Origin of the sequence: Dysgonomonas sp. Shenzhen-Wh21, from assembly GCF_043392705.1 — a bacterium.
Taxonomy (GTDB): Bacteria; Bacteroidota; Bacteroidia; order Bacteroidales; family Dysgonomonadaceae; genus Dysgonomonas.
Window position 1 is genome coordinate 1 of sequence record NZ_JAIXHZ010000126.1, and the last position, 170,099, is coordinate 170,099.

Sequence of the window (170,099 nt, forward strand, 5' to 3'; positions counted from 1 at the left end):
CCTATCCGGCTGCATTGTATGAGGTAAATGCATATTCGAAAGAGATCAAAGATAGCTTTCAGGATGATGCGGATAGGGTTCTATTCCCAAAGCTCTTAGTTCATCTAAACTTTGTCTGCGAATTATCTCCTGTTCGCTTAATTCCAATATATTCATTATTAATCTATCCTCAGATTTTTATTATTTTAATAATATTTTCGCACACGAATAACCCCGCAAAGTTAAGAAATATAATGGAAAACAAACATCTTATTTTTCACTTAAATTTGAGAGACAACACATTCCGATTCAAAATTTAACAAGGATATAAAAATCAAGAGACAAAACACAGGAAAAGAAAATTATATTTTGTTTCTTTATTCTTTCTAATTTTTACACATATAAACCTGAAACAATGTACAACAAAAAGATGTTATTTTCTCTGCTTCTATTGTTCTGTGCCATATCATTGACAAATACTGCATTTTCTCAAAACCGTAAAATTGTCATTTTAAAGCTAGATGATGTAACTGCAGGAGGCACAGAAGGAGTTGTTTCCCCTCGCTGGCAACGTGTCGCAGATTATATAGAAAACAAAAAGATAAAAGCAGGTTTTGGTATAATTGGATTTTCTCTTGCCGAAGACAATCCGGCTTACTTCAAGTGGATTACCGATCGTGCAGAAAGAGGTTTCATCGAGTTTTGGAATCATGGTTATTACAACCGTACCAAAGGCGATACAATAGGCGAATTTGAAGGCACTTACGAGCAACAGCTCAAAGCTCTGCATTTGACTGACAGTCTTGCAAAAGCAAAACTCGGACTTCAGCTTCAGGTATGGGGACCTCACTGGAGTAGCACAAACACGAACACCGACAAGGCTTTGGCTCAATTGCCTCAAATTAAAATGACATTAGGCAGCCCTGTGTCTCCGGTCTACTACAAAGGATATGTATTGCCCAATACCCTAGATATGGAATACCCTGTACATAATCCGAATTATGATGAATTCCTTAAAGCTTATCGTGAAAAATCGAAAAATTTAAACTATTTCTACCTACAGGGGCATCCAAATAGTTGGAACGAAAACCAATGGAAAAACTTTGTAAAAATAGTAGAGTTTTTAGAATCGGAGAATATAAAGTTCGTTACCCCCTCAGAATTTCTAGAAACAATAAAAGGCAAATAAACGCTAGATAGGCTTAACCTCAAATTAACAAAGTTAAATACTTAATTATGTAAAAAACAATGCCGATGGCAGTGTTTTTTGTACCTTTGCACGCTCAAAAGATGGGAGGAATCACTCCTTAACAGTTAAATGCTTTTTAGATGTCAAAAACAGCTAACATTGATGAATTACAAAACAAAAAAATAAGTAAACTTCTTTGGCAGTACGCATTGCCGGCCATAGTAGGAACTATGGTGAATGCCTTGTATAATATTATTGACCGTATTTACATCGGACACGGGCCTAATCTGGGAGACCATGCTATTGGCGGGCTTGGTATTGTTTTGCCGATAATGAACCTTACCGCCGCAGTGGGTATGCTTGTAGGTGCAGGTTCAGCCAGCCGTATTTCAATATGCTTGGGTAGTGGTGATAAAGAAACAGCAGAAAAGATAATAGGAAACTCGTTCCTTATGACTCTTTTATTCACTGGAGTACTTGTTACTACGTTATTTATTTTTCTCGATCCTATATTATTAAGAATTGGAGCCACAAAAGAAACATTTCCGTATGCGAAAGAATTCTTACTTTATTACCTGCCCGGTAATATATTTCTGACCATGTGCTTCAATTTCAACAGCATGATGCGTGCTTCGGGCTATCCCCAGAAAGCAATGTATACGATGCTGATCGGCGTTATAGCCAACATTATAATAGCTCCAATTTTCATTTTCTGGTTCGAATGGGGAATAAAAGGTGCTGCGATAGCTACCATCATTTCGATGTTTATCGGGCTATGTTTTGTCATGTACCACTTCATGAACAAAAATAGCATGTTGCGTTTGCGTAGAAAGCATATTGGCTTAAACAAAAAAATAGTATGGGCGGTGGCAAGCATAGGTATGTCTCCGTTTTTCATACAAGTTGCAGCGTCTATCGTCGTATTCTTTATCAATAACAATCTGAAAACCTACGGAGGAAACATTGCTATCGAAGCTTATGCCATAGCAAATACTTTGATAATGATCATCGTAATGATTATGGTCGGGCTTACTCAGGGAATGCAGCCTATTGTAGGATATAATTATGGAGCCAAAAGAATACAGAGAGTTAAAGAAACCTTGTTTTATACAATAAAAGTCGGTGTGGCTATCGGCTGTATAGGTTTAGCCATAGGGATGCTGTTGCCGGACATGATAGTTAAACCGTTCAATCCGTCACCTCCTCTCGCTGCCGAAACAGCAAAAGCCTTACGGATTGTAACAATTATGTTACCACTAGTCGGATTCCAGATTGTGGTTACAAACTTTTTCCAATGTATAGGTATGGCAGGAAAATCAATTCTATTGAGTCTTACCCGTCAATTCCTATTATTATTGCCAGCCCTGTTTATATTACCGCAATTTTTCGGAGTAAACGGAGTATGGTATTCATTGCCAACGGCTGACTTTTCGGCAACTTTAGTAACTGCAACCTTGTTTATATGGCAGATAAATAAATTTAAGAAAATAGAATCCGCAGAGAGATTATAATATGATAGATCATTTGAACAAAGAAAATATCCTACAGCATTTCTCCATAACGGAGAATGACCTGCTTAAGGTAATAAACGAGGCTCTTGGTAAAGGAGGTGACTATGCCGACATATTTTTTGAGCACACTTTCAGCAATAGCATATCACTCCGTGATGGGGAAGTGAATCGTGCTGCCTCGAATATAGATTTCGGCGTAGGCATCCGGGTTGTTTCAGGAGATCAGACAGGGTATGCTTATGTAGAGAATACCCAAATAGCAGAGCTTCTGAAAGCTGCAAAAACAGCAGCAGGAATAGCCTCTATTCCGTCAAAAGGAACAACTCCGATAGAGATAAAAGAAAAGCATTTCAGAAATCACTATAAAATAGAAAGGCATTGGCTCAATGTCTCTGTAGCCGATAAAAAGTCATTTGTTCAAAAATTGAATGATCGAATTTTCGACTTAGACACTCGAGTCATCAAAGCCTCTGTAAGCCTGAACGATTCTACGTCTTACATTCTATTCTTTAACTCAGAAGGGATTCTTACATGGGATTATCGCCCAATGAGCCTTATGTCTGGATCTTGTACAATGGAACAGGGCGGCAAGATAGAAAACGGATATGCTTCACGTGCCTACCGAAAAGGTTTTGAGTATTTAAACAATGATCTGATAGAGACTTTAGCAAAAGAAGCCGTTGCACAAACCTCTCTGATGTTTGAAGCCATAAAACCCAAAGGCGGTGAGATGCCTGTAGTGATGGGTGCAGGAAGTTCGGGAATCTTATTACATGAAGCGATAGGCCATACATTCGAAGCGGATTTTAACAGAAAGAATATCTCTATATTTTCCGATCAACTTGGGAAAAAAATCTGTTCATCCGACATAAATGTTGTGGATGACGGCACCATAGACAATGCCCGAGGCACAATCAATTTTGATGATGAAGGAGTGGAAACCCAAAAAACGTATATTGTGAAAAATGGAGTTTTGGAAAGCTATCTCCACGACCGAATAAGTGCCAAGCATTACAATGTATTACCAACAGGGAATGGACGGAGACAATCGTTCCGCTATGCTCCCCTACCTCGTATGCGGGTAACATATATGGAAAACGGAAGTATTCCCGAAGCTGACATTATAGCGTCGGTAAAACAAGGCGTATATGTAGATAATTTCACCAATGGACAGGTACAAATCGGAGCAGGAGATTTCACCTTTTTCGTGAAAACAGGCTATCTGATTGAGAACGGAAAACTTACTCAACCTATAAAAGATATAAACATCATCGGCAATGGAGCCAAGGTACTCACCGACATTACAATGGTGGGCAATAATCTGAAAATAGATGAAGGCACATGGACTTGTGGAAAGGACGGACAGAGTGTGCCTGTAGGACAGGGGCTACCTTCGGTTTTAGTACGCAAGCTAACTGTAGGCGGAGAATAATATCAGAAATTTACAGCATAAAAAACAGGATCGATAATTCTCTGAGAAATCGATCCTGTTTTATTTTAAATATCAACTATTGCAAATTACTCATTGATAATACTGAAAAGCTCTTCTGCCGCTTCACGTGGGCCTTCTTTGCTTTTACCATCAATCGCCAAAGAAGTATGCATCTCTCCTATTTTTGCATCACTTTCGTCTAAAGCCAAGAAGAATTTACGTACAAGCTTTTCGGCTTTATCTCTTTCTTGCACAGGACCAAAAGGATTTGCAAAATAAGACTTAACAAGCCCTTTCTCGGTTGTTGTTCCTTTTGCCTTTCTTGCTCCGTCTTCAAAAACCTCTATTGCTTTATCGACATCCTCAAAGAAACTGATCTTTGTTTCCGATTCGGCATAGTTATTAGCATATAGCATATAGTCAATCGTATACCCTCTCGATATAACCTCATAAGTAGATATCGGAATCGTTACTCGTGCATTTATTCTATCGGGGTTAGTGTAGATACCTCTATCCAGCTGCGCAAAAGCATAAGCAGGATCTAAGTCATCGGTACGGACAAAGGCTCCTATTTCAGTACCATATCCTTTTATCTGTCCGTCTGCTTCAAATTGCAAATATCCCATATCATCGAATATTACACGCATGTGACGTATATATTTTTCGTTGAGCGTGCGGAAAGCTTCAAGACTTTCAGATTTACCGGCTCCACTATCACCCATTATGATAATATTTGCTTCTTTACCATTCTTCAGAGCAATATTTACCATAGCCCCATGAATAGGCAGATTGCCTCTTTCCATTTGCTTGATATTATGCAGCGTAAGAAGCATCTTCTTCATATAGCCAAAATAGTCGATATCATCGCAATAATTAGCATAACCAATCAATATATCATTCTTCTTATCCTTATGATAGAAAGTACGTTTTTCTTCATAGCCGTCAGGGTATCCAAATACGTAAATCAAATCAGGTTTCTTTCCTACATAATCATTGCCTTTAGCCAACTCAAACAAGTTAGCAAGACCTAAACCATGACACATAAAATCTTTATGGAAATAGACAAAAGCTAATAAGTTACCAACTTTTGCAGGATACAGAAACCACTCATCCTCATTCAGAATCAAATTAGCCAAAGGATTTGTTTGATGTTCCTGAAAAATACCATCTCTTGTATTCTTCTTTGTATATGAAATATAAGGAGGATTAATAACTACTGTTCCTATAAATGGTATAGATGCAAGCCCCTTATACTCTATCGGGCAATTCCATTGCATATCGTTAAGCATCAAGCCCGCATTCGCCCCTGCGATAGTCTGACGGTATACGCTATGACTGTATCCCATTACAGTTTCTTCTGTACGTCTGTAGATAGATAGAATCAACTCATTAAGAAGTTGGTTTGCTTGCACAAAGCGCACATTTTGAAGACCATCACCCATGCGATTGTTATGAACAACAGTAACCCTTTCCAGCCTTCTCCAATAGTTATAGAGCATTTCTATAAGTTCTATAAACAAGCCTTTATCCTTAAAGAATGGAGCAAATTTATTATTTACTACCAAAAGCTCATCTATTTCACATACAGTCAAAAGCTTCATAACCTCTATCAAAGACAAGGTGAGCTCTTCATCAGTTTTGAAATCTTTAATAAAATAATCGTAAATAATCTGGTTATCTTTCTTTATTCTGAAAATAAAGGATTCAACCACCCGATGAAACGCGTAACTACTTAAAATTTTCTGCCTGTTATCACAATACTTCAAAGAGAAATTGATGATAGCACGACCCCTGTTTAATGTAAATTCTTGCAGCATCTTTGTTATTAATTAGTTAATATATTAGTATCAAAATATTTTTATCCCTAAATCTTTTATCTTCTTTATTTTCTTTACACTCTTTTTCCGAAACAATAATGCGGCAATACATATACCGATTGCCAGACAAAAGAGTAAAGAAGATGTCAATATAAAATTGTAAACCGTGTCGTGTAATAAGAATGCTGTTTTTGCACCCGTCGTTCCCTCTTCGTATATTCTTATACATCCCAGCATCGTCTTGTAGGCATACAAACCCGGTATCATCGTTATACAAGCCGGCAATGTAAATACAACCGGAGGAGTATGTATTTTATGAGCACAATAGATACCCAAAAGCCCTATCACAACAGTCCCACTCAACGTAGCGGAGATCAAGCCAAAACCAAAATACAACAACGTAAAGCGAATAGCATGCCCCAGCCCTCCCAGCAAACCGGCAACCAACAATCCCTTCTTTGGCGTTTCGAACAATAGTGCAAAACCTATAGCAACAAAAAAACTAAGAAGAGCGTCTTTCAATATATCTATTAGCATAATCAAAAGTTATTTATTCCTATTATTGTCATACTAATAAACATACCTACAGCGATACATAAGAGAATAAATCCACCGAATGCTCCACGGGCAATACCTGTAGGGATATACCCTTCAAGCAAATCGATTATACTATTTATCAGAGGAACTCCCGGAATAAGGAATAATACAGAAGTAGCAATAGATGTTTGAGGCAAATAACCAAATCCCGACAAGATATTCAATCCTGATATGGTTGTTGTCACAAACGCTGAACAGATTACAATAACCATCAGGTTAAACTTTCTTTTAATCATCTCCTGACGCACCGCAAGCCCCACGAATGAGGCTACAAAAGCAAAAGCCCCATCTATTAAATTCCCCCCGGCAAGCAGACATAACGATCCGCAAGCTATTCCAATAAACAGACGAACAAGCCAAACAGAATAACGAGAGGTATCTTTCAATCTTTTTATACGCTGGTGCAACTCCTGCAAAGAAATCCGATCTTCGGCAAGTTCCCATGTCAGCAAACTGGTATTGGTGAGTATTCCAAAGTGTACCCCATGATGTATTATCTTTTTATTGGCTGTTACTATGTTTTCCTCATTATCCATATTGGTTACTGATACCGATACAGCAGTAAATGATATCAGCATTTCTACTTTATAGTTTGTCTTCTGTGCTATACGTTGTACATTCCTATTAATTCTTTCACAGTGGGCTCCCGATTCAAGCAAGAGGGTACTGACCTCCAATATGATGTCTACAAATTCCTTCAACGACAACTCTTTGTCTGAACGTGTGTCTGTGTCTTCTACATCTGCACATCGATCATCAACATGCGAATAATCAAGAACGTTTGCGCGCATTTCTTTCTAAACTTTTTACGATTAAACATAAATGTAAAAAGCTCTTTTGAACTTCTCAATGCTGCAATAAGAACACACCTGGATAATAACATCTCCTCCGACAAGAGGGATGAATGAAATTATTAGACATAACACTTTTATCGCGAAGCATTGTCAATCCGATTTAAGGCAGGTATCCTGGCTTTCACCATTTCTATTTTCCTTCCCATCTCTGCACGAAACAGTGGATTTTAAATAGAAACTTTCGCGGTGATTACAGTTGCGCGACAGCTCAGGACTTTCACCTGATTCCCTTTTCATCATTTTCTATGGATATAGTAAATGACACCAAAACCTGTGACAAAGTTATATGTTTTTAAGCATAAAAATAAACATTTAATGTGAAAATGCTTATTGATTGAGACTCTTCTCTTTTTGTTTTCTTTTATATCTTTTTGTATAGGAAAAAATAAAAAAGATGTGCTATTTATTATTTTTTCCTATACCTTTGCCTCCCGAAAGTTCTTTATCATTATTCTTCAACCGCTAAGGTGCCTCAGATATTGAGGAGAATAGGGAATCAGGTGAAAATCCTGGACAGACCCGCTGCTGTAAGCTCCTCCAAAGACTTTGAACAATACTCTATCCACTGTTCTTACACTGAATGGGAAGGATGCTCAAAGATAAAGTAAGTCAGAAGACCTGCCAAGACCATATAGTTTGAAGCTTTCGAGGAATAAAGCTGAAGATTTAGGATGGGACCTTTTTCATAAAGGGAAAAGCCTCCTCTATTTTATTTTTATTCTGTTACATTTATTTAAATACGTCTGTATTTATTTCTTATTCTATTCCACGTAAGCTCTGAAAATTGAGTACTTAGAAATTTATTTTATAACTAAATGGAAGCATATAAAAACTTTAAAGGCACACGGTGGCAAGAGGAAATCAATGTAAATGATTTTATACTCCAAAACTATAAAGAATACACAGGGGACGAATCTTTTCTACAAAACCCTACTGAGGCAACAATCAAGCTTTGGGAAAAGTTAAGCACAATGTTTATTGAAGAAAAAGAGAAAGGCATATATGATGCCGAGACTCGAATACCTTCTCAAATTGATGCTTATGGACCCGGATATATAGACCAAGAGCTGGAAAAAATTGTAGGAGTTCAAACAGACAAACCGCTAAAAAGAGCAATATTCCCTAACGGAGGTCTCCGTATGGTGAAACAGAGTTTGGCCGAATATGGTTATAAACTCGACAAAGGAACAGAAGAAATATTCTCAAAATACAGACGCACACACAACGAAGGAGTATTCGCAGCTTATACCGACAGCATCCGCAGAGCCAGAAGTAACGGATTGTTAACCGGCCTACCCGATGCTTACGGACGTGGACGTATTATCGGCGATTATCGCAGAGTAGCTCTTTACGGTGTAGATCGATTAATATCGGAACGAGAAAAACGTTTCCAAGAATGTGACCCAATTGTAATGACAGACGATCTGATTCGTCTTCGGGAAGAGCTAAGTTCGCAAATAGAAGCATTACTAGCCTTGAAACGTATGGCTGCTTCGTACGGGTTTGACATTTCTCAACCGGCGAATACAGCCCAAGAAGCTATCCAATGGACATACTTTGGATACCTGGGAGCTATCAAAGACCAAAACGGTGCAGCAATGAGCCTCGGACGTGTAACCACTTTCCTCGATATCTATATTGAAAGAGATTTGCAGGCAGGCTTAATAACCGAAATAGACGCACAAGAGCTTATCGATCATTTTGTGATGAAGCTACGTATTGTCCGTTTCCTTCGCACTAATGAATACAATGAACTATTTTCGGGAGATCCGGTATGGGTAACCGAATCGATCGGAGGTATGACAAACAACGGAAAGTCGATGGTTACGAAAAATAGCTACCGTATGCTTCATACACTATACAACCTAGGGCCTGCACCCGAACCTAATCTAACAATATTATGGAGCGACCGTTTACCCGAAAGCTGGAAGCATTATTGCGCCAAGGTTTCTATCGATACTTCATCACTTCAGTACGAGAATGACGACCTGATGCGCCCTCAACTAGGCGATGATTACGGCATAGCATGTTGTGTATCACCGATGCGAATAGGACATCAGATGCAATTCTTCGGTGCAAGAGCGAACTTGCCTAAAGCATTGCTATATACGATAAATGGAGGTAAAGACGAAATAACTAAAGCGCAAGTATTACCAAAACACTGGGTAGAAAAGGTATCAGGAGAGTATCTTGACTTTGAAGAAGTTTGGGAAAAATTTGACCGCACCTTGGATTGGGTTGCCGAAACTTACGTAAAAGCATTAAATATCATCCATTATATGCACGATAAATATTCATACGAAGCTTTAGAAATGGCTTTGCATGATGTTGATATCGTTCGGACACAAGCATTCGGGGTTTCGGGGTTATCCATTATCGCTGACTCTTTTGCTGCTATCAAGTATGGAAAAGTACGCATCGTAAGAAATGAAGAAGGTGACGCAGTCGACTATATTATAGAAAAAGATTACGTTCCGTTTGGAAACAACGACGACAAGACCGACAGGTTTGCTGTGGAAATAGTAGAAAAGTTCATGAGCAAAATCCGTAAACGTAAGATGTATAAAGATGCTATACCTACACAATCAGTGTTAACCATCACTTCAAACGTTGTTTACGGAAAGAAAACAGGAAACACCCCTGACGGACGACGTGGAGGAACACCTTTTGCTCCGGGAGCCAACCCTATGCATGGGCGTGATACCAGAGGAGCTGTAGCATCACTTTCATCTGTAGCGAAGCTTCCGTTTGCTCATGCAAATGACGGCATATCATATACTTTCGCTATTACGCCAAACACATTGGGTAAAAACAGAAAAGAAGAAGCTCAAAACCTCAGCGGACTTCTTGATGGTTACTTCTTACAAACAGGTCACCATCTCAACGTTAATGTATTTGACAGGAATCTGCTTATCGATGCGATGGAACATCCTGAAAAATATCCTCAGTTGACAATACGTGTATCAGGTTATGCTGTTAATTTCGTAAAACTTACAAAAGAGCAGCAATTAGATGTGATAAACAGAACGATTACTACATCATTCTGATACCCCATTAATACATATATGGTTGCCCCAAAAGTGTTTTAAATTTTGGGGCAATATCTTCTCTTATTAGGAAGAAAATCAATTATGAAAGGTTTAATTCATTCTTTCGAGTCTTTTGGAACTAAAGACGGCCCGGGTATAAGGTTTGTATTTTTTATGCAGGGCTGCCCTCTTCGTTGCCTCTATTGCCATAACCCAGACACATGGAATATGAACGATAAGGAGTACGAACTGATTCCGGAAGAGGCTTTCGAAGAAGTAAAGAAGGTAAAAAACTTCATACGCAATGGGGGTATAACCATTTCGGGAGGAGAACCCCTGCTACAACCTCAGTTTATTATCGAACTATTTAAGATGTGCAAGAATGAAGGTTTACATACAGCTATAGACACATCAGGATATATATTAAATGATAAGGTAAAGGAAGTTTTAGAGTACACAGATCTTGTACTGCTAGATATTAAACATATCAATCCTGATAAATATAAAAACCTCACAGCAAAACCACTAGAGCCAACACTTCGCTTCATGCAGTATCTCACTGAAATTGAGAAACCTGTTTGGCTAAGATATGTGTTCGTTCCGGGCTTCACCGACGATGAAAAAGACCTGAATGACTGGGCAAAACAGGTTTCTGGATATAAAAATGTACAACGAGTAGATATTTTGCCTTTTCATCAAATGGGATTACATAAATGGGAGCAGTTAGGCGAAGACTACAAGTTTAAAGATATTGCACCTCCCGAACAGTCGGAAATAGAGAAGGCTGAAAATATTTTCCGAAGTTATGGACTTAAGGTCTGATATATATATTATTCATAAAACATTTTTCTTTACAAAAACAAAAAAAGATCATCAATAGGAATATAAAATTTTATTTTTAGAAAATTTTTCAACAATAATAAAACTACAACAAACTCATAAAAAGCCAATTAACAACAAATAGAGAAAACTTAAATCAGAAAACACTTAAATAAAATATCCAATCAAGTCTTTTATTAAGTAAAATCATATAACTTTGTTAACATATACGGTTCCGAATATAATCGGATGAAAAGGGAATCAGGTGAAAGACCTGAACTATCCCCGTAGCTGTAAATTTCAGAAAGGTAGTTGGACTCTCACACCACTGTCAACGAATACTGATGGGAAGGTTACCAACTGCGAAATAAGTCAGAAGACCTGCCGTATATACATTCTAGCTTTCGGGAGAAAAGCAGCAGAATTATACAACATATTCACTTCAAATAAGTATGTGTACTTCCCTGCTCCTGTCAGTTATATTTTAATTGATACAATAAAAGTATAAACGATAACGAATATGATTCAGACAGTTGTAAAAAGAGACGGACGTATCGTCGGTTTTAATGAGGAAAAAATCATGGCAGCAGTTCGTAAAGCCATGCTACACACCGAACAAGGAGAAGACTCCATTCTAATAAGACGTATTACAGACTATGTATCCTGTCAGGGCAATGAGCAAATGACAGTAGAGCAGATACAAGACATGGTAGAAATGGAGTTGATGAAAAGCCCTCGCAAAGAGGTGGCAAAAAAATACATCGCCTATCGTGACAAACGCAGCATTGCCCGCAAAGCAAAAACGCGAGACATGTTTCTGGAAATTATAGATACTAAATCAAACGATATCACGCGCGAAAATGCAAACATGAACGCCGACACACCTGCCGGCATGATGATGAAGTTTGCTAGCGAAACCACCAAACCATTTGTCGATGATTATTTATTATTGCCGGAGGTAAAAGAAGCTGTTCGCCTCAACTATCTGCATATACACGACAAAGATTATTATCCAACCAAAAGCCTTACTTGCGTACAACACCCTTTAGATAAGATATTACAGAATGGCTTTTTTGCAGGGCATGGAGAATCTCGTCCGGCAAAACGCATCGAGACAGCCAGTATGCTAGGTTGTATCTCTCTGGAAACAGCACAAAATGAAATGCATGGCGGACAGGCCATTCCTGCTTTTGACTTTTACTTGGCTCCATTTGTACGTAAGAGCTTTATTGAAGAAATAAAAGTTCTGGAACAGGTTACAGGAATAGAATACAAACATTTGTACGAAACAGAAATAGAAGATTATATCCCTTGTTCGGTCAAAGATTTAGCAGGGGAAAAACGAATTATACAGCATGCCATAAACAGAACAGTGAGCAGAGTTCATCAATCGATGGAGGCCTTTATTCACAACATGAACACAATCCATTCTCGTGGAGGGAATCAGGTCGTATTCAGCTCTGTCAATTACGGAACGGACACCTCTGCCGAGGGTCGCTGTATCATTCGTGAATTGCTCCACAGCACATACGAGGGTGTAGGAAGTGGCGTAACGGCTATTTTCCCTATACAGATATGGAAGAAGAAACGAGGCGTAAACTATTTGCCGGATGACAAAAACTATGATCTTTATATACTAGCAAGCAAGGTAAGTGCCCGCCGTTTCTTCCCTAACTTTTTGAATCTGGATGCGACATTCAACCAACATGAAGATTGGAAAGCGGACGATCCTCGCCGATTCGAACACGAAGTGGCTACAATGGGTTGCCGCACACGGGTTTTCGAAAATCGCTTTGGAAAGAAGACATCTATCGGACGGGGAAATCTCTCTTTCTCCACCATCAACCTTGTACGCATTGCCTTAGAATGCAGAAATATAGAAAATGAAAAAGAAAGAATAGATTGCTTCTACAGCAAACTAAACCAGATACTCGACTTAACCGCATTACAATTGCATCGCCGTTTCGAGTTTCAGAAAACTGCCGCACCTAAACAGTTTCCATTACTAATGTCTGTATTATGGGAAGGATGCGAGCAAGTAAAAGAAGAAAACACGATAGAGAAGGTAATTAATCAGGGCACATTGGGCATTGGCTTTATAGGACTTGCCGAAGCTCTTGTTGCACTTGTAGGTAAACATCATGGAGAAGATGAGCAAGCTCAAAAACTCGGACTGGAGATAGTAACTTATATGAAAGATCGAGTAAATGAATTCTCAGAAAAATATCAGCATAATTACAGTGTACTTGCAACCCCTGCCGAAGGGCTCGCCGGACGCTTTACCCGTCGAGACAAAAAAGACTTTGGGCTAATCAAGGGCATCACCGATCGTGAATATTACACCAACTCCAATCACGTACCCGTATATTACCAATGCAGCGCACATCAGAAAGCAAAGACAGAAGCTCCTTATCATGACCTAACTCGAGGAGGACATATCTTTTATGTAGAGATAGACGGTGATGCCACACACAACCCCGATGCTATATTGACAGTAGTGGATATGATGGATAAATATAATATGGGGTATGCATCAGTCAATCACAACCGTAATCGTTGTTTGAAATGCGGCTATGAAAATTCGGATACAAAGCTCACCCGATGCCCGAAATGCGGTAGCAACGAAATAGATCGCCTGCAACGCATAACAGGTTATTTGGTAGGGACAACAGACCGATGGAACAGCGCAAAACTAGCAGAGCTAAACGACCGCATTATTCATGAATAAGCTATCGATACTAAACGTTATACATGACACTACCGTAGATGGCCCCGGATTCAGGACAGCCATCTACGCTGCCGGTTGTACACACAGATGCCCGGGATGCCACAACCCACAATCGTGGGATATAGAAAATGGCACACCACACACCATTGATCAGCTATTAGAGATAATAAAAGAAGATGAATTTGCAAACGTTACTTTCTCGGGTGGAGACCCGCTGTTTCAAGTAGAAGGTTTCACAGAACTTGCACAACGAATAAAAAGAGGAACAAACAAAAATATTTGGTGCTATACGGGTTTTTTATATGAAGACATTCTAAAATCGGATAGACTTTCTCAGATTCTTCCTTTTATTGATGTTTTGGTAGACGGCAAATATATTGAAGCACTGCGAAGCGAAGATTTACGATTCAGGGGCAGCAACAATCAAAGAATCATAAATGTACGAGCTTCTTTGAATGAACGCCAAGATTCATACCCAATATTAAAAAGTTCTCATTACAATGAGAATAGTATCTTAAAATCTTAAACTTATTTATTAATATTGCCTTGTTATTAATGGCAACATTCTGCTAAAATGAAAATAGAAAAAATAACAGAGGATAAAGACCGGTTTATGAATCTGCTGCTATTGGGCGATGAACAGGAAAGCATGATCTACAGATATTTAGAAAGAGGAGAACTATTTGCGCTATACGACACTTATCTAAAAACCGTTTGTGTCGTTACTCAAGAAGACGAGAAAACTTTCGAAATCAAAAATATTGCAACTTACCAAAAAGCACAGGGGAAAGGATACGGGAGTTTAATGATGAGATACATAATTGACAACTATAAAGATAAATGTGACATATTATTGGTTGGTACAGGCGACGATCCTACTATATTGTCATTTTACAAAAAATTTGGCTTTGTATATTCACACACCGTAAAAAACTTTTTCATAGACAATTACGACCATCAAATATTTGAAAATGGCAAGCAACTAATAGACATGGTTTATCTAAAAAATGAAATGAAAAAATCCTGACAGATTTCTCTATCAGGATTGCTGTGCACCCTTAACAGTTCTACTCTCAAACCTATATTTTGGAATTTGATCGCTTTATTGCCTTTTATCACACAAAGGAGCAATATCCCGTAAGGTTTTTAGATAGTGGATAAATTCGAGAGTATCTTTATGCGTGCTAATTATAGCATCAGATTGAGACTGTATGAATAGAATGACATAGTTATATAAAAATTCATCCAATAGTTTAGCAAAGTCTTTAGGAGAAATGTCTTCTTTAAAGAATGTATATATCGGTTCCAGATCTATATCCCCTCTTTCTAATTTTTCCATAAATGTTTGCATTAGGCTTACTGCACTTTTGTATTTGTAAGGGTTGCTATATTTGAGTTTGTATAATTCACAATTGCAAAGTAAAGGGCACAGCGTCTTATATCCTATCAATTGAGACAATAAGATATCAGAAAAACAAATAATATATTAATATCCTAACTGTTAAAATATTATCCTCACAAATAAATTATTATTTGCTCTAAATGCTTATTTTTGCATATAAACAAATTCACAAATAGAAAGACATGGAAGAAACAAGCATAAAGAAGAGCAATCATGGTCCAAACGTTCGCCGTTGGAGAGAATGGCGAAACATTAATCAAGATGTTCTGGCAGAGCAAATAGGAGTATCACAAGCTACTCTTTCGAGCTATGAGAAAAAGGATAAGCTCGAACAGGATATTTTAGAGAAGATTGCTAAGGTTTTGGATATTCCTGTTGAGGCTATTACTGAGCTTGAACAAGGAGCTTCCATCAATATTGTAAATGCTTATGATAATTCAGGTTCTATAAACTACTCCCCGACATTTAACCCGTTAGATAAAATAGTTGAGCTTTACGATGAAAAGATCGCTTTATACGAAAGAATGTTGAAGGATAAAGAGGAGGCTATTTCTTTATTGCATGAGGTATTGAAAGAGAGGAAGGGGTGAAATTCTGATAGGCTCACAAAAATGAAAAACACAAAGATTGAATTTATTGAAGATTTAGACTTGATTTATGAGTTAAGAAGGGAAGGATTCCTAAAATCATAAAAAATTTATTTGTATTATAGCCAAATTTGAGAATCAATCTAAAAAACACACTAATATATGCCTAACAATGAATATGATGCAGTTTTGATAACGGGAAATGGATTTGATTTAAATTTAGGATTAAAAACAGGCTATTGTGATTTTATTTCGAGTGATTTCTTCTGCAAATTATTAGCTGAAAATAATCAACTTTGCTTATATCTCAAAAACCAACATGATTTAAATAATTGGATAGATATTGAGAATGAATTAAAAAACTACTCTAATGAAGTCTATACGAACTCAAATAGAAATTTATTCAAACAAGAATATCAATCTTTACGTAAATCTTTATGTGACTACTTGAATAGCATAGATATGTCATATATAGATAAGACATCACAAGCCTATAGATTTCTTACAGAAAAATTTGAAAGATTATTAATTTTCAATTTTAATTACACATTAAGTCTTGAATATATTACACATCAGAAAAACTTAAAACATAAAGTTTTCAAGGTGCATGGTACTGCTAAAAATAACCAAATTGTTTTTGGCGTAGAAGACAATGCAAGAATTAATAAAAATGACGTCTTTCTTAAAAAATCAACTTGTATCTGGAATGAAATATGTGATGTTAATCAAATACTATCTAATGCAAATAACATAATATTTTTAGGGTATTCTTTAGGCGAAACTGACCATCATTATTTTGATGATTTTTTTGGGAATGCATGTCATTCGCATTCTGTCAGAAAAAATATAGCTATATCTTATTATAAGGAAGAAGGTATGTATGATATTTTTAAACAATTAGATAGTTTAACCGTTAATAGAATCCAATACTTGAGAACCCATCAAAACTTTAAGATGATTGATTTATCAAAATAGAATATCTTTATTTTTTAATAAAGGAATATAACAAAAAGCCTGACAGATTTCTCTATCAGACTTTCTTAGTACCCAGAGCCGGGATCGAACCGGCATGGAAGTGAATCCACTGGTGTTTGAGACCAGCGCGTCTACCAATTCCGCCATCTGGGCTTGTGCCTAGTGCGGTGCAAAAGTACACATATTTTTCATATATCAAAAGATCAAGTATAACTTTTTTGAAAAAGAATCGTATAATTTTATTTCGCTATTGTCCCTAATCGTTTTGTTTGTATATTAGTATGATATAACTTTGTATAAATTTTTAAAACAAACATGGATAACAAGAACAATTATTGCGTGATCATGGGTGGTGGCATTGGCAGCCGTTTTTGGCCCTTTAGCCGCGAAGCCCGTCCAAAGCAGTTCCTTGATTTCTTTGGAACAGGACGTTCTCTTTTGCAGATGACTGTAGACCGGTTTAAAAGAATCCTTCCTCTTGAGAACATATTTATAGTCACCAATAATGAATATGCTCAGATGGTACAAGAAGAACTGCCTGAGTTGAAACCCAATCAGATATTGTTAGAGCCAATGCGACGCAATACAGCCCCATGTATTGCTTTTGCGACTTACCATATCAACTCTTTTAATCCTGAAGCAAATATTGTAGTTGCTCCTTCCGATCACTTGATTCTGAAAGAGGATGAATTCCTTTCTATTATTCAGAACGCTTATAAGTTTGTATCTAAACACAATACGTTATTGACACTCGGCATTAAGCCTAGTCGCCCCGAAACAGGCTATGGATACATACAAATGAGCGAAGAGAAACTGGACGGAGTGAATAAGGTAAAAGTCTTTACCGAAAAACCTAATTTGGAGCTGGCCAAGGTCTTCTTCGAAAGCGGAGAGTTCCTGTGGAATTCAGGTATCTTTATCTGGAATAACAAAACCATCTTAAGCGCACTTCGTGAATATCTTCCTGAGATAACTTCTCGTTTCGACCGTGGTATCGATGCCTTTGGCACAGAAAAAGAAAAAGCCTTCATTGATGAGAATTTTCCATTTTGCCCGAATATATCAATAGATTATGGCATAATGGAAAAAGCTACAAATGTATATGTACAGGCAGCAGATTTCGGATGGTCTGATTTAGGAACTTGGGGATCACTTTACGAAATATCGGAAAAAGATAATGATGCCAATGCGTCGCTCATTGCCAACACTATATTTTTTGATAGTGCCGAAAATGTTGTGACATTGCCTGCCGGCAAATTAGCGGTTATACAAGGCTTAGAGGGCTATATTGTAGCCGAAGCCGACGGCGTGCTGCTGATTTGCAAGAAGTCGGAAGAACAGCGTATCAAGCAGTTCGTCGCTGACGTAAAACTAAAATACGGAGAAAAATATATATAACAATCAAATAAATATATGTCAAAAGAACTTTTGCCAAACCTTCCATACCTTGTAGCAGATATCAATCTGGCAGACTTTGGGAGAAAAGAAATAGAAATAGCAGAGCATGAAATGCCGGGATTAATGGCACTTCGCAAGAAATATGGAGCAACAAAACCGCTGAAAGGTGCTCGTATCATGGGTTCGTTACACATGACCGTGCAGACAGCAGTACTTATCGAAACCCTGAAAGAATTAGGAGCCGATATACGTTGGGCTAGTTGCAATATTTTCTCTACCCAAGACCATGCGGCAGCAGCTATTGCAGCAGCCGGGATACCCGTATTTGCATGGAAGGGAGAAACCCTTGAAGAATATTGGTGGTGTACAGAGCAAGCCTTAGCTTTCCCTGAAGGGAAAGGCCCAAACCTGATAGTAGACGATGGCGGCGATGCTACACTGCTTATCCACTGGGGATATAAAGCCGAAGAAAATGCTGACTTTCTGAATAAAAAAGCTTCGAGCCACGAAGAGCAAGTAATACTCGACACCCTGTCTCGTATTCTTAAGGATGACAACAATCGCTGGCACCGCACAGTTGCCGATTGGAAAGGAGTATCCGAAGAGACAACAACAGGCGTACACAGGTTGTATCAAATGATGGAGCGAGGCGAACTACTTGTTCCGGCTATTAATGTAAACGACTCGGTAACCAAGTCTAAGTTTGATAACCTCTATGGTTGTCGCGAATCATTAGCCGATGGTATCAAGAGAGCTACCGACGTGATGATTGCCGGTAAGGTAGTGGTTGTTGCAGGATATGGAGATGTAGGCAAGGGCTGTGCTCACTCTATGCGTTCGTACGGAGCTCGTGTCATAGTCACTGAGATAGACCCGATATGCGCCTTGCAGGCAGCAATGGAAGGCTTTGAAGTGACAACGATGGAAGAGGCCGTGAAAGAAGGGAATATCTTTGTTACAACAACAGGCAACAAGGATATTATAACTATAGAGCACATGTCTCGCATGAAAGATCAGGCTATAGTATGTAACATAGGACACTTTGACAATGAAATCCAGGTGGACAAGCTTGTAAACTACCCTAGCATTAAGCATGTAAACATTAAGCCGCAGGTAGATAAATATACATTCCCTGATGAGCATTCTATATTCCTTTTAGCCGAAGGTCGTTTAGTGAATTTAGGTTGTGCCACCGGTCACCCTTCATTCGTGATGAGTAACTCATTCACAAACCAGACCTTAGCTCAATTGGAGCTATGGGTACGCGACTATGAAGTAAACGTTTATCGTTTGCCGAAACATTTGGATGAAGAAGTTGCACGCCTACACCTTGAACAAATTGGAGTGAAGTTGACCAAGCTGACTGAGGCACAAGCCGAATATCTTGGGGTTCCTGTAGAAGGTCCGTACAAACCTGAACATTACAGATACTAAGATATCATCTATCAATATAAACGGGCTTTAACCATAAAGCCCGTTTTTTTTTGCAATATGTGATACGGTATTAGCGCTCGCTTCCTTATTCAAAAAGTGACAAAGGTGACAAAAGTGACAGGTTCCAATCTGTTCTTTATGTCACCTTTTTTAGTTTCTGATTACCACTCTTAATCTTACTTTTATTTCAAAGATCACTTTTAATTAGATAATTGTTATTTAGAAAAGTAATATAAACAAAAAGAGTTCCGCTGTCTAGCGGAACTCTTTTGTATAATATATAATAAAGATCTATTATTTCTGTCCTTTCAATATATTAGCTTCATCAATATATTTGTCTGCTTCAATAGCTAAAGGAGAATTCATATATTGATTCTTTATAATTGAAAACACCTCAATTACTTTATCGTAATTTCCTTGATTACGATATATAAGACCTGCTTTTTTGTATAACATAGGGCTTTGAGAAGCATTATCTACACCTTTAGCAGCCTTGATATAATATGAAACAGCCTCATCTGATTTTCCCAGGTTATCCAAGCAGTCGCCGATTGCACCATTCGCCAGTTGTGATATTATTTTATCACTACCGCTATAGTCTTTCAGGTATTCAAGACCTTTCTCGTAGTTACCCATATTTGCATAACAGATTCCGGCATATAGTTTAGACAGTTTTCCGGCTTTAGTAGAACCATAATCACTTATGATTGACTCAAATCCTACATATCCGTTTTTATCTCCAAAAACAGCTAATGAATCTTGTCCGGCTCTGAAGTACTGTTCACCTCTGAACATTGCCACCTGAGCTTCGGTAGTTTTTGGTCCTACAATAAAATAGTTGTATGCAAGAAATGCACTAACGACCACAACTATAGCACCAATACCTATTAGTAATTGTTTTTGGTATTTTTCAATGAAACGTTCTGATTCTGCAACTGCTGTTCCAATACGTTCCCAGTCTTTTTCTTCACGCAATTCAGCTTGTTTCTTTTTAGACATTTTTAATCTGTTATAAATATTTATATTATTCTGTTTATTTCAAATTTAGCAGCGACAAAAATAGCTGTTTTATCCTTATAAATAAAATCCTTAACTATATTTTTTTTATTCGGTATAAAATTTAATGAGTTGTTCGAGTGCCTTTTGACATGCAGGACAAAAATCTTTGCAAGTATTTGTCTTCATTCTACAGTCAACAGCAGGACGATATATCCCTTTGGACGAATAGCCTCCTCCTTCAAAAACCCCTATCGGATATTTATCTGCCAACTTAGCATCAGTAGGAATCGGAGTGTCTTTTACCAATAAGCTTTTCCATTTCACATTGAAATCAACAAGCGTTGTTATATTTGGTTCCCAAGGTTCTACACCAAAAGGGTAGCTATCGCTAAATGTATCATTTTCATAGTAGTATTCATCGGCCAATCCACCAAAGCTATGACCAAATTCATGAACAACAACAGGCTTGAAGTCTGCATGCCCCGTCGTGGTCAATGTATAGGCATTAAAAATACCACCACCGCCATATACATCAGTATTTGCTAATATAATGATATGAGCATAAGGTATTCCTGCAATTGCATCGTGTACATCCTTTACATTCGTAGTAGTCAGATAACGATCAGAATAAAAGGTATCGAAATGGGAATGAAAAGCCGTTTCATTCCATTTGCCTTTACGAGGAACGCTTACACCAGAGTCTTTCGATTCTGTTTCTACAGCAATAAAGTTGAACTTATCTTGCATACGATTAAATGGGCTATGTGCTAAAATCTGTTCGCATGCCATTTTTGCATTTTGCCTAAATTTGTCCATTTCAGAAGACGTATAACCTTCTGCCAAAATAACGACATTGAGGCATTTATCTACAGGTCCACCTTGATGTATAACGGTATAAGCCGGGATATTTTTCAATCCTTTTTTCCTTATTAGGATATCGTCAGGAGTGACAGTATGCCTAAGAGCGGTTTTGTACGAACCGTCTTTTTCTCGCAAACTTACCTCTATATCAACCTTATCTTTTGGGTATGGTAATAAGAATGTATTTTCGAAACTTTTTCTTACTGTAGCAGCTTCCGGGACAGTCAGCCATTCCTGAAATAACGAACTGAAGGATTCAAGATAAATACATTTTCCGGTTCTATGATCCGTCATTTTGATTTGCCCGTTTCCTTGCCTTCCCAGTTCTGCAAGATGGAGACGGCGTCCTGCCCATTGGGGCAATTGGTTCAATTGTTCGAGAGAAACGGTTTGAGAGACATTGTCTCCTGTAAATATATAATCGACACGCAACGTTTTGTTTTCAAAGTATTCTTCAAAGTTTTGAGAATATCCCCCCAGTGCAAGAAGGAAAAGTGATAGGGTTAACAGAAAATATTTCATGAAAAGCTTCGTTTTAGAATAGAACAAAGATAAAAAATTAATCACAATATTTAAGGATAAAGTTTCTTTCAATTCAATTTGATTCTTAGGATGGAAGATGAAAATTTATACTTTTTTTGATTTTTCATATTATGCTTTCTTATATAATTGATTAGCTTTGCATCCGAATACACTATATAGTTAGAGGTCTCTACATGAGGAAAATTCAGTTGTTGACGTATACGTTTCTGCTTATTCTTTTTTCTGTGCCTTTTTGGGGTGCACAAATTTCTCGTATAGAGTCACGTATAGCACATCTCGACAACCCTCAAGACTCATTGCCTACCGACTCTGCATCACCTCGGGTTCGTTTAAGTCGAGACCCGGTTCGTAAGACTCAGAATGATTTTATACAGATGCGTGGAGACTCTCTTCCGTCCGACTCTATAAAGAAAAAGAAAGCTGTTTTGGACGCTGTAGTAGACTATACAGCCAATGACTCTATAGTTCTTACAGCAGGAAATTGGGGGTATCTATATGGCGAAAGCGTTGTGAAATACACCGATATTTCACTCAAAGGAGAAAAGATATGGATGAACATGGATAGTAGCCTTGTTTACGCCACATACGGTCTCGATTCTGTAGGAAAAGAATTTGGATTCCCTGTATTTACTGATGGAGGAACAGACTACGAATCAAAAACAATGAAATATAACTTTAAAACAAAGAAAGGTTATATTACAAATGTGATTACCACTCAAGGAGAAGGATATATTGTAGCAAGCAGAGCAAAAAAGAACGACGACAATTCGTTTTTCATGAGAGAGGGAAAATATACCACTTGCGACGATCACGAACACCCTCACTTTTACTTGGCACTGACAAAAGCCAAGGTGAGACCTAAAAAGAACGTCGTAACAGGCCCTGCATATCTTGTCATTGAAGATCTACCTCTTCCTATCGGTTTACCGTTTGGATTTTTCCCATTTTCTGAAAAGTATTCTTCGGGGGTTATTATGCCATCTTATGGAGATGAGCTCGCCCGAGGATTTAACTTAAGAGACGGAGGTTATTACTTTGCGATCAATGATAATATCGATTTAGCTGTGACCGGAGAAATATATACCAAGGGTTCGTGGGGAATCAATGCCCGCTCATCATACAGAAAAAGGTATAAGTATTCGGGGGGATTTGATGTAGGATATCTAGTTACCAAACTCGGAGAAAAGGGAATAGATTACTCTTTGGCAAAAGACCTAAAAATCAACTGGACACACAGCCAAGACCCTAAGTCGAATATGTTTAGAACGTTATCGGCAAGTGTACAGTTTTCTACCAGTTCATACGACCGTAATGATCTGAATACAGCTTATACTCCTGTAGGAACGAGTAATACAAAAAGTTCAAATGTAACTCTTACCCAGAAAATACCTAATTCTCCTTGGAGTTTCTCTGCTAATATTAGTGCAGCACAACGGACACAAGACTCAACAATATCTCTTACCTTGCCTAACGTTACAGTTACTATGAGCCGCATAACTCCGTTTAAGAGGAAGGATGCTGTAGGCGCAGAAAAATGGTACGAGAAGATACAATTGAGTTATACGGGAGATTTAAGAAATAGTATTACGACAAAAGAAAACAAACTATTTCAGTCCAACTTGCAAAAAGACTGGAATAATGCAATGAAACATACAATCCCTGTGTCTGCCACTTTCAGTGCGTTAAACTACCTAAATATCACTCCGTCTTTCAACTATACCGAGCGATGGTATACAAGCAAAATAGAAAAACGATGGGATACTGATCAACGCCGCATGATAGCTGAAGACACAACCTATTCATTCAACCGCGTTTATGATTTCAATTTCTCTCTTGGTTTTCAAACCAAGCTGTATGGAATGTTCACTCCTATATTTTCAAAGAACACTCAGATCCGCCATGTGTTCACCCCTAGCATAAGCCTAAGTTATGCTCCGGATTTCAGTAGTCAAAAATTCGGATTTTATGAGAAGTTATATTACTATGATTCGGAAGGAAATTGGAGAGATACAGGAAATAAATATTCTCCATATGAACAAGGTATGTTTGGTGTACCAAGCCCAGGAGCCCAAGGAATGATCAATTTCAGCTTCGACAACAATATTGAAATGAAATACAGAGACTCTAACGACTCTATAAAGAAGATCAGTCTGATTGATAATCTCGGGATTAATTTCAGTCACAACATGATGGCCAAAGAGTTCAAATGGAGTGATATTAACATGGGACTTCGACTGAAATTCAGCAAATCGTTTACTGTAAATCTGAATGCAGCATTCGATCCATACCTCTATAGAGCTGAAACAAACGATGCAGGAGAAGTAACCAGTTTGAGAAGGGTGAACGAACTTCGTATTTCAAATGGGAAAGGGTTTGGACGATTGAAAAGTACAGGATATTCCATATCACCATCCATTAATCAGGATACATTCAAAAAATGGTTTGGAGGCGGCGATGACAAGGATAAGGATTCTAAAAAGAAGGAAGATGAATCCACACAGAGTGAGAATAATTTAGCCGCACCCGGAGAAGAAGAAGAACGTAAAAGCTTGATGGAGACAAAGAAAGATGATAACCAGTATGATGAAGATGGTTATGTAAAAAATGAGATCAAGTGGAATTTGGGGATCAGCTTCTCAATGAATTACAATACGAATAAACTACCTAAGCAAGCAGCTCGAAACGATTATGCAGAATATAGAGGTACGCTAACTAAAGCCCTCAGCTTGAACGGAAATATACAACCGACCAAAAATTGGAGTTTCAATTTCAATGCCAGTTATGACTTCGATGCCGGTAAAATAGCATACATGAGTTGTAATCTTACTCGCAACCTACACTGTTGGTCTATCTCGGCAAGTTTCAACCCTGTGGGTCAATACAAATCATATTATGTATCGTTACGTGCAAGTTCTTCAATGCTCCAGGATTTGAAATACGAGCAACGCGGACGAGCTTCCAGCTATGATCCTAATTGGGATTAATATGTTTTATAATACTTTGAGCTATGCAAAGTATTATCAGTATTTGTCTTTTACTAAACCTATAAATATCACCAAAGATGAAAAAAATCATTTTCAGTTCTCTATTAATGATATCTCTTCTTTTTATCTTAGGCGCATGCAGTTCGGCAGACAAGCATTTCCTTAAAGATAAAGAGTATAGGGAACAAGTACACCAACAGTTTATGAAACGCAAAGACCTTGCGGCAGGACGTAACGAACAATTGTTTTCTGTTTTAGATAAACAAGACCTCACTCTGGAACAACGTGAGGCTTTAGAATTCCTATACGCTTATATGCCTCTTTCGGATCTGGCAGATTATGATGCGGATTTTTTTCTTGGTCAAGTAGATGCAGCATTCAAAGCTCGTGATTACTTCGATTGGGGTAAAAAAATACCGGATGATATATTCCGCCATTTTGTATTGGTCTATCGTGTAAATAATGAAAACCTAGATACTGCCCGACAAGTGTTCTTCGATGAACTCAAAGATAGAGTAAAAGGGCTGACAATGGAAAAAGCAGTATTGGAAGTAAACCATTGGTGTCACGAAAAAGTAACTTACCGAGGAACAGACGGACGCACATCAGCTCCTCTGGCTTTAGCTAAAACATCTTGGGGACGCTGTGGCGAAGAATCGACTTTCACTACCGCTGCTCTTCGTGCTGTAGGTATTCCTGCCCGCCAGTGTTACACGCCACGCTGGGTACACACCGACGACAATCACGCATGGGTAGAAGCATGGGTAGATGGCAAATGGCATTATATAGGAGCTTGCGAACCAGAACCAGAATTGGATGTAGCATGGTTCTCTGCTCCGGTAAAACGAGCCATGATGGTACACACAAATGTTTTTGGTCTGTACAATGGACCTGAGGAAAAGAATGTACAAACAGACCTCTATTCGATTATCAATCTACTTGGTAATTATACAAACACACGCGATGTAAAAGTAAAAATAGTAGACGAAGCCGGCAAACCTGTAGAAGGTGCAACCGTAAAATTTAAAGTGTACAATTATGCTGAGTTTTACCCTATCGCAACGACCACTACTAAAACGAATGGAACAGCTTCTATAATCTCGGGTATGGGAGACATATTTGTTTGGGCAAATAAGGGCGATATATATGGATATGCTAAATCTACTCCTGAATCGGGAGAAGTGACAGTTACGTTGAACAATAAACCCGGGAAAGGCTTAGATGAAACCATTGTAATGGAAGCTCCGGCAGAACAAGCCATAAAAGAGTTAGCACCCGAAAAGATTGCAGAAAATGCGAAGCGTCTGGCACACGAAGACTCGATACGCAATGCATATATGGCAACATTTATAAGAGAATCGGATGCTAAGAAATTTGCAGAAAAAAATAAGCTAAACCCTGATAAGACTTGGAATATTTTATCCAAATCGCAAGGAAACTGGCAGGAAATATCCTCTTTCATGGAGGCTAAAAAAGATAATCCATATCTGAATACTTTCTTGTTATCTCTATCCGATAAAGATTTACGAGATACTCCGGCTGCATACCTGTTAGATCACCTAACTATCGGACAAGATGCGACACAAAAGAAACTAGCAGAAGACAGCCCTCTGGTAGGTAGTATCTATTCTCCAAGAATATCACAAGAATTGATTCGTCCGTGGCGAAGCTTCTTCAAAAAAGCATTAACGGAAGATTTTGTAAACAAATCGAGAAATGATATTAATGAAGTAATAAACTTTGTTCTTGAAAATATAAAAATAGATGAAGAACAAAATTATTTCAAATGTCCGATCTCACCTCAAGGCGTATATGAATTGAAAGTTTCAGATAAGCCATCAAGGGATATATTATTTGTTGCTCTTTGTCGCTCTATGGATATCCCTGCACGTATTGATCGTGCAACAGGACGCCCTCAATATCTGAAGGGGGAAACTGCATGGACTGACGTATTCTTTGATAAGCAAGCCGAAGAACAGCCAAAGGCTACTATTCAGTTTACAAATGCAAAGGATAATATTGTGAAGCCGGGTTATTATACTCATTTCACAATTGCCCGATACGACAATGGTGACTTTGTTACTCTCGATTATGAAAACAGTATAAAAGATCTACCGACTAAAATAACAGTGGATGCAGGCTACTATCGTTTGATGACAGGCAGTCGTGGAAATGATGGTTCTGTAACGATAAGTACACGCTATTTTGAAGTAAAAGGCAATGAAGCGAAAACATTCGAAATCGAATTGCCGAAAGTAGAAGGTCGCATTCAGGTACAAGGTATCGTAGATCCGAACACAGTTGTCACATTACAAGACGGTAGTAAAAAGTCAATCAAAGAACTAACGAACGGTAAAGGTTTGATGATCTGCTTTGCTGATCCGGACAAAGAACCGACCAAGCATATTCTGCAAGACCTTCCGGCCGTACAACAAGCCATTGAAGAATGGGGCGGAGGAATCTTGTTTGCTATTCCTGACGACAAGCTAAGTAAAGCGTTTGATGCTTCTGTCTTTAAAGGTCTACCTAAGCAATCATTATGGATGACTGATCATAACAGGACTCTGTTAAATACAGTTGCGGGAGCTTTGCAAATCGAATTCTCAAACAACTTCCCGCTTACAGTATATATCTCTACCAATGGAGGAATTTTGTATTCTTCACAAGGTTACCGCATTGGAATCGGAGAGAATATAATTAAGACAATAGAATTGGAGAAAGGAACAAAATAACAGTTGAAATATAAAATACAAAAAATGGCAGATCAGATGATCTGCCATTTTTGTTATTTATAGTAACAGCTTACTTTTTTGTATGCTCTGTAATTATTTTCACAAGGTCTTCTTTAGATACCAAACCTCTCAAGCGAGTAATCTCCTTTCCATCTTTGTATACAACAATAGTAGGCAATACCTCAATCCCTTTATCTATTGAGAATTTCTTGTAGTTGTCAACATTCATTTTCGCAACCTTTACCGATCCTTTGTATTCTTTAGCTACACTTTCGAGAATAGGAGCCATTCGGCGACATGGACCACACCACGGAGCCCAGAAGTCAACAAACACTAATCCTGTTCCGGTCTCTTTTTCATAATTAGAGGAGGTAAGCGTTACAATAGGAGTATCAATATTTGTAGTAGTGTTATTATTACCAAACACACTATTGCTTCCCAACAAGATCGCTAAAGTCATAAGGACTATGCCGAGTATTGGAAAAGTTATTTTACGTCTCATTATTAATAGTTTTATATGATTTTGGGCAAATATAATAGTTCTTATCTATTAAAATGTTCTTGTTATAACTATTTATACATTTTTCGGTATGATATATATTAAATTCAACTATTTTTGCATCAGAAAGGTATATAATACGGAATGAATCACGAACCTCAAATACTAGATTTAGATAAAGTACTTGCCGAGAAAGCTCCCAAGATTTATAATAAGGTCCCACGTTTTGCAATAAACTACCTCAAGCGAAAAATCCATTTAGATGAACTCAACGAAATACTTACGATCTATGCAGATAAGTATGGAGTGGATTTTATGCAGGCGGTTGTAGGATATTTTAATCTTACATTAGAAACCTCGGGGCTAGAAAATATTCAGGATGACAGAAAGTATATATTTGTATCAAACCACCCTTTAGGCGGACTCGATGGCATCTGCTTATCTGCGGTTATTGGAGAACGATTCGATAAAAAAATAAAATACGTAGTAAACGATGTTTTATACTTTATTAAGAATCTGCAACCTATTTTTCTTCCGGTCAATAAATATGGACGTCAGTCGAAACAAGCGACCACAAGCCTAAATGAAGCCTATGAATCGGACAACCAAATCATTACCTTCCCTGCGGGCTTATGTTCCAGACAAGAGAATGGCAAGATTCATGATTTGGATTGGAAGAAAAATTTTATTCTGAAAGCTGTAGAATCAAGGAGGGATGTAGTTCCTGTGCACTTTGAGGGCAAAAATTCAAATTTCTTTTATAGATTTGCAAATATAAGAAAGCGTTTGGGCATAAAATTTAATATTGAGTTGATCCTATTGCCTGACGAAATGTTTAAGAATAAAAATAAAAGTTTTTCCATTACATTTGGTGAACCTATACCATATACATTCTTTGACAATTCAAAGAGTGCTATGCAATGGGCGCAGTATGTAAAGGAAAAGTCATATAATTTGGCAAAAACAAACAAGCAATAAATGGAAACTGTTATCGCACCGATAAATAAGGATTTATTGAGAGCCGAACTGACGAAAGATAAATTTCTCAGGTATACAAATAAGGCTAACAATGAGATCTATATTGTCACACATCATAATTCGCCGAATGTGATGCTGGAGATAGGCCGTCTGCGTGAGATAGCATTCCGGTATTATGGCGGAGGAACAGGAAAGTCTGTAGATATAGACGAGTACGACAAAATGGATAATCCATATAAGCAATTAATAGTATGGAATCCTGAAGCAGGAGAAATAATCGGTGGATATCGCTTTATATGCGGACCTGATATTTGCTTCGATGAGAATGGTGAACCCATATTGGCTACATCGCATTTGTTCCATTTCTCCGAAAGGTTTATTAAGGAATATCTCCCTTATACATTCGAGCTTGGACGTTCGTTTGTTACGCTCGAATATCAATCAACACTAGCCGGCTCGAGAGGTATCTTCGCATTAGATAATCTTTGGGATGGATTAGGTGCCCTATCTGTGGCAGACCCTTCCATGAAGTATTTTTTTGGGAAGGTAACAATGTACGACACATACAATACACAAGCCCGGGATATGATTCTGTATTTTCTGAATAAGTATTTCCCTGATCCCGAAAAACTTGTATGGCCAAAGCAAGCCTTAACGATAGAGACCGAAAAGAGCAAGCTGAGAAGGCTATTTGATGGAGAGTCGTTCAAGTCTGACTATCGAATATTAAATACTTCCGTTCGCAAATTAGATCTTAATATTCCTCCACTTGTAAATGCTTACATGAGTCTTTCCCCTCAAATGAAAGTCTTTGGAACGGCAGTAAACGACACTTTTGGCAATGTAGAGGAAACAGGAATCCTCATCAATGTAGATGAGATATTAGAAGAAAAGAAAAAAAGACATATTGAGTCCTACTTAAAAGATAAACCTTCGAAACGTTTTTTGAAGAGACTTCGACAAATGATAAACTGGAGTTGGACAAAATACGAAGACAGGCCTAAACCGAAGAAAAGAAAAAATGAAGGCTTTTTTACAATCTCCCGTAGGATTAATCGAGATAAGAGAAACTGACGGTTATATTTCATCGGTAAGGATTATTCACCAAGAAGGGGAGGAAAAAGCCGACTCTTCACCACTTTTGAATAATGCAATAAAACAGTTGAAAGAATATTTCTCCGGAGAACGTAAAGTTTTTGACTTACCCCTGAAACAAAACGGTACACCGTTTCAGCAAAAAGCATGGGAATACCTGAGCACAATCCCTTACGGCAAGACCGTCTCCTATAAAGATGAAGCTATCGCTATAGGCTCACCCAAAGGATGTAGAGCTGTAGGGGCTGCAAACGGAAAAAATAATCTAGCCATTATAGTCCCTTGCCACCGTGTGGTAAATGAAGGAGGAGGACTGGGCGGCTATGCATATGGAACAGATATAAAGCGCCTTCTTCTTGAACTCGAAAATTATTATAACTTCATGTAAATGCTGAATCTTTCTCGATATAACATAATACTAGCATCCTATTCTCCTCGCAGAAAAGAACTTCTGAGTGGATTAAACATTCCTTATGAAGTAAAAACACTGCCAAATATCGATGAGTCGTATCCAGACAATCTTATAGGAGAAGATATTGCGATCTATATCGCGAAAGAAAAGGCAAATGCTTATCTCGATCAACTGGATGACAATACATTATTGATAACAGCAGATACAATTGTTCTGCTTGATGGAAAAGTTTATGGTAAACCTTCCGATGATACAGATGCTAAACAGATGCTACGCGATCTTTCCGGAAAAACGCATCAGGTAATTACAGGTGTGTCAATCACGACGAAAGAAAAACAAGAATCGTTTGGTGTATCGTCCGAAGTTCGCTTCGCAAAACTAGAAGACGATGAAATTGAGTATTACGTTTCCAACTATAAGCCTTTCGACAAAGCCGGAGCATACGGTGTGCAGGAATGGATAGGCTATATCGCAGTGGAGTATATCTCAGGATCGTATTTTAATATAATGGGATTGCCGATACAAAGATTATATAGGGAACTGAAAAAGTTTTGAACTATATAAAATAAAAAAGACGGTTTGGAACCGTCTTTTCTTATAATAAATACCAAACTAATGCTCTGAACAATATTCTTTAATGAGGGTTGATTCCGCTAATTGCAGCCTTCTTCAAAGCCCAGGCCACAGCATTGAGTTCCAAAGCTGAATTGTATATATATTGATTCCACGCCGCTCCCGGGCCATAGTTTTTTGACAATGGTAACCCTTGGCTGTTATATCTTGACGGGTAAGCACTTGTGCTATTATCAGTTGTGGAAGAACCCACACTATCTCCAAAATAAAGGAAATTCTTGCTGTCGTTGTACCATACGATCGAACATTCCGGATTTTGTAATATTTTGGATGCCGAGCGTGCTGTACAAATTTGCACCGATTTAGGAGGCAGCTGAGTCATTATCACTGAGCCTGTTGTTGCATTGTCTTCACCCCAATGTCTGGCTGAAAGATTCCCAAACGGGCCATTAATAACAGGGTCATTAGGTAGGTTTGATATCGGATACACATCATCATCCCCTTGTCCTCCGGTTTGAACGATAGCCGGACTTATACCAAATAATCCGTTCATCAGCGTATTCACATCCGTGACAGTCCCATCGGCAGATCCATAAACTACACAGCCCCCTTTATTGATGTAATCCTTTAACGCCGTAGTGAGAGCTACCGTAGGGGTAGCACCGTAGGCAAAATACAATACAACATCAGGCATAACCCTTCCTACACCATAACCGTTTTCAAGATAGCTCGTAGCTGTACCAACTGCTGATGTGCCCCATAATTGTGTAAAACTTTTTATTCTTACGATTCCGTTAGGACCAAAACTGATACCGCCATTGGTCAAAGCCTGGCTTCTGGCAGTAGAATTCCAAGAATAAGTACTTCCCGAACCTATAACGGCATAAGTCATAGCCGGGAGGGTTAAAGGGATGGTTGTATTACATGTGTTATTTGCCTGTGGTGTATTTGCATTAATCGTTATCGGAAAATCAGAATTGACGGTAGGTGTACCCGAGCCAACAAGCGTGACTGTATGTGTACCGGGAGTAAAATTTCCACTGGCAGAAAAACGGATACCATTTGTCAAAGGAGTATTTATATTGTATGAACCCACAGTAGTGACGGTTACATTGAGTGTTATTGTATTTGAAGCTGTTAAAGGAGTTCCTTTAATGTATTGCCCTTTAACCTCTACACTAGAGCAATTCAGTGAATAATCGGCTACTTTCGAATTCACTTCTATTTGAGGTTCACAACCTAGTGCGAAGATTACACCAGTGAAAATAAGCTTATCTATTTGTGCATTAATAGGAGTACCTTGGCATGGAAGCTCTACTGTCATCCAGCCCTCACTCATTGCGACACCCGAGATATAAAAACTGTAACCATTTCCTGTAGTTGCACTAATAGAAAAAGCTCCTGTCTTTTTTACATTCAGATGTATTGCCAGATAGTTTGTAGAATTGGGAGCCGTTCCCTGCACATAGACCCCATTAATCTCTATGTCTGAACAACTCAGAGGATCGAATATTGCATTTCCCATCTTATCTTGGAAATTATTCCACTGTTGTCCATCCCACTGATTTAGTCCCGGATATAAATCCTTTTCATTATCGTCAGTCAGATTGTACACATACAAGCCCCGGTGTTCTATCTTTGCAGCTTTATAGTCTGCGGCGGTCGTATCTCCGGCATAAAAAGGTAATAATTGATACTTATTTTCCAACCGAACCCTTGGCAACATAAAGCCCCCCTTCTTGGCTGTGATGTCTCCGGGAGTCGAGTTACTTTTTTCTAAATCCTTAACTTGAAGAGTTGCATATTGTTCAGATTTCTCGCCCACACCTATTGTCACCTGAGCGTTTGTAATTTGAGAAAAGCCTAATATCAGGAAAATGAATAACACCATGCGATAGGTTATTATCCCCCTGTACTTTTGTTTAAAGTTTGATTGTTTCATGTAGTTTAATTTTAATTTGTATTTGATACTATTCATATATCGTTATTCCCTGCTTGTCTTTTAAGTTTGCTTTTTTATATTGATAAATGATTTGGAAAATTGTTATCTTGTTTTAAAGCTATCAGCCAAACGAGTCCAATAGACACAATATTCTTACGCATGTAAATTTGATTACACTATGATTTATAGTTGCAAATATTATATGATTAAGTAAATAAATTTGGAGATGTATAATTTTGTAAAAACAGGATCTTATCCTAGCATCTGTAAAACATAAAGACCAACGACTTACGGTATCTAGAAGTAAAACAGCAAAATACCGTAAGCCTTGTATCAGTAGTCCTAATTATTTAAAGATTCTTTGAGAAGCAATTTATATTTTTAAGAATATCAGCATTATCTATCGAAATATTAATATGTTGATCCCTTTTACCCCACACTGCCTTCAAGACTGATCTGCAATAGTTTTTGCGCTTCAACAGCAAATTCCATCGGAAGATTTTGCATCACCTCTTTAGCATAGCCATTTACGATAAGCCCTACAGCTTCTTCGGTACCTATACCACGCTGATTACAATAAAGAATCTGATCTTCACTAATTTTAGAAGTAGTAGCCTCATGTTCAATGATAGCTCCCGGATTCGCTATATCTGAATAAGGGAATGTATGTGCACCACACTTATCACCAAGCAATAAACTGTCACATTGGGAATGATTGCGCGCACCTTCTGCCTTTGGTGAAACTTTAACCAAGCCTCTATATATATTTTGACTAAGTCCTGCTGATATTCCTTTAGATACGATACGGCTCTTTGTGTTTTTGCCGAGGTGTATCATCTTAGTACCTGTATCAGCCTGCTGATAATGGTTGGTTACCGCAACAGAATAAAACTCACCGATAGAGTCATCTCCGGCAAGGATACATGATGGGTATTTCCATGTAATAGCAGAACCGGTCTCTACTTGTGTCCAAGAGATCTTAGAACCCTTTCCTTTACATATACCACGCTTAGTAACGAAGTTATAAATTCCTCCCTTACCATCTTTATCTCCCGGGTACCAGTTCTGTACAGTCGAATATTTCACTTCTGCATAGTCGAGAGCTATGATTTCTACAATAGCAGCGTGCAACTGATTTTCGTCACGCATAGGAGCAGTACAACCCTCAAGGTAGCTAACGTATGAGTTATCTTCGGCAACGATCAATGTACGCTCAAACTGCCCTGTATTAGCCGCATTGATACGGAAATATGTAGACAACTCCATCGGGCAACGTACACCTTTAGGAATATACACAAAAGAACCGTCGCTGAATACGGCAGAGTTAAGTGCTGCGAAGAAATTATCTCTATATGGAACTACAGACCCAAGGTATTTTTTCACCAATTCGGGGTGCTCTTGCACGGCTTCACTGAAAGCACAAAATATAATACCCTTTTCGGCCAACACTTCCTTAAATGTAGTTTTTACGGAAACACTATCTACAACTGCATCCACAGCCATAGTTTGCACACCGGCTAATATTTCGCGTTCATGAAGCGGAACTCCGAGTTTATCAAATGTTTTCAACAATTCAGGGTCTACCTCATCGAGGCTTTTAGGCCCGTCTTTTTTCTTTGGAGCTGCATAGTAACTGATGCTCTGATAATCGATCTCCGGAATTTCCAGATGCGCCCATTCCGGCGTCTTCATTGTAAGCCAATGACGATATGCTTTAAGTCGGTATTCGAGCAACCAGTCCGGCTCATTTTTTTTCGCTGAAATCAGACGTACAACATCTTCGTTGAGTCCGATCGGAATAACCTCAGTTTCAATATCCGTTACAAAACCGTATTTGTAATCTCCGGTGGTAACGTCTTCTAAAATTTTATCTTGAGTTTCTTGCATGATTAATTTTATTTTAGCGAATAGCGGTAGGCTATAGGCTGTTAAAGTCAATTATTGGTTGTAAGCAGAATGCTTATTGCCAGTTTGCAAAGATATTACATTCTATTCATAAATTATACATATATAAATATTTTGCATCACTGATAGAACACATAGAACGGGCTTTTGTTTAGTTTTTTCCTTTTTATAACAGTAGGACTAACCGGTACAACATAAATAGTCGGCTCTCCTGATATCCCATCAGAAGAGCCGACACGCTTCAAATCCAAATTGATCTTAATAGTGTTATGAATTTTTAAGAACGTTTATAATATTCCCTTGTCTGAATCTGAGTTCTCCAAGCTCTTTTTCCCTGCTTCATGTTTTCTACCGAACGATACGTTCCATGAAAAGCGCAAATAAAGCATGTGACCGTTCTCTTTTATATACGACCATGAAGTCGATGGCTTAATATTGGACACGTTACGACTTCCTGCACTCCAGTAATCCTTAAACGGATATGACATCCCAAGCGAAAGTTGCGCTTCTTTGTACTTATATCCGGCTTCTATATAGTTCCAGTCTTCACCATACCAGATAGTTTCGCCCCACAACTCTTTATATCTGGTATACATCCCCATTGTCAATAAACAGTTTTTATATATAAGGTTTGAACGAGCTCCGCCATGCATAAAATTGTGTACATGTGTATTACCATAATTGGACTTAAATATATCCCGATGCACTCCAAACCACCCGGTAACAGTCCATATATCTTTAATAAGCCTCAAAGTAACATCTCCATTTAAGAATAAGTAATGTTCTCCCTTATGATTATCCGAAAAGCTTATCACTTTATTCCCTTCTATACTAAATGCGTCTACTATAAGCTTATCAAAATACATATAACCGATAACTGTACTTATATCAAATATTCCTTTATTGTAACTTAAAGTCAATCTGTTGTTATAGAGATTATATGGTTTTAGGTTAGGATTTCCCCTACTTATCTGATAAGTATCGGTTTGTTGTTCCACTCCACTTAGTTGTCCCAAGGAAGGAGTCCGTGTATTCACTATAAATGAATATTTCAACGAAAAATTATCATTTAATGGATAACTAAGTTGAACGGAAGGGCGGAAGGTATAATAGGTAGCATCCTTCTTACCTTCTTTGAAAAACAGACGAGTTCCACCTATGCCGATAGTGTAGCCTAACTTTTTAGCTATTTTACCCTGTATCTGAGCATACAAATAAGATTCAGCGTTCTTCATTTTAGTAATAGTATTTGCTCCGCCCTCATACGTATTATCAGCAAAACCTTGTGTATGTTTTATACCCGAGGAGAAGGATAGATTTTCGAACTGCTTTTCATATACTGCTTCACCGATAAGAGAGTATTTATTACCGTCTATTTTATTAAAAATATCGGAAAGCACTTCGCCATCTTCAGTTTCTTTGTATCTACGGTCACTATTGGAACCGATGTATGTCCCCACCAGATTTACAGCAAGTGATTGCTTATTCTTCAATTCTCGTTTGAAGTATATATCAAGTACAGGAGTATATTCATTCCCTTTATTTCTTGAAGAGGAAAGTGTCTTATTTAGACTATTGGAATATAATATATTTTGTGCACTTTGATTTTTATAATTATAGAACTGATTCTTAAACAGCACATTAAACACATACTTATCAGGAGACGTAAGATTGTATGATAGATTCAAATATTGATATTGATAATCCATAGGAGCATAAATACCTTTCTGTTCTCTGGTGATCGGATTGTTCGGAAAATTCAGAGTCTCTGTTTGATCAGACCACCGTTTGTCATAGCTTCTATAATTGATAAAATAATTGAGTCCGAATTCTGAGGCTTTATAATTTGTCTTGAAAGTTAGATTATCATTTCCAAACCCTACATATGGAGAATTCCGTCCGTCAGCAAACACATAACCTCCATAATTTTTCTGTCGGTCAACGATCAGATTTAATACAGCACCCACATTCTCATTTCCAAAACGCACTCCGGGATCTTCAAAAAACTCGACACGAAGAATGTCTTGTGATCTTAAAGCTGCAACTTCTTGTACAGAAGCCCTGACTCCATTGATGCGGAGTTGAACTTCTTGGTTACTAATTTTTATAGTCCTGTTTACAGCATCTATATTCAATCGGGGTATTGCCATATTGCTAAGCAAGTCGAATGCACTCACAGATGTTTTTACCTGCATAGAGTCGGGCATAAGTATTTGACGATCTATTTTATTTATTATCCGATTCCCTGTTACAACGACTTCTCCAAGTGCTTTCGCATCTTCCTGTATTTCTATATCACCTAAATCGATATGCGTTGTAAGATTATTAATCTTGATAAATGTTGTACGATAGCCCATGTAAGAGGCCTTGAGGATGTAATCTTGTTTTTGAAACTGCCCCGCAATCAAGAACAAACCGGTAGTGTCTGTTTGAGATCCGGTGATATATGTGGAATCGACTTTAAGCAATACTGTTGTAGCAAACTCAATAGGCTGTTTTGTTTTCAGATCTACAATACGCCCTTTTATATCTATCGCACTTACCGAGATGCTGACGATAATAAGTAAAAGTAAGGATAATATAGCTTTCATTCTTTTTGTTTAATTATTTATACTATTTTACACGAAATGAAAAGCCATAGTGTTACAACAGATTTCCTTTAATTTGAAAATATTGTCATTTTCGATCTTTTTGATTTCTATATAATTTTAATACCCAGCGATTTTTACATATAAAAAAAATGGCTGTGATGTTTCCTCACAGCCATTATATATATCAGAAGTTGTTAATTAACTTTTAAAGTTAATAGCAGCCTGTGCTGCCGCTAGGCGTGCAATTGGAACACGATATGGTGAGCAGCTCACATAGTTCAATCCTACACAATGGCAGAATTCGATAGAAGATGGTTCACCGCCATGCTCACCACAAATACCGACTTTCATTCCCGGACGGGTTTGACGGCCTTTAGTCACAGCAGATTGTACAAGTTGTCCGACACCTTCCCTATCTATAGCCTGGAATGGATCTATTTTTAGAATACCTTTCTCTAGGTAAATAGGTAAGAATTTACCCACATCGTCTCGTGAGAACCCAAATGTCATCTGAGTGAGGTCGTTTGTTCCCAAAGAGAAGAATTCAGCAGATTCGGCGAGTTTATCAGCTGTAATAGCGGCACGAGGCGTTTCCACCATTGTTCCTACTTCAAAATCGATTCTATCTCCTAGTTCGGCAAATACCTTTTCAGCAGTACTGCGAATGATGTCTTCCTGGAATTTCATTTCAGTCAACGACGTAGTCAATGGCACCATGATTTCAGGATGTGTTTTTATTCCTTTTTTCTTCAGTTTCAGAGCAGCTTGCAGAATTGCTCTTGTCTGCATTTCAGTAATTTCAGGATAAGTATTTGCAAGACGACAACCACGGTGTCCGAGCATCGGATTCATTTCTTGCAATGATGAAATCTTTTGTTTTATCTTACTTTCAGAAATTTGCATTGCCTCTACCATTTCCTCCAAACCCTTCATATCATGAGGCAAGAATTCATGCAACGGTGGGTCCAGTAAACGAACTGTTACAGGAAGTCCTTCCATAGCTGCGAATATGCCTTCAAAGTCTTCTTGCTGGAGAGGAAGCAGCTTTTTTAATGCTTTTTTACGTTCTTCTACATTGTCTGCCAAAATCATTTCACGCATGGCAATGATCTTATCTCCTTCGAAGAACATGTGCTCTGTACGGCATAAACCAATTCCTACAGCTCCAAAGTTGTGGGCAACAGAAGCATCGTGTGGAGTATCGGCATTCGCTCTCACTTTCAGGCGGGAATATTTGTCTGTAAGCTTCATCATTTCGGCAAAGTCAGCACTCAATTCGGCGTCTTTTGTTCCTACCTTACCATCATAGACTTCTCCTGTAGAGCCATTGATAGAGATCCAATCACCTTCACGATACTCACGATCATCAATCATCAGAGAACGTCTCTTATAATTGATACGGAGATCAGACACACCGGACACGCAACATTTACCCATACCACGAGCAACAACGGCAGCGTGAGACGTCATCCCTCCGCGAGCCGTAAGGATACCTTCGGCAACAGCCATACCCTTTAGATCTTCGGCGGCAGTTTCTATTCTGACAAGGATAACTTTTTTATTCTTATGATGACTTGTTTGCCATTCAGCATCATCGGCAAAGAAAACGATTTGTCCTGTGGCTGCACCCGGAGACGCAGGAAGTCCCTTAGCAATAACTGTAGCAGCTTTTAACGCCTTAGGCTCGAATACAGGATGAAGCAATTCATCTATCTTCTGAGGTTCAACACGCAACAAAGCTTCTTCTTCGGATATCAAACCTTCGTTCAACATATCCATGGCGATTTTTACGGCAGCAGCACCTGTTCGTTTTCCACTACGTGTCTGAAGCAACCATAGCTTGTTGTCTTGTATTGTAAACTCAAGGTCTTGCATGTCTTTATAATGCAATTCAAGCTTTTTCTGAATTTCATTCAGACTCTTGTAAGCTTCAGGCATTACTTCCTCCAGAGACAATCCTCTTTGCTTTCTTTCTTCTTCAGTGATGCCCTGTTGTCTTGCCCAGTCATAAGAACCCTGTAAGGTAATCTGTTGAGGAGTACGTGTACCGGCAACCACATCTTCACCTTGTGCATTGATAAGGAACTCACCATTAAACCGGGCTTCTCCTGTAGCAGCATTACGAGTAAATGCTACTCCCGAACCGGAGTTATCATTCATATTACCGAATACCATTGCCTGCACATTAACAGCGGTACCCCACTCGGCTGGAATATTATTCAGTTTGCGATAAAAGATAGCACGTTCGTTCATCCAGCTTTCAAATACAGCCATGATGGCATTCCAAAGTTGTACCCATGGATCTGTTGGAAAGTCTTGTCCGGTCTTTTCTTTTATTATTTTTTTGAAACGTACAACAAGCTCCTTCAAATCTTCTGTTCCAAATTCTGAATCTTGTTTTATACCTTTCTTTTCTTTCAGTTCATCTATAATTTCTTCAAAAACATCTTCATCATCCTTTTCTACAGGTTTCAAACCCATTACCACATCACCGTACATTTGTATGAAACGACGATATGAATCCCAAGCAAAGCGAGGAGTCTGTGTCTTACGCGCAATGGCTTCTACGGCTTTTTCGTTTAATCCTAGGTTTAAGATTGTATCCATCATCCCCGGCATGGAAGCTCTTGCTCCCGAACGAACCGAAACGAGAAGAGGGTTTTCATCATCACCAAATTTTGGTCCTCCCACAACACGCTCGATATGATGTATTGCTTCTTTCACCTCATTTGTAAGAAGTTTAATAACATTTTCTTTACCTTCCTTGTAAAATAAATTGCACACTTCTGTAGTGATTGTAAATCCCGGAGGCACAGGTATCCCCATTAGACTCATTTCTGCCAAATTAGCACCTTTTCCTCCTAGTAACTCCTTCATTTTCGCGTTTCCCTCGGTAACTGTACCGCCAAAGACATAAACAGACTTTCCACTCATACTGTAACGATTTTAAAAGGTTAGATAATAGTATTTAACATGTTCATGATATTCGTATAGTGCAAAAATCGACTGACTATCTGTTACAATCAATCGATTTCAATATTATGAAAAAATAACCGGATAACAAAGTATTTTAGAGTAATTTAATATGGTTATAAAACATAATAATCCCGACAAGACACCTTGCCGGGATTACATGAAAATATTATTTTTTGTAAGCGAAACCTCGCTTTTTAACAAATATACACTATCCTATAACATGCATTGCATCCAACACTAATTTTAGAAGGAATAATACTGCAATGACGTACACTGTAACAGATACATCTTTTGATTTTCCGCAAAAAACTTTGATAAACGCAAAGCTTAACATACCGAAAACAATACCTTCTGCTATACTGTATGTAAAAGGCATAAACACGATGGTAAGGAATGCCGGCAAGCCTTCGCTCATGTCGCTGAAATTGATCTTAGCAACAGACGAAATCATAAACAAACCAACAATAATCAAAGCCGGTGAAGTTGCAGCAGCGGGAACCATCAGGAATAATGGTGCAAAAAATAGAGCTAAGATGAAAAACAACGCTGTACTTACAGAGGTAAGTCCGGTACGACCGCCCGATGCTACACCCGATGCACTTTCTACATACGCAGTAACTGTACTTGTACCAAGTATAGAACCCACGGTAGTACCTAGAGCATCAGAGAACAGGGCTTTCTTCATTTGAGGGAAATTTCCGTCTTCATCTGCAAGTCCTGCTTTTGAGACCACACCGATCAATGTTCCTACTGTATCGAATAGGTTTACAAACAACAAGGTGAATACAACGATAACCATGTTGACAGACAAAATATGATCCCACTCAAACTGAGCAAAGATAGGAGCGATAGATGGAGGTGTATCAATCACATTTCCTTCGGGTAATTTAACATCTCCCAAAATAAGACCAAATATAGTTGCTACAACGATCCCTATCAGAATAGAACCATTTACATTTCTTACAAATAGTACAGCTGTAACAAATAGCCCTAAAAAGGCAATCCATATACTGTGTTGAGAAAAATCTCCTAATGCAACCAATGTAGCAGGACTTGACACTACGATTCCTGCGTTTTTCAACCCAATCAGTGTTATAAACAGCCCAATACCGACAGGTATTGCATCCTTCAATACTTTTGGGATACTTTTTACGATTAGTTCACGAACATTGAAGAACGTAAGTAGTATAAATATAATCCCTTCAATAAATACTGCTGTAAGTGCAAATTGCCAAGAATATCCCATTACACCGCATATTGTGAATGCAAAAAATGCGTTCAACCCCATTCCGGGAGCTTGTGCAATTGGCAATTTAGCATATAATGCCATCATAAGGGTGGCGAAAATAGTTGCCAAGGCTGTAGCAGTAAACAACGCATCTTTATCCATCCCTGTAGTAGACAATATACTTGGGTTTACAATCAGGATATAAGACATAGTAAGGAAAGTGATAAGACCCGCAAGAAACTCTTTGCGTATAGTCGTATTATTTTCCGAAAGCTTAAATGTTTTTTCTAGTAAGTTTTTCATATTCTATTAATGATCAAAAGTTCCACTTAGCAGCAATAGTCGGATTTATATATGCTTTATCTTTAGCTATCAAGAAATTATTGCTTATCTCTATTTCGGTACCTAAGGACAAGTTCGAATTAACATTATACCAGAATTGCGGTTCTGTAAGCAGAATTATTCTTTTACCACCTCGGTCTACTCCGTGAACCGGATTTTTATCCTGAGTCCAAACATCAAGGAATCCACATACAGTGAATTTATTATCAAAGAGATTAGCTCCCCATGTTACTGTCCACTGAACATCGTTACTTACTCTCTCAAAAGCATTGTATTTATACACTAAATAAGTTCCAAGATTTACCCCTTTAATATTTGTAGCATAAGATGCTCCGGCTAAGTAGGCATTTGCGATAGAAAAACCAAAGTTGTTAGCATTTCCTACTCCACCATTAAACTCTAAGTGGGCCATGATCGGGCTTTTTCCCAACTTCAGGTCGCGGGCAATTTCAAGGTACATAGTTCCTATATTTCCTCTGCTTTGGTTGAAATCCAAATCGACAAACATGAAAGTAGAACCCCATTTGTCAGGTTTGAACATCTCAAAGGTTGCAGTAAAATAGTTTTTTCCAGAAATCTTGTCTCCATGTAGGGCATGACGTGGATCGAAATGTAACTGAAGATTCTGTGCCGAAACATAGAATGAAGCCATTAATACGATTAATGTGAATAGTACCTTTTTTGCCATATTATTAGAATTTATTATTAAAAATGCAAAAATAAGTAAAAAAAAGAATTAAATATTTGTCGAAGGAGATTTAACAATCGTTTTTTTTCAACAATATGTAGAATCCTTTCCCAGCTTCGTTTTTTAGTTTTAAAATAAATTATGAGTAAATTTTTATTTTTTATTTTGAAATATAAAAAAATGTCATACCTTTGCACCGCAATCACAGAAAACGGGATGTAGCGCAGTCCGGTTAGCGCACCTGCTTTGGGAGCAGGGGGTCCCAGGTTCGAATCCTGGTATCCCGACGAAATGAGAAATTTATAGAATAAAAAAAGTCACTGGTTTAGTGACTTTTTTTGTTTTATACGGATTCACTGAAATTTGTCTTGTGCTTATACTATTCGTTAAAATGGATCATGCCGTATTCTTGTGGACTAGGCATAAATATTTGTAAGTCTAAATAAAAAGTAGGGAATATTCTTCACCCCTCTCAGTGTAGCCCTGAAGGCTTTTATTTTGGCATTGAAACTTTCAGCTGCAGCATTAGTTGAGCGGTTTGTGAAAAAGTTAAGTATTGTTCTGTAATGATTTCCGATGGTTCTTTTTACGGTTTTGAACTGCTCAAAACCAGTTTCTTCCACTTTCCTAAACCAATGAGCCAAGCGGGTAAAAGCAAGCGTTCTATCTTTTGTGGTGTGGTAAATATGCCTTAATCCCATTGTCAGTTTATAGGCATCTTCCAATTGCGGATAGTACTTAAACAATACCTCTGCTCTGAATCGTTGATTAGGTGTCCATTTGTTCTCTGTTTTAAATAAAAGATAGCGGCTTCTTATAAGTAGCTGAGCTCTGGTATCGCCATTGTCAAAGATAGTTGGAGTATATGCTAACTTGCTTTGTTTAGCCAATTCCCGTTCTTTGTTCTCTAAATCAAGAGCCTGCCATCGAAAGGCTATACGCATATCCTGAAGAGCTTCACTAGCCAGTTTTTGAACATGAAAGCGGTCTGTGACAATGGCAGCTTTTGGAAAGCTTTTACGAACAATCAATTCCATATTGGCAGCCATATCTAAAGTTACTTCCTGTACTTTATTACGAAGTCTTTCTTCTATCTGTTTGAGAACACCGATAACATCTTCTGCTTTTGTACCCTTGACAATAGCTACTAATGCTCCTTTTTTACCTTTTGCTGCTTTGTTGGTAATAATGGTATATAGTTCGTCGTAAGTCAGGGCAGTTTCGTCTATACTTAGATGTGATCCAATGTTTTGGGGAAACACGAGCCATTTGTCAGCATGCTCACGTTCAGACCACTGATCAAAGCCTGATAAATGACAACGATACCATTCTTCAAGCTTTTTACCGTTAATGTTGAAGAATTTGCCTAAGGTAGAACAACTTACTGGTTCTGTATCAAGATAATCCTTTTAAAAAAAGCAGCAAACTCTGCTGTTAAATGAGTACCACCTGCAATTACTGACCAATCTCGCATATAAGGATTACCTGATAACTTATTCTGCCAGCGACGACGACGTACACGTAGAATTAAGCTTTTGCCTCGAAGGGGAAAGTCGTGAATATCGGTTGAAGGATAAAAGCCTTTGGATATAAACAGATTGTCTTTATTCTCTTGGGATGATAATACTTTTTCATCTAAATGAAGCATAATGACTTTTTCTAACGTATTAACTTCAACTACTTCAAAGTAATTCAACAACCCTTCGGGTAACAATAATTCATAGCCGCTTTGCATGATACAAAACTAGATAAAAGATTAATCCTCCACAAGAATACGGCATGATCCGTTAAAATTTGCTTTTATCTGGATAAAAGTTCTCCCAAATAACTAAAAGGGAGGCCTATAGACTAGCGAATTCAACAATAATTTACCTTATCCTATTTCGCATAGAATTTTGAAATTCACATCATCATGTTGAAAAACATTCATACTTTCATAAAATAAAAAGAAGAAAATATAGTTATTTCAGGTATGACTTAACCTTTTTCATAAAGCCTTTCTGATCTTCTATTGTTTCAATCTCTGTATACCTATTGAACGTTGACACATAATCAACAAATATTTTCTTTATCTTTTTATTCAAATCCCTCATATTATTGAACTTTCCAACATTAATTTTAGCCAAAAAATCGATATATAAATTATCATCTAGTTTATCTTCAAATTCTAAATTAAATTTACGAACAATACTTTTTACTCTAAATTCTACAAATTTTCTTTTGTCTTCATCATATAGTAAAGTAAATAATCCTTTATAATCGAACCTCGAACGTAATTCTGGTGAAATAGTTTTTTGAAAATTTTCCTTACTAATATTGGATGTAAAAACTATAATAAACCCATTAATATCAATTTCATCAGCAAGCGAACTTATTATTTTACCACTTTCTAATACATCTAAAAAATAATTGAATAATGTTGCATTTGATTTTTCAAATTCATCAATTAAAATTATGCCTATATCCGTATCTCGCACTCTTATAAATATTTCACCATCATCACTGCCAATATACCCCCTTGCACTGCCGATCAACGAACTCAATGAGAACTCACTACTATAATTTCCAAAATTAACTTTTGCTAATTTACGTTTGCCACCTAAGCATTTATAAATTGTTCTTGCCACCTCTGTTTTTCCAACACCTGACTCTCCCATTAAAAATAAAGACAAGACTTTGTGTTCACCTAATTTATTGAAAACAATAAAGTTATTTACAAGCTCCTCAAAGTCGTCTTTAAATTTCTCATGACCATATAAACTGCTTCTAAAATCTTTTAAGAAAGCATAGAGCTCATTTTCTTGCAAATCAATTATCTTTTTATGCTTTGATTTAGATGCTTTAGTTATATGTTATAATGTATCATCCGGCTCTTTGTTATTTTCTACTATCTCGACATTCTTAAAATTAAGAAAACTATACCTTAGTCCATATTTCAGTGTCTCTTCATGCTTCTTGTCTGCTATAAATATAGTTTCGAAATCCATAAACTTTTTTATAAGCTGTTCCCCTAAAGGCTGAACATCATTATAGCCAGCGGCTAATGCGGAAATGTCTATAATTTGACTTTTATAATCAAATTGTTCAAAAAAATCATCATTACTCAAGTTAATTAGAAAGTCACTTATACTTATTATAGCATATCCTTCATTTTGCTTTTGTTCTTGATATATATAAAAATTCTCTCGCTCAAAAAACAGAAGTTCTTTTTTCATACCTAATTATTGGTAATATTTACATTTTGAATAATAGCTAACAAATCGATATAATGATAGTCTTTTCCATCACCAGAACTGACAAAAAAGTTCATATCAGAGGACTGACAAGGATATTGACTCTCTTGAATTTCATCATCCTCTGTATTTGATTTTTCTTTTGAAATTTTTTTTAAGTTACTCACTTCTTGTAAGAATTGGAAAGAATTTTTTAGATTATCTATTTTAATTTTTCCCTTATACAACCCAACAATAGAGACTTTCCCAACAAAGAGATCATCGATACTATACGAACTTTCAAATTCATTTTCAAAAGTCATGGGTATTTTAATTAAAATATTATCTGAACTATCAAAAACAGAACCTTTTATCTTATACGCGTAATCTTTAAAAATAGAGTTGAATAAACTTGTAAAATCAACACCATTTGCTCCTGGCAACCCCATATCTTTAAAAGCTCCACTTCCAAAGAGTTTTATTGTTCTTAGTTCCGCTTCGTTTTCTAATGACAATTTGACATCTTCAAGCATTATAAGCTCACCTTCTTTAATAGTATTAAATGAACTAAGAATAGTACTTTTTTCAACAACCTCATTTAGTATGACAGACTTAGTGGTTTTTATCTCAAAACTTTCAAGCACTTTCTTTGAATCTTCATTTTTCGTTTTTCGGCCTCCTTCTCCCCCTATATCAAAAATATCAAGAATCTTTAAACCAGCTTTTGCTTTCAAATCAGTCTCTTTCACCCCTTGTTCTTCTTGGCTTATTTCCCTTGCCTTAGCAATAATATTGCTTAACATCATTTTTATTTCATAAACTTTTGGCAAATTGATATAGTAAATATTGAATATCATGTTTCTTTTTTATTTATTTTTTACCTCTCCCCATACTCTCCAATCTTCCCCTCTCAAATCTCCTTTTGTAAGCACAAACCGAAGATTGTAGTGGGCTTCATTATTATTTTCTTACTATTCAAAGATATATAAAAAATGAAATCCGATATTAACAATTATAAACTATTTTTTATCATCCCATCATCCCGACCAGAGGGGAGAATATTATTTGATGCTTTGCAGAAGAATAACACTAGCAGATACAGACCAATTCCTATAATTACAACAGCTTAGTTAGAGAACGTTAATTCGTACAGCAAGAAAGTTTCTATTCTAACTTTTTCTCTTTTTTACACTAAATCTGTGTATTTTTGCATCCACAACAACAAAGATATGATAAGTAAGCAACACAAAGATATTGCCCAATGGTCTATGCAACTGGCTCTGGCTAATGGATGCCAAGGAGCTCGGGTTTCAGTAATCACGGCAAACAACAACTCTTTCGAATACAGAAACACTCAATTAGATAAACTTCACCAAAGCAGTGAAAACAAACTCTATATAGAATTATTTATAGATGGCAGATACGGCTCATTTTCTACCAATCGGATAGAAAAAGCAGGATTAGAGTCTTTTATAAAAGAAGGTATCACGTCTACTAAATATTTATCAGAAGACCCCTTTCGCCAACTGCCCGACACGCAAAGATATTTCAGAGGAGACGAAACTGATTTAGACCTCTGTGACGGAAGCTTTGAGTCCATTCCAACAAATGAGAAGTTAAATCTTATAAAGCAGTCTGTAGACGAAATACATGGTAGCGACAATCGTATAATCTCTGTCACCTCGGCATACGACGATGGCGTAGGAGCAGAATATATGATTGCCAGTAATGGATTTGAAGCCGAATGTGTAGACTCAGCGTTCAACCTGATGGTAGAAGTATCACTGAAAACGGATGGTGACGCTCGTGCCGAATCCTTCTGGTACGACAGTGCTGTATATTGGGAAGATCTGAAAAAAAGTGGGATAGCAAAAATTGCATTCAACAGAGCATTACGCAAGATCGGGCAACAAAAGATAAAATCGGGCAAATATGACATGCTGTTAGACAATACTACTTCGTCGCGCATATTATCTCCGCTTATCAGCGCAATGTACGGGACAGCACTTCAACAGAAAAACTCTTTTCTATTGAACAAAATGGGAGAAAAGATAACGGCTGATATCTTTACCCTTTACGATACACCACATCTAAAACGTTCCTTTGGTGCTCGATGGTTTGATGGTGAAGGCGTAGAAACAAAGGATAGAACGATTATAGAGAAAGGTATGCTGCAAAATTATTTTATAGACACATACAATTCTCTGAAAATGGGAGTAGCACCTACCATATCTTCCCCGTCTATTCTTCAAATGTCTTTGGGAGAAAGAAACTTTGATGCCATTTTGGCATCTGTACAGAAAGGTATATGGGTCACCAACTTCAACGGCGGTAACAGCAACCCTACCACCGGAGATTTTTCGTTTGGCATAGAGGGCTTCTTGATCGAAAATGGAAAGATTTCTACTCCTTTAGGAGAAATGAACATAACCGGAAATATGCTGTCCCTTTGGGATAGCCTTACAGAAGAGGGAAACGATCCCCGTGAGACTTCCTCTTGGCGCATTCCATCGCTTTTATTCAACAATGTAAACTTTAGCGGATTATAAATATGAAACCGTTCCATATCCTAGTTCTATTATTATTACTCCCTATATGTATATTTTCTCAAGCTCCTGCTACCGAAATACGTGCCGTTTGGCTAACAACAAACTGGGGTCTCGACTGGCCTACCCAGCATACCAGCGTTAAGGCTCAGAAAGAACAATTAAAAAAAATTCTGGATAAATTACAGGAAGCGAATTTCAACACTGTCCTCTTTCAGGCAAGAGCACAAGGTTATGTTTTTTATCGCTCCAAGATAGAACCTCTCAGCTCATATTTCAATCATGAAGACAATTTCGACCCGTTGGCCTTCGCTATAGAAGAATGTCACAAGAGAGGGATGGAATGCCATGCATGGGTTATAGCCTACCCTATGGACAAAGCCACAGTGCGATATAAAGGCAAAGGAAGGCGAAGAAAAGCCACCGTTGTGCAAAACAAACCATCATATTATAAGGCTATAGGAGAAAGGTGGTATCTCGACCCCGGAATGCCAGAAACACGCAATCTGATAGTATCGATAGTGAAGGAGATCGTTCAGAATTATGATGTAGATGGCATTCATTTCGATTATATCCGCTATCCGAGCAACTCCCGCAAATTTCCCGATGACGATACCTACCGAAAATATGGAAACGGGATGAATCTATACGATTGGCGTAGGGAAAACATCAACAAGCTGATCAGTGAAGCATACGATACGGTAAAGGCTCTAAAAAAATGGGTACAAGTGAGTAGCTCTCCTTTAGGCAGATACAAAGTTCTGCCGGAGGTTTCACCCAACGATGGATGGACAGCTTATGAAACAGTGTTTCAGGATGCAGGACATTGGCTAAAAAGTGGAAAACACGACCTACTTTTCCCAATGATGTATTACCGTGATCATTATTTCTATCCGTTCCTTAACGACTGGATTGCAAATAGTAGCGGAAGGCTTATTGCTCCGGGACTGGGTGTTTATCAGATGGATGAATTAAAGTGGCCGCTACAAGATATTACGAACCAGATGCAATACATTCGGGATAAAAAGATCCCCGGAGCAGCATATTTCAGAACAGCGAATGTTCTCAGCAATCTGAAAGGGGTTTTAGATTCTATACACACCTACTACCCTACTCCGGCGAAGCTACCGCCATTGACATGGCTAAACAACATTGCGCCGAATTCTCCAACTGATCTACAAGTCTTTAAAGACAAAGACAACAAGCTAAACATTAAATGGAATCCGCCGACAGCAGATGGAGATTACACATATACCGTGTATGTATCTGACAAAGAACCCGTGGACACCAACAATGCAGGTAATATATTATCAACAGGTCTACGAACAAATAGCTATGCTTTTACAATCAAAGAGGGCGATTTTGGGTATTATTATACCGTAACAGCTTCAGACAGATACCATAATGAGAGCACGGTTACCTTTCCTGCATTTTTCTCTCATTCAGCAAATGAGCAATAGACAGCCATCAGGTGAGTTTTGACTTCAGTCATAATTTATAAGGAAATCATAAAAAAAGAAAATCAACAGATTTACAATAAAACTGCTGATTTATATATTTTCAATACAATAATACTATCCCTTATTACGCTATGGAAGTCGGTGGCACTATGGCATCCTTTAATTGATTGATTGTCTTATGAAGAATCGGATGCATGTATTCCCCTGCAATCTCAGCTAAAGGAAATAAAACAAAAGACCTTTCGTGAATATGAGGGTGCGGTAATTTCAAATCTGCAGAATCCAGAATTACATCTTCGTATAACAAGACATCAATATCTATAATCCGGTCGGTATATCTTTCACCCTGAGACTTAACATCTCTCCCCATCTCTTTTTCGATCCATTGAGTAGCCTGCAAGACTTCAATAGGAGTAAGTTTAGTCTGCACTCTGCATGCAGCATTCAAGAACTGATTAGCAGACTCAAAGCCGACAGGCTCGGTAATATAAAAAGCGGAAGTGGCGATCACCTCGCCAATCCGCTCTTCTATATGATCTATTGCATTATCCAGATTTTCTCCTCGGTCTCCCAAGTTGGAGCCAAGTCCGAGATAAACATTATGCTTTTTTTCTTTTTCGAGTATCATCAAATGATAAGCATTGCGTCTCCGTAAGTTCCGAATTTATATTTTTCCTTTACAGCGATTTCATATATATCCATTATACGGTCATACCCGCCAAATGCTGCAGTCATCATCAATAATGTAGACTGAGGCAAATGAAAATTAGTAACCATAGAGTCGGCTATACCAAAATCATACGGAGGGAAAATAAACTTATTTGTCCACCCTTCATTTGTTTTCAGGTAACCATCTGTACTCACTATTGTTTCTACAGCTCTCATCACCGAAGTCCCAACGGCACATACTCTACGACCTTCATCTTTTGCTTTGTTGACGATATCTGTCGCTTCCTGAGTAATAAGCAATTGCTCCGAGTCCATTTTATGCTTTGTAAGATCTTCTACGTCAATATCTCTATAATTACCCAAGCCCGAGTGCAAAGTTATATATGCAAAATGAACACCTTTAATTTCTAAGCGTTTCATTAACTCACGGCTAAAGTGAAGTCCGGCAGCAGGAGCTACGACAGCACCTTCGTTTTTAGCGAATATAGTCTGATAGCGATCCTTATCCTCGGGTTCTTCACCCCTGTTGAGGTATTTAGGGATTGGAGTTTCACCAAGAGCATAAAGTGCTTTTCTGAACTCTTCGGATGGACCATCATACAAAAAACGAAGCGTACGTCCACGCGAAGTTGTATTATCTATAACTTCGGCAACCATTGAGTCATCGTCACCAAAATACAATTTATTTCCTATACGTATTTTACGCGCAGGATCAACAAGCACATCCCACAAATGGAATTCCTCATTTAACTCACGCAGCAAGAATACCTCTATTGTAGCCCCGGTCTTCTCTTTATTTCCATATAAACGGGCAGGAAAGACTTTCGTATCGTTGAAAACAAAAACATCTTTATCGTCGAAATAGTCAATAATATCCTTAAAACTTTTGTGTTCAATACCCCCGGTTTTACGGTTGACAACCAACAAGCGTGACTCATCCCTGTTCTTTGACGGATGAGTGGCGATCAATTCCTCTGGAAGATCAAATCTGAATTGAGAAAGTTTCATGTTTCTTTATCTAAATTTATTATTTATCAATAATTAGTGCGTCCACAAATTCTTCTATCTGGCTTCCCTCAATACACTGATCAAGAGTAACCTCTCCTATTCGTGTTCGCTCCAGTGCGGTAAGATGTGCACCTGAGCCTAACGCAACTCCAATATCTCGAGCCAAAGCTCTGATGTATGTACCCTTGCTACATACCACTCTAACTTTTATTTCGGGAAAGGAATAGTCGAGAAGCTCAATTTCATCTATAACCAACAACTTTGGCTTCAACTCTACGTCCTGCCCTTCTCTCGCAAATTCGTATGCTCTTTTTCCATCCACCTTACAGGCAGAATATGTTGGCGGCACTTGCTCTATTTCTCCAATAAAATCTTTAAGTTTAGCCTCAACCAGCTCCTGCGTTATATGTTCTACGGGGAAGACTCCATCTACTGCTGTTTCCAAATCAAATGAAGGAGTTGTTTCTCCAATCTTTATCGTTGCAATATATTCTTTAGTCTGATATTGAAACGATTCTATCAACTTTGTCTTTTTCCCTGTACAAACGATCATAACACCCGTAGCCAGCGGGTCTAGAGTGCCGGCATGACCGACTTTTAATTTCTTAATACCCAGCTTGCGGCATAATTTGTTTCTCAATTTGCGCACAAGGGTGAATGATGTCCAATTTAGTGGCTTATTAATATATAAGACCTCTCCTGATATAAAATCCATTATACTGTTAATTCGTGTCCTGCCAGCATAAGGATTAGAATAATTCCTCCAACTACAATTCTATACCAGCCAAAAAGTTTAAATCCATACTTGGTTACAAATCCTATAAAGAATTTGATAGCCAACAGCGCTACTATAAACGCTACTACATTTCCTATTATAAGAACAGTCATATTATCCAATAATATGCTGAAATCAAAATCAAATGCTCCTCCATTGGGTGCTTTTATCAGCTTATACACTTTCCATCCGGTAGCAGCAGCCATTGTAGGAACTGCAAGGAAGAAGGAAAATTCTGCTGCATTTTTTCTACTCAAACCCTGACTCATTCCCCCTACGATGGTAGCCATAGAACGAGACACTCCGGGAATCATAGCTATGCACTGAAAAAAACCAATTATAAAGGCATTCTTATATGTTATTTCTTGAGAGTCTTCTTTCGGCTTATTAAACCATTTGTCTACAAACAGCATCAGAATACCGCCAAGCACCAACATGATAGCTACAACTGTTACACTTTCGAGCAATTCATCTATTTTATCACTAAAGATCAATCCTAAAAAAGCAGCCGGAACAAAACCGATCAGCAACTTCCAATAGAACTCTAATTTATAAAACAAATAGCTGAATATATTTTTAAAATCCGCTCTTAATCTATCATTTCTAAAGCGAAAAAAGCGGTTCCAGTATAAAACAATCACAGACAAAATCGCACCAAATTGTATAATAACAGTGAAAGCCTTTACAAATTCGCTACTTTCAATACCTAAAAGACTTTGAGCAATAATCATATGCCCGGTTGACGATACTGGAAGAAACTCGGTAAGCCCTTCTACAATAGCAATTATAATTGCCTCAAAAATACTCATCGTTATTTATTAGTTTTGTAATTAATCAGTTGTGCTCTTTGTTCTCTTCAGCTAAACTCTTACGACGAGGATACAGTATTCCGACAATCATCAGTAAGAACCCTGCAAGACACACCATTGGAGCCACAACGATTCTCTTGGCACTAAAGATATCCGGTTCAAATCCGCCTTCGATGCTGGAAGATGGCCCTGTCATCAGGATAAACCCAACTATAATAATTACAACCGACACTGCACAAATGATGTAATTTAGCTTGCCAAAAGCAAAATCTTTCTTATCCATATGTTTTAAACGTGATAAAGTTTATTTGTAGTCATTCTTAAATACCTATTCACCGAAAATGCTGTGGCAAAAGCCGCTATAAGTATGCCAAAGATAAGGACAAGCCCATATACAATCAACAATTCGTACATTTTCACAATAGACAGCATATCAGGAATTATGCTTGTAATATAATATATTACTCCCGTAATAGCTAAATTCGCCAAGATAGCAGCAACAACACCACTAATTATCATACGCCACATAAAAGGCCATCTGATAAAAGAGTTTGTCGCACCCACCAATCGCATCGTATTTATTAAAAATCTCTTCGAATATATATTCAGCTGAATAATGCTTCGTATCAGTGTAAACGAAATGAGCACAAGTATCACAGCTAGTATAGCCAATATAGTTCCAATTAAAGAGAGTTTAGAGTTTGCATTTATAATATCACTTTCATTATAAAGGATATTATTTACTATCTGAGCGCCTTTTAGATTATGAACCTTAAGGCTTGCTTCTACTTTTTTTATACTGTCTGGATTGACATAGTCAGACTTTATAAAAACATCGAAATAGGCATGAGCAGGATTATATCCTAACACCTCTTCGGGATCTCGACCAAGATCTTCTACCAGCTGTTTTTTTGCCTCATCTTTGCTGATATAGACGACAGACTTAACATACGGATTTGCATTCAAGTTTTTCTGTATCTTCGTGATAGAAGCATCATCTACATTTCCGGCAAGCTCTATCGATATACCCATATTCTCTTTCAGATACGAACCTATGCCTTTAGCGGTAAATCCTACCAAAAAAGTCAAACCCAAAAGAAAAAGAACAAGAGTTATACTAATCGTAGTAATGACCCCTGTAGTAAATAATGATATCGTTTTATACTGATGCTTATCAGACATATTGTACAAAGACAAATAAGTAGTATTTAGTGAATGAGTACAAAACACCCAAATTCGCTGCAAAGAAACAAAATAAATACATCTTATAGTAGTATTTTTATCTTTTTTAATAAATACTTCTTTGCAATTAAAGAATAAACACTATTAAAACTCCATTTGTTTTGGTTTATTGCTTAATTTAAGACTTTGAAACACTTCCATCAGACTAAGACTATCCTCAACTCTGATAGTCGTTACCTATAACATAATAAAATCACAAAATTCGCCCTGCTAATGACTATACAGGCTCAACATGTAAGCATAGGAATTTTATTTTTTTATATATCGTTAGATTGACATTCAGGGGAGGAAAAATATTTTTTGTTAAAAATAGCCTTATATTTGTGTTTATCATTTATTACAAAAGCTCATATAACTTAATAAAATATCATGCAGACAGAATTAACCAAATCAAAATTGAATCCAACAAACTTCTCCGGGAAAGTAGATGGTAAAGATGTAAAAATGTACGTGCTATCCAACAAGAATGGATTGGAAGCAACCGTCATTAATTACGGAGCAAAAATAGTATCCTTATCTGTACCTGACAAAAACGGCGAACTGACCGATATTGTACTCGGACATAATAATCTGAACGAGTACCTAAACTCTGAAGAACCTTACTTTGGAGCTGTATGCGGACGAACAGGAAACCGTATTGCCAAAGGAAAATTCACGCTTGATGGCATTACATACGAATTGGCAATAAACAATGGACCGAATAACCTACATGGTGGACTGAAAGGCTTTAATGCTGTGGTATGGGATGCAAAACAAACAGATCAACAAACATTGGAGCTGACATATCTATCCAAAGACGGAGAAGAGGGATTTCCGGGCAATCTGAATGTAAAAATGATCTATAAGTTGACAGATGACAATTCGTTTGATATAGACTACGAAGCCACAACAGACAAGGCGACCATTTTGAATCTTACAAATCATTCATATTTCAATCTTTCGGGTGAGGGAGATCCTACTATAAACGATCATATTCTAGTCATGCCTGCCTCTAACTATCTCCCAACGGACAATACTGCTATTCCTTACGGCAAGGCTGAACCTGTAAAAGGAACTCCGTTCGACTTCACTACTCCTCATACCATCGGAGAACGAATTGAAGAAGACTTCGAACAGTTGCATTTCGGGAAAGGCTACGACCATACAATGGTATTGGACAAAAAAGAGGATGAATTGGCCTTAGCAGTAGAATGTTTTTCTCCGAAGTCAGGAATCCAAATGAACATCTCAACTACCGAACCGGGTGTTCAGATATATACAGGTAACTGGATGACAGGAAATTTTGAAGGAAAACACGGACACCGTTATCCGATGGGTGCAGCGGTATGTTTCGAAACTCAACATTTTCCGGATAGTATCAACAAACCGGAGTATCCGAGTGTGGTACTCAGACCCGGAGAAACATTCAAAAGTAAAACTGTACATCGATTTACAATAAAGAAATGAGATAACCTTTATCATTCAAGATGGAGCGAAGAATACATCAATAAAAGATAGCCTTTTCGCTCCATTCTTATTCATAAATTAAATAAGATATTGTTTGGTGGAACACAAACATATAATCTCTTAATTCTGCAATATGAAAACCAAAGCCCCGATCAAAAAAGTAAACATTGTTATTGATTGTGCCGATGCTGGAGTTATGTCCGGGTTTTATAGCAAGATTTTAAACTGGCAGTGCAAGCATCCTCATGCAAATGGTTGGGCAGCTATAACATCTCCCACCGGCATGGTGATAGCTTTTCAGGAGACAGAAAATTATACTCCTCCGGTCTGGCCTTGGCAAAAAGGAAAACAAGGGCAAATGCTACATTTAGACTTTTATGTGGAAAACCTGGAAGAAGCTGTACAATTTGCGGTAGAATGTGGAGCAAAACTTGCCAGCGAACAAAACTACAAAACTTCAAGAACAATGATCGACCCGGCAGGGCATCCCTTTTGTCTTGACACCGATGAACCCGAATAAGTAAGATTATTAATTATTTCCTTAACCTCACAAAGTCAACAGAATGCCCTTCTCCCTTGTGAAGTATTAGGTTGGCTCTTTCCTTTGTCGGCAGAATATTTTTTCTCAGATTTTTACGGTTAATCTCTCGCCAAATCGTTTTCGCCGTTTTCATCGCTTCCTTCTCCGATAGCTCAGAGAAGCTCTTGAAATAAGACCGAGGGTTGGTAAATGCCCCTTGTCTGAATTTCATAAAACGGGAAATGTACCAATCTTCGAGCAACTGCTCTTCAGCATCTACATAAATAGAGAAGTCGACAAAGTCGGATACAAATATCCTTGGCTTTTCGCTCGGGTAATCCATTCCGCTCTGCAATACATTAAGACCCTCGAGTATCAAGATGTCGGGCTGCTCAACGATATCATATTCGTTAGGGATAATATCGTATACCAAGTGAGAATATCTCGGCACCTCTACCCGATCTTTACCTGATTTTATATCTGTCACAAATTGAAGAAGACGCTTTATATCGTATGATTGGGGAAATCCTTTTTTCAGCATTATCCCTTTTTCTTCGAGAGTCGCATTCGGATAAAGGAATCCGTCTGTAGTTACCAAAGACACTCTTGTGTTTTCTTTCCATCGGCTAAGCAATGCTTGCAAGACACGAGCAGTAGTACTTTTCCCTACCGACACACTACCGGCAATACCTATTATAAAAGGAATCTTCTGTACTCTTTGATTGAGAAATCGCATCAATACGGACTGCCGGCTCACACGTGCATGCACATAATAGCTTAACAGACGGGATAGAGGCAGATAAATATCCTCAACTTCATCTATCGACAATTGGTAGTCAATCCCTTGTAGGGTTAACAGTTCCTCATAGGTGAGAGTCATCGGTTCGGAGTCACGTAGCGCAGCCCACTGTTCGCGAGTGAAAATCATATAAGGACTAATAGGAAGAGTTGCCATTTGTTTACTATTGAAAACTGCGACAAAGGTATGCAAAAGTTATAAGCCGAATGTTATATGTCGTACATTTTAAGTTTTTCTCTTATAAGTAGAATAGTGTGATACATGAGCATTACATCATGCTTTAGCTGAAAAGTGAATGAATATATGTCGAATATGAAAAACATCCCGATCACGTCGTAGCATAGAGTTTGTTTTCTAATTATTTATTTATCAAATTGTCACTTACACGTTTTTTTAATACATTTGCACCTCTAAAAACATAGAAACAATTAAATATTAATCTTATGATTACTGCAGACCAACTCAAAGAAGTGTTGGAGCGCGAGGACGCGCTGAGGAGGTATCTTTGACGTCGATGCGAAAAAAATACAACTAGAAGAAGAAGAACTAAGAACTCAAGCTCCGGGATTTTGGGATAATGCAAAAACAGCAGAAGCTCAGATGAAAATTATACGTGGGCTGAAAGGCTGGATAGAAGGCTATAATGAAGTAAAGGCCTCAACAGATGAGCTACAGCTTGCATTCGATTTTCAGAAAGAAGGTATTACTACCGAAGAAGAGGTGGACGAAGCATATAAAAATGCCCTAAGCCTTATAGAGAATCTCGAATTGAAAAACATGCTTCGCCGTGAGGAAGACAAACTAGGAGCTGTATTAAAAATAAACAGTGGTGCAGGAGGTACCGAAGGACAAGATTGGGCTTCGATGCTATTTCGCATGTATCAACGTTGGTGTGAAGACAAGAAGTATAAAACGACTATAACCAACTGGCAAGACGGCGATGAGGCCGGTATAAAAACAGCAACCTTGCAGGTTGAAGGCGAATATGCATACGGATACCTCAAGTCCGAAAATGGAGTTCACCGTTTGGTACGAGTATCCCCATTCAATGCACAAGGAAAACGTATGACTTCGTTCGCATCTGTTTTTGTCGTTCCTTTGGTGGACGATACTATAGATATTGACATCAATCTGTCTGACATTACATGGGACACATTCCGTTCGAGTGGAGCAGGAGGACAGAACGTAAATAAAGTGGAGACAGGTGTGCGTCTACACTATAAATACAAAGATCCTGAAACCGGCGAAGAAAAAGAAATCGTCATCGAAAACACAGAAAGCCGCTCTCAGTTTGGAAATAAAGACAATGCGATACGCTTACTGAAATCTCAATTGTATGAATTAGAGTTGGAGAGACGTAGCCGCGAACAGTCGAAAGTAGAGGCCGGAAAGAAAAAAATAGAATGGGGTTCTCAAATACGAAGCTATGTGTTTGATGACCGCCGCGTAAAAGATCACCGGACAAATTACCAGACATCAAATGTAAATGCCGTGATGGATGGGGATCTGGATGATTTTATCAAAGAATATTTAATGGAATTCGGCGAAGAAGCCTGATTCTGTTCATTATAAATCTTATAGTTATGACAAGAAAGACATATTTAAAATGTGTCTTTCTCTGTATTGCTGCACTATCAGCATTGCAGGGAAATGCACAAAAGAAAGTATTAGATCATACGGTCTACGATTCGTGGAAAAGTATATCCAATATTAGTATTACAAATGACGGCATTTATACGGCGACCGTAGTCAAAGAACAAGAAGGGGATGATTATCTTCTGATTAGTAATCTCAAGACAAAGCAAGAGCTGAAAATTCCACGTGCATATACCTACTCAATAGCGCCGGATCAGAAACACATAATAGCGCAGATCAAAGCTCCTTATGCAGCAACACGCCAAGCCAAAATAAAGAAAACGGCCGATGAAAAGATGCCAAAAGATTCTTTAGCCCTAATTTCACTGGACAAACTTATAGTTTCTAAAATTCCGAATGTAAAGAGCTTCAAAATAGGAAAAGATTTTTCTGATTACATTGCTTATACAATAGACGACACATTAAAATCTAAAGATAAAAAAGAGCCTAAAGCCCTCACGCTTGTACTGCGCAATCTTTATACATCGAAAGAAGATACCATAAAAAATACCACAGAATATATTTTTAGCCGCAATGGTAAAAGCTTTGCGACAATATTGAAGCCTTCAGCAAAAGATACGGTTAATAAACCGGGTGTCCTTTTTATCGACCTGAATAATTTGCGCAAGGATACGGTTTCTATAAATAAAACAATTTATAAGAACCTTACTTTATCCGAATCAGGTAAGAAGCTGGCTTATCTAGCAACATCAGATAGTCTGAAAAAGGAAATTAAAGATTATAGTCTTTTTTACTTTGATCCGGCTTTAGACTCTGCAAAAGTAGTTACTGATAAGAACACCACAGGCATCCCTGAAAAATGGACTGTAAGTGATAATTATACTCCACTGTTCAGTAAAAATGAGAAAAGATTATTCCTAGGAATAGCACCTATTGTCTTACCCAAGGATACGACTATTCCCGATTTCGAAAAAGCAAAGCTTGACATCTGGCACTGGCAAGAACCACTTATCCAACCTCAACAGCTTGTACAGTTGGAAAAGAAACAGAAGCAAACATTTCTGTCTTGCATTGATCTGGAATCAAATACATTCTATCAATTAGCAACAGAGGAGATACCCGATGTTAGTATCTCTGACGAAAATAACGGGCAATATGCCATCGGAACTTCAGACCTGAAATATCAACTAAAGACTCAATGGGACTATCGTGCAAATCAGGAGAATGATATCTGGATTTTCGATTTAAACAATCATACAAAAAAGCAGATCAAGAGCGGATTACAAGCTAGGCTTATGCTTTCACCACTGGGCAACTTTCTGGCTTGGTATGATATAAATACCCTTCAGTACTATGCCTATTCGATAAGAGATGAGAAGGAAGTTTGTTTGACTGATCAATTGAATGTAAATTTCTGGGATGAGAAAAACGACATCCCTACAGCTCCTTCTCCATACGGATATGCAGCATGGATGGAGAATGACGCCGCTTTACTTGTTTACGACATGTATGATATCTGGAAATTAGACCCGACAGGAATAAAAACTCCTGAGAATATTACGAAAGGTTTAGGCAGAGAAAGAAAAGTGACATTGCGATATATCAAAACCGATCCCGAAAATAGGTTTATAAAACCAAACGAAAAACTACTTCTCTCGGCATTCGACAATACGACAAAAGAAAATGGCTTTTATGAATTAGCTAAAAACAATATTAAGCCGTTGACTATTGCAAAATACTCTTATAGCACACCTGTAAAGGCAAAAGACAAAGAAGTATTTGCTTATACGAAAAGCAACTTTAATACCTCACCTGATTTATATTTTACAAGCAATTTATGGAAAACTGAGAGCAAGCTTTCCGATATAAATCCGCAAATGAGAGAATACAACTGGGGAACTGCCGAGTTAATGTCATGGACTACATTTGATGGGAAAACAACGCAGGGAATAGTATACAAGCCCGAGAATTTCGACCCGAACAAGAAATATCCGGTGATGATTTACTTCTACGAAAAGCATTCGGACGAGCTGTATCAGTACTTCCCTCCTGCTCCAAGCCGCTCTATTATCAATATACCGTTTTACTGTAGCAGAGGTTATATTGTTTTCACGCCCGACATACAGTACACAACAGGACACCCTGGTGAAAGTGCTTACAATTCGATTGTATCAGGAGCTGAGGAGTTAGCAAAAAACACATGGGTAGATAAAGCCAATATGGCTATACAAGGGCAAAGTTGGGGAGGATACCAAACCGCTTATCTGATTACACGCACAAATATGTTTAAGGCTGCCGGCGCAGGGGCTCCCGTATCCAATATGTTTAGTGCATACGGAGGTATACGCTGGGGCAGTGGAATGAGCAGACAATTTCAATATGAACAAACACAGTCTCGAATAGGTGCTACGATGTGGGAAGCTCCCGAACTTTATAAAGAAAATTCACCGATATTCTTTGCAGACAAAGTGCAAACACCACTCCTGATCATGCACAACGATAACGATGATGCTGTGCCTTGGTATCAGGGAATAGAGTATTTTATGGCTTTACGCCGTTTGGGAAAACCTGTATGGATGCTACAGTACAACAACGAAGCCCATAATTTGAAAGAAAGAAAAAATTCGAAGGATTTAAGTATACGCCTGCAACAGTTCTTTGATCATTATCTCAAAGGAGACCCAATGCCTGTATGGATGAAAACGGGTGTTCCGGCTACAGAGAAAGGAAGGACGTATGGATTTGATTTGGAATAAGAGATACTAATAGAGAGAGAAAAATAGGCTGGGAATTATCCAGCCTATTTTTTTATATCACTTCCACTCCTTGCTCTTTCAGCAAGTTGAGACCAATATCTTTAAGTTTAAATTTCTGTATTTTTCCACTTCCTGTTAGAGGGAAAGAGTTTACAAAAAAGATATATTTCGGAATTTTGTGACGAGCTATTTTCCCTCTACAAAAGGCTTTTACATCTTCAGGCAGGAGATCTGCACCCTCTTGCAATATAATGAAAGCACCGACTTCCTCTCCATATTTTTCGGAAGGTATTCCGGCTACTTGAATATCCTTTATACCTTGCATGTGATAAAGATATTCTTCAATTTCACGGGGATAGATATTCTCGCCGCCCCGTATTATCATATCTTTAATACGTCCCGTAATACGATAATATCCATTTTTATCTTTGACACCCAAATCGCCCGAATGCAACCAACCCTCTTTGTCTATTACTTCGTTTGTCGCCTCAGGATTCTTATAATAACCTTTCATCACAAGATACCCACGACAGCAAACCTCCCCTTGCTCCTCTATAGCACATTCTTCGCCTGTATCAGGATTTACAATCTTCACTTCGGTATATGGGTACTCCCTGCCAACAGTCGTACAGCGTACTTCAAATGGGTCTTCGGTAGTAGAGTGCGTCATTCCCGGAGAAGATTCAGTTAACCCGTAGACACTTGTAATATGTGTTACATGGAGCTTTTCTGTTACTTGGCGCATTAGCTCTATAGGACAAAGTGCCCCTGCCATAATTCCTGTTCGCAAAGAACTGACATCAAACAAATTGAACATCGGATGATTAAGCTCTGCAATAAACATTGTCGGCACTCCGTACAAAGCCGTACATCGTTCTTTATGTATAGATGCCAACACAACTAACGGATCAAAACGTTCAACCATTACCTGAGTAGAGCCATGAGTTAGACAGTTCATCGTAGCCAAGACAATACCAAAACAGTGAAACAGAGGCACGCATACACACAATTTATCATCCGCTGTAAACTGCATAGCCTCGCCTGTAAAGAAGCCATTATTTACGATATTATAATGAGTGAGCATTACACCCTTAGGGAATCCGGTAGTACCTGATGTATATTGCATATTCACGACATCGTGACAATTTACGGTGCGCATCGTTTTATTTAAAATATCACACGATATATTTTTACCCAACAACAATATCTCGGCAGTATTATACATTCCTCTGTATTTCTCCTGCCCGATAAAAACGATATTCTTCAATTTAGGGAAACGCTCTACATTGAGATAGCCTCGCTGAGTTGTTTTTAACTCGGGTGCCATTTCATAAACCATATCAATGTAGTTCCCATCGAAAACACCTTCGGTAATGCAAAGAGTATCTATATCTGCATTATCGACAATATATTCTAATTCGTGCTGCTTATAATTGGTATTGATCGTAACCAAAACCGCTCCAATTTTGGCTCCGGCATACAAAAAAGTCAACCAGTCGGGAACGTTTGTAGCCCATATACCGACATGAGAACCGGGCTTAACCCCTATAGCCAAAAGCCCTTTAGCCATATTATTTACCCGCTCATCAAAGTCTTTCCATGTGAAACGAAGATCTCTGTCTGAATATACTATATATTCTTTTTCGGGAGTTTTTTCTGCCCAATATTCGAGCCATTCTCCTATTGTTCTTTCCGATAGTTGCATTTTATGATTTTTGAAGGTATTATCATAAAGGAGTATAAATCACCGCTAAAATCTTAGCTCCACTTTCACCTCCGGCATGTACATGATGGGATACGATAGAATCATAATAAATGCTATCCTCTTCTTCAAGCCAATATACATCAGTGCCATAGTTTATCTCAACAACACCTTCGAGACAATAAATAAATTCTTCACCTTCATGCGTGGAAAGAATAAAATCAACACCCTTTTTTATTGGCTCAATCTGTATAACAAATGGCTCCATGTGTCGCCCCGATTTTGTAGAAGACAGAGAGTAGTAATCCATGTGTTTAACAGAGGAAGTATCTTTTGTAGAAAAGCTTATACTCTTGTTGTATTCTTCTTTGCGAGATATTACAGGACCCGACTCATCCACGTCATCAAGAAAAGTACCCAATCTTACACCTAATACACGGGCTATCTTTATCAGCGGAGCCAAAGAAGGAATTCCTCCTGTCTCTTCTATTGTAACAACTTGCTTCTCGTCTAAGCCTGAACGCTCTATCATATCAGCAAGAGATATTGATTTCGATTCGCGGATTTCACGAATCCTCTCCCCGATGCGTTTATTCGTTTTCATGAATAGATAGTATGTTTATTATTTATTTTTAGTGTGATATACAAAAATATGATATTTCTTTAATTAGTATGACTAATAGTCAAGAGGATATTAAAAAACCCTATCATAAATATATTTCTTTAACACAACTCTTTCACAAACAAGAAATCCAAGCGGAAATATAAAAACCTATTCTCCAAACACATAACAAATAATATAAATTTTATTGAGCATAACATATAAGAGATTCTTCGAATATAAATAAGTTTTAGAAGTTATTCCTATTTTTGCGATGCGAATAAATAATTGTAATTATTGAACAATATCTGTCCTTAACAGATTATACATATATGAAAATATATTGGCAGATACTTAAGAAATACAAAACAAGCCTGATTATAAGCCCGGTTCTTGTATTGATCACCGTATTGTGTGAAACAATACAGCCTTGGTTTATGGCTAAGATTGTAGATGATGGAGTTGTGCACCGTAACCTATCCGTTATCACAGAGATTGGAGCATATATGGTAGGAATATCCATCCTGGGGCTTATTGTAAGCATCATTAATGTATATGTATCTTCGCAAGCATCCATCGGATTTGGTACTGACCTTAGAAGCAAATTATTTTCGAAAATACAGCAGCTTTCTTTTACGGAAATAGATAGATTTAATTCCGCTTCATTAATCACCCGCCTAACAAACGATATCAGTCATATACAGCAAGTTGTATTAATGAGTATGCGCTTACTGTTACGCTCACCATTAATGTTAGTTATGTCTTTTTTCTTTGTTATAAAAATAAATACCGATCTTGCTTTTATCATGTTGGGGGTTGTACCTATACTTAGTATTAGCATCTTCCTCATCATGTATAAAGGGCTTCCACTCTTTATGAAAGTACAACAAAAGGTTGACCAACTCAATGCGATGGTAAGAGAGAACCTGATCAACATCCGTGTCGTTAAATCATTTGTAAGAGAAGATTTTGAAACTAAGAAATTTGAGAAAAGAAGTGAAGATCTGCAAAACATGGTAGTTAATGCGTCTAATGTTATTATAGCAATATTTCCTGTCATGCAACTTATAATGAATATATCTGTTATCGTAGTCCTTTGGGTAGGTGGAGCAAAAGCGATAGAGGGCAATCTTAAAGTGGGAGAGCTTATTTCTTTTGTCAATTACATGACGCAAATACTTATGGCTTTGATGTTCCTATCGATGGTGATTGTAAATATAGCTAGAGCTTCGGCCTCTTCAGAGCGCTTACTCGAAGTTATAAAAACAGAACCCTCACTTACGAATACAGAAGAAGGTTTATCAAACAAGCATAAAATAACAAAAGGAGAAGTTACTTTCAGTAATGTCTTTTTCCGATATAATGGCGGTGAAAACGATGTATTGAAAGATATTAATTTCCACATAAAACAAGGTGAAACAATTGCTGTAGTAGGAGCAACAGGTTCAGCTAAGAGTTCCATGCTTCAGCTTATACCACGACTATACGATGTTACGGCAGGAGAAATTCTCATAGATGGAGTTAATGTAAAGGATTATAATCTGGAAGAACTACATGCCGAAATAGGAATGGTACTGCAAAAAAATGAACTCTTTACCGGAACAATTATAGATAATCTGCGTTGGGGACGACCCGATGCAACAATAGAGGAAATAGAAGAAGCGGCAAAAGCAGCTCAAGCACACGATTTCATCGTATCTTTTACAGATGGGTATAACACTCTTCTCGGACGAGGAGGTATTAATGTATCAGGAGGACAGAAGCAACGGATTTGTATTGCACGGGCACTATTACGTAAGCCCAAAATCCTTATACTGGATGATAGTACAAGTGCTGTGGATACGGAGACCGAACAGAAAATCAGATATAATCTTAACAATCTCTTAAAAGATACAACTGTCTTTATTATAACACAACGTATCAATACAATGCAATCAGCCGATAGAGTGATAGTACTGGAGGATGGAGAGATAGACGTTATTGGTAAACCTGATGAACTAATAGAAAAGTCGAAGTTGTATCAGGAGATATACAACTCTCAACAAATAGTCTACTGAATATATGGCACACGGAGATCACTATAAACAGAGCGGCAAGCCGACAGAAGCTAAGAAAACCTTCTTCAGGATAATGACATATCTTGCTAAGGATAAAAAACTCTTGATCGTTATCGGTTCTCTTATAATTATCAGCATTGGGTGCAACCTTGTTGGTTCATATATGATACGTCCTATCATCAACAATTATATCATTCCGGGAAACTATGAAGGACTACTTCATATACTCATTATTCTCGGAGTTATATATCTGATAGGTGTAGCCGCTGTATATATACAATACAGGCTGTTAAATAGAATAGGTCAACGTGCAGTTACCCGTATGCGTACAGATCTGTTCAAGAAGATGGAAAAGCTGCCTATCAAGTATTTCGACACGCATCAGCATGGCGACATCATGAGCCGATATACAAATGACATAGATCAGGTGAGCAATGCTCTTACTGATGGCTTATCGGATATGCTGACCAGCTCACTGATGCTGGTAGGAATATTCACACTTATGATTTATATAAGTCCTATACTAACCTTAGCAACCCTAATCACCATACCTCTCATGTTTCTTAGTGCCAAAACGATTGTAACGCGAAGTAAGAAATACTTCAAAGCACAACAAGATACACTGGGAGACACAAACGGGTATATAGAAGAAATGATTAGCGGGCAAAAAGTTGTAAAAGTATTTGGCTATGAGAAAAAGGTAGAACAGGACTTCGAACAACTGAATCAAAAGCTAAATGAGAAATCAAAAAAAGCACAATTTTACTCGGGAATGATGATGCCTGTTATGCAGAACCTTAATACTTTAAACTTTGTAGTTGTTACTATAGTGGGCGGGCTACTTGCTATATTCAGAGGCTTTGATGTCGGTGGATTGGCTGCATTCCTTCAATATTCCCGTCAGTTTGGTCGCCCTATAAATGAGCTTGCCGGCCTTTATAATAGCATACAAGCGGCAATGGCAGGAGCAGAACGTATCTATCAGGTAATAGATGAGGCTCCCGAACAAGAAGATGCTCCGGATGCGATGAACCTCAATGATGTGAAAGGTGATCTAAAAATGAAAGATGTCTATTTCGGATACAAACAAGACAAGCTAATTCTGAAAGGAGTATCACTGCATGCAACACCCGGAACGAAAATAGCTCTAGTGGGAGAAACAGGCGCAGGAAAGACAACTATATTAAATATGCTTCCCCGCTTCTTCGACATTAAATCCGGAGAAATAACAATAGATGGAATATCAATACATAATATAAAAAGAGAAAGCCTTAGACAGTCGATGGCTATCGTACTACAAGATACCCATTTATTTACAGGAACAGTATGTGAAAACATCCGCTTTGGGCGACCGGAAGCGACAGATGAAGAAGTAATACAAGCGGCAAAACTAACAGCGGCTCATTCGTTCATCAAGCGGCTACCAAAAGGATATCACACTATGCTGGAGAATGATGGTGCAAATCTCAGTCAGGGGCAGCGACAACTGTTGAATATAGCACGAGCAGCTATTGCTGACCCTCCTATCCTTTTACTCGACGAGGCTACCAGCAACATAGATACCAGAAGCGAACTCCTTATACAAAAAGGACTTGACAAACTAATGGAAGGCCGTACGAGCATTATCATAGCACACAGACTTTCCACTGTACGTAATGCAGACAGAATACTCGTACTCGATGATGGTCAGATAATAGAACAGGGGACACATACAGAGCTCCTTAACCTCAAAGGGAAGTATTACAGTCTGTATCAAGAACAGTTTGAGGAATTTTAGTCGAGTTATGCTAAAAAGCCATATAATAATCAGATAGAAACCAAAAGGAGTAAAATTAACAATATATCTTATCCTCATATTTAAATAATCTTGTACTTTTAGCCCAATTTTCGAATTAGAATAATGAAAGAGAATCACAAAGTTCCGTTTAGCGCATTAGGTGTCGTTTTAGCAATAGGTATCGTATTTGGAGATATTGGTACATCGCCTTTATATGTGATGAGAGCCATCTTGAACACCCTACCTGCCGGGCAACACAGCCATGCGGAATATATTCTCGGTGCTATATCTTGTGTGATATGGACTTTGACAATTCAAACCACTCTGAAATATGTCATCATCACCCTTCGTGCCGATAATAAAGGTGAAGGTGGTATCCTTTCTTTATATGCCCTTATCCGCCAAAAATACCGCTGGGCTTATATCCTCGCAGGTATCGGTGCAGCTACATTGCTTGCCGATGGTATTATAACTCCTGCCATGACCGTTATGTCTGCCGTAGAAGGTCTTCAACCAATCGCTCCGCACATACCGGTTATACCTATCACAGTAGCTATAGTACTCATCTTGTTTCTGGTACAACCCTTCGGAACAGGCTCTTTGGGTAGATACTTCGGCCCACTGATGATCATCTGGTTCACTATGATGGCCGTGATGGGTCTAAGTCAGGTAGTACACGACCTGAGTGTATTCAGAGCTTTTAACCCCATGTATGCCATTCGCTTTCTGATAGAAGTACCACAGGCGATGATTATACTTGGTGCTATATTTCTATGTACAACTGGAGCAGAAGCCTTGTATTCGGACTTAGGACATTGTGGATTAAAGAATATACGCATTTCGTGGATCTATGTCAAAGCAGCTCTTATACTCAATTATTTAGGACAGGCAGCATGGATTATCAACAGTGGACATGTAACCCCTGATGTAAATCCTTTCTTCTCAATGATGCCCGAGTGGTTCAGACTCACAGGTGTAATAATGGCTACTGTGGCGGCAATTATTGCCAGTCAGGCGTTGATAAGTGGATCTTTCACCGTTATCAGTGAAGCTATATCGCTGAATATCTGGCCAAATGTAAAAATACAATACCCTACTAACATCAAAGGACAATTATACATTCCATCCATCAACTATATGATGATGGTACTTTGTCTTATCATCATACTCACAATGCAATCTTCGATGAAGCTGGAAGCGGCCTATGGTCTAGCCATCACCCTCAGCATGTTGATGACCAGCGCCTTGCTATTCCTTTACTTTATGAAAAAGAAGAGACCTTTGTGGTTTACTATCCCACTCACTTTATTCTTCGTTATCATAGAACTCAGCTTCTTCTTCGCAAATATGCAAAAGTTTGCACATGGAGGATTTATTCCTATTATAATTGCAGGAGTACTACTGCTTCTGATGTATTCATGGTATAACGGACGGCGTATTAAACGTCACTATACAGTTTATGATCAGGTAGATGAGCATTACGTCAGCCAATTATTAAAGATAAGTGACGACACAACCATACCTAAAGCAGCTACCCATCTGGTGTATATAGTAAAGGCGAATAATAAGAACTTTTTGGAGAGCAAGATTGCTTATTCCTTATTTAAACGAACACCCAAACGAGCTGACACATACTGGTTTGTAAGAATAAAAAGAACCGATGAGCCGTATGAATTCAGTTACGAAACAACGATATATGCACCTAAGAAAATTTTCCGTGTCAATATACGTGCAGGGTTTAAACTAGGAATACATACAGACAAATATGTAAACCTGATAACCAACGAATTGGAACGTCTAGGCCTTGTAGATTTAACGTCTCGATATCCATCTATGCAAGATGCTAAAGAGAAACGAGGAGACTTTAAGTTTATGATCGTAGACCGCATATTCCGCAACGTACACATGAACCCTTCAAGACAGATTATCTTAGGATGCTACAACCTTGTGAAGAGATTAACAACTTCAGACACACAGATGTATGATATAGATCCATCTCTTGCTGTTGTTGAGACTGTACCTTTAAGACAAGTAGACCATACCGAAGAGCAACTGAAAGACCTGCTGAATCAAGCAAATGAAGCGGAATAGTTAAATTCGAAGTCCGTCCAGCAGCTTCACATAAAGCTCTATAGCCTCCCTTATTTCACTCAAATGAATATATTCGTTTGCTGTATGCGAACGGGCTGAGTCTCCGGGGCCCATCTTCAAAGTAGGGAAAGGCATAAATGTCTGATCAGACAACGTAGGCGATCCATAAGGAGTTTTTCCAATAATAATAGCACGTTGAACAAATGGATTTTCGAGAGAAATCCTGGATGAATTCAGGCGAAAAGACCGGGGTTTTACCTCACAATCTGTATGCGTATCTATAATATGATAAAGCTCTTCATTACTATACAATTCGTTGCTTCTTACATCTACAACAAAGTCACACTTATCGGGTACTACATTATGTTGTGTTCCTGCACTCACCATACTTACAGTCATCTTTACAGGCCCAAGCAAATCGCTTGTTTGCGGGAACTCGTACGTCCGAAACCATTCGATATCTTTAATTGCCTTATAAATGGCATTTTCTCCTTCGTTACGGGCAGCATGTCCCGCTTTTCCGTACGATGTACAATCAAGGACTAAGAGGCCTTTCTCTGCAATAGCAGGATTCATCTGGGTAGGCTCACCCACAATACCAAACGCAATTTCCGGAAGTTCGGGAACAACAGCCTCCGCTCCGCCATTGCCGGAAACTTCTTCCTCGCACGACGCTAAGAAAATCAAGTTATAATCTTGTTTCTTTTGAGTCAGCATAAAGAAAGCATGCAACAAGCACACCAAGCTGGCTCCCGCATCGTTACTTCCCAATCCGTAGAGTGTGTCACCATCTTCTTCGGGAAAGAAAGGATCTTTTGTCCAGCCGGATACAGGACGAACGGTATCCATGTGCGAATTGAGCAGGATAGTAGGTTTTGAAGAGTCAAAATCTTTGTTACGAATCCAAAGATTATTTCCCTTTCTATCGGGAGAAAATCCCATCTTACGCATGCACGAAATTATTACTTCTGCTACATTATGCTCCTCTCTACTGAAAGACGGAATACTTATCATTTCCTTCAATAGGTCGACTGCATTGTAGTATAAAGCATCAATATCCTGTTCCATAGATTTTACTTTTTAGTGAAAAGGTGACAAAAGTGACACTTTTTCTACTGTTTTGAGTTGTTACTTTTTTCTATTATTGAAGCGCATCAAGCACTTATATTAGATAATTTTGAGTATTAATTATAGCTATTCGAACAAAGTATAACTTTATTCTTTATCACGTATAATTAGCTCACCGATCTTTAAATCCAACGGCGTAGTGATCTTTATATTAGTTACCTCTCCTTTTACAAGATGCACATTTACGCCCATAGCTTCTACAACCGAAGCATCATCGGTAAATGTTTCTTTGAAATCCGTTTGATAGGCTTTTTTGAGAACATTCACATAGAAGACCTGAGGCGTTTGTACCAACCGTATTTTAGACCGATCAACAATTCGGCTTTTATCCTCATCAACAACTTCTCTGAGGCTGTCGGTAGAGTCTATAACAGGTATAACGGCAGGACATTCTTCCTCCGCAGCATCAAAACACCGCTTTATCATTTCCACCGAGCCAAAAGGGCGAACTCCATCTTGCACGCCAACCAATCCATCAGCCACAAGAGCCAACCCGTTTTTCACAGAATGGAAACGAGTTTCTCCTCCATTAGCAATTGCATGCTCTATCGTGAAGTTATATTCTTTGCACAGTTTTTTCCAATAGTCCTGATGAGAGACAGGCAACACCAGAATAATATTTATATCCCGATCAAACCTATAAAAAGCCTCTATTGTACGCATAAGAACGGGTTTACCGCCGATAGGAATAAACTGTTTCGGCAAATCATTACCCATGCGCAGCCCTTTTCCTCCGGCTACTATAATGACATTCTTTTTCATTCTATTTCGTCCAGAATCTTTTGTATTTCTACATTCGTCTTTTGCAGTTTATCTTTGCAAAACTTAATAAGGGTTGCCGCTTTTTTTACTTTTTCGAGAAGGATATCTACATCCAAATCGTCATTTTCGATACTGCCCATAATGTCCTGCAACTCCTGCATTGCTTCTCCGTATGTTTGCTCTTTCTTTGCCATAATTCATTATTAGTTACAAGAACAAATTATAATTATTTCTATCATTTATTACCAACCGAACTCAATTCTTCTTTTTTATTCCAATTCTATTAACTGGCGATTGCTTTAATCAACATATATATAACCGTAGCAACAGCCAAGGAAAGTATTGCGAACTTCAGTTTTTCAAGAAGTGTATAACTTCTCTTGAGTGCAATATTTATCTCTCCAAACTTATCTATAAAATAGGCATTTCGCCCCTTTTCCATAATTAGCGCTAATCCATCGGAAAAAGAATAAACCCTCTCATAAATAAGGGACACAACTACTTTATTTTCCTTGTTTATAAATCCCCATTTACCATGCATCTTTGCAGCAGCCAAGCCCTCTGAAAAACTAGATAAATCTTCATATATAAAAGGAATGATTTCTTCTCCCCTTTCATTAATAAAGCCGTATTTACCGTTTAAATTGACATACGCTAATCCCTCTGAATATTCGGGAGCAATATCGTCATATATAAAAGAGACTATTTCATTACCGACCTTGTCGATCACTCCCCACTTCTTATCTTTAGCGATACAAATCAGACCATCTTTACATTTTACACCTTCCGAACGATCATATATAAAGGGAATAACTTCATTACCCAAAGCATCGATAAATCCGGATTTTTCATCTTTGCAAACACAAATAAGCCCTTCGCTAAACTCGAATATGTCATCATAGACAAATGGTACGACTTCGTTACCCTGCTTGTCAATTACGCCGGCTTTACCATCCTTGAAAACACCACAGAGATCTTCCGAAAAGCAGTTTATCGTATCATAAAGGTAAGGAATCACCAATACTCCCTTTTTATCGATAAATCTCCACTTACCATCCTTGCATACCCCGGCTAATCCATTCGAAAAAACATCGGCATTTTCATACTCGATAGGAATAACCTCGTTACCGGCTTTATCAAGATATCCGCATTTTCCATTCTTTTGTACCATTACCAAGCCTTCGGAATAACTAAAAGCCATTTCATAGATACAAGGAACAACCAATTCTCCGAATTTATTAATAAACCCTGTCCCCGATTTTCGTATAATGTGTGCCATCCCCTCTTGAAAACTGAATGCGTAGGAGAAAGGTATCGGATTATTATTTACACTCATCTTTTGTTATAATTATTCTACAGTAGATTTTATCTTTCCATCAGCAAAAACAGTAGTCAGTTTATCTCCTTTTTTCACTGCACTGCTTTGTTTTATCACTTTCCCATCTTTCATTGTCAAAGTATATCCTTTTTTCAGAATATTTTCGGGAGACGCCAAAAGAAGGTGTTTCTCATACATTTCCAGTTGCGTATTTTCATCCTTAAACTTTTGCAAAGCAACTCGTTTTAAAGTATTCTCCAACACTGTAAGATTGTTTATACTCTCTTTATTTAATTGCTGCGATTCCCTGACAAGGACATCCTGAAACGAAGACAACTTATTCTGATTTTCTTTATGTGAACTTTGCAAACCTCTTATCAAAACATTCTTTGCAGAAGCTAGGATTGCATCCTGCTCTTTGAGCCATGCTTTAAGTAAGAATGTATTCTTTGTTTCAAAAACACTTAAACGTACAGCTTCATCCTGTAGTCTTTGCGTAACGATAGAAACAATATCATGAGCCATTTCGTCCAATTCCATCGCTGTTTCCGCAATATTCGAAATCAAAAATTCTGCAACAGCAGTCGGGGTTTTCATACGTGTATGCGCTACGATATCTAGAACCGTATCGTCCCGCTCATGCCCTATTCCTGTTATTACAGGCAAAGGGAACTGTGCACAGCTTGCCGCCAAAAGGTAAGAATCGAAGCTACTCAAATCCGAAGTCGCTCCTCCTCCCCGAATAATAACTACGGCATCGAAACAGTCCTGATATTCATAAATACGCTCCAATGCTGAGATTATAGAACTCTCGGTGCGCTCACCTTGCATAAGAGCGGTAAATAATTTGGTATAAAAAATAAATCCATAAGGATTATTTGCCAATTGATCGAGAAAATCTTCATATCCTGCTGCTGTGGGAGAAGATATAATTGCAATCTTATTTGTGGGAATAGGCAACTCAAGTTCTTTATTTAAGGAAAGGACTCCATCTTCTTCCAATTGTTTTATTATTGCGGCTCTATTCAACGCCTGATCTCCGAGTGTATAAGTGGGATCGATATCGTGAACCGTGAGCGTGAATCCGTATAATTCATGAAACTCAACACTTACCTGAACTAAGACTTTCAGTCCCGATGAAAAGGTCTGTTTTGTCGTGTTCTCGAAATACGCCTTGAGTATATAAAACGTATTTGCCCATATCATCCCTCGGGCTTTAGCGATCAGGGCTCGCCCGTTAATATCCTTCTCTATGAACTCGAGATAGCAATGCCCATTCTGGTTGACACGCACATCACTTGTCTCAGCCCGAATCCAAAACACTTCGGGAAGTGTATCTTTTAAGACACCCTTGATGAGATTATTCAATTCATACAGAGAGATCGCCGGGCGGTTCATTTCTTTCCTTTCTTTACGGGCTGTTGCACTGCTGTTTTTTTATCAACCAACTGCTGTGCTATTTCCATCGCCTTTTTCATATCGGGAATACCATAACCATAATCCTTGTTCGGATGATCATAAATATCAGAAGATTGCCTTACGACCTCTATTATCTCCTTGTTGGTCAATACAGGGAAAGCCTGCCATAAGCAAGCTACCATACCGCACATGATAGGTGAAGAGAAAGAAGTTCCGCTTTTATATGTAACCAACCCATTATCTCCCACTACTGTTGCTCCTTGTCCGAGAGCCATTACATCAGGTTTTATCCTAAGGTCTTCGGTTAAGCCTCTTGAACTAAACGGAGCTATAACAGAATCTTTCTGAATAGCACCTACCGTCAATATATTGAAGGCATCGGACGGCGGAGTTATTTTCTCCCATTCCGAATCTCCAGAATTACCCGCACTGATAACGACCAATATTCCTTTCTTGGCAGCAGCATCAGCCGCGCGAGATATAAGAGCCGTTCTCCCTGTCAGGTCTTCATGTGTATAGCTTTTTGCCGGATAGTCGAAACTATTATAACCGAGTGATGTATTCACTACATTAACGCCAACACTATCGGCAAACTCGATAGCCGCCGCCCAGTAATCCTCTTCTATAGGATACTCACTACGCGCATCTTCAGAACCTAACAACCAAAAACTAGCTTCAGGAGCTGTTCCTACGAATTGCATAGGCTTATTCGTCCCAATGCAAGACAACACATTTAATCCATGCTGATTGGCTCTATTAAACATATCTTCATTTTCGTAAACAAAGCCTTTATATCCTTTGATATCCAAATTGTCTAACATCCCGATTTGAGGTAAATGATTAAAGCCGGCATCTATTACCGCAATTGTCATCCCTTTACCTTTATACCCCGCATCATGAAGGTATTGCCCGTTATTAATTTTGATATTATTTTTTCCTCTTGCGTAGTAATCGCCAAACACAACAGTTTCCACAGCCGGATATGCGATTATACTATCCTTCTTTGTTTCTTCTACCGGCTTACCTCTCCATACAAACAATGCATCCGACACAAAAGGCAACGCCTTATACTTATCAACCATTGCACTATCCGAACAGTGAACCGCAACAGTTCGTTGCCACTTGCTTTGTGCTACAACTTTTCCTCCAATACTTTCAATCGCTTTTATATACTCTTGAGATATCGGAAGATCGGTTTCATCGATCTTTATATTATATTTCTGTCTCCTTTCAAGCGACTTAGCGGACAGAAAGTCTTCCGGCTTATCAATAGAATAATCGCTTTTTTTATCCTTGAGTGTAAGGCGGAATTTATAATTATATTCCTGAGAGAATACAGAAAGTGAAGCTACTAGCAAGAAGCAAACAAAAAATGCAAATCTTTTCATATCTTTATTCATATGTTTTATACAAAAATAAGGATAATAGCTTTTAGTTGGTATAAGATGTATCGTTATTTGTAAAATATAGAAGGTAAAACAAATTATATTAATGAATTAATAAGATTATAGATCATGGAAAATTTAAACAGCTTAAAGGCTCTAAGTCATAAAATAGAAAAAGAGGTAATATCTTATTCGGAAGAAATAATCAATTACCTCAAAGAAAACTATATAGAATAAAGAGAAGGTGTGTCGCTATAGCAAATTACCAATCTTGAAACCTAAGAAAGCTGTTCGTGGCAAGCTAGGGCCATAAATGTATGAAGGGTCACGGTCGATACCTTTGTCAAAGTCTTTCTGATATGAATTGAAAATATTTTTCACTCCGGCAAACCACTCTATAGTAATATTACCCGCAAGCCTCATATCATAATGGAACTTAACTCCTGTATCAAAAAAGGTTTTTGACTTGCGCAATTCTCCAGCCTCGGGGTTAGCGATTTCAGGACCAAAATACGGAACTAACATTTTGCCTGTATAATTACCCGTTGCAGACACCCCGAAATTACGAGCAAACTCCCAATCCAGCGCTAAAAATCCGTAAGCGTCAGGTGTTCGGAAAAACTTCTTTTCACCGAAAGTTTCATCACTCACTTTGTATCGGCTCGACTGAACAGTAAATCCAGCATTCAGGCTTAATTTATCTGACGGCATAAGCTTCACCTCTAGGTTTACACCCTGAACAGCAGCTCCATCTTTTGAATTGATACGAGTATAAATCACTGTTCCATTTTCATCAGGCTCACCAATTTCATTTCTGAATGGATTATGCAGTTTATTATAAAACCCTTCTACCAGAATATTTGTATTGATTCCTCCTATTTTTTTATTAAAATCGAACGACAGTGTAAAGCTAGAGCTATTTTCTTGTTTTAGATGAGGGTCGTTTTTGTTGATCACCTGACGAGAACCCGATGTTTCTATATGAAGATCTTCATCAAAAATTTGCGGAGCACGATACCCCCTTGAGAAGCCAATACGGGTTTGTAAATACGATGAAATATCATACATTATACTTGCCCGGGGCACAACTACCGTTCCTGATTTATCACTGTCGGCCTGCTTATCATCGATAGAATAATGTTCTACACGTGCTCCGGCAAGGAATTTTGCTTTTCCTACTTTTATCTCATATTGTGCAAAAGCTCCTGTAATATTCAAAGCTTGATCAGACACTATGCGATTCGGTACATGCGTGACAATGATATCTGTACCTGCGTCATTCAGTTTATATTCGGGGTATCCCAGTTTCATGTCGGTAAGGTGCGAGCCGGTATGCTCCACTCCACCTATTAATGTCGAGATATCGTTGACGGACAGCTTATACTGAGCACCTATATTATAGGTTTTATCCTTTGTATTTCCATAATCGCTCAACGACTGTTTGGCTCCATAGTAAGAATCGCGATCAAGATATTGTCCAGAACCGAATACTGTAAGCAAATCACTCTCTCTGAAATATTGTTCGTATGTCAATGCTCCGGTTATCATATCATGCTTTACCGACTCGGAGATATCTCTTTCGTGGTCGGGATAGTCTTGTTTATTTCCACCTTTGCGCTCTTCTCGGATATTAAAAAAGTCGAGGCTCAATTTACTTCTGTATGCAGGACGATAAAAAATACGAGTTCCTATAACCGTATTCTTCATCGGTGCTATTTCAGAAAAGCTATCGCCATTTGCGTCAAACATATTACGATCTCGCATATTTCCGAAAACAGAGATACCCGTTTTATGATCTTCGGTTACCAATGTAGCATTAAACGTTGCGTTATAATCTGCGACAGAGCCATTCGACCCGTTTACCCCCATTCCTATAAGAGATGTATTTAACCCGGCTTCGAAGCTATTTGTTTTCGGGTCTTTAAGTATAAGATTTATTGTTCCTGCAATTGCATTCGAACCATACAAAACAGAGCCGCCGCCTCTGACGACCTCGATACGTTCAAGCATATTAGACGGAATAAGTTCAAGCCCATATACTCCCGCCAGACCACTAAATATAGGACGGCTGTTTATCAATATCTGCGAATAAGGACCTTCCATTCCATTCATTCTCACCTGCGAAAAGCCACAGTTCTGACAATCATTTTCATAACGCAGCCCTGTACAAAAGTTAAGTCCTTCGCCTAATACAACCGACTGCGTGGTTTCAAGCATTTTTGTACTTATCGTATTCACAATTACAGGGGCTTCGGTACGTTTCTGAGAGGTACGCCCTGCAGTTACCACTACTTCATTAAGATTAAGGGCATCTTCTTCTACCTCGAAATTAATTTCTATAGATTTGCCTCTTCTGAGCTCAACCTCTTTTTCCTGCGGTTTGTAGCCGATTCCCTGTGTTACAACTATAAACTTTCCTTCGGGTAAGTTCGTTAATGCATAATGTCCGGTGGCATCGGTAGATACACCTATTGTTGTATTTTTCAGTACAACATTTATAAATGGGATATGCTCACCTGTTTTTGCATTCACTACATGACCAAATATATTGGCATCTGTTCTGATCAGGTTAGCATGTATAAACGAAGAGAAAAATAGAAGAAGAATAAACAATAGAAAGTGCTTAGAAAGACGTTTTAAAAAATTCATAGTGTGTTTAAAATAAGAATAGATAAATTGTTGTTTCTGGATGCGACGCGAAGGTATAAAAATCAAGAAAATCCTACAATCACCATTTCTAGGTATTTTAACTATTCCAAAACCACATTACAATATTTTTCACTGATTACAACTTCATATTTATAAAAGCAAAAAATCCGCAATATTTAAATTACGGATTTTCTTTTTTATGTATTTAAAACACTATAGGGCCTCCTCCCGGATGACCTCCGGGGTTTCTACCTCCCCAGCCTCTATCTCCTCCATCCATATCTTCTCTTTTTGTACCCTTCCCAAATATTTGGAACTTATACACAAAATTGACCATAAAGTAACTGTTGATCGTATTAGATATGGACTCCTGTATATATAATGCATTCTGATCGATATTTATATTACTTCTCTGCTGTAAGATGTCATATATTTTGAAGCGCAGCAAAGCATTCCCTGTATACTTATTTTTAAATATGCCTTTCAGCATCGAATCCATATTATAAGTTAACGAAGCATTCCACAACCACTCGTTCAACTTATATCCGGTAGTATAACCCGAGTTAGTCGAATATTGAATATCGGATTGTAAAGTAAGCCCCAAAGGTAAATAAGTGGTGAAGTCACCCTTCGCTCCATAATTAAATGTCTCTCTGTCCTGATCGGTTGAAATGGTATTTTTTATATTGTTATATCCGAAGTTACCGCCTATATTCAACAAAAAGCGAGCATCACTCAACGTTCTTATCTGATCATCAAGAGAACCGGTGCGAAACTGCAATGTCATATTTTCTCTAAAGTTATATGTATCCGCCTTATTTTCTTTTGCATTTATAAATGTAGTATTGCGGCTATATCTACCCATTGTGAATGCATTAATCGAAAACTTCTTATTTCGGAGAGGAGTATTATATGTCACTCCCATAAATCCATCCATATTACCATCTACATTCTTATAAGTCATTTCACGTCCCTGATCCTTGTATGTAGAAACGTTCACGATAGCATCCATCGTATAATTGAAATTTGTAAAGACTGATAGGTTCGAGTTTCTGTTTGTATTGAAATTCTGATATCTTCCTCTCAAACTATGTTGAAAGCTTGGTTTCAAATCGGGATTACCATAAGTAACATCAAAACCGCTTTGAGAGATAATACCATCATATAACTGAGTTGTGGTAGGCTGCGATGTTCTTCCGCTATAATCTACCCGAAGAGTGTTTCTTCTATCCCATTTATAATTAAACTGGGCATTAGGGGCAAAACTGAGCGAATTACGTGGTTTTATATCTTTCTCCGGTTGCCCGGGCTGAAAAATACTGGTTTTAGATCTTGATGGCTCTAATCCAACGCCCAATGTATAGTCAAATTTCTCTCTAATCGATTTAAAATTCAGAGAGACATTTTGATTAAGGAAATCATTTTTCACATTGCGTGTATATTCTTCCGCTATCACATTATAATTTCCTTCGGCATCTTTATTGTAAGCCTTGCGGTCAGTTTCAGAATGGTTGTTACGCAGATTATAAGTTAATTGCAAAAAATTGTTTCTACCCAAAGGCTCTACATACGAAACAAATGCACGCCAGTTATAACCTTTGTCATCTTGCAATGACTTTTGATCCCTGATCGAATCATTCTTAAGAGGGTCTGCATAGATAGAATGAGAGTAATCATAACCTTCACTGTCCGAATTATTCAGACCTCCTGAAAAACTGAAACTCAATACTCGTCCCTGGCTATTCAACTTACGACTGATATCGAGATTTCCGCTCAACGAAAGCCCTTTTCCATCAACCGTATTCCAAGACGATTCCTTGTAGTTTCTCTCAGGATTATCAGCAAATGAAGTTTCACTTTCTCCTTCTTGATCATTTCTGTTCTTATTGTATTGGATATTTGGTCTGAAAACGATCCTTGTCAATGAATCGGGAGTCCATTCGAAGCGAAAATTTGCACCGAAGTTATCGCTTTTATTATTTCCAAAGGAATTTCCGTTTTGTGTTTGGCTCGTTCCTGTAAATCTTCGGCTTGTAATACTAGACACATCATTATCAACAGAGCCATACCGAACATTTCCGCCATATTTTAGCTTATCCGAATACTCAGTAGCAAAATTGAACCCTCCATTCAGTGTTTTTGCGACTCCATTGTTCGCTCCGAATCTCAATCGTCCTCCGCCTCGTCCACTAAATGCACTCGAGGCAAAATCTGAGAAACTGGCATTATTTGTATTATTTAATCCTCCTAACAGTGTAAACTGAGTATTATCGCGCATGTAGTTAAACACCCCATTTGCCTCATAACGCTTTTTACTGCCATAGCCGACATAAGTATCGCCCATAAAACCCTGCTTCATACCTTTCTTTATCGTTAGATTGATCACGGTTTCGTCATCGCCATCATCAAAGCCGGTCATCTGAGACATGTCAGATTTACGGTCAAGCACCTGAAGCTTATCTATAATATTAGCGGGCAAACTTTTAGATGCAACTTTGGGGTCATCGCTGAAAAACTCTTTCCCGTCTACAAGGAATTTTTTAACTTCCCTTCCGTTGATCGTTATTTTTCCATTCTCATCTATTTCAGCACCGGGCATTCGTTTTATCATATCTTCTACCACATCGCTTTGCTGGGCCTTATACGAGTCGGCATTGTATTCTATGGTATCGCCTTTCACTTGTACCTCTATGGCCTTAGCTTCCACTACAGCCTCCCCAAGCATAATAGCATCTTCTTTCATGTATATATCTCCTAAGGACACAGACTTTTGGGCATTTGCTTTGAAGTACTGATCAGTATATCCGATAAATGATATTTGAGCAATATAGCGTCCTTGTCTGACTCCTACGCTAAATTTTCCTTTCTCGTCCGTCACCGTACCAGTTACATAGGCACTATCTTTAGCATTTAGGATTCTTATACTGGCCATCTCTATCGGCTCTTTCATTTCATTGTCGAATACTGTTCCTGTTATCGCTGTGGTCTGCGATTGTGCACTCAATCCTAAAAATACACATAGAAATAAAAGTATGGGGATATTCCTTTTCATTTTCCTTTTAATTATTTTTGACTGATTTGTGTGACTGGCAAAACATTAAAAGGTTTAATTATATTTCTATTTTTTATAAATCTTTTTATTTTACTATCTTTTTATATCTTTATAAAAGAAGAAACAGCAAGGATAATCTTTCTGAAAAAGAGTTATCTTTGTATCGAATATAACCTACTTAAAAGAAAAATAAAAAGCTTTACCGCTTCACTATATGGCAAAAAAAACAGTCAGGAAAAAGAAAACTCAAGATAAAAGAACCTCTTTCATCGAATTCATAAAAAAAGAGCGTACAAAATTCTTATTGGGAGTCTGCCTCTCATTTTTTGGGGCATACATACTACTGGGAGAAATATCATTTTTCTTTACAGGAGCTGCCGACCAAAGTAAGGTAACAAATAAATTTTTTCTTGATCTTATTTCTCACAAACAGGAAATAAGCAACTGGACAGGTGTTGTAGGTGCATTCGTTGCAGAAAAACTTATAAACAATTGGTTTGGAGTATTCTCTTTGCTTATCCCTGTATATCTCATCCTGATGGGCTTGAAACTGATGCGTGTCGTCAATATTTCGGCTATCCGTTCATTCCTGCTTATGGCTTATGCCCTTGTGTGGGGTTCTATTACATGTGCTTTTATTTCGAGACTGATAAACGACGGAAGCAACATCCTTTGGGGTGGTGCTCACGGAATGGAGGTAGAAAGAATACTGGAAGCCGCATTGGGCATACCGGGCGTTATTATGATTATTATTCTTCTACTCATTATATTCCTTATCATTACGAAGAAAGCTTCTATGGAATTCTTCCGTGGACTATTTAAGAACCCACTAAAAAATCCTAATCAGGAGGAAGAAGATATAATTGAAGAGGAAGAAGAGGTATATGAAGAAGAGCTTCCAGCTGAAGAAAAGAAAAGCTGGTTTAGCTTTTTAAGGAGAAAGAAAAAAGAGGATGATCAATCGACTGAAACGGAGGACTTAGGAGAAGACTTCATATTGCCTACAGCTACTGCAAAGGATAAGAAAACAAAGGACAAGCCGGCAACGTCAATGAAGATCGACAACGACTTCGAGATTGTTATTCCTGAGGATGAAGAATTTACTCCCACACAAAATACATTTATTCCTCTCGCAAATCCTCAGCCTGTTACGAATACGGAAAATGTTCCGGACTTCTTACCCGAAGGCGAAGAGATGGAAGAATACGATCCGACCAAAGATCTATCCAATTTCCATTTTCCATCTACAGAATTGCTGAAGATATACGACATGACAGGCAAAGGTGTAGATATGGAAGAACAGAATGCCAACAAAAGTAAAATCATCACCACTCTACAAAATTATGGCATCGAGATCACATCCATCAAAGCAACTGTAGGGCCTACAATCACCTTATATGAAATAGTACCAAAAGCAGGTGTACGTATTTCTAAGATCCGTAACCTCGAAGACGACATAGCTCTTAGCCTCTCGGCTCTGGGTATACGTATTATTGCCCCTATGCCGGGTAAAGGCACAATAGGAATTGAGGTTCCGAACAAAGATCCTCAGATAGTATCGATGCAGTCTGTAATTGCCTCTCGCAAATTTCAAGAATGTGCTTTCGATCTCCCCGTTGCTTTAGGGAAGACAATCACGAATGAGATTTTCATGTTCGACCTATGCAAGATGCCTCACTTACTCGTAGCAGGAGCAACAGGACAAGGAAAATCGGTAGGATTGAATGCCATAATAACTTCGTTGCTATACAAAAAGCATCCGGCCGAAATGAAGATGGTGTTGGTTGACCCAAAGATGGTGGAGTTCAATATTTATTCAAGAATAGAGAAACATTATCTGGCAAAACTCCCTGACGCAGAAAAAGCGATTATCACCGATGTTACCAAAGTGACTCAGACGCTAAACTCTCTGACTAAAGAGATGGATGATCGCTATGAGCTGCTTATGAATGCCGGAGTGCGTAATATAAAAGAATACAATGAGAAGTTCCGCAAACGCCGACTAAACCCATTGAAAGGACATCGCTTTCTCCCCTATCTGGTTATTATCATCGACGAGTTTGGCGACCTGATAATGACTGCCGGAAAAGAGATAGAAATGCCTATCGCCCGTATTGCCCAAAAGGCTCGTGCCGTAGGTATGCACATGGTGATCGCAACACAGCGTCCGACAACAAATATCATTACAGGAACTATAAAAGCGAACTTCCCTGCCCGTATGGCTTTCCGTGTCACTTCGCAGATCGACTCCCGCACTATTCTTGATATGTCGGGTGCCAATCAATTGATCGGACGTGGAGATATGCTCTTCTCACAGGGCAGCGACCTTGTACGTATCCAATGCGCCTTTGTCGATACCCCTGAAGTGGAAGGTATAGCACAATATATCGGAAACCAACAAGGCTATTCGAGCGCATTCGAACTCCCTGAATATATAAGCGAGATGGGCGAAGACAAAGGTGGAAGTATCGACCTCAATGATAAAGACCCACTATTTGAAGAAGCTGCACGCCTTCTCGTAGTTCACCAGCAAGGATCTACATCGCTAATACAGCGCAAGTTCTCCATCGGGTACAACCGTGCAGGCCGCCTGATGGATCAATTGGAAGCAGCAGGGATTGTAGGGCCAACACAAGGCAGCAAGGCTCGTGATGTTCTTATTGCTGACGAATACAGCTTAGAACAGAAGTTAAATTCATTTGGCTAAGCCTCCTTAATGGTCAATATCATTCTGCCGGAAAAAAGACTAGCCAAGTTTAATATTTAAACCTTTAATGAATAACAAAGTCAAAGAAGCTAAACAATATAACCAAAGATGAAAACAAAGTTACTTTCCCTTATATCACTCTTAGTATTCACATTGAGCATTTCTGCACAAGATGCACGCTCGATCTTAGATAAAGCCGCCGAAACATACAACAAAGCCGGAGGGGTTGTAGCAAGCTTTACTTTAGACTCTAAAGACACGAAGGCTAAACTGGTATATAGCTACGATGGCAAGGCTTATATGAAGGGAGACAAGTTCAAGATAGAAATCCCCGATGCTATTACTTGGTTCGACGGTAAAACACAATGGGTGTATGTAAAAGATACTGAAGAGGTAAACATCAGCAATCCTACAGGTGCAGAGCTACAAGGAATAAGCCCTTCTATGCTTTTCAGTATTTATAAGAAAGGCTATAATCTATCCTACAAAGGAGAAAAAAGAATAGGAGGAAAAACTGTTTTGGAGATAGAACTGATTCCCCAAAAGAAGAATGCAGACATCACCAAAATACTGGTACAAATAGATAAAGCCAGCAATGTATTCTCAAAGATCACACTGACAGATAAAGCCGGCATACAAAATATCTTATCTATAAAAAGCTATCAAACAGGAACTAATATTCCCGATGCTACTTTTTCTTTCAATAAGAAAGATTATCCTAATGCAGAAATAGTAGACCTTAGATAACATAGATTGTGTTTATCATTACATAGAAAATACGAACCGAATAACCTTTGAAGATATAAGCAAATTCTATATATTTGTATAAAATATAAACAAAACATATAAAAATATAAGACATGAACGAAAAAGTACGTTGCCTCATTATTGGCTCAGGACCTGCGGGATACACTGCAGCTATTTATGCGTCGAGAGCAAATCTTTCTCCGGTACTATATGAAGGAATACAACCCGGAGGACAATTAACAACAACTACCGAGGTTGAAAACTTCCCGGGATACCCTGAAGGTATTACCGGCCCCGAACTGATGGAAGACCTAAAGAAGCAGGCTACACGCTTTGGCGCTGATATACGCTTTGGTATAGCTACAGCAGCAGACTTCTCTTCTCATCCGCACAAAGTGACTATCGATGGCGAAAAAGTGATTGAAGCAGATACTGTTATTATAGCAACAGGAGCCAGTGCCAAATACTTAGGTCTATCAGACGAAACTAAATATGCAGGCATGGGAGTTTCTGCGTGTGCTACATGCGACGGATTCTTCTATCGCAAGAAGGTTGTAGCTGTTGTTGGTGGTGGAGACACTGCTTGTGAAGAAGCAATCTATCTGGCAGGACTAGCCGAAAAAGTGTATCTGATTGTACGTAAAGCACATCTGCGTGCATCGAAGGTGATGCAAGACAGAGCTATGCAAAATCCTAAGATAGAGATCTTATTCGAATGCAACGCGACAGGACTTTTTGGCGAAAATGGCGTAGAAGGAGTACATGTAGTAAGACACCTCGGTGAACCAAACGAAGAAAAGTTCGATATCAAGATCGACGGATTCTTCCTTGCTATAGGACACAAGCCTAATACGGACATATTCAAGGCGCAGCTTAACCTCGACCCTGTAGGATATATTATCACAACACCAGGTACTCCGAAAACAGGAGTAGAAGGCGTTTTTGCCGCAGGAGACGTAGCCGACCCTATATATCGTCAAGCTATTACAGCTGCCGGAAGTGGTTGTCAAGCTGCGATAGAAGCAGAAAGATACTTAAGCGAAAAAGGCCTGTAAGGCATCTATATACTAAAAAAGAAAATCCGGATCATACGATTCGGATTTTCTTTTTATATCGTTCTATAAAGAATTACCTTCTCATATTCGGCATTTTGCCACCTTTCATCTGAGTCATCATCTTCATCATCTTACGAGTTTGGTCAAACTGCTTGATAAGCTTATTCACCTCTTGGATAGATGTTCCGCTACCTTTAGCGATACGCTCACGGCGACTTCCGTTCAGGATTTCAGGAGTTGAACGCTCTTTGGGTGTCATCGAATAAATGATAGCTTCGATACTCTTGAAAGCATCATCATCAATATCCATATCTTTAATAGCCTTACCAACTCCCGGAATCATAGACGCCAAATCCTTCAGATTACCCATCTTTTTGATTTGCTGTATCTGTCCGATAAAGTCGTTGAAGTCAAACTGGTTCTTTGCTATTTTCTTTTGTAGGCGACGAGCTTCTTCCTCATCGTATTGCTCCTGTGCTCTTTCTACGAGCGAAACGATGTCACCCATGCCCAATATACGGTCTGCCATACGCTCAGGGTGGAATACATCCAATGCGTCCATCTTTTCGCCTGTACCCACAAACTTGATCGGCTTGTCTACAACCGAACGGATAGAAAGCGCAGCACCACCACGCGTATCACCATCTAGCTTGGTAAGCACTACCCCGTCGAAGTTGAGCCTGTCATTAAATTCTTTTGCTGTGTTCACCGCATCCTGTCCTGTCATGGAGTCTACTACAAAGAGAATTTCGTCAGGTTTCACAGCATCCTTAATCGCTGTGATCTCTTTCATCATCTCCTCATCGATAGCCAAACGACCGGCGGTATCGACAATAACAAGGTCATTGCCATTTTGCTTTGCATGCTTAATTGCATTTTGAGCAATCTGTACCGGGTTCTTACTTCCCTCTTCCCAATATACAGGGACTTCGATTTGCTCTCCTAATATCTTCAACTGTTCGATCGCAGCAGGACGGTAAACGTCTCCGGCTACAAGCAACGGATTCTTACCTTTCTTAGACTTCAGCATCTTGGCAAGCTTTCCTGAGAAAGTAGTCTTACCCGAACCCTGAAGACCCGACATAAGGATTACAGCCGGATTGCTTTTCAGATGAACATCTGTAGCGGTTCCACCCATCAAGGCAGCAAGTTCATCATGAACTATCTTCACCATCAATTGCTCAGGCTTAACGGCAGTAAGCACATTCTGCCCCATTGCCTTTTCCTTCACAGTCTCGGTAAACTGTTTTGCTGTCTTATAGTTTACGTCGGCATCTAATAAAGCACGGCGAACATCCTTTAGGGTTTCCGCAACATTTATTTCGGTGATTTTACCTTCACCCTTCAGTATCTTAAACGAGCGCTCTAATCTATTACTTAAACTTTCGAACATATTATATGGTTGTTATTTATAATCAATTTACATGGGTGCACAAAGATATAAACTTTTGGTATAAAGTGAAAAACTCACTATGCTTTTCTTATATTTGAAGTCACAAAGAATGATTATGTCAGCACTATGGAATCCGTGGCACGGCTGTCACAAGATAAGCGAAGGTTGCAAACACTGCTATGTGTATCGTGGTGATGCAAGACGAGGCATAGACAGCACAGTTGTAACCCAAACAAAAAACTTCGATGTACCCATCCGGAAAAAGAGAAACGGAGAATACAAAATACCATCCGGCACAGAAGTATACACCTGCTTCACATCCGGCTTCTTCAACAAAGACGCAGATCAATGGCGTCCCGAAGCATGGCGAATGATACGAGAACGGAGCGACCTAACCTTTCTGATGATAACCAAACGCATCGACCAACTGACAGTAGGACTACCCGACGACTGGGGCGATGGCTACGACAATGTCACCATTTGCTGCACGGTAGAGAATCAGGATAGAGCTGACTACAGGCTGCCTATTTACAAAGCTGCTCCCATCAAGCACAAAATGATTATATGCGAACCTCTCTTGGAAAGGATAGACCTGAACCCTTACATCGGGTCATGGGTAGAGCATATTACAGCCGGAGGCGAATCGGGTCAAGATGCACGCCCTTGCAATTTCGACTGGATCATGGAACTGCACGAACTATGTATAGCAAATAACATATCATTCTGGTTTAAGCAAACCGGTTCGCGACTGATAAAAGATGGCAGGCTCTATAATGTTCCCAGAAGACTGCAACATGCCCAAGCACGCAAAGCCGGGATCAACTATAAACCGTAAAAAGTATCGACAAAAGCCTAAAAAGTGACAATTTAGCGAAAAATTTATTCATTATATATCAACCATTTACAATCAAAAAGTGACAAAAGTGACACTTTTAAGCATGTTGTAAAATGTCACCTTTTGTCACCCTGTTATATCAAAGAACTCTCTCTTATTAGATAAACTTTATAGCTGAAAATGCAAAAAGTAAATCAAGACAGATAGTTCTTAATAAGCTTACAATAGAACGGATCAGAATTTATATCCTACACTGATATATGCAGCCCGATTTTTGATTTTAGTATCTTTAAATACTTTGGTTAATCCATGATCGGCACCAAGGCTAACATTTATTTTATTTAAAAATTCAACACCTACAGCTCCGCCAATTCCAAAATCGAAACGATTGGTATCATCCCCAAAGAAATCCTGATCTTCAAATTGTTTTGCATCCGATTTTATTTTTCCGCCTACTCCATAAGCCAAATACGGCCCTGCACGGAATACGAGTTTAGTGCCGGGTGTTAAATCCAGTTTATATCCGGCATGTATAGGCAATTGAATATACATCGAATTATAGGTAACTTTATCCTTCGTGCCGGAAACATTAACTGGTACATTTTTACCTTTGGTTCCTTTCGTTGTAAACTCAAGTCCCGACATCAAATAAAAACTACTTGGCAATGCAAGCTCGGCAGTTAGCCCAATATTGAAACCAACCTTATTATCATCATCTACATTTTGCAACTCGGACAAATTCATTCCGGCCTTTACTCCTAGAGATACAGGCAATTGTGCAAACATACTAACGCTTGCTACCAAAGCAACAAGCAAAGCAAAAGAAATTTTAATAATTCTCATAATATTAATAAATTAGTTCTGGTTCTTAAGCACCCTAAATTAGACAAATAATTCTATTTGACAAAAAATCGGATCTAAAGAAAGCTTCATTAGCAGTAAGTTTTTTATGATGTATACGGTAAAAGAAGCCGACGAACTTCGTTACCCCAGTATAATAAAACCTTTATTTAAAAGATGTAAAAAGTTATCAAGAATAATTTTATTCTGACTACTTTAGCAATCTAAATGTATAACGATATAAATTAATAGCTAGATGAACACTCTTTTATTTTTAGGAAACTTAGGAACCGGAGAAATCATCATCATTGCCATTGTTGTTTTACTATTGTTTGGAGGAAAGAAAATTCCTGAACTCATGAAAGGATTGGGTAAAGGAGTAAAAAGCTTCAAAGATGGTGTAAATGGCCTTGAAGACGATATAAACGGAACTTCTGAAAACAAGTAATAATTTCTCAGAAAATTATTCTTTTGATATAGGCCCGGATTAGTTATAATCCGGGTTTTTCGATTTGTAAACAAAAGCGTTTTATTTCTGTTTTAAGTAATATGGATATATGTATAGATTTTGACGGGACATGTGTAACACATGAGTTCCCGAATATAGGAAAAGATATTGGCGCAATCCCTGTTTTGAAAGAACTAACGGATAAGGGTCATCGGCTGATACTCTTTACGATGCGCAGCGACCGCAAAAAGAAGAAAAAAATAAATGGCGAGGAGGTCATCGTTGAAGAAAACGTACTGACAGAAGCCGTAAAATGGTTTGAAGATAATGGCATACCTTTGTATGGCATCCAAAAAAATCCGACTCAACGGTTTTGGACATCATCGCCCAAGGCCTATGGACATCTTTACATAGATGATGCGGCTCTGGGTTGCCCACTTGTTCTAGATGATCCCACATCTGATAGGCCCTATATAGATTGGGTTCGAATAAGAGAAATACTGGTGGATTCGGGTGTTTTATAAATAAAGCAAGTTATAAAAAGGAATTACTCTCGTATTCTCATTTCCCTTCTTTTACCACAGAGTAAAAAGTGTCACACAGAGATCTTTCAATACAAGAAATACGTCATTATTTTTTACCAACGACTTAATTACTGTATAAAATGGGCAGAAGAATATTATTTATCATCTTAATGTTTGTTTCTCTAGGCTCTTTCGGTCAAGAGAAAATGGCTTTACGCACCGATGAGGTGAATGTATACTTTAAGGAAGCGGAAGTTGCTGCAAAGAAAAGTAAGAACCTTTGGGGTAAAAATATCTTTGGTCCTATAATGTTGATTAATCCGGCAACGAAAGAAATCTATGCGAATGTACAAGACTCGTTAGGCGAACTAAAACAAGACAATCATATCTATACCGGAATTTTCTCCAAAAAGGAAAATATCGCTAACACTTCTATCCGATGGAACGGAACAGATTGGGCTACAGTGATGCTGCCTTTGCCCGAAAATAAATATGATCGAATAAGTTTATTGCTTCATGAACGGTTCCATGTTGTGCAACCGGAACTGGGATTTAGCCAAAGTAATGGCAACTGTGCTCATCTTGACAGTAGAGATGGCCGGATATACTTGCGATTAGAATTAGAGGCTCTTAAAAAAGCAGTTTCGGCATCGACAACATCCCAGATTAATGAGCATGTGACGAATGCATTCATATTCAGAAAATACAGGCAATCTCTTTTCTCCGAGGCGGATACCGAGGAAAATAAACTAGAGCTCAATGAAGGCCTTGCCGAATATACAGGCGAAGCAAGTTGTGAAAGACCCGAAAAACAAAAGGGAGAACACTTTGTGAAGAATATTGATAGATCTATGAAAAACCCCACTTTTGTACGCTCTTTCGCCTATCAGACGATCCCTGCCTATGGTTATTTATTGGATAAGAGGAAGCAAGGTTGGAACAGAAGTATAAATGATAATACCAATCTCAGTAATTTTCTTATTGATGCTTTTCAAGTGAAAATTCCTTCAAGTTTGAAGGATGTCGTGAGCCAAATTGCGAACTCATATAATGGCACGGAGATTACAAATGAAGAGGTCATCCGCGAAGAAAAAATTCAGAAACTTATAGTAGAATACAAATCCAAATTTATCGAACAGCCTCATTTCGAAATAAAATTGGAAAAGATGAGGATAAACTTTGACCCACGTAACATTATGCCTCTTGAAAATAAAGGGACTGTATATCCTAACGTTAGAGTTATAGATGAATGGGGTACATTAACAGTTACCGATGGAGCATTAGTAAGTTCGGATTGGAAAACAATCACAATAACAAACCCGACTAATATGGATGGATATAAATTATCGGGGAATGGTTGGACGTTAGAGCTAAACAAAGGGTACTCAGTAGTTATTACAAACGGAAACTTTGGTTTGAAAAAAGATTAAAAACATTAAGATGAAAAAGATATTGATGGGGCATAATTTCAAGCGGGAAGATTTTGCCGGACTTGAAGGAAAGTTTATCATTATATACCCCGAAAACAAGCTGTTCACAAAAGATGAAATTTTGGAACGGATATCCGACATAGACGTATTCGTCCCTAATTTTTCGTTTCAGACAGATGCAGAGATTATAGATAAGGCAAAAAACCTAAAACTGATAGCCAACTATGGCGTAGGGTATAACAATATAGATGTGGAATACGCAGCCTCGAAAGGCATTGCCGTAACCAATACTCCCCAATCGGTACTAGAACCCACAGCCGAGTTGTGCTTTGCCCTGATGATGGCAACAGCACGTAAAGTAGCTTATTACAATCACAAGCTGCACTCAGGCGTCAGACTCGATTGGAGTATATATGGAGATTTGGGTGTTTCGCTTTATGGGCAAACGCTTGGTATATATGGCATGGGGCGTATCGGGCAGGCGGTTGCACGCAGAGCCTTAGCATCGGGCATGAACATCATTTATCATAATAGAAACAGGCTGCCAAAAGACATTGAAGAGAAGTATAACGCCACCTATGTAGATTTCGACACACTCCTCAAAGAGTCGGACGTGGTATCGCTTAACGCACCTGCCACAGCCGAGACTTATCACCTGATGGGAGAAGCCGAATTCAAGAAAATGAAAAACAGTGCTATACTTATCAATACTGCCCGTGGGCAACTGGTAGACGAGAAAGCTCTTGCCACAGCCTTGAAAATAGGAGAAATATATGCGGCGGGTCTTGATGTGTTCGAAAAAGAGCCTAAGATTCACCCTGAACTATTGGAATTGGATAATGCCATTCTGTCTCCTCATGCCGGAACAGGCACTTATAGCGCACGACGAGATATGGCTCACGAAGTGGTAAAAAATATAATCAATTTCTTCGAGGGAGGACAAATAGATAAGGTGAATTAGTTACAATTCACCTTTCTTTATTTTATTCAGCAGCCCATCGCAAGAATCTTCCAGCAGATCGAGAACCAGCTCGAAGCCATCAGCGCCCGAGTAGTAAGGATCGGGTACGTGATCGTGTACAAAGTCTTGCGAAAAATCCATCATACGGTATACCTTCTTTTCCGATTCCAAGTCGGGTGCCAGTCGCATTACATCACGATGATTGTTGTCGTCCATCACCAAGATAAGATCAAAATTATCGAAGTCGTTCACCGTGAACTTACGAGACAAAGAATCCAGCGTATACCCTCTCCGAGTTGCATGTTTTCTCATTCGTAAGTCGGGCAATTCATCGATATGATATCCTGACGTTCCCGCCGAATCAACCGCAATCTTATCAGTTAACCCCTGCTCTTTTACCATCGTTTTGAAAATTCCTTCCGCAGCAGGAGAGCGGCAGATATTTCCTAAACAGACGAAGAGGACTTTATATTCCTTTTGATTGTCAATATTTTGCATTTATTTTTTCGTTTTGGTTTATATTAATCGATTAATAACGATTTATACAAAGATATAACTATTTAGTTAGTACCCTAATTAGAGCACTTTTTTAGAACATCTTACAGATAAATTTCGTTCGGAAATTGATATGTAAATCCTGTTAATATTGAGTAATCAAAAAAGCTTAGTGCCCATATATTCTCTTTGTCATGCTGAGGTGACGAAGCATCCCGACTCTTTATAGCACCGAGATTCTTCACTCCGTTCAGAATGACAAAGGAGTAATATGAACAAAAAGAGTGTATGAATAAATTATTATCTGAGAATCATATATAATACTCTGCCATATCAATCAGCCCTGCACGCATCGCATATTTCGTTGCTTCGTGCACATTATTTATCTCCAGCTTGCGGAAGATATTCTTACGGTGGGTAATGATAGTATGAAAGCTAAGATTGCGATTCGCCGCAATTTCTTTTGTAGTACGCCCTATGGCTATTTCTTTCAGTATTTCTTTTTCTGTAGAGGTCAGTATATGATCCACAGTATCGGTAGGTGCTTTCTGTGCTTGCAGTAATTGGTTGGCAACCCTTGCACAAATAAAACGTTCGCCCCTTAATACATGAGCCAGCGCAATATTTATTTCATCGAGTCCCGACGACTTGAGAACAATACTGTATGCTTCGCTCGTAGATGTCAATCTGCGCAGGAAGTCATAGCTCAGTTCTTCGGAGAATAACAACCAGTTTACATGCGAAAAACGATAACCTACATTCAGCAAGTCATCTACGCTTATAAAATCAGACAGGGTATAATCCAGTATCACAACGGCTTCGGGGTGAGAGCTCAACAATCTTACCAGTTCGGATTTACTTTCCGTGAAAAGTACCGAAGAGGCTTTTTTTGTCTCACCTACCAGCGTCTCCATCCCGATACGGGTTATACCTTGCCGGTCTACGATTATAACATCTTTCTGTTCCATTTAGTCATTTGATGCAAAGAACAGTAAAGTTAGCTATTTCTGCTTAAAAAACTTATAAAAAAATAGCATTTGATAATCAATTGCATTATTCCAGTATTCTCCTGTATGTCCTCCCGGACGAACGATATAATCATGCTTGATATTTCGATATACCATTTCTTTGTGCAATTGCTCGTTTACCTGATAGAAAAAGTCGTCTGTTCCGCAATCGAAAATAATAGATAACGAGCCCGGTTCTATCTTATCCAATTGATTGATTACCGTATGGCTATCCCACAATTCGGAGTTCTCTTTATACGAACCTATACGCAGCTTCATATCCCAGTTGTTTGGGAAAGGGCGAATATCTAAACCTCCACTCATCGACCCGCACGCACCAAAAACATCAGGATGATTTATACCTAGCCACAAACCTCCATGACCACCCATGCTAAGCCCTGTTATCGCACGGCCTTTGGGTGAAGTTATTGTTTTATAATTTTGGTCGATATACTGCACCAATTCTTTGCTCACATAGGTCTCAAACTGAAACTTAGGATCGATAGGGCTATCCCAATACCAACTATTTTGTCCATCGGGACAAACAACGATCATCCCCAATCGGGTAGCATCTTGCGGTAGTGTTGGTTTGAGCGACACCCACGAATCATAACGTCCTGAGTAGCCATGCAGAAGATACAGTACAGGGTATTTAACCGTACCATCCTTCTTATATCCATCAGGAAGAATTATCACATTTTTAATACTTCGGTTCATTTTAGGACTGAATACCTCAATTGTATCCACAGTCTGAGCCTGTACAGAACACAAAGCAAAGATTGCAAGTAAAAATAAAACAGCTTGTTTTTTCATAATATTTTAGTCAATAATTATAATTCATGCTTCGTCAAGAAATCTGCAATAGCCTGCTCTACATACTCCTCTCCTCTTTTCATCGATTCGTCCAGGGAAACATTTTCAGGTTTAATGGGAATTATAAAATCAAAGACACAAGCATATAACTCCTGTGCTCCTTTTTCCAGATCTCCTGCAATAGCTATTACTTTTTTCCCTTCCGCTCGTGCTAGTTGAGCGACACCATAAGGGGTTTTCCCATATTGGGTTTGAGAATCGATTTTACCTTCACCCGTAAATACTACATCAGCCTTTTTTATAGCAGCTTTAAGATCGGTATAGTCAATTACAATATCGATCCCTTTCTGCAAACGTGCATTTGTAAACGTTAGCAATCCGGCTCCGAGACCTCCGGCGGCACCGGCTCCCGGGACATCTTTCACGTCTCTGCCCAGTTGATTTTTGATCACTTCTGCATAGTGTAGCAAGGCATCGTCCAGCGCACTTACCATTTCCGCAGTAGCTCCTTTCTGCGGTGCGAAAACAAAAGAGGCTCCGTTTTCTCCACACAAAGGATTGGATACATCACAGGCTGCCTCAATATCTATATCTTGTAATCGCTTATCTATAGACGAAAGATCTATCCTATCCAGTTCTCGGAGAGCTAATCCGCCAAACGGCAGATCTTTATTTTCTTTATCAAGAAATCTGACCCCTAACGCTTGGGCGAAGCCTGCGCCACCATCGTTGGTAGCGCTACCTCCTATTCCCAATATTATTTTTGTTACGCCTCTACTGAGGCATGCCTTAACCAACTCACCTGTGCCGTATGTAGTAGTCACAAGTGGATTGCGGCTACCCTTATCTATCAAGTAGAGCCCGCTTGCCGATGCCATCTCAATAACGGCAGTAGATCCGTCTCCCAGAATTCCATATTTGGCAGAAACAATACCTCCTAACGGATCTGTTACACGCTCTTCATATATCTTACCGTCGGTAGCATCTACCAAAGATTGCACAATTCCCTCTCCTCCATCTGCCATTGGTATTTTCGTGCATATTGCTTCGGGGTAGATTCTTTTTATACCTCTTTCCATCGCATCACACACTTGCTTGGCTGTCATGGAACCTTTAAATGAATCGGGAGCTAATACAAAAATTGGGTTTTTCACAGATTAGCAACTTCGTAGATTTACTTCACTCTTGTCCAGACCTGCGTCCTTCCAAAAGCCGAAATGCCGACATAGCCTCTTACTTTCAGTTTATCGTTTCCGTCAAGCGATACGGTACATTTATACAATTTACCATTCGAAGGGTCGAGTATCTTTCCGTCACTATATTCTTTGCCATCTTTAGATAAGCCTTTTAGAATCTCAAGACCAAGAACCGGTTTGTCTTTATCGGCCCCCGAACAATTCTGACACTTTATATTTTTTTTTGCCGGATTGAGTATCTCGATCACTTTCCCATAGATTTTACCGCCACGTTCGGTGATTTCTACAATCGATTTAGCTTCTTTGGTTTCATCATCAAATGTTTTCCATTTACCAACCACAGACTGTGCATTTGCAGTAAGGATAGAAATAAAGAACGCCGACAGCAATATTAGTTTTAATTTCATACAATAATTTTTTAATTGGTTATTCGTTTGCGAAAATAGTCAAAAATAAAGAATAGTTTATTTTGAAACTTTCTAAAAGTGAAGTCTGAAATAATAAATATTGTAAAGAGATTTAGTTCTCTTCCTTTTCTTGTTGTTTTCCAAAAGATTTCTTCACCCAGCGAGGAACAATTAATGCCCCCACCAAGAGGTAATTATAATAAGTAAGCAATCGCCACAAAAGAATCATCAGCGGCACAACCCCTACTAATGGTATGAATTCGCTCAGGTATTCTTTAAAGATAAACTCACTGAAACCGCTTCCTCCGGGTGTAGGACTTACTACCATCATAATCCACATCACAAACTGGCGGGCAAAGATAAGCAGGTTGTCATGCACAGTAAAGAAAGCCATAAAGATAGCATTGACTACCAGGTATCGTGAACCCCAAGACAAAATGGTAGCGAGTATCAGAGGCCACCAAAAAGAGAAGCCTTTTCCTCGTATTTCCCTCGAACTAATAACGAGATCATCGCCCGCCTTCACCGCACTTTTGTGCCATCGCCTCAAAAAAGGCAATCGAAAGAATTTAATAATAAGCCAGCGTATTGCCTGAGGTCTAAAAAACAGCCCAATTATCAGCAGTGTACACAGAACCATTTTTATGAGATAAGCGACCGCAAACAAAGCTAACACTCCGTTACCAAGAGCCGAATGGTCGGAAAACAAAGTATCGAAAGGGATAAGAAGAAGTAGAATAGGAAATGTAACAACAAAGTACATTTCGTCGAGTAACAACGTAACAAAAACCATTGCCGTACTTCGCCCGACAGGGATTTTCTCTTTTGTCAAGAAAACAACAGCCATTGTAGAACCTCCTACTACCGAAGGTGTTATTGCCGAACCGAATTCAGCCAATAGAGTGACTTTGATACATTGTATCCACGACAATTGCTTTTCGGTAAGATAGCGATAACGAATTGTAAAGCCGATATCACGCCCCAGCATAAAACAAAAGGCTATACATATCCAGAATACAGTATGTTCTGTAATGGTTATCTGTTTGAGATCAGACATGTCAAACTCGCGGCTAAGCATATATATGATAACTCCTATACCGATGAAGGTAGGCAGCAATATCTTCCATATACTAAATCCTTGAGATTCTTTTTCCATATTTAAAATCTGAAAACGTACAAAAATAAGAAAACATTTCGTCTTTTTCTTTTCTTTCGTACATTTACATAGCCGAACTCTTAATAACAAATGAACGATATGCAAAACAGAGTAGAAAAAGCAATCGCTTTATTCAACAGCGGTTATAATTGCGCTCAAGCTGTTTTTACAGCTTATGCGGATATATATGGCATCGATCCTGAAACAGCCCTGAAACTATCCTGTACATTTGGAGGCGGAATGGCCGGTACTCGCGAAATGTGCGGAGCTGTATCCGCCATGACAATGATAGCCGGACTGGAGACAGGAACGGCAAAAGCCAACGATCAGGAAGGAAAACAATATTCATTCGATAAAGCACAATACCTAATGAGTGAATTTAAGAAAGAAAACAAATCAGTCGTCTGTCAGAATCTCTTACTCGAGTTGGAGAAAGAACCCGAACCTGCCGATGGTAAAAAACGATGTTCTAAGTTCGTTAAGTTATCCGCCAAACTTATCGAAGAACATTTAATCAGAAAGAAATGAATTTTACGCTACACTCGGAAAGAATAAAACTAAGAGCAATCTTAGAAACCGATACTGAGACCATATACAATTATCGCTCGTTACCCGAAGTTGCCAAATATCAATATTGGGAACCTTTCACAATGCAGCAAACGAAAGACTTTGTTAGCCGATGCTGTAATCCCGATTTAGACGAAGAAGACCAATGGATAGGCTTGGCTATCGTGTATCAGGGAAAAGTGATAGGTGATTGTGCATTCAAGATTAGCGAAAATATAGCAGAAGTGGGTTGCAATATTTCGCCCGAGTATCAGGGCATGGGGCTAGCAAGAGAATCATTGAGCATTCTTATTCGTTATTTCCTTAAAAATAAAGATGTAAAAGAAATAATAGGGATCACCGATTCAAGAAACATCCCTTCTGTCAGGTTGATGCAATCGTTAGGTATGGTTAAAGTTCCTGACTTTGAAACCCTGATTATTTGCAAAGGCGAAGATTGCATCGAACACAAATATGCTATAAGAATACATGATTGAACGATATATACAAAAGAGCAAAGCTTTTATTTTCCGCTTATGGGAGAAGTATAAAGGAGCAAAAAAGAAATACCAAATAGGTATTCCGATTTGTCTCATTCTTCTTATCTGGTATATATTTTGTTTGCCTTTCCCCCTATTCCATGTACCATATAGTACAGTTGTATCCGACAGACACGAAGAACTACTTGGCGCACGTATTGCAGATGATCAGCAATGGCGTTTTCCGACAAGTGATTCCATCCCTGAAAAGTATAAGATCTGCCTGATAGAGTTCGAAGACCAGCACTTCCGTGCACATTGGGGAGTAAACCCTTTAGCAATAGCACGTGCTATAAAACAGAATATCAGCAGCGGAAAAATTATCAGCGGGGCAAGTACTATCACCATGCAAACCATCCGTCTGTCTCGGAAAGAGAATCGTACATTCGGAGAGAAGTTTATAGAGATGATATTGGCTACACGACTCGAATTTTCCTACTCCAAAGACGAAATACTCAATCTGTATGCATCTCATGCTCCGATGGGAGGCAACGTGGTAGGAATAGACGCTGCATCGTGGCGATACTTCGGACATCAAGCGGCAACACTATCATGGGCAGAAGCAGCAACCCTCGCCGTGCTCCCCAATTCTCCGAGCCTGATGCACTTCGGTAAAAACAGAGATAAGCTTCTGAACAAAAGAAACAAGTTACTGGAAACACTTCATCAGCGAGGTATTATAGAGAAAATAGACTACGAACTGGCAGTGGGCGAACCCTTACCCTTTCAGCCTTATGCACTACCCCAGATAACACCGCACTTAGTTACCCGCATATACAAAGAGGATGGAGGTAAACATATAACAACGACGATAGATAAATACCAACAGGAACAGACAGAATCTATCCTTAACCGCTGGAATGCAGAATTTGCCCAAAATGGAATTAAAAATATAGCAGCAATAGTTTTCGATGTAGAAAAGAATGAGGTTGTCGCCTATTGCGGGAACGTTGATTTCGAGAAAGATATCTCCGCCAATCAGGTAGACATCATACAAGCTCCTCGCAGTACAGGCAGTATACTCAAGCCTTTTCTCTATTGTGCTATGTTGCAAGAGGGAGAATTACTCCCCAATCAACTCCTACCCGACATACCGATCAATATAGGAGGGTTTGCGCCCAAGAACTTCAGCTTGCAATACGATGGGGCCGTTTATGCATCCGAAGCTCTTGCACGCTCCCTAAACGTCCCGTTTGTCGTATCTCTACGCAACTATAGCATACCCAAATTCTATAACCTGCTAAAAAAAGCGGGGATGACTACACTCAACCGTTCTGCCGACAATTATGGTCTGTCTCTTATATTAGGTGGTGCTGAAGGGAAACTATGGGATATAAGCTCTATGTACTTGAATATGGCGCAGCAATTAAACTTTTATAACGAAGACGGCAGATATTATGAAATGGGTCAACCCTCTTATATACTGAATAAAAATAATGGTGAGAAAGGCGACCGTATAAGGAATCCGTTATTTTCGGCAGGAGCAATCTGGCAAACATTCGATGCACTGACAAACCTAAACCGCCCCGAAGAAATAGATTGGCGGTCGATACCATCTATACAAAAGATAGCGTGGAAAACGGGAACCAGCTTTGGGTTTCGTGACGGATGGGCTGTGGGTGTAAATCCCAAATATGTAGTTGGAGTCTGGGTTGGAAATTCGGATGGAGAAGGACGCCCCGGGCTAACCGGTGCTCGTACTGCGGGCATGGTGATGTTCGACATATTCAGCTCATTACCGCAAAGCCGTTGGTTCGAAAGACCTGATCGAGATCTTGTAAGAGCAGAGATATGCCACGAAAGTGGATTTTTGAAAAGCATGAATTGCCCCGAAACAGAAATAGATACGATGTGGATTTGTAAAAAAGGACTGGAAGCAAAGCCATGCCCATATCACAAACTTGTGCACCTGTCGGAGGATATGCGTTATCAAGTTTACGAAAACTGCGCAGGCAGCAGAGGTATTGTACATACATCATGGTTCATTCTACCGCCATCGTGGGAATGGTATTACAAAGAGCAGCACCCTTCTTATCGTCCTCTACCTCCATATTCTCCCGAATGTATCAAAGATTCGGATGTGAAACCCATGGAGTTCATTTATCCTTTTCCGAATGCCCTCATTTCGCTACCGAAACAGTTGGATGGCTCTCCGGGACAACTTGTATTTGAGCTGGCTCACAGAAATCCTCAGAGCCGTGTGTTCTGGCATCTCGATGGGCAATATATTGGAGAAACTGAAATCTTTCACAAAAAAGAATATATTCCCGAAAAAGGAGAGCATACTTTGACCGTAGTAGACGATACCGGAGCTAGTCTTTCCACAAAATTTACAATAAAATAAAAAAAATAATACATCGCAAATAATTATACAACAATCAGTTACAAAATAAAATGAAAAATATTTTATTTTTTGCAACATTTATATGCAACGTTTTTAAAAGAAATGCATCTTTATAATATATTTTTTAGAAGACTTCTCAGCCTTCATACAAAACACAGTGTACAAAAACTATATTAAAAAGAGGTCGCAATTTAAAATATGCCCATATTAAAATCTGCGATTTAAAAAATAAAAAAAGTATCTGGAACCCCAGATACTTTTTTTTCTTTTATATAAAAGAGTAATTTCTTACTCTTCTTCTTTTTTAGGTTCTTCTGCAACAGGAGCTTCAGGCGCAGTAGCTTCTTCAACTACCGGCAAAGTTTCTGGTGCAACTTCCAAAGCTTCTACTTCTTCAGCTTTTTCTACCTTTTCTGCTTTTTCAGCTTTCGCTTTTTTTGCAGTTTCTTTAGCTTCTACAGCAGGAGCATCATCATCTTTTTTCTTCGAACGACGAGTTCTACCTTTAGATGCAGCTTTCTTCTCTTTCAACATGTTTTCGTTATAGTCTACTAATTCGATAAAACACATTGAAGCATTGTCACCTAAACGATTACCTGTCTTGATGATACGTGTATAACCTCCCGGACGGTCGGCTATCTTCTGCGAGATATTTTGGAACAGTTCTGTCACAGCAGCTTTGCTCTGAAGTTCCTGAAAAACCAAACGTCTCGATTGAGTTGTATCTTCTTTTGACTTAGTAATAATAGGCTCAACCACTTTTCTCAAAGCTTTCGCCTTTGCTACAGTCGTAAAGATGCGCTTATTAGGACTAAGTAACAAAGAAGTACACATATTGGATAACATCGCATTTCTGTGTGCACTTTTACGTCCTAAATGATTAATTTTTTTATTATGTCTCATGTCGCTTATTAATCTTTATCTAATTTATATTTAGAAATATCCATACCGAATGAAAGGCTCAGGCTATCCAATAACTCATCAAGCTCGGTAAGCGATTTTTTACCGAAGTTTCTGAATTTAAGAAGGTCATTCTTATTGAACTGAACCAATTCGCCAAGTGTTTCCACTTCTGCTGACTTGAGACAGTTAAGTGCACGAACCGAAAGGTTCATATCAGATAACTTAGTCTTAAGCAACTGGCGCATGTGCAGGATTTCTTCATCAAACTCTTCGTTACCATCTACTTCGTTTTGTTCAAGAAGAATCTTTTCGTCAGAGAACAACATAAAGTGATGAATAAGGATTTTAGCTGCTTCTTTCAAAGCTTCTTTTGGATGAATAGACCCGTCGGTTGCTATTTCTATTACTAATTTCTCATAGTCCGTTTTCTGCTCTACACGATAGTTTTCTATCGCATATTTTACATTACGGATCGGAGTATAAATAGAATCGATAGCTATAACATTAACATCGTCGGACAGACTACGATTTTCATCAGCAGGTACATACCCACGGCCTTTGTTAATATTCAATTCTATTTGGAAGCTTGCACTTTTGTCTAAGTGACAAATTACAAGATCAGGGTTTAATACTTCAAATCCTGACAGATGCTTCCCTATATCTCCAGCTTTGAATACTTCGGTACCTGAGACAGTAATACTTACCTTTTCTGTTTCAATCTCTTCTACGATTTGCTTGAATCGAACTTGTTTCAAGTTCAATATTATATTCGTTACATCTTCTATAACACCCGGTACGGTTGCAAATTCATGTTCGACACCGTCGATTTTTATAGAAGTGATAGCAAAACCCTCAAGAGATGAAAGCAGAATACGGCGTAAAGCATTACCCACGGTAATACCATACCCGGGTTCTAACGGACGAAATTCGAATTTTCCGAAGAAATCATCCGCTTCTAACATCAATACTTTATCCGGTTTTTGAAATGCTAATATAGCCATGAATTTAATTAATTTTTAGAATACAACTCTACGATCAACTGTTCTTTAATGTTTTCAGGGATATCCGCTCTTTCAGGAAGATGTAAGAATTTTCCTGTCATCGTAGCTTGATCCCACTCGATCCAAGGGTATTTGCTATGGTTAAAACCAGATAGTGCTTCGCCTACTACTTCAAGTGATTTTGATTTTTCGCGAACACCTACCAATTGGCCTGGTTTTAGTGAATATGAAGGAATATTTACCACAGATCCGTCTACTACAATATGACGGTGAGAAACAAGCTGACGTGCTGCTGCTCTTGTCGGAGCTATTCCTAGACGGAATACAACATTATCTAATCTTGATTCTAACATCTGAAGTAATACTTCCCCTGTGATTCCACGTGAAGCAAGAGCTCTGTCAAACATATTACGGAACTGTCTTTCGAGTACTCCGTATGTATATTTTGCTTTTTGCTTTTCACGTAATTGAATACCGTACTCGGACGATTTCTTTTTTCTTCCGTTACCATGTTGTCCCGGAGGATAGTTCTTTTTTGAGAGAACTTTGTCAGGTCCGAATATTGGCTCTCCGAATTTACGGGCGATTTTTGATTTTGGTCCAGTATATCTTGCCATTTTCTTTCTAATTAATAATGAAATGAAGCTAAAATTGTGCAGCCGCGACTACAGAGAGGGTTTTTGTAATCAAATCACAATTTAAGATCCAATTTTTAAATTTGATTAAACTCTTCTGTGTTTTGGAGGACGACATCCGTTGTGAGGAAGTGGAGTAACGTCAACGATTTCTGTTACTTCGATTCCTGCTGCATGGATAGTACGGATAGCAGACTCACGTCCATTGCCCGGTCCTTTTACGTATACTTTCACCTTTCTTAGTCCAAGGTCAAATGCTACTTTAGCACAATCCTGTGCTGCCATCTGAGCTGCGTAAGGAGTGTTCTTTTTTGAGCTTCTGAAACCCATCTTCCCTGCCGATGACCAGCTGATAACCTGCCCATCATTGTTTGTAAGCGATATAATGATATTGTTGAAAGAAGAATGCACATGAGCCTGGCCAATTGCATCCACCTTAACATTTCTCTTTTTCGCTGCGACTGTTTTTTTTGCCATATCAAATTAATTATTTTGTAGCTTTTTTCTTGTTAGCAACAGTTTTCTTTCTACCCTTACGTGTACGGGCGTTGTTCTTAGTACTTTGACCTCTCAATGGTAAACCGATACGATGACGGATACCTCTGTAACAACCTATATCCATCAATCGCTTGATGTTTAGTTGTACTTCCGAACGCAAGTCTCCTTCTACTTTAAACTGAGCAGCGATGATTTCACGCACAGCTCCGGCCTGATCATCGTTCCAGTCTTTTACCTTGATATCTTTATCAATACCTGCTTCAGCAAGGATTTTGTTAGCAGAGCTACGTCCGATACCATAAATGTATGTCAAGGCAATCTCGCCTCTCTTATTTTGTGGTAAATCGACCCCAACTATTCTTATTGCCATATATTTTTTAGATTAATTTGCAAAATTAATAAATTATCCCTGACGTTGTTTGAACTTAGGATTTTTTTTGTTTATCACGTATAAGCGACCTTTTCTTCTGACAATCTTGCAGTCAGCGGTACGCTTCTTAATTGATGCTCTTACTTTCATATCTTATGTTTTTTTTATTTGTATCTGAATGAAATCCGTCCTTTTGTTAAATCATAAGGAGACATCTCTACACGTACCTTATCTCCGGGAAGTATTTTAATGTAATGCATACGCATTTTTCCTGAGATATGTGCTGTGATTTCGTGACCGTTTTCGAGTTCTACACGAAACATAGCGTTTGATAGTGCTTCAACTATAACTCCGTCTTGTTCTATTGCCGATTGTTTAGCCATAAATAAATAAAAGGTTTTTTAAATTGCGTTACTTCCTAAAACAGCTTCTACAAATTCAAATGTAGATAATATGTCTGCTTTTCCCTGACGAATAGCGACTGTGTGTTCAAAGTGAGCCGAAGGTTTACGGTCACGAGTTCTTATAGTCCACCCATCATTTTCGAAAACGACATTCTTGCTTCCCATATTAATCATCGGTTCTATGGCGATGCACATACCTTTCTTCAACAAAGGACCTGTACCTCGTTTACCATAGTTAGGAACCTCGGGCGCTTCGTGCATCTTGCGACCTATACCATGTCCAACCAGTTCGCGAACGACCGAATAGCCACGTCTCTCGCAATATGTCTGCACAGCCTCACCGATATCTCCTATACGATTACCTTCTACAGCTTTTTCTATACCCAGATAAAGAGATTCTTTTGTTGTCCGCAACAAAGCTTTCACATCTTCCGCAACTTCTCCTACACAAAATGTATAGGCCGAATCGCCACAAAATCCGTTCTTCTCAGTACCGCAATCAACAGAGATCACATCTCCATCTTTAAGAATATAATCAGTAGGGAAACCGTGTACCACCTGATCGTTTACCGAAGCACATATAGCACCCGGAAAATCTACGGTTCCCGGAGCACCCTTGTATCCTAAGAAAGAAGGGATTGCTCCGTGATCGTATATAAATTCTTTAGCAATTTTATCTAACTGAGCAGGAGTTACCCCCGGCTTAATATGTTTAGCTACCTCGCCCAGGGTCATACCTACCAGGCGGTTAGCTTCACGCATCAATTCAATTTCTTCGTCTGTTTTCAGGAATATCATTTATAAACCTCCTTAATAAGCTGCGATCGAACCCGAACGTCCTTTGATTCTACCAGATTTCAATAAGCCATCGTAATGTCTCATCAATAGGTGGCTCTCAATTTGTTGCAGTGTATCCAAAACAACTCCCACAAGAATCAGCAACGATGTTCCCCCAAAGAATTGAGAAAACTCACGGCTTACTCCAAAAGTACTTGCAAATGCAGGCATGATAGCAACCAACGCCAAGAATAATGATCCCGGGAATGTTATACGGGACATTATCGAGTCGATATAGTCTGCTGTCTTTTTGCCCGGTTTGATACCCGGAATGAAACCATTGTTGCGCTTCAGTTCATCTGCCATCTGCACCGGATTGATGGTAACAGCAGTATAGAACCATGTGAAAGCAATAATAAGTACGGCAAGTACAACATTGTATACTACACTTGTATGATCGGTAAAAGACCCTAGAAAACCTGTTTTATCGGTAGAGAATCCTGCAAACATAACAGGCACCATCATGATTGCCTGAGCAAAGATGATAGGCATTACGTTCGCTGCATTTACCTTAAGTGGAATATACTGACGAGCTCCGCCATATTGTTTGTTACCCACTACTCTCTTAGCATATTGAACCGGTATACGGCGAGTACCTTGCACTAGTAATATTGCTCCGCAAACGACTAGTAACAAAAATACTATTTCTGCCAAAAACATAACCAATCCTCCCGCAGGGTTGCTCAATCGGGAAGTAAATTCACCGATCAGCGCATGTGGAAGACGTGATATGATACCCACAAGGATAATGAAAGAAACACCATTACCTATACCTTTATCTGTGATACGCTCTCCTAACCACAGAACAAACATACTACCTCCCGCAAGGATAATTGTAGAAGGAATAAGAAAATCCCATGAAGAAGGGGCTGCAGGTCCTAACGCTCCCAACAGGTATGCAGGTCCTTGGAATACAAGGATTGCCACTGTCAGATAACGTGTATATTGGTTCATCTTGGTACGTCCGCTTTCGCCTTCTCTCTGCAACTTTTGGAAATATGGTATCGCGATACCCAACAATTGGATAACGATTGATGCCGAGATATAAGGCATGATACCTAATGCAAAGATCGACGCATTGGCAAATGCACCTCCCGAGAACATATCCAATATTCCGAGCAAACCTCCGGCAGTCATCGAATGCAAGTTTGCAAGCTGCTGAGGATCTACTCCGGGAAGGATGATGTGAACTCCGAAGCGATAGATCACTACGAAAAAGAAGGTGATGAGGAGCCTTTTTCTAAGGTCCTCAATCTTCCATATATTTTCCAGTGTTTTTACCAATCCCATCTTACTTCAGTTTTGTTACTGTTCCACCTATAGCCTCAATAGCTGCTTCTGCTGACTTAGAGAAGGCATGTGCTTCTACATCAACTTTAGCAGTAAGGGCTCCGTTTCCAAGTATCTTTACTAATTGATTACCTGATAGGAAACCGGCTTCGATCAATGTTTGAACATCGATCTTAGTAAGTTTCTTAGCATCAGCTAAACGTTGTAAAACATCCAGGTTGATAGCTTTGTATTCAACACGGTTAATGTTTTTGAAACCGAATTTAGGCAAACGACGTTGAATTGGCATCTGACCTCCTTCGAATCCAAACTTTCTGGAATAACCTGATCTGGACTTAGCTCCTTTATGACCTCTTGTGGAAGTGCCACCTAAACCAGATCCGGTACCACGTCCGATTCTCTTTCCGGTTTTAGTTGATCCTTCAGCAGGTCTCATATTTGATAAACTCATATTTTATATTTTTTTATCTTACTAAACTAAATTACTCGACAACAGAAACCAGATGGCTCACCTTGTTGATCATACCTCTGATAGACGGTGTGTCTTCATGCTCTACAACACGATTCAACTTTCTAAGACCCAAAGCGTCTAATGTCATCTTTTGGTCTTTAGGACATTTGATTCTGCTCTTTACTTGTTTAACTTTAATTTTTGCCATAATAATTTTTTCTTTGCAAATTAACCTTTAAACACTTTTTCCATAGAAATACCTCTATTCTGAGCTACAGTGTAAGCATCTCTCAATTCGCCCAAAGCTTCGATAGTAGCCTTCACAAGGTTGTGAGGGTTAGACGAACCTTTCGACTTTGCCAATACATCTGTTACTCCCACACTCTCAAGTACGGCACGCATCGCACCCCCTGCCTTAACCCCTGTACCGGGAGCAGCAGGACGAAGCATAACTTCAGATCCACCGAAACGAGCGATTTGCTCGTGAGGAACTGTTCCTTTAAGAATTGGAACTTTGATAAGGTTTTTCTTTGCAGCTTCAACTCCTTTAGCAATGGCTGTAGTTACTTCACCCGCTTTACCTAGGCCCCAGCCTACGATACCATCTTCATTACCTACAACTACGATAGCGGCAAAGCTGAATGTACGACCTCCCTTTGTTACTTTAGTAACACGGTTGATAGCTACTAGTCTATCTTTTAGCTCGATGTCGTTTGTCGATTTTACTCTATTGTTAACTCCTGCCATTTCTATTAAAATTTAAGTCCACCGTTACGGGCAGCATCTGCCAATTCTTTAATTCTACCATGATACAGGTAACCGTTACGGTCGAATACCACAGTTGTAATACCAGCTTCCTGAGCACTTTTAGCGATAAGTTCACCAACTTTAGCAGCTATTTCTTTTTTAGGAGCTTTCTCTGATATTTTCAGAGAAGATGCTGCCGCCAAAGTTTTACCTGTCAAATCGTCGATAACTTGCGCATAAATTTGCTTGTTGCTTCTGAATACAGTCAGGCGTGGACGTTCGCTTGTTCCGTGGATCTTGCCACGTACACGCATCTTTATTTTATTTCTTCTTTCTGTCTTTGTTACCATGATTACTACAGTTTATGAATTATTTACCTGCGGCCTTACCTGACTTGCGACGAATAACCTCACCAACAAAGCGTATACCTTTTCCTTTGTAAGGTTCCGGTTTACGGAATGAGCGAATTTTCGCGCAGATCTGACCAATCAGCTGTTTATCACAAGATTCTAGTATAATTAGAGGGTTTTTGTTTCTCTCCGACTTAGTTTCTAGTTTCACTTCAGGAGGCAACATCATGTGGATGTTGTGTGTAAATCCTAAAGATAATTCCAGAAGCTGACCTGCATTTGATGCACGGTAACCAACCCCTACTAATTCCAACTCTTTGCGATATCCTTCAGAAACGCCAATAACCATGTTGTTAATCAATGATCTGTAAAGACCATGTAACGCACGATGAATTCTATCATCAGAAGGACGTGTCACAGACAACAATCCGTCTTCAACAGAGACTTTGATATCAGAATTAACTTCTTGCGATAGTTCCCCTTTAGGTCCTTTTACTGTAATTACGTTATCCTTGCCAACAGTAACTGTTACTCCGGCCGGAAGATTTACGGGTAATTTTCCTATTCTTGACATAACTTTCTATCCTCCCTCTTAATTAATAAACATAACACATTACTTCGCCACCAACTTTCAGTTCGCGAGCTTCCTTGTCTGTCATCACTCCTTTAGAGGTAGATACTACAGCTATACCGAGTCCGTTAAGGACACGAGGCATTTCTTTATACCCTACGTATTTACGTAGACCTGGAGACGATACGCGGATTAATTTCTTAATCGCGTTTACTTTATTTACCGGATCATACTTCAAGGCAATCTTAATTGAACCTTGAGGACCCTCGTCTACAAACTTATAGTTAAGGATGTAGCCCTTTTCCATGAGAATTTTTGTAATTTCTCTCTTCAAATTTGACGCCGGAATTTCTACAACTCTGTGTCCAGCCATGATAGCGTTTCTAACACGCGTCAAATAATCTGCTATTGGATCTGTCATGTTTAAATTGATTTAAATTAATTCCGCAACCGGAACAATATTTAATTCTATACTAAAATAATTTCTTACCAACTTGCTTTTTTAACTCCCGGTATTAATCCCTTAGAAGCCATTTCCCTAAATTGGATACGGGAAATTCCAAACTGGCGAATATACCCTTTTGGACGACCTGTAAGGCTGCAACGATTGTGCAGACGTACAGGTGAAGCATTCTTAGGTAGAGCTTGTAGCGCTTCGTAATCGCCATCGGCTTTCAACTGCGCTCTTTTAGCTGCAAATTTAGCAACCAGTTTAGCTCTTTTTACCTCGCGAGCTTTCATTGATTCTTTTGCCATCTTATATCAATTCTTTTTTTGCGTTTTTAAATGGTAATCCGAACTCTCTAAGTAAAGCATAACCTTCTTCATCTGTTTTTGCAGAAGTTACAAAGGTAATATTCATTCCCAAAATACGGCTAATGTTGTCGATATTAATTTCCGGGAAGATAATTTGCTCTTCGATACCTAGTGTATAGTTTCCACGTCCGTCAAGCTTACTTTCGATACCTTTAAAGTCACGAATACGAGGAAGTGCTACACGTACAAGTCTTTCAAGGAATTCATACATCTTTTCGTTACGCAATGTTACCATTACGCCAATCGGCATCTTACGACGCAACTTAAAGTTAGAGATATCCTTTTTAGAGTATGTCGCAACAGCTTTTTGACCTGTGATAGTTGTGATTTCGTTAACTGCTGTTTCGATAATTTTCTTATCTGCAACTGCAATACCAAGACCTTGGTTGATAACTATTTTCTTCAACACAGGCACCTGCATTGTTGACTTATAACCGAATTCTTTCATCAAAGAAGCAACAATACGGTCTTTATATTCAGTCTTAAGAGTTGTTGTATTGCTCATTATTTAATTTCCTCCCCTGATTTTTTAGCGTAACGTACTAGCTTACCATCTACTTCTTTACGGCCCACACGTGTAGGTTTTCCTGTTTTAGGGTCTACTACGTTCAGGTTAGAGATATGGATAGCAGCTTCTTTCTTTTCAATTCCTCCTTGAGGACTTTTAGCATTAGGCTTAGTATGTTTCGATACCATGTTAAGGCCTTCTACGATAGCGCGTTGTTTTTCTACAAAGACTCTCAACACACGACCGGTTTTACCTTTATCGACACCAGTATTCACATAAACTATATCGCCTTTTTTGATATGTAATTTACTCATTGCTTTTTAGTTTTTTGAATTATAGTACCTCTGGTGCCAATGAAACGATTTTCATGTTTGTTGCGCGAAGTTCGCGGGCAACCGGTCCGAAAATACGGCTTCCTCTGATATCACCTGCTGCGTTTAGCAATACACAAGCATTGTCGTCGAAACGTATATAAGAACCATCTGCACGACGGATTTCTTTTTTTGTACGTACGATCATTGCTTTTGTTACAGCACCTTTCTTAATATCACTCGAAGGGATTACATTCTTGATAGCAACCACAATCACATCCCCTACAGACGCATAACGTCTTCTTGTACCGCCTAATACGCGGATACATAAGCATTCTCTAGCTCCACTGTTATCAGTAACTACTAGTCTTGATTCTTGTTGTATCATAATTATTTAGCCCTTTCGATTATTTCTATTAATCTCCATCTCTTTGTTTTACTCAACGGACGAGTTTCCATAATACGTACTGTGTCGCCAATGTTGCACTCGTTCTTTTCGTCGTGAGCGTGATATTTCTTCGTTTTGTTAACGAATTTTCCATAAATAGGGTGTTTTTCTTTCCATTTTACAGCCACAGTGATGGTTTTATCCATCTTGTTACTGAAAACGACCCCGAATCTTTCTTTTCTTAAATTTCTCGTTTCCATCAGCTCTTAATTATTTTTTTAGTTCTCTTTGGCGCAACTCTGTAAGGAAACGTGCGATATCGCGACGTTTTTCTTTAATCTTAGTCGGATTGTCCAATGGAGATACACTGTGGTTTAACACCATTTGGTCTAACGCTGTTCTTTCAGCATCTAGTCTTTCATTCAATTCTTTGTCCGAAAGCTCTCTTACTTCTGCAATTTTCATACTTCTTAAGCGTTTTGAGTTAAGTCATAATCTCTGCGAACTACAAATTTTGTAGTTACAGGAAGCTTTTGTGCTGCTAGGCGCAATGCTTCTTTTGCCACATCATAAGATACACCTTCGATTTCGAATATGATTCTTCCTGGTGTAACGGGTGCAACGAAACCTTCCGGCGATCCCTTACCTTTACCCATACGTACTTCGGCAGGTTTCTTAGTGATAGGTTTGTCAGGGAAAATTCTAACCCAAACTTGTCCTTGACGCTGCATGTAACGAGTTACTGCAATACGAGCCGCTTCGATTTGGCGTCCTGTGATCCATTTGTTTTCCAGGGTTTTGATGCCAAATGAACCGAAAGCCAATTCATGCCCTCTTTGAGCAATGCCTTTCATACGACCTTTTTGCTGTCTTCTGAATTTTGTTTTCTTCGGTTGTAACATTTTACTTCAAACGTTTTTTAATTACTTTCTCTTATTTCTCTTGAAACCTTTTCCTTGGTCACCTCTGTCGTTGCGACGGTTGTCTCCACCTCTGTTACCAGAGTGTCCACCATCTTTGGCTGCTGTGAATGAAGGAGCAAGGTCTTTCTTACCGTAAACTTCTCCACGGCAAATCCATACTTTAATACCAATCAAACCAACTTTTGTTAGTGCTTCGGCATGTGCATAATCAATATCGGCACGGAATGTATGAAGCGGTGTACGTCCTTCTTTGTACATTTCGGAACGAGCCATTTCAGCGCCATTCAGACGACCTGATATTTGAATTTTGATACCTTCTGCACCCATTCTCATTGTTGAAGCAATTGCCATTTTGATAGCACGACGGTAAGCGATTTTACCTTCTACCTGACGGGCTACATTGTTGGCAACGATAACTGCGTCCAACTCTGGTTTTTTGATTTCAAAAATGTTGATTTGGATATCTTTATCTGTAATCTTCTTCAACTCTTCTTTCAGCTTGTCTACTTCTTGTCCGCCTTTACCGATGATGATACCCGGACGAGCTGTACAAACTGTGATAGTTACAAGTTTCAAAGTTCTTTCGATAACGATGCGAGATACACTAGCTTTAGCCAGACGGGCATTCAGATATTTACGGATTTTGCTGTCTTCCAACAAAGTATTTCCATATCTTTTGCCTCCATACCAATTAGAATCCCATCCACGGATGATACCTAAACGATTTGCTATTGGATTAACTTTTTGTCCCATCTGCTAATTAATTTTGATTTTCTTTATTAAGTGTATCTACGTGAAGGGTCACATGATTTGAACGTTTACGTATTCTGTAACCTCTTCCCTGCGGAGCTGGACGCATTCTTTTCAGCATGGCTCCACCATCTACGTTTACCAATGATACATACAACTCTCCACTTTCTGCTTTACGCTCATTTTTTGCTTCCCAGTTGGCGATAGCAGAGCGTAACAATTTTTCTATTCTTGCAGCAGCTTCTTTATTTGAGTATTTCAATACACCAAGAGCCCTAAATGCTTCCATTCCACGTATCATGTCGACAACAAGGCGCATTTTGCGTGGAGAAGTAGGAACATCATTCAGCTTGGCGAAAGCAATAGTCTTTTTAGCTTCTTTTCTTGCTTCAGCTACTATATGTTTTCTTTTACCCATTTTAATGTTTACTTTTTATTAATTTACTGGCTTCTGCTCCAATTATTTTTTCTTATTACCTCCGTGTCCACGGAATGTACGTGTAAGAGAGAATTCTCCTAACTTGTGTCCTACCATGTTTTCTGTCACATATACAGGAATAAATTTATTTCCGTTGTGAACAGCAATAGTATGGCCTACAAAGTCGGGGGATATCATTGAAGCTCTTGCCCATGTCTTAACCACAGCTTTCTTACCTGACTCATTCATGGCCAAGACTTTTTTCTCAAGCTTAACATTAATATACGGGCCTTTTTTTAACGAACGACTCATAATTTTCTATTGATTAATCAGGTTATTATTTTTTTCTTCTTTCGATTATGTACTTAGAAGAATGTTTCTTAGGAGCTCTAGTTTTGAGACCCTTAGCGTACAATCCTTTACGTGAACGTGGGTGACCTCCTGAAGCACGACCTTCACCACCACCCATTGGGTGATCGACAGGGTTCATTACTACACCTCGGTTGTGAGGACGGCGGCCTAGCCAACGAGAACGACCGGCTTTACCTGATTTCTCTAGTCCGTGATCTGAGTTGCCTACGCTACCGATAGTAGCTTTACATGTAGCAAGGATCTTACGTGTTTCGCCTGAAGGCATTCTTATGATTGCGTAGTTTCCTTCGCGAGAAGTTAACTGTGCAAAAGCACCTGCCGAACGAACCATTTTAGCTCCCTGACCAGGACGAAGTTCGATATTATGAACAACTGTACCGATTGGAATTTTTGCCAAAGGCAATGCATTACCAACCTCAGGAGCAGCATCAGCTCCGGATACCACTGTTTGACCTACTTCCAAACCTTCTGGTGCTAAGATATAAGTTTTAGCTCCGTCTACATAATACAACAAAGCGATACGAGCCGAACGGTTCGGATCATATTCGATTGTTTTTACAGTGGCTGGAATTCCGTCTTTCGTTCTCTTGAAGTCTATGAGCCTGAATTTTCTCTTATGACCGCCGCCGAGATAACGCATAGTCATCTTACCGGTATTGTTACGGCCACCAGACGCTTTTTTACCGACTACAAGGGATTTTTCTGGTACACTTGCAGTGATTTCTTGGAATGTACCAATAATTTTGTGTCTCTGCCCCGGTGTTGTGGGCTTTAATTTACGTACTGCCATTTTTTATTTAGATATTACTAAAAAAGTCTATACTTTCACCTTCTTTCAGGGTGATTATTGCTTTCTTGAATGCAGGAGTTTTACCTTTTATCACACCAGCTTTTGTGTAACGGCTTTTTAGCTTTCCGGAGTAGTTAATTGTATTTACAGACTTAACTGTTACGCCATAAAGCTCTTCTACTGCGTTCTTAATCTCCACTTTGTTTGCACTTGGAGCAACACGAAAACCGTAACGATTCGGAAACTTTTCTGAAATCGCGGTTTGCTTTTCTGTTAAAATTGGTTTTATCAAAATTCCCATAGTATTCTCTCCTTATGCTTTTAATAAAAGATTATCTATAATAGCAACCGAAGACTCAGCCAATACTAGACTTGTACAGTTAAGTATTGAGTAAGTATTTAAATCAGAAGCTTTTACAACTTTTACTCTTTCTAAATTACGAGCCGACAAATATACATTTTTATTTTGGTCTGGCAAAACTAGAAGTATCTTTTTATCAGCCACTTGCAAATTTTTAGCCAATGCTACAAAATCCTTAGTTTTTGGAGAGTCGAAAGACAAGTCTTCAACTACCAATATTTGATTTTCTTTTGCTTTAGCAGCAAGGGCAGATTTACGAGCAAGTACTCTTACTTTTTTGTTCAATTTGAAGCCATAGTCTCTTGGTTTTGGACCAAATACACGTGCTCCACCAACTAGTACAGGTGAATTGATATCACCACGGCGAGCACCACCTCCACCTTTCTGACGGATCAACTTACGTGTACTTCCCGACATCTCACTTCTTTCTTTAGTCTTGTGAGTACCTTGACGTTGATTCGCAAGATATAGCTTCACGTCCAACCAAAGAACATGATCGTTAGGCTCAATTGCATAAATAGCATCGTTCAACGCTACTTTTTTACCGGTTTCTTTACCGTTTTTATCTAATACACTCAGTTCCATTATCTTTCTATTCTAACGATTGAACCTTTACTTCCCGGTACCGAACCTTTTATTAACAAAAGATTATGTTCCGGAATTATTTTAATAATCACAAGGTTTTGAACAGTAACTTGTTTGTTACCCATCTGACCACCCATTCTTGTTCCTTTAAACACCTTTGCAGGGTACGAACAAGCTCCGATAGAACCCGGAGCACGAAGACGGTTATGTTGTCCTAGAGTAGCTTCACCTACCCCACGGAAACCATGGCGTTTAACAACCCCTTGGAAACCTTTACCTTTCGACACTCCAGTTACGTCAATAAAAGGGTCGTCCATTGAGAACATTCCGTCTACTGTAATAACGTCTCCTAGATTGTATTTCTCTTCATACTTGAACTCGGCCAAGTGTCTTTGAGGTGCAACCCCGGCTTTCTTGAAATGTCCGATTTCGGGCTTGCTGGTATGTTTGTCTTTCTTTTCAACAAAGCCTACCTGTACAGCCTCGTAACCATCTTTTTCAGATGTTTTAACCTGAGTAACAACACAAGGACCCACTTCGACAACAGTGCATGGAATATTTTTTCCCTCGGCACTGAATACGGATGTCATTCCGATTTTCTTTCCTAATAATCCTGGCATTTCTCTAAATTATTTATTTAAACTAATATAAATTTTCATCAAACTTTGATTTCTACTTCTACACCACTTGGCAATTCCAGCTTCATGAGTGCATCTACAGTTTTTGCTGTTGAGCTGTAGATATCGATCAATCTTTTATAAGAAGATAGTTCGAACTGCTCACGAGATTTCTTGTTTACGAAAGTTGAACGGTTGACAGTAAAAATACGTTTGTGAGTTGGTAACGGAATTGGACCGCTTACCACTGCACCTGTTGCTTTCACTGTTTTCACGATTTTCTCAGCAGACTTGTCTACCAATGTGTAATCGTACGATTTCAGTTTAATTCTAATTTTCTGACTCATCGTTTGTTTTTAGTTAATTATTAAAATAAATTCTATATAAAAATATTAAAGACTGCAATTAAGAGTCATTTACTAATTGCAGTCTCTTTTGTTATTTGATCAAATCAACGCGACCTTTAACCTCAGTTAATACCTGACGTGCGATAGATGGCGAAACTTCTTCGTAATGAGAGAATGTCATTGCTGACGTTGCTCTACCCGAAGTGATTGTTCTCAAAGAAGTCACATATCCAAACATTTCTGCCAAAGGCACTTTAGCTTTCACGATACGTGCACCTGAACGGCTAGACTCCATACCTTCTACCTGACCACGACGTTTGTTAAGGTCAGAAATCACATCACCCATGCTTTCTTCCGGAGTTACTACTTCCAGTTTCATGATAGGTTCTTGCAATGTAGGTCCGGCTTTCTCACATGCATTTCTGAAAGCAAGCTTAGCACAAAGTTCGAATGACAACTGGTCAGAGTCTACTGTATGGTAAGAACCATCAACAAGAACAACTTTCAGTTTATCTAACGCATATCCTGCAAGGACACCATTTTTCATTGCAGCAGCAAATCCTTTCTGAACTGAAGGGATGAATTCCTTAGGAACGTTACCACCTTTCACCTCATCGATAAATTGAAGGTCTCCTTCAAATCCTGGATCTGTTGGACCAACTTTAACAATAATATCGGCAAACTTACCACGACCCCCGGTTTGTTTTTTGTAAACCTCGCGAAGATCAACAGTTTGAGTAATTGCTTCTTTATATGATACCTGAGGACGACCTTGATTACATTCAACCTTAAACTCACGTTTCAGACGGTCGATGATAATTTCAAGGTGAAGCTCACCCATACCTTCGATAATAGTCTGACCTGAATCCTGATCGGTATGAACACGGAATGTTGGATCTTCTTCTGCAAGTTTTCCTAATCCTGTAGCCAATTTATCCACATCTTTTTGAGTGATCGGCTCAACAGCGATACCAATAACCGGTTCTGGGAAGTCCATAGATTCAAGTACGATAGGATTGTTTTCGTCACATAGTGTATCACCTGTGCGAATATCTTTAAATCCTACACCTGCACCTATATCTCCACAACCAATTACTTCTTTCGGATTTTGCTTGTTAGAGTGCATCTGGAACAAACGTGAGATACGTTCTTTCTTCTCGGAGCGGCTGTTATAAACATACGATCCGGCTGCTAATTCCCCCGAATAAACACGGAAGAAACACAAGCGTCCTACGAATGGGTCTGTTGCGATTTTGAATGCCAAAGCAGCCATTGGCTCACTTGGGCTTGGGTGACGAACGATAGTAGCACCTGTTCTTGGGTCTGTACCTTCGATAGCTACTGTATCTATTGGGCTAGGCAAGAATTTACATACAGCATCCAATAACGGTTGAACTCCTTTGTTTTTGAAAGAAGATCCACACAACATTGGATTGATCTGCATAGAAAGAGTACCGATGCGTAATGCTGCGATAATTTCATCTTCTGTGATTGAAGACGGATCATCAAAGAATTTCTCCATCAACGTTTCATCACATTCTGCAGCTTTTTCAAGCATTTTCTCTCTCCATTCTTGAGCTTCAGCTAGATATTCGGAAGGAATTTCGTCCAACTCGTAGTCTGCACCCATTGTTTCATCATGCCAGTACATCGCCTTCATTTTGATAAGGTCGATGATTCCCTTGAAGTGTTCTTCTGCTCCAATCGGAATCTGAACCGGACATGGGTTACCATTCAACATTTCTTTTATTTGGCGTACCACTTCAAAGAAATCTGCTCCCGAACGGTCCATTTTATTTACATAACACATACGAGGAACATCGTATTTGTCAGCCTGACGCCATACTGTTTCCGACTGAGGCTCAACACCACTTACAGCATCATAAGCAGCAATTGCTCCATCAAGAATACGGAGTGAACGCTCTACCTCTACTGTAAAGTCAACGTGTCCGGGAGTATCTATCAAGTTGATCTTAAACATCTCATTGTTATACTTCCAGCTTGCTGTAGTAGCGGCAGATGTAATAGTAATACCCCTTTCTTGCTCTTGCTCCATCCAGTCCATAGTGGCAGCGCCATCATGTACCTCTCCAATCTTATGAGTAAGACCGGTATAGAACAGGATACGTTCAGAAGTAGTGGTTTTACCGGCATCGATGTGCGCCATGATGCCTATATTTCTTGTATTCTTTAAACTGTCATTAACCTTTGCCATTGTTTTTTAACTCTTCCTTTTTGTTAGAATCTGAAATGAGCGAATGCACGGTTAGCTTCAGCCATTCTATGCATATCTTCTTTTCTTTTGAATGCGCCTCCTTGATTGTTGTATGCATCTGAGATTTCTGCGCCTAATTTGTCTGCCATAGTCTTACCACCTCTCTTGCGAGCATAAAGGATAAGATTTTTCATACAGATAGATTCTTTGCGGTCTGGGCGAATTTCGGTAGGAACCTGAAATGTTGCACCACCTACACGGCGTGACTTCACTTCTACTTGAGGAGTTACATTATCTAGAGCTGCTTTCCATATTTCGAGAGCAGTTTTTTCGTCGTTTGGTAATTTCTTCTTCACGATCTCCAATGCAGTATAGAAGATATCGAATGCAGTAGATTTTTTACCATCATACATTAAGTGGTTAACAAACTTTGTAACCTTTACATCACCGAAAACAGGATCCGGGAGGATCTGTCTTTTCTTTGGTTTTGCTTTTCTCATTTTTTTACTAAAAAATTTTGTTTTTGTTTTTGGTTGCCAATTTTAGATGCCTTCAAAAGTTCCGCCGAACTATTTACTCAACCTATATATAGCCTATCCAATAAACTTAAACCGTTTTAATACTTAATTAAAAATCTCGGTTAAAGGGATTGCCTCAGGTAATTATTTTTTCTTACCCTTAGCTGCAGCTGCCGCTGGTGCTCCCGGTTTAGGACGTTTTGCTCCGTATTTAGAGCGGCGTTGTGTACGACCATTTACTCCTGCAGTATCCAATGTTCCACGCACAATGTGGTAACGAACACCCGGAAGGTCTTTCACACGACCACCTCTAACAAGTACAATTGAGTGCTCCTGCAAATTGTGACCTTCTCCAGGTATATAAGCATTCACCTCTTTTGAATTTGTTAAACGCACACGTGCTACCTTACGCATCGCTGAGTTAGGTTTCTTAGGAGTTGTTGTATATACACGGATACAAACACCTCTACGTTGAGGACATGCATCCAATGCACGAGACTTACTCTTTTCAACCAAAACCGCCCGTCCTTTTCTTACTAATTGTTGAATTGTAGGCATGTTGTTTTAATCTTTAGAACTTTTTAAATTCAGTTTTTAATTATACATTTAATTAGCAAACAACACAAGAAACGAACGCTATTCGAATGACAATCAACTCATTGCCATCAGAACAAGCCCTTTTCATGCATTATTCGGGTTGCAAATGTAGACATAATCAGCTAATTACACAAATATTTGAAAAGAAAAGTAAACAAAAAAAGCAAGATGGAACGTGAATATTCCATCTTGCCACTAAAATCCCGTAGTTTTTATAAAATGCTTCTGTTAGAATGAAAAGTCCACTCCCGCAGCAAATACCTTGTTGGTACGTGAGAATACGTCTTTCCCAGCAAGATAAGCCTGAGGGTTGGTATTTGGTATTGCAACATATTTTGGATTGTCTTTTGTCCAATCTGAATATGTTGTCCAGAAGTAACCTACATTTATAAGAACGTTTTTGGCAACATTTACCGCACCACCTAAACCTATAGAATATGAGTTGATAGAGAAACTTAAATCTCTCTGATACTCATCTTTTACGCCATAGCGGGTGATTTGCCCTCCGGCACTTACCAAGAACATGTCATCTATTTTATACTCGGCTCCAAATAAATATTCATTTGTACCTCCGTTTATATGCTTTTGTTTATCATCTGCCATTTTAGCATCTGAGTCGAAAAAGTGGTGATAACCAACACTTGCCAATAGCTTCGGTGTAATCTGATAAGAAGCGCCTACTGTGAATAGAGCAGGAATATCGTGAGGAGTATTTACTCCATCTTTAAACAAGCCTGTATCATCAACTTTAGTTTTATTCTCTACGTTGAGAGCTGTACGAAACTCATATTTCATACCGACATTCAGGTTATTATAACTGAAGTTGAATCCAAGAATAGGAGATATACCCCATCCGGATTGTGATGAATCAAGATTTTTGTCAGCTACAGCTTTTGCATTAGCTTCATACGCCTGCCCTGCAATTACATATCCGGCTTGAACCTGCTGTATCTGCATTTGATTAAACTGCTCGGCATTGCCAATATTCAATCCTGCCCTTAGTTGGTCGGCCATCGCTTGCGACAGTTTTCCTGCAGTAATCAGTTGACCTACAGTATACGCACCGGCTCCACTTTCGATAAAAGGATTCAGATTTGCAGCAGTTCCCTTCGCCAACGAAGCAGCGTCATTAAAAAAGGTCTGAGCAGACATCATGCCTCCTGTAGGATTTAACATGGGGTGTTGAGGGTTAAAAGATATATTTCTCAAATGTCCCTCGTATCTATTATTTACTATATTAAGACGAAAACCGCCATATACTGAAAACATATTATTAATAGCATAACTTCCTCCGATCTGAGCACCATATATAAATGATGAACCACGCATATATGCATCTACCGAATAGTTATTTGTGGTGATTCCGCTCGCAGCAAGCAAACCGGGCAACATTGATATCGTTGATTCAAAAGAAGGCAACCCATCATTAAATGTAGCTTTACCGCCACCGCCTGTCACTGCAATATTTCCGGAAAGCACCCATTTACCTTTTTTGTATGCAGCCTGAATACTAGGAATGATAGGAGCCGAAGCTGTTCCCTTAAAACTTTTTGTAGCATCGCCACCAAACCCTGCAAATGGAGCAAAAGTGGAAGTTATCGTTCTTGTTTGAAAAGCACTCTGATTGGAAAAAGAAAAATGGAAACCATCGTTAAGTTTTACAAGCCCCGCAGGATTTGTATAAGCGGCGTCTATTTGTACAGATGCGTCACGAGCAACCATTCTGATAAAATGCGCACTCTGATTCGTATTGGTAAGAATACCTCCTGCAAAGACATGCGAGGTACTACACAGGGCTAAAACAGCAATAGCCAATGTCTTCTTCATATTCATTTGATATAATTAATTAAAATTGGGCACAAAGATATAAGGAATCTATTAGTTTCAAAAGAAACCATGTTAAAAATGAACATTATCTTATTGATTATCAAATAGATGTTGTCTATGCAACTAATATTTAAAGTTCAAAAATCCTCACATTATTTAAGAACCACAACACATTAACCATGTATTTTATCTTCGTTTGATATTGATATTTAGCGCAAAACAGTAAAAAAATAATAGATTTGCATAATCATTCATCAAAAGTAACATGAACAGATCCGCTCTCTTTCTTGCGCTAAGCATAGGGTTAATTACTTGTTTTCTTTCATGCATTAGCGGCAATGCTGAAAAAAAACTTTTTTATGAAGGGGTACTTTTCGAATACCCACATAGCTGGACTGTAGAAACAAACGAATTGCCCGGAGAATCCTATTCTATAAAAGGAAAAGAAGGAAATAACATTATATTCATAACATTTACAGAAAAAAGCACAGACTTAAAGGAAGTAATAGAAACGCATCAAAAAAATGTAGACAGAACAAAGTTTGAATACTCAGCAGAGAAAATTATTCCATCCAAATTTGGCAAATATGATGCATTATCTTCTAAATTTACGATCGTTAGGGATTCTAAAAAATCTTACGGAAACACGTTCGCTCTTAAAGCAGGAAATATGAGCTATCTAATCATAATACAAAGTGACACAGAAGATAGTCTGAACAAAAGCTTTGAGACAATTAAAAACAGCTTCGAAATAAAGACCAAACCTTAAAGTATAACATTGAGCAAGAAATCATCATATCAACAGATAATAAAGTCTACCACCATTTTTGGGGGATCTCAGGCGTTGATTATTCTCATTGGCATCATTCGAACCAAGATTATTGCCATATTGCTAGGACCTACGGGGATAGGCATCATCGGCATCTACCAATCTATTATAGACATGATGCGATCAGGATTCAGTCTCGGACTGGATACTGCGGGAGTAAAAGACATAGCCGAAACCGAAGTCCAAAAAGACCAGACAGCCCTCAATAGAGTGATATCACGCCTTAATATTTGGTTCAAATGGTCGGCAATCATAGGCTCTGTCATTTGCCTCATCTTATGCTATCCGATTAGTCTTTGGGCATTCGACAGCAACAAATATACTCTACCAATTGCAGGTTTGGCTATTTGCGTATTTCTTGCAATACTTACAACAGGCAAATCAACCATACTACAGGGGATGCGTAAAATTCCCGAGATGGCAAAATCTGCTGTATGGGGCAGCTTAATAGGCTTAATTATCACCATTCCTATATATTTTATGTTCGGGCTGGAAGGTATTATCCCTGCTTTTATCGTATCGGGAGGAATATCTTTTCTCTGTGTTGAATTTTATTACAGGAAACAAAATATAGAGAAAGCTAACATCTCAAATAAAGAAGCTTTCCACGAAGGATTAAACTCTCTAAAACTTGGAATTTACATTGTATCGGCAGCTCTTGTAAGCACTGTGAGCATGTTTCTTATCAGAACATACATCACACGAACCGATAATATTGAAGCGGCAGGACTATTTCAATCGGCATGGACAATAACAAATGTATATCTTGCACTCATACTCAGATCGATGGGATCAGACTTTTATCCTCGTCTTTCGGCAATAGCGAGCGAAAAGGATAAAATGAAAGCACTCATAAATGAACAGAGCTATATTGTACTGGTTATTGCTTCTCCTATTGTTATAGGCATGATGCTTTTCTCCGACTTCGCTTTATCAGTTCTCTATTCGGGAAAATTTTCGGGGGCGAATACGCTCTTATGCTGGCAAGTAGCAGGCTCATTTTTGAAAGTACTAAGTTGGCCGATAGCCTTTATTATGCTAGTGAAAAATAAAGGCTTTGTATTTTTTATATCAGAAGTCACATATTATAGTGTATATCTCTTCTCCGCCTATATACTCTACCCTCTGTATGGATTAGATGCGGCAGGAATCGCATATTTGGCTGCCTATATTGTATATCTGCCTCTTGTATACATTATCGGACGGAAGCTCTCAGATTTCAAATGGACTAATACGATTATTTCAATGATCCTGATTAATCTAATGCTGATTTGTATTACACTCTTTATTGTGATGCATATCCCGCAATACAAATATTTGGGAGGGATCACATTATGTGCCTCCATGCTGTATGCCTTCTTCAAATTGAAGAAAGTATTCAACTTAAAAGATTTAGGTAGTTGGTTTAAGAAAGAGTAATCACTTCTTTTTGCGCTCTTTCTCTATTTCTTTTACACGTGGAATAACCAGATTGTCTTCTATAAAAGTATGCGCCTCGAGTTCCTCTTCAGACATATAGAGCTCGGTAAGAACATTTACCATCAGCATCTGATCTGTCGTGCCCGGAACGTACTTTAGCAATATCTGTTTCAGATCATTTATTTTTCCCTCAATATCATTATGCCGTTCTTCAAATATATTGATAGAGTATTGCTTATTGGCATCTTTATCAATCAAAGAGTAGACATAAGGAAAAACAACATCATCCTCATACCTCATATGCTCCAATACTTCTTTGGTATAATTGTCGAAGAAATCAAGAACAACGGTTTGTAATGCTTTGTCTGTTTCGGGGAAAACCAATTCAAGCTTACGGCGAATATTCGGAAGCCTTCTTTCCAGAAAATAACTGTGTGAATTTTTAAGGTATCTGAGAAACGGTGCAAGAGGCAATTTGCTGAACACCTCTTGTATATTGGTTATACATTTATTTGATTGATAGTTTGCAAGGAATAGGAAACAATCTGTATCAAAATCATTTTCTTTACAAACTGACTCAACACTTTTTTCGCCGAACCCAAGCGAAATATTTAACCGATTGAGCAATAATAATAAGTGGTAGTCGGCATCTATAAGCTCCGACATTTTCATTTTCTTATTAAATATGATTGTTACATTCTGCATTGTGTACAAGTTTATTCGTCTTGATATTTTATTTCCGAAATATCCACTAATTTATTAATTATTGCATATATAGTCAATCCAGAAATACTATGAACTTTCAATTTGCGTGTAATATTTCTGCGGTGCGTAATAGCCGTATGAATAGAGATACTATGATGATCGGCTATTTCTTTATTACTCATGCCCTTCACAACACTTATCAAAATTTCTTTCTCTCTATCACTCAGCTCTTCGGTGTCTGACTGTCCTCCTGTTTCCTTCTCAAGACATTTAAGTAAAGTTTCTTCAATCTTCGATTCCGAATCATTTATACGTATAACTGCATCATAGGAACGATAAAACTGCTCATCAATAAGATTATAAACCAAAGCTATTATTGCTGTCTGTTTATCCAAATTGAGCTGCTGCCGGATATCATGCCTTGATGTATGCCCCAGCAACATGGGGTTGATAAGAACAGCATCCGGTTTGAGTATATTTATCTGATAATTTATATCTTCCATTTCTCTCAATTCTACAACTTTTCCGACGCTATTTAGCTGAGATAAAACATAAACCAGACCTTTACGAATAATATATGAAGTTTCGGCTACAGCCAGCACTTTCTTCGTTTTAGACATCTTTCGATAGTTTTCTTATATAGAATGATTCTTTATAAGTCACAAATTTCGTGATATTTTATTTTATAAACAAATGTTATATAATATAAATAATCCGGACTTGTGTTTCTAAACAATATTTATAGTAGTTTTGTTTATAGGATTTTTAATACATTCCTAATTTATGATCAACTTTAAGCAGATTACACTTTCTGATAAAAAAGTAATGGATGCCGCCTTTGCAGGAAACGAATACCGTGCCTGCGACTTTTGTTTTACAAACCTTTACGCATGGAATGCAAAATTCAAAACGGTGTACGCAATAGAACACCGTACAATATTTCTTAGGTTCCAGGATTCCGACGGACAGACGTACTATATGATGCCCATCGGGAAAATGCCACTTATAGATGCATTCAAATTAATAGAAGAAGATGCGAAAATAAACAAAATACCATTCCAGATGAAAGGCATCTCGTCTGAAATGTGGGAAAAAATACGCAACGAAATTCCGGGAGAGTTCAGATATCTGCCCGATCGCAACAATGATGAGTATATCTATTTGTCTGAGAAGTTAATTAACCTTTCGGGTAAAAAACTGCAAAGCAAGCGCAATCACATCAACCGATTTAAGGCAGACAACCCCGACTGGGAATATTTTCCTCTGACTTCCCAAAAAGAGCTGGAAGAGTGTGCATATATGCTCGACGAATGGGAAGAAGTGAATACCTCAAAAGCGGATTTCTCTCAACGATACGATTATATCGCAACCAAAATTATGCTCGAAAACTTCGAATATCTGCAACTTCGTGGAGGTGCGATCCGTGTTAATGGAAAGATCGTGGCATTCACAATAGGAGAGCAACTTACGGCTGATACTTTCGTTGTGCATGTAGAAAAAGCGTTCAGCGAAGTAAACGGCGCATATACAATTATCAACCAGCAGTTTATAAAACACGAAGCGTCTCAATACAAATATATCAACAGAGAGGAAGATATGGGTATAGCAAATCTTCGCAAGGCTAAAATGTCATATTACCCTGATCTATTATTAGAAGAAGGAATTCTTATTCCATTTGTGTAACATTATATTATCGTTCTCATGATACAATTCGCCAATGAGCAAACAGCAGAATTAGTACGTAGTATGTGGAAAATATGCTTCGAGGATACGGACGAGTTTCTCGATATCCTTTTCACATACAAATACAAGCATGAGAATACACTGATATATTTTGAAGAAGGAGAAGCGGTTGCAAGCCTTCAAATGTTGCCGTATACAATAAACTTTTACCGGCAGGAAATTCCTTTTGCATACATGGCAGGACTATGCACATTGCCCGAACACAGAAAAAAAGGCTACATGGCACAGCTGCTTCATGAAGCGCATAGGATACTTGCCAAAAGAAATATACCTCTTGCAATACTGATTCCTGCAGAAGAATGGCTGTATGACTTTTATAAGAAATACGAATATGAACAAGTATTTGATAAAGGAGAAAATATTATTCCTATCAAAAAAATACTAGATACATATTCCGATAATATCGATATGGCTTATCAAACGTTCGATCAATTATTCAGATTCAGAGACTTTTGTGTACAAAAAAGCAGGAATGACTTTGAGGCTATAGCCAAGGAGTACAAACTGGACGGATACCCCGAAAAGAAGGATCTACCCGGCATGGCACGTGTGATAGACACATGGACTCTTTTAGACCTATATGCAAAAGACAATCTATCTAAGAAATTCAGAATAAAAGTAACGGATTGTTCGCAGGAAGATACTCCTCAAATATATTCAATAGACTGTGGAAATGTAGAGTTGATATTAGAATCGGAAGGCTCTTTTGATATAGAAACAGACGTACGATTGCTGTGCAGGCTCTTGTTTGGCTACAAGGTTCATGAGCTTGAAGAAAAACAGCAACGATTCTTTCAAGACCATCAGCCTATTATGAATCTGATGTTGGAATAAAAGATTTTTTAAGAAGACTGATGTCTTTTCTGAATTATCTATCGAAGAAATAACTTATCTTTGAATTTTAGTAATATAGTATCGCATATATGCTCGAAAACTTTGGAATAAAAGATATAATTGATATACTATTGGTAGCTACAGTAATGTACCAATTATATAGGATTGTCTCCAAATCGGGCACAGGAGCCATATTCAATGGTGTATTGGCTTTTATGATCTTATGGATACTTGTATCTAAAGTTCTGGAAATGCGCCTTATGGGTGCTATCCTCGACAAATTTGTCGATATTGGACTCATCGTACTCATCATTATCTTCCAAGATGAAATCCGACGTTTTTTGATGACGCTCGGCTCCAATCGCACCTTTCGTTTCTTTGCTCGGTTCTTCAGTTCAAAAGAACGTGGAGGCCTCTCAGAGCCTGTTATTACCTCTCTGGTTTTAGCATGTATGAATATGGCCAAAACATATACAGGGGCACTTATTGTTATCGAACAAGAGATTAAGTTAGGACAATATGAAGAAACAGGCGAAGTCTTAGATGCCGAGATCAGTACCCGTCTGATAGAAAATATATTCTTTAAAAACACGCCTTTACACGACGGAGCTTTAATTATATCAGGAAACAAAATTAAAGCAGCCGGATGTATCCTTCCTATTTCTCAGAATCAGGAGATACCCAAATCTCTCGGATTAAGACACCGGGCAGCCCTCGGCATATCGCAAGAAACCGATGCCAAAGCGATTGTTATATCAGAGGAAAGAGGTAAAATATCCTTTGTAAGCGAAGGAAAAATACAAACGAATATATCCCCGGAAAGGCTACAGGAACTTCTCACTGAAACTATTTTGGTAAAAAAGAAGAAAACATAAACGATCGGATATACCATGAAAATGCCCATTAAAAATTTATTATTCCTACATGTTTCACTTCTATTTTGTTTTTCTTTATCTGCCGGAAATATTCAGATAAAGATAACGAAGAAATACTTGAACCTGCCTGTTTCACAAAGAGCAGAGAGAAAAAGAATGAGCTTTAGTGTAGACGGAAAAGAAGACAGATCATTTGTAATACGCCTGTCTGCTCAGCCCGATTACTGGGTATTTTGCGATATGGCGGCTTATAAGGGTAAGACTATAAACTTCAGCTATGAGGGTGATCCATCAGGATTAAGCAAAATCTATCAGGATGACAGAATAGAAGGGCATGAAAACCTATATAAAGAAAAGAACCGTCCGCAATTTCACTTCACTACTCAACGAGGGTGGATAAATGATCCCAATGGATTGATATACTACGATGGTGAATACCATCTTTTCTATCAACATAATCCTTACGAACGTGAATGGGAAAACATGCACTGGGGACATGCCGTAAGCAAAGACCTGATACATTGGCAACAATTACCCGAAGCACTATATCCCGATCATTTGGGCACAATGTTCTCCGGCTCAACAATCATTGATTATGATAATACAGCGGGATATAACAAGAAAGACAATCCTGCGATGATAGCCTTTTATACAGCAGATAGCTCTGAAAAGCAAGTACAATGCATGGCTTACAGTCTCGACAAAGGGCGTACATGGACAAAATATGACAAAAACCCGCTTATAGACTCAAAAGACAAATGGAATAGCAAAGACACACGCGACCCGAAAGTTTTTTGGTATGCTCCGTCAAAACATTGGGTAATGGTACTGAATGAAAGAGACGGGCACTCAATATACACGTCTAAAAATCTGAAAGATTGGAATTACGAAAGCCATATTACAGGATTTTGGGAATGCCCAGAACTATTTGAGCTACCGATAGACGGGAACAAAAACAATACCAAATGGGTGATCTATGGAGCTTCGGGAACATATATGCTAGGTTCTTTTGACGGAAAGACATTCACTCCTGAGGCTGGCAAATATTATTATACTTCGGGATCAATTTATGCTGCACAGACATTTACAAACATCCCCGACAGTGATGGCAGACGCATACAAATAGGATGGGGACGCATAAACCAACCCGATATGCCATTCAATGGAATGATGCTACTCCCTACCGAGCTAACTCTAAAAACTACAAAAGAAGGCACAAGGCTGATAAACAATCCGATAAAAGAGACAGAACAATTGTTTACCCCTGTTCAAAAATGGAGCAATCTGAAATCGGATGATGCCAACAACAAGATGAAAGAGTTCTACAACTCAGACTGCCTGCGCATCAAAACAACAATTAAGCTATCACATGCTACAGATGCAGGGCTCAACCTATTTGGTCAACGGCTGATAAATTATGATATGAATGGAAACATGCTGAACGGAATGTTCTATTCGCCACAAGACATGACGAGCATGGAGCTCACAGCAGATATTTATATAGATCGTACCTCTGTAGAAGTGTTTATCGACGGAGGAATATTCTCATATTCGATGGAACGCAAACCCGATAGCAATAATACCGAAGGGTTTCACTTCTGGGGGAATAATATTGAAGTCAAAAATATGGAAGTATATACAGTGAAATCGATTTGGTAGAATTACGGCTATTGCTGTTCTTCAAGAGAATCATACACCGCTTTTGATATTTGAGAAATTATACCGCAGTTCACATCATTGCTTTCCATCGAGTCGGCAACAAATACAACCAAAGAATAATATCGACCGTCGGGTAATTGTATGATTGCAATATCGTTTTCTGCGGCCTTCAACCCTTCGGCATTACGAAACGAGCTCCCTGTTTTGTGTGCGACGAATGTCCCTTCGGGAAGCAATGCTTTTATTTTATTTCCACCTGTAGTAGTCCCAGCCAACGTATCCCACAAAAAATCGTGGAAAGGCTGGGGTAAAATATCCTGTGTTCTAAACATTTCTAAAGCTTGTGCTGCAGTATAGGGGGTAGACCAGTTAGTATACTGTACTTCCCAAGGTCCGTGCATTTCTTCTTCTGTGGCAGCAATGGCAAACTCAGAGAGGCCAAGATCTCTTATATATCTATCCACTACAGCTGTACCTCCTACCAAGCGAAACAGTATATCACATCCATTGTTATCGCTCTTAGATACTGTATATCTGATAATATCAGCAACAGAGAGGTACATCTCTCCCTGCGGATAATCGTCCCTTAGTGGGCTGTGAGTATTGGGGAGTAAGTCACTTTTTTTCACATAAACCTGATGATCGAGTGTGAGATTATTCTTATTTAGATAGTCTAACACAGTCAATGCCAAATGAAATTTATATACACTTTGAGTTGGGTAACGAAAATTATTATTGATAGTCAACGTGTCTTTTCCATCCACAATGAGAGCAACTCCAACGGTAGCATCCTTCCCCTGAATTATTTTCTGAATCTTGTTTCTCAAAACCTCATTCTGTGAAAACACAGGAAAAGCAACCACTATGGCTGAAATAAGAAATAAAAGTTTCTTCATAAACATTAATCTATCAAACGTAATTGTTCTTTTAGTCGTAAAATTTCGTCCTGCATCGTATCTATCTTATCCAAAAGGTTTTGAATAACATCAATCCCCGCCACATTAATTGACAGGTCGTAATACCAACGTACATACTGATCCAAGTGCCTCAACTGCGAAATATGTATATACCGTTCGTTATCAACAATACTTACCTGTATCAGTCCTTCATTTTCAAGCTGCACAATAAAATCGGGCTCTACTTGATTTTGAATACAATATTCGTGTATAATAATCAGTTCTGAATTCATAACTGTGGCGCTTTAAATTAAGACTTTGCTAACTTTTCGAACAGTTCCCTCTGTTCTGCATTCAGATTGGTCGGGATTTTCACTGTATAGGTAATAATCAGATCTCCAAAATGTCCATCTTTTTTATATACAGGAAAACCTTTCCCTTTTAGACGAACTTTTGTCCCATTCTGAGTTCCGGCGGCAACTTTCAATTTTACTTTTCCTGTAAAAGTGTCTACCGTTTCCTCTCCTCCAAGCACAGCTTTATACAAGCTTAGATCTGCATTCGTATACAAGTCATTCCCTACTCTTTTGAATTTCGGGTCTTCTTGTATCACAAACGTAATATACAGATCACCGTTTGGACCTCCATTCCTACCGGGAGCTCCTTGTCCTGCCAGCTTTATTACTTGTCCGTCTGCTACCCCTGCCGGAATTGTTATCCGTAGATTTTTTCCGTTAAGAGTCAATGTTTGTTTATGGGTTTCAGAGGCATCACGCAAACTTAAGTGCAGCTCCGTAGTATAATCTTGACCCCTAAATGCGCTTGTCCGAGAACCTCTGGATGCACCTCTGCCGCCGAACAGGGATTCAAAAAAGTCAGAGAACCCTCCTTCGTCTTCACCGGAAAAGCTATATGCCCTTCCGCCAAAGTCGCCCCCGAAAGTGCTAGAATCAGCAAAACCTCCATTTTGAGCTTGTTGCTGACGGGCTTTTTCAAATTCTTCGGCATGCTTCCAGTTCTCTCCGTACTCGTCATACTTTTTCCGTTTTTCGGGGTCGGACAGAACTTCATTCGCTTCATTTATCTGCTGAAATTTCTTCTTTGCTTCCTCATCATTAGGATTTATGTCAGGGTGATATTTACGGGCTAACTTTCGGTAAGCCTTTTTTATATCATCGCCACTGGCAGTTTTAGATACACCTAAAATGCTGTAATAATCTATAAATGCCATATATTTTTCAATTATGAGTCAGAAGCATCAGAATATCAGCTCCTGACCGAATTTATTTTTTCTTTATTTTTAAGTTCGTTATATATCCTCAGACAAGCCCATGCATCGAGCGCAGCATACATTTTCTGTGAGTCAGAAAGTACATCTACTTCCCAGTTTGACAGGCGTTGCCCTTTTGATATCCTCTTTTCAAAAAGTATGCCATAAATACGCTGTAAGCCATTGTCTTCTATACCGTAATCTTTAACAAAAGACTGTAATTCGACGAAGTTAGCCGGAGCCAAACTCATCCGCTTGTGTATCGCCGAGAAGTCATCTTTCAGCGACAGCCCGATCTTCTTCACGGCAGGATTGACAAGAAGTTCGGCCAGACAAGCAGGAAACCCGATCAGATTGAGCCGGAATAGAAAACAAGTATCGATTGTAGACAACTGCATAAGTGCTATCTGATGCGTCACTCCCTTACGAAAAGCAGGGCGGGTCTCTGTATCAAATCCGATAGCTTCACATTTGCTAAGATAGTCGCATGCTTTCTTTGCTTCGGTTTCTTCTTGTATTACGATTATTCTACCCGGAAAAACTTCCTGTGCATAAGTAGACAATTCAGCTTTGGATATAGTGTTTACCATAATTCATTTGTATCAGCAGATTCGAGATCTTCATCAAGGTTATCATTTACTATCGTATATTTGAGTGAGTGCAAAGCTCTTAAAACATTTACCAGCTTCTGCCCCCAATATGACTTAAAATTCTCTATACAGAAATATAGTGCATCATTCATATTGTCTGTAACACCTCTTTCAAAAACTGTAATGAAGTTCTTCAAATCCTGATAGATATCCGAGAGATCTTCGCTTATACTGGCAGTAATAGGAGTGTCACTATATTTCATATCCTGAAGAAAAACCTCAAGATACGCATCATTATTCTGAAATACATCATATAGCTTTGAAGAAATATAGTTGTAATCTCCCTCCGTTACTGTTATCTCAGGTTCCTCGTCTTCATTTATGATATCTGTCTCGGGCACAAGAGAAGCTTTTAAGTAAAGCAGTGGAAGAAGCTTTGTAAGCTTATCTATCAATTCCGCTTCGCTTACATCTTCAAAGCTTTCAAAATAGCCACAATATTGTACTGCGACTGTTACAAATTCAATTGTATCACGAGAATAAACGATCTCTTTTAATTGGTTCTCCATTGTATATTTTAATTTTTCTGCCGTTTTAACGGCTCAATATATATTATCTAAATTGCATCCTGATCTACATAAAACAGATCGTTGATTTTTCTTTAAGTAACAAATTTAACCTATTATTTTGTTAACTGTATTGTTCGGATAATATATTTTATTATCACTAAACATTCATTAAGCAATATCAATAAATCCCTTATCCTTGCCAATCATCCCCCGTTTCTACTCCTTATTTGGATGCACTTGCTATTTGCCTTATCTTTGTACCTTATTTCAAATAATTAGTAAATATATTATACTCTATACTTTCTTACCGAAAAAGAGTATAATTCATTTTTTAACACTATAAAAATTAGCACGAAATGGGAGATACTCCAAATTGCCCTGCATGTAGCATGGAAAATACATATTTTGATGGTACTATGTTTATTTGCCCCGACTGTTTTCACGAATGGACAGGCGAAGCAAAAGCAGAATCAGACGATATGACACCACGAGACAGCAACGGCGCAGAACTACAGGACGGAGATGCGGTTACGGTAATCAAAGATCTGAAAGTAAAAGGATCATCGATGGTAATAAAAAGAGGTACAAAGGTAAGAAGTATCCGCCTTACAGAAGAACCAACTGAAGTGGATTGCAAGATAGACGGATCGAGCATTGTACTTAAAACATGCTTCTTGAAGAAATAAGAGCCTGCTAGCCCTTCCGTATTAAAATAAATAAAAGATATTTTTTTCTTTAGGTCTATTTTTTAACCTAATATAAGTCTTTTTTATTGGGAGGACTATATAACTTTGCATTCATTATGCAGTACAGCCTATTCCCTCAATATAAATATAAATTTTTCAGCCTTGGTAGTGGTAGCAGTGGAAATTGCTACTATCTGGGAACGAATGAATATGGTGTACTCATCGATGCCGGCATAGGAATACGTTCGATACAAAAAGCCCTGCGCGAATATGGTGTCTCATTCGATAAAATCATAGCCGTATTGGTAACCCACGATCATGCCGATCACATCAAAACAGTGGGGTGCCTCGGTGATAAATACAACATCCCTGTTTATGCAACAGAAACAGTACATAACGGCATCTTAAGAAACAGGGCTGTACGCGCAAGCTTGGTGCATTCAAGAAAGATTATAGAAAAAGAACAAACATTCTCTATCAGAGAATTTCAAATAACCGCCTTCGAGGTTCCCCACGATAGTATCGAGAATGTAGGGTACCACATTGAGTTCGACGAGCAGACGTTTGTATTAGTAACAGATATCGGACGGATTACCGATACGATAAAAGAATATGCCGCGAAGGCAAATCACCTGGTAATTGAGGCCAACTACGACGAATATATGCTTCAGGCGGGTAAATACCCCTACTATCTGAAACAACGCATAGGCAATGGAATGGGACATCTTAGCAACCGTCTATCTGCCCAGTTTATTGCAAGCATATACAGCGAAAACCTTCAGAACATCTGGCTTTGCCACCTCAGCCAAGACAATAATCATCCCGAAATAGCTTTTAAAGCTGTAGAACAAGCCCTTTATGACAATGGAGTGGTAGTAGGCAAGAACGTAAAACTAGAAACGTTGAGCCGCTATAAAGTATCGGGACTGAGAGAGTTCTGAGAGACATCTCACTAGCGTTGAACATCACAAGAAATATCACCTCTTTATTTTATTGAAGACTCAGCTTCAAATAATGGAAAAAGTAGATTGCAATAATCGCAGAAAATCTGTTACTTTTGTTACATCTTAGTAAAAGGGAGAATTGCATGAAAACAATTAATATAAAAGGAGAATTGCTAGAACTGTCGCAACCTATTGTGATGGGAATATTAAATATCACTCCTGATTCATTTTTTGCAGAGAGCCGCAAGCAGGGCGAACAAGAGATTGTTGCCCGTGTAGCAGAAATATTAACACAAGGAGGTAAAATTGTGGATATAGGAGCACAATCTACACGTCCTTCGTCTACATTATTATCGTCAAAAGAGGAGATAGAACGCCTAAAACCGGCACTGAATATTATAAATAAGGAATTCCCCGACGCCATTCTCTCGGTTGACACATTCTATAGTGATGTAGCTCGTTTTTGTGTAGAAGAACATGGTGTTGACATTATAAATGATATATCGGGAGGTGAAATGGACAAAAATATGTTCGATACCGTTGCCTCGCTCAATGTTCCTTATATACTTATGCACATGCGAGGCACACCTCAAACAATGAGCAAATTGACAGATTACGACAATCTGATTCAAGATATTTTTTACTACTTCTCTAAAAAAATAGCCGAGCTACACCTCAAAGGCGTAAACGATATTATAATAGATCCGGGTTTTGGATTCAGTAAAACTATCGACCAGAATTACGAGTTGATGGCTTCACTGAAAGGCTTCTCTATTTTCGATCTTCCTTTGCTTGTCGGCATTTCCAGAAAGAAAATGATCTACAATTTGATAGACTCAACAGCCGAAGCAAGCCTCAATGGCACATCCATCCTGAACACTTTTGCCCTACAGAACGGGGCTGACATATTACGCGTGCACGATGTAAAAGAAGCTGTAGAAGCAGTAAAAATCACTGAAAAACTAAAAGGGTACAGCTTATAGCAAATACCCTTTTCTGATTTTATTATTTTGGACTTATCCTTTTGAAGCGATCCATTGTTCTTAATACATCGTTTACGTAACGTGTCGTTTGTCCGGCTCTGAAGTATCCACTTTTACATACAGGGTCATTATAATATTCGGGATTTCCTTTCAGCTCCAAATATTTCTTCACATTCCCTTCCCATATATAAGGGTTAGCACCATATTTTTGAGCCAGAGCCTGCGCATCATTTATATGTCCATTTCCTCCATTATAAGCTGCAAGCAAGAATTTCTCCCGCTCCTCTATGCTACTTACTTTACCAAATATCTTGTCTAGCCTGTCGAGTAGCTCTACGGCAGCACCTATACTTAAATCGGGGTTCATGCGGTCTTCACTTTTTAGACCAAGAGACGCTGCTGTGCGTGGCATCAATCCCATTATTCCGGCAGCTCCCGCCCATGAGGTGAGATTATTCTGAAAGCGAGACTCATGATAGCATATCGCTGCCAAAAAACGCCAATCGTACTTTGTACCTTTAGCGTGCTTTTTAAACAGTTCGTCGTAAATGGAAATTGCGCCCTTAGGTAAATTCTTCGGGATTTCGTACTCACCCTCGAAAGTCTGCTTACTCAACTCGAAATACTTTTTAGTAATTCCTTTATAAACAGGAGTATTCCCATTCTGCTGGAACCATTCATTTAATGCTTTTGCCAACTGGGGAGAATCTTTCCGCACAGCCCATGATGAGCGTTGGTCGAAACTGATCTGAAGCGATATATCTATATTTCGATAATATGTTTTGTTCAACTTGGCAATATATTCATCACAGATTGTATATTTTATCTTTCCTTGAGATACCATTTCGATGAGGTCTTCACTGGTAATCGTATCCTCATTTACAGGATGAATGTTGATACCTCCTCCCAGTTCGGAATTCAGATTCAGCAAGCGTTGATAATATTTTGTATTGTCTTCCACATACACCTCTTTGCCGATCAAGCCCGTTACATCTTTTATTATAGTATCTCCCTTATTTGCCTGTTGGATTAATACCTGATGGGTTATTTGTTGCAGTCCGCAATATAGGATAGAATCTTTAAGTCCTGTCTGTATAGGTACGGCATAGGCGATGAGGTCGCCTTCACCATTATTCAGCATCTCCACAAGCTTGTTGGTATTCTCCGCTACCTTTACTTTCAATGTCAGCCCATAGTGGTCGCAGAAATCCTGAGCGAGGTCATAGTCATACCCCATAGGCTCTTCTTTGTATATAAAGTAAGATGTAGAGGTATTGAGCGTAATAATGGTTAGTTCCTTCTTTTGTTTGATCTGCTCAAAATCATAGGGAGTCTTCTGTTCTTTCTTTTTACAGGCCGAAAAGAGACAAAGAACTATCAGTACATATATACAACAGAATTTTCTCATGTTTTTATCAGTTGAGATTTAGGTATTATATATAATTAATCTTATTATAAAAATAAGATCAGGCTATCTTCGTATCTGTTTATATTCTGTAGCTCTCCTGTTTAAGAAGTACTGAACGAACCGAAACGAAGGCTTCCAATTTTATGAAAACCTCCGTATCAATTCCTATTTTTTATTATCAGAATTTCATGTCTTGCGAAATCATATTTTCAACTTTCGCGTTATATTCTTCAATTACACTATTTACTACATCTGCCGCTGTAGGAAGGTCTTCAATTAGTGAGCTGACTTGTCCTATCTCGAGTTCGCCTTCCGAAAGGTCTCCTTCAAAAATTCCTTTCTTAGCACGTCCACGTCCTAAAATTCCACGCATTTCTTCTGCTGTTGCTCCCCTGTCTTCTGCTTCCTGTACTGTAGTATAAAAATCATTCTTTATTAGTCGGGTAGGACTAAGTTTTTTCAATGAGAGAATAGTATCCCCTTCTTTAAGATTTATACACAATTCCTTAAACTCGTTGGAAGCCGAACTCTCCTGTGTAAGAGCAAATCGAGTACCCATCTGAATACCTTCCGCCCCTAATGCGAAAGCAGCCAACATAGCACTGCCCGTTCCTATCCCTCCGGCTGCAATAAGAGGTATCGATATGCTTTTCCTTACTTGCGGAATCAGCACCATCGTGGTAGTCTCTTCACGTCCGTTATGCCCTCCGGCTTCGAACCCTTCGGCCACTACAACATCTACTCCTGCCTCTTCACATTTTAATGCAAATTTAGAACTGGAAATAACATGTGCTACTTTTATTCCATTATCTTGAAGCTTTTTAGTCCAAAGCTTAGGATTCCCTGCCGATGTAAATACAATCTTCACCCCTTCGGATATAATAATATCCATAATCTTTTCTATCTCAGGATACATTAATGGCACATTCACACCAAAAGGTTTATCCGTAGCCGCCTTACATTTTTGTATATGCTCGCGCAATGTTTCGGGATGCATAGACCCGGCTCCTATAAGCCCAAGTCCTCCGGCATTACTGACTGCCGAAGCCAAACGCCAACCACTACACCAAACCATACCTCCTGATATAATCGGATATTTTATACCAAATAAAGATGTAATTCTATTATTCATTCTTTTCATTCAATTTGTTACGTATTGCAAATTTAGGAAAATATTGAAAATGGAAGTATAATCCAAAGACTAAAGCTCACTCTTTTTGTTGAATATAAGATTACAACGTACTTTTATGTAAATAAATTATCTTATAATAGAAGAAGCGCTTCGTTCCTATATATGACAAGCAAGGATAAAGAGAGCAGAGCAAATTCAGAAAGTGACAATAGATAAGGGTCTAAAAAGTGTCACTTTTGTCACCTTTTGCTCTATTGTTAGAATCTGTTGAGTAGAATATATAGGACTTTCAAAAAACTAACAAATTAATTGCATATATTTGAACAGTCAATCATTCAATACATTATCATTTTTATTTATGAAAAACATATTATCAAAATTAATCTGTTTATTGTTAGTCGTCCTATTTATCTCATGCGGATCTAAAGAACAAAAAGAGACCGGATGGACATCTTTGCTTGATAAAGATTTGTCAAGATGGGATATGTATCTGAGTTATGAGATGAAAGACAACTATAATGGTAGTGTTCCTTTAGATGCAAACGGAGATACGATCAAACCTATAGGATATAACAATAACCATAAAAATGTATTCACCGTAATACAGGAGGGTGACGAACCAATATTAAAGGTTAGCGGGGAAGTTTACGGATGTGTTTTTACGAAAGAGAGTTATAGAAATTATCATCTCCGACTAAAGATGAAATGGGGAAATAAAAAATGGGAACCAAGGCTCAATAAGTCTTTAGATTCAGGAATACTATACCATTCCATCGGAGAGTGTGGTGCCGACTATTGGAGAACATGGATGACAAGTCATGAATTTCAACTAATAGAAACCGGAACTGAGGGCAGTAGTGGAGACTACTGGTGCATAGGTCAAACTCAAATGGATGTGCGTGCCCGAAAGGATTCATCGAAAGTAATATTCGACAATTCAGCCTTTTCAATCCCCATCGGAGTTAACTCTCCTAACGGCTACTACTGCGCAGCAAAAGGCACAACAGAAAAACCCAAAGATGAGTGGAACGATATCGAGCTTATATGCTACGAAGGCAAAAGCTTACATATTGTAAACGGCAATGTAGTAATGGCATTATCCAATCTACGCTACCTGAACAATGGGGAAACAAAGCCATTGGTAGAAGGCAAAATACAATTACAGAGCGAAGCCGGAGAGGTATTCTATAAAGACATTGATATAAAAAAGATAGAAGAGCTCCCGACAGAATATCAGCAATATTTTAATTAATAATAAGAAGGAAAGGAATGCTATCTCTATTTTGTAGCTTTAGACTTTTTATAGATAGCCTGCAATTTCTTATTATTAAGCTCTATGCTGAGAGTAGACTGACTGAGATCTTTCTTCTTTTTCCTATCTGAATAAGTTACTTCCTTCTTCACAGGCAATGTAATAAAACAAACGCCTTTGTTGTCAAGGATAGCTTCTATAGAGTCTGTAACAGGAGTGTAAAGCACACTGCGTATTTTATCTGTTTTACGACCTACTGTCAATGAATCTGCAATATGCTTGCTCAATAGGTTTTTAGAGGTATAGAATTGGCTTAAGGTATCTACGGATAATTTTTGCATTCCTTTACTGCTAACAGTAGACATGGCACTAAAGAAATCTGTCAAGGTTTTCTTCACTTCATCCAGATCTTTTCCTTCGAGCGTTTTCAGCTGGCTAAGATAGTCGTAACGTTCCTGAGCCAATGCAATGTACTCTCCATCAATCCGTCCGAGCTTTGAATTCTCCAGATAAGCCAAATAGACATCTGCCGAGTTTTGAGCTTGAGCTCCAATCCAACTTAACGAATCTATCACATGCCGAATATCTTTTAGATAAAGTGTTTCAGGATGATCTTTGAGGAAAGCAAACAAGGCATCTATATCATTTGAGCTTCTGAGTTTCTCCCAAGCTTTTCGCTCATTGTCACGCAGTTCTACAATCTTTTGATAGGCTTCCTCACTATATTTCCCTTCGGGGTATTTCACCAAGTATTTAGAATATCCCAAAGGAGTGTTTTCTTCAATACACTTGTTCCAATATGCAGTTTCAGTTGCCAACGTATTCAAATTCTGTTGACGCAAGTAGCCACCTATCACCCCAACTATCATGAAGATAATGAGCCCTACAAAGAAGAATATTAACAGCTTCTTATTTTTACGGAAAAATGTATTCTTATCTTCCGTCTCTGTCGAAGGTGAAGTTTCATCTTTATCTAAAGCATTGTCTAAATTATTTACTTCGCCTTGATGGGCTTCTTCATCAAGCTCAGCGGATATTACCGCCTCTTGATCTGCCGACAGCAAACCTGAGGAGTAAGAATTTTGTGCAATTTCCTGACAGTCACGACAGAATATTTCACCATCTTGTGTATCTTTACCACAAAGAGGACATTCATTATTGCCACTATCTGACATAACTATGTTGTTTTATTATTTATTCTCAGCATGTAAACAATCCTATTCGAGGTTTGTTTACTTATCTCATTTTCTATATATCCTCAATTGACATGAGGCTATTTTTATTGTTACTAAATTACAAAACTTTTTTTGATATTGACTGTTTCTAATATTGAATATAAGACATGTTACAAATTTACACAATTCGTACTCAATAAATATTTATATGTCATGGACGTGATCGCTATTATAGAAAAATATTATAAGAAAGATTCTGATTTATACAAGATACTGATCAGACACAGCAAAGAGGTAATGAACAAAGCCCTGGAGATTGCAAAGAAGCACCCAGAATTAAATGCTGATATTCAATTTATAAAGGAAGCCGCCATGCTTCATGATATAGGTATTTTCCTTACCAACGCTCCTTCTATCGAGTGTAATGGAATAGCTCCGTATGTGTGTCATGGATACTTGGGACGTGAGTTATTAGATGCCCAAGGATATCACCGTCATGCATTGGTTTGTGAAAGACATACAGGCGTGGGCATTTCTCTCGAAGAAATAAAAGCAGAGAACCTGCCTTTACCGCACCGCAATATGCAACCAATGAGCATTGAGGAAAAGATTATTTGTTTTGCCGATTGTTTTTATTCAAAGACAAATCTGGGAGTAGAAAAGTCAATAGACAAAATAAGAAAAGGCCTAGAAAAGCATGGTACAAACTCCGTTAAAATATTTGATGAATGGAGTCTTGCTTTTTTATGAAAGAGAAATTATTTTTCCGCCAGATACATAGAGCAAACACCAAGCGTATAAGTCTTGTATATTGCTTTTCGGAAACCATTTTTCAATAGGGTCTCTGTCATATCTTTTCCCTGAATAAAAGCTTCTATTGATTTTGGTAAATAAGAGTAGGCTGTTTTATCTTTTGAGATCAATCGCCCAACTGTAGGTATAAATAATCTAGAATACAACCAATATGCTTGCTTCATGGGAAAATGTTGGGGAGTACTAAGTTCTAGAATCATCAACTGCCCTCCCGGCTTAAGAACTCGTAGTATTTCTTTCAATCCCCTGTCTAAATCTTCGAAGTTACGAACCCCAAAAGCTACTATTGCCGCATCAAACGAATTATCTTCAATACTCAAAGCCATACAATCTTGCTTCTCGAAACTTATTTTATCAGACAACCCCGCTTTCGCTACTTTTTGACGCCCAACATTCATCATGCCTTCAGATATGTCAATTCCCAGTATATGCTGAGGAGATAATATATCATAAGCCTGTATAGCGAGGTCTCCTGTACCGGTAGCGATATCCAATATATGTTGAGGGTTATTCTTTTTAAGCATAGACAAGCCCTTCTTACGCCAGCCTATATCTATACCCATTGACATAGTATGGTTTAGGGTATCATAGTTTTCGGCAATGGAGTCGAACATACGTTCGACCTGTGCTCCCTTATTCTCAGTAGAGGAATAAGGCACTACTTTTTCGGCTTTATAGCTCATTATCTTTTATGGAATATAATTGAAGTAGACTTCAGTTGAAGATCAAGCATTCTTGAGATAGAAGAAAGTATCTTCATCTTGAATTTCCTGTATTTTAGTTCTGTTCCCCTCTGCAATAATTCTGAATGGATCGGTTGAGTTATCAACCAAAAGCCAATAATCGGAGATAGGAATAAATAGCGAAAATAAGTTTCGCATTCCTGCAAAGTAACGTCTTACCACAACATCATCAGGAACATGATGCCCTCCAAAACGCACGCGCTGCTCTACCCTTTTTATTGCCAATTCTGGCGATTCGAGCCAAAAGTATATAAGTGTTACAAAATAACCCTCAGCTTGCGCACGTCTGATAAAGTTGACGTACGACTTGGTCGCCAATGTTGTCTCTATAGCAAAGTCTTCCTGAAGACGCATCATTTCGTTCATACGCATAAGCATGATACGACCGGCTTCAATAGCGACTTTCTCCGGCTGAAATGGAGACAATCCTTTGGCTATTTCATCGGCGTTGATAAACTCCTTACAATCGAGCATTTCAGGAAACATGGCGTATGATGCGGTTGTTTTTCCCGCACCATTACAGCCAGCTATAATATAGAGATTTGGCATCCGTTTCTATCCTCTCTTTTTTAGATATCTGCTAATGTTTTCTTCGATACGTTCCGAAACATTGCTTACATCTGCTTTTATAAACGGTTCTCCAACTATCTTCTCGTATAGTTCAATATAACGTTCCGATACACTTTTGCAATATTCCTCTGTCATCTCCGGAACAGTCTGCCCTTCTTTACCTTGGAATCCGTTATCCATTAACCATTTGCGAACAAATTCTTTAGATAGTTGTCGTTGTTCTTCTCCCTTTTCAAACAGATCTTGATAAGTATCAGCGTAAAAATAGCGAGATGAGTCTGGTGTATGAATTTCATCTATCAAGTAAATCTTTCCATCTTTTTTACCGAATTCATACTTTGTATCTACAAGAATCAGTTTTTTTTGCGCAGCCATTTCTGTACCGCGTTGGAAGAGTGCATAAGTATATTTTTCAAGTTGCTCGTATTCTTCTCTACTTACTAATCCTTGTGCAATTATCTCTTCTTTAGATATATTTTCATCATGACCTTCATCTGCCTTTGTTGTAGGAGTAATGATCGGGGTAGGAAATTTTTGATTCTCTTTCATCCCCTCAGGAAGTGGCACTCCACAAAGAGTTCTTGCTCCTGCTTTGTATTCACGCCAAGCACTACCGGTCAGATAGCCGCGAATTACCATTTCTACTTTGTACGGCTCGCAACGCAACCCTGTTGTTACCATAGGGTCTGGTGTTGCCAATTTCCAGTTAGGAACAATATCGGCTGTGGCATCCAGAAATTTCGCAGCAATCTGATTCAGCACCTGTCCTTTGTATGGTATACCTTTTGGTAACACAACATCAAAAGCCGAAATACGGTCTGTTGCAATCATCACTAATAGGTCGTTACCTACAGAATATACATCCCTTACTTTTCCATGATAGACATTTGTTTGCCCATTAAAATGGAAATTGGTATTAACTAGAGTACTCTTCATTTGATTTAATTTTTAATTTCCATGTTTATAACATATAAACGCCAAAGCCGTTCATTTTCCTGAGTATATTTATTTCTTTATATTCTTATCTTTTCATTAGAATATCTTTATCCCTTTGTTTATCAACGATAAATAAAATCCGGATTACTCTCTCCAAAGGTAATAGAACTATGTTAAAAAAACAATGGCAAAAGAAAGAATAAGAGACTTTTTGTAAGAATTAATATAATTTCAATTTATTGTTTTTTCTTCTTTCAAATTTATATTCTTTACGCTTCTTTTTTAGAATTTATAGCCTAACGATAAACATACTCCCTTATTTTTAAATCCTCTATCATTGAGAAGAGAACTCAATTTAGTGTCTTTACGACTAATATTTGTGAGCCCATATTCAAAATCAAATCCTATAGTATATTTCTCAAATTCAAGTCCTGAACCAAACCTTATGCCAATATCTAATTTTTTTAATCCATTTTCTCCAAATGAATCTTGGCTAGTCTCAGCATCTTCACCTTCGGCTTGCTTATGAGTTATCTTTAGGCTTGTTTTACCTCCTATGCCGTAGGCGAAATAAGGTCCGCCATGAAAATATAAACTAACATTTTCCTCTATTTCAAGTTTATAGGCAATCAGAAAAGGAATCTGTATGTATTTAAGAGTAAAATCCTGCTTCCATTGTTTTACTCCATTTCCTAAAGTTTCGGCACTTTTATACATCACCCCTTTTGTGATAAAGCTTACTTCTGTTTGCAAATAAGCATTGTCTTTGAACTTATATTCGGCAGTGAATCCAAGTTGATAGCCGGCATGTAGTTTTTTACTAATTTCCGGTGCAACATTCAGTACGCCACTATATAGGTTTCCTCCCCCTCTTATCCCAAATCGGAAAGGGGGTTCATCCTGAGCAAATAAAGATGTAAAATAAAAAAATAGAAAGATTGTTGAAAAAAGTCTTGTTGTAGTCATATAGTTTTTCTGATTATAAAGTTTCGATCGGAAAGATCGATACATGCTTAGGTACTAAAGATTAAATATACTGTAATTTTATATCTACATTCTCAGCTTTACCTAATGTGTATTTGTTTTATGATTATGAATCTTCCATTATATGCAAAAGTCCATAATAGTCTTCTCAATAATTCAAATAATATAAATATCTTTTTGTAAAGTAAATAATTGTCTTTAAATATAATAAACTATAGTTCTAATGTTTCCAATTCTTTCATCCACAAAGCCACAGATGCATCACTCGGCATCCGCCAGTCACCTCGTGGTGACAAGTTTACAGATCCTACTTTCGGCCCATCAGGCAGACACGAACGCTTAAACTGTTGAGAGAAAAACCGCCAAAAGAATGTTCTAAGCCATTTCAATATCTCCTGATTAGTATATTGTTCTGCAAAAGCATGCTTAGCTAGAAAATATATTTTTGAAGGAGGAAACCCAAATCTCAACACGTAATATAAGAAGAAATCATGCAAAATATACGGCCCTATCACATCTTCTGTCTTTTGCAAGATCTCTCCGTTTTCATCCATAGGAAGCAGTTCGGGACTAACAGGAGTGTCCATTACATCAAGAAGTACAGCTTTAGACGACTCATCCATATGTGTATCAGCAATCCATCCTACTAGGGTGCGAACAAGTGTCTTCGGAATGCCGGTATTCACAGCGTACATCGACATATGATCACCGTTATAGGTGCACCATCCTAATGCCAATTCCGAGAGGTCTCCCGTTCCTATCACAAGCCCATTTACTTTATTCGCATAATCCATCAGTATTTGGGTTCGCTCACGAGCCTGAGAGTTTTCGTAAGTTATGTCATGGGTATTTACATCATGTTCAATATCCTTGAAATGCTGAATTACGGCATCTTTTATAGATATTTCTTTAATCGTTGTTCCTAACGACTGCATCAACTTAATTGCATTCGTATAAGTGCGGTCAGTAGTCCCAAAGCCCGGCATTGTGATACCGATTATATTCTCTCTAGGTATATCCAGTTTGTCAAATGTTTTGGCTAAAACAAGCAATGCCAATGTAGAATCAAGACCACCCGAAACACCAATTACTGCCTTTTGAATCTTGGTATGCAGCATCCTTTTGGCTAGGCCGCTAACTTGTATTGAGAATATTTCGTCACAACGTTCATTCAACGTCCCATCATTTGTTGGAACAAAAGGTGTAGGAGATACAAATCGCCTGAGTCCGTATTTTTTTATGCCCGCTTTTTTATCCTTACCCAATTTATCTGAAATAGATTTTGAAATAAGGTTTTTAGACACAAAAACATCTCTAAATTCAATCCCTTTTATAGCTGCATATTCGGATAAAGAAAATGATTTATTCTTCAACCGATCAATGCGTAACCGATCAATATCTATATCTGCAACTGTAACTTTACTATCGAACGAAAAACGTTCTCCTTCAGCCAAAATCGAACCATTCTCTGCAATCATACTACTACCGGCAAAAATTATATCGGTAGTAGACTCCCCGTTACCCGATGCAGCGTATACATATCCGGAAATGCAACGTGCCGATTGTTGGCTAACAAGAGATTTTCGATAAAGATGTTTACCTGTAGTCTCGTTACTCGCCGAAAGATTAAAAATCACCTCTGCGCCATTGAGACAAGAGATACTTGACGGCGGTATTGGAGTCCATAAATCTTCACAAACATCAATTGAGAAATTAAACAACTCTGTTTTAAAGACAAGATCAACTCCCACAGGAACAGAACGATTACACAAGGTAATTGTTTTTTCTTTTAATTCTTCGGATGATGAAAACCATCGTTTTTCGTAAAACTCATTATAGTTCGGCAAGAACGTTTTAGGAACAGCCCCCATAACTCGTCCGCCACTAACGACTAACGCCATATTATAAAGTCGATTGGATACAGCTATAGGCAGACCTACCAACGCCACAATAGACAGATTGCCAGTAGCATCACAAATACGGTTGAGTGATTTCAAGGCTTCTTCAAGCAACAAACTTTGTAGAAAGAGGTCTCCGCAAGTATATGCAGTGATGGATAGTTCAGGAAAAACTATTGCCGAAATGTTATCTTCTTCAGCCTTATTTATGAGTTTTATGATTTCGTCAGTGTTGTAATCGCAGTCTGCAACTTTCAAAGCCGGAGAAGCTGCTGCCACCCTTACAAATCCGTGGTTATTCATACAAATATTATATTTTTACAAACTTACAAAAGTTTTTTATTAATTGCTTATTATAAAACATATTTAGCCTGTATACTATTTTCTCTTTAACTTTTTTGATGCATCAAAAATTATTTACCTTTGTGTAATCCTAAAAAAGCAAATACTATGGACTTTAATATTGACATAACGCAAATTCTGAGCGCATTTGTTGTGCTTTTCGTACTAATCGACGTATCCGGTTCAATTCCTATATTTCTTGGTTTCAAAGGAGAAGGCAGAGACATAAACCCGCTACAGGCTGCGATCTATTCTTTTATAATAATGACAGCTTTCTTATTTGTGGGGAAATGGGTACTCAACATGTTCAATGTAGAAGTATCATCTTTTGCCGTTGCAGGAGCATTGGTCATATTTATCATCTCGATAGAAATGATATTTGGAGTCGAAATATTTAAGAATGATGCACCGGGAGGATCAAAGACTCTTGTCCCAATTGTATTCCCTTTAATAGCCGGTCCGGGAACGTTTACAGTACTGCTATCCATGCGTGCAGATTATGACGTATCGAATATAATTATTGCCCTATTTCTTAACATGATAATCGTATTTCTTGTACTTAGATATCTGAAGGTAGTAGAAAAGCTGCTGGGATTAGGAGGAGTATATGTTTTGCGTAAATTCTTTGGAGTTATCGTAATGGCAATATCTGTGAGCCTGTTTACCTCAAACATAAATACCCTGATAGAAAGCCTCAGCGGTAAATAATACATGAGCTGGAAGGATTATCTATATATCCATAAGGGAGATAGAATAGCAATCATATTATTACTAATCCTTATCGTTATCTCTGGTGGAATATATATTCTCGTTTCCATTCAGAAAGAGAACGATAAAACCATCTGTCCCGAATCAGAAAGAGAATTTGAAGCATTTATAGAAAAACTAAAAGACAGGGATTCAACAACCTCCTACCAACAAGAATATCATATACAGAAAGACAGCACACATTACACTGAATACATTCATCTGGAGAAGTTAAAAACCGGTGAAACAATAGAGATAAATAGTTCCGACACTACTGATCTAAAGAAGATACCCGGCATAGGGAGTGCTTTTTCCAACAGGATAGTAAAATACCGTAATCTATTGGGTGGATACAACAGCCTGAATCAGTTGAAGGAAGTATGGGGAATGGACGATGATTTATTCAACAAAATTATACCATATCTGAGAATCACGCCCAATACTAAAAAGATAAAAGTCAACACAGCCTCTTTTGAAGAATTGAATAAACACCCATATATCAAATACAAACGAGCCAAAATCATTATAGATATACGAGAGCGAAAAGGCAAAATAGAGTCTTTGGACAGATTGTCTTTACTCGAAGAATTTACAGATGCTGACACAAAAAGGCTAACACCCTATTTATCTTTTGATTAAAATAAAAAAACAGTAAGAAATCTTACTGCCTTCACTAAATAAATAAAATAAGCCAAAACTTATTTCACTATTACTTTTTGGGCAACCTTTCCGGCTTTCAATATATATATGCCTTTAGGAATTTCGATATTGCACACACCCAGATATGTCCTAAGGTTTATGCTTCTTACCTTTACACCCAATATACTATAAACTTCAAGATAGCCGGTCGTTGGAATATTTTCCATTGTTACTTTAGAGATACCATTGATCACAACCTCTAAAGTCATCGTATTATCTTGCTGTTCACCGGCAGTACGAAATGGGTCTGAAGGAAACTCCATCCTAGCCGAATTGGCTGATAAAGAGAGCCCCGCAAACAACGCAATGAATAATATTTTTCTAATTCCTGCCATTAATCATACTCCTAACAAACACAAATATAGATATTAAAGCTTATAAAAGAATAAAATAGAATAAAAAAAACAAGGTTTTTACAATTTTTCACGTAGCCCTTCGTTAGCAAGAATTGTATTCGGAAAAACTCCCCTTGCCTCATCCAGCAAAATCTGATTATCAGGGTATCGTGCCGAAAAATGACCAATCATCATTTTTTTTACATTTGCTAACTTGGCTATCAGTGCAGCCTGAGAAGCAGTAGAGTGCCCTGTGGCCTTCGCTCTTGCAGCATCTTCGTCTACAAAGGTAGCCTCATGATAAAGCAAGTCAACCCCCTCTATAATAGGCACTATCTTTTCATTGTAAGCTGTATCTGAACAATAAGCATAAGAACGTGCAGGCTCGGAAGGAATTGTCAGATGCGAGTTAGGAATAACCTTACCCTCTTCTGTTATAAAATCAGCACCCTTTTTTATATTAGCTAATTCCCGAATGGGGATATTATGAAACTTTATCATCTCGGGAATCAAGTGCGCTTCCTTTTGCTTCTCCCGAAAAAGAAATCCGGCACATGGAACACGATGCTTCAGGGGAATTGTAGTCACCGAAACAGAACGATCATCATATATTAGCTCACTCTTTTTAGGGTCGAAAGTTTCTATCTTCACCTGAAAGGGATTATCCTTACAGAAAAAGTCAATTTCGGGTCGCAAAATTTCTTCCAGTCCCGCTACGGAATATATCGTAATATCACCCGTACGCCCAAGCAGCCCTAATGTAGAGATCAGTCCGATAAGGCCAAAACAATGGTCGCCATGCAGATGGGATATAAAAATACTATTAAGCCTCCCAAAACGCAGTTTGCTTCTCCTAAACTGCAACTGTGTCCCCTCCCCGCAGTCTATCATAAAGAGCTTATCTCTTATGTTCAACACCTGCGATGAAGGATTATGCAGAGTAGTTGGAGTAGCCGATCCACAACCGAGTATGTCGAGTTCAAACTTCTCCATTATTCGATATGTATAAGCTTATGAATTTGCAAGCTCAGCTTCCACTGTGAGTTCAGCTTTATTTGTTCTACGCAATAGTCTACATTCTCCAAGTTGATTTTGTCTCCATCAAAAATCGGACTTAAAAAATAATTGTCCGCCTTTGGAAAAATAGAAGCATCCGGAATTGTATCGCCGACTTTAACAGGAATTCTTATTTCGTTTACTACAGGAATCCTGCTTTTTATCGTTTCGTAATCTTGCTTGGGACTACATGTAATATAATCGATCAACGATGGCACAAGGCGCGTACCATTTGTCTCTATTGCTTGTTTATAGCCGTGCTTCCTGAAAACAGCAAGATATTCATCCTTAAGCTGGATAGTCGGTTCTCCACCTGTCCATATAATCCACTTACAAGGATACTGTTTTATCTCCTCCAGTATTTCATCTATAGTCATCACATCGCCGTCGGCGAAGTCTGTATCACAAAAACTGCAAGCCAGATTACACTTTGTAAGCCTTATAAATATAGAAGCCTCTCCGCTACGTCCCCCTTCTCCCTGCAAGGAGTAGAATATCTCATTTACTATCAGCTTCATATATTGCGGTTGTTTTTGGTGTTTCAGAAACTTCTACAGCGTACAACTCCGGGATATCCTCCACAAATGTATCATACAGATATCGGGCAATATTTTCTGCCGTAGGATTAAAGGACAAAACATCATTTAAGTGCCTATGGTCGAGTTTCTCGTCAATATATTTCTTTACACTGTCTAGTTCTCTATAATCTTTTATAAAGCCTACTTGATTCAATTCCTTTGATTTCAAATGCACGGTAATAACATAATTATGTCCGTGTAATCGGGAACAAGGATGCTCCTGAGGGAGTCCCTCAAGAATATGTGAGGCCGAAAAAGAGAACTGTTTGCTTATTTTGTACATGTACCTTATTCTAAATTTATTAAATACTAAAAAGTGACAAAAGTAACATCTTTTCCGTTGATTTCATTTGTTACCTTTTTTATCAAAATTACAAATAACTTTTCAAGAGACTCCCCTCATGTCCACATTTCTATTAATAGATAATTATTAGAAAGAAATGTATCTGTTCGAGTCAGTTTCTATTCGAGATATTTATTTCAGCTTTTTGCAAAAACATCGACTAGTCTCAACATTTTCATATTGATCATAATTAGGTATTTGTACATAGCCGCTTTTCTCATAAAGCCTTATCGCATCGGAAAGTTTACAACTGGTTTCGAGAATGCAGATTGAATACCCCAACTCTAAAGCCCAAGCTTCTAATTCTTTCAAGACATTTGAAGCAATCCTTTTGCCACGATATTCTGGTCTTACAAACATTCGTTTTACTTCCATCGTGTCTTCCGAATATTTTTTGATTGCTCCGCACCCGACAACTATTCCTTCCGAATAAGCAAGAACGACATTTTTTATAGCTTCCACACCGTTATACTGACTGCATATCGTATGAGCCTTCCTATCCATTACATCTAGTTCCGCATCGAGATATGGTATAAGCTCGATAAAATCTTTATTGGACGAATCAGTTCTGATTATTGTCATTTACTCATCAGTTATTTCAAGAAATCATCAAAATAGCGAGTTATATGTTCATGCAGATGCACCCTATCACGCCCTATCATATTATGACCATGCCCCGGATAAATGAAGAAGTCAGGATGCGTTCCTTTCTTTATTGCAGAATTTAGGAATTGAAGGCTTTGTTGCATCACTACTGTCGGGTCTTCGTCTCCATGTATAAGCATCAAGCGTCCTTTCAGATCTCCCGCACGTGCTACCATACTTGTTTCTTTATATCCTTCAGGATTTTCCTGTGGACTATCCATATATCGTTCGCCGTACATCACTTCGTAATATTTCCAATCAGTAACAGGTCCACCCGCTACACCTACCTTGAAAGTCTCGGGATGGCGAAGCATCAGATTGAGAGTCATAAAACCACCGAAACTCCATCCATGAACGCCTATCCTGTCAGTATCTACGTATGGCAAAGATTTCAAGTATTCAACACCTGTCATCTGATCCTGAGTCTCTATAACACCAAGTCTGCGATGTGTGATATTCTCAAAATCTATCCCTCTATAACTTGTACCTCTGTTATCGATTGTAAAAATAATATATCCTTTTTCAGCCATATACAGATCCCAACCTCTAGCCTGACCGAGCCATGAGTTATCTACCAATTGCGAATGCGGACCTCCATACACATAAACTATCACAGGGTATTTTTTGTTCGGATCAAAGTTTAGAGGCTTAACAATGCGATAATACAAATCGGTACTATTATCATTCGCTTTCAACGAACCTAACGTAATTTCAGGCAACTCCACATTCTTGTAAGGATTCTTAGCTGTATGAAAGATATAGGTTTTATTTGTTTTAGTCTCCGTAACGCCTGCTTTACCCGGATTATTTTGTGAAGTATAAATGTCACATACGTATTTTCCCGAAGCACTCAGCATGGCATTATGCACACCTTCTTCTTTCGACAGTTTTTCTCTCTTCCCTGTTTTCAGAATAAGCTTATAAATATGCCTTTCTATCGGGCTTTCTTCCGTTGACACGAAAAACAGAGCTTCTCCTTTTTCATCAAATCCGAGTACAGAAGTGACATCCCAATCTCCTGTAGTGATTTGTTTAAGTAACTTCCCGCTAGTATCGTACAGATACAAATGATTGTGCCCATCACGTTCACTTTGCCAAATAAATTTATTCGGATCATTTTTCAAAAACAGAACAGGATTTTCTGGTTCTACATATTTCGGATGAGTCTCTGTAAATAATGTCGTCTGCAGTTTTCCCGTCAAAGCGTCGTAGCTTCTTAGCACACATGTATCCTGACCTCTGTTTACTTCTGCTATATAAACACTCTTTTCATCGGGACTCCAAGATATATTTGTCAGATATTTTTCTTTCGGTGTACCTGTTTTAAGGAATACTGTTTCCTGAGTTGCGGGATTAAAAACGCCGACTGTGACATGATGGCTTTTCATTCCTGCCATCGGATATTTTATATTTTTCAGTTGAGCAATACGAGTCGAAACATCAACCAAAGGATAATCTGTCACCATTGTTTCGTCCATACGGTAAAAAGCCAGGAGGTTTCCTTTAGGAGACCAAAAAGTACCTTTATTTATTCCAAACTCATTTCTATGGACAGATTGTCCGTTTACAATACCCTTGTCAGTATCGCTTGTGACATCATATTTTTTCCCGTCAGGGGTTTGTACGAAAAGATTATTCTCTACGGTGTATGCCAAATTGTTACTTTTATCTGACAAGTCGTGATTCTCCATTTTTTCTGTAGAAGAAAAAGTTCCTGACAGCTTCTTATTTACAAAATCATACAAATAGATCTTTTCGGGAGAAACGATCATCAAATTGTTTGACGTTGCAGAAACAAACTGCACGTAAGTTAAACTCTTAAAAGTCTCTCCTTCTCCCAAACCACTATTGGCATTAATATCCTTAACTGTAAGTAAAACCTGAGCTGTTTCCTTTTCCGTATTAGGTGCTATCATAATAGAATCCTCCTTAACGTAGGTAAGTTTATCACCAGCCCAACTTATCCGGCGAGGCATTTCGGCACGATACTTGCTGTACGTTTTACCTCCCGGAATAAGGTCTTCGAGAGATAAAGGAATTTCTTGACTATAAGATTTCATAGGAAACAATATGCTTATAAGAAGGAAAAAAAGAGAACCGAATGATTTCATACAATATCAATTTGTTTTTACGAGCAAAGATAATGATTTTAAATGTTTTCGTTTCTTACAAAGAGCATATAATAGTATACCAGATAAGGAAAAGAAAAGACAATAATAAGAAAAAGATCAAGGGTTAAAGTTCAAATATTCTGAATATAAACGACTCTTTTTCAGTCCGAATCTATTTTAACAGGAAGAAACAAGTTCATCAGCCTTGCTTAAATTAGTTTTTTTTAGAACAATTTTATTTTTTTAAACGTTTAAATAATAAATAGTATCTTTACACGTTCAAAATATCAAGGGGAAGATATATAACTTAACAAAATCAGGAAGAATGTCTATCTATAATGCATTACGCTACATAGGAATCGTCACACTTTGCGCTACAGTAATGATATCCTGTGACAAAAAAGCGACATCGAAATATGAGATATCCGGAAAACTGGAGAATCTTACAGGGAATTATTTCCTAATGTCTCATGAAGTCGGCGACTCTGTTGTTATAGATACAATTCCGATAAATGCAAAAGGAGAATTTTCGTTCAAAGGAGCAGTTGACACACTTACAGAAATGTCCCTTTATTTCAACCAGAATACAAAAAGCACCTATATACTTGTAAACAAAGGATGGGATGTAGAACTAAAAGGAGATGCATTATACCCCGACTTGATAAACGTGAAGGGCGGTGATGTGAATGATGACCTCACAACATTTAAGAATCAAAATAAAGAGTTATTAAAGAATCGGGCGGACATCTTGATTGCTGCCGACAGAAAAAACTCAGACAACAATGATACCCTCAAAGTTAAAGACTACGTAGTAGAATTAAAGAATATAAACTTCGAATTATCTAACATTGCGGCTAACTATATAAAAACAAATCCAGAGAAGATAGCAAGCGTGATGTTAATCAACACATTTTTTAAAGACGAATCATCTATTCCCCGCCTCGATGAAAACCTTGCTTTACTAAAAGGAAAAGCGGTTGACTTTCAACTGACAGCCGATCTAAAACAATTTAGAGATAAAGTAAAAAGATCATCGGTAGGAGCAATAGCACCCGTTTTCAACCTGAAAGATGTAAATGGAAAAAATGTGCAGTTGTCCGACTTTAAAGGGAAATATGTGCTATTAACATTTGCCTCTACAACTTGTGAAGTGTGCAAGTTAGAAAAAAAAGATGCCGTAAAGGTTTATAACGAATTGAAGAAGCAGAAAAAGAATATCGAATTCATATCCATAATCAAAGATATAGAAGATGAACCGATATCAAAGGGTTTCACTGATTCTGTAAAATGGACGATCATACCCGTAAAAGGCGGATGGTCTGCAAAAGAATTCGATACTTATTATATACGCGAGATACCATACAATGTACTTATATCGCCTTCGGGTAATATAACCGACAGAGATTTCCCCGTTACCGCTTTAATAAAAAAGATGGATGAGCTGGTTGATTCTCGCAAATAGTCGTTAACACTTAAGGATTCCTTTTTTTTCCTTATATTTGTGTAGTACTAATAAAAGTACAACTTTACTACTATATACAATATAATAGATGTTAGTCAAAATTTTTGGAGCTGCTGTTCAAGGAATAGAGGCTACACTTATCACCATAGAAGTTAACTGCTCGAAGGGAATTAAGTTCATGCTGGTTGGACTACCTGATGCGTCAGTGAAGGAAAGCCATGAACGAATCATTTCGGCCTTGCAAGTAAACGGATATAAATTTCCAAGACAACAAGTCGTCATAAACATGTCTCCTGCCGACATACGCAAGGAAGGTACAGCTTACGATCTGCCTTTAGCTATAGGGATATTAGCGGCATCAGATAGTGTAAAGCCGAACAAACTTGAAGAATACATAATAATGGGAGAACTTTCTCTCGATGGCAGCATACTCCCCATTAAAGGTGTTTTACCGATAGCCATAATGGCTCGAACAATGGGATTTAAAGGAATTATACTGCCGAATAAGAATGCACGGGAAGCAGCAGTTGTAAATAACCTTGAGGTATACGGTGTAGACAACATCAAAGAGGTAGTAAACTTCTTTAATGGAGATTACGATCTGAAAAAAACAATCGTAGATACTCGCACCGAGTTCTATAATGCCCAACAATTATTCGATTTCGACTTCTCGGACGTAAAAGGACAAGAAAACGTAAAGCGAGCATTGGAAGTTGCCGCAGCAGGAGGTCATAACCTCATTATGATCGGTCCTCCCGGTGCAGGGAAATCGATGATGGCTAAACGAATGCCTTCCATCCTACCTCCATTCACCCTGCATGAAGCGCTTGAAACAACAAAGATACACAGCGTAGCCGGAAAAATAGGCACAGAAACAGCACTGATGGCTCAACGTCCGTTCCGCAGTCCGCATCATACAATTTCTGATGTAGCACTGGTTGGAGGTGGGGCATATCCTCAGCCGGGAGAAATAAGTCTGGCTCACAACGGAGTATTATTTCTTGACGAATTGCCCGAGTTTAGCCGGAGTGTGCTCGAAGTAATGAGACAGCCGCTCGAAGATAGGAGAATAACCATATCACGCTCAAAGTTTACAGTGGAGTATCCTGCAAGCTTTATGCTGATTTCTTCGATGAATCCGTGCCCATGCGGGTACTACAATCATCCCGAAAAAGAATGCGTTTGCCCCAATGGAGCAGTGCAGAAGTATCTGAATAAGATATCGGGGCCATTACTCGACCGGGTAGATATTCATATAGAAATAGTACCAGTTCCATTTGAAAAGATATCGGATAAAACACCTGCTGAAGCAAGCAACCTTATTCGAGAGCGGGTAATTGTTGCTAGAGAACAACAAAGTAAACGCTTCGAGAATGAAGAAGGCATCTACTGCAATGCTCAGATGACACCCAAAATGCTCGCTAAATATGCTTCACCCGATAACGAGGGATTGCAATTATTAAAAACAGCAATGGATCGATTCAATTTATCAGCAAGAGCATACGATCGCATACTAAAAGTGTCTCGAACCATTGCGGATCTGGATAATTCTGAAAAAATTCATTCAAAACATTTGGCAGAAGCAATAAATTACCGAAATTTGGATAGGGAAACGTGGGCGAGTAAAAAATAAATTAATAAATAAGTAATACTAAAAATCTAGATCATGACTTTTACCGAATTAAGTAATTCCATTTTTGTGCAAGTAATAAATGATTACCATAAGGCAGATCATGTTGATACTCCAATAAACAACCCGTTTGAAGAAAAAACCATCGAGTATTTCCTGTACCTCAAAAATTGGATTGATACTGTTCAATGGCATCTGGAAGACATTATTCGTGACCCTGAAATAAACCCAACAGAAGCTCTAAAAATAAAAAGAAGAATAGATAAATCGAACCAGGAAAGAACTGACTTGGTTGAATTAATTGACAGCTATTTCCTTGATAAATATAAAGACATAAAGATACAACCAAATGCCCGTATCAATACAGAAAGCCCGGCATGGGCTATCGACCGTTTATCGATACTTGCTCTCAAAATATATCACATGCAGCAAGAGGTAGACAGAAAAGATTCGGATGCAAATCATCACGAACAGGTTTCTAAAAAATTAGATATATTGTTAGCCCAGCGTGAAGATTTATCCACAGCTATTGAAGAATTATTAGAGGACATAGAAGCAGGAAACAAGTATATGAAGGTATACAAGCAAATGAAAATGTATAATGACCCTGCTCTTAATCCTGTTTTATATGGAAAAGAATCAAAATAACCTAACACTAATTTTGCAATTATGGCTAAAGTATTAGTAATCCGCACTTCCTCGTTTGGGGATGTTGCAATTCTTGTACCTGTCATTTTTTCTGTTGCAGCAAAGTACCCTCAAGACCGTTTTTCGGTAATGACGCGAAAAGCTTTTGCCCCTCTATTCGAAAACTTAGGCTTCAACATTAATGTGATTCCGGTAGACGTTACCGGCAGACACAAGGGCATAGTAGGGCTGTTTAGAATCATCAAGAGGGTTGCAACTCTTGGCTTTTCTCATGTGGCCGACGAACATGATGTTCTGAGATCTAAAGCCATCCGTTTCTTTATGAAAATGACAGGGCGCAAAATGGCTTATATAGACAAAGGGCGTAAAGAAAAAAGAGAAATGATTGCCCATAAAAACCTACAGCCCCCTTTAAAAAGTACTATCGAACGATATCAAAAAGTATTTGACGATTTGGGATTTCCTGCTCCCATGATTTTTACAAATGTATTACAGTTTATACCCAAAGACTTTTCCAGCTTAAGGTCTATAGCTACCGAAAAAACCGGCAAGTGGGTGGGAATTGCTCCTTTTTCTAAGCATAAGGGCAAAATATACCCTCTGGAAAAAATGGAAAAAGTGATTGAGAAACTATCCAAAGACGACAATATTACTATATTTCTGTTCGGCGCAGGGAAAGAAGAAGATAGGGTCTTGTCTAAATGGGCTAAGATGTTTCCAAATACAGTGAATACAATGGGAAAATTAAATCTGGAAAGAGAGCTTATGCTTATATCATATCTGGATGTAATGCTCTCAATGGATTCTGCAAATATGCACCTGGCATCTCTTGTTCAGGTTCCTGTAATCTCAATTTGGGGTGCAACACATCCATCATTAGGATTTTATGGCTTCAATCAGGACTTAGACAATGCTATTCAAATAGATATTGAATGTAGACCCTGCTCGGTATATGGAGACCTACCCTGCCAACGAGAAGATTATGCTTGTTTAGAGAGAATCTCGGAAGATATGGTCGTATCTCGCATTCACCAAGAACTGAATAAAACACAATCATGAAAATAGCGATCCTTTCACCATTTTTTCCCTATAGAGGCGGAATTGCCCAATTTAGCGAATTGCTCTACAGAGGGCTATCGGGAAACAATGAGGTGAAGGCATTTTCATTTACAACATTATACCCTAATTTTCTATTCCCGGGAAAAAGCCAGTATGTCCCAGACAATGAATATTCGGATATAGAAAGCTGTCGTACGCTGAATAGCATAAACCCTTTCAGCTATATAAAAACAGCAAAGGAAATAAATAAATACAAGCCTGACATACTGATTATCTCCTATTGGATGTCATTTATGGTGCCTGCCTACAGCTCTGTTTGCCTGATGCTAAACAAGCAGATAAAAATAGTGGCACTTGTACATAATGCGATTCCTCACGAAAAACGAGTTATAGATAAGCCTCTTACAAAACTATTTTTCAATAGATGTGATGCTTTCATCGTATTAAGTGAAACAGTCAGGAAAGATGTATTATCGCTTTGCAAAGGGGCAAATATATTTTTACATCCGCATCCGATATATGATAATTATGGCGAAACAATAGAAAAAGAGCTAGCTTGCGATAAACTGGGAATAAGAAGTGACAAAAAGAATCTTTTATTTTTTGGTCTCATCCGAGAATATAAAGGTCTCGACTTACTTATAGAATCAATGGACTACCTTGACGATAGCTTCCAACTTATCATATCCGGAGAAAGTTATGGCGATTTTGAAAAGTATAAAAAACTTATCGAGAAATCTCGATTAAAGGATAATATAAAAGTATTCGAGCAATATATTCCGGATAGTATGGTCGCCACTTTTTTCTCAGCAGCAGATGTTTTAGTATTACCTTATCGGTCTGCTACACAAAGTGGGGTTACTGCGATTGCCATACAGATGGAGCTCCCTATAATAGCGACAAATGTGGGAGAACTAGGAAATAGTGTAAAAGATGCACAAATTGGAGTTGTAGCACCAACTGCAACCAATACAGACATTGCCGAAGCTGTATTGGAATTCTTTTCGGATGAAAAGAAGATCTCTATTTATAGGGAAAAAATTAAAGAAGAGAAGAAACGATTATCCTGGAAAAGCTTCATCCAATTTACCGAATCTTCTTTATCCCGCTTGTAACATCCGCCTTCTGGTGCACTCCTATCAATCCTAATGAGTTTTCCTCGGCTCGTTATAGGCAAGAATGATTATTGAGTTTCATAATCCTGTTTGCGTTTAAAATAAGTATCCTAATGAAATATACATATTTCTTGTTCTGGCCTTTCCATCATTATATCCGGGTGCAAAATTTCTCAATCCGCGATCGTATCCTACAGCCAAAACATATCTGTCGTATTCGGCATTAACACCGCCACCTAATCCCCAGTCAAATTTTCCGACACCAATACCGAAGAAGTCTTCTTTTTTTCTAAATTCTTTATCGTCATAGACATATGTCCAATGCGTTTTACCGCCTAAGCCATATGCCATAAAAGGTCCCGCATGAAACATCAGACGAAAATCCCTGTTTATAGGCCAGAGGTAACCTACATGAAGCGGTACTTGTAAATAAGCAGGCTTATCGTTATTAATAAAATAGTGACCCGGAGCATCTGATGTCGCCTCTACATATTTTTTGCCTTTAGAACCTTTTACTGTGTATTCCATACCCGTTATCAAATACATTTTATCTGATAATCTGAAATCTACCGTCACGCCTATATTGAAGCCAACTTTGGCATAACTGTCCAGCTCACCTCTTGGCACTCCATCTTGTCCCGAAAGATTTATTCCGGCTCTTACTCCTACAATCGCTACATTATCTTGTGCATTTCCGGCTGTTGCTAGCAGAAGCATTACAGCTAATAGTTTTGTTGTTTTGTAAATTGCATTCATTATTATAACACATTATGTTAAGATTTTGTCAAAATAGTCAATCGTTTTAATCAACCCATCCCTCAGTTGTACCTTCGGTTCCCAGCTTAGCTTTTCTTTTGCTAAAGTTATATCGGGTCTTCTCTGTTTAGGATCATCACTAGGTAAAGGCATAAATATCAGTTTCGACTTTGAACCTGTAAGTTCGAGAATGAGGGTTGCAAGTTCAAGCATTGTAAACTCTCCCGGATTTCCTGTATTTACAGGACCAATAAAAGAGTCGTCGGTCGCCATCATTCGGGTCATCGCTTCAACAAGGTCATCTACATACTGAAAGCTTCTGGTCTGAGTCCCATCACCATATATCGTAATATCTTCTCCTTTGAGTGCTTGCACAATAAAATTAGATACAACCCTCCCATCATTGGGATTCATATGAGGTCCGTAAGTATTAAATATACGTACAATCTTTATCCTCACTCCATTCTGACGGTGATAGTCCATAAATAAGGTTTCGGCACAACGCTTTCCTTCATCATAGCAAGAACGTATCCCTATCGGATTTACATTTCCCCAATAAGATTCGGGCTGAGGGTGTACATTGGGGTCGCCATACACCTCACTTGTAGAAGCTTGAAGCACCTTTGCCTTCAGGCGTTTTGCCAAACCAAGCATATTGATGGCTCCTACTACAGACGTTTTTATTGTTTTTATCGCATTATACTGATAATGTACAGGAGAAGCAGGACAAGCCAAATTGTATATCTCATCCACATCTGCATGAAAAGGATGAACTATATCATGTCTGATTAATTCAAAATATGGATTATCTAAAAGATGTATGATATTATCTTTTGAGCCTGTAAAATAATTATCTAAGCATAAAACTTCATTCCCATCTTTCAAAAGTCTTTCACAAAGATGTGAACCAATAAATCCCGCACCACCGGTGACCAATATCTTTTTGCGATTCATTATTTTACAGAAATAGCTGTTATTTAATTTATTCTAAAACACAAAGAAACAAAAAAACTTGACGAATATAGTTTTTTTATTGAAAGAAAAACTACCTAAAGTACAGTTTTGCAATAGTTTGAATTTATCAGATTCTATTTATGAATTTGATGAGCAAGTTTTCTTATTATTTTATAAAGTTACACGTATGTAAAGTCTATCCACTCCTATTTACCGGATACTATTTTTTTTATCTCATTCAGCTTGTTTAGAGCCTCCATTGGTGTCAGATTGTTTACATCTAATGATTTAATTTCGTCTCTTACCTGACTGAGAACAGGGTCATCAAGTTGGAAAAAGCTTAGCTGATATCCTTCTCTATTTTCTTTAATATCTTTAATCGGTTTGGATATACCTTGTTTACGATTATCCGATTCCAATTGCTTTAATATAGAATTCGCCCTCTTAACAATGCTTTGAGGCATTCCCGCCATCTTAGCTACATGTATACCAAAACTATGTTCACTTCCTCCGGGAACAAGTTTACGAAGGAATATAACTTTATTATCTATTTCTTTAACCGAAACATTGAAGTTCTTTATCCGCTTAAAGGATTTTTCCATCTCGTTCAGCTCATGATAGTGCGTTGCAAACAAGGTTTTCGCTCTTGCCTTAGGATGTTCGTGAATGTACTCTACAATAGCCCATGCGATAGAAATACCGTCATAGGTGCTTGTTCCACGCCCCAATTCATCAAACAAAACAAGACTTTTAGGTGATAAGTTATTCAAAATATCAGAGGCTTCATTCATCTCTACCATAAACGTAGACTCACCTACCGATATGTTATCAGAAGCTCCTACACGAGTGAAGATTTTATCCACCAATCCTATTTGAGCCGATTCGGCAGGGACAAAACTTCCGGCCTGTGCCATCAGTGTAATGAGTGCAGTTTGACGAAGCAATGCCGATTTACCGGCCATATTGGGCCCGGTAATAATTATTATCTGCTGCTTGTTACTATCCAAAGATACATCATTGGCAATATAACTTTCCCCAAGCGGTAACTGCTTCTCTATTACAGGATGTCGACCATTCTTTATCTTCAAAACATCCGTGTCATTTATCTCGGGACGGATATATTTATTCTCTTTTGCAACTTTGGAAAAAGAAAGTAAACAATCAGTCTGAGCAATAAGACTTGCATTTGCCTGTATTGCCGGTATATACTCTACAATACTAAGAACAAGTTCATTGAATAGATTAGACTCCAAAACCTGAATTTTTTCTTCAGCACCCAGTATCTTTTCTTCATATTCTTTCAGCTCCTGAGTAATGTAACGCTCCGCATTTACCAATGTTTGCTTGCGTATCCAGCCTTCAGGGACTTTATCTTTATGAGTATTTCTGACTTCAATATAGTAGCCAAATACGTTATTAAAACTGATCTTGAGAGATGATATACCTGTAGCTTCAGTTTCTCGTTGCTGTATCTTTAATAAATAATCTTTTCCTGAATAGGCTATATCTCGAAGCTCGTCCAGTTCCGGGTTTACTCCTTTTCTTATTATATTTCCTTTATTAATCAGAGAAGGGGGATCGGGTTGCACTTCTTTTTCGATACGATCATGTATCACCGGACAAGGGTTGAGCCTTTCTCCTATTTCTCTCAGGCTTGGCTCGTCCGAAGCCAAAAATGCATTTCGTATCGGTTCTATTGCTTTCAATGCCACCTTGAGTTGAACGATTTCGCGCGGAGAAACTCTGTTTACGGCAACCTTTGAAATAATCCGCTCCAGGTCTCCGATCAACGCAAGCTGTTCTTCGAGCAAAGTTTTCAGTTCTATATCCTTAAAGAAGTATTCTACAACCGACAAGCGGCTATTGATAGGTTTTACATCTTTGAGCGGGAATACAAGCCAGCGGCGAAGCATACGTGCACCCATTGGTGAGACTGTCTTATCCAAGATGTCTAACAGGCTTTTGCCTCCTTCGTTCATCGTTGAGATAATCTCAAGGCTACGCACTGTAAACTTATCTAAACGTACATATTTATCCTCCTCTATACGAGAGAGAGATGTTATATGCCCTATCTGAGTATGTTGAGTAACATCCAGATAATGAAGAATTGTCCCTGCAGCAATAACTCCGTTTGTCAGATGCTCCACACCAAACCCTTTCAGATTGCGGGTTTCGAAATGCTTCAAAAGGCGACCTTTTGCTGTATCTTCGGTAAACACCCAATCGTCGAGCTCGAAAATAAAAAAACGAGAGCCAAACGACTCTTCAAACATTTTTTTCTTACTTCTCTCTAAGAGCACCTCTTTAGGAGAAAAGTTTGTAAGTAGTTTATCTATATATTCTTTTGTACCCTCTGCAACCAGAAATTCTCCGGTAGAAATATCCAAAAAAGAAACTCCACAGGTGTTCTTTGCAAAGTGAATGGCACAAAGGAAATTATTCTCTTTATGATTTAGTATATTATCATTGATTGATACCCCGGGGGTAACAAGCTCGGTAATACCTCTCTTTACGAGGGTCTTCGTTTGCTTAGGGTCTTCCAATTGGTCACAAATAGCGACACGCCTTCCGGCACGTACCAACTTTGGCAAATATGTATCCAATGCATGGTGTGGAAATCCTGCCAATTCTACAAACTGAGCAGTACCGTTTCCTCTACGCGTAAGCGTGATTCCCAAGATCTCGGCAGCATCGATAGCGTCATCCGAAAATGTTTCGTAAAAGTCTCCTACTCTGAACAATAATATAGCATCAGGATGCTTGCTCTTGATCTCAAAATATTGTTTCATCAGTGGGGTTTCAGCTACCTTTTTTGACACAGTATTTATATAGTTTAGATGTTTTTATGAATCAATTATAAGAAAACAAAGATAGAAAAAAATAAATGAAAGTGTGATGAATCTTTATTTTGGCTTCGAAAAACGGAGTTAAAACTTATTTGTTTTTATCTCTCTAAATCCTCTTACGGTTTAATCGCTATCAAGTTCTGCATATCATCATTCATTTTATTTAACCATAGAAATATATTCTAAAGGAAAATATATATTATATTTGTAGCTGTTTTTAGAAAAAGAAAAAATGATGAGACGGTATACAAAGAAGTGGATTGCTACTCGTTTTTTGCAATTTATTTTAGGTATCTTTATCGTAGCAGCAAATACTTCCTGCTGCATAACAGGATATTGCCAGATAGATAATAATCAGCAATATGCCGGATCGAAAGAGATAAACAAAGAAAAATAATATAAATAGAATGAGATTATTATTACTAGTATTGATCGCAGGAATCTCGCTTACAACTTATGCTCAAACCAGCAGTAGCAAGACAGAGGAACCTACTAAAACAGAAAACAAAGTGAAAACAATACATTTAAACAAAATAGATTTCTTAAAGAAAGTGGCTAATTACGAAGCCAATCCGAACGAATGGAAATACTTGGGAGACAAACCCGCCTTAATTGACTTTTATGCAGACTGGTGTGGGCCATGTAAGGCTGTAGCTCCTGTTTTGGAGGAGTTAGCAAAAGAATATGATGGAGAAATATATATTTACAAAATAGATACGGAAGCAGAGCTTGAGTTATCCGCTCTATTTGGAATCAGAAGTATTCCAAGCCTGTTGTTCGTCCCGATGAATGGAACCCCACAAATGGCACAAGGTGCTCTCCCTAAAAACGCCCTAAAAGAAGCTATAGACAAAGTTTTGTTAGAAAAGAAGTAAAAGACTCTCGTATAGGACATAAAAAAAGGACTTCAAATTGAAGTCCTTTTTTATATTTTCGTCAATATCTTATTCCCACTCGATAGTTGCCGGTGGTTTTGACGATATATCATAAACGACACGATTCACTCCTTTCACCTTATTGATAATCTCGTTAGAGACTTTAGCTAAAAACTCATAAGGCAAGTGTGCCCAGTCGGCAGTCATAGCATCTGTAGATGTTACGGCGCGTAAAGCGACTGTATTCTCATAGGTACGTTCATCGCCCATTACTCCTACCGAACGGATTGGCAACAATATTGCTCCTGCCTGCCATACTTTATCGTACAACCCCCATTCACGCAACATAGAAATATAAATATCATCAGCATTCTGAGCAATCTCGACCTTTTCGGGAGTAATATCGCCAAGGATACGAATTCCAAGACCCGGGCCCGGGAACGGATGACGCTTGATAAGATTTTCTTTCATGCCAAGTTCAAGACCGACACGACGTACTTCATCTTTAAATAACAGGCGAAGAGGTTCTACCAACTTCAAGTGCATCTTTTCAGGTAAGCCACCAACATTATGATGCGATTTGATTACTGTTCCTGTTATCGACAAAGATTCTATAATGTCAGGATAAATAGTACCCTGTCCCAACCATTTTATGTCAGTCAACTTATGCGCTTCTTCATCAAAAACATCAATAAAGCCTTTACCTATTATCTTACGCTTTTGCTCAGGGTCAGTAACCCCAGCAAGAGCTTTATAGAAACGATCTTTAGCATTAACGCCTATCACATTAAGGCCAAGATGCTCATAATCTTTCAAAACGTTTTCGAATTCATTCTTACGAAGCAAGCCATGATCAACAAACACACACGTAAGGTTTTTACCGATTGCCTTATTCAATAATACTGCCGTTACTGACGAATCTACTCCTCCCGAGAGTGCAAGAATCACCTTATCGTCTCCCAATTGCTCTTTGAGTTCTGCGACAGTCGTATCGATAAAAGAAGCAGGCGACCAGTCGCGCTTCATCTTACATATATTCAAGAAATTACTCAACAAACGTGTACCATCTGTTGTATGAAAAACTTCGGGATGGAATTGCACAGCCCATGTAGGCTCTCCATCTATTTTGTATGCTGCAGCCTCTACATCACCTGTACTGGCTATAGTTTTAAAATCGTGAGGAAGAGATGTTATTGTATCACCATGCGACATCCAGACCTGAGTACCTGCTTGTATTCCATCAAAGAGAGGCTCCGAAGAGTCTATTTTCGCAAGATGAGCTCTCCCGTATTCGCGAGAGTCGCTTTTCTCTACTTTTCCGCCCGATGTATAAGCCAAATATTGTGCTCCGTAACAAATACCCAGAACAGGATAGTCTTTTCTTATTTCACTAAGTTCAGGTTTAAACGCATCAGAGTCGTTTACCGAAAATGGACTTCCCGAAAGAATAACTCCTTTTACTGTTTCATCTCCGAATGGAAATTTATTGTAAGGCACTATCTCGCAGTACGTATTGAGTTCTCTTACTCTGCGACCAATAAGTTGGGTGGTTTGTGACCCGAAATCAAGAATAATGATTTTTTCGTGCATAAATATAGATAAGTAAGGGATGTTTATTTAATGCGCACAAAGATACATCATTTTTTGGTCTTACTAAAGAGCTATTTTTATTTTTTTACAGTCCTGAGACTTCTGTATTATATTAACCTTTGATGTTTGGGAAGGATACTATAGTTTATGATGAGAAAATACGGATGTTGATTATACTTTAAATGACAATTGAGATATTTGAAAAGGGCTAGTACATTGAGACAAGATATTATAGAGCAAAAATAAATTATTATGTATAGATTAATAATTCATTGGCTTTATCAATTTTTTTTTCTAAAACATCACTTAGTCCTGTAAAACATTCAATTAATCTTTTCTTCGATTTTGTATGAGTTTTATCTAATTTACTTTCATCATTAAGCATTGTTTCTTTACAACTTCTTGTTGCATCAAGAAAATCTTCCATTGCCTCAATTAGAGACTTTATAGACTCTCTTTCAGGTTCAATATCTTCATCTTCAAGTTGAGCTAATTCTCTCATTTTTATGCTAAACTCGATTGCTTTGGAAAAAGAGTCTTCTATAATAGGAGACTCCTGCTCGCAAACATCTCCTAGTATATTATTTTCATAGGCTAACTTTAATAAAATAGGACGTACTTGAGAGAATGACATGTTTTTATTTTCTTGTATATTATTCAACATTTTAGTTGTTTTATTTGTAAACTCTGTATTTCGTTCTAAGGAAGAAGTGATTGTTTCTAATGATCTCAGACAGATTGCTATATTATCATCAAATTTTTCACGACAATCTAGTAAATCTAATTCTTCTTCAGTTTTTTCTTCTTCATAAATAACTAAAGATGTTTCTAAAGTTTCTTGATTATATTTTTTACTTAAAAAATCAATAAATTCAGTTTTCTGTTTATTCCATGTTGATACTCTTGATTTTGTTTCGCATATTTCACTAATCTCTTCGTATAAAGAATCCAATGCAGCAGAATCATCTAACTTTATACCCCTTTTAATGTTATAGAGCCAACCAATAGACTCAAAACCAATATTTGGAAAAACTATTGGCTTAACATTCCTATTTGTAGCCCAAGCTGCACCCATTTCATTAAGACATATTTCGCTTTTCTTATAATTCTCAGATATCATAAACAAAACATAATTACAATTTGTAATATATTCTTTTATGAAGTCTCTAATATCTTCTCCTGATTTGACCCCTGTGTCTTCTCGAGATGTGCATACTATATCTTTAACTTCTAAATTCATGCCTAACACTAATATTTTATCAATAAAGATATCCACAAGCTCTTTATCTAAAGTAGAATGACTAATAAAGATTTTCTTCATTATGAGAAATAATTAAAAACTTAGAATGTATACAACATCTCAAATTTAACATTTATTTATAAATGTATAACTTTATTTATAAAATTATTCAAGACACAAATATCAAACTACGAAAATTAATGAATTTGTAAATACAATTCTTAGTGATAATGTGGGATACAGGGCAAAAATGAAAAAAGCCTTTCATTTTTGAAAGGCTTTTTGTTAAGTGATCCCGCTGAGAACGCTTTTTTATCTCGTAATAGATATAATAATCAATCGTTTAAAGTTTTCAAGAGGCACATTCGTGACGAATTCGTAACGATTAAAACAATGTCCTTTTGTCTTGTTTTGGCAGACCTCTGTAAGCCTAACTTCTTACGTCAAATATAGGTATTATTTATCTAATCCAAATCTCTTGACAAGTATATTTTACTGAAAGTTTATATACCTAATTATTTATTATCTAGTCCATCCATTCTTTCCTCAAGAAGTTTTATCAATTTATCTAAAAATAAGGTCCGGCTTCCTTTACGTTCACGGATTTCAAGGAAAGTATGGTAGAAGTCACCCAGATTAATATTAAAAACGGTTTCGATATATTCTGCCAACTCTTTTATATTCGTATTGCCATTATTGAAACATCCTGCACTATCCCAGGCATAAATTTGTTCAACAAGTTCTGCTTTCTTCGCAGTCCAAGTAAGCCTTGTTTTAGGGAAATTTGGTGTTTCTTGGATATTTGATTCTACATTTCCTATATGTAAAAGTTTATTGTTGATATATACCGTTAGTCTCTCATTGGCTATCATTTTTGCAACCTTAAAATCGAAGCTTGTTGAAAATCTACCATCTCTTTCGAAATAGAAACAATCGAGAATTAACAGAATATCTGGCTTACCTCTTAGAAAATAATACTTATCAAGATGGGTACTTCCAGAGCGATAATATTGATAAAAATCAGCATTATTGTCGAAGAAATACTTTATACGACCTAACATACCTTCCAAATAATTTTTCCGATCGATATAACTTCCTGTCGGCATTCGCATTTCAAGATTATATATCTTTCGATGATAAATCAATATACTAAATAGTTGAGGCTTTGTTTCCTTGAAAAAGATAATTTCTTCAGTTTGAGATTCGAAAGAATAATCAGAGACAAATTCTTTTAACTTGTCGAAAGTAGCCTCCAACAGAGAAATAATACTAATCGATTTTTGAAAGATATTGTTTTCCTCCAGTTCTATAATCTGAATTTCTTTATTGATATTTTCTTATATATTGCGAATAAATTGCTCCATAGTATTATTATCTTCTATTTTTATGTATTAGCCTATTTATTTTAGGCTAGTCGAAGCAAGAATAAGTCAAAATAATGCCTTAAGGCTATGATTATCTGATAATATAGTTGATTTAGTATAGAATATCCTTTCAACAATAGTCATATTACAAGGATAGTGATTAGGCTACATTCTAGAATTTTAAAGCAGAAGAGAAATAAGAAAGAACTTTTTCTGAACCAGATGTATCTAAATAACTGCTATCTCTGATTTCTCCTTTTTCTATATGAATATAATAATTGCAACACTTAAAAATAAACTCCAAATCATGAGATACGATAAACAAGGTTTTTCCCATATCAGAAAGTTGTTGTAGATCGGTTGCAACTTGATACATATGATGTAGATCCAACCCGCTTGTCGGTTCATCAAATACGATTATATCTCTTTCGCTTGCAATTGCACTTGCAATCGCGACCCTTTGTTTTTGTCCGCCAGATAAAGACATCGGATGTAGATCTTTGAAATCCTCTAAATCTAGGCTTCTCATTATTTTCCCCACTTGCCTCTCGTTTAATTGTTTTTGGCTAAGTGAAATTTCATCCATAACGCTTTCAGTAAATAATTGATGATTTACATCTTGCATCACCATGTAACATTTGTCTATTCTTTGCCTATTCTTAAATTCTTTATTTTGAAATTTTATTTTACCCTTAAATTTTTTTTCTAGTCCGCAAAGACATCTGGCAAATGTTGATTTTCCTGCACCATTTTGACCAAAAACAGCAATAATTGCCCCTTCTGGAACTACCAAACGATTTATATTTAGGGCTAAATTTTTATTTCGCTTATAACGATGATAAAAATCGGTGAATATAATCTCAGAATTGTTTATTCGTAAAGAATTTGTATTAGCTACCAGTCTTTGAAACGAGAGTGTTCGCAACCCCATGTTTTCAGTTTCCTGTTGAGATAAAACTTCAAATTCTGAGGCTGTGTATATTTTTTCGAGACATTGTATAATATAATTGAAAAGTAGTCCACTAAAATAATTGAAAAGTATACCACCCGTTAAGTAAAATCTAAGAGCG

Annotated in this window: 165 protein-coding genes, 2 tRNA genes and 3 riboswitches; of the genes, 60 read left to right on the forward strand and 107 right to left on the reverse strand. The window is 38.3% G+C overall.

The genetic code is table 11. The annotated features are described in order from the left end of the window. From LDB17_RS08195 to LDB17_RS08210, 4 genes are all read left to right on the forward strand, one after another. Window positions 1-299: hypothetical protein (locus LDB17_RS08195; protein ID WP_393924995.1), on the forward strand; the 299-nt coding region annotated here is incomplete at its 5' end. Window positions 300-394: 95 nt separating this feature from the next. Then, window positions 395-1,168, forward strand: a complete 774-nt coding sequence (locus tag LDB17_RS08200; protein ID WP_252637893.1) for a DUF2334 domain-containing protein — start codon at window positions 395-397, stop codon at window positions 1,166-1,168. A gap of 140 nt (window positions 1,169-1,308) precedes the next feature. Further along, the gene (locus LDB17_RS08205; RefSeq protein WP_252637894.1) at window positions 1,309-2,679 is read left to right on the forward strand and encodes an MATE family efflux transporter; all 1,371 of its coding nucleotides are present in this window, start codon (window positions 1,309-1,311) and stop codon (window positions 2,677-2,679) included. Between the two features lies 1 nt (window position 2,680). Continuing rightward, complete coding sequence (locus tag LDB17_RS08210; protein WP_252637895.1) at window positions 2,681-4,111, forward strand: TldD/PmbA family protein; 1,431 nt, start codon at window positions 2,681-2,683, stop codon at window positions 4,109-4,111. 86 nt (window positions 4,112-4,197) lie between these two features. Here LDB17_RS08210 and LDB17_RS08215 read toward each other — a convergent pair whose 3' ends face one another. From LDB17_RS08215 to LDB17_RS08225, 3 genes are read right to left on the reverse strand one after another with little or no spacing between them, the layout of a single operon-like run. Then, window positions 4,198-5,928 (reverse strand): phosphoenolpyruvate carboxykinase, encoded by a 1,731-nt coding sequence (locus LDB17_RS08215; RefSeq protein WP_135105689.1) that lies wholly within the window; start codon window positions 5,926-5,928, stop codon window positions 4,198-4,200. 30 nt (window positions 5,929-5,958) lie between these two features. Further along, entirely contained in the window at window positions 5,959-6,465 is a 507-nt protein-coding gene (locus LDB17_RS08220; RefSeq protein WP_006841894.1) for a threonine/serine exporter family protein, read from the reverse strand. 2 nt (window positions 6,466-6,467) lie between these two features. Then, the gene (locus tag LDB17_RS08225; RefSeq protein WP_252637896.1) at window positions 6,468-7,316 is read right to left on the reverse strand and encodes a threonine/serine exporter ThrE family protein; all 849 of its coding nucleotides are present in this window, start codon (window positions 7,314-7,316) and stop codon (window positions 6,468-6,470) included. 149 nt (window positions 7,317-7,465) lie between these two features. Continuing rightward, window positions 7,466-7,663, reverse strand: a riboswitch (cobalamin riboswitch). Window positions 7,664-7,827: 164 nt separating this feature from the next. Further along, a riboswitch (cobalamin riboswitch) is annotated at window positions 7,828-8,020 on the forward strand. Between the two features lie 174 nt (window positions 8,021-8,194). Between LDB17_RS08225 and pflB the strand changes: the two genes are divergently transcribed. From pflB to LDB17_RS08250, 5 genes are all read left to right on the forward strand, one after another. Beyond that, on the forward strand, window positions 8,195-10,426 hold the full coding sequence (pflB, locus tag LDB17_RS08230; protein WP_252637897.1) for a formate C-acetyltransferase: 2,232 nt from the start codon (window positions 8,195-8,197) through the stop codon (window positions 10,424-10,426). Between the two features lie 84 nt (window positions 10,427-10,510). Next, the gene (gene pflA, locus LDB17_RS08235) at window positions 10,511-11,230 is read left to right on the forward strand and encodes a pyruvate formate-lyase-activating protein (RefSeq protein WP_252637898.1); all 720 of its coding nucleotides are present in this window, start codon (window positions 10,511-10,513) and stop codon (window positions 11,228-11,230) included. Between the two features lie 210 nt (window positions 11,231-11,440). Then, a riboswitch (cobalamin riboswitch) is annotated at window positions 11,441-11,631 on the forward strand. Between the two features lie 116 nt (window positions 11,632-11,747). Then, window positions 11,748-13,955, forward strand: coding sequence for an anaerobic ribonucleoside triphosphate reductase (locus LDB17_RS08240; RefSeq protein ID WP_252637899.1), 2,208 nt, complete (start codon window positions 11,748-11,750; stop codon window positions 13,953-13,955). Further along, a complete protein-coding gene (nrdG, locus tag LDB17_RS08245) occupies window positions 13,948-14,481 on the forward strand; it encodes an anaerobic ribonucleoside-triphosphate reductase activating protein (RefSeq protein WP_252637900.1) in 534 nt (177 codons plus the stop codon). Before LDB17_RS08240 ends, nrdG begins: the two co-directional genes overlap by 8 nt. A gap of 48 nt (window positions 14,482-14,529) precedes the next feature. Further along, window positions 14,530-14,982: an N-acetyltransferase gene (locus LDB17_RS08250; protein ID WP_252637901.1), complete on the forward strand. Its 453-nt coding sequence runs from the start codon at window positions 14,530-14,532 to the stop codon at window positions 14,980-14,982. 75 nt (window positions 14,983-15,057) lie between these two features. Here the strand turns inward: LDB17_RS08250 and LDB17_RS08255 are convergent, their stop codons facing one another. After that, a complete protein-coding gene (locus LDB17_RS08255) occupies window positions 15,058-15,294 on the reverse strand; it encodes a hypothetical protein (protein ID WP_252637902.1) in 237 nt (78 codons plus the stop codon). Window positions 15,295-15,539: 245 nt separating this feature from the next. On the opposite strand from LDB17_RS08255, the gene LDB17_RS08260 reads away from it, so the two are divergent. Both LDB17_RS08260 and LDB17_RS08265 read left to right on the forward strand, forming a co-directional pair. Further along, complete coding sequence (locus LDB17_RS08260; protein WP_252637903.1) at window positions 15,540-15,947, forward strand: helix-turn-helix domain-containing protein; 408 nt, start codon at window positions 15,540-15,542, stop codon at window positions 15,945-15,947. 159 nt (window positions 15,948-16,106) lie between these two features. Beyond that, window positions 16,107-16,919, forward strand: a complete 813-nt coding sequence (locus tag LDB17_RS08265; RefSeq protein WP_252637904.1) for an AbiH family protein — start codon at window positions 16,107-16,109, stop codon at window positions 16,917-16,919. A 69-nt stretch (window positions 16,920-16,988) separates the two neighbouring features. On the opposite strand, the gene LDB17_RS08270 is transcribed toward LDB17_RS08265, so the two are convergent. After that, window positions 16,989-17,072: transfer RNA gene (locus tag LDB17_RS08270), tRNA-Leu, on the reverse strand. Window positions 17,073-17,234: 162 nt separating this feature from the next. Between LDB17_RS08270 and LDB17_RS08275 the strand changes: the two genes are divergently transcribed. Further along, window positions 17,235-18,317, forward strand: a complete 1,083-nt coding sequence (locus LDB17_RS08275) for a mannose-1-phosphate guanylyltransferase (protein WP_252637905.1) — start codon at window positions 17,235-17,237, stop codon at window positions 18,315-18,317. Window positions 18,318-18,332: 15 nt separating this feature from the next. Continuing rightward, window positions 18,333-19,751 (forward strand): adenosylhomocysteinase, encoded by a 1,419-nt coding sequence (gene ahcY, locus LDB17_RS08280; protein WP_252637906.1) that lies wholly within the window; start codon window positions 18,333-18,335, stop codon window positions 19,749-19,751. 294 nt (window positions 19,752-20,045) lie between these two features. Here the strand turns inward: ahcY and LDB17_RS08285 are convergent, their stop codons facing one another. Further along, window positions 20,046-20,750 carry a hypothetical protein gene (locus LDB17_RS08285; RefSeq protein ID WP_252637907.1) on the reverse strand — a complete coding sequence of 235 codons (705 nt, stop codon included), beginning with the start codon at window positions 20,748-20,750 and terminating at the stop codon, window positions 20,046-20,048. Between the two features lie 105 nt (window positions 20,751-20,855). After that, the gene (locus tag LDB17_RS08290) at window positions 20,856-22,133 is read right to left on the reverse strand and encodes a M64 family metallopeptidase (protein ID WP_252637908.1); all 1,278 of its coding nucleotides are present in this window, start codon (window positions 22,131-22,133) and stop codon (window positions 20,856-20,858) included. A 194-nt stretch (window positions 22,134-22,327) separates the two neighbouring features. Between LDB17_RS08290 and LDB17_RS08295 the strand changes: the two genes are divergently transcribed. Together LDB17_RS08295 and LDB17_RS08300 are read left to right on the forward strand one after the other, a co-directional pair. Further along, window positions 22,328-25,138 (forward strand): putative LPS assembly protein LptD, encoded by a 2,811-nt coding sequence (locus LDB17_RS08295; protein WP_252637909.1) that lies wholly within the window; start codon window positions 22,328-22,330, stop codon window positions 25,136-25,138. Between the two features lie 77 nt (window positions 25,139-25,215). After that, window positions 25,216-27,870, forward strand: coding sequence for a transglutaminase domain-containing protein (locus LDB17_RS08300; RefSeq protein ID WP_252637910.1), 2,655 nt, complete (start codon window positions 25,216-25,218; stop codon window positions 27,868-27,870). A 70-nt stretch (window positions 27,871-27,940) separates the two neighbouring features. On the opposite strand, the gene trxA (LDB17_RS08305) is transcribed toward LDB17_RS08300, so the two are convergent. Further along, a complete protein-coding gene (trxA, locus tag LDB17_RS08305) occupies window positions 27,941-28,372 on the reverse strand; it encodes a thioredoxin (RefSeq protein WP_252637911.1) in 432 nt (143 codons plus the stop codon). Window positions 28,373-28,513: 141 nt separating this feature from the next. On the opposite strand from trxA (LDB17_RS08305), the gene LDB17_RS08310 reads away from it, so the two are divergent. From LDB17_RS08310 to LDB17_RS08325, 4 genes are read left to right on the forward strand one after another with little or no spacing between them, the layout of a single operon-like run. Beyond that, window positions 28,514-29,347, forward strand: coding sequence for a 1-acyl-sn-glycerol-3-phosphate acyltransferase (locus LDB17_RS08310; RefSeq protein WP_252637912.1), 834 nt, complete (start codon window positions 28,514-28,516; stop codon window positions 29,345-29,347). Continuing rightward, window positions 29,348-30,421 (forward strand): GNAT family N-acetyltransferase, encoded by a 1,074-nt coding sequence (locus LDB17_RS08315; protein ID WP_135105597.1) that lies wholly within the window; start codon window positions 29,348-29,350, stop codon window positions 30,419-30,421. Beyond that, the gene (locus LDB17_RS08320) at window positions 30,369-30,830 is read left to right on the forward strand and encodes a methylated-DNA--[protein]-cysteine S-methyltransferase (RefSeq protein WP_252637913.1); all 462 of its coding nucleotides are present in this window, start codon (window positions 30,369-30,371) and stop codon (window positions 30,828-30,830) included. Before LDB17_RS08315 ends, LDB17_RS08320 begins: the two co-directional genes overlap by 53 nt. Further along, complete coding sequence (locus tag LDB17_RS08325) at window positions 30,831-31,409, forward strand: Maf-like protein (RefSeq protein WP_252637914.1); 579 nt, start codon at window positions 30,831-30,833, stop codon at window positions 31,407-31,409. A gap of 79 nt (window positions 31,410-31,488) precedes the next feature. On the opposite strand, the gene LDB17_RS08330 is transcribed toward LDB17_RS08325, so the two are convergent. The 7 genes from LDB17_RS08330 to LDB17_RS08360 form a co-directional block, all read right to left on the reverse strand. Beyond that, window positions 31,489-33,369, reverse strand: a complete 1,881-nt coding sequence (locus LDB17_RS08330) for a hypothetical protein (protein ID WP_252637916.1) — start codon at window positions 33,367-33,369, stop codon at window positions 31,489-31,491. Window positions 33,370-33,798: 429 nt separating this feature from the next. Beyond that, the gene (gene sufB, locus LDB17_RS08335) at window positions 33,799-35,256 is read right to left on the reverse strand and encodes a Fe-S cluster assembly protein SufB (protein WP_135105592.1); all 1,458 of its coding nucleotides are present in this window, start codon (window positions 35,254-35,256) and stop codon (window positions 33,799-33,801) included. Between the two features lie 137 nt (window positions 35,257-35,393). After that, complete coding sequence (locus LDB17_RS08340) at window positions 35,394-35,525, reverse strand: hypothetical protein (RefSeq protein ID WP_393924988.1); 132 nt, start codon at window positions 35,523-35,525, stop codon at window positions 35,394-35,396. Window positions 35,526-35,561: 36 nt separating this feature from the next. Further along, window positions 35,562-37,865 (reverse strand): outer membrane beta-barrel protein, encoded by a 2,304-nt coding sequence (locus tag LDB17_RS08345; RefSeq protein ID WP_252637918.1) that lies wholly within the window; start codon window positions 37,863-37,865, stop codon window positions 35,562-35,564. A gap of 198 nt (window positions 37,866-38,063) precedes the next feature. After that, window positions 38,064-40,799, reverse strand: a complete 2,736-nt coding sequence (ppdK, locus tag LDB17_RS08350) for a pyruvate, phosphate dikinase (RefSeq protein ID WP_252637919.1) — start codon at window positions 40,797-40,799, stop codon at window positions 38,064-38,066. 250 nt (window positions 40,800-41,049) lie between these two features. Beyond that, on the reverse strand, window positions 41,050-42,372 hold the full coding sequence (locus tag LDB17_RS08355) for an NCS2 family permease (protein ID WP_252637920.1): 1,323 nt from the start codon (window positions 42,370-42,372) through the stop codon (window positions 41,050-41,052). Between the two features lie 13 nt (window positions 42,373-42,385). Continuing rightward, the gene (locus tag LDB17_RS08360; protein ID WP_252637922.1) at window positions 42,386-43,099 is read right to left on the reverse strand and encodes a DUF5020 family protein; all 714 of its coding nucleotides are present in this window, start codon (window positions 43,097-43,099) and stop codon (window positions 42,386-42,388) included. Window positions 43,100-43,311: 212 nt separating this feature from the next. Here LDB17_RS08360 and LDB17_RS08365 point away from each other — a divergent pair. Further along, window positions 43,312-43,386: transfer RNA gene (locus LDB17_RS08365), tRNA-Pro, on the forward strand. 129 nt (window positions 43,387-43,515) lie between these two features. Here LDB17_RS08365 and LDB17_RS08370 read toward each other — a convergent pair. The 5 genes from LDB17_RS08370 to LDB17_RS08390 form a co-directional block, all read right to left on the reverse strand. Then, on the reverse strand, window positions 43,516-44,361 hold the full coding sequence (locus tag LDB17_RS08370; protein WP_291102409.1) for a transposase: 846 nt from the start codon (window positions 44,359-44,361) through the stop codon (window positions 43,516-43,518). Window positions 44,362-44,480: 119 nt separating this feature from the next. Further along, on the reverse strand, window positions 44,481-44,834 hold the full coding sequence (locus LDB17_RS08375) for a hypothetical protein (protein WP_291102407.1): 354 nt from the start codon (window positions 44,832-44,834) through the stop codon (window positions 44,481-44,483). A gap of 226 nt (window positions 44,835-45,060) precedes the next feature. After that, a complete protein-coding gene (locus LDB17_RS08380; RefSeq protein WP_393924989.1) occupies window positions 45,061-45,906 on the reverse strand; it encodes an AAA family ATPase in 846 nt (281 codons plus the stop codon). 45 nt (window positions 45,907-45,951) lie between these two features. Then, window positions 45,952-46,314, reverse strand: coding sequence for a hypothetical protein (locus LDB17_RS08385; RefSeq protein WP_393924990.1), 363 nt, complete (start codon window positions 46,312-46,314; stop codon window positions 45,952-45,954). Window positions 46,315-46,316: 2 nt separating this feature from the next. Then, the gene (locus tag LDB17_RS08390; RefSeq protein ID WP_252637926.1) at window positions 46,317-47,168 is read right to left on the reverse strand and encodes a hypothetical protein; all 852 of its coding nucleotides are present in this window, start codon (window positions 47,166-47,168) and stop codon (window positions 46,317-46,319) included. Window positions 47,169-47,540: 372 nt separating this feature from the next. Between LDB17_RS08390 and LDB17_RS08395 the strand changes: the two genes are divergently transcribed. Both LDB17_RS08395 and LDB17_RS08400 read left to right on the forward strand, forming a co-directional pair. After that, window positions 47,541-48,860: a TldD/PmbA family protein gene (locus LDB17_RS08395; protein WP_252637927.1), complete on the forward strand. Its 1,320-nt coding sequence runs from the start codon at window positions 47,541-47,543 to the stop codon at window positions 48,858-48,860. 2 nt (window positions 48,861-48,862) lie between these two features. Next, complete coding sequence (locus LDB17_RS08400) at window positions 48,863-50,317, forward strand: glycoside hydrolase family 10 protein (protein WP_252637928.1); 1,455 nt, start codon at window positions 48,863-48,865, stop codon at window positions 50,315-50,317. Window positions 50,318-50,441: 124 nt separating this feature from the next. Here LDB17_RS08400 and folK read toward each other — a convergent pair whose 3' ends face one another. The 6 genes from folK to LDB17_RS08430 are packed head-to-tail and all read right to left on the reverse strand — an operon-like array spanning window position 50,442 to window position 54,760. Then, window positions 50,442-50,945 (reverse strand): 2-amino-4-hydroxy-6-hydroxymethyldihydropteridine diphosphokinase, encoded by a 504-nt coding sequence (gene folK, locus LDB17_RS08405; protein WP_252637930.1) that lies wholly within the window; start codon window positions 50,943-50,945, stop codon window positions 50,442-50,444. Continuing rightward, complete coding sequence (queA, locus tag LDB17_RS08410; RefSeq protein ID WP_135105569.1) at window positions 50,945-51,994, reverse strand: tRNA preQ1(34) S-adenosylmethionine ribosyltransferase-isomerase QueA; 1,050 nt, start codon at window positions 51,992-51,994, stop codon at window positions 50,945-50,947. Before queA ends, folK begins: the two co-directional genes overlap by 1 nt. A 19-nt stretch (window positions 51,995-52,013) precedes the next feature. Beyond that, window positions 52,014-52,709, reverse strand: a complete 696-nt coding sequence (truB, locus tag LDB17_RS08415) for a tRNA pseudouridine(55) synthase TruB (RefSeq protein ID WP_252637932.1) — start codon at window positions 52,707-52,709, stop codon at window positions 52,014-52,016. Further along, window positions 52,709-53,578 (reverse strand): undecaprenyl-diphosphate phosphatase, encoded by an 870-nt coding sequence (locus tag LDB17_RS08420; RefSeq protein ID WP_252637933.1) that lies wholly within the window; start codon window positions 53,576-53,578, stop codon window positions 52,709-52,711. The genes truB and LDB17_RS08420 overlap by 1 nt, the downstream gene beginning before the upstream one ends. A gap of 25 nt (window positions 53,579-53,603) precedes the next feature. Then, a complete protein-coding gene (locus LDB17_RS08425; protein ID WP_252637934.1) occupies window positions 53,604-53,861 on the reverse strand; it encodes a DUF3098 domain-containing protein in 258 nt (85 codons plus the stop codon). Window positions 53,862-53,866: 5 nt separating this feature from the next. Further along, a complete protein-coding gene (locus LDB17_RS08430; RefSeq protein ID WP_252637935.1) occupies window positions 53,867-54,760 on the reverse strand; it encodes an ABC transporter permease in 894 nt (297 codons plus the stop codon). A gap of 429 nt (window positions 54,761-55,189) precedes the next feature. Here LDB17_RS08430 and LDB17_RS08435 point away from each other — a divergent pair, with 429 nt between their 5' ends. Together LDB17_RS08435 and LDB17_RS08440 are read left to right on the forward strand one after the other, a co-directional pair. Beyond that, window positions 55,190-56,266 (forward strand): aldose epimerase family protein, encoded by a 1,077-nt coding sequence (locus LDB17_RS08435; protein WP_252637936.1) that lies wholly within the window; start codon window positions 55,190-55,192, stop codon window positions 56,264-56,266. A gap of 133 nt (window positions 56,267-56,399) precedes the next feature. Continuing rightward, window positions 56,400-56,786 (forward strand): VOC family protein, encoded by a 387-nt coding sequence (locus tag LDB17_RS08440; protein WP_252637938.1) that lies wholly within the window; start codon window positions 56,400-56,402, stop codon window positions 56,784-56,786. A 13-nt stretch (window positions 56,787-56,799) separates the two neighbouring features. Here the strand turns inward: LDB17_RS08440 and coaA are convergent, their stop codons facing one another. Beyond that, window positions 56,800-57,741, reverse strand: coding sequence for a type I pantothenate kinase (gene coaA, locus LDB17_RS08445; protein WP_252637939.1), 942 nt, complete (start codon window positions 57,739-57,741; stop codon window positions 56,800-56,802). A 287-nt stretch (window positions 57,742-58,028) separates the two neighbouring features. On the opposite strand from coaA, the gene prfB reads away from it, so the two are divergent. Beyond that, a protein-coding gene (prfB, locus tag LDB17_RS08450; protein WP_135105557.1) for a peptide chain release factor 2 occupies window positions 58,029-59,142 on the forward strand; the annotation gives its coding sequence in 2 pieces (ribosomal slippage) (window positions 58,029-58,091 and window positions 58,093-59,142; 1,113 coding nt in all). A 26-nt stretch (window positions 59,143-59,168) separates the two neighbouring features. Further along, window positions 59,169-61,937 carry a S9 family peptidase gene (locus tag LDB17_RS08455; protein WP_252637940.1) on the forward strand — a complete coding sequence of 923 codons (2,769 nt, stop codon included), beginning with the start codon at window positions 59,169-59,171 and terminating at the stop codon, window positions 61,935-61,937. Window positions 61,938-61,989: 52 nt separating this feature from the next. Here the strand turns inward: LDB17_RS08455 and LDB17_RS08460 are convergent, their stop codons facing one another. Together LDB17_RS08460 and LDB17_RS08465 are read right to left on the reverse strand one after the other, a co-directional pair. After that, complete coding sequence (locus tag LDB17_RS08460; protein ID WP_252637941.1) at window positions 61,990-63,642, reverse strand: AMP-binding protein; 1,653 nt, start codon at window positions 63,640-63,642, stop codon at window positions 61,990-61,992. A 22-nt stretch (window positions 63,643-63,664) separates the two neighbouring features. After that, entirely contained in the window at window positions 63,665-64,243 is a 579-nt protein-coding gene (locus LDB17_RS08465) for a helix-turn-helix domain-containing protein (protein ID WP_252637942.1), read from the reverse strand. Between the two features lie 329 nt (window positions 64,244-64,572). Between LDB17_RS08465 and LDB17_RS08470 the strand changes: the two genes are divergently transcribed. From LDB17_RS08470 to LDB17_RS08480, 3 genes are all read left to right on the forward strand, one after another. Further along, window positions 64,573-66,297 carry an ABC transporter ATP-binding protein gene (locus LDB17_RS08470; RefSeq protein WP_252637943.1) on the forward strand — a complete coding sequence of 575 codons (1,725 nt, stop codon included), beginning with the start codon at window positions 64,573-64,575 and terminating at the stop codon, window positions 66,295-66,297. Between the two features lie 4 nt (window positions 66,298-66,301). Then, the gene (locus LDB17_RS08475; protein WP_252637945.1) at window positions 66,302-68,074 is read left to right on the forward strand and encodes an ABC transporter ATP-binding protein; all 1,773 of its coding nucleotides are present in this window, start codon (window positions 66,302-66,304) and stop codon (window positions 68,072-68,074) included. Between the two features lie 123 nt (window positions 68,075-68,197). Further along, window positions 68,198-70,165, forward strand: coding sequence for a KUP/HAK/KT family potassium transporter (locus LDB17_RS08480; protein ID WP_252637946.1), 1,968 nt, complete (start codon window positions 68,198-68,200; stop codon window positions 70,163-70,165). Here LDB17_RS08480 and LDB17_RS08485 read toward each other — a convergent pair whose 3' ends face one another. The 8 genes from LDB17_RS08485 to LDB17_RS08520 all read right to left on the reverse strand — a co-directional run bounded on the left by LDB17_RS08485 (window position 70,166) and on the right by LDB17_RS08520 (window position 81,878). Further along, window positions 70,166-71,233: a M20 family metallo-hydrolase gene (locus LDB17_RS08485; RefSeq protein ID WP_252637947.1), complete on the reverse strand. Its 1,068-nt coding sequence runs from the start codon at window positions 71,231-71,233 to the stop codon at window positions 70,166-70,168. A 147-nt stretch (window positions 71,234-71,380) separates the two neighbouring features. After that, window positions 71,381-72,055 (reverse strand): 2-C-methyl-D-erythritol 4-phosphate cytidylyltransferase, encoded by a 675-nt coding sequence (locus LDB17_RS08490; RefSeq protein ID WP_252637948.1) that lies wholly within the window; start codon window positions 72,053-72,055, stop codon window positions 71,381-71,383. Continuing rightward, entirely contained in the window at window positions 72,052-72,249 is a 198-nt protein-coding gene (xseB, locus tag LDB17_RS08495; protein ID WP_252637950.1) for an exodeoxyribonuclease VII small subunit, read from the reverse strand. The genes LDB17_RS08490 and xseB overlap by 4 nt, the downstream gene beginning before the upstream one ends. A gap of 89 nt (window positions 72,250-72,338) precedes the next feature. Then, a complete protein-coding gene (locus tag LDB17_RS08500; RefSeq protein WP_252637951.1) occupies window positions 72,339-73,391 on the reverse strand; it encodes a WG repeat-containing protein in 1,053 nt (350 codons plus the stop codon). A 12-nt stretch (window positions 73,392-73,403) separates the two neighbouring features. After that, window positions 73,404-74,771 carry an exodeoxyribonuclease VII large subunit gene (xseA, locus tag LDB17_RS08505; protein ID WP_252637952.1) on the reverse strand — a complete coding sequence of 456 codons (1,368 nt, stop codon included), beginning with the start codon at window positions 74,769-74,771 and terminating at the stop codon, window positions 73,404-73,406. Then, window positions 74,768-76,180: a S8 family serine peptidase gene (locus LDB17_RS08510; RefSeq protein ID WP_252637954.1), complete on the reverse strand. Its 1,413-nt coding sequence runs from the start codon at window positions 76,178-76,180 to the stop codon at window positions 74,768-74,770. Before LDB17_RS08510 ends, xseA begins: the two co-directional genes overlap by 4 nt. 249 nt (window positions 76,181-76,429) lie before the next feature. Then, a complete protein-coding gene (locus LDB17_RS08515; protein ID WP_252637955.1) occupies window positions 76,430-78,826 on the reverse strand; it encodes a TonB-dependent receptor in 2,397 nt (798 codons plus the stop codon). A gap of 205 nt (window positions 78,827-79,031) precedes the next feature. Beyond that, window positions 79,032-81,878: a TonB-dependent receptor gene (locus LDB17_RS08520; protein WP_252637956.1), complete on the reverse strand. Its 2,847-nt coding sequence runs from the start codon at window positions 81,876-81,878 to the stop codon at window positions 79,032-79,034. 214 nt (window positions 81,879-82,092) lie between these two features. Between LDB17_RS08520 and LDB17_RS08525 the strand changes: the two genes are divergently transcribed. From LDB17_RS08525 to trxB, 3 genes are all read left to right on the forward strand, one after another. Further along, entirely contained in the window at window positions 82,093-84,585 is a 2,493-nt protein-coding gene (locus LDB17_RS08525; protein WP_252637957.1) for a DNA translocase FtsK, read from the forward strand. Between the two features lie 108 nt (window positions 84,586-84,693). After that, window positions 84,694-85,332: a LolA-like putative outer membrane lipoprotein chaperone gene (locus LDB17_RS08530; RefSeq protein WP_252637958.1), complete on the forward strand. Its 639-nt coding sequence runs from the start codon at window positions 84,694-84,696 to the stop codon at window positions 85,330-85,332. A 113-nt stretch (window positions 85,333-85,445) separates the two neighbouring features. Beyond that, a complete protein-coding gene (gene trxB / locus LDB17_RS08535) occupies window positions 85,446-86,387 on the forward strand; it encodes a thioredoxin-disulfide reductase (RefSeq protein WP_135105539.1) in 942 nt (313 codons plus the stop codon). Between the two features lie 73 nt (window positions 86,388-86,460). Here trxB and ffh read toward each other — a convergent pair whose 3' ends face one another. Further along, the gene (gene ffh, locus LDB17_RS08540; protein ID WP_252637959.1) at window positions 86,461-87,780 is read right to left on the reverse strand and encodes a signal recognition particle protein; all 1,320 of its coding nucleotides are present in this window, start codon (window positions 87,778-87,780) and stop codon (window positions 86,461-86,463) included. A gap of 115 nt (window positions 87,781-87,895) precedes the next feature. Between ffh and LDB17_RS08545 the strand changes: the two genes are divergently transcribed. After that, window positions 87,896-88,615: a DUF5131 family protein gene (locus LDB17_RS08545; RefSeq protein WP_252637960.1), complete on the forward strand. Its 720-nt coding sequence runs from the start codon at window positions 87,896-87,898 to the stop codon at window positions 88,613-88,615. Between the two features lie 234 nt (window positions 88,616-88,849). Here LDB17_RS08545 and LDB17_RS08550 read toward each other — a convergent pair whose 3' ends face one another. Then, entirely contained in the window at window positions 88,850-89,458 is a 609-nt protein-coding gene (locus tag LDB17_RS08550) for a porin family protein (protein WP_252637961.1), read from the reverse strand. Between the two features lie 253 nt (window positions 89,459-89,711). Here LDB17_RS08550 and tatA point away from each other — a divergent pair, with 253 nt between their 5' ends. The 4 genes from tatA to LDB17_RS08570 all read left to right on the forward strand — a co-directional run bounded on the left by tatA (window position 89,712) and on the right by LDB17_RS08570 (window position 92,818). Further along, on the forward strand, window positions 89,712-89,903 hold the full coding sequence (gene tatA / locus LDB17_RS08555) for a twin-arginine translocase TatA/TatE family subunit (protein WP_006841825.1): 192 nt from the start codon (window positions 89,712-89,714) through the stop codon (window positions 89,901-89,903). Between the two features lie 101 nt (window positions 89,904-90,004). Next, window positions 90,005-90,427, forward strand: coding sequence for a hypothetical protein (locus LDB17_RS08560; protein WP_135105535.1), 423 nt, complete (start codon window positions 90,005-90,007; stop codon window positions 90,425-90,427). Between the two features lie 140 nt (window positions 90,428-90,567). Beyond that, window positions 90,568-91,857, forward strand: a complete 1,290-nt coding sequence (locus tag LDB17_RS08565) for a hypothetical protein (protein WP_252637963.1) — start codon at window positions 90,568-90,570, stop codon at window positions 91,855-91,857. A gap of 10 nt (window positions 91,858-91,867) precedes the next feature. Further along, window positions 91,868-92,818, forward strand: coding sequence for an NAD(P)-dependent oxidoreductase (locus tag LDB17_RS08570; RefSeq protein ID WP_252637964.1), 951 nt, complete (start codon window positions 91,868-91,870; stop codon window positions 92,816-92,818). Here LDB17_RS08570 and LDB17_RS08575 read toward each other — a convergent pair whose 3' ends face one another. The 6 genes from LDB17_RS08575 to LDB17_RS08600 all read right to left on the reverse strand — a co-directional run bounded on the left by LDB17_RS08575 (window position 92,819) and on the right by LDB17_RS08600 (window position 97,892). Then, window positions 92,819-93,316, reverse strand: a complete 498-nt coding sequence (locus LDB17_RS08575) for a low molecular weight protein-tyrosine-phosphatase (protein ID WP_252637966.1) — start codon at window positions 93,314-93,316, stop codon at window positions 92,819-92,821. A gap of 308 nt (window positions 93,317-93,624) precedes the next feature. Further along, window positions 93,625-94,281 carry a response regulator transcription factor gene (locus LDB17_RS08580; RefSeq protein ID WP_252637967.1) on the reverse strand — a complete coding sequence of 219 codons (657 nt, stop codon included), beginning with the start codon at window positions 94,279-94,281 and terminating at the stop codon, window positions 93,625-93,627. Window positions 94,282-94,314: 33 nt separating this feature from the next. Next, window positions 94,315-95,133: an alpha/beta hydrolase family protein gene (locus LDB17_RS08585; protein ID WP_252637968.1), complete on the reverse strand. Its 819-nt coding sequence runs from the start codon at window positions 95,131-95,133 to the stop codon at window positions 94,315-94,317. 17 nt (window positions 95,134-95,150) lie between these two features. Continuing rightward, window positions 95,151-96,287 carry a glycerate kinase gene (locus LDB17_RS08590; protein ID WP_252637969.1) on the reverse strand — a complete coding sequence of 379 codons (1,137 nt, stop codon included), beginning with the start codon at window positions 96,285-96,287 and terminating at the stop codon, window positions 95,151-95,153. A gap of 20 nt (window positions 96,288-96,307) precedes the next feature. Further along, window positions 96,308-96,736, reverse strand: coding sequence for a DUF2147 domain-containing protein (locus LDB17_RS08595; RefSeq protein WP_252637971.1), 429 nt, complete (start codon window positions 96,734-96,736; stop codon window positions 96,308-96,310). A 112-nt stretch (window positions 96,737-96,848) separates the two neighbouring features. Next, window positions 96,849-97,892: a lysylphosphatidylglycerol synthase transmembrane domain-containing protein gene (locus tag LDB17_RS08600; protein ID WP_252637972.1), complete on the reverse strand. Its 1,044-nt coding sequence runs from the start codon at window positions 97,890-97,892 to the stop codon at window positions 96,849-96,851. Window positions 97,893-97,991: 99 nt separating this feature from the next. Between LDB17_RS08600 and LDB17_RS08605 the strand changes: the two genes are divergently transcribed. Genes LDB17_RS08605 through pbpC form a run of 3 tightly spaced genes read left to right on the forward strand, consistent with a single transcriptional unit; the run spans window position 97,992 to window position 101,321 of the window. After that, a complete protein-coding gene (locus LDB17_RS08605) occupies window positions 97,992-98,420 on the forward strand; it encodes a C-GCAxxG-C-C family protein (RefSeq protein WP_252637973.1) in 429 nt (142 codons plus the stop codon). Beyond that, the gene (locus tag LDB17_RS08610; RefSeq protein ID WP_252637974.1) at window positions 98,417-98,935 is read left to right on the forward strand and encodes a GNAT family N-acetyltransferase; all 519 of its coding nucleotides are present in this window, start codon (window positions 98,417-98,419) and stop codon (window positions 98,933-98,935) included. Before LDB17_RS08605 ends, LDB17_RS08610 begins: the two co-directional genes overlap by 4 nt. Continuing rightward, window positions 98,928-101,321, forward strand: coding sequence for a penicillin-binding protein 1C (gene pbpC / locus LDB17_RS08615; RefSeq protein WP_252637975.1), 2,394 nt, complete (start codon window positions 98,928-98,930; stop codon window positions 101,319-101,321). Before LDB17_RS08610 ends, pbpC begins: the two co-directional genes overlap by 8 nt. A 288-nt stretch (window positions 101,322-101,609) precedes the next feature. Here pbpC and rplQ read toward each other — a convergent pair whose 3' ends face one another. The 34 genes from rplQ to LDB17_RS08785 all read right to left on the reverse strand — a co-directional run bounded on the left by rplQ (window position 101,610) and on the right by LDB17_RS08785 (window position 121,721). After that, window positions 101,610-102,224: a 50S ribosomal protein L17 gene (gene rplQ, locus LDB17_RS08620; protein WP_252637976.1), complete on the reverse strand. Its 615-nt coding sequence runs from the start codon at window positions 102,222-102,224 to the stop codon at window positions 101,610-101,612. Between the two features lie 8 nt (window positions 102,225-102,232). Beyond that, a complete protein-coding gene (locus LDB17_RS08625) occupies window positions 102,233-103,225 on the reverse strand; it encodes a DNA-directed RNA polymerase subunit alpha (RefSeq protein WP_252637977.1) in 993 nt (330 codons plus the stop codon). Window positions 103,226-103,233: 8 nt separating this feature from the next. Next, on the reverse strand, window positions 103,234-103,842 hold the full coding sequence (gene rpsD, locus LDB17_RS08630; RefSeq protein ID WP_006841810.1) for a 30S ribosomal protein S4: 609 nt from the start codon (window positions 103,840-103,842) through the stop codon (window positions 103,234-103,236). Window positions 103,843-103,947: 105 nt separating this feature from the next. After that, a complete protein-coding gene (gene rpsK / locus LDB17_RS08635; protein WP_006841809.1) occupies window positions 103,948-104,337 on the reverse strand; it encodes a 30S ribosomal protein S11 in 390 nt (129 codons plus the stop codon). A gap of 10 nt (window positions 104,338-104,347) precedes the next feature. Further along, window positions 104,348-104,728 carry a 30S ribosomal protein S13 gene (gene rpsM, locus LDB17_RS08640; RefSeq protein ID WP_135105522.1) on the reverse strand — a complete coding sequence of 127 codons (381 nt, stop codon included), beginning with the start codon at window positions 104,726-104,728 and terminating at the stop codon, window positions 104,348-104,350. A 33-nt stretch (window positions 104,729-104,761) separates the two neighbouring features. Further along, complete coding sequence (gene ykgO / locus LDB17_RS08645) at window positions 104,762-104,878, reverse strand: type B 50S ribosomal protein L36 (RefSeq protein ID WP_006841807.1); 117 nt, start codon at window positions 104,876-104,878, stop codon at window positions 104,762-104,764. Window positions 104,879-104,892: 14 nt separating this feature from the next. Continuing rightward, window positions 104,893-105,111 carry a translation initiation factor IF-1 gene (gene infA, locus LDB17_RS08650; protein ID WP_006841806.1) on the reverse strand — a complete coding sequence of 73 codons (219 nt, stop codon included), beginning with the start codon at window positions 105,109-105,111 and terminating at the stop codon, window positions 104,893-104,895. 18 nt (window positions 105,112-105,129) lie between these two features. Beyond that, a complete protein-coding gene (gene map, locus LDB17_RS08655; RefSeq protein ID WP_252637978.1) occupies window positions 105,130-105,930 on the reverse strand; it encodes a type I methionyl aminopeptidase in 801 nt (266 codons plus the stop codon). Between the two features lie 12 nt (window positions 105,931-105,942). Further along, window positions 105,943-107,259 (reverse strand): preprotein translocase subunit SecY, encoded by a 1,317-nt coding sequence (gene secY / locus LDB17_RS08660; protein WP_135105520.1) that lies wholly within the window; start codon window positions 107,257-107,259, stop codon window positions 105,943-105,945. 1 nt (window position 107,260) lies between these two features. Next, on the reverse strand, window positions 107,261-107,710 hold the full coding sequence (gene rplO, locus LDB17_RS08665; RefSeq protein ID WP_135105519.1) for a 50S ribosomal protein L15: 450 nt from the start codon (window positions 107,708-107,710) through the stop codon (window positions 107,261-107,263). 31 nt (window positions 107,711-107,741) lie between these two features. After that, the gene (rpmD, locus tag LDB17_RS08670) at window positions 107,742-107,918 is read right to left on the reverse strand and encodes a 50S ribosomal protein L30 (protein ID WP_252637979.1); all 177 of its coding nucleotides are present in this window, start codon (window positions 107,916-107,918) and stop codon (window positions 107,742-107,744) included. Between the two features lie 20 nt (window positions 107,919-107,938). Next, window positions 107,939-108,457 carry a 30S ribosomal protein S5 gene (gene rpsE / locus LDB17_RS08675; RefSeq protein ID WP_006841801.1) on the reverse strand — a complete coding sequence of 173 codons (519 nt, stop codon included), beginning with the start codon at window positions 108,455-108,457 and terminating at the stop codon, window positions 107,939-107,941. Window positions 108,458-108,462: 5 nt separating this feature from the next. Next, window positions 108,463-108,807: a 50S ribosomal protein L18 gene (gene rplR / locus LDB17_RS08680; protein WP_135105517.1), complete on the reverse strand. Its 345-nt coding sequence runs from the start codon at window positions 108,805-108,807 to the stop codon at window positions 108,463-108,465. A gap of 19 nt (window positions 108,808-108,826) precedes the next feature. Continuing rightward, window positions 108,827-109,381 (reverse strand): 50S ribosomal protein L6, encoded by a 555-nt coding sequence (gene rplF, locus LDB17_RS08685; protein WP_252637980.1) that lies wholly within the window; start codon window positions 109,379-109,381, stop codon window positions 108,827-108,829. Between the two features lie 22 nt (window positions 109,382-109,403). After that, complete coding sequence (gene rpsH, locus LDB17_RS08690) at window positions 109,404-109,799, reverse strand: 30S ribosomal protein S8 (protein WP_135105515.1); 396 nt, start codon at window positions 109,797-109,799, stop codon at window positions 109,404-109,406. Between the two features lie 65 nt (window positions 109,800-109,864). After that, on the reverse strand, window positions 109,865-110,134 hold the full coding sequence (gene rpsN, locus LDB17_RS08695; protein ID WP_135105514.1) for a 30S ribosomal protein S14: 270 nt from the start codon (window positions 110,132-110,134) through the stop codon (window positions 109,865-109,867). A 1-nt stretch (window position 110,135) separates the two neighbouring features. After that, entirely contained in the window at window positions 110,136-110,699 is a 564-nt protein-coding gene (gene rplE / locus LDB17_RS08700; RefSeq protein WP_252637981.1) for a 50S ribosomal protein L5, read from the reverse strand. After that, window positions 110,699-111,016, reverse strand: a complete 318-nt coding sequence (rplX, locus tag LDB17_RS08705) for a 50S ribosomal protein L24 (RefSeq protein WP_006841795.1) — start codon at window positions 111,014-111,016, stop codon at window positions 110,699-110,701. The genes rplE and rplX overlap by 1 nt, the downstream gene beginning before the upstream one ends. A gap of 19 nt (window positions 111,017-111,035) precedes the next feature. Continuing rightward, window positions 111,036-111,401, reverse strand: coding sequence for a 50S ribosomal protein L14 (gene rplN, locus LDB17_RS08710; protein ID WP_006841794.1), 366 nt, complete (start codon window positions 111,399-111,401; stop codon window positions 111,036-111,038). A gap of 2 nt (window positions 111,402-111,403) precedes the next feature. Then, complete coding sequence (gene rpsQ / locus LDB17_RS08715; protein WP_006800252.1) at window positions 111,404-111,661, reverse strand: 30S ribosomal protein S17; 258 nt, start codon at window positions 111,659-111,661, stop codon at window positions 111,404-111,406. 10 nt (window positions 111,662-111,671) lie between these two features. Beyond that, window positions 111,672-111,866, reverse strand: a complete 195-nt coding sequence (rpmC, locus tag LDB17_RS08720) for a 50S ribosomal protein L29 (RefSeq protein ID WP_006841793.1) — start codon at window positions 111,864-111,866, stop codon at window positions 111,672-111,674. 5 nt (window positions 111,867-111,871) lie between these two features. Then, entirely contained in the window at window positions 111,872-112,303 is a 432-nt protein-coding gene (gene rplP / locus LDB17_RS08725; RefSeq protein ID WP_006841792.1) for a 50S ribosomal protein L16, read from the reverse strand. Between the two features lie 21 nt (window positions 112,304-112,324). After that, the gene (gene rpsC, locus LDB17_RS08730; protein WP_006841791.1) at window positions 112,325-113,077 is read right to left on the reverse strand and encodes a 30S ribosomal protein S3; all 753 of its coding nucleotides are present in this window, start codon (window positions 113,075-113,077) and stop codon (window positions 112,325-112,327) included. A 7-nt stretch (window positions 113,078-113,084) separates the two neighbouring features. Beyond that, complete coding sequence (gene rplV, locus LDB17_RS08735; RefSeq protein ID WP_006841790.1) at window positions 113,085-113,492, reverse strand: 50S ribosomal protein L22; 408 nt, start codon at window positions 113,490-113,492, stop codon at window positions 113,085-113,087. A 42-nt stretch (window positions 113,493-113,534) separates the two neighbouring features. After that, window positions 113,535-113,804 (reverse strand): 30S ribosomal protein S19, encoded by a 270-nt coding sequence (gene rpsS, locus LDB17_RS08740; RefSeq protein ID WP_006800257.1) that lies wholly within the window; start codon window positions 113,802-113,804, stop codon window positions 113,535-113,537. 25 nt (window positions 113,805-113,829) lie between these two features. After that, window positions 113,830-114,654 (reverse strand): 50S ribosomal protein L2, encoded by an 825-nt coding sequence (gene rplB / locus LDB17_RS08745; protein WP_135105511.1) that lies wholly within the window; start codon window positions 114,652-114,654, stop codon window positions 113,830-113,832. 7 nt (window positions 114,655-114,661) lie between these two features. Next, the gene (rplW, locus tag LDB17_RS08750; RefSeq protein ID WP_006841788.1) at window positions 114,662-114,955 is read right to left on the reverse strand and encodes a 50S ribosomal protein L23; all 294 of its coding nucleotides are present in this window, start codon (window positions 114,953-114,955) and stop codon (window positions 114,662-114,664) included. Window positions 114,956-114,967: 12 nt separating this feature from the next. After that, window positions 114,968-115,600, reverse strand: coding sequence for a 50S ribosomal protein L4 (gene rplD / locus LDB17_RS08755; RefSeq protein WP_135105509.1), 633 nt, complete (start codon window positions 115,598-115,600; stop codon window positions 114,968-114,970). Further along, the gene (gene rplC / locus LDB17_RS08760) at window positions 115,600-116,220 is read right to left on the reverse strand and encodes a 50S ribosomal protein L3 (RefSeq protein ID WP_135105508.1); all 621 of its coding nucleotides are present in this window, start codon (window positions 116,218-116,220) and stop codon (window positions 115,600-115,602) included. Before rplC ends, rplD begins: the two co-directional genes overlap by 1 nt. 38 nt (window positions 116,221-116,258) lie before the next feature. After that, the gene (gene rpsJ, locus LDB17_RS08765) at window positions 116,259-116,564 is read right to left on the reverse strand and encodes a 30S ribosomal protein S10 (protein ID WP_006841785.1); all 306 of its coding nucleotides are present in this window, start codon (window positions 116,562-116,564) and stop codon (window positions 116,259-116,261) included. Between the two features lie 91 nt (window positions 116,565-116,655). Further along, window positions 116,656-118,779 (reverse strand): elongation factor G, encoded by a 2,124-nt coding sequence (gene fusA / locus LDB17_RS08770; RefSeq protein ID WP_252637983.1) that lies wholly within the window; start codon window positions 118,777-118,779, stop codon window positions 116,656-116,658. A 23-nt stretch (window positions 118,780-118,802) separates the two neighbouring features. Continuing rightward, complete coding sequence (rpsG, locus tag LDB17_RS08775) at window positions 118,803-119,279, reverse strand: 30S ribosomal protein S7 (RefSeq protein ID WP_006841783.1); 477 nt, start codon at window positions 119,277-119,279, stop codon at window positions 118,803-118,805. Between the two features lie 162 nt (window positions 119,280-119,441). Beyond that, window positions 119,442-119,855, reverse strand: a complete 414-nt coding sequence (rpsL, locus tag LDB17_RS08780) for a 30S ribosomal protein S12 (protein WP_006841782.1) — start codon at window positions 119,853-119,855, stop codon at window positions 119,442-119,444. Between the two features lie 267 nt (window positions 119,856-120,122). Next, window positions 120,123-121,721, reverse strand: coding sequence for an aromatic hydrocarbon degradation protein (locus LDB17_RS08785; protein WP_393924992.1), 1,599 nt, complete (start codon window positions 121,719-121,721; stop codon window positions 120,123-120,125). A 265-nt stretch (window positions 121,722-121,986) separates the two neighbouring features. Here LDB17_RS08785 and LDB17_RS08790 point away from each other — a divergent pair, with 265 nt between their 5' ends. Beyond that, window positions 121,987-122,490: a hypothetical protein gene (locus tag LDB17_RS08790; RefSeq protein ID WP_252637985.1), complete on the forward strand. Its 504-nt coding sequence runs from the start codon at window positions 121,987-121,989 to the stop codon at window positions 122,488-122,490. A gap of 9 nt (window positions 122,491-122,499) precedes the next feature. After that, window positions 122,500-123,969 (forward strand): oligosaccharide flippase family protein, encoded by a 1,470-nt coding sequence (locus LDB17_RS08795; RefSeq protein WP_252637987.1) that lies wholly within the window; start codon window positions 122,500-122,502, stop codon window positions 123,967-123,969. Here LDB17_RS08795 and LDB17_RS08800 read toward each other — a convergent pair whose 3' ends face one another. Together LDB17_RS08800 and LDB17_RS08805 are read right to left on the reverse strand one after the other, a co-directional pair. Further along, window positions 123,970-124,674, reverse strand: a complete 705-nt coding sequence (locus LDB17_RS08800; protein ID WP_252637988.1) for a hemerythrin domain-containing protein — start codon at window positions 124,672-124,674, stop codon at window positions 123,970-123,972. 11 nt (window positions 124,675-124,685) lie between these two features. After that, window positions 124,686-125,294 (reverse strand): response regulator transcription factor, encoded by a 609-nt coding sequence (locus LDB17_RS08805; RefSeq protein WP_135105503.1) that lies wholly within the window; start codon window positions 125,292-125,294, stop codon window positions 124,686-124,688. A gap of 163 nt (window positions 125,295-125,457) precedes the next feature. Between LDB17_RS08805 and LDB17_RS08810 the strand changes: the two genes are divergently transcribed. The 4 genes from LDB17_RS08810 (at window position 125,458) to LDB17_RS08825 (ending at window position 129,785) form a co-directional block, all read left to right on the forward strand. After that, entirely contained in the window at window positions 125,458-126,357 is a 900-nt protein-coding gene (locus tag LDB17_RS08810; protein ID WP_252637989.1) for a DUF2156 domain-containing protein, read from the forward strand. 18 nt (window positions 126,358-126,375) lie between these two features. Further along, window positions 126,376-127,251: a GNAT family N-acetyltransferase gene (locus LDB17_RS08815; RefSeq protein ID WP_252637990.1), complete on the forward strand. Its 876-nt coding sequence runs from the start codon at window positions 126,376-126,378 to the stop codon at window positions 127,249-127,251. A gap of 89 nt (window positions 127,252-127,340) precedes the next feature. Next, window positions 127,341-128,126 (forward strand): diadenylate cyclase CdaA, encoded by a 786-nt coding sequence (gene cdaA / locus LDB17_RS08820; RefSeq protein WP_006841774.1) that lies wholly within the window; start codon window positions 127,341-127,343, stop codon window positions 128,124-128,126. Between the two features lie 21 nt (window positions 128,127-128,147). Next, window positions 128,148-129,785 carry a GH32 C-terminal domain-containing protein gene (locus tag LDB17_RS08825; protein ID WP_252638045.1) on the forward strand — a complete coding sequence of 546 codons (1,638 nt, stop codon included), beginning with the start codon at window positions 128,148-128,150 and terminating at the stop codon, window positions 129,783-129,785. An 8-nt stretch (window positions 129,786-129,793) separates the two neighbouring features. Here the strand turns inward: LDB17_RS08825 and bla are convergent, their stop codons facing one another. From bla to LDB17_RS08850, 5 genes are read right to left on the reverse strand one after another with little or no spacing between them, the layout of a single operon-like run. Then, on the reverse strand, window positions 129,794-130,681 hold the full coding sequence (gene bla / locus LDB17_RS08830; protein WP_252637991.1) for a class A beta-lactamase, subclass A2: 888 nt from the start codon (window positions 130,679-130,681) through the stop codon (window positions 129,794-129,796). A gap of 5 nt (window positions 130,682-130,686) precedes the next feature. After that, complete coding sequence (locus tag LDB17_RS08835; protein WP_006841771.1) at window positions 130,687-130,974, reverse strand: chaperone modulator CbpM; 288 nt, start codon at window positions 130,972-130,974, stop codon at window positions 130,687-130,689. Between the two features lie 17 nt (window positions 130,975-130,991). After that, window positions 130,992-131,912 carry a DnaJ C-terminal domain-containing protein gene (locus tag LDB17_RS08840; protein WP_252637992.1) on the reverse strand — a complete coding sequence of 307 codons (921 nt, stop codon included), beginning with the start codon at window positions 131,910-131,912 and terminating at the stop codon, window positions 130,992-130,994. A 35-nt stretch (window positions 131,913-131,947) separates the two neighbouring features. Beyond that, window positions 131,948-132,541, reverse strand: a complete 594-nt coding sequence (locus LDB17_RS08845) for a 3'-5' exonuclease (protein WP_006841769.1) — start codon at window positions 132,539-132,541, stop codon at window positions 131,948-131,950. Further along, on the reverse strand, window positions 132,535-133,110 hold the full coding sequence (locus tag LDB17_RS08850; protein WP_252637993.1) for a DUF5063 domain-containing protein: 576 nt from the start codon (window positions 133,108-133,110) through the stop codon (window positions 132,535-132,537). Before LDB17_RS08850 ends, LDB17_RS08845 begins: the two co-directional genes overlap by 7 nt. A gap of 356 nt (window positions 133,111-133,466) precedes the next feature. Between LDB17_RS08850 and LDB17_RS08855 the strand changes: the two genes are divergently transcribed. From LDB17_RS08855 to folP, 3 genes are all read left to right on the forward strand, one after another. Further along, window positions 133,467-133,796, forward strand: coding sequence for a zinc ribbon domain-containing protein YjdM (locus LDB17_RS08855; protein WP_006841767.1), 330 nt, complete (start codon window positions 133,467-133,469; stop codon window positions 133,794-133,796). Between the two features lie 116 nt (window positions 133,797-133,912). Then, the gene (locus LDB17_RS08860) at window positions 133,913-134,737 is read left to right on the forward strand and encodes an MBL fold metallo-hydrolase (protein WP_252637994.1); all 825 of its coding nucleotides are present in this window, start codon (window positions 133,913-133,915) and stop codon (window positions 134,735-134,737) included. Between the two features lie 146 nt (window positions 134,738-134,883). Continuing rightward, on the forward strand, window positions 134,884-135,723 hold the full coding sequence (folP, locus tag LDB17_RS08865) for a dihydropteroate synthase (protein WP_252637995.1): 840 nt from the start codon (window positions 134,884-134,886) through the stop codon (window positions 135,721-135,723). 22 nt (window positions 135,724-135,745) lie between these two features. Here folP and LDB17_RS08870 read toward each other — a convergent pair whose 3' ends face one another. Continuing rightward, a complete protein-coding gene (locus LDB17_RS08870; protein ID WP_252637998.1) occupies window positions 135,746-137,131 on the reverse strand; it encodes a transglycosylase SLT domain-containing protein in 1,386 nt (461 codons plus the stop codon). Window positions 137,132-137,309: 178 nt separating this feature from the next. Next, a complete protein-coding gene (locus tag LDB17_RS08875; protein ID WP_252637999.1) occupies window positions 137,310-138,263 on the reverse strand; it encodes a nitronate monooxygenase family protein in 954 nt (317 codons plus the stop codon). 358 nt (window positions 138,264-138,621) lie between these two features. Here LDB17_RS08875 and LDB17_RS08880 point away from each other — a divergent pair, with 358 nt between their 5' ends. Then, window positions 138,622-139,515, forward strand: coding sequence for a DUF1080 domain-containing protein (locus LDB17_RS08880; RefSeq protein ID WP_252638000.1), 894 nt, complete (start codon window positions 138,622-138,624; stop codon window positions 139,513-139,515). A 26-nt stretch (window positions 139,516-139,541) separates the two neighbouring features. Here LDB17_RS08880 and LDB17_RS08885 read toward each other — a convergent pair whose 3' ends face one another. After that, window positions 139,542-140,690 (reverse strand): hypothetical protein, encoded by a 1,149-nt coding sequence (locus LDB17_RS08885; protein WP_252638002.1) that lies wholly within the window; start codon window positions 140,688-140,690, stop codon window positions 139,542-139,544. A gap of 213 nt (window positions 140,691-140,903) precedes the next feature. Between LDB17_RS08885 and LDB17_RS08890 the strand changes: the two genes are divergently transcribed. Continuing rightward, window positions 140,904-141,440: an HD domain-containing protein gene (locus LDB17_RS08890; protein ID WP_252638004.1), complete on the forward strand. Its 537-nt coding sequence runs from the start codon at window positions 140,904-140,906 to the stop codon at window positions 141,438-141,440. Window positions 141,441-141,448: 8 nt separating this feature from the next. Here the strand turns inward: LDB17_RS08890 and ubiE are convergent, their stop codons facing one another. From ubiE to LDB17_RS08915, 5 genes are all read right to left on the reverse strand, one after another. After that, entirely contained in the window at window positions 141,449-142,186 is a 738-nt protein-coding gene (gene ubiE / locus LDB17_RS08895; protein WP_252638005.1) for a bifunctional demethylmenaquinone methyltransferase/2-methoxy-6-polyprenyl-1,4-benzoquinol methylase UbiE, read from the reverse strand. Between the two features lie 42 nt (window positions 142,187-142,228). Next, on the reverse strand, window positions 142,229-142,795 hold the full coding sequence (locus LDB17_RS08900) for a zeta toxin family protein (RefSeq protein WP_006841758.1): 567 nt from the start codon (window positions 142,793-142,795) through the stop codon (window positions 142,229-142,231). Between the two features lie 6 nt (window positions 142,796-142,801). After that, complete coding sequence (locus LDB17_RS08905) at window positions 142,802-143,752, reverse strand: phosphoribosylaminoimidazolesuccinocarboxamide synthase (RefSeq protein ID WP_252638006.1); 951 nt, start codon at window positions 143,750-143,752, stop codon at window positions 142,802-142,804. A gap of 282 nt (window positions 143,753-144,034) precedes the next feature. Further along, window positions 144,035-144,718, reverse strand: coding sequence for a porin family protein (locus LDB17_RS08910; protein WP_252638007.1), 684 nt, complete (start codon window positions 144,716-144,718; stop codon window positions 144,035-144,037). Window positions 144,719-144,948: 230 nt separating this feature from the next. Beyond that, window positions 144,949-146,937, reverse strand: a complete 1,989-nt coding sequence (locus LDB17_RS08915; RefSeq protein WP_252638009.1) for an NAD(+) synthase — start codon at window positions 146,935-146,937, stop codon at window positions 144,949-144,951. 147 nt (window positions 146,938-147,084) lie between these two features. Between LDB17_RS08915 and LDB17_RS08920 the strand changes: the two genes are divergently transcribed. Then, the gene (locus LDB17_RS08920; RefSeq protein WP_252638010.1) at window positions 147,085-147,684 is read left to right on the forward strand and encodes a MarC family protein; all 600 of its coding nucleotides are present in this window, start codon (window positions 147,085-147,087) and stop codon (window positions 147,682-147,684) included. Window positions 147,685-147,687: 3 nt separating this feature from the next. Further along, window positions 147,688-148,362, forward strand: coding sequence for a helix-hairpin-helix domain-containing protein (locus LDB17_RS08925; protein ID WP_252638011.1), 675 nt, complete (start codon window positions 147,688-147,690; stop codon window positions 148,360-148,362). A gap of 59 nt (window positions 148,363-148,421) precedes the next feature. Here the strand turns inward: LDB17_RS08925 and LDB17_RS08930 are convergent, their stop codons facing one another. From LDB17_RS08930 to LDB17_RS08955, 6 genes are all read right to left on the reverse strand, one after another. Further along, the gene (locus LDB17_RS08930; RefSeq protein ID WP_252638012.1) at window positions 148,422-148,757 is read right to left on the reverse strand and encodes a T9SS type A sorting domain-containing protein; all 336 of its coding nucleotides are present in this window, start codon (window positions 148,755-148,757) and stop codon (window positions 148,422-148,424) included. A gap of 78 nt (window positions 148,758-148,835) precedes the next feature. Next, window positions 148,836-149,750, reverse strand: a complete 915-nt coding sequence (locus LDB17_RS08935; protein WP_252638013.1) for a ribonuclease Z — start codon at window positions 149,748-149,750, stop codon at window positions 148,836-148,838. Continuing rightward, complete coding sequence (locus LDB17_RS08940; protein ID WP_006841750.1) at window positions 149,750-150,331, reverse strand: 7-carboxy-7-deazaguanine synthase QueE; 582 nt, start codon at window positions 150,329-150,331, stop codon at window positions 149,750-149,752. Before LDB17_RS08940 ends, LDB17_RS08935 begins: the two co-directional genes overlap by 1 nt. Further along, window positions 150,312-150,674 carry a 6-carboxytetrahydropterin synthase QueD gene (gene queD / locus LDB17_RS08945; protein ID WP_252638014.1) on the reverse strand — a complete coding sequence of 121 codons (363 nt, stop codon included), beginning with the start codon at window positions 150,672-150,674 and terminating at the stop codon, window positions 150,312-150,314. The genes LDB17_RS08940 and queD overlap by 20 nt, the downstream gene beginning before the upstream one ends. 192 nt (window positions 150,675-150,866) lie before the next feature. After that, on the reverse strand, window positions 150,867-151,316 hold the full coding sequence (locus LDB17_RS08950; RefSeq protein ID WP_252638015.1) for a GNAT family N-acetyltransferase: 450 nt from the start codon (window positions 151,314-151,316) through the stop codon (window positions 150,867-150,869). 11 nt (window positions 151,317-151,327) lie between these two features. Then, a complete protein-coding gene (locus tag LDB17_RS08955) occupies window positions 151,328-153,490 on the reverse strand; it encodes a S9 family peptidase (RefSeq protein WP_393924993.1) in 2,163 nt (720 codons plus the stop codon). 325 nt (window positions 153,491-153,815) lie between these two features. Here LDB17_RS08955 and LDB17_RS08960 point away from each other — a divergent pair, with 325 nt between their 5' ends. From LDB17_RS08960 to LDB17_RS08980, 5 genes are all read left to right on the forward strand, one after another. Beyond that, window positions 153,816-154,952 (forward strand): TlpA disulfide reductase family protein, encoded by a 1,137-nt coding sequence (locus tag LDB17_RS08960; RefSeq protein WP_252638017.1) that lies wholly within the window; start codon window positions 153,816-153,818, stop codon window positions 154,950-154,952. 88 nt (window positions 154,953-155,040) lie between these two features. After that, complete coding sequence (locus LDB17_RS08965; RefSeq protein ID WP_252638019.1) at window positions 155,041-156,585, forward strand: YifB family Mg chelatase-like AAA ATPase; 1,545 nt, start codon at window positions 155,041-155,043, stop codon at window positions 156,583-156,585. Window positions 156,586-156,618: 33 nt separating this feature from the next. Next, on the forward strand, window positions 156,619-157,230 hold the full coding sequence (locus tag LDB17_RS08970) for a DUF4254 domain-containing protein (protein WP_252638020.1): 612 nt from the start codon (window positions 156,619-156,621) through the stop codon (window positions 157,228-157,230). Window positions 157,231-157,251: 21 nt separating this feature from the next. Next, the gene (locus LDB17_RS08975) at window positions 157,252-158,289 is read left to right on the forward strand and encodes a glycosyltransferase family 9 protein (RefSeq protein ID WP_252638021.1); all 1,038 of its coding nucleotides are present in this window, start codon (window positions 157,252-157,254) and stop codon (window positions 158,287-158,289) included. After that, window positions 158,286-159,404 carry a glycosyltransferase gene (locus LDB17_RS08980; protein ID WP_252638023.1) on the forward strand — a complete coding sequence of 373 codons (1,119 nt, stop codon included), beginning with the start codon at window positions 158,286-158,288 and terminating at the stop codon, window positions 159,402-159,404. Before LDB17_RS08975 ends, LDB17_RS08980 begins: the two co-directional genes overlap by 4 nt. 96 nt (window positions 159,405-159,500) lie before the next feature. Here LDB17_RS08980 and LDB17_RS08985 read toward each other — a convergent pair whose 3' ends face one another. From LDB17_RS08985 to mutS, 3 genes are all read right to left on the reverse strand, one after another. After that, window positions 159,501-160,160: a porin family protein gene (locus LDB17_RS08985; protein WP_252638028.1), complete on the reverse strand. Its 660-nt coding sequence runs from the start codon at window positions 160,158-160,160 to the stop codon at window positions 159,501-159,503. A gap of 12 nt (window positions 160,161-160,172) precedes the next feature. Then, entirely contained in the window at window positions 160,173-161,114 is a 942-nt protein-coding gene (locus tag LDB17_RS08990) for a UDP-glucuronic acid decarboxylase family protein (protein WP_135105468.1), read from the reverse strand. Window positions 161,115-161,320: 206 nt separating this feature from the next. Beyond that, on the reverse strand, window positions 161,321-163,903 hold the full coding sequence (mutS, locus tag LDB17_RS08995; protein ID WP_252638030.1) for a DNA mismatch repair protein MutS: 2,583 nt from the start codon (window positions 163,901-163,903) through the stop codon (window positions 161,321-161,323). Between the two features lie 289 nt (window positions 163,904-164,192). On the opposite strand from mutS, the gene LDB17_RS09000 reads away from it, so the two are divergent. Together LDB17_RS09000 and trxA (LDB17_RS09005) are read left to right on the forward strand one after the other, a co-directional pair. Continuing rightward, complete coding sequence (locus tag LDB17_RS09000) at window positions 164,193-164,357, forward strand: hypothetical protein (protein WP_252638031.1); 165 nt, start codon at window positions 164,193-164,195, stop codon at window positions 164,355-164,357. Window positions 164,358-164,367: 10 nt separating this feature from the next. Continuing rightward, entirely contained in the window at window positions 164,368-164,835 is a 468-nt protein-coding gene (gene trxA, locus LDB17_RS09005) for a thioredoxin (protein WP_252638033.1), read from the forward strand. A gap of 69 nt (window positions 164,836-164,904) precedes the next feature. Here the strand turns inward: trxA (LDB17_RS09005) and guaA are convergent, their stop codons facing one another. From guaA to LDB17_RS09025, 4 genes are all read right to left on the reverse strand, one after another. Continuing rightward, the gene (guaA, locus tag LDB17_RS09010) at window positions 164,905-166,425 is read right to left on the reverse strand and encodes a glutamine-hydrolyzing GMP synthase (protein WP_252638035.1); all 1,521 of its coding nucleotides are present in this window, start codon (window positions 166,423-166,425) and stop codon (window positions 164,905-164,907) included. A 250-nt stretch (window positions 166,426-166,675) separates the two neighbouring features. Then, the gene (locus LDB17_RS09015) at window positions 166,676-167,746 is read right to left on the reverse strand and encodes a toll/interleukin-1 receptor domain-containing protein (protein ID WP_252638037.1); all 1,071 of its coding nucleotides are present in this window, start codon (window positions 167,744-167,746) and stop codon (window positions 166,676-166,678) included. 434 nt (window positions 167,747-168,180) lie between these two features. Further along, window positions 168,181-168,921, reverse strand: a complete 741-nt coding sequence (locus tag LDB17_RS09020) for an RteC domain-containing protein (protein WP_252638038.1) — start codon at window positions 168,919-168,921, stop codon at window positions 168,181-168,183. A gap of 280 nt (window positions 168,922-169,201) precedes the next feature. Then, a partial coding sequence (locus LDB17_RS09025) for an ATP-binding cassette domain-containing protein (RefSeq protein WP_393924994.1) occupies window positions 169,202-170,099 on the reverse strand: 898 nt, incomplete at its 5' end.

Bases quoted from the DNA above. Each gene is read 5' to 3' on its own strand.
- folP (WP_252637995.1), top strand. From the start codon at position 134,884: ATGAAAACAATTAATATAAAAGGAGAATTGCTAGAACTGTCGCAACCT.
- LDB17_RS08920 (WP_252638010.1), top strand. From the start codon at position 147,085: ATGGACTTTAATATTGACATAACGCAAATTCTGAGCGCATTTGTTGTG.
- truB (WP_252637932.1), bottom strand. From the start codon at position 52,709: ATGGATTTTATATCAGGAGAGGTCTTATATATTAATAAGCCACTAAAT.
- LDB17_RS08860 (WP_252637994.1), top strand. From the start codon at position 133,913: ATGCAGTACAGCCTATTCCCTCAATATAAATATAAATTTTTCAGCCTT.
- LDB17_RS08290 (WP_252637908.1), bottom strand. From the start codon at position 22,133: ATGAAATATTTTCTGTTAACCCTATCACTTTTCCTTCTTGCACTGGGG.
- LDB17_RS08240 (WP_252637899.1), top strand. From the start codon at position 11,748: ATGATTCAGACAGTTGTAAAAAGAGACGGACGTATCGTCGGTTTTAAT.
- LDB17_RS08490 (WP_252637948.1), bottom strand. From the start codon at position 72,055: ATGAAAAAGAATGTCATTATAGTAGCCGGAGGAAAAGGGCTGCGCATG.
- LDB17_RS08565 (WP_252637963.1), top strand. From the start codon at position 90,568: ATGGGCAGAAGAATATTATTTATCATCTTAATGTTTGTTTCTCTAGGC.
- LDB17_RS08470 (WP_252637943.1), top strand. From the start codon at position 64,573: ATGAAAATATATTGGCAGATACTTAAGAAATACAAAACAAGCCTGATT.
- LDB17_RS08970 (WP_252638020.1), top strand. From the start codon at position 156,619: ATGACTTTTACCGAATTAAGTAATTCCATTTTTGTGCAAGTAATAAAT.
- LDB17_RS08550 (WP_252637961.1), bottom strand. From the start codon at position 89,458: ATGAGAATTATTAAAATTTCTTTTGCTTTGCTTGTTGCTTTGGTAGCA.
- LDB17_RS08815 (WP_252637990.1), top strand. From the start codon at position 126,376: ATGATACAATTCGCCAATGAGCAAACAGCAGAATTAGTACGTAGTATG.
- tatA (WP_006841825.1), top strand. From the start codon at position 89,712: ATGAACACTCTTTTATTTTTAGGAAACTTAGGAACCGGAGAAATCATC.
- LDB17_RS08430 (WP_252637935.1), bottom strand. From the start codon at position 54,760: ATGTCTGATAAGCATCAGTATAAAACGATATCATTATTTACTACAGGG.
- rplO (WP_135105519.1), bottom strand. From the start codon at position 107,710: ATGAGTTTATCAAATATGAGACCTGCTGAAGGATCAACTAAAACCGGA.
- rplW (WP_006841788.1), bottom strand. From the start codon at position 114,955: ATGGGAATTTTGATAAAACCAATTTTAACAGAAAAGCAAACCGCGATT.
- LDB17_RS08560 (WP_135105535.1), top strand. From the start codon at position 90,005: ATGGATATATGTATAGATTTTGACGGGACATGTGTAACACATGAGTTC.
- LDB17_RS09000 (WP_252638031.1), top strand. From the start codon at position 164,193: ATGATGAGACGGTATACAAAGAAGTGGATTGCTACTCGTTTTTTGCAA.
- LDB17_RS08930 (WP_252638012.1), bottom strand. From the start codon at position 148,757: ATGGCAGGAATTAGAAAAATATTATTCATTGCGTTGTTTGCGGGGCTC.
- LDB17_RS08205 (WP_252637894.1), top strand. From the start codon at position 1,309: ATGTCAAAAACAGCTAACATTGATGAATTACAAAACAAAAAAATAAGT.
- rpsG (WP_006841783.1), bottom strand. From the start codon at position 119,279: ATGAGAAAAGCAAAACCAAAGAAAAGACAGATCCTCCCGGATCCTGTT.
- LDB17_RS08220 (WP_006841894.1), bottom strand. From the start codon at position 6,465: ATGCTAATAGATATATTGAAAGACGCTCTTCTTAGTTTTTTTGTTGCT.
- LDB17_RS08520 (WP_252637956.1), bottom strand. From the start codon at position 81,878: ATGAAAAGGAATATCCCCATACTTTTATTTCTATGTGTATTTTTAGGA.
- LDB17_RS08880 (WP_252638000.1), top strand. From the start codon at position 138,622: ATGAAAAACATATTATCAAAATTAATCTGTTTATTGTTAGTCGTCCTA.
- rplF (WP_252637980.1), bottom strand. From the start codon at position 109,381: ATGTCAAGAATAGGAAAATTACCCGTAAATCTTCCGGCCGGAGTAACA.
- trxA (WP_252637911.1), bottom strand. From the start codon at position 28,372: ATGAGACGTAAAATAACTTTTCCAATACTCGGCATAGTCCTTATGACT.
- LDB17_RS08485 (WP_252637947.1), bottom strand. From the start codon at position 71,233: ATGGAACAGGATATTGATGCTTTATACTACAATGCAGTCGACCTATTG.
- pbpC (WP_252637975.1), top strand. From the start codon at position 98,928: ATGATTGAACGATATATACAAAAGAGCAAAGCTTTTATTTTCCGCTTA.
- LDB17_RS08610 (WP_252637974.1), top strand. From the start codon at position 98,417: ATGAATTTTACGCTACACTCGGAAAGAATAAAACTAAGAGCAATCTTA.
- LDB17_RS08480 (WP_252637946.1), top strand. From the start codon at position 68,198: ATGAAAGAGAATCACAAAGTTCCGTTTAGCGCATTAGGTGTCGTTTTA.
- LDB17_RS08955 (WP_393924993.1), bottom strand. From the start codon at position 153,490: ATGAAATCATTCGGTTCTCTTTTTTTCCTTCTTATAAGCATATTGTTT.
- LDB17_RS08400 (WP_252637928.1), top strand. From the start codon at position 48,863: ATGAAACCGTTCCATATCCTAGTTCTATTATTATTACTCCCTATATGT.
- LDB17_RS08500 (WP_252637951.1), bottom strand. From the start codon at position 73,391: ATGAGTGTAAATAATAATCCGATACCTTTCTCCTACGCATTCAGTTTT.
- rplR (WP_135105517.1), bottom strand. From the start codon at position 108,807: ATGGTAACAAAGACAGAAAGAAGAAATAAAATAAAGATGCGTGTACGT.
- LDB17_RS08800 (WP_252637988.1), bottom strand. From the start codon at position 124,674: ATGCAGAATGTAACAATCATATTTAATAAGAAAATGAAAATGTCGGAG.
- queA (WP_135105569.1), bottom strand. From the start codon at position 51,994: ATGAAACTTTCTCAATTCAGATTTGATCTTCCAGAGGAATTGATCGCC.
- LDB17_RS08300 (WP_252637910.1), top strand. From the start codon at position 25,216: ATGAAAAAAATCATTTTCAGTTCTCTATTAATGATATCTCTTCTTTTT.
- LDB17_RS08790 (WP_252637985.1), top strand. From the start codon at position 121,987: ATGAACAGATCCGCTCTCTTTCTTGCGCTAAGCATAGGGTTAATTACT.
- LDB17_RS08345 (WP_252637918.1), bottom strand. From the start codon at position 37,865: ATGAAAGCTATATTATCCTTACTTTTACTTATTATCGTCAGCATCTCG.
- LDB17_RS08455 (WP_252637940.1), top strand. From the start codon at position 59,169: ATGACAAGAAAGACATATTTAAAATGTGTCTTTCTCTGTATTGCTGCA.
- LDB17_RS08985 (WP_252638028.1), bottom strand. From the start codon at position 160,160: ATGAATGCAATTTACAAAACAACAAAACTATTAGCTGTAATGCTTCTG.
- LDB17_RS08425 (WP_252637934.1), bottom strand. From the start codon at position 53,861: ATGGATAAGAAAGATTTTGCTTTTGGCAAGCTAAATTACATCATTTGT.
- nrdG (WP_252637900.1), top strand. From the start codon at position 13,948: ATGAATAAGCTATCGATACTAAACGTTATACATGACACTACCGTAGAT.
- LDB17_RS08375 (WP_291102407.1), bottom strand. From the start codon at position 44,834: ATGCAAAGCGGCTATGAATTATTGTTACCCGAAGGGTTGTTGAATTAC.
- LDB17_RS08475 (WP_252637945.1), top strand. From the start codon at position 66,302: ATGGCACACGGAGATCACTATAAACAGAGCGGCAAGCCGACAGAAGCT.
- mutS (WP_252638030.1), bottom strand. From the start codon at position 163,903: ATGAAACAATATTTTGAGATCAAGAGCAAGCATCCTGATGCTATATTA.
- trxA (WP_252638033.1), top strand. From the start codon at position 164,368: ATGAGATTATTATTACTAGTATTGATCGCAGGAATCTCGCTTACAACT.
- LDB17_RS08965 (WP_252638019.1), top strand. From the start codon at position 155,041: ATGTTAGTCAAAATTTTTGGAGCTGCTGTTCAAGGAATAGAGGCTACA.
- rpsE (WP_006841801.1), bottom strand. From the start codon at position 108,457: ATGGCAGGAGTTAACAATAGAGTAAAATCGACAAACGACATCGAGCTA.
- folK (WP_252637930.1), bottom strand. From the start codon at position 50,945: ATGATACTCGAAAAAGAAAAAAAGCATAATGTTTATCTCGGACTTGGC.
- LDB17_RS08295 (WP_252637909.1), top strand. From the start codon at position 22,328: ATGAGGAAAATTCAGTTGTTGACGTATACGTTTCTGCTTATTCTTTTT.
- LDB17_RS08310 (WP_252637912.1), top strand. From the start codon at position 28,514: ATGAATCACGAACCTCAAATACTAGATTTAGATAAAGTACTTGCCGAG.
- LDB17_RS08845 (WP_006841769.1), bottom strand. From the start codon at position 132,541: ATGGTAAACACTATATCCAAAGCTGAATTGTCTACTTATGCACAGGAA.
- LDB17_RS08980 (WP_252638023.1), top strand. From the start codon at position 158,286: ATGAAAATAGCGATCCTTTCACCATTTTTTCCCTATAGAGGCGGAATT.
- LDB17_RS08395 (WP_252637927.1), top strand. From the start codon at position 47,541: ATGATAAGTAAGCAACACAAAGATATTGCCCAATGGTCTATGCAACTG.
- LDB17_RS08890 (WP_252638004.1), top strand. From the start codon at position 140,904: ATGGACGTGATCGCTATTATAGAAAAATATTATAAGAAAGATTCTGAT.
- rpsN (WP_135105514.1), bottom strand. From the start codon at position 110,134: ATGGCAAAAGAATCAATGAAAGCTCGCGAGGTAAAAAGAGCTAAACTG.
- rplX (WP_006841795.1), bottom strand. From the start codon at position 111,016: ATGAGTAAATTACATATCAAAAAAGGCGATATAGTTTATGTGAATACT.
- LDB17_RS08835 (WP_006841771.1), bottom strand. From the start codon at position 130,974: ATGAATTCAGAACTGATTATTATACACGAATATTGTATTCAAAATCAA.
- LDB17_RS08320 (WP_252637913.1), top strand. From the start codon at position 30,369: ATGAAGGCTTTTTTACAATCTCCCGTAGGATTAATCGAGATAAGAGAA.
- trxB (WP_135105539.1), top strand. From the start codon at position 85,446: ATGAACGAAAAAGTACGTTGCCTCATTATTGGCTCAGGACCTGCGGGA.
- rplB (WP_135105511.1), bottom strand. From the start codon at position 114,654: ATGGCAGTACGTAAATTAAAGCCCACAACACCGGGGCAGAGACACAAA.
- pflB (WP_252637897.1), top strand. From the start codon at position 8,195: ATGGAAGCATATAAAAACTTTAAAGGCACACGGTGGCAAGAGGAAATC.
- rpsH (WP_135105515.1), bottom strand. From the start codon at position 109,799: ATGACAGATCCAATAGCAGATTATTTGACGCGTGTTAGAAACGCTATC.
- LDB17_RS08435 (WP_252637936.1), top strand. From the start codon at position 55,190: ATGCAGACAGAATTAACCAAATCAAAATTGAATCCAACAAACTTCTCC.
- ahcY (WP_252637906.1), top strand. From the start codon at position 18,333: ATGTCAAAAGAACTTTTGCCAAACCTTCCATACCTTGTAGCAGATATC.
- LDB17_RS08420 (WP_252637933.1), bottom strand. From the start codon at position 53,578: ATGAGTATTTTTGAGGCAATTATAATTGCTATTGTAGAAGGGCTTACC.
- rpsC (WP_006841791.1), bottom strand. From the start codon at position 113,077: ATGGGACAAAAAGTTAATCCAATAGCAAATCGTTTAGGTATCATCCGT.
- rplE (WP_252637981.1), bottom strand. From the start codon at position 110,699: ATGAGCAATACAACAACTCTTAAGACTGAATATAAAGACCGTATTGTT.
- pflA (WP_252637898.1), top strand. From the start codon at position 10,511: ATGAAAGGTTTAATTCATTCTTTCGAGTCTTTTGGAACTAAAGACGGC.
- LDB17_RS08935 (WP_252638013.1), bottom strand. From the start codon at position 149,750: ATGGAGAAGTTTGAACTCGACATACTCGGTTGTGGATCGGCTACTCCA.
- LDB17_RS08850 (WP_252637993.1), bottom strand. From the start codon at position 133,110: ATGGAGAACCAATTAAAAGAGATCGTTTATTCTCGTGATACAATTGAA.
- cdaA (WP_006841774.1), top strand. From the start codon at position 127,341: ATGCTCGAAAACTTTGGAATAAAAGATATAATTGATATACTATTGGTA.
- rpsK (WP_006841809.1), bottom strand. From the start codon at position 104,337: ATGGCAAAAAAAACAGTCGCAGCGAAAAAGAGAAATGTTAAGGTGGAT.
- rplV (WP_006841790.1), bottom strand. From the start codon at position 113,492: ATGGGTAAAAGAAAACATATAGTAGCTGAAGCAAGAAAAGAAGCTAAA.
- LDB17_RS08330 (WP_252637916.1), bottom strand. From the start codon at position 33,369: ATGAAACAATCAAACTTTAAACAAAAGTACAGGGGGATAATAACCTAT.
- LDB17_RS08260 (WP_252637903.1), top strand. From the start codon at position 15,540: ATGGAAGAAACAAGCATAAAGAAGAGCAATCATGGTCCAAACGTTCGC.
- LDB17_RS08465 (WP_252637942.1), bottom strand. From the start codon at position 64,243: ATGAAAACGAATAAACGCATCGGGGAGAGGATTCGTGAAATCCGCGAA.
- LDB17_RS08600 (WP_252637972.1), bottom strand. From the start codon at position 97,892: ATGGAAAAAGAATCTCAAGGATTTAGTATATGGAAGATATTGCTGCCT.
- rplQ (WP_252637976.1), bottom strand. From the start codon at position 102,224: ATGAGACATAATAAAAAAATTAATCATTTAGGACGTAAAAGTGCACAC.
- ykgO (WP_006841807.1), bottom strand. From the start codon at position 104,878: ATGAAAGTAAGAGCATCAATTAAGAAGCGTACCGCTGACTGCAAGATT.
- ppdK (WP_252637919.1), bottom strand. From the start codon at position 40,799: ATGAGTGGAAAGTCTGTTTATGTCTTTGGCGGTACAGTTACCGAGGGA.
- LDB17_RS08605 (WP_252637973.1), top strand. From the start codon at position 97,992: ATGCAAAACAGAGTAGAAAAAGCAATCGCTTTATTCAACAGCGGTTAT.
- LDB17_RS08570 (WP_252637964.1), top strand. From the start codon at position 91,868: ATGAAAAAGATATTGATGGGGCATAATTTCAAGCGGGAAGATTTTGCC.
- LDB17_RS08390 (WP_252637926.1), bottom strand. From the start codon at position 47,168: ATGATATTCAATATTTACTATATCAATTTGCCAAAAGTTTATGAAATA.
- LDB17_RS08530 (WP_252637958.1), top strand. From the start codon at position 84,694: ATGAAAACAAAGTTACTTTCCCTTATATCACTCTTAGTATTCACATTG.
- rpsM (WP_135105522.1), bottom strand. From the start codon at position 104,728: ATGGCAATAAGAATAGTTGGGGTCGATTTACCACAAAATAAGAGAGGC.
- sufB (WP_135105592.1), bottom strand. From the start codon at position 35,256: ATGCAAGAAACTCAAGATAAAATTTTAGAAGACGTTACCACCGGAGAT.
- guaA (WP_252638035.1), bottom strand. From the start codon at position 166,425: ATGCACGAAAAAATCATTATTCTTGATTTCGGGTCACAAACCACCCAA.
- xseB (WP_252637950.1), bottom strand. From the start codon at position 72,249: ATGGCAAAGAAAGAGCAAACATACGGAGAAGCAATGCAGGAGTTGCAG.
- queD (WP_252638014.1), bottom strand. From the start codon at position 150,674: ATGTACAAAATAAGCAAACAGTTCTCTTTTTCGGCCTCACATATTCTT.
- LDB17_RS08840 (WP_252637992.1), bottom strand. From the start codon at position 131,912: ATGGCATTTATAGATTATTACAGCATTTTAGGTGTATCTAAAACTGCC.
- LDB17_RS08580 (WP_252637967.1), bottom strand. From the start codon at position 94,281: ATGGAACAGAAAGATGTTATAATCGTAGACCGGCAAGGTATAACCCGT.
- LDB17_RS08355 (WP_252637920.1), bottom strand. From the start codon at position 42,372: ATGAAAAACTTACTAGAAAAAACATTTAAGCTTTCGGAAAATAATACG.
- LDB17_RS08585 (WP_252637968.1), bottom strand. From the start codon at position 95,133: ATGAAAAAACAAGCTGTTTTATTTTTACTTGCAATCTTTGCTTTGTGT.
- rpsS (WP_006800257.1), bottom strand. From the start codon at position 113,804: ATGAGTCGTTCGTTAAAAAAAGGCCCGTATATTAATGTTAAGCTTGAG.
- rplC (WP_135105508.1), bottom strand. From the start codon at position 116,220: ATGCCAGGATTATTAGGAAAGAAAATCGGAATGACATCCGTATTCAGT.
- LDB17_RS08275 (WP_252637905.1), top strand. From the start codon at position 17,235: ATGGATAACAAGAACAATTATTGCGTGATCATGGGTGGTGGCATTGGC.
- LDB17_RS08215 (WP_135105689.1), bottom strand. From the start codon at position 5,928: ATGCTGCAAGAATTTACATTAAACAGGGGTCGTGCTATCATCAATTTC.
- LDB17_RS08200 (WP_252637893.1), top strand. From the start codon at position 395: ATGTACAACAAAAAGATGTTATTTTCTCTGCTTCTATTGTTCTGTGCC.
- LDB17_RS08825 (WP_252638045.1), top strand. From the start codon at position 128,148: ATGCCCATTAAAAATTTATTATTCCTACATGTTTCACTTCTATTTTGT.
- LDB17_RS08595 (WP_252637971.1), bottom strand. From the start codon at position 96,736: ATGAAATTAAAACTAATATTGCTGTCGGCGTTCTTTATTTCTATCCTT.
- xseA (WP_252637952.1), bottom strand. From the start codon at position 74,771: ATGAACCGCCCGGCGATCTCTCTGTATGAATTGAATAATCTCATCAAG.
- LDB17_RS08925 (WP_252638011.1), top strand. From the start codon at position 147,688: ATGAGCTGGAAGGATTATCTATATATCCATAAGGGAGATAGAATAGCA.
- LDB17_RS08905 (WP_252638006.1), bottom strand. From the start codon at position 143,752: ATGAAGAGTACTCTAGTTAATACCAATTTCCATTTTAATGGGCAAACA.
- LDB17_RS08990 (WP_135105468.1), bottom strand. From the start codon at position 161,114: ATGAATCGCAAAAAGATATTGGTCACCGGTGGTGCGGGATTTATTGGT.
- LDB17_RS08545 (WP_252637960.1), top strand. From the start codon at position 87,896: ATGTCAGCACTATGGAATCCGTGGCACGGCTGTCACAAGATAAGCGAA.
- LDB17_RS08785 (WP_393924992.1), bottom strand. From the start codon at position 121,721: ATGAAGAAGACATTGGCTATTGCTGTTTTAGCCCTGTGTAGTACCTCG.
- LDB17_RS08805 (WP_135105503.1), bottom strand. From the start codon at position 125,294: ATGTCTAAAACGAAGAAAGTGCTGGCTGTAGCCGAAACTTCATATATT.
- LDB17_RS09015 (WP_252638037.1), bottom strand. From the start codon at position 167,746: ATGAAGAAAATCTTTATTAGTCATTCTACTTTAGATAAAGAGCTTGTG.
- secY (WP_135105520.1), bottom strand. From the start codon at position 107,259: ATGGGATTGGTAAAAACACTGGAAAATATATGGAAGATTGAGGACCTT.
- LDB17_RS08940 (WP_006841750.1), bottom strand. From the start codon at position 150,331: ATGAAGCTGATAGTAAATGAGATATTCTACTCCTTGCAGGGAGAAGGG.
- rplN (WP_006841794.1), bottom strand. From the start codon at position 111,401: ATGATACAACAAGAATCAAGACTAGTAGTTACTGATAACAGTGGAGCT.
- rpsQ (WP_006800252.1), bottom strand. From the start codon at position 111,661: ATGGAAACGAGAAATTTAAGAAAAGAAAGATTCGGGGTCGTTTTCAGT.
- LDB17_RS08900 (WP_006841758.1), bottom strand. From the start codon at position 142,795: ATGCCAAATCTCTATATTATAGCTGGCTGTAATGGTGCGGGAAAAACA.
- LDB17_RS08225 (WP_252637896.1), bottom strand. From the start codon at position 7,316: ATGCGCGCAAACGTTCTTGATTATTCGCATGTTGATGATCGATGTGCA.
- coaA (WP_252637939.1), bottom strand. From the start codon at position 57,741: ATGGCAACTCTTCCTATTAGTCCTTATATGATTTTCACTCGCGAACAG.
- LDB17_RS08325 (WP_252637914.1), top strand. From the start codon at position 30,831: ATGCTGAATCTTTCTCGATATAACATAATACTAGCATCCTATTCTCCT.
- LDB17_RS08915 (WP_252638009.1), bottom strand. From the start codon at position 146,937: ATGAATAACCACGGATTTGTAAGGGTGGCAGCAGCTTCTCCGGCTTTG.
- rpsL (WP_006841782.1), bottom strand. From the start codon at position 119,855: ATGCCTACAATTCAACAATTAGTAAGAAAAGGACGGGCGGTTTTGGTT.
- rplD (WP_135105509.1), bottom strand. From the start codon at position 115,600: ATGGAACTGAGTGTATTAGATAAAAACGGTAAAGAAACCGGTAAAAAA.
- fusA (WP_252637983.1), bottom strand. From the start codon at position 118,779: ATGGCAAAGGTTAATGACAGTTTAAAGAATACAAGAAATATAGGCATC.
- infA (WP_006841806.1), bottom strand. From the start codon at position 105,111: ATGGCTAAACAATCGGCAATAGAACAAGACGGAGTTATAGTTGAAGCA.
- LDB17_RS08460 (WP_252637941.1), bottom strand. From the start codon at position 63,642: ATGCAACTATCGGAAAGAACAATAGGAGAATGGCTCGAATATTGGGCA.
- LDB17_RS08910 (WP_252638007.1), bottom strand. From the start codon at position 144,718: ATGACTACAACAAGACTTTTTTCAACAATCTTTCTATTTTTTTATTTT.
- rpmC (WP_006841793.1), bottom strand. From the start codon at position 111,866: ATGAAAATTGCAGAAGTAAGAGAGCTTTCGGACAAAGAATTGAATGAA.
- LDB17_RS08315 (WP_135105597.1), top strand. From the start codon at position 29,348: ATGGAAACTGTTATCGCACCGATAAATAAGGATTTATTGAGAGCCGAA.
- LDB17_RS08975 (WP_252638021.1), top strand. From the start codon at position 157,252: ATGGCTAAAGTATTAGTAATCCGCACTTCCTCGTTTGGGGATGTTGCA.
- map (WP_252637978.1), bottom strand. From the start codon at position 105,930: ATGATATTCCTGAAAACAGACGAAGAAATTGAATTGATGCGTGAAGCT.
- LDB17_RS08960 (WP_252638017.1), top strand. From the start codon at position 153,816: ATGTCTATCTATAATGCATTACGCTACATAGGAATCGTCACACTTTGC.
- LDB17_RS08810 (WP_252637989.1), top strand. From the start codon at position 125,458: ATGATCAACTTTAAGCAGATTACACTTTCTGATAAAAAAGTAATGGAT.
- LDB17_RS08625 (WP_252637977.1), bottom strand. From the start codon at position 103,225: ATGGCTATATTAGCATTTCAAAAACCGGATAAAGTATTGATGTTAGAA.
- LDB17_RS08255 (WP_252637902.1), bottom strand. From the start codon at position 15,294: ATGGAAAAATTAGAAAGAGGGGATATAGATCTGGAACCGATATATACA.
- LDB17_RS08385 (WP_393924990.1), bottom strand. From the start codon at position 46,314: ATGAAAAAAGAACTTCTGTTTTTTGAGCGAGAGAATTTTTATATATAT.
- bla (WP_252637991.1), bottom strand. From the start codon at position 130,681: ATGAAGAAACTTTTATTTCTTATTTCAGCCATAGTGGTTGCTTTTCCT.
- LDB17_RS08875 (WP_252637999.1), bottom strand. From the start codon at position 138,263: ATGAATAATAGAATTACATCTTTATTTGGTATAAAATATCCGATTATA.
- LDB17_RS08855 (WP_006841767.1), top strand. From the start codon at position 133,467: ATGGGAGATACTCCAAATTGCCCTGCATGTAGCATGGAAAATACATAT.
- LDB17_RS08440 (WP_252637938.1), top strand. From the start codon at position 56,400: ATGAAAACCAAAGCCCCGATCAAAAAAGTAAACATTGTTATTGATTGT.
- LDB17_RS08210 (WP_252637895.1), top strand. From the start codon at position 2,681: ATGATAGATCATTTGAACAAAGAAAATATCCTACAGCATTTCTCCATA.
- ubiE (WP_252638005.1), bottom strand. From the start codon at position 142,186: ATGAGCTATAAAGCCGAAAAAGTAGTGCCTTATTCCTCTACTGAGAAT.
- LDB17_RS08575 (WP_252637966.1), bottom strand. From the start codon at position 93,316: ATGCAAAATATTGACAATCAAAAGGAATATAAAGTCCTCTTCGTCTGT.
- LDB17_RS08285 (WP_252637907.1), bottom strand. From the start codon at position 20,750: ATGTCTAAAAAGAAACAAGCTGAATTGCGTGAAGAAAAAGACTGGGAA.
- rpsD (WP_006841810.1), bottom strand. From the start codon at position 103,842: ATGGCAAGATATACTGGACCAAAATCAAAAATCGCCCGTAAATTCGGA.
- LDB17_RS08525 (WP_252637957.1), top strand. From the start codon at position 82,093: ATGGCAAAAAAAACAGTCAGGAAAAAGAAAACTCAAGATAAAAGAACC.
- rplP (WP_006841792.1), bottom strand. From the start codon at position 112,303: ATGTTACAACCGAAGAAAACAAAATTCAGAAGACAGCAAAAAGGTCGT.
- LDB17_RS08515 (WP_252637955.1), bottom strand. From the start codon at position 78,826: ATGAATTTTTTAAAACGTCTTTCTAAGCACTTTCTATTGTTTATTCTT.
- LDB17_RS08360 (WP_252637922.1), bottom strand. From the start codon at position 43,099: ATGGCAAAAAAGGTACTATTCACATTAATCGTATTAATGGCTTCATTC.
- LDB17_RS08510 (WP_252637954.1), bottom strand. From the start codon at position 76,180: ATGAAAAGATTTGCATTTTTTGTTTGCTTCTTGCTAGTAGCTTCACTT.
- LDB17_RS08250 (WP_252637901.1), top strand. From the start codon at position 14,530: ATGAAAATAGAAAAAATAACAGAGGATAAAGACCGGTTTATGAATCTG.
- rpsJ (WP_006841785.1), bottom strand. From the start codon at position 116,564: ATGAGTCAGAAAATTAGAATTAAACTGAAATCGTACGATTACACATTG.
- rpmD (WP_252637979.1), bottom strand. From the start codon at position 107,918: ATGGCAAAAATTAAAGTTAAACAAGTAAAGAGCAGAATCAAATGTCCT.
- LDB17_RS08870 (WP_252637998.1), bottom strand. From the start codon at position 137,131: ATGAGAAAATTCTGTTGTATATATGTACTGATAGTTCTTTGTCTCTTT.
- LDB17_RS08885 (WP_252638002.1), bottom strand. From the start codon at position 140,690: ATGTCAGATAGTGGCAATAATGAATGTCCTCTTTGTGGTAAAGATACA.
- LDB17_RS08265 (WP_252637904.1), top strand. From the start codon at position 16,107: ATGCCTAACAATGAATATGATGCAGTTTTGATAACGGGAAATGGATTT.
- ffh (WP_252637959.1), bottom strand. From the start codon at position 87,780: ATGTTCGAAAGTTTAAGTAATAGATTAGAGCGCTCGTTTAAGATACTG.
- LDB17_RS08950 (WP_252638015.1), bottom strand. From the start codon at position 151,316: ATGACAATAATCAGAACTGATTCGTCCAATAAAGATTTTATCGAGCTT.